General features: G+C 72.0%; 192 protein-coding genes, 3 tRNA genes and 6 pseudogenes (1 of these 201 only partly in view). 92 read left to right on the forward strand and 109 right to left on the reverse strand.

From position 1 onward, the window contains the following. On the reverse strand, positions 1–19 hold the start of the coding sequence (gene xylB, locus ACN28G_RS20170) for a xylulokinase (RefSeq protein ID WP_091442839.1). It extends 1427 nt beyond the left edge of the window; the window shows 19 of its 1446 coding nt (coding positions 1–19); its start codon is at positions 17–19; its stop codon lies off the left edge, out of view. Positions 20–30: 11 nt separating this feature from the next. Next, positions 31–1218: a xylose isomerase gene (xylA, locus tag ACN28G_RS20175; protein WP_421480121.1), complete on the reverse strand. Its 1188-nt coding sequence runs from the start codon at positions 1216–1218 to the stop codon at positions 31–33. Between the two features lie 76 nt (positions 1219–1294). Between xylA and ACN28G_RS20180 the strand changes: the two genes are divergently transcribed. From ACN28G_RS20180 to ACN28G_RS20190, 3 genes are read left to right on the forward strand one after another with little or no spacing between them, the layout of a single operon-like run. Next, entirely contained in the window at positions 1295–2602 is a 1308-nt protein-coding gene (locus tag ACN28G_RS20180) for an ROK family protein (protein WP_421480122.1), read from the forward strand. A gap of 57 nt (positions 2603–2659) precedes the next feature. Further along, entirely contained in the window at positions 2660–4399 is a 1740-nt protein-coding gene (locus ACN28G_RS20185) for a SpoIIE family protein phosphatase (RefSeq protein ID WP_421480123.1), read from the forward strand. Next, the gene (locus ACN28G_RS20190; protein ID WP_421480124.1) at positions 4396–5382 is read left to right on the forward strand and encodes a cobalamin B12-binding domain-containing protein; all 987 of its coding nucleotides are present in this window, start codon (positions 4396–4398) and stop codon (positions 5380–5382) included. Before ACN28G_RS20185 ends, ACN28G_RS20190 begins: the two co-directional genes overlap by 4 nt. A 51-nt stretch (positions 5383–5433) precedes the next feature. On the opposite strand, the gene ACN28G_RS20195 is transcribed toward ACN28G_RS20190, so the two are convergent. After that, positions 5434–6069, reverse strand: coding sequence for a MarR family transcriptional regulator (locus tag ACN28G_RS20195; RefSeq protein WP_229688518.1), 636 nt, complete (start codon positions 6067–6069; stop codon positions 5434–5436). A 109-nt stretch (positions 6070–6178) separates the two neighbouring features. On the opposite strand from ACN28G_RS20195, the gene ACN28G_RS20200 reads away from it, so the two are divergent. After that, positions 6179–7342, forward strand: a complete 1164-nt coding sequence (locus ACN28G_RS20200) for a PP2C family protein-serine/threonine phosphatase (protein WP_091442850.1) — start codon at positions 6179–6181, stop codon at positions 7340–7342. On the opposite strand, the gene ACN28G_RS20205 is transcribed toward ACN28G_RS20200, so the two are convergent. From ACN28G_RS20205 to ACN28G_RS20235, 7 genes are all read right to left on the reverse strand, one after another. Continuing rightward, positions 7320–8804 carry a sugar transferase gene (locus ACN28G_RS20205; protein WP_091442853.1) on the reverse strand — a complete coding sequence of 495 codons (1485 nt, stop codon included), beginning with the start codon at positions 8802–8804 and terminating at the stop codon, positions 7320–7322. The genes ACN28G_RS20200 and ACN28G_RS20205 overlap by 23 nt on opposite strands. A gap of 208 nt (positions 8805–9012) precedes the next feature. Then, positions 9013–10755 (reverse strand): substrate-binding domain-containing protein, encoded by a 1743-nt coding sequence (locus ACN28G_RS20210; RefSeq protein ID WP_091442858.1) that lies wholly within the window; start codon positions 10753–10755, stop codon positions 9013–9015. 168 nt (positions 10756–10923) lie between these two features. Next, positions 10924–12018: a lactonase family protein gene (locus tag ACN28G_RS20215; protein WP_229688519.1), complete on the reverse strand. Its 1095-nt coding sequence runs from the start codon at positions 12016–12018 to the stop codon at positions 10924–10926. A 100-nt stretch (positions 12019–12118) separates the two neighbouring features. Continuing rightward, a complete protein-coding gene (locus tag ACN28G_RS20220) occupies positions 12119–12715 on the reverse strand; it encodes a GTP-binding protein (protein WP_091442868.1) in 597 nt (198 codons plus the stop codon). Beyond that, positions 12696–13085 carry a DUF742 domain-containing protein gene (locus ACN28G_RS20225; protein WP_091442872.1) on the reverse strand — a complete coding sequence of 130 codons (390 nt, stop codon included), beginning with the start codon at positions 13083–13085 and terminating at the stop codon, positions 12696–12698. The genes ACN28G_RS20220 and ACN28G_RS20225 overlap by 20 nt, the downstream gene beginning before the upstream one ends. Beyond that, positions 13075–13497, reverse strand: a complete 423-nt coding sequence (locus ACN28G_RS20230; RefSeq protein ID WP_091442875.1) for a roadblock/LC7 domain-containing protein — start codon at positions 13495–13497, stop codon at positions 13075–13077. The genes ACN28G_RS20225 and ACN28G_RS20230 overlap by 11 nt, the downstream gene beginning before the upstream one ends. After that, a complete protein-coding gene (locus tag ACN28G_RS20235) occupies positions 13497–15764 on the reverse strand; it encodes a nitrate- and nitrite sensing domain-containing protein (protein ID WP_421480125.1) in 2268 nt (755 codons plus the stop codon). Before ACN28G_RS20235 ends, ACN28G_RS20230 begins: the two co-directional genes overlap by 1 nt. Positions 15765–16186: 422 nt before the next feature. Between ACN28G_RS20235 and ACN28G_RS20240 the strand changes: the two genes are divergently transcribed. The 3 genes from ACN28G_RS20240 (at position 16187) to ACN28G_RS20250 (ending at position 18460) form a co-directional block, all read left to right on the forward strand. Beyond that, complete coding sequence (locus ACN28G_RS20240; protein WP_229688520.1) at positions 16187–16897, forward strand: hypothetical protein; 711 nt, start codon at positions 16187–16189, stop codon at positions 16895–16897. 14 nt (positions 16898–16911) lie between these two features. After that, positions 16912–17844, forward strand: coding sequence for a hypothetical protein (locus ACN28G_RS20245; protein WP_421480126.1), 933 nt, complete (start codon positions 16912–16914; stop codon positions 17842–17844). 244 nt (positions 17845–18088) lie between these two features. After that, a complete protein-coding gene (locus ACN28G_RS20250) occupies positions 18089–18460 on the forward strand; it encodes a hypothetical protein (RefSeq protein ID WP_091442884.1) in 372 nt (123 codons plus the stop codon). A 111-nt stretch (positions 18461–18571) separates the two neighbouring features. On the opposite strand, the gene ACN28G_RS20255 is transcribed toward ACN28G_RS20250, so the two are convergent. Continuing rightward, positions 18572–20362, reverse strand: a complete 1791-nt coding sequence (locus ACN28G_RS20255; RefSeq protein ID WP_421480127.1) for a glycoside hydrolase family 6 protein — start codon at positions 20360–20362, stop codon at positions 18572–18574. 490 nt (positions 20363–20852) lie between these two features. Between ACN28G_RS20255 and ACN28G_RS20260 the strand changes: the two genes are divergently transcribed. The 3 genes from ACN28G_RS20260 (at position 20853) to ACN28G_RS20270 (ending at position 24069) form a co-directional block, all read left to right on the forward strand. After that, a complete protein-coding gene (locus ACN28G_RS20260) occupies positions 20853–22358 on the forward strand; it encodes a right-handed parallel beta-helix repeat-containing protein (protein ID WP_421480128.1) in 1506 nt (501 codons plus the stop codon). A 330-nt stretch (positions 22359–22688) separates the two neighbouring features. Beyond that, positions 22689–23387, forward strand: coding sequence for a hypothetical protein (locus ACN28G_RS20265; protein WP_091442890.1), 699 nt, complete (start codon positions 22689–22691; stop codon positions 23385–23387). A gap of 1 nt (position 23388) precedes the next feature. Further along, positions 23389–24069 carry a class F sortase gene (locus ACN28G_RS20270; RefSeq protein ID WP_421480129.1) on the forward strand — a complete coding sequence of 227 codons (681 nt, stop codon included), beginning with the start codon at positions 23389–23391 and terminating at the stop codon, positions 24067–24069. Positions 24070–24140: 71 nt separating this feature from the next. On the opposite strand, the gene ACN28G_RS20275 is transcribed toward ACN28G_RS20270, so the two are convergent. Next, on the reverse strand, positions 24141–29222 hold the full coding sequence (locus ACN28G_RS20275; RefSeq protein ID WP_421480130.1) for an NAD-glutamate dehydrogenase: 5082 nt from the start codon (positions 29220–29222) through the stop codon (positions 24141–24143). 280 nt (positions 29223–29502) lie between these two features. Between ACN28G_RS20275 and ACN28G_RS20280 the strand changes: the two genes are divergently transcribed. Further along, positions 29503–31446: a penicillin-binding transpeptidase domain-containing protein gene (locus tag ACN28G_RS20280; RefSeq protein WP_421480131.1), complete on the forward strand. Its 1944-nt coding sequence runs from the start codon at positions 29503–29505 to the stop codon at positions 31444–31446. Positions 31447–32170: 724 nt separating this feature from the next. On the opposite strand, the pseudogene ACN28G_RS20285 reads toward ACN28G_RS20280, so the two are convergent. The 5 genes and pseudogenes from ACN28G_RS20285 to ACN28G_RS20305 all read right to left on the reverse strand — a co-directional run. After that, positions 32171–33082 (reverse strand): annotated as a pseudogene (locus ACN28G_RS20285) (arginase family protein); the annotation flags it as partial. A 145-nt stretch (positions 33083–33227) separates the two neighbouring features. Next, complete coding sequence (locus tag ACN28G_RS20290; RefSeq protein WP_421480132.1) at positions 33228–34151, reverse strand: tetratricopeptide repeat protein; 924 nt, start codon at positions 34149–34151, stop codon at positions 33228–33230. A gap of 103 nt (positions 34152–34254) precedes the next feature. Continuing rightward, positions 34255–35943, reverse strand: coding sequence for an acyl-CoA mutase large subunit family protein (locus ACN28G_RS20295; RefSeq protein WP_091442910.1), 1689 nt, complete (start codon positions 35941–35943; stop codon positions 34255–34257). 107 nt (positions 35944–36050) lie between these two features. Continuing rightward, positions 36051–36304: pseudogene (locus ACN28G_RS20300) on the reverse strand (hypothetical protein). Beyond that, positions 36304–36631: pseudogene (locus tag ACN28G_RS20305) on the reverse strand (DivIVA domain-containing protein). Before ACN28G_RS20305 ends, ACN28G_RS20300 begins: the two co-directional pseudogenes overlap by 1 nt. Before the next feature lie 239 nt (positions 36632–36870). Here ACN28G_RS20305 and ACN28G_RS20310 point away from each other — a divergent pair. Further along, entirely contained in the window at positions 36871–37287 is a 417-nt protein-coding gene (locus ACN28G_RS20310) for a GntR family transcriptional regulator (protein WP_421480133.1), read from the forward strand. Between the two features lie 168 nt (positions 37288–37455). On the opposite strand, the gene ACN28G_RS20315 is transcribed toward ACN28G_RS20310, so the two are convergent. From ACN28G_RS20315 to ACN28G_RS20325, 3 genes are all read right to left on the reverse strand, one after another. After that, complete coding sequence (locus ACN28G_RS20315; protein WP_091442915.1) at positions 37456–37869, reverse strand: Asp23/Gls24 family envelope stress response protein; 414 nt, start codon at positions 37867–37869, stop codon at positions 37456–37458. A gap of 410 nt (positions 37870–38279) precedes the next feature. Then, complete coding sequence (meaB, locus tag ACN28G_RS20320) at positions 38280–39215, reverse strand: methylmalonyl Co-A mutase-associated GTPase MeaB (protein ID WP_421480134.1); 936 nt, start codon at positions 39213–39215, stop codon at positions 38280–38282. A 158-nt stretch (positions 39216–39373) separates the two neighbouring features. Then, complete coding sequence (locus tag ACN28G_RS20325) at positions 39374–40564, reverse strand: acetyl-CoA C-acetyltransferase (RefSeq protein ID WP_091442918.1); 1191 nt, start codon at positions 40562–40564, stop codon at positions 39374–39376. A gap of 62 nt (positions 40565–40626) precedes the next feature. Here ACN28G_RS20325 and mce point away from each other — a divergent pair, with 62 nt between their 5' ends. The 3 genes from mce to ACN28G_RS20340 all read left to right on the forward strand — a co-directional run bounded on the left by mce (position 40627) and on the right by ACN28G_RS20340 (position 44828). After that, on the forward strand, positions 40627–41094 hold the full coding sequence (gene mce / locus ACN28G_RS20330) for a methylmalonyl-CoA epimerase (protein ID WP_091442922.1): 468 nt from the start codon (positions 40627–40629) through the stop codon (positions 41092–41094). A 216-nt stretch (positions 41095–41310) separates the two neighbouring features. Beyond that, a complete protein-coding gene (locus ACN28G_RS20335) occupies positions 41311–42570 on the forward strand; it encodes a cell division protein DivIVA (protein WP_091442926.1) in 1260 nt (419 codons plus the stop codon). Between the two features lie 179 nt (positions 42571–42749). After that, complete coding sequence (locus ACN28G_RS20340; protein WP_091442929.1) at positions 42750–44828, forward strand: hypothetical protein; 2079 nt, start codon at positions 42750–42752, stop codon at positions 44826–44828. A gap of 94 nt (positions 44829–44922) precedes the next feature. Here the strand turns inward: ACN28G_RS20340 and ACN28G_RS20345 are convergent, their stop codons facing one another. From ACN28G_RS20345 to ACN28G_RS20360, 4 genes are all read right to left on the reverse strand, one after another. Further along, positions 44923–45732 (reverse strand): alpha/beta hydrolase, encoded by an 810-nt coding sequence (locus ACN28G_RS20345; RefSeq protein ID WP_091447200.1) that lies wholly within the window; start codon positions 45730–45732, stop codon positions 44923–44925. Between the two features lie 198 nt (positions 45733–45930). Beyond that, a complete protein-coding gene (locus ACN28G_RS20350) occupies positions 45931–46218 on the reverse strand; it encodes a hypothetical protein (protein ID WP_091442934.1) in 288 nt (95 codons plus the stop codon). A gap of 168 nt (positions 46219–46386) precedes the next feature. Further along, positions 46387–48102: a 3-hydroxyacyl-CoA dehydrogenase family protein gene (locus tag ACN28G_RS20355; RefSeq protein WP_091442938.1), complete on the reverse strand. Its 1716-nt coding sequence runs from the start codon at positions 48100–48102 to the stop codon at positions 46387–46389. Between the two features lie 67 nt (positions 48103–48169). Beyond that, positions 48170–48625, reverse strand: coding sequence for an FHA domain-containing protein (locus tag ACN28G_RS20360; RefSeq protein ID WP_091442941.1), 456 nt, complete (start codon positions 48623–48625; stop codon positions 48170–48172). Positions 48626–48881: 256 nt separating this feature from the next. Here ACN28G_RS20360 and ACN28G_RS20365 point away from each other — a divergent pair, with 256 nt between their 5' ends. Together ACN28G_RS20365 and ACN28G_RS20370 are read left to right on the forward strand one after the other, a co-directional pair. Continuing rightward, positions 48882–50378 (forward strand): aldehyde dehydrogenase family protein, encoded by a 1497-nt coding sequence (locus ACN28G_RS20365; protein WP_091442945.1) that lies wholly within the window; start codon positions 48882–48884, stop codon positions 50376–50378. A 71-nt stretch (positions 50379–50449) separates the two neighbouring features. Next, positions 50450–51106: an SAM-dependent methyltransferase gene (locus ACN28G_RS20370; protein ID WP_091442948.1), complete on the forward strand. Its 657-nt coding sequence runs from the start codon at positions 50450–50452 to the stop codon at positions 51104–51106. A 70-nt stretch (positions 51107–51176) separates the two neighbouring features. Here ACN28G_RS20370 and nucS read toward each other — a convergent pair whose 3' ends face one another. Further along, positions 51177–51836: an endonuclease NucS gene (gene nucS / locus ACN28G_RS20375; RefSeq protein ID WP_091447204.1), complete on the reverse strand. Its 660-nt coding sequence runs from the start codon at positions 51834–51836 to the stop codon at positions 51177–51179. Positions 51837–51907: 71 nt separating this feature from the next. Between nucS and ACN28G_RS20380 the strand changes: the two genes are divergently transcribed. The 5 genes from ACN28G_RS20380 to ACN28G_RS20400 all read left to right on the forward strand — a co-directional run bounded on the left by ACN28G_RS20380 (position 51908) and on the right by ACN28G_RS20400 (position 55905). Then, positions 51908–52525, forward strand: a complete 618-nt coding sequence (locus tag ACN28G_RS20380) for a DUF4126 domain-containing protein (RefSeq protein WP_421480135.1) — start codon at positions 51908–51910, stop codon at positions 52523–52525. Positions 52526–52591: 66 nt separating this feature from the next. Next, a complete protein-coding gene (locus tag ACN28G_RS20385; protein ID WP_421480136.1) occupies positions 52592–53506 on the forward strand; it encodes a polysaccharide deacetylase family protein in 915 nt (304 codons plus the stop codon). 98 nt (positions 53507–53604) lie between these two features. Further along, a complete protein-coding gene (locus ACN28G_RS20390) occupies positions 53605–53901 on the forward strand; it encodes a DUF1540 domain-containing protein (protein ID WP_421480137.1) in 297 nt (98 codons plus the stop codon). Between the two features lie 313 nt (positions 53902–54214). Then, on the forward strand, positions 54215–55063 hold the full coding sequence (locus ACN28G_RS20395; RefSeq protein ID WP_421480138.1) for an ABC transporter ATP-binding protein: 849 nt from the start codon (positions 54215–54217) through the stop codon (positions 55061–55063). Positions 55064–55068: 5 nt separating this feature from the next. Continuing rightward, entirely contained in the window at positions 55069–55905 is an 837-nt protein-coding gene (locus ACN28G_RS20400) for an ABC transporter permease (RefSeq protein WP_091442962.1), read from the forward strand. A 6-nt stretch (positions 55906–55911) separates the two neighbouring features. Here ACN28G_RS20400 and ACN28G_RS20405 read toward each other — a convergent pair whose 3' ends face one another. Both ACN28G_RS20405 and murA read right to left on the reverse strand, forming a co-directional pair. Beyond that, on the reverse strand, positions 55912–56760 hold the full coding sequence (locus ACN28G_RS20405) for a 3-hydroxyacyl-CoA dehydrogenase family protein (protein WP_421480139.1): 849 nt from the start codon (positions 56758–56760) through the stop codon (positions 55912–55914). Positions 56761–56853: 93 nt separating this feature from the next. Next, positions 56854–58296 carry a UDP-N-acetylglucosamine 1-carboxyvinyltransferase gene (gene murA, locus ACN28G_RS20410; protein ID WP_091442968.1) on the reverse strand — a complete coding sequence of 481 codons (1443 nt, stop codon included), beginning with the start codon at positions 58294–58296 and terminating at the stop codon, positions 56854–56856. Between murA and ACN28G_RS20415 the strand changes: the two genes are divergently transcribed. Next, positions 58295–58867, forward strand: coding sequence for a cob(I)yrinic acid a,c-diamide adenosyltransferase (locus ACN28G_RS20415; RefSeq protein WP_091442971.1), 573 nt, complete (start codon positions 58295–58297; stop codon positions 58865–58867). The two genes, murA and ACN28G_RS20415, sit on opposite strands and share 2 nt — an antisense overlap. Positions 58868–58949: 82 nt before the next feature. On the opposite strand, the gene ACN28G_RS20420 is transcribed toward ACN28G_RS20415, so the two are convergent. The 12 genes from ACN28G_RS20420 to ACN28G_RS20475 all read right to left on the reverse strand — a co-directional run bounded on the left by ACN28G_RS20420 (position 58950) and on the right by ACN28G_RS20475 (position 68711). Next, entirely contained in the window at positions 58950–59405 is a 456-nt protein-coding gene (locus tag ACN28G_RS20420; protein ID WP_091442974.1) for a DUF2550 domain-containing protein, read from the reverse strand. Between the two features lie 11 nt (positions 59406–59416). Continuing rightward, complete coding sequence (locus ACN28G_RS20425) at positions 59417–59701, reverse strand: F0F1 ATP synthase subunit epsilon (RefSeq protein ID WP_091442977.1); 285 nt, start codon at positions 59699–59701, stop codon at positions 59417–59419. 93 nt (positions 59702–59794) lie between these two features. Beyond that, positions 59795–60931 carry an LCP family protein gene (locus tag ACN28G_RS20430; RefSeq protein WP_091447210.1) on the reverse strand — a complete coding sequence of 379 codons (1137 nt, stop codon included), beginning with the start codon at positions 60929–60931 and terminating at the stop codon, positions 59795–59797. Positions 60932–61165: 234 nt separating this feature from the next. After that, complete coding sequence (gene atpD / locus ACN28G_RS20435; RefSeq protein ID WP_091442980.1) at positions 61166–62620, reverse strand: F0F1 ATP synthase subunit beta; 1455 nt, start codon at positions 62618–62620, stop codon at positions 61166–61168. Beyond that, complete coding sequence (locus ACN28G_RS20440) at positions 62620–63558, reverse strand: F0F1 ATP synthase subunit gamma (RefSeq protein ID WP_091442983.1); 939 nt, start codon at positions 63556–63558, stop codon at positions 62620–62622. The genes atpD and ACN28G_RS20440 overlap by 1 nt, the downstream gene beginning before the upstream one ends. Before the next feature lie 9 nt (positions 63559–63567). Next, positions 63568–65211 carry a F0F1 ATP synthase subunit alpha gene (gene atpA, locus ACN28G_RS20445; RefSeq protein ID WP_091442986.1) on the reverse strand — a complete coding sequence of 548 codons (1644 nt, stop codon included), beginning with the start codon at positions 65209–65211 and terminating at the stop codon, positions 63568–63570. A 93-nt stretch (positions 65212–65304) separates the two neighbouring features. Continuing rightward, the gene (locus ACN28G_RS20450; RefSeq protein ID WP_421480140.1) at positions 65305–66126 is read right to left on the reverse strand and encodes a F0F1 ATP synthase subunit delta; all 822 of its coding nucleotides are present in this window, start codon (positions 66124–66126) and stop codon (positions 65305–65307) included. After that, on the reverse strand, positions 66126–66656 hold the full coding sequence (locus tag ACN28G_RS20455; protein ID WP_091442993.1) for a F0F1 ATP synthase subunit B: 531 nt from the start codon (positions 66654–66656) through the stop codon (positions 66126–66128). The genes ACN28G_RS20450 and ACN28G_RS20455 overlap by 1 nt, the downstream gene beginning before the upstream one ends. 29 nt (positions 66657–66685) lie before the next feature. Further along, the gene (atpE, locus tag ACN28G_RS20460) at positions 66686–66910 is read right to left on the reverse strand and encodes an ATP synthase F0 subunit C (RefSeq protein ID WP_067362325.1); all 225 of its coding nucleotides are present in this window, start codon (positions 66908–66910) and stop codon (positions 66686–66688) included. Between the two features lie 92 nt (positions 66911–67002). Then, complete coding sequence (gene atpB / locus ACN28G_RS20465; protein WP_091442996.1) at positions 67003–67824, reverse strand: F0F1 ATP synthase subunit A; 822 nt, start codon at positions 67822–67824, stop codon at positions 67003–67005. A 1-nt stretch (position 67825) separates the two neighbouring features. Continuing rightward, positions 67826–68047: a hypothetical protein gene (locus tag ACN28G_RS20470; protein WP_091442999.1), complete on the reverse strand. Its 222-nt coding sequence runs from the start codon at positions 68045–68047 to the stop codon at positions 67826–67828. A gap of 220 nt (positions 68048–68267) precedes the next feature. Beyond that, positions 68268–68711: a hypothetical protein gene (locus ACN28G_RS20475; RefSeq protein ID WP_421480141.1), complete on the reverse strand. Its 444-nt coding sequence runs from the start codon at positions 68709–68711 to the stop codon at positions 68268–68270. 35 nt (positions 68712–68746) lie between these two features. Here ACN28G_RS20475 and ACN28G_RS20480 point away from each other — a divergent pair, with 35 nt between their 5' ends. After that, positions 68747–70198, forward strand: coding sequence for an SDR family oxidoreductase (locus ACN28G_RS20480; RefSeq protein WP_091443007.1), 1452 nt, complete (start codon positions 68747–68749; stop codon positions 70196–70198). A 135-nt stretch (positions 70199–70333) separates the two neighbouring features. On the opposite strand, the gene ACN28G_RS20485 is transcribed toward ACN28G_RS20480, so the two are convergent. The 4 genes from ACN28G_RS20485 to prmC all read right to left on the reverse strand — a co-directional run bounded on the left by ACN28G_RS20485 (position 70334) and on the right by prmC (position 74769). Beyond that, entirely contained in the window at positions 70334–72448 is a 2115-nt protein-coding gene (locus ACN28G_RS20485) for a transglycosylase domain-containing protein (protein ID WP_091447212.1), read from the reverse strand. Positions 72449–72596: 148 nt separating this feature from the next. After that, positions 72597–73208 carry a phosphotyrosine protein phosphatase gene (locus ACN28G_RS20490; protein WP_091443010.1) on the reverse strand — a complete coding sequence of 204 codons (612 nt, stop codon included), beginning with the start codon at positions 73206–73208 and terminating at the stop codon, positions 72597–72599. Next, complete coding sequence (locus ACN28G_RS20495) at positions 73208–73855, reverse strand: L-threonylcarbamoyladenylate synthase (protein WP_091447215.1); 648 nt, start codon at positions 73853–73855, stop codon at positions 73208–73210. Before ACN28G_RS20495 ends, ACN28G_RS20490 begins: the two co-directional genes overlap by 1 nt. Next, positions 73855–74769, reverse strand: coding sequence for a peptide chain release factor N(5)-glutamine methyltransferase (prmC, locus tag ACN28G_RS20500; protein WP_421480142.1), 915 nt, complete (start codon positions 74767–74769; stop codon positions 73855–73857). The genes ACN28G_RS20495 and prmC overlap by 1 nt, the downstream gene beginning before the upstream one ends. 107 nt (positions 74770–74876) lie before the next feature. Here prmC and ACN28G_RS20505 point away from each other — a divergent pair, with 107 nt between their 5' ends. Beyond that, positions 74877–76430: a GGDEF domain-containing protein gene (locus tag ACN28G_RS20505; RefSeq protein ID WP_091443015.1), complete on the forward strand. Its 1554-nt coding sequence runs from the start codon at positions 74877–74879 to the stop codon at positions 76428–76430. Positions 76431–76479: 49 nt separating this feature from the next. Here the strand turns inward: ACN28G_RS20505 and prfA are convergent, their stop codons facing one another. The 11 genes and pseudogenes from prfA to argS form a co-directional block, all read right to left on the reverse strand. Continuing rightward, positions 76480–77568 (reverse strand): peptide chain release factor 1, encoded by a 1089-nt coding sequence (gene prfA / locus ACN28G_RS20510; protein ID WP_091443018.1) that lies wholly within the window; start codon positions 77566–77568, stop codon positions 76480–76482. Positions 77569–77773: 205 nt separating this feature from the next. Next, positions 77774–77998, reverse strand: a complete 225-nt coding sequence (gene rpmE / locus ACN28G_RS20515; RefSeq protein ID WP_091443022.1) for a 50S ribosomal protein L31 — start codon at positions 77996–77998, stop codon at positions 77774–77776. A 318-nt stretch (positions 77999–78316) separates the two neighbouring features. After that, positions 78317–80401 (reverse strand): transcription termination factor Rho, encoded by a 2085-nt coding sequence (rho, locus tag ACN28G_RS20520; protein ID WP_421480143.1) that lies wholly within the window; start codon positions 80399–80401, stop codon positions 78317–78319. A gap of 291 nt (positions 80402–80692) precedes the next feature. Further along, positions 80693–81637 carry a homoserine kinase gene (gene thrB / locus ACN28G_RS20525; protein WP_091443030.1) on the reverse strand — a complete coding sequence of 315 codons (945 nt, stop codon included), beginning with the start codon at positions 81635–81637 and terminating at the stop codon, positions 80693–80695. A 106-nt stretch (positions 81638–81743) separates the two neighbouring features. Next, a pseudogene (locus ACN28G_RS20530) lies at positions 81744–82976 on the reverse strand (MFS transporter); the annotation flags it as partial. An 11-nt stretch (positions 82977–82987) separates the two neighbouring features. Beyond that, positions 82988–83827, reverse strand: a complete 840-nt coding sequence (locus ACN28G_RS20535; RefSeq protein WP_421480144.1) for a polysaccharide deacetylase family protein — start codon at positions 83825–83827, stop codon at positions 82988–82990. Positions 83828–83967: 140 nt separating this feature from the next. After that, positions 83968–87381: an efflux RND transporter permease subunit gene (locus tag ACN28G_RS20540; RefSeq protein WP_421480145.1), complete on the reverse strand. Its 3414-nt coding sequence runs from the start codon at positions 87379–87381 to the stop codon at positions 83968–83970. Between the two features lie 429 nt (positions 87382–87810). Further along, entirely contained in the window at positions 87811–88860 is a 1050-nt protein-coding gene (gene thrC / locus ACN28G_RS20545; protein ID WP_091443039.1) for a threonine synthase, read from the reverse strand. A 204-nt stretch (positions 88861–89064) separates the two neighbouring features. Next, on the reverse strand, positions 89065–90375 hold the full coding sequence (locus ACN28G_RS20550; RefSeq protein ID WP_421480949.1) for a homoserine dehydrogenase: 1311 nt from the start codon (positions 90373–90375) through the stop codon (positions 89065–89067). An 8-nt stretch (positions 90376–90383) separates the two neighbouring features. Further along, entirely contained in the window at positions 90384–91769 is a 1386-nt protein-coding gene (gene lysA, locus ACN28G_RS20555) for a diaminopimelate decarboxylase (RefSeq protein WP_421480146.1), read from the reverse strand. 31 nt (positions 91770–91800) lie between these two features. Beyond that, positions 91801–93465: an arginine--tRNA ligase gene (gene argS, locus ACN28G_RS20560; protein ID WP_091443048.1), complete on the reverse strand. Its 1665-nt coding sequence runs from the start codon at positions 93463–93465 to the stop codon at positions 91801–91803. Between the two features lie 99 nt (positions 93466–93564). Between argS and ACN28G_RS20565 the strand changes: the two genes are divergently transcribed. The 8 genes and pseudogenes from ACN28G_RS20565 (at position 93565) to ACN28G_RS20600 (ending at position 99367) form a co-directional block, all read left to right on the forward strand. Beyond that, positions 93565–94407 (forward strand): DUF3105 domain-containing protein, encoded by an 843-nt coding sequence (locus ACN28G_RS20565; RefSeq protein ID WP_091443052.1) that lies wholly within the window; start codon positions 93565–93567, stop codon positions 94405–94407. Positions 94408–94423: 16 nt separating this feature from the next. Next, the gene (locus ACN28G_RS20570) at positions 94424–95089 is read left to right on the forward strand and encodes a DUF305 domain-containing protein (RefSeq protein ID WP_091443056.1); all 666 of its coding nucleotides are present in this window, start codon (positions 94424–94426) and stop codon (positions 95087–95089) included. Positions 95090–95338: 249 nt separating this feature from the next. Continuing rightward, the gene (locus ACN28G_RS20575) at positions 95339–96031 is read left to right on the forward strand and encodes a winged helix-turn-helix domain-containing protein (protein ID WP_091443059.1); all 693 of its coding nucleotides are present in this window, start codon (positions 95339–95341) and stop codon (positions 96029–96031) included. Between the two features lie 64 nt (positions 96032–96095). Beyond that, a tRNA-Arg gene (locus ACN28G_RS20580) sits at positions 96096–96170 on the forward strand. Positions 96171–96498: 328 nt separating this feature from the next. After that, positions 96499–97515, forward strand: coding sequence for an arsenic resistance protein (locus ACN28G_RS20585; RefSeq protein WP_421480147.1), 1017 nt, complete (start codon positions 96499–96501; stop codon positions 97513–97515). Then, positions 97512–98753 (forward strand): multidrug effflux MFS transporter, encoded by a 1242-nt coding sequence (locus ACN28G_RS20590; RefSeq protein ID WP_091443061.1) that lies wholly within the window; start codon positions 97512–97514, stop codon positions 98751–98753. The genes ACN28G_RS20585 and ACN28G_RS20590 overlap by 4 nt, the downstream gene beginning before the upstream one ends. Before the next feature lie 34 nt (positions 98754–98787). Next, positions 98788–99003 (forward strand): annotated as a pseudogene (locus tag ACN28G_RS20595) (type II toxin-antitoxin system RelE/ParE family toxin); the annotation flags it as partial. 46 nt (positions 99004–99049) lie between these two features. Next, a complete protein-coding gene (locus ACN28G_RS20600; RefSeq protein ID WP_421480148.1) occupies positions 99050–99367 on the forward strand; it encodes a helix-turn-helix domain-containing protein in 318 nt (105 codons plus the stop codon). Positions 99368–99415: 48 nt separating this feature from the next. Here the strand turns inward: ACN28G_RS20600 and ACN28G_RS20605 are convergent, their stop codons facing one another. From ACN28G_RS20605 to ACN28G_RS20615, 3 genes are all read right to left on the reverse strand, one after another. Then, positions 99416–99694 carry a hypothetical protein gene (locus tag ACN28G_RS20605; protein WP_421480149.1) on the reverse strand — a complete coding sequence of 93 codons (279 nt, stop codon included), beginning with the start codon at positions 99692–99694 and terminating at the stop codon, positions 99416–99418. 263 nt (positions 99695–99957) lie between these two features. After that, entirely contained in the window at positions 99958–100380 is a 423-nt protein-coding gene (locus ACN28G_RS20610) for a hypothetical protein (RefSeq protein ID WP_421480150.1), read from the reverse strand. A 119-nt stretch (positions 100381–100499) separates the two neighbouring features. Further along, positions 100500–109337 (reverse strand): DNRLRE domain-containing protein, encoded by an 8838-nt coding sequence (locus ACN28G_RS20615; RefSeq protein WP_421480151.1) that lies wholly within the window; start codon positions 109335–109337, stop codon positions 100500–100502. Between the two features lie 436 nt (positions 109338–109773). On the opposite strand from ACN28G_RS20615, the gene ACN28G_RS20620 reads away from it, so the two are divergent. The 3 genes and pseudogenes from ACN28G_RS20620 to ACN28G_RS20630 all read left to right on the forward strand — a co-directional run bounded on the left by ACN28G_RS20620 (position 109774) and on the right by ACN28G_RS20630 (position 113854). Continuing rightward, positions 109774–110823 carry a YncE family protein gene (locus ACN28G_RS20620; RefSeq protein ID WP_421480152.1) on the forward strand — a complete coding sequence of 350 codons (1050 nt, stop codon included), beginning with the start codon at positions 109774–109776 and terminating at the stop codon, positions 110821–110823. 178 nt (positions 110824–111001) lie between these two features. Then, positions 111002–111532: pseudogene (locus ACN28G_RS20625) on the forward strand (TetR/AcrR family transcriptional regulator); the annotation flags it as partial. Positions 111533–111679: 147 nt separating this feature from the next. After that, positions 111680–113854 (forward strand): MMPL family transporter, encoded by a 2175-nt coding sequence (locus ACN28G_RS20630; RefSeq protein WP_421480153.1) that lies wholly within the window; start codon positions 111680–111682, stop codon positions 113852–113854. 140 nt (positions 113855–113994) lie between these two features. Here ACN28G_RS20630 and ACN28G_RS20635 read toward each other — a convergent pair whose 3' ends face one another. The 3 genes from ACN28G_RS20635 to ACN28G_RS20645 all read right to left on the reverse strand — a co-directional run bounded on the left by ACN28G_RS20635 (position 113995) and on the right by ACN28G_RS20645 (position 116683). Beyond that, positions 113995–115251, reverse strand: coding sequence for an erythromycin esterase family protein (locus tag ACN28G_RS20635; RefSeq protein WP_421480154.1), 1257 nt, complete (start codon positions 115249–115251; stop codon positions 113995–113997). A 169-nt stretch (positions 115252–115420) separates the two neighbouring features. Continuing rightward, the gene (locus ACN28G_RS20640; protein ID WP_175440639.1) at positions 115421–116320 is read right to left on the reverse strand and encodes a Gfo/Idh/MocA family protein; all 900 of its coding nucleotides are present in this window, start codon (positions 116318–116320) and stop codon (positions 115421–115423) included. An 81-nt stretch (positions 116321–116401) separates the two neighbouring features. Beyond that, positions 116402–116683 carry a hypothetical protein gene (locus tag ACN28G_RS20645; RefSeq protein ID WP_175440640.1) on the reverse strand — a complete coding sequence of 94 codons (282 nt, stop codon included), beginning with the start codon at positions 116681–116683 and terminating at the stop codon, positions 116402–116404. Positions 116684–116877: 194 nt separating this feature from the next. Between ACN28G_RS20645 and ACN28G_RS20650 the strand changes: the two genes are divergently transcribed. The 3 genes from ACN28G_RS20650 to ACN28G_RS20660 all read left to right on the forward strand — a co-directional run bounded on the left by ACN28G_RS20650 (position 116878) and on the right by ACN28G_RS20660 (position 118126). Next, positions 116878–117069: a hypothetical protein gene (locus ACN28G_RS20650; RefSeq protein WP_091443085.1), complete on the forward strand. Its 192-nt coding sequence runs from the start codon at positions 116878–116880 to the stop codon at positions 117067–117069. Positions 117070–117186: 117 nt separating this feature from the next. Continuing rightward, the gene (locus ACN28G_RS20655) at positions 117187–117603 is read left to right on the forward strand and encodes a hypothetical protein (RefSeq protein ID WP_091447230.1); all 417 of its coding nucleotides are present in this window, start codon (positions 117187–117189) and stop codon (positions 117601–117603) included. Positions 117604–117739: 136 nt separating this feature from the next. Continuing rightward, positions 117740–118126: a hypothetical protein gene (locus ACN28G_RS20660; RefSeq protein WP_091443088.1), complete on the forward strand. Its 387-nt coding sequence runs from the start codon at positions 117740–117742 to the stop codon at positions 118124–118126. Positions 118127–118209: 83 nt separating this feature from the next. Here the strand turns inward: ACN28G_RS20660 and fabG are convergent, their stop codons facing one another. Together fabG and ACN28G_RS20670 are read right to left on the reverse strand one after the other, a co-directional pair. Beyond that, positions 118210–118968, reverse strand: a complete 759-nt coding sequence (gene fabG, locus ACN28G_RS20665) for a 3-oxoacyl-ACP reductase FabG (RefSeq protein ID WP_091443090.1) — start codon at positions 118966–118968, stop codon at positions 118210–118212. 62 nt (positions 118969–119030) lie between these two features. Then, positions 119031–120683: an alpha-amylase family protein gene (locus ACN28G_RS20670; protein ID WP_091443093.1), complete on the reverse strand. Its 1653-nt coding sequence runs from the start codon at positions 120681–120683 to the stop codon at positions 119031–119033. A gap of 65 nt (positions 120684–120748) precedes the next feature. Here ACN28G_RS20670 and ACN28G_RS20675 point away from each other — a divergent pair, with 65 nt between their 5' ends. Together ACN28G_RS20675 and ACN28G_RS20680 are read left to right on the forward strand one after the other, a co-directional pair. Further along, entirely contained in the window at positions 120749–121363 is a 615-nt protein-coding gene (locus ACN28G_RS20675; RefSeq protein WP_091443096.1) for a DUF1349 domain-containing protein, read from the forward strand. Between the two features lie 117 nt (positions 121364–121480). Then, positions 121481–122170, forward strand: a complete 690-nt coding sequence (locus tag ACN28G_RS20680; protein ID WP_421480155.1) for a DedA family protein — start codon at positions 121481–121483, stop codon at positions 122168–122170. A 10-nt stretch (positions 122171–122180) separates the two neighbouring features. Here the strand turns inward: ACN28G_RS20680 and ACN28G_RS20685 are convergent, their stop codons facing one another. The 3 genes from ACN28G_RS20685 to ACN28G_RS20695 all read right to left on the reverse strand — a co-directional run bounded on the left by ACN28G_RS20685 (position 122181) and on the right by ACN28G_RS20695 (position 124908). Continuing rightward, positions 122181–123611 carry a carbohydrate-binding protein gene (locus ACN28G_RS20685; protein WP_091443103.1) on the reverse strand — a complete coding sequence of 477 codons (1431 nt, stop codon included), beginning with the start codon at positions 123609–123611 and terminating at the stop codon, positions 122181–122183. An 82-nt stretch (positions 123612–123693) separates the two neighbouring features. After that, positions 123694–124509, reverse strand: a complete 816-nt coding sequence (locus ACN28G_RS20690) for a YidC/Oxa1 family membrane protein insertase (protein WP_421480156.1) — start codon at positions 124507–124509, stop codon at positions 123694–123696. A 111-nt stretch (positions 124510–124620) separates the two neighbouring features. Beyond that, complete coding sequence (locus ACN28G_RS20695) at positions 124621–124908, reverse strand: DUF6412 domain-containing protein (protein ID WP_091443110.1); 288 nt, start codon at positions 124906–124908, stop codon at positions 124621–124623. Positions 124909–125089: 181 nt separating this feature from the next. On the opposite strand from ACN28G_RS20695, the gene ACN28G_RS20700 reads away from it, so the two are divergent. The 3 genes from ACN28G_RS20700 (at position 125090) to ACN28G_RS20710 (ending at position 129191) form a co-directional block, all read left to right on the forward strand. Further along, on the forward strand, positions 125090–126271 hold the full coding sequence (locus ACN28G_RS20700) for a carboxylate-amine ligase (RefSeq protein ID WP_091447233.1): 1182 nt from the start codon (positions 125090–125092) through the stop codon (positions 126269–126271). Between the two features lie 60 nt (positions 126272–126331). Beyond that, complete coding sequence (locus ACN28G_RS20705; RefSeq protein ID WP_421480157.1) at positions 126332–127702, forward strand: FAD-dependent oxidoreductase; 1371 nt, start codon at positions 126332–126334, stop codon at positions 127700–127702. A 526-nt stretch (positions 127703–128228) separates the two neighbouring features. Then, positions 128229–129191 carry a hypothetical protein gene (locus tag ACN28G_RS20710; RefSeq protein WP_091447238.1) on the forward strand — a complete coding sequence of 321 codons (963 nt, stop codon included), beginning with the start codon at positions 128229–128231 and terminating at the stop codon, positions 129189–129191. 237 nt (positions 129192–129428) lie between these two features. Here the strand turns inward: ACN28G_RS20710 and ACN28G_RS20715 are convergent, their stop codons facing one another. Then, positions 129429–130235, reverse strand: a complete 807-nt coding sequence (locus ACN28G_RS20715) for an Fpg/Nei family DNA glycosylase (protein ID WP_091443116.1) — start codon at positions 130233–130235, stop codon at positions 129429–129431. A gap of 648 nt (positions 130236–130883) precedes the next feature. Between ACN28G_RS20715 and ehuB the strand changes: the two genes are divergently transcribed. The 7 genes from ehuB to rocD all read left to right on the forward strand — a co-directional run bounded on the left by ehuB (position 130884) and on the right by rocD (position 137052). Further along, positions 130884–131738 carry an ectoine/hydroxyectoine ABC transporter substrate-binding protein EhuB gene (gene ehuB, locus ACN28G_RS20720; protein ID WP_421480158.1) on the forward strand — a complete coding sequence of 285 codons (855 nt, stop codon included), beginning with the start codon at positions 130884–130886 and terminating at the stop codon, positions 131736–131738. A 9-nt stretch (positions 131739–131747) separates the two neighbouring features. After that, positions 131748–132467, forward strand: a complete 720-nt coding sequence (gene ehuC, locus ACN28G_RS20725) for an ectoine/hydroxyectoine ABC transporter permease subunit EhuC (RefSeq protein ID WP_091443123.1) — start codon at positions 131748–131750, stop codon at positions 132465–132467. Next, complete coding sequence (gene ehuD, locus ACN28G_RS20730; RefSeq protein ID WP_091447242.1) at positions 132464–133117, forward strand: ectoine/hydroxyectoine ABC transporter permease subunit EhuD; 654 nt, start codon at positions 132464–132466, stop codon at positions 133115–133117. Before ehuC ends, ehuD begins: the two co-directional genes overlap by 4 nt. Next, a complete protein-coding gene (gene ehuA / locus ACN28G_RS20735) occupies positions 133107–133925 on the forward strand; it encodes an ectoine/hydroxyectoine ABC transporter ATP-binding protein EhuA (RefSeq protein WP_280519250.1) in 819 nt (272 codons plus the stop codon). The genes ehuD and ehuA overlap by 11 nt, the downstream gene beginning before the upstream one ends. Before the next feature lie 114 nt (positions 133926–134039). After that, entirely contained in the window at positions 134040–134690 is a 651-nt protein-coding gene (locus tag ACN28G_RS20740; RefSeq protein WP_139135749.1) for a hypothetical protein, read from the forward strand. A gap of 326 nt (positions 134691–135016) precedes the next feature. Further along, entirely contained in the window at positions 135017–135835 is an 819-nt protein-coding gene (ddaH, locus tag ACN28G_RS20745; RefSeq protein ID WP_175440642.1) for a dimethylargininase, read from the forward strand. After that, positions 135835–137052 carry an ornithine--oxo-acid transaminase gene (rocD, locus tag ACN28G_RS20750; RefSeq protein WP_175440815.1) on the forward strand — a complete coding sequence of 406 codons (1218 nt, stop codon included), beginning with the start codon at positions 135835–135837 and terminating at the stop codon, positions 137050–137052. The genes ddaH and rocD overlap by 1 nt, the downstream gene beginning before the upstream one ends. Before the next feature lie 50 nt (positions 137053–137102). On the opposite strand, the gene ACN28G_RS20755 is transcribed toward rocD, so the two are convergent. After that, positions 137103–138254 (reverse strand): FHA domain-containing protein, encoded by a 1152-nt coding sequence (locus ACN28G_RS20755; RefSeq protein ID WP_091443138.1) that lies wholly within the window; start codon positions 138252–138254, stop codon positions 137103–137105. Between the two features lie 242 nt (positions 138255–138496). On the opposite strand from ACN28G_RS20755, the gene ACN28G_RS20760 reads away from it, so the two are divergent. Next, positions 138497–139264, forward strand: coding sequence for a hypothetical protein (locus ACN28G_RS20760; RefSeq protein ID WP_091443140.1), 768 nt, complete (start codon positions 138497–138499; stop codon positions 139262–139264). Between the two features lie 67 nt (positions 139265–139331). Here the strand turns inward: ACN28G_RS20760 and ACN28G_RS20765 are convergent, their stop codons facing one another. The 4 genes from ACN28G_RS20765 to ACN28G_RS20780 are packed head-to-tail and all read right to left on the reverse strand — an operon-like array spanning position 139332 to position 145420. Beyond that, positions 139332–143195 carry an SCO7613 C-terminal domain-containing membrane protein gene (locus ACN28G_RS20765; RefSeq protein ID WP_421480159.1) on the reverse strand — a complete coding sequence of 1288 codons (3864 nt, stop codon included), beginning with the start codon at positions 143193–143195 and terminating at the stop codon, positions 139332–139334. Positions 143196–143243: 48 nt separating this feature from the next. Beyond that, positions 143244–143564, reverse strand: a complete 321-nt coding sequence (gene cutA / locus ACN28G_RS20770; protein WP_091443151.1) for a divalent-cation tolerance protein CutA — start codon at positions 143562–143564, stop codon at positions 143244–143246. 9 nt (positions 143565–143573) lie between these two features. Then, complete coding sequence (locus ACN28G_RS20775) at positions 143574–144590, reverse strand: 1-acyl-sn-glycerol-3-phosphate acyltransferase (RefSeq protein WP_091443153.1); 1017 nt, start codon at positions 144588–144590, stop codon at positions 143574–143576. Further along, positions 144590–145420: a patatin-like phospholipase family protein gene (locus tag ACN28G_RS20780; protein ID WP_091443157.1), complete on the reverse strand. Its 831-nt coding sequence runs from the start codon at positions 145418–145420 to the stop codon at positions 144590–144592. Before ACN28G_RS20780 ends, ACN28G_RS20775 begins: the two co-directional genes overlap by 1 nt. A gap of 169 nt (positions 145421–145589) precedes the next feature. Here ACN28G_RS20780 and ACN28G_RS20785 point away from each other — a divergent pair, with 169 nt between their 5' ends. Continuing rightward, positions 145590–147182: a serine/threonine-protein kinase gene (locus ACN28G_RS20785; protein WP_091443197.1), complete on the forward strand. Its 1593-nt coding sequence runs from the start codon at positions 145590–145592 to the stop codon at positions 147180–147182. A gap of 61 nt (positions 147183–147243) precedes the next feature. Here the strand turns inward: ACN28G_RS20785 and ACN28G_RS20790 are convergent, their stop codons facing one another. The 4 genes from ACN28G_RS20790 to ACN28G_RS20805 all read right to left on the reverse strand — a co-directional run bounded on the left by ACN28G_RS20790 (position 147244) and on the right by ACN28G_RS20805 (position 152445). Continuing rightward, positions 147244–148314, reverse strand: coding sequence for a glycosyltransferase family 4 protein (locus tag ACN28G_RS20790; protein WP_091447249.1), 1071 nt, complete (start codon positions 148312–148314; stop codon positions 147244–147246). Between the two features lie 215 nt (positions 148315–148529). Next, positions 148530–150128, reverse strand: a complete 1599-nt coding sequence (locus ACN28G_RS20795; protein ID WP_421480160.1) for a trypsin-like peptidase domain-containing protein — start codon at positions 150126–150128, stop codon at positions 148530–148532. 62 nt (positions 150129–150190) lie between these two features. Continuing rightward, the gene (locus ACN28G_RS20800; RefSeq protein WP_091443204.1) at positions 150191–151747 is read right to left on the reverse strand and encodes a sensor histidine kinase; all 1557 of its coding nucleotides are present in this window, start codon (positions 151745–151747) and stop codon (positions 150191–150193) included. Beyond that, positions 151744–152445: a response regulator transcription factor gene (locus ACN28G_RS20805; RefSeq protein WP_091447252.1), complete on the reverse strand. Its 702-nt coding sequence runs from the start codon at positions 152443–152445 to the stop codon at positions 151744–151746. The genes ACN28G_RS20800 and ACN28G_RS20805 overlap by 4 nt, the downstream gene beginning before the upstream one ends. Positions 152446–152616: 171 nt before the next feature. Here ACN28G_RS20805 and ACN28G_RS20810 point away from each other — a divergent pair, with 171 nt between their 5' ends. The 9 genes from ACN28G_RS20810 to ACN28G_RS20850 all read left to right on the forward strand — a co-directional run bounded on the left by ACN28G_RS20810 (position 152617) and on the right by ACN28G_RS20850 (position 165154). Further along, the gene (locus ACN28G_RS20810) at positions 152617–153312 is read left to right on the forward strand and encodes a hypothetical protein (protein ID WP_421480161.1); all 696 of its coding nucleotides are present in this window, start codon (positions 152617–152619) and stop codon (positions 153310–153312) included. Between the two features lie 160 nt (positions 153313–153472). Next, positions 153473–154408, forward strand: a complete 936-nt coding sequence (locus tag ACN28G_RS20815) for an ABC transporter ATP-binding protein (protein ID WP_091443209.1) — start codon at positions 153473–153475, stop codon at positions 154406–154408. Beyond that, positions 154405–155229: an ABC transporter permease gene (locus ACN28G_RS20820; protein WP_091443212.1), complete on the forward strand. Its 825-nt coding sequence runs from the start codon at positions 154405–154407 to the stop codon at positions 155227–155229. Before ACN28G_RS20815 ends, ACN28G_RS20820 begins: the two co-directional genes overlap by 4 nt. A 264-nt stretch (positions 155230–155493) precedes the next feature. Beyond that, positions 155494–159282, forward strand: coding sequence for a multifunctional oxoglutarate decarboxylase/oxoglutarate dehydrogenase thiamine pyrophosphate-binding subunit/dihydrolipoyllysine-residue succinyltransferase subunit (locus ACN28G_RS20825; protein WP_091443215.1), 3789 nt, complete (start codon positions 155494–155496; stop codon positions 159280–159282). A gap of 74 nt (positions 159283–159356) precedes the next feature. Further along, the gene (locus ACN28G_RS20830; RefSeq protein WP_091443218.1) at positions 159357–159536 is read left to right on the forward strand and encodes a DUF6104 family protein; all 180 of its coding nucleotides are present in this window, start codon (positions 159357–159359) and stop codon (positions 159534–159536) included. Between the two features lie 35 nt (positions 159537–159571). Further along, positions 159572–161005 carry a hypothetical protein gene (locus ACN28G_RS20835; protein ID WP_421480162.1) on the forward strand — a complete coding sequence of 478 codons (1434 nt, stop codon included), beginning with the start codon at positions 159572–159574 and terminating at the stop codon, positions 161003–161005. 126 nt (positions 161006–161131) lie between these two features. Beyond that, positions 161132–162454 carry a hypothetical protein gene (locus ACN28G_RS20840; protein ID WP_421480163.1) on the forward strand — a complete coding sequence of 441 codons (1323 nt, stop codon included), beginning with the start codon at positions 161132–161134 and terminating at the stop codon, positions 162452–162454. A gap of 125 nt (positions 162455–162579) precedes the next feature. Continuing rightward, a complete protein-coding gene (locus tag ACN28G_RS20845) occupies positions 162580–164028 on the forward strand; it encodes a hypothetical protein (protein ID WP_421480164.1) in 1449 nt (482 codons plus the stop codon). A 79-nt stretch (positions 164029–164107) separates the two neighbouring features. After that, on the forward strand, positions 164108–165154 hold the full coding sequence (locus tag ACN28G_RS20850; RefSeq protein ID WP_229688640.1) for a glycoside hydrolase family 6 protein: 1047 nt from the start codon (positions 164108–164110) through the stop codon (positions 165152–165154). A gap of 44 nt (positions 165155–165198) precedes the next feature. Here ACN28G_RS20850 and ACN28G_RS20855 read toward each other — a convergent pair whose 3' ends face one another. Beyond that, positions 165199–167475: a bifunctional polysaccharide deacetylase/glycosyltransferase family 2 protein gene (locus ACN28G_RS20855; RefSeq protein ID WP_091443230.1), complete on the reverse strand. Its 2277-nt coding sequence runs from the start codon at positions 167473–167475 to the stop codon at positions 165199–165201. Between the two features lie 6 nt (positions 167476–167481). Between ACN28G_RS20855 and ACN28G_RS20860 the strand changes: the two genes are divergently transcribed. The 5 genes from ACN28G_RS20860 to ACN28G_RS20880 all read left to right on the forward strand — a co-directional run bounded on the left by ACN28G_RS20860 (position 167482) and on the right by ACN28G_RS20880 (position 173808). Next, positions 167482–167916: a hypothetical protein gene (locus ACN28G_RS20860; RefSeq protein ID WP_091443233.1), complete on the forward strand. Its 435-nt coding sequence runs from the start codon at positions 167482–167484 to the stop codon at positions 167914–167916. Between the two features lie 227 nt (positions 167917–168143). After that, entirely contained in the window at positions 168144–170321 is a 2178-nt protein-coding gene (pta, locus tag ACN28G_RS20865; RefSeq protein ID WP_421480165.1) for a phosphate acetyltransferase, read from the forward strand. Then, positions 170318–171436 carry an acetate/propionate family kinase gene (locus tag ACN28G_RS20870; RefSeq protein ID WP_421480166.1) on the forward strand — a complete coding sequence of 373 codons (1119 nt, stop codon included), beginning with the start codon at positions 170318–170320 and terminating at the stop codon, positions 171434–171436. Before pta ends, ACN28G_RS20870 begins: the two co-directional genes overlap by 4 nt. Positions 171437–171582: 146 nt before the next feature. Beyond that, a complete protein-coding gene (locus ACN28G_RS20875; protein WP_091443243.1) occupies positions 171583–172491 on the forward strand; it encodes an alpha/beta hydrolase family protein in 909 nt (302 codons plus the stop codon). A 351-nt stretch (positions 172492–172842) separates the two neighbouring features. Then, complete coding sequence (locus ACN28G_RS20880) at positions 172843–173808, forward strand: alpha/beta hydrolase family protein (RefSeq protein ID WP_421480167.1); 966 nt, start codon at positions 172843–172845, stop codon at positions 173806–173808. A 65-nt stretch (positions 173809–173873) separates the two neighbouring features. On the opposite strand, the gene ACN28G_RS20885 is transcribed toward ACN28G_RS20880, so the two are convergent. The 3 genes from ACN28G_RS20885 to ACN28G_RS20895 form a co-directional block, all read right to left on the reverse strand. Further along, positions 173874–174827, reverse strand: coding sequence for a zinc-binding dehydrogenase (locus ACN28G_RS20885; protein ID WP_421480168.1), 954 nt, complete (start codon positions 174825–174827; stop codon positions 173874–173876). Positions 174828–174912: 85 nt separating this feature from the next. After that, positions 174913–176091, reverse strand: a complete 1179-nt coding sequence (locus tag ACN28G_RS20890; RefSeq protein WP_091443252.1) for an NAD(P)-dependent malic enzyme — start codon at positions 176089–176091, stop codon at positions 174913–174915. A 140-nt stretch (positions 176092–176231) separates the two neighbouring features. After that, positions 176232–176582 carry a S26 family signal peptidase gene (locus tag ACN28G_RS20895; RefSeq protein WP_091443254.1) on the reverse strand — a complete coding sequence of 117 codons (351 nt, stop codon included), beginning with the start codon at positions 176580–176582 and terminating at the stop codon, positions 176232–176234. An 85-nt stretch (positions 176583–176667) separates the two neighbouring features. On the opposite strand from ACN28G_RS20895, the gene sodN reads away from it, so the two are divergent. After that, the gene (gene sodN / locus ACN28G_RS20900) at positions 176668–177072 is read left to right on the forward strand and encodes a superoxide dismutase, Ni (protein WP_091443256.1); all 405 of its coding nucleotides are present in this window, start codon (positions 176668–176670) and stop codon (positions 177070–177072) included. Between the two features lie 157 nt (positions 177073–177229). After that, positions 177230–177637 carry an anti-sigma regulatory factor gene (locus ACN28G_RS20905; RefSeq protein WP_091447259.1) on the forward strand — a complete coding sequence of 136 codons (408 nt, stop codon included), beginning with the start codon at positions 177230–177232 and terminating at the stop codon, positions 177635–177637. On the opposite strand, the gene ACN28G_RS20910 is transcribed toward ACN28G_RS20905, so the two are convergent. Further along, positions 177631–178035 (reverse strand): hypothetical protein, encoded by a 405-nt coding sequence (locus tag ACN28G_RS20910; RefSeq protein WP_091443258.1) that lies wholly within the window; start codon positions 178033–178035, stop codon positions 177631–177633. The genes ACN28G_RS20905 and ACN28G_RS20910 overlap by 7 nt on opposite strands. 43 nt (positions 178036–178078) lie before the next feature. On the opposite strand from ACN28G_RS20910, the gene ACN28G_RS20915 reads away from it, so the two are divergent. Together ACN28G_RS20915 and ACN28G_RS20920 are read left to right on the forward strand one after the other, a co-directional pair. Then, a complete protein-coding gene (locus ACN28G_RS20915; RefSeq protein WP_421480169.1) occupies positions 178079–179029 on the forward strand; it encodes a diacylglycerol/lipid kinase family protein in 951 nt (316 codons plus the stop codon). A gap of 451 nt (positions 179030–179480) precedes the next feature. Next, complete coding sequence (locus ACN28G_RS20920; RefSeq protein WP_007072794.1) at positions 179481–179738, forward strand: WhiB family transcriptional regulator; 258 nt, start codon at positions 179481–179483, stop codon at positions 179736–179738. A 173-nt stretch (positions 179739–179911) separates the two neighbouring features. Here ACN28G_RS20920 and ACN28G_RS20925 read toward each other — a convergent pair whose 3' ends face one another. The 4 genes from ACN28G_RS20925 to ACN28G_RS20940 are packed head-to-tail and all read right to left on the reverse strand — an operon-like array spanning position 179912 to position 183409. After that, positions 179912–180679: a sirohydrochlorin chelatase gene (locus tag ACN28G_RS20925; RefSeq protein ID WP_421480950.1), complete on the reverse strand. Its 768-nt coding sequence runs from the start codon at positions 180677–180679 to the stop codon at positions 179912–179914. A gap of 47 nt (positions 180680–180726) precedes the next feature. Continuing rightward, positions 180727–181488: a phosphoadenylyl-sulfate reductase gene (locus ACN28G_RS20930; RefSeq protein ID WP_229688642.1), complete on the reverse strand. Its 762-nt coding sequence runs from the start codon at positions 181486–181488 to the stop codon at positions 180727–180729. Between the two features lie 53 nt (positions 181489–181541). Beyond that, the gene (locus tag ACN28G_RS20935; RefSeq protein WP_175440644.1) at positions 181542–181700 is read right to left on the reverse strand and encodes a hypothetical protein; all 159 of its coding nucleotides are present in this window, start codon (positions 181698–181700) and stop codon (positions 181542–181544) included. Next, on the reverse strand, positions 181697–183409 hold the full coding sequence (locus ACN28G_RS20940; protein ID WP_421480170.1) for a nitrite/sulfite reductase: 1713 nt from the start codon (positions 183407–183409) through the stop codon (positions 181697–181699). The genes ACN28G_RS20935 and ACN28G_RS20940 overlap by 4 nt, the downstream gene beginning before the upstream one ends. Positions 183410–183916: 507 nt before the next feature. On the opposite strand from ACN28G_RS20940, the gene ACN28G_RS20945 reads away from it, so the two are divergent. Then, positions 183917–185425: a glycosyltransferase family 39 protein gene (locus ACN28G_RS20945; protein ID WP_229688639.1), complete on the forward strand. Its 1509-nt coding sequence runs from the start codon at positions 183917–183919 to the stop codon at positions 185423–185425. A gap of 131 nt (positions 185426–185556) precedes the next feature. Here the strand turns inward: ACN28G_RS20945 and ACN28G_RS20950 are convergent, their stop codons facing one another. Together ACN28G_RS20950 and ACN28G_RS20955 are read right to left on the reverse strand one after the other, a co-directional pair. Continuing rightward, positions 185557–187071, reverse strand: coding sequence for a PAS domain-containing sensor histidine kinase (locus tag ACN28G_RS20950; protein WP_091447273.1), 1515 nt, complete (start codon positions 187069–187071; stop codon positions 185557–185559). 24 nt (positions 187072–187095) lie between these two features. After that, positions 187096–188127: an SIS domain-containing protein gene (locus ACN28G_RS20955; protein ID WP_091443268.1), complete on the reverse strand. Its 1032-nt coding sequence runs from the start codon at positions 188125–188127 to the stop codon at positions 187096–187098. 187 nt (positions 188128–188314) lie between these two features. Between ACN28G_RS20955 and ACN28G_RS20960 the strand changes: the two genes are divergently transcribed. Next, positions 188315–190141 (forward strand): tetratricopeptide repeat protein, encoded by a 1827-nt coding sequence (locus tag ACN28G_RS20960; RefSeq protein WP_091443271.1) that lies wholly within the window; start codon positions 188315–188317, stop codon positions 190139–190141. 6 nt (positions 190142–190147) lie between these two features. Here ACN28G_RS20960 and ACN28G_RS20965 read toward each other — a convergent pair whose 3' ends face one another. After that, the gene (locus tag ACN28G_RS20965) at positions 190148–191737 is read right to left on the reverse strand and encodes an MDR family MFS transporter (protein WP_091443274.1); all 1590 of its coding nucleotides are present in this window, start codon (positions 191735–191737) and stop codon (positions 190148–190150) included. Between the two features lie 105 nt (positions 191738–191842). Between ACN28G_RS20965 and ACN28G_RS20970 the strand changes: the two genes are divergently transcribed. Next, positions 191843–192409: a TetR/AcrR family transcriptional regulator gene (locus tag ACN28G_RS20970; protein WP_091443278.1), complete on the forward strand. Its 567-nt coding sequence runs from the start codon at positions 191843–191845 to the stop codon at positions 192407–192409. A 109-nt stretch (positions 192410–192518) separates the two neighbouring features. Here ACN28G_RS20970 and ACN28G_RS20975 read toward each other — a convergent pair whose 3' ends face one another. Next, complete coding sequence (locus tag ACN28G_RS20975; protein ID WP_421480171.1) at positions 192519–193028, reverse strand: GNAT family N-acetyltransferase; 510 nt, start codon at positions 193026–193028, stop codon at positions 192519–192521. Further along, entirely contained in the window at positions 193025–193246 is a 222-nt protein-coding gene (locus tag ACN28G_RS20980; RefSeq protein WP_175440645.1) for a biotin/lipoyl-binding carrier protein, read from the reverse strand. The genes ACN28G_RS20975 and ACN28G_RS20980 overlap by 4 nt, the downstream gene beginning before the upstream one ends. Positions 193247–193524: 278 nt before the next feature. On the opposite strand from ACN28G_RS20980, the gene ACN28G_RS20985 reads away from it, so the two are divergent. Next, the gene (locus ACN28G_RS20985; RefSeq protein ID WP_370461611.1) at positions 193525–193599 is read left to right on the forward strand and encodes a 50S ribosomal protein bL37; all 75 of its coding nucleotides are present in this window, start codon (positions 193525–193527) and stop codon (positions 193597–193599) included. Between the two features lie 67 nt (positions 193600–193666). Here ACN28G_RS20985 and rsrA read toward each other — a convergent pair whose 3' ends face one another. The 5 genes from rsrA to ACN28G_RS21010 all read right to left on the reverse strand — a co-directional run bounded on the left by rsrA (position 193667) and on the right by ACN28G_RS21010 (position 197113). After that, positions 193667–193954 carry a mycothiol system anti-sigma-R factor gene (gene rsrA, locus ACN28G_RS20990; protein WP_091443284.1) on the reverse strand — a complete coding sequence of 96 codons (288 nt, stop codon included), beginning with the start codon at positions 193952–193954 and terminating at the stop codon, positions 193667–193669. Position 193955: 1 nt separating this feature from the next. Further along, complete coding sequence (locus ACN28G_RS20995; protein WP_091443288.1) at positions 193956–194795, reverse strand: sigma-70 family RNA polymerase sigma factor; 840 nt, start codon at positions 194793–194795, stop codon at positions 193956–193958. A gap of 293 nt (positions 194796–195088) precedes the next feature. After that, positions 195089–195709: an alpha/beta family hydrolase gene (locus ACN28G_RS21000; protein ID WP_421480172.1), complete on the reverse strand. Its 621-nt coding sequence runs from the start codon at positions 195707–195709 to the stop codon at positions 195089–195091. Between the two features lie 102 nt (positions 195710–195811). Next, positions 195812–196207: a WhiB family transcriptional regulator gene (locus ACN28G_RS21005; protein WP_091443295.1), complete on the reverse strand. Its 396-nt coding sequence runs from the start codon at positions 196205–196207 to the stop codon at positions 195812–195814. Between the two features lie 198 nt (positions 196208–196405). Further along, complete coding sequence (locus tag ACN28G_RS21010) at positions 196406–197113, reverse strand: SOS response-associated peptidase (protein ID WP_091443299.1); 708 nt, start codon at positions 197111–197113, stop codon at positions 196406–196408. Positions 197114–197217: 104 nt separating this feature from the next. On the opposite strand from ACN28G_RS21010, the gene aroA reads away from it, so the two are divergent. The 4 genes from aroA (at position 197218) to ACN28G_RS21030 (ending at position 201445) form a co-directional block, all read left to right on the forward strand. Further along, positions 197218–198519: a 3-phosphoshikimate 1-carboxyvinyltransferase gene (aroA, locus tag ACN28G_RS21015; protein ID WP_421480173.1), complete on the forward strand. Its 1302-nt coding sequence runs from the start codon at positions 197218–197220 to the stop codon at positions 198517–198519. A gap of 165 nt (positions 198520–198684) precedes the next feature. Further along, entirely contained in the window at positions 198685–199611 is a 927-nt protein-coding gene (rsgA, locus tag ACN28G_RS21020) for a ribosome small subunit-dependent GTPase A (protein ID WP_091447280.1), read from the forward strand. A gap of 50 nt (positions 199612–199661) precedes the next feature. Further along, a complete protein-coding gene (gene hisN, locus ACN28G_RS21025) occupies positions 199662–200465 on the forward strand; it encodes a histidinol-phosphatase (RefSeq protein WP_091443303.1) in 804 nt (267 codons plus the stop codon). A 59-nt stretch (positions 200466–200524) separates the two neighbouring features. Continuing rightward, positions 200525–201445, forward strand: coding sequence for a hypothetical protein (locus ACN28G_RS21030; protein ID WP_175440816.1), 921 nt, complete (start codon positions 200525–200527; stop codon positions 201443–201445). On the opposite strand, the gene ACN28G_RS21035 is transcribed toward ACN28G_RS21030, so the two are convergent. Further along, complete coding sequence (locus ACN28G_RS21035; RefSeq protein ID WP_091443312.1) at positions 201403–202602, reverse strand: glycosyltransferase; 1200 nt, start codon at positions 202600–202602, stop codon at positions 201403–201405. The genes ACN28G_RS21030 and ACN28G_RS21035 overlap by 43 nt on opposite strands. A 283-nt stretch (positions 202603–202885) precedes the next feature. Between ACN28G_RS21035 and ACN28G_RS21040 the strand changes: the two genes are divergently transcribed. Together ACN28G_RS21040 and ACN28G_RS21045 are read left to right on the forward strand one after the other, a co-directional pair. Further along, positions 202886–203701 carry an ATP-binding protein gene (locus ACN28G_RS21040; protein ID WP_421480174.1) on the forward strand — a complete coding sequence of 272 codons (816 nt, stop codon included), beginning with the start codon at positions 202886–202888 and terminating at the stop codon, positions 203699–203701. 59 nt (positions 203702–203760) lie between these two features. Continuing rightward, entirely contained in the window at positions 203761–204333 is a 573-nt protein-coding gene (locus tag ACN28G_RS21045) for a DUF5709 domain-containing protein (RefSeq protein ID WP_091443315.1), read from the forward strand. Between the two features lie 10 nt (positions 204334–204343). On the opposite strand, the gene ACN28G_RS21050 is transcribed toward ACN28G_RS21045, so the two are convergent. Further along, positions 204344–204991, reverse strand: coding sequence for a response regulator (locus ACN28G_RS21050; protein WP_421480951.1), 648 nt, complete (start codon positions 204989–204991; stop codon positions 204344–204346). Positions 204992–204999: 8 nt separating this feature from the next. Continuing rightward, positions 205000–206145, reverse strand: coding sequence for a MacS family sensor histidine kinase (macS, locus tag ACN28G_RS21055; RefSeq protein WP_091443318.1), 1146 nt, complete (start codon positions 206143–206145; stop codon positions 205000–205002). Between the two features lie 156 nt (positions 206146–206301). On the opposite strand from macS, the gene ACN28G_RS21060 reads away from it, so the two are divergent. After that, positions 206302–206763, forward strand: a complete 462-nt coding sequence (locus tag ACN28G_RS21060) for an ATP-binding protein (protein ID WP_229688637.1) — start codon at positions 206302–206304, stop codon at positions 206761–206763. Between the two features lie 61 nt (positions 206764–206824). After that, positions 206825–208309: a glycerol kinase GlpK gene (gene glpK, locus ACN28G_RS21065; protein WP_091443321.1), complete on the forward strand. Its 1485-nt coding sequence runs from the start codon at positions 206825–206827 to the stop codon at positions 208307–208309. Positions 208310–208313: 4 nt separating this feature from the next. Here the strand turns inward: glpK and ACN28G_RS21070 are convergent, their stop codons facing one another. After that, positions 208314–209147, reverse strand: a complete 834-nt coding sequence (locus tag ACN28G_RS21070) for a phosphoribosylaminoimidazolesuccinocarboxamide synthase (RefSeq protein ID WP_421480175.1) — start codon at positions 209145–209147, stop codon at positions 208314–208316. A gap of 221 nt (positions 209148–209368) precedes the next feature. On the opposite strand from ACN28G_RS21070, the gene ACN28G_RS21075 reads away from it, so the two are divergent. After that, the gene (locus ACN28G_RS21075; RefSeq protein ID WP_421480176.1) at positions 209369–210703 is read left to right on the forward strand and encodes an ABC transporter substrate-binding protein; all 1335 of its coding nucleotides are present in this window, start codon (positions 209369–209371) and stop codon (positions 210701–210703) included. A 13-nt stretch (positions 210704–210716) separates the two neighbouring features. On the opposite strand, the gene ACN28G_RS21080 is transcribed toward ACN28G_RS21075, so the two are convergent. From ACN28G_RS21080 to ACN28G_RS21100, 5 genes are all read right to left on the reverse strand, one after another. Next, positions 210717–210965 (reverse strand): hypothetical protein, encoded by a 249-nt coding sequence (locus ACN28G_RS21080; RefSeq protein ID WP_091447296.1) that lies wholly within the window; start codon positions 210963–210965, stop codon positions 210717–210719. A gap of 141 nt (positions 210966–211106) precedes the next feature. Then, positions 211107–211183 (reverse strand) — tRNA-Met (locus tag ACN28G_RS21085). Positions 211184–211331: 148 nt separating this feature from the next. Further along, positions 211332–211408 (reverse strand) — tRNA-Met (locus ACN28G_RS21090). Positions 211409–211552: 144 nt separating this feature from the next. Next, positions 211553–214585, reverse strand: coding sequence for a UPF0182 family protein (locus ACN28G_RS21095; RefSeq protein WP_421480177.1), 3033 nt, complete (start codon positions 214583–214585; stop codon positions 211553–211555). 216 nt (positions 214586–214801) lie between these two features. Continuing rightward, positions 214802–215815 carry a PDZ domain-containing protein gene (locus tag ACN28G_RS21100; protein WP_421480178.1) on the reverse strand — a complete coding sequence of 338 codons (1014 nt, stop codon included), beginning with the start codon at positions 215813–215815 and terminating at the stop codon, positions 214802–214804. A gap of 180 nt (positions 215816–215995) precedes the next feature. On the opposite strand from ACN28G_RS21100, the gene ACN28G_RS21105 reads away from it, so the two are divergent. Further along, on the forward strand, positions 215996–217225 hold the full coding sequence (locus ACN28G_RS21105) for a zinc-dependent metalloprotease (protein ID WP_091443332.1): 1230 nt from the start codon (positions 215996–215998) through the stop codon (positions 217223–217225). A gap of 76 nt (positions 217226–217301) precedes the next feature. Here ACN28G_RS21105 and ACN28G_RS21110 read toward each other — a convergent pair whose 3' ends face one another. Beyond that, positions 217302–217937 carry a hypothetical protein gene (locus tag ACN28G_RS21110; protein ID WP_421480179.1) on the reverse strand — a complete coding sequence of 212 codons (636 nt, stop codon included), beginning with the start codon at positions 217935–217937 and terminating at the stop codon, positions 217302–217304. A gap of 17 nt (positions 217938–217954) precedes the next feature. Then, positions 217955–218485, reverse strand: coding sequence for a M48 family metallopeptidase (locus tag ACN28G_RS21115; RefSeq protein WP_091443338.1), 531 nt, complete (start codon positions 218483–218485; stop codon positions 217955–217957). A gap of 505 nt (positions 218486–218990) precedes the next feature. Between ACN28G_RS21115 and ACN28G_RS21120 the strand changes: the two genes are divergently transcribed. From ACN28G_RS21120 to ACN28G_RS21130, 3 genes are all read left to right on the forward strand, one after another. Next, positions 218991–219158, forward strand: a complete 168-nt coding sequence (locus ACN28G_RS21120; protein WP_007464795.1) for a DUF5679 domain-containing protein — start codon at positions 218991–218993, stop codon at positions 219156–219158. A gap of 183 nt (positions 219159–219341) precedes the next feature. After that, complete coding sequence (locus tag ACN28G_RS21125; RefSeq protein ID WP_421480180.1) at positions 219342–220487, forward strand: TOMM precursor leader peptide-binding protein; 1146 nt, start codon at positions 219342–219344, stop codon at positions 220485–220487. Positions 220488–220608: 121 nt separating this feature from the next. Then, on the forward strand, positions 220609–221937 hold the full coding sequence (locus tag ACN28G_RS21130; RefSeq protein ID WP_091443349.1) for an ABC1 kinase family protein: 1329 nt from the start codon (positions 220609–220611) through the stop codon (positions 221935–221937). Positions 221938–222383: 446 nt separating this feature from the next. On the opposite strand, the gene ACN28G_RS21135 is transcribed toward ACN28G_RS21130, so the two are convergent. The 3 genes from ACN28G_RS21135 to ACN28G_RS21145 all read right to left on the reverse strand — a co-directional run bounded on the left by ACN28G_RS21135 (position 222384) and on the right by ACN28G_RS21145 (position 225456). Then, entirely contained in the window at positions 222384–222749 is a 366-nt protein-coding gene (locus tag ACN28G_RS21135) for a WhiB family transcriptional regulator (RefSeq protein ID WP_091443355.1), read from the reverse strand. 129 nt (positions 222750–222878) lie between these two features. After that, complete coding sequence (locus ACN28G_RS21140; protein ID WP_091447299.1) at positions 222879–223133, reverse strand: hypothetical protein; 255 nt, start codon at positions 223131–223133, stop codon at positions 222879–222881. 148 nt (positions 223134–223281) lie between these two features. Then, a complete protein-coding gene (locus ACN28G_RS21145; RefSeq protein WP_421480181.1) occupies positions 223282–225456 on the reverse strand; it encodes an ATP-dependent DNA helicase UvrD2 in 2175 nt (724 codons plus the stop codon). Between the two features lie 103 nt (positions 225457–225559). On the opposite strand from ACN28G_RS21145, the gene ACN28G_RS21150 reads away from it, so the two are divergent. Then, on the forward strand, positions 225560–225829 hold the full coding sequence (locus ACN28G_RS21150) for a mycoredoxin (protein ID WP_091443363.1): 270 nt from the start codon (positions 225560–225562) through the stop codon (positions 225827–225829). Positions 225830–226189: 360 nt separating this feature from the next. Then, positions 226190–227176, forward strand: a complete 987-nt coding sequence (locus ACN28G_RS21155; protein WP_421480182.1) for a hypothetical protein — start codon at positions 226190–226192, stop codon at positions 227174–227176. A 208-nt stretch (positions 227177–227384) separates the two neighbouring features. On the opposite strand, the gene ACN28G_RS21160 is transcribed toward ACN28G_RS21155, so the two are convergent. Further along, the gene (locus tag ACN28G_RS21160; protein WP_091443367.1) at positions 227385–228731 is read right to left on the reverse strand and encodes an MFS transporter; all 1347 of its coding nucleotides are present in this window, start codon (positions 228729–228731) and stop codon (positions 227385–227387) included. A gap of 196 nt (positions 228732–228927) precedes the next feature. Here ACN28G_RS21160 and ACN28G_RS21165 point away from each other — a divergent pair, with 196 nt between their 5' ends. After that, on the forward strand, positions 228928–229896 hold the full coding sequence (locus ACN28G_RS21165) for a helix-turn-helix domain-containing protein (protein WP_091443371.1): 969 nt from the start codon (positions 228928–228930) through the stop codon (positions 229894–229896). A 78-nt stretch (positions 229897–229974) separates the two neighbouring features. After that, on the forward strand, positions 229975–230199 hold the full coding sequence (locus ACN28G_RS21170; protein WP_091443374.1) for a DUF397 domain-containing protein: 225 nt from the start codon (positions 229975–229977) through the stop codon (positions 230197–230199). The last annotated feature ends 487 nt before the right edge of the window (positions 230200–230686 follow it).

A 230686-nucleotide genomic window follows, 5' to 3' on the forward strand; every position in this document is an offset into this window, starting at 1 on the left:
CCCCGGCGACCAGCGCCATCCCGGCCTACCTCAGCGCGCGCCGAGCAGGTGCTCGACGGCGAGCTGGTTGAGCCGGACGAAACCGAAGCCCTTCGCCGCGGTCGCGTCCACGTCGAAGGTCTCGAACGCGGAGGTGTCGGCGAGCAGCTCGGTGTAGGTCTCGCCGGGGTTCAGCGTCGGCTGGGCCAGCTCGGCGACCTTGCTGGCGGCCAGCGCCTCGGCCACCTCCGGGTCCGCCCGGAAGGCCGCCGCGCGCTCCTTGAGCAGCAGGTACATCCGCATGTTCGCCTCCGCCGAGGCCCACACGCCGGCGATGTCCTCGGTCCGCGACGGCTTGTAGTCGAAGTGCCGGGGGCCGGTGTAGGCGGGCGCGCCCTCCGGGCCGCCGTGCTCCAGCAGGTCGACCAGGGCGAACGCGTTGATCAGGTCACCGTGGCCGAAGACCAGGTCCTGGTCGTACTTGATGCCACGCTGGCCGTTGAGGTCGAGGTGGAACAGCTTGCCCTGCCAGAGCGCCTGGGCGATGCCGTGGGCGTAGTTGAGCCCGGCCATCTGCTCGTGGCCCACCTCGGGGTTGAGGCCGACCAGCTCCGAGTGCTCCAGGGTGGAGATGAAGGCGAGCGCGTGCCCGACGGTGGGCAGAAGGATGTCGCCGCGCGGCTCGTTGGGCTTGGGCTCGATGGCGAAGCGCAGGTCGTAGCCGCGGTCGACGACGTACTGGGTGAGCAGGTTGACGCCCTCGCGGTAGCGCTCCAGCGCGGCCTGCACGTCCTTGGCCACGTCGTACTCGGAGCCCTCCCGGCCGCCCCACATGACGAACGTCTTCGCGCCCAGCTCGGCGGCGAGGTCGACGTTGCGCAGCACCTTGCGCAGGGCGTACCGGCGGATGTCCCGGTCGTTGCTGGTGAAGCCGCCGTCCTTGAAGACCGGGTGGGTGAACAGGTTGGTGGTGACCATCGGCACCACCAGGCCGGTCTCGTCGAGGGCCTTGCGGAACCGGGCGATGTGCTGGTCCCGGGTGGCGGCGTCGACCCCGAACGGGATCAGGTCGTCGTCGTGGAAGGTGATCCCGTACGCGCCGAGCTCGGCGAGCCGGTGCACCGCCTCGACCGCGTCCAGCTCTTCGCGGGTGGCGTCGCCGAACGGGTCGCGGGCCGTCCAGCCCACCGTCCAGAGGCCGAAGGAGAACTTGTCGGCGGGAGTGGGACGGGGTGCCATGCCGGACCTCCGGTGTCGTCGTACGTTATTTGTTCAGTGATTGAATTATTTGGCGGCGCTGTGGCAGTGTCAAGAGGTGAGTCGAGCCAGCAGCCCGGCCGGCGCGGTCCGCCAGGGCAGCCTCCGGGAACTCAACCTCGCCGTGGTGCTGCGCCGGATCGCCGCCGCCGCCGACCGGCCACCGTCGCGCGCCGATCTGGCCGCCGACACCGGGTTGACCCGGGCCACCGTCTCGGCCGTGGTCGACGACCTGATCGGCGGCCGGTTGGTCACCGAGGCGGCCCCGGCACCGCGTACCGGCGCCGGACGGCCCGCCCGGGGCCTGGTGCTCGCCGACGACGGCCCGGCCGGTCTCGGCCTGGAGGTCAACGTCGACTACCTGGCCGCCTGCGTGGTCGACCTCGCCGGTTCCGTCCGGCACCACACCGTGCGCCGGGCCGACCTGCGTCCGGTCTCCCCCGCCGACGCGCTCGCCCAACTGGGTGAGCTGGCCGGCCGGGCCCGCGCCGACGCCCGCCGGCAGGGCCTCACCCTGGCCGGTACGGCCCTCGGCGTGCCCGGACTGGTAGGCGACGGCGGACTGGTCCGGCTCGCGCCGAACCTGGGCTGGCGGGAGGTGGACGTACCGGCCCTGCTGCGCCGGCACCTGCCCCCGATCAGACCGGTCGCCGGGGTGCCGGCGCTGGTGGTCGACAACGAGGCCAACCTCGCGGCGCTCGGCGAACTGCACGCCGGGACGGCCGGACCGCACAGCTTCCTGCACATCTCCGGCGAGGTGGGCATCGGTGCCGGCATCGTGCTCGACGACGCGCTGTTCCGCGGCGCCCGCGGCTGGAGCGGCGAGATCGGCCACATCCCGGTCGACCCCGAGGGTCGACCGTGCCGGTGCGGCGGCCAGGGCTGCCTGGAGCAGTACGCCGGACAGGAGGCGGTGCTGGCCGCCGCCGGCCTGACCGGGGCGGACCTGCCGGCGGACACCGCGGCGACCCGGCTGACCGACCTCGCCGCGGCCGGGGAACCCACCGCGCTGCGGGCCCTGCACGACGCCGGCACCGCGCTCGGGGTGGCGATCGCCGCCGTGGTGAACCTGCTGGACCTGGACACCGTGGTCCTCGGCGGCGGATACGCCCCGCTGACCCCCTGGCTCCGGCCACCGGTGCTGGCCGAGATCTCCCGCCGGGTGCTCACCGCCGCCTGGTCGCCGGTGACCGTCCGCCCGGCCACCCTCGGCCCGGAGGCCGCCGTGGTCGGCGGGGCCGGGTCGGTGGTCCGGCAGATCATCGCCGAGCCCATCGGTTGGCTGGCCGGTCGACGCACTTCCTGGATGGGCGATCCCAGCTCCACCTCGGTACTCTTGCCGAAAGGCAACGATCCGCCGTCCTAGGGAGTGCGGTACCAGCATGCGCACAGGTCAACCGACCGTAGCGCCCGGCGACCACCGGTGACGACGCTCCGCCGGGGCGGTCTCGCCGGCCCGGTCAGTGGCGCCGGACAGGTCTCCCGCCGTACCCCGCGAACAGCCGACGAGACCCGCATCCCCACCGACGACCGGCTTGCCCGGGAGTTGCTGGACGGGCTCGCCGAGGCGGTCGTGACCACCGACGGGGCCGGGAAGGTCACCCTGGTCAACGCGATGGCGGCCGAGTTGCTCCCGGAGGTGTCCCCCGGCGCCGACCTGGCCGGTTGCCCGGTCCCGACGCTCGCCCGGGCGGTCGCCGCAGGTGCCGACAGTTTCGACACCGAGCACCACGACCGTCGGCTGCGCGGCACCAGACGACCGTTGGCCGGCGGCGGGTACGCCTGGTACGTGCGGGACGTCACCGAGGAACACGCCCGGACCGACGCCCTGCTGGCGGAGCGCTCCCGCACCGCCTTCCTCGCCCAGGCCGGCAGCCGACTCGGCGTGTCGCTGCACCGGGACCAGACGCTGCGCACCACCGTGACCCTGCCGGTGCCGTACCTCGCCGACGCGGCGATCGCCGTCCACCTGCCGCCCCCGCCGGCCGAGCACGCCCCGCACTGGGTCCGGTACGCCGACGGCGACCCCACCCCGGGCAGCGGGACCGGCTCGTGGCAGCTCACCGGGGCGGTGCCCGGACTCGCCGCGGCACTCGACGGTGACGCGGGAGATCCGAGCCCCTGGCTGGACGCCGAGCTGGCGGACCTGGCCGCTCTGCTGCCGGCCACCTTCGGCCGGCCCGGCACCGTGCTGGTCAGCCCGATGATGGGCGCCGGCGGTCCGGCCGGCGCGCTGGTGCTGGTGCGTCGCGCCGGTCGGGCCGGTTTCGACACCCGGGACATCGACCTGGCCCGTGAGTTCGCCGCCCGCGCCGGAGCAGCCCTGGCCACCGCCGACCTGTACGGCGAGCAGACCCACCTGGCCCGGGTGCTGCAGAACAGCCTGCTCCCCCCGGACCTGCCCCGGGTGCCCGGCATCTCGCTGGCCGGCGGTTACCGGGCGGCCGGGGACAGCCTGCGCATCGGTGGCGACTTCTACGACGTGTTCCGCACCGGCGACGGCGGCATGTTCGCGCTCGGCGACGTCTGCGGCAAGGGCGTCGGCGCGGCGGTGCTCACCGGCCGGGTACGCCAGTCGTTGCAGACCCTGAGGCTGGTCGAGCACCGCCCGCTGGCCCTGATCGAGCTGCTCAACCGGGCACTCTTCGACACGCCCGACGCCGCCCGGCGCAGCCAGTTCACCACGCTGCTGCTGGGCTCGATGACCCACCAGCCCGACGGCGGCCTGCGGCTGCGGATCGCCGGCGGCGGGCACCCCGCGCCGCTGGTGCTGCGTGCCGACGGCACGGTCACCCCGGTCCGGGTCGGTGGGATGCCGATCGGTGCCCTGGCCGACGCCCGGTTCGCCGAGGTCGAGATCCGACTCGCCCCGGGTGAGCTGCTGCTGGCGCACACCGACGGGATCACCGAGGCCCGGGGTGGCCCGCAGGACCTGGAGATGTTCGGCGAGCACCGGTTGCACCGGGCGCTGGCCGCCGGGGCCGGGCTGCCCCCGGCGGCGGTGGTCGACCGGCTGCTGCAACTGGTCGACGAGTGGCTGGACGGGCAGAGCCACGACGACATCGCCATGCTGGCCATCGGCACGGACCCGGAGAGCTGCTCGTCCCGCCGGAGCGGAACGACGGAGAGCTGCTCGTCCCGCCGGCCCGGAACGACGGAGTGAGCGACGCCGAGGTGCGGGCGTACCTCGACTGCCTGGAGCGGGTCGACGCCCCGGCGGCGGTCCGCCTGGTCGCCGGGTTGCTCGACGCCGGCTGGTCGGTCGCCGACGTGCTGGTGGACGTGGTCGCCCTCGGCCAACGGGAGATCGGCCGACGGTGGTTGACCGGGCAGTGGAGCGTCGCCGAGGAACACGCGGCGACGCACGTCAGCGAGTTGGTGGTGGCCGCGGTGGCCGCCCGGACGTCCGTACCGCCGAAGGCCGGGCACGCGGTGGTGGCCTGTGTCGAGGGCGAGTGGCACGCGTTGGCCGCCCGGATCGTCGCCGAGGTGGTCCGGGCCGAGGGTTGGCGGGTGACCTTCCTCGGCGCCAGCGTGCCGGCCCGACATCTCGTCTCCTACCTGCACCAGAGCGGGCCGGACGCGGTGCTGTTGAGCTGTGTGCAGCCCAACCGGCTGATCCGGGCCGCCCGGATGATCGAAGCCTGCCGCTCGGCCGGGATGCCGGTCATCGCCGGTGGTCCCGGCTTCGGTCCGGACGGACGGTGGGCCACGGCGGTGGGCGCGACGGCCTGGGGCGGATCGGCCCGGGACGCCGCCAGACTGCTGGTGCGGCACGGGCATCCCGGCTTCGGCGCCGGCCCGGTGCCGCCACCCGGCGCGGACGAGTACGTCGCGGTGCTGCGCCGCCGCCGGGAGGTCGTACAGCTCACCGTCCGGACCGTCGACCCGCCCGAGGACCGGGCCGAGGAGGTGGCGAACGCGGTGGCCCACCTGGTGGACGCGTTGGCCGCCGCCATCCGGGTGGATGATCCACAACTGCTTGTCGACTTCGTGACCTGGCAGGACGCGGCGTTGGCCGGCCGCGGAGACAAACGCCCACTGCTGGACACCGTGCTGACCAGCTGTGCCACCGTCCTGGCCGAGCACCCGCAGGCCCGGCACTACCTACGGCTGACCCGCGCCGCGGTCGCCCGGTCCGGTTGAGCCCGCGGCCGGCGCTGGCCACCGGGCGGCCGGCGCCCCGGCCGGGTCGGGTCAGGCCGAGCGGGCGACCGGTGGACCGTCCGGGGCCGTGGGATCGGCGACCAACGACGGCCAGGGTGGTGAATCGTCGCCGGCCCGCCACCGGTCCGGGCGGATCTCCCGCGACAACCGCCCCGACGGGGGCTCGTCGCCGGCCGGGCGGTCCCGCTCGTGGGTCTGTCCGGTCGCCGTCGGCTCCTGCGGGTCGTCGTCCGGGCCTCGGTCGGGCCCGGCGCCGCTGTCCGCCGAGGGGTCCCGGCTGACCTGGTCGAACTCCACCATGCCGCGCAGCAACGCCTGCCGGCCCGCCGGGCTCATCCGGGCCAGCACCTCGGCCAGCCGCTGCCGACGATCCGCCTGCAGTTCGTCCAGGAGCCGGCGGGCCTCCCGGGTCAGGTGCAGCGAGATCTCCCGTCGGTCGGAACGACCGGGCTCCCGCTCCAGCATGCCGGCGGCCTCCAGCCGGTCACAGAGCCGGCTCGCCGAGGACAGGAGCATCTGCAACTCACTGGCGAGCCGGCGGAGGTTGATCCCGTCGTGCTGCTCCACCACCATCACGGCGCGCAGCTGAGCGCTGGACAGCCGAGCGACCGGTCGCTGCAGGGCCGCCTCCCAGACGGCCAGCAGGGTGCCTGCCGCGTCGTCCAACGCGGCAGCCATACTCGTCTCAGGTCCGAGCGGACCACGATTCTCGGCCATGTTGGGCACGACATTACCCCGTGGCCCCTGGTGAACAGCCAGTTGAGAGAGGTCGAGCATGAGCGCAGCGGAGGACCGGGCCCGGCGGAGCCTGATCGAGGCACCGGCCGATCTCCTGCTCGACCGGCTCGGTGCCGAGCTGGCCACCGCGTACGGGATCACCTCGGTCGAGCTCTACCAGGTCGACTACCGCCTCGCCGAGTTGCTGCCGCTGGGCGAGGGTGCGCCGCTGACCAGCCCGGGTCACCCCGCCTGGCGCTGCTTCGACCATCAGGAGCCGATCCTGGTCCAGCAGGTCGGCTGGTTCCCGGTCGGCATGCGGGGTGAGCGGCGCGGGGTGCTCCGGATCGCCCCGGTGCCCGCCGACCCGGACACCGTCGAGGCGCTCGCCGGCATCGCCACCGCCCTCGGCCACGAGCTGACCGCCGTCTCGGCCGGTACCGACGTGTACCGGGCGGCCCGACGCAGCCGTCGGCTCACTCTCGCCGCCGAGATGCAGTGGGAGCTGCTGCCCGCCCGCAGCCGGGTCCGCCCCTCGTTCAGCCTGGCCGGGCAGTTGGAGCCGGCGTACGCGGTGCGGGGTGACAGCTTCGACTGGTCCGACGACGGCGACCGGTTGTGGCTCGCGACGATCAACGGCACCGGCGAGGGGGTCGCCGCCGCCCTGCTCACCTCGCTGGCCACCTACGCGTTGCGGAACGCCCGCCGGGCCGGGCTGAGCCTGGCCGACCAGGCCGCCCTGGCCGACCAGGCGGTCTACGCCCTGCACCAGGGCGAGCAGCACCTCTCCACCCTGCTGATGGAGGTGGAGCTGCGCTCCGGCGTGCTGACCGTCGTCGACGCCGGCTCTCCCCGGCTGGTGCTGCTGCGCGACGACGACGTGCACGACCTGCCGATCGAGGCGCAGTTCCCGCTCGGCATGTTCGAGGGCACCGACTACCGGGAGCAGCGGTTCGACCTGCGGCCCGGCGACCGGCTCTTCGTGGTCAGCGACGGGGTCGTCGACGCCGTCGGGCGCGACGTCCGGTACGGCGACACGGCGCTGGAGCGCTTCCTGCGCCGTACCGGGCCGTTGGCACCGCTGGACGCGGTCCGCTCGCTCATCGGCGACCTGCGGGCGTTCGTCGCCGGTGACCTGATCGACGACGCCGTGGTGGTCTGCCTGGACTGGACCGGCCCCCAGCCCTCCGGTGGCCGGGTCAGTACGCTCCCCGACCGTTGAGCACCGCGCCGACGGTCTTCCACAGGATGGTCAGGTCGGCGGCGAGCGACCAGTTCTCCACGTAGTAGAGGTCGAGCCGGATGCCGTCCTCCCAGCTCAGGTCGGAGCGTCCGCTGACCTGCCAGAGCCCGGTCATGCCCGGCTTGACCAGCAGCCGGCGGGCGACGTCGCCGTCGTAGCGGGCCACCTCGGAGGGCAGCGGCGGCCGGGGGCCGACCAGGCTCATCTGCCCGAACAGCACGTTCGCCAGTTGGGGCAGCTCGTCCAGGGACCACTTGCGCAGCAGCCGCCCGACCCGGGTCACCCGCGGGTCGTCGCGCATCTTGAACAGCAGTCCGTCGGTCTCGTTGCGGGCGGCCAGCTCGGCCAGCAGGGCGTCGGCGTCGACGACCATGGTGCGGAACTTGAAGACGCCGAACTCCTCGCCACCCTGACCCACCCGGACCTGCCGGAACAGCACCGGCCCCCGGCTGTCCAGCTTGATCGCCAACGCGATCACCACCAGCAGCGGCAGCAGCAGCGTGAGCGCGACCGAGGCGGCCGCCCGGTCGACGAAACCCTTCACCAGTTTGCGGGCTCCCCGGAACTCCGGCGCCTCGACGTGGATCAGCGGCAGACCGGCGACCGGCCGGGTGTGGATCCGCGGACCCGCGACGTCGGTGAGCGCCGGCGCGAGCACCAGGTCCACCCCGGTGCCCTCCAGCTGCCAACCGAGGCGACGCAACCGGGTAGCGGTCAGCTCCCCGGAGGCGGTGACCGCGACGGTGTCCGCCCCGATCGCCGCGGCGGCCTCCGGGATACCCCGGAACGACCCCACCACCGGTACGTCGCCGAGCCGCTGCGCCACCGGTGCCAGCAGGGCGTCCGGGATGCAGGCCCCGACCACGTGGTAGCCGGCGTACGGTTCCCGCCGCAGGGTGTGCACCAGCTCCAGCACGTGGGCGGTGTCCCCCACCACCAGCACCCGACGGGACCAGCCGGCCCCCCGGATCCGGGCCCGGTGCAGGTGCTTGCGGGCGGCGTACCGGGCCACCTCCAGGCCGATGGTGCCGAAGGCGAAGGAGATGGCGAGGAAGCCCCGGGAGACCCCCACGTCGAAGATGTAGCCGAGGATCGCGACGCTGCCGGCCAACCGCAGACTGGCGGTGCTGACCCGGCGGTACTCGTCCGCCCCGTAACCGAGCACCCGGTCGTCGTAGCAGCGCATCGCCTTGAGTGAGACCAGCCAGGCGAGCACCAGTCCGGGGGCCACCAGGACGTACGGGATCTGCGATCCGATCGGGTCCCGGTCACCGAACCGGGTCAGGTAACCCGCCAGGACGGCGAGCACCACGATGCTGGTGTCCAGCACCATCAGGGTCTGCACGTACGTCCGTTGTTCGGCGCGGGCGGCCGGCCGGGACGGCCCGGTGCCCGGCTTCGGCGACGTCCTGGCGGGGGTCAACAGCGTCGCCGCGGCCACCGGTCCTCCCACAGTCTCTCGGTGCCGGCTCCGGCGAGACGACGGCCCGTCGTGGACCTCGTGCCGGAGGCACTCCGACATCTTGCCCTGGCAATGATGAATACCAATTGCTTCGGACGCATTGCTGTCACTTTTCCACCGGACGGCGGAGCCGGGACAGACCCCTCGTACCGTTGATTCGACACACCGAGCCGCCAGGTCCCGCGAATCAGCGGGGAGCGGTCGGCCGGAGGGCGATCGCCTTCAGGAAGATCTCGCCGATCTTGGTGGGATCCTCGGTGACGAACGCGCCACCACCGGTCACCTTCGTGATCGACTCCAACTCCGTCCGACTGACCTCGCTGCCGATCCCGATCACGACCACCTGGACGGGGCGCTCGGGGTCGGCGAGCCGCTTCAACTCGGCGAGCAGCTTCGCCTGCGAGATACCGTCGGCGTCCTCGTTCTTGCCGTCGGTGAAGAGCACCACGGAGTTGACCCGCCCAGGCTCCCAGCCCCCCTGGACCGTCTGGTAGGCGGCGAGCAGGGTGTCGTACAGGCCGGTGTCGCCGCTGGACGGCGTGATCGTGCTGAGACCCTGGTCCAGGCGACCCCGCTGGGTGGCGAGCGGGCCGATCCCGACCAGCTCCTTCCAGTCCTGGTCGCCGACCAGCCTGGTGGAGAAGGTCCACAGGCCGATCGACCAGGAGTCGTCGAACAGTCCCAGACCTCGGCGCGCCGCCTCCACGGTGACCTGTGCCCGGGTGGCGTTGTTGGCGCTGGGTACCTCGTTCTTCATCGACCCGGAGACGTCGATGACGCAGAGCATCCGACCGGACTGGGTGGCGATCGACCAGCCGGTGACCGCGTTCTCGATCGCTGCCGGGTCCAGGCCACCGGCCGCGCCACCACCGGCGGCGGGCCGGCCGACGGCACCACCCGCCGGGCTCGGCGCCCCCACCGGCGCCTCGAAGCCCGCCCCCCAGGTGCCGTCCGGGCCGCGCAGCGACTGCTGCGCCAGCCGGTCCCGGAAGTCGGCAGTGGTGAGCGCCTCGAAGAGCACCCGCGCGGCGGCGGCCTTGGCCGGCTCGATGCCGGGCAGCACCGCGTACGGGTAGTCCAGCGCCATCGGCGCCGGCTCCAGGTACAGCGCCGCCAGCGGCACCGGCGGCTGCTCACGGTTGTACGCCATCACGTCCTCCTCGGACAGCGCGGCGGCGCTGAGACCGCTGGCCACCGAGGTCGGGTCGGTGGCCCGGGGGAAGCGGGCGAGCAGATCGGCGCGTAGCGCCGAGCGTCCGGTGGCCAACGCCCGCAACGCACCGGTGGTGGCGTTCCTGGCGTCCTCGCCGGAGGCACCGGCGGCGGCGGTCAGCGAGAGCAGCCCGGACAGCCCGGCGGCGTCCCGGGTGGGCTCGACGATCCCGGTACGCAGCGGCTTGCTGCTGGTCACCTGGTCGAGCAGGTCCGACCAGGTGACCTTCTTCTCCGGCCAACCGAGCCGGGCGGTCGCGATCGGCTCCGGCACGGCCAGCACCACCGGGCTGCGCGCGATGGAGGCCCCGTTCTCCGGGGCGAAGGCGGTGGCGCCGCCGTTGCGCAACAGCAGCAGCCAGGTCGAGGAGTCCGGCACCCAGACGTCCGGCGCGACGGCGGTGCCGCTGGCCTGCCCGATCCCGGCGAGGGTGGCGCCGTGTTTGCCGGCGACCACGGCGGCGACCTCGGCCGGGTCGGAGGCGGCGACCTTCACGTCGATGCAGGTGCCACCGACCGCGGCCCCGTCGGTCATCCACCGGGTGGCCGCCTCCTCGACGGCCGGGGCCACCTCCGGGGTGGCCGCCACGGCCAGCTCGACCTGACCCGAGCAGCCGGGCCGGGCCAGCTGCTGGTAGCCGAACCAGGAACCGGTCACCACGACGACAAGCGCCGTCGCTGCAGCGACGGCGCCTGCTCCACGAGAACCCGGGCGCATTCGATGGCGGCCTGACACGTCCCCCATCTTGCGGATCTAGCAGGCCAAATGCCATGCCCGTTCGGACGAAAGTTACGCAGAATCAGCAGTTGACCGCCCATCGGTGACGCTGAGTGAAGAAGTGGTCGCCGATGCGCGGCCGGTACCCGCCTCAGCCGGCGGTGCGCGTCAGGGGCGCACGCAACTGGGACTCGGCACCGCCACCGGCTCGCCGACCGCGGCCGGCACCCCGGTCGCCGCGTCGATCCGGAACACCCGGATCATGTCCGCGCGCTCGTCGGCGACGTAGAGGTGCGGCCCGGCGAAGGCGAAGTGCCGGGGCCACTCACCACCGGTCTCCACCTCGGCCACCAGCCGCAATGCCTCCGCCGGGTCGGGCTCGGCCAGCCCGGCCGGATCCGGCTCGGCCGGGTCCGGTGCCTGCGCGGCCAGTGCGAACACCGAGACGGTGCCCACCCCCCGGTTGGCGACGTACAGGAAACGACCGTCCGGGCCGACCGCGATCTCGGAGGGCTGGACCGGTCCGGGGCGCTCGCTGGCGTCGACCCGCGCCCGCTGGTGCAGCCCGCCGTCGGCGGTCAGGTCGTACGCGGTGACCGTGGCGTCCAGCTCACCGACGAGGTAGCAGCGCCGCCCGTCCGGATGCCGGGCCAGGTGCCGGGGGCCGGTACCGGCCGGCACCCGCGTCCGGGGGCCCCGGGGCACCAGCCGACCCGAGTCGGTGTCGAGATCGTACCGGTAGACCGAGTCGGTGCCGAGGTCCACGGCGAGCAGCGGCCCCGCACCCGGGTCCGGGGAGACCATGTGCGCGTGGGCCTGCTCCTGCCGCTCCGGGTCCGGGCCGTGCCCCTCGTGCCGGACGAGGTCACCGCGCTCGCCGAGGGCGCCCTGCGCGTCCAGCGGGAAGACCGCGACGCTGCCCCCGCCGTAGTTGGCGACGAAGAGGTGACCACCGTCGGCGGCGACGGCCAGGTGACAGGGCTCGGCACCGCCGGTCGGCCGCCCGCCCAGCGGGGTCAGGTCACCGTCGGGGCCGACCCGGAACGCGCTGACCTCCCCCTCCGGCAGCTCGTGCACCGCGTACAGGACGGGTTGGTGGGGGTGCCGGACGAGGAAGGACGGCGACGGGGTGACCGCCACGGTGCCCAGAGGGGTGAGCTGCCCGGTGTCCGGATCCCGGCGGGCGGCCATGATGCCGCTGCTGCGCCCGCCACCGTGGGCCGTGTAGCCGCCGATGTGGACGATCTCGTCCCGTTCAGTCACCAGATCCACCTTCCGCCGGGGCCCGAGTAGATCCAATCACGGTGCCCGGTACGACGCTGGATCAGTCCACCTTTCCCGGACTTTCCGGTCCGGTGCCCGTTCAGGCCACCGGCACCGGCTCACCCCGCTGCCGGGCCACGTGCTCGACCAGCGAGATCAGCACCAGCTTCGCCGACTGGCGGTCCCGCGCGTCGCAGAGCATCAGCGGGACGTCCTCGTCGAGGTCGAGCGCCTGGCGCACCGAGTCCAGGCTGAACCGGCGCGACCCCTCGAAACAGTTCACCCCGACGACGAACGGGACGCCCCGCTGCTCGAAGTAGTCGATCGACGGGAAGCAGTCGGCCAGCCGGCGGGTGTCGGCGAGCACCACCGCGCCGAGCGCACCGAAGGCCAACTCGTCCCAGAGGAACCAGAACCGGTCCTGCCCGGGGGTGCCGAAGAGGTACACCTGCAGGTCCTCGTTGATGGTGATCCGGCCGAAGTCCATCGCCACCGTGGTGGTGGACTTCGTCTCCACCCCGGAGAGGTCGTCGGTGCCGATGCCGGCCCCGGTGAGCACCTCCTCGGTCTGCAACGGGCGAACCTCACTCAACGCGCTCACCAGCGTCGTCTTGCCGGCGCCGAAGCCGCCGGCGATGAGGATCTTCAGGGCCAGTGGCACCCGGTGCCCGTTTCGATCAGAGCGCGCGAAGTCCACTGACCACCGCCTTGAGAATGTTGTCGTCGGGAAGGAACGTGCGCCGGGGCGGCTCGTGCACCGAGACGAGCCCTCCGGCGAGCAGGTCACCGAGCAGCACCCGGACCACGCCCAGCGCGAGATCGAGCCGGGCGGCCAGCTCCGCCACCGGCACCGGTCGCCGGGCCAGCTCGATCAGCCGACGGTGCTCCGGATGCAGGCCACGGTGCCCGTCCGGGTCGGCGCCCGGATCGGCCAGCACGAACGCCACCAGGTCGAACCCCTCGACCGCCGGCCGGACCCGACCACCGGTCAGGGTGTACGGGCGGACGACCGGACCGGCATCGTCGTCCAGCCACTCGTGCTGGGGGCCAGGAGACTCAGTCCGCATCGGTGGTCCCCGCCGGCGGGCGAAGCGGCGTGCTGAGGTACTCCCCGACCCGGGTCACCAACATCGCCATCTCGTACGCGACCAGGCCGATGTCGGCGTCGGCGTCGCTGGCCACAGCGAGGCACGCGCCCTGCCCGGCCGCGGTGACGAAAAGGTACGCCGACTCCATCTCCACCACAGTCTGCCGGACCGGTCCGGCGTCGAGCTGCCGGCTCGCGCCCTTGGCCAGGCTGGAGAAGCCGGACGCCATGGCGCACAGATGCTCGGCGTCGGCCCGGTCCAGACCGGCGGAGGAGCCGAGCAGCAACCCGTCCGCCGACAGCACCACCGCCTGGCGGGCGGCCGGCACCCTTTCCACCAGCTCGTCGAGCAGCCAGTCCAGGTCGGCACTCTGCCTCGTCGATTGCACCACTAGGCGTCCCTCTCAGTCGTGGTGGGGGGTTCGGGAGTCGCGGCCGGATCGACCGGCCGGACCTGGGCGGCGCCGATCTGGCGGCCCCGGGCGGTACCGGCCTGGAGGGCCGACATGATCCGGCGCATCTCCTCCGGCGACCGCGGGCTGGGGGTGTCCCCCACCGGTTGCCGCGGACCACGCATGGCCGGCCCACGGCTGCGGACCCGACGGGGCAGGCCCTCGGTGTCCGGGTTGAGGTCGACCGGGCCGACCCGGTCGGCGGTGAGCGGAACCACCGGCGTCGACGCGGCAGGTCTCTCCCGGGTGATCCGTCCGCCGCGGGGGCGGGGCTGGGCCGGCAGCCGGGTCACCCGGGCCATCCGCTCCTGCGACGGCCCGGACACCGCCGGCTCGTCGGTGATCAGGTCCGCCGGGATCAGCACGGTCGCGGTGATCCCGGCGTGCTCGGAGGTGTCCAGCCGGACCCGGATGCCGTGCCGCGCCGCAAGCCGGGCCACCACGAAGAGGCCGAGTCGGGCGCTCTCGGCGGGGTTGAAGTCGGGCGGGTCGACCAACCGGCGGTTGGCCTCCTCGACCGCGGCGGGAGTCATCCCCAGCCCCCGGTCGACGATCTCGACGGTGTACCCGTCGGGCCCCCGCCGGCCGCTGACCTCGACCCGGGTGTGCGGCGGGGAGAAGGCGGTGGCGTTCTCGATCAGCTCGGCAAGCAGGTGGATCACGTCACCGACGGCCCGACCGAGGGCGGCCGCCGGAGCCAGGGTCGTCAGGTCGACCCGCTCGTAGGACTCGACCTCGCCGGTGGCGCCCCGGACCAGGTCGACCACGGCGACCGGGTGCCGCCAGCCCCGACCGGGTGCCGCACCGGCCAGGATGACCAGGTCCTCGGCGTGCCGGCGCAGCCGGGTGGCGAGGTGGTCGACACGGAACAGCTCGGCCAGCTCGTCCGGGTCCTCGGCGCGCCGTTCCAGCCGGTCCAGCACGGCCAACTGCCGGTGCACCAGCCCCTGGCTGCGGCGGGCGATGTTGAGGAACACCTCGTTGAGACCGCGCCGCAGGGTAACCTCGTGCACCGCCGCCTGGATCGCCGTACGGCCCACCTCGTTGAAGGCCCGACCCACCGCGCCGATCTCGTCGCGGCCGTACTCCAGGGGTGGGGCCTCGCGCGCGATGTCGACGTCCTCGCCCCGGCGGAGCCGGCTCAGCACGTCGGGCAGCCGGTGGTCGGCCATCTCCTGGGCGGCGGCCCGGATGGAGGTCAGTCGGTGCACCAGGGACCGCCCCACCCGCAACGCCACCAGCACGGCGACCAGCACGGCGACCAGCCCGAGCAGCCCGGCCGCGCCGAGCCGGGCCAGGACGCCGACCGCGACCGGCACCGTCCGCTCGGCCAGCGCGTCGGCCTGCCCCAGTTCGAAGTCCCGCATGGCCTCCTGCACGGCGTCGTGGCTGGACCGCCACTCGCCCAGGGCCACCCGGGGGCGGGCTCGGCTGGCGACGAGGTCGTCCTGCATGGTCCGGAGCCGGACGAAGGCCTCCTGCTCGGTCAGCCGGCGGTAGCTGGCCCGGTCCGCCTGGGGCAGCTCGGCCACCGCGCCCTCGACCAGGAAACGCTGGTTGCCGATGACCTGCACGAGCCGGGTGTGCTCGCCCTCGGCGTACCGGCCGGCGGTGGACGCACCGGCGACCAGCGCGTCGGCCTGGGCGAGCAGTTCCCGGGACCTCCCCAGGTCGGTGAGGGCACCGACCTGCCGGTTGAGGTCCGCGTCCGGCAGGGTGGCCAGGGCCGCGAAGCCCTGGAAGGCCGAGGTGACCATGCCGGTGTAGAGGCCGAGCGCGCCGATCCGGTCCACCTGGCGGCGGTCGATGAAGCCGCGGCCGGCGGGCAGGGCGTCCAGGGTACCGACGAACTCGTCGAGTCGGCTGTCGAGCAGGTCGTTGGCGGCGTCCCGCAGGGGCTCGCCGTCGATCCGTCGACGCAGCTCGGCCACGGCGGCGTCGGTACGCCGTCGCTGCTCGTCCAGTTCGGACGAGCCGCCGTCGTCGGCCAGGTAGATCATCGACAGGCGGCGTTCGTTCTGCAGCTCGGCCACCACCTGTTCACCCGGACGGCCGAAGTCGTCAAGCAGGGTCTGCGCGTCGAGCAGGTCGCGGGCCGGTCCCACGGTGAGCGTGGTCGCGAAGATCCACAATGCCACCAGCGCGGCCACCGGGGTGACGACCAGCGCGGCCAGCTTGCCGCGGATCGGCCAGTCACGCGTGTTCATCGCAACCTCGCCCGGAAGGGTGACAGGAAGGAGCAGCAGCACCCCTCGGGCGTTTCACCCCGGCCACGGTGCCGGGGCACCGGTACGGGCACCGTGGGCAGGATACGTAATCCACGGCCGATGCACTACCGGCTGTTGCCCGCTCCGCTACCACGCGGGACCGTCGACAAGGGACAATCAGGGACGAGTGCCCCGGAGCTTCGGGCGAACGCTCTTGCCTGCCGTCGCACCCCCGGATCGACCCGGCATCGCCCCTGACGAGGACCGGTCGCACCGAATCGGAGGTTCGTCCCGCCGGTCGCGGTTGATCCGGTTACGGGTACGCGCTTTGCCCGAGTTCCGGCGGGCTCCGAGGAAAGTGCCCCGGATCGGGATTGACGACCACCGCCAGCAGGGAATACCAGGGGGCGAAGGAGGAGCCCATGTCGCCCACGCAGGTAATCGTGTTGGTGCTCGTCGTACTGGCCCTCGTGGCCGTGGCCGCCGTCGTGGTGGTCGCCAGCCGACGACGCGCGCTCAAACAGCGGTTCGGTCCGGAGTACGACCGGGTGATCGCGGAACGGGACAGTCGCAGCGCTGCCGAGCGTGAGCTGCGGGACCGGGAGCGCCGCCACGCCGAACTCACCCTCACCCCGCTCGCCCCCGAGTCCCGGGCCCGCTACGCCGCGGCCTGGGAGGAACTCCAGGTCCGTTTCGTCGACTCGCCCAAGGACACCGTGGGCGACGCGCACGAACTGGTCAGCCGGCTCATCACCGAACGTGGCTACCCGACCGGTGACTTCTCGGACCAGGTCGCCCACCTCTCCGTGGAGCACAACCGGACGCTCGGCCACTACCGGGACGCCCACGAGATCCACCAGCGCAACGAGCGCGGTGAGGCCAGCACCGAGGAGCTGCGCCAGGCCGTGGTGCACTACCGGGCCCTCTTCACCGACCTGCTCGGCACCGAGCCGACCAGCGCCGGTCACCCCACCCGGCACACCGGTGCCGACACCGGACAGACCGACCACCCCACCGGACAGACCGGTGCCACCGACGAGCCAGCCCGTACCACCGGGGCGGACGACCGGACCCGCACTCCGCAGCAGCGCCAGCAGGAGCAGGAAAACCCGCACGACGTACCGAGCCGTTGAGGAGGCCGCCCAGGATGCGCCAGGACCAGCAGCAGGTGAGCAAGGACCAGCCCGAGGTCGTCCGGTCCACGCCGGTGTCCGTACCGCCGACGGAGGAGACGAACTCCGGCGGTACGTACCGTGGCGGTCGGGACGGCGTACCGGAGGACGCGCTGGACGACCGGGGGACCTTCGACGACCCGTCGGTCCGCGACGAGCGGGCCGGCCGGGGTGGCAGCGACGACTTCCACGAGCCCGCACCGGTGCCGACCGCCTTCGGCGCGACCACGGTCGGCAGCGCGGTGGCCGCGTCGGCGCTGGCCGGTGGCCGGCCGGAGGACGAGCGGGATCCGCGCGGGGAGGACACCGCCCGCCCCGGTGACGGGGCGCCCGGGCGGACCGACCGGTTCGACGACGAGCGGGCCGACCCGACCGCGGCCGACCGCCTGCACCGCGCCGACCCGGACGGCGACCACCGGTCCGACCCGACGGAGGAACGCGACGGCGGTGACCGGGTGCTGCGCAGCGTTCCGGGCGACCGCACCGTCGCGGCGGGCGCGGCCGGCTACGGCCGGACCGACGCCGCCTCGGTCGACCCCGACGCAGGTCCGACGCTGACCACCGGCCCCGGCACGGAGACCGGTACCGGCAGGGCCGGACTCGACGACGCCGACGAGCCCTCGTCGAGCGTGCCGGCAGACGCGGCACGGCTCTTCGACCCGGGCACCGCACAGGGTTTCCGGGACCGCTGGCGCGACGTCCAACTGCGCTTCGTGGACGACCCGAAGGCCGCCGTGGGCGAGGCACAGTCCCTGGTGGACGAGGCGATCCAGGCACTCGCCTCGGCGCTGGCCGCGCAGAAGGAGAAGCTGGGCAGCTGGCAGGACGCCGGCTCCGCCGACACCGAGCAGCTGCGGGTCTCGGTCCGCCAGTACCGGGACTTCCTGGACCGGGTGCTCGGCCGCTAGACCGACCGGCGTCACGGACGCCCGGACCCGGCAGCGTCCACGGACGCGCAGCACAACGGCGTCACGGACGCCGGACCGTACCGCGAACGGCCCCGACCGGCATCGGTCGGGGCCGTTCGCGTGTCCACCCCGCCCCGACGTCGGCCATCGGCGCGCAGCGGGACGGACCACGTCGGCATGCCCGCCGTCCAGCGGGGTACGCGAGTGGGACGAGGACACGCCGCTGGGACAGGAGGGCAGCGAGATGACGGATCGGGACGCCGGACGCGACCGGCCGCTGGAGGAAAGCCCCGAGGTGGCTGCGGCGGTGGACGACGAGACGACGGTGGCCGGGTTGCGTACCCCCGGTGGCGGCGTCGACGCGGACACCCCACGTTTCGCCGAGCCGGGTGAACAGGTGGACGCCGCCCCGACCACCGAGGATCTGCTCGGCGACCCGTACGGGGCCGGCACCGGCGCCGGCGGGGACAACATCCGTACCGGGGGCGAACAACCGTGGGAGCCGACCGACCTGGTCGCCGCGCGGGGTCAGGACCCGACCCCGGAGAACCTCGAACGGGCCCGGCGCGACCTGGCCGAGCAGGGGTCGGCCGCGGTGGAACGGACGGTGCCCTGATCCGGGGCGACGGGGTGGGTCCCCGACCCGACCAGTGACGGTCGGGTCGGGGACCCGGGGGGACCTGCCGCTCGGTGCCTCACTACCGGAGCGACGGGCAGGCGTTGCCGATCAGAGCGCCGGGTAGGCGTTGCGCATCAGCTCGGCGAACTGCGCGGAGAACCAGGCGCCCGAGATCGGGGCGTCGGCCAGCGCGCCGGAACGGCTGAAGCCGTTGCGGGCGTTTCCGTTGTACGTCGGGTCGCACATCCGGTCGAAGCCCTTGCCCTCGTTGTTCGGGATCTCCTTGCTGGAGCCGTCCGACTCACCCGGCGGCTTCACCCAGACGTAGGCGTCGATACCCGGCTCCGGAGCGGCCTTGGGACGCTCGCCCAGGCCGGCACCGGACTGGTTGCACCAGTTGCCGGCGTGGATCCGCCGGTCGACCCGACCGCCGTCGACGTAGGCGTCCACGCTGGTCGACGGGCCCGGGCCGGTGGGCCGGGCCGAGCCGCCCCAGCCGTTGCGGGAGGTGTCGATCAGCATGCCGATGCTGGAGCTGAAGCCCTTGCTGATCAGCTCGTTGCGGAACGCCTGGGCGAAGGTGAGCTCGTCGGTGTAGAAGTTCCAGTCGACCCACTTGGACTGGCGGACGGACTGGCCGTTCACCTGGTCGGTGATCTTGACGTACGGCTCCTTCAACGCGGAGTAGTTCGCCGTGTTGACGATGAAGCCGTGCACGTTGGCCGGGGTGGCGCCGGACGCGCCGGCGGCCTCACGCAGGACGGTTGCCGACGGGCTGAAGTTGCTGTCCCAACCGAGCCAGCCGTGGTGGCCGGCGTCGATGTAGTTGTAGACGTTCGGGATCGCGCCCAGCTTGGCGATGGCGTAACCGACCCCGTTGACGTAGGCACCGTTGGCCTTGACCGTGTCACACATCGCGGTGCCGCCCGGGTTGCCGGAGGTGTTGGTCACCAGGTTCGGCAGCGAGTCGATCTCGACGATGTTGATGATCCGCAGGTTGCGGTACTTGGCGTCACCCTGGATCGCCGCGATCGGGTCGATGTACTCGGCCTTGTAGCGGGGCAGCTCGTTCGCCTTCAGCTCACCGTTGGAGGCGAGCGCGGCGCAGTCGCGACCGGGCAGGTTGTAGATGACGAACTGGATGTACTGGGCACCCTGCGCCAGGGCCGCGTCCAGGTGGTTCCGGACGCCCATCGCGCCGTTGGAGCTGCTGTCCGGGGTGCCGTTGATCGCCGCGATCCGGTCGATCCAGACGGCGGTCGGGTTGTTGGAGACCCGGTTACCACCGGCCACCGACTCGGCCTTGGCCTTCCACTCCGGGTTCACGTACCCCTTGGCGTTCAGGTAGGGGTTGTCCACCCGCGGCCCGCCGGGCGGCGGGGTCGTCGGCGGCGTGGTGGGCGGCGTCGTCGGCGGAGTGGTCGGCGGAGTGGTGGGGGGCGTGGTGGGCGGGGTGGTCGGGTTGGTGGTGCCACCGTTGCAGACCGTGCCGTTCAGGGTGAACGAGGTCGGCTTCGGGTTGCTGCCACTCCACGCGCCGTTGAAGCCGAAGCTGGTCGACCCACCGGAGGCGATGCTGCCGTTGTACGACAGGCTCTTCGCCGTCACCTGGCTACCGCTCTGGGTGATCTCGGCGGACCAGCCCTGCTGGACCCGCTGGCTGCTGTTGGGGAACGTCCAGTTCAACGTCCAGCCGTTGACCGCGTCACCGATGTTCTTGATGGTGACGTTGGCGGTGAAGCCACCCTGCCACTCGTTGGACGTCCACGTCACGTCACACTGCGTCGCGGCGTGCGCCGCAGTGACCGGAAGGGTCACCAGCCCGCCCGCGACCAGGGCGCCCGCGCCGGCGAGCGCGATTGCCCGGCGTTGGCCGGACAGCCTTCTCCACACATTCATGCCAGTGATCTCCTTGGGCGAGACCGGGCCCTGGGTTCGACCCGGCAATACGGCCCCGGGGACGTCCGTTCGGACGGCCTTCGGTGCCACGGGATTTCGGGGGGTGCCCGACCCGGACGGGCTTGGTGGTGGTGTGACGGTCGGCTCGCACGGCCGGCCGGTGGCGGAGTGTCGTACCGGCGAACCGGCTGCCCTCGACGCTCTACCTGTCGCGGTGTGGCTCCGCTAACCGCGTGCAGCGATTCTTGCATGGGAGCGCTTCCATGGCAACGGGTCGATTAATTATCGCTCACTTCGCAGGTCACGGCGGCACCTGACGGTCATTTCCACTCTCCCGAGGGAACCGCAAGAAGATTCGTATGGTTTTCTCATATTGGGGCTACTTGTCCGCTTTGTCGCCGTACCGTGGCGTCAGTGACTGGACAGGACCTCAGCCACTCCGCGCCCGGTTTGGTGCGGCCGTGTCACGCGTGAAAGGCAGGGAAGTGTGATGTCCACGTTACAACGGTGGCGCGGGACCTCCGGTCGGCCCCGGACCCGGACGGCCCAGACGACGCGACGACGGTTCCTGGCCGGCGGGCTGGTGGCGGGCAGCCTGGTCGCCGGGGCGGCCGGCCTGACCGGGGTGGCCGCCGCGGCCGGTGGCGGCAACGTACTCGGGCAGCTCCTCGCCGCGCCGTCGACGATCGGGCAGCGCGACGCCGACGGGGCCGACTCCCCGAACCGGTCCCACCCCGACGGGGGACCGGCAGCGGTCTCCGTGCCCTGCGACCCGGCCCGGCTCGTCGCCGCGCTCGTGCACGCCGACGCCCAGGGCGGCGGCACGCTGCGGCTCGCGCCGAAGTGCACCTACACGCTTACCGAGGCAGCCTTCGACGACGACCGGTTCGACGGCGGGGTACGTGACGCACGGGAGGCCTCCGACCAGTTGGAGAACGGGGAGAACAGCAGCAACACCGCGAAGACCAAGGAGCAGATCCGGCGGGAGAACAGCTCCGGCCTGCCGGTGGTCTACCACCCGATCACCATCGAGGGTGACGGCGCCACCATCGCCCGGCACCCCAACGCGCCGGAGTTCCGTTTCTTCACCGTGCGGGACGGGGGCGAGCTCAAGCTGAGCGACGTCACACTCAGGAACGGGCGCTCGGTGGCCGAGGGCGGCAGCGTGCACGTCGTACACGGCGGCAGCGCGGTGCTGGAGCGCACCACGATCACCCAGAGCCTCTCCTTCTCCGCCGAGGGCGGCGGCGGAGCGGTCTTCAACGACGGCAACCTGGTCGTCACCGACAGCACCTTCACCCAGAACGCCGCCACCGCGCGGACCGGCCGGGGCGGTGGCCTGCTGAACGGGGGGGTGCTGACCGTCACCGGGAGCACCTTCCGCGACAACAGCGCCGCCGCGATCGGCGGTGGCCTGGCCAACTTCCGGGGTGCCGCCGACATCGGTGGCAGCACCTTCGAACACAACAGCGCCACGCAGGGCGGCGGTCTGGCCAGTTTCTCCGCCCGGACCCGGGTCTGGGACACCAAGGTCACCGGCAACACCGCCGGCAACGGCGGGGGCATCGCCAACTCCGACGCCACGATCGCCCTGCGCGGGTTGACCGTCCGCGACAACCTCGCCACCGGTGACGGTGGTGGCGTCTGGGCATCCCGGGGCCTGATCACCCTGGACGCAACCGTCGTCACGGCCAACGTGGCACACCGCTTCGGCGGTGGGCTCTTCACCGACCGGTCGAACGTTCCGGTCCGGCACAGCGAGATCACCGGCAACGGCGCGGTGGGCGCGACGTCGACCGGCGGCGGCATCCACGCCTCCGGTGGCCAGGTCAGCCTCTTCGCCAGCCGGGTGACCGAGAACCGTTCGGTGGTCGCCCCCGGGGGCATCTTCGGTCGGAACCTGCGGGTGAACGTGGACCCGCGCAGCGTCGTCACCGACAACCGCCCGACGAACTGCCAGGGCAGCCCCGCCCCGATCGGTAACTGCTTCCGCTGACCCACCGGTGGCCGGGTGGGTCCAGCGCTCCCACCCGGCCGCCCACCAGCCGGTCAGGTCGGCACACCGAACCGGAGAACGGCCGGGACCGTCATGACCGGGTCAAGCCGGCCGGGATCACCGAGACCGGGGCGAGGGGAACGGATCCGCAGGTCGAGCGCGGCGAAGCCGAACCGGCCCGACCACGGCGTCCGGGGGCGTTCCGGCGCGGTTCACCCGGTAGGAGCAAAACATGAATCTTTGCTTCCATACCTCGCGAATCGGTCTAACGTCGGTCGTAGCTCGGCTGCCGCCGGGTTCAGGACAAAAAGGGATGGAGTGACTGGGGTCATGGCTAACAAGATGCTCGGGAAGGTCGTTGCCGGTGCCGCCCTCGGCGGTGCGTCGTTGCTGGTCTTCGCGCCGGCCACCGCTTTCGCCGATGGCGCCAAGCCGGAGGCTGAGCACCACAAGAAGGGCTACGTGCTGGCCGAGCCCGAGGTCGTCAAGGCCGGGCACAAGGTCAAGCTCGTCGAGGTCTGCCCGGAGCCGCAGAAGGAGGCCTTCGTCTGGTCCGAGGTGACCGGAAAGGTCAAGCTCCACCCGGCCGAGAAGCCGGCCGAGAAGGAGTGGGGCGGCTGGAGCGGCGAGGAGAGCGACAAGGGCTCCTACGAGGAGGGCAAGCAGTCCGACGGCGGCTGGGGCGGTGGCGCCGCGGACGACGCCAAGAAGGAAGAGGAGCACAAGAAGGCCGAGGAGCACAAGAAGGCCGACGAGGAGAAGGCCAAGGAGAAGGAGCACGAGTTCGTGTACTTCGCCGAGGTCAAGATCCCGTGGGACGCCGAGCCGGGCGCCTACGAGCTCAAGGGTTCCTGCGGCGAGGGCACGCTCGTCGTACTGCCCAAGGGCGGCGTCGAGGCCGGTGCCGGCGGCGCCGGAGCCGGCACCGACACGGGCCTGGCCGCCAGCGGGGCGGGCATGCTGGGCGCGGCGGCGCTCGGTGGCGTCGTGCTGATGCGGCGGCGTCGGACCAATGGGTCCCTGGTCTGACGTGCGGACGAACCGGGCCGGCGGCCGTCACGGGACACCGTGGCGCGCCGCCGGCGCGGCCGTCGTCCTGCTCGTCGCCATGGTCGGGGCGGGGCTGTTGGGCGTCGCCCTGAGCACCGACCCCACCGCCCGGCCACCGGCTCCGGTCACCCAGGCCGGACCGCACGCGACCGATCCCGATCTGGCACCCCAGGAGTCGGGGCAGGACGGCGCGCGGGCACCCGGGCTGCCCCGGTCCCGGCCGATCACCGTGTCGATCCCGCAGATCGGGGTGCACACCTCGGTCCTGGAACTCGGCACCAACCCGGACGGCACCGTCCAGACCCCGCCGCTGGAGCAGGCCGACCTCACCGGGTGGTACCAGCGGGGTGCCAGTCCCGGCGAGGTGGGCAACGCGGTGATCATCGGACACGTCGACTCGCGGGAGGGACCCGCCGTCTTCTGGTCCCTCGGCGCCCTGCAACCCGGAGGCACCGTCCAGGTCACCCGGGAGGACGGCCGGACGCTCACCTTCACCATCGACGCGGTCCGGTCGTACCCGAAGACCGACTTTCCCAGCCAACTCGTGTACGGCCCGAACGACCGTCCCGGCCTACGGCTGGTCACCTGTGGTGGTCAGTTCGACCAGAACGCCGGGACGTACCTGAACAACACGGTCGTCTTCGCCACCCTGGCCGAGTGAGCCGGCGCGGCCGGGCGGAGCAGCGGGGATGTCCCCCGCCTGCCTCGCCCGGACCGCGCCGGCCCGGTCGCTCAGGCCGCGGCCGAGGTCCGCACCAGGGTACGGATCTGCCGCAGCAGCACCGACAGGGCGGCCAGATCCGCCCGGGACTCGGCGAACTCGCCCATCGCCCGCTGCGCCCGGCGGATCGAGGTGGCGTTGGACTCCTCCCACTGCAACACCCGCTCCAGCGGCTGCTGACCCTGCGGAGTGGAGTCGAGCACCTCCGCGGTGAGCGCCGCCAACGCCGCGTACAGGTCGTAGCGCAGCGCCATCCGGGCCAGCGTCTGCCAGCGGTCCTCCCGGGGCAGCAGGGAGATCTTGGACAGCAGGGAGTCCACCCGGAACCGGTCGGAGAGCACGAAGTAGACCGAGGCCACCTCACCCACGTCCTTACCGCTGCGGGTGGCGGTCTCCACGATGTCCAGCAGACCGAAGCTGAACATCAGCCGGGTCGCCTGCTCGGCCAACTCGCGCGGCAGCCCACGCTCGACCATCGCCTCGATGTGCCCGGTGATCCCGTCCCGCTCGCTGCCGTAGAAGAGGTTCTCCAGCTCCGGCAGGAGCCGGGCCACCCCCTCGCGCAGCCGGCTGATCTCCGCCGGCACGTCCAGCGGCGAACGCCGGTTGGTCACCAGCCACCGCACGGCCCGGTCGAGCAGCCGCCGGGTGTTCAGGTAGACGCTGGTCTGCAACTCCGGGTCGACCCGGTTGTCCAACGCCTCGACGGCGTCCCACACCGCACGCAGCCCGAAGACCTCACGGACCACCACGTACGCCCGGATCACGTCCGCCGCCGTCGCGGCGGTCTCCTCGACCACCCGGAAGACGAAGGTGATGCCACCCCGGTTGATCGCCTCGTTGACCAGCACGGTGGTCACGATGTCCCGGCGCAGCCGGTGCCGCCCCATCCGGTCGGCGAACCGCTCCCGCATCGGCGTCGGGAAGTAGTTGACCAGGACGTCGGTCGTCCACTCCTCGTCCGCGATCCCCTCGGTGAGGATCTCCCGCTCCAGCGCGATCTTGACGTACGCGAGCAACACCGCGAACTCCGGTGCGGTCAGCCCGGAGCCGGCCCGGTTGGTCAGCTCCTCGTCCGAGGGCAGCCCCTCCAGGGCCCGGTCCAGTGCGCCCGAGCGCTCCAACTCGGTGATCATCCGGCGGTGCACCGGAAGCAGCGAGCTGGCCTGCGCCTGGGAGTTGTTGATCGCACGGGCCTGGTCGTAGTTGTCCCGCAGCACCAACTCGCCGACCTCGTCGGTCATCCCGGCGAGCAGCTCGTCACGCTCCGGCACGTCCAGTTCCCCGTCGGCGACCGCCGTGTTCAGCAGGATCTTGATGTTCACCTCGTGGTCGGAGCAGTCCACCCCGGCCGCGTTGTCGATGAAGTCGGTGTACATCCGACCGCCGGTCATCGCGTACTCGATCCGGCCGTGCTGGGTGAAGCCGAGGTTGCCGCCCTCGCCGACCACCCGGCAGCGCAGGCTCCGGCCATCCACCCGGATCGCGTCGTTGGACTTGTCGCCCACCTCCGCGTTGGTCTCGCTGGAGGCCTTGACGTAGGTGCCGATGCCGCCGTTCCAGAACAGGTCCACCGGAGCGGTGACGATCGCCTTCATCAGCTCCTGCGGGCTGAGCTGGCCGACCTCCTCGTCGAGCCCGAGCACCGCCCGGACCTGCGGCGTGATCGGGATGGACTTGGCGGTACGCGGGTGCACCCCGCCACCGGCGGAGATCAGCCCGGTGTCGTAGTCCTCCCAGGACGACCGGGGCAGGTCGAACAGCCGCTTGCGCTCGGCGTACGAGCTGGCCGCGTCCGGGTCCGGGTCGAGGAAGATGTGCCGGTGGTCGAAGGCGGCCACCAGCCGGATGTGCTCCGAGAGCAGCATCCCGTTGCCGAACACGTCACCGGACATGTCGCCGACGCCGACCACGGTGAAGTCCTGGTTCTGGGTGTCGTGCCCCAGCTCGCGGAAGTGCCGCTTGACCGACTCCCACGCGCCCCGGGCGGTGATGCCCATCTTCTTGTGGTCGTAGCCGGCCGACCCACCCGAGGCGAACGCGTCGCCCAGCCAGAACCGGTGCGCCTTGGAGATCTCGTTGGCGATGTCGGAGAAGGTCGCGGTGCCCTTGTCCGCCGCCACCACCAGGTACGGGTCGTCGACGTCGTGCCGGACCACGTCCTCCGGCGCAACGATCTCCCCGCTGACGATGTTGTCGGTGACGTCCAGCAGGGCGGAGATGAACTCCTGGTAGCAGGCCACCGCCTCGTCCCGGTCGCCCGGCTTCTGCTTCAGCACGAAGCCGCCCTTGGCACCCACCGGCACGATCACGGCGTTCTTCACCATCTGCGCCTTGACCAGGCCGAGCACCTCGGTCCGGAAGTCCTCCCGCCGGTCGGACCAGCGCAGCCCGCCCCGGGCCACCGGCCCGAACCGCAGGTGCACACCCTCGAACCGGGGCGAGTAGACGAAGATCTCGAACTTCGGGCGGGGCGCCGGCAGGTCCGGGATGGCCTGCGGGTCCAGCTTCAACGCCACGTACGACTTGGGCCGACCGTCGACCCGCTTCTGGTAGAAGCTGGTCCGCAGGGTGGCCTGGATCAACGTCAGGTACGACCGCAGGATCCGGTCCTGGTCCAGGCTGGCCACCTCGTCCAGCGCGGTGCCGATCGCGGTCACCAGCTCCTGGCTGCGCCGCTCCCGCTGCTCGGCGTCGAGCTCCGAATCAGGCGCGAAGCGCACCTCGAAGAGCTCGACGAGCAGGGCGGCCAGCTGCGGGTTGGCGGTGAAGGTGGACTCCACGTAGTCCTGCGAGAAGACCGTGCCGGCCTGGCGCAGGTACTTCGCGTAGGCGCGCAGCACCACCACCTGCCGCCAGGTCAGCCCGGCCCGCAGCACCAGCTCGTTGAAGCCGTCCACCTCGGCCTCGCCCCGCCACGCCGCCGCGAAGGCGTTCTCCACGTGCGGGCGTACCTCGGCCAGGTCCTGGTGGCCCTCGGGCAGTTGCAGACCGAAGTCGTACAGCCAGATCCGGCCGTCGATCCGGTCCACCTCGTACGGGTGCTCGTCGACCACCCGGACACCCAGCGAGTGCAGCACCGGCAGCACCGCGGAGAGCATCATCGGTTCGCCGTACCGGTAGACCTTGAACCGGACGTCCATCGCCTCGACCAGGTCCGCACCCGGGATCCGGGCCCCCGGCCGGGGCGCCAACTGCTTGCGGAACAGGTGCATCTCCAGCTGGCCGGACTCCTCCAGCAGCTCCAGCTTGGCCAGGTCCTTCATCGCCTCGTACGGGGTGTGCCCGTCCTTGTAGCCCTCCGGGAAGGCGTCGGCGTACCTGGTGAACAGGTGCTTGGCCTGCTCGTCGCCGAGCTTGCGTTCCAGCACCAGCCGGTAGTCGTCGTCCCAGAGCCGGGTGGCGTCGGCCAGCTCCTCGGCGAGCAGGTCGGCGTCGATGTCCCCGGGCGGGTTGTTCGGGTCGGTACGGACGATGAAGTGCACCCGGGCCAGCATCGACTCGGTGACCCGGGTGGTGTAGTCGACCCCCACCCCGTTCAGCTCACGCAGCAGGATGTCCTGCATACGCAGCCGGTTCTGGGTGGTGAAGCGGTCCCGGGGCAGGTAGATCAGGCAGGAGATGAACCGCCCGTACGCGTCGCGCCGCAGGAAGACCCGCAGCTGCCGGCGGCCGGCCATCCGCAGCACGCCGATCACCGCGTGGTACAGGTCGTCGGTCTTGATCTGGAACAGCTCGTCGCGCGGGTAGGTCTCCAGGATCTGCAGCAGGTCCTTGCCGGAGTGGCTGCGCTGGCTGAGCCCGGAGCGGTCCAGCACCTCGGCCACCTTGCGGCGCACCACCGGCAGCTCCCGGACGCTGGTCCGGTAGGCGGCGGTGGAGAACAGGCCCAGGAAACGCCGCTCCCCGACCACCTCGCCCCGCTCGTCGAAGATCTTGAAGCCGACGTAGTCGAGGTAGGCGGAGCGGTGCACGGTGGCCCGGGAGTTCGCCTTGGTGATGATCAGCAGGCGCTTCTCCAGCACCTTCTCGTGCGCCTCCGGCGTCATCGAGGCCAGCGCACGGGCCTCCGGGGCGTCCTGGCGCAGGATGCCCAGGCCGGTGCCGAGCACCGCCTCCAACGCCTGGCCGCCCGGCCGGCCGGCCGCCTCGTCGGTCGGCGCGTTCACCAGCCGGTACTCGCGGTAACCGAGGAAGGTGAAGTGGTCGTTGGCGAGCCAGCGCAGCAGCTCCACCGAGTCGGTGATGTCCTTCTCCGGCACCGGCGGGCGGTTCGGCGAGGTCCGGGCCGAGGCGAGGTCGTCGGCGAGCGCCAGGGCCCGCTGACGCATCTTCGGCCAGTCCTCCACCGCCTCCCGCACGTCGGTGAGCACCCGCTGCAGCTCCCGCCGCAGCTGGTCCCGCTGCTCGGCGTCGCGGACCGGGTCGATCTCGATCCGCATCCAGCTCTCGACCAGGTCCCCGGCGATCGCGTCGTCCGGCTCGACGTCCGCCGACACCTCGGTCAGCCGGCCCAGCGGCTCGCGCCGGACCACCACCAGCGGGTGGACCAGCATGTGTACGTCGAGGTGGTGCGAGTTGAGCAGCGCCGTCATCGAGTCGACCAGGAACGGCATGTCGTCGGTGACGATCTCGATGACCGTGTGGTGCTGGTCGGTGCCCGGGGCGTGGATGCGCAGTTTCAGCTCGCCGGGGACCCGCTGCTGGGCGAGGTCCCGGTGGGCCCGCGCCGCGTCGAGCATCTCCTCGGCGGTGAAACCGATCAGCTCCTCGTCCGGCGCGAACCGCCAGAACCGGCCGACCAGGGTCGCCGCGTCGTGGTCGTCCCCGGCGAGCGCGACCGCCTGGGCCACCAGGCGCTCCGCGTTGGGCACCGGCTCGTCCAGCTCGGCGTCCTCGACGTCGTCGCCGAGGGCCTCCGGGGGTAGTCCGAGATCGTAGATGGTGTCGACACTGGAACCGGTCAAGCCGGTCACTCCGGTGTCGAGTCGGCCGGGGCCGTCCCCGTCGGTCGCCGAATCGAAGCTGTCGGCCGGGCTGGTGTCAGCCTGCCGGAGGTCGGGTCCCGGTTTGATCGCCGGACGCCGGTCCATTGGTGCACTCCCCTCAACCCACCGCGTTGTGGGTCACTCTGCCGCCCAGCCTAGGCCTGCCGATCTAGGTACTGCTCGGCGGACCACCGGACGTCCGGATCGGGGTTGAAGCCCTTCACCCCTGGTGGGTACGGGAACGGACGGCGGATGGATACCCCGGCCTGGGATTTTCATCACCCCGTCACCGGCCCGTCTTTCCGCGTGTTCGCGCCGCCGGGGACAGTGCGGGGGGACAGGTCGTACTAACGTGCGCAACAGACCCGAGACCGGAGGAACGCCGATGCCGCGCGCCCGCCCGCACCGCCGCCGTCCGTACCAGAACGCGCTGGTCGCCGTGTTGCTCGCGGCCGGCGTGCTGACCGGCTGTTCGGACTCGGACGGCCCGGAAGGCAGCGTGGACGCCTTTCTGTCCGGTTGGCGCTCCGGTGACCTGCGCGCGGTCGGTTTCGTCGCGCCGACCGGCGACCGGCTGAGCGCCGACCAGGTGGCCCAGGAGCTCAAGGAACTCTCCGGGGAGCTGGCCGGGACCCCACCGGAGCTGCGCCGCTCCGGCGAGCCGAAGGTGACCAAGGACACCGCCACGGCCACCGTGGCGATCAACTGGCCGTTGCCGGGCGGTGGCTGGTCGTACGACCGTCAGCTCCAGCTCAAGCGCGGCGGTGACGACGGCTGGCAGGTGGTCTGGGAGCCACAGCTGGTCCACGAGCAGCTCACCAAGGGTGACCAGCTGGGCCTGCGCCGGGAGGTCAGCTCCCGGGCCGCGGTCCTGGACGGCGCCGGCGAGCCGATCGTCGCCCCCCGACCGGTGGTCCGGGTCGGGGTGCAGCCGGGCGAGGTCACCGACGCCCGGAAACTCGCCGGCCAGCTCGACGCCGCGTTCAAGGCGATCAAGCCGGCGCTGGTTCCGCCGGTGGACACCAGCGACCTGCCCAAGCGCCTGGCCGAGGCCAAACCGGACGCCTTCGTCGAGGTGGTCACCCTCCGCAAACCGGCGTACGACCAGATCCGGTCCCGCATCTACGACCTGCCCGGCACCAAGTTCCCCACCGACGAGCTGCAGCTGGCCCCGACCCGGGAGTTCGCCCGCGCCCTGCTCGGCTCGGTCGACCCGGCCCAGGCCGACGACCTGAAGGCCCACCCCGACCGGTACGTCGAGGGTGACCTGGTCGGCCACGGTGGTCTCCAGGGCCGGTACGACGAACGGCTCCGCGGCACCCCGGGGCTGGCCGTGATCATCAAGCGGACCGGGCAGGACGGCAAACTGGCACCCACCGACACCGAGCTGTTCCGGCAGGACCCGCAGCCGGGCGCACCGCTGAAGACCACCCTGGACGTCGCCACCCAGAACGCGGCCGACGCGGCGCTGCGGCCCGAGAAGCGGCGCTCCGCCCTGGTCGCGGTACGGATCAGCGACGGCGCGGTGCTCGCCACCGCCAACGGCCCGGGTGCGCCCGGCGAGAACCTCGCCTTCTCCGCCCAGGTGCCACCCGGTTCGACCTTCAAGATGGTCAGCGCCCTCGGTCTGCTCGACCAGGCCGCGGTGACCCTGGACGGGCGGGTCGACTGTCCGAAGACGTTCACCGTGGACGGGCGTTCCTTCAAGAACTCCAACGACTTCGAGCTGGGCTCGGTGCCGTTCCGGACCATCTTCGCCCGCTCGTGCAACACCGCGTTCGCCGCACTGGCCCCGAAGCTCGGCCCCGACGGGCTCGCCGCCGCCGGCCGGTCGCTCGGCCTGGAGGGCAGCTGGGACCTGGGCGTCGACGCCTTCACCGGCAAGGTCTCCGCCGGTGGTTCCCCGGTCGAGCAGGCCGCCGCCTCCTTCGGCCAGGGCACCACCCTGGTCAGCCCGCTGGCCCTGGCGGCAGCCACCGCAGCCGTCGCCCGGGGGCGCTTCGAGCAGCCGAAACTGGTCCTCGACCCGGCACCGGGGCAGGCCGCTGCCCCCGGCCCGCAGCTCAAGCCGGAGTCGGTCGAGCCGCTGCGCACGATGATGCGCGAGGTGGTCACCAAGGGGACGGCGAAGACGCTTGCCGACGTGCCCGGCGACCCGGTACACGGCAAGACCGGCACCGCCGAGTACGACGACGACCCGGCCAACACCCACTCCTGGTTCGTCGGCTGGCAGGGTGACGTGGCGTTCGCCGTCTTCGTCGAGTCCGGCGGCGCCAGCACCGACAGCGCCGTCCCGATCACCAACCGCTTCCTCCGCTCCCTCCGGTAAGGAAGGGCCCCTTATTAACGCCTGAGGTAGAGCGGGGCACCCCGCTCACCGACAAGCGGGACCGTAGCCACGCGAGCACCAACCTGGCTGGGCTGGGCTGGGCTGGGCGCATCCCACAGTGAATCTTGGACACTTACCGTCCAGATAGAACGGTAAGTGTCCAAGATCTACGCCCCGCTCGGGTACGGAGAGAGCGAGGAGCCTGGGCCGCGCAGGAGCGCGGGGGCGGGGGCGGGGTCGGGGCAGGGGCGTTCGAACTTCGACGCAGGCCACCCCGGCTCGCGCCTGGCCGGTTCCAGGGGACCCGCTCGCGCCTGGTCGGTTCCAGGGGACCCGCTCACGCCTGGTCGGTTCCGGGAGCCACCGGTGGAACCCGGTCGGCTCCGGGCTCGCGCGGAGCAGGTGCCGGTGTCCACCGGTTTTCGGCCAGGCCGGGCTCCCGTTGGGACGGCGCCGACGGGCTGCCGGCATCTGCCGACGCAGGGCCAACACCACCGCTTGGATCCGAGCCAGCCGGCAGCTGACCGGGGCCTGCCTCGACAGGAGTGCCGCCGGTCGCAGCCCCGATACCGGCACGCACAGGACCGATGCCGTCCTCGGGAGCCGAGCCGGCGGCGGCTCCGGAGCCGGGAAAGGAGGCCGCGGCCGACGCCGGTACAGAAACCGCCGTCGAGGCCGGCACACCAGCCGGCGCGGCGACCGGAACGGAGGCCGGCACCACCACCGGGGCAGAGACCGGGGCCAGACCGGCGACGAGGGTGTTGACGATCTCCGCCGCGTACGCCCCCTCCGGGTCGTAGTCGGGGTCGAAGACGGTCAGCTCGACGCCGAGGCAGTGCGGGGTGTCCACCAGGCCGGCAAGGAGGATCTCCAGCTCGGCGAAGGCGATGCCGCCCGGGTCCGGGGCGTCGACCGCCGGCATCACCGCCGGGTCGAGCACGTCGACGTCGATGTGCACCCAGTACCCGGCGCAGTCGGCCAGTTGCTCGTGTGCCCACTGGGCGGTGCGGGCCGCGCCCTCGGCCCGCAGCGCCGGCACCGGCCGGGTAACGATGCCGGCCGCCTGGAGGTCGAGACGGTACTCGTCCTGCGCCCGGATGCCGAGCACCACCACGTCGATGTCCCGGAAGTACGGCCGACGGCCCTCGATGGCGGCCAGGTCTGCCTGGCCCCGCCCGGTGACCAGGGCGAGGTCCTCGCCGGCTGCCGCGCCGACGTAGGAGGCGTTGCCGGGGTGCCGGAAGTCGGAGTGCCCGTCGACGAAGACCAGCCCGATCCGCCCGCCGACCGCCTCGCCGAGCCGATGCATGGCCAGCGCCGACCCGATCAGCACCGAGCAGTCCCCGCCGAGCACCAGCGGGAACTCCCCCCGGTCGATGATCGCGCCGATCCGCTCGGCCAGGGTCACCGAGTAGTCCGAGATCTCCCGGGCGTGGCAGACGCCGTCACCGGGACGCCAGTCACCGGGGTCGTACCGGGGCGGGGTGAGGCAGCCGGCGTCGCGGGCCCGCAGCCGAGTGACCAGCTCGTGGTCGCGCAGCGCGCCGGGGGCCTTGCCGCAGCCGGGCACCGAGGTCGGCGTGGGCGGACGCAGACCGAGGTTGGTAGGCGCGTCGAGGACGGCGATCCGACGCATGTTGGGCTCCCCCCGGCTCGGCGCTCACGACCTCATCGACTCCACGGACACGTCCTGCCGGACCAGTGCGGGCCGGCAGGACGCCGGCCCGCTGCCGTACCCGGGCGGGCCGGCGCGACGCCGGCCCGCGCTGCGGATCTCCTGCTCAGAACAGGGCGCTGGCCAACGCCCGGCGGGCCGAGGCGACCGCCGGATCGTCCGGGCCGGCGACGGTGAACAGCGACACCAGGTGCTGCCGGGCCTTCTCCCGGTCCGGCCCGGCGGTGCGCCGGACCACGGCCACCAGCCGCGCGTACGCCGCCTCGGCCAGGCCGCTGAGCACCTCCACGTCGGCGGCGAGCAGCTGCGCCTCCACGTCGTCCGGGGCGGCCTCGGCGGCGGCGAGCGCCGCCTGCGGGTCCGCGCCGGCCACCCGCCGGGCCAGCCCGACCTGGGCCAGCCCCGCCTCCGCCGCGGCGTCCGCCGGGGTCTCCGCGAGGATCTTGCGGTACGCCTGCTCGGCGGCGTCCAGGTCGCCGCTCATCAGCGCGTCGTCCGCCTCGTCCAGCCGGGGGTCGCCCGCCGCCTCGACGGTCACCCCGGCGGCCTGCAGCACCCGTTGGATCCACTGCCGCAGCTGGGCCTCGGGCACCACGCCGGAGAAGGCGTCGACCGGCCGGCCGCCGAACAGGGCGTAGACCGTGGGGATGCCCTGGACCTGGAACATCTGGGCGATTCGCGGGCTCTCCTGGACGTCGACCCGGGCCAGTGTCCAGGCGCCACCGCCCTCGGCGGCCTGCCGCTCCAGCACCGGGGCGAACTGGTCGCTCTCCGGATATCCGGCGGCCCCGAAGAAGACGATGACCGGGGCGTTCAGCGAGCGTTCGAGAACGTCGGACTGAATGGTCGCCTCGGTCACGTCGATCACGGAGCCGCCGGCACCGGCGGGACCACCGGGTACGCCGGTGGGCGCTCCGGGGTGCTGGGCCGGTGTGGCGGGACGGGCAGGGGCCGGTGCGGGGGTGCGCAGCGCGCTGAGGTCGACCGCGCCGCGGGTGAAGATCGACGAGGTGATCCGTGGGTCGCTCATGGTTACCTAGTCTCGCACGCGGGCGCCGGAAGTCAGATCAACCGCGACGCCAACAGTTGCTCCTCTCACCCCCAGCTCACCGCCCCTGCGGTCGAGGGAGAAGTCAGAATCGAGGGGGTTCACGGTAGATGCCCCACTGCGCGCGCAGGGCGTCACAGATCTCACCCAGGGTCGCCTCGGCCCGGACCGCGTCCAGCATCGCCGGGATCATGTTCCCGTCGGTCCGGCTGACCTCGACCATCCGCTCCACGGCAGCCTGGACCGCCGCCGAGTCGCGGCCGGACTTGCGCTCGGCGAGCGCCCGCCGCTGGGCCAGCTCCACCTCGTGCGAGATGCGCAGGATCTCCAGCTCCTTGGCGAGCGTACCGGTGTGGCAGTTGACCCCGACGATCCGCTTGTCGCCCTTCTCCAGGGCCTGCTGGTAGACGAAGGCCGACTCGGCGATCTGGCCGGTGAACCAGCCGTCCTCGATGCCCCGCAGGATGCCGGAGGTCATCGGGCCGATCCGGTGCGGGCCCTCGCCGCCGAGCTGCCGGATCCGGGCGAAGATCTCCTCCGCCTCGGCCTCGATCCGGTCGGTGAGCGCCTCGACGTACCACGATCCGCCGAGCGGGTCGGCGACGTTGACCACCCCGGTCTCCTCCATCAGCACCTGCTGGGTCCGCAGGGCGATCTCGGCGGATTCGTCGGTCGGCAGCGCCAGGGTCTCGTCCAGGGCGTTGGTGTGCAGCGAGTTGGTCCCACCGAGCACCGCGGCGAGGGCCTCCACGGCGGTGCGTACCACGTTGTTGACCGGTTGCTGGGCGGTCAGCGACACCCCGGCGGTCTGGGTGTGGAAACGCAGCCAGAGCGCCTTGGAGCTGGTCGCGCCGTAGACCTCGCGCAGCCACCGGGCCCAGATCCGGCGGGCGGCCCGGAACTTGGCGATCTCCTCGAAGAAGTCCACGTGCGAGTCGAAGAAGAAGCTCAGCCCGGGGGCGAAGACGTTGACGTCCAGGCCGCGCGACAACCCCAGCTCCACGTAGCCGAACCCGTCGGCCAGGGTGTACGCCAGCTCCTGCGCGGCGGTCGAGCCCGCCTCCCGGATGTGGTAGCCCGAGACCGACAGCGGCTTGTAGCGCGGGATCTCGGCGGCGCAGTACTCCATCAGGTCGCCGATCAGGCGCAGGTGCGGCTCCGGTTCGAAGAGCCACTCCTTCTGCGCGATGTACTCCTTGAAGATGTCGGTCTGCAGGGTGCCGTCCAGCCTGGACAGTTCGGCGCCCTGCCGTTCGGCGGCGACCAGGTACATGCAGAACACCGGCACGGCCGGGCCGGAGATGGTCATGCTGGTGGTGACGCCGGCCAGGTCGATGCCGTCGAAGAGCGCCTCCATGTCGGCGGCGGAGTCGATGGCGACCCCGCAGTGCCCGACCTCGCCGAGCGCCTGCGGGTCGTCGGAGTCCCGGCCCATCAGCGTCGGCATGTCGAAGGCCACCGAGAGCCCACCGCCACCCGCGCCGAGGATCATCTTGTACCGCTCGTTGGTCTGCTGGGCGTTGCCGAAGCCGGCGAACTGCCGGATCGTCCAGGTCCGCCCCCGGTAACCGGTGGGATGCAACCCCCGGGTGTACGGGTACTCCCCCGGCCAGCCGATCCGCTCGAAGCCCGGGTAGCCGGTGCCCTCCGGTGGCCCGTACACCGGGTCGAGGGGCGTTCCGGAGAGTGTGGTGAAGTCCGCGTCCCGCTTGCGCGCGGCGTCGTACCGGGCCTGCCAGCGGGCCCGTCCGGCGGCGATCTCGTCGGCGTTCATACGCGGGGCTCCTCCTCGAGTCCTCGACTGCACGTCGAGTGTAAGGCCCTTCCTGAACGATCGCTAAGGAACTTGGTACCGACCGATAACCGGCCCGACGTACCCGGTCACCGGAGCAGCCGGCGGGTGCACGGCCCGTCGTGGCGGTCACGCAGCACGCACCGCCGACCACCGGCCAGCGGCCGGTCGCAGAAGACCCGATGGCGGTCACCCTGGTCGTCCTCGAAGGAGACCGCGATCTCGCCGGGGTCTGGGTGAGCACGCCCGTCCAGCGGGCCACCACCCGAGCCAGCCGGGCGGCGGCCGGCAGGTCCCCGGCGACCACCGGAAGATGGATGACGAACCGCTCTCCGTCGCCCATCAGCGGAACCGTCCCGCGTTCACCAGCCGCCGCGCCTCCTCGGACTGCCGGGCCCGCAACGCCTGCTTGATCCGGGCCGCCTCCTGCCGGCTCTCACCGAGCGCCAGATAGACGGCGGCCAGGTCGTCGGCGACCCGGTCCAGGAAGTCGGACCCCCTCCTGCGGGTCGAACCCGCGCCTACCGAACGCCGTCCACCCGAACCGCCGCCGGCGCACCTGCCACGGCCGAAGCAACTGGTAGCTGCGGGACCGGTACTGACCGGGCCTGGGGTCGACGGCTCCTCCGCGACGCCGACCCCGCTCGCGTCGACCGAGCCACCCGAAGATCCTCCGCACGCGAACCTCCCTGCAGAACCGGACCCAACCCGCCCACCAGCGCAAATACCAGATCACCACTACGCCGACAGGGCCGATCACCAGGAACATCCACGATCGAACGAGAACTCCTCGTTGACCTTCAATCACTGACCGTCAAGAGGAACATAGCCAAAACCAAACAGGGCCACGAGTACCTAATGCAACAAGGCCAAGGGTCATGGTGGCGACGGGGAAACAAGGCTGGCAACGTGACCATCGATCCGCACTCGCGCACGCCGGTCTACGCGCAGCTCGCAGACCTGCTACGGCAGAAGATCCTGTCCGGGGAACTGCCGGCCGGCTCGATCCTCGCCAGCGAGACGCGCATGTCGCAGGAGTACGGCATCGGGCGTGACGCGGTACGCAGAGCAGTCCTACTGCTGCGTTCGGAAGGTCTGGTCAACACGAGCCGGGGCCTGGGCACCCGGGTCCGGGAGGCGCCACAACGCCGACAGGTCGAACTCGCGGCCGGCGAGTCGGTGATCACCCGAATGCCGACGGATGGTGAGCGCCGCGCGATGCAGCTCGACGAGGGCGTGCCGATCCTGGAGGTCCGAAGCCGGGATGGCAAGGTCGACCTGCTGCCGGGCGACGAAGTGGAACTGAACCGGCCAGACTCCGCCTGATCTCGCCACCGCCACCGAACCGCACCCGCGAAACAGCCCACGCGTCGGTGTCAGATCGCGGAAGTAGTGGCATCCCGACCGGACGAGGCCACTACTTCCCGAAAGCTGCGCGGGCAACGACCGGGCACGGGCGGCGAACGGGTGTGGCTGGCGCAGCCGTCCGCTGCCTCAGGCGTCCGGGGCGGTGGGGTTGGTGAAGGCCACGTCGTCGACCCGGATGTTGATCTCCTCGACGCGCAGTCCGTACGCCTCGACGGCCAGGGTCACCTTCGCGCGGACCTCGTCGATCACCTGCGGGACCGAGTGCCCGGCCTCGGTGACCAGCACCAGGTTGATCAGCACCGCACCGTTGGTGATGTGGGCCGAGCAGCCCCGTCGGGCGTCACCTACCTGATCCAGTCCGACCCGGTCCAGCACGGCGTTGACGAAGCGGGCGAGGTCGCCGCCGAGCTCGGCCACGCCCGGCACCGACTTGGTGGCGGCCACCGCGATCTTCTCCACCACCTCGGTGGAGATCCGCGTCCGGCCACCCGCCACGGCGTCCGGGCTCAGGGACAACTCCTGCGTCTCCTCGAAGTTCACGTCCCGCTCCCCTGTCCGTCCCACCACCGGCCCGCCTACCTGCGCAGAGCCTACCGGCCCCGCGTTCCGCTGTGGACGATCGAAGCCTGACTACGATCCCTGCGGAAACACACCAGGACATCGCAGTACGTGATCGCACCAACACCCGACCGCCATGCCAACGTCGACACGTTGCACTTCGCACCTTCGAGTGCCTCACGTCTCGTGCCGGCGATCGACCTGGTGGCTTTCCTCTACCGGAGGATGGAGTGCCACACCGTCGCTAGCTGCACGTCGAAAAGATCTTGGAAGAAAAGCCCCCCGAGGGGCGCAAATCTTCCAAGATCTTCCTCCAGGATCGGGTCCCCGACCCGGGGGGCACGGCACAGATCGGGCACGCCTCCCGGGCGCACCCCGACCCCGCCCGGGGCTCAGGAGTCGAGTTGGCCGATCAGTTCGTCGGCGGCGGCGTACGGGTCGAGGGAGCCGGCGGCCACCTTCGCGGCGAGCGCGGTCAGGGCCGTACCGGCGCGAAGTGAGCCGATCCGGGCGCGCAGGGTGCCCAGCGCGATCGCCTCGACCTCGGCGGCGGCCCGCGTCTCGCGGCGGCGGCGCAGCTCGTCGTGCTGCTCCAGCCAGCCACGATGCTTGTCGATCGCGGCGGCGATGTCGTCGATCCCCTCGGCCCGGGCGGCGATCGCCCGGACCACCTGCGGTCGCCACTGGCCCGGCCCGCGCTCACCGAGAGCGATCATGCCCTGGATGTCGCGGACGGTGGCGTCCGCGCCGTCCCGGTCGGCCTTGTTGACCACGAAGACGTCGGCGATCTCCAGGATGCCGGCCTTGACCGCCTGGATCGCGTCGCCCATGCCGGGGGCCAGCAGCACCAACGTGGTGTCGGCCAGGGACGCCACCTCCACCTCGGCCTGGCCGACGCCGACGGTCTCGACGAGTACCACGTCGCAGCCGGCGCCTTCGAGGACCCGGACCGCCTGGGGGGTGGCGGCGGAGAGCCCGCCGAGGTGGCCCCGGCTGGACATCGACCGGATGTAGACGCCGGGATCGGTGGCGTGGTCCTGCATCCGGACCCGGTCGCCGAGGATCGCCCCGCCGGTGAACGGGCTGGACGGGTCGATGGCCAGCACCCCGACCCGGTGGCCGGCGGCCCGCAGCGCCCGGACCAGCTCGTTGGTGGTGGTCGACTTGCCCACCCCGGGCGACCCGGTCAACCCCACCACCTGGGCCTGCCCCGCGTACGGCGCGAGCGCCGCCGCCACCTGCGGCAGCAGCTCGTCACCGGACTCGACCAGGGTGATCAGCCGGGCCACCGCGCGCGGGTCACCCGTGCGGGCCCGTTCCACCAGCATCGGTACGTCCCGACTCCGGCGCACCGACACCCGCGTGCCCGCAGCCGGCGTCGGCGGGCCCGAGGCCGGCGCCGGGGAGTTACCGCCCGCAGCCGAGCTGGCTGCGGCCGGCACTGCGGCGGCCGGCTGCGGTGCGCCGGTGCCCTCGGCGGCGCCGCTCACTCGCCGCCCGCCGGTACGTGGATGATCAGCGCGTCGCCCTGACCGCCGCCGCCGCAGAGCGCCGCCGCGCCGGTGCCGCCGCCGCGCCGCTTCAGCTCCAGGGCGAGGGTGAGCACCAGTCGGGCGCCGGACATGCCGATCGGGTGGCCCAGCGCGATCGCCCCACCGTTGACGTTCACCTGGTCCGGGCTGACCCCGAGGTCCCGGGTGGACTGGATGCCGACCGCAGCGAACGCCTCGTTGATCTCGATCAGGTCGAGGTCGGCGACGCTCAGCCCGCCCTTGCGCAGCGCGTGGTTGATCGCGTTGGACGGCTGCGAGTGCAGGGAGTTGTCCGGGCCGGCCACGTTGCCGTGCGCGCCGACCTCGGCCAGCCAGCTCAGCCCCAGCTCCTTGGCCTTGGCCTTGCTCATCACCACCACGGCGGCGGCGCCGTCGGAGATCGGCGAGGAGCTGGCGGCGGTGATCGTGCCGTCGGCGGCGAACGCCGGGCGCAGCTTCGCCAGCGACTCGGCGGTGGTCTCCGGGCGGATCCCCTCGTCCTCGCTGATCACCAGCGGGTCGCCCTTGCGCTGCGGGATGACCACCGGGGTGATCTCGTCGGCGAAGTGGCCGTTCTTCTGCGCGGCGGCGGCCCGCTGGTGGCTGGTCGCGGCGAAGGCGTCCTGCTCGGCCCGGGTGATGGCGTGCCGGGCACCGTGCCGCTCGGTGGACTCACCCATCGAGCAGTTGTCCCACGCGTCGGTGAGCCCGTCCAGCGCCATGTGGTCCTTGACGGTCACGTCGCCGTACTTGTAGCCGGTGCGCTGACCGAGCAGCAGGTGCGGGGCGTTGGTCATCGACTCCATGCCGCCGGCCACCACGATGTCGAACTCGCCGGCCCGGACGAGCTGGTCGGCCAGGGCGATCGCGTCCAGGCCGGAGAGGCACACCTTGTTGACGGTCAACGCCGGCACGGACATCGGGATCCCGGCCGCCACCGCCGCCTGCCGGGCCGGGATCTGACCCGCGCCGGCCTGGAGCACCTGGCCCATGATCACGTACTGCACCTGGTCGGGGGCGACCCCGGCGCGTTCCAACGCGGCCTTGATGGCCACCCCGCCGAGGTCGACGGCGGAGAGGTCCTTGAGGTTGCCCAGCAGCCGGCCCATCGGGGTCCGCGCGCCGCTGACGATCACCGAAGCCATGTCCTGCCTCCGAGGGGGGTGCCGACCGTACGCCTTAACGATTGTTCGGCCAGACTAGCGCCATGGTTGAGCACACCTCCGGCGAGCCCACCGCCGAACCCGCCACCGGAATCGGACTGCTCCGCATCGACCACGTCGGCATCGCCGTGGCCGACCTGGACGCGGCGATCGACTTCTACCAGCGCACCTTCGGGATGCGCTGCGTGCACACCGAGACCAACACCGAGCAGGGCGTACGCGAGGCGATGCTGGCGGTCGGGCCGAGCGCCTCCGGCGGCTGCCTGCAACTGCTCGCCCCGGCGACCCCGGAGTCGACGATCGCGAAGTTCCTCGACCGTAACGGGCCGGGCGTGCAGCAGGTGGCGTACACGGTCGCCGACATCGACGTGGCCTGCGCCGCCCTGCGCGAGCGGGGTCTGCGGCTGCTCTACGACACCCCCCGACGGGGCACCGCCGACTCGCGAATCAACTTCGTCCACCCGAAGGACGCCGGCGGCGTCCTCGTCGAGTTGGTCCAACCCGCCGGGTGAAAGGAAGGGCCCCTTCCTATCGCATTCTGTATAGGAAGGGGCCCCTCCCAACATCGTTTTGCCGGCTCGCCCCGACGGCGGGCAGGTAGCCGGGCAGGACCGGCCCGGGCGGCCCGGGAGCTGCCAAGATCGCCCGTTGGACCCGGTCAGATAAACCGGACACCAAAGCTGCGACCGGTCTTGGAAGCACCCTGGGGCGTCTGCGAGTATGTCCCAATGCCCCAGCAGCAGTCCTCCCCTCTGGCGTTCTTCGACAACGCGAACTCGCAACCGGATTTCACCGTTGGCCTGCGTGGCTACAACGTCGGGCAGGTCGATGACTTCATCGGTCGGCTGACCGCCGCGCTGACCCAGTCCGAGCAGGCCCGCGCCGAGGCCGAGCAGCGGATGAACGACGCCCAGCGTCGGCTCCGCCAGGCCGAGCAGCGGCAGAGTGCGTTGGAGCAGAAGCTCAACGACACCAACAAGCAGCTCGAGGAGAACAGCCGGCCGACCCTCTCCGGTCTCGGCACCCGGGTCGAGCAGATCCTGCGGCTCGCCGAGGAGCAGGCCAACGACCACCGCAACGAGGCCAAGCGTGAGTCGGAGGGGATCCTCTCCGCGGCCCGCCTGGAGGCTCGCGAGATCACCGACAAGGCCCGCGCCGAGGCCGCCGCGATGAAGGCCACCGCCGAGCGGGAGGCCGGCAGCGTCCGCACCTCCGCCGAGCGGGAGGCCGCCGAGGTCCGCGTCCAGGCCCGCCGGGAGGCCGACACCCTGCGCGGCGACGCCGAGCGGGAGACCAAGCAGCTGCGTACGGTCACCGCGCACGAGGTGGCCGAGTTGAAGTCCACCGTCGAGCGTGAGGTGGCCACCCTGCGGGCCACCGCCGAGCGGGAGATCACCCAGCAGCGGGCCAAGGCCGCCCGCGAGGCCGAGGAGAAGCGCGCCGAGGCGACCAAGCTGCTCACCGACGCCCGGGACAAGCGCGACAAGGACCTGCAGGCCCTGGAGCTTCAGCTCGCCGAGCGCCGGGAGAAGGCCGAGCGGGAGGAGTCGGAACGGCACGCGGCCCAGGTCGCCCAGACGCAGAAGCTGGTCGGCGAGGCCGAGCAGCGGGCCCGCGCCGCCCAGGACCGGGCCAAGGAGATCGAGCAGCGGGCCGAGGCCCGTCGGGTCGAGTCCGAGCGCACCGCCTCGGACACCGTCGAGAAGGCCAAGGCACTCTCGGAGAAGACCCTCAACGAGGCCAAGGCCGAGGCGAAGCGGTTGCTCACCGAGGCCCGTACCGAGGCTGACCTGACCACGCAGGCGGCCCGGCGCGAGGTCGAGGACCTCACCCGGCAGAAGGACGCGGTCACCTCGCAGCTCGGTCAGATGCTCTCGGGCCTCGCCGGCATCGTCCCGGGCATGCCGCCCGCGGCCCAGGCGGCGGCCGTCGCGGAGCAGGCCAAGGCCGACCCCCAGGAGCGCGTGAGCGCGGAGAAGACCAGCTGAGGCGGGCGCGCGCCGGGGGCATGCGGCACGGCGTGGGGTGACACCGGTACCCGGTGTCACCCCACGCCGCAATGCGGATAGTGTCCCAACTTTTCCGGAGCTGCCGCATCAGTGAAGTACGTCCCATCGGGGGCCTCCGTATCGCCCCAGCGAGGCCGGACGCATGTGAGGATGGGGGCATGTCGCACGGCGAGGAACTGTTCGCTCTCGGCGGGGACGTGACGACGGAGCCCAGCTTCGAGTCCGCCCTGCGGGGGTACGAGAAACGACAGGTCGACCGGTACGTCGCTCGTGCCGAGCACGAGATCGCGACACTGACGACCGAGCGGGAACAGGCGTACAACCAGATCCACAAGCTAGCCGGCCAGGTCGAGGTGCTGCAGCGCGACCTCGCCCAGGTGCGCAAGCAGGTGGGCGTGGTGGATCGCGCCTCGTTCCGTCACCTCGGCCCCCGGGTGGAGCAGATCCTCAGTCTTGCCGAGGAGCAGGCCGAGGCGATCGCGGTGGCCGCGAACGAGGAGATCGAGGCCCGCCGGGCAGCCGCCGAAGGGATCATCGAGGAGGCCCGCGAGCAGGCCAACCGGGTGCTTCAGGACTTCGAGATCGCGCTGTCGGCGCGCCGGGCCGAGGAGGAACGGCACAGCCGTACGCGGCGGGCCGAGGCCGAGGCGACCATCCGCAATGCCAAGCAGGAGGCGGCCAGCCTGCGCCGCGGCGCCCAGGAGGCGCTGGCCAGGGCCGAGCAGGAGGCCACCAAGCTGCGTGATGCCGCCCAGGAGATCCACAACCGGGCGCAGCAGGAGGCGACCCGGCTTCGGGAGGCGGCCAAGGCGGCGCTGGCAAAGGCCGAGCAGGAGGCCACCCAGCTGCGGGACGCGGCCAAGGAGGTGCACGCCAAGGCCCAGCAGGAGGCCAAGCGCCTGATCGACTCCGCGACCGAGGCGGGCCGGGCCACCCACGCCAAGGCCCAGCAGGAGGCCAAGCGGACCGTCGACCAGGCCACCGAGGCGGGTCGGTCCACCCGGGAGAAGGCCAATCAGGAGGCCACGCGGATCACCACCCAGGCCACCGAGGCGGCCAAGCGCGACCGCGCCGAAACCGAGGCGTACGTCCAGCGGATGCGCAGCGAGACCGAGGCGTACGTCAAGCACGCCCGAGCCCAGACGCAGCAGGAGCTGGGCGCCTGGCGGGCGGGGGTGGAGAAGGAGGTCAACAGCCGACGCGAGGCTGCCGACCGGGAGCTGGCCCAGCGCCGCTCCACCGCCGAGCAGGAGTACGCCAAGCGCCGCGACGAGCTGGACAAGCAGCACAAGACCCGGTACGACGAGCTGGAGCAGAAGCACAAGACCCGGCACGACGAGCTGGAGAAGCAGTACCGGACCCGGCTCGACGAGATCGAACAGGGCGCCACCCAGATCCGGCAGGCCGCCGAGCAGGACGCCGGCACGATGCGCCGGCAGGCCGAGGAGCAGGCCACGGAGCTGCTCGCCAGGGCCGAGTCCGAGTCGGCCGAGAAGCGTCGCACCGCCGACGAGCATGTCGCGGCCTCCCGACGCCAGTTCGAGGAGTACGCCGCCACCACCCAGCAGCACCTGGCCACGACCCAGCAGCACCTTGCCGCCACGCAGCAGGAAGCCGCCGCCGGTCGGCAACAGCTCGCCCAGGTGATGTTGGAGATCGCCCAGGCCCAGCAGGAGCTGGCCGATCTGCGGCAGGAGACCTGGCGTTCCCGGCAGGAGTCCGACGATCTGCAGCGCCGGGTGCGCGAGCTTCATCAGCAGGTGGCGGGTGCGGCCGCCGGCACCGCGTCACCCGACGGCTCTCGGCCCGCAGCACCCGACGGCAGGACGGCCCAGCCGCCGTCGCCCGACGGCGCGGTGACCCAAACGCCGTCGCCCGACGGCGAAGCGGACCGGAAGCCGGTACCCAGCGGCGCGGCGGCCCAGACCCCGTCGCCCGACGGTGCGGAGGGACGGAAGCCGTCGCCTGACGGGCAGGGTGCGCGACCGCCGGTACGCAACGGTGCGCCGGCCACGGTGAGCCGGCCGGTAGCCGAGCCGGTGAGCACGGTGGAGGCCGGCAGTCCCGCCGCGCCGGTGGACGGTGAGCCGACGGTGGCCGCGGTGCCCGGTGAGGGCGGTCGGGGTGCCACCCCGACGAAGATCACCAGCACCGGGGAGAAGACCACCCGGCCGAGCAAGCCGACCACCGACGAGCGCAGTGCCAAGCCGAGCAAGGTGACCGTCGAGTCGGACTGACCGACGATCCGGCCCGCTCAGGCGGACCCGGCCCCGCCAGGCAGACCAGCCCCGCTCAGGCGGATCCAGCCCCGCGAAGCAGACCCAGCCCCGCTCAGGCGGAACCGCCGGCCTGCGGACCCGGCACCGGCGTGTCGGCGAAGGCGGCCACCGTCCGGTCGGCGTACCCGCTGACGTCGCCGGTCTCCATCGGGCCGTCCCACTCCGTCGGCAGCGGCACCGACGCCTGCGGGTTGACCCGGCGGACCACCTCGTCCAGGACGGTCTCGGCGTCACCTACCCAGAGGTGCTTGGCCCCGGGGACGCCGACCACCTCGGCCTGCGGCACCGCGGCGAACCGCCGGCGGGCCTCGTCGGGGCGCAGGTAGTCGTCGAACTCGGGGACCAGCGCGGTGAGCGACTTGCCGGAGCGGGCCCAGGTGGCCAGGTCGGAGTCGGTGGAGAAGCGCAGCGGCGGCGAGAGCAGGATCGCGCCGGTCACCGCCGGGTCGCAGCCGTGCTTGAGCGCCAGGTCGGTGCCGAAGGACCAGCCCAGCAGCCAGATGTTCGGCAGCTCGGCGAACTCGGCGTACTCGATGGCGGCGGCCACGTCGTAGCGCTCGCTGTCGGCGGCGTCGAAGCTGCCCTCGCTGGTGCCGCGCAGGCTGCTGGTGCCCCGGGTGTTGAACCGGAGCACGGCCAGGTCGGCCAGGGCGGGCAGCCGCCACGCCGCCTTACGGAACACGTGACTGTCCATCATCCCGCCGTGGGTGGGTAGCGGGTGCAGGCAGACCAGGGTGCCCACCGGCGCCCGCTCCGCCGGCCGGGCCAGCTCGCCGACCAGGCGCAGCCCGTCGGCGGTGTGCAGCTCGATGTCGGTACGGTGGCCGGGCAGGATCGACGACGCTCGGATCGGGGTGCTCACCACCCAAGTGTCGCGCCGCCACGCCGGTTCCGCGCGATCGGGCCGAAACCGGGTGACGAAGATCCCTCCGCGCCCACCCGCCGCCGCGCCGGAAACACCCGCCGCTGAGCCGGGGAGACCCGCCGCTGAGCCGGCGACATCCGCTGCCACGCCGGGGAGACCACGTCAGCCCGGCGACACCACGCCGGGTTCGGCCGATCAGCCGTACCGGGGGGCGCCACGACCACGCTGGATCCCGGGGCCACGCCGGTCCCGCGCCCGCCAGCAACCGCTGTGCCAGTGCCGACGGTCGGTCAGGTCACCCCGGCCGTCGGCGGGCCACGCCACCAGATGGGCCACCCCGGGGCGGATCTCCTGGTCACAGCCGGGACAACGGTACGTCTTGGTAGCCGACCCGCCGCTGATCCCCCGTACCTGCCACTCGCCGTCGCGCCACTGCTGGACCGAGGCGACGCCCTGCCGGACCCGCTCGGAGTCGACCTGCACGGCGTCGTCCCGGCGGGGACGGTTACGACGGGGGCTCACATCTGCCAGCGTACGGCCGGGTTGTCGGGGCCGTTCCACGGCCGGGCCGTCGGGGCCGGAGCCGGCCGTCGGGGCCGGAGCCGCGGCCAGGCCGTCGGGGCCGGAGCCGCGGCCGGGGTGCCGTCGCGGTCAGCCGGCGGTGTGGTCGCGGAAGCCGCGGCCGGTCCGGCGCCCCAGGTGGCCGGCGGTGACCAGGTGCTCCAGCAGGGGCGCCGGGGCGAGGCCGGGCTCCCGCGACTCCCGGTACAGCGCACGCTGGATGCTCAGCGCCACGTCCAGGCCGACCGTGTCGAGCAGCTCGAACGGGCCGACCGGGTACCCGCAGCCCAGCCGCATCGCGTGGTCGATGTCGTCGACGGTGGCGTACCTCGCCTCCAGCATCCGGACCGCGTCGTTGAGGTACCCGAAGAGCAGCGCGTCGACGACGAACCCGGCCCGGTCGGGACAGACCACGCCGGTCCTGCCCAGCGTGGCACAGAACGCCCGGGCGGTCGCGGTGGCCTCCGCCGAGGTGCGGACCGTCGTGACGATCTCGACAAGCGACCGTTGCGGTACCGGCTCTGCGAAGTGCAACCCGACCACGTCCGCCGGCCGGCCGGAGGCCATCGCCGGCCCGATGACCGGCAGCGACCCGGTGGTGGCCAGGACCACGCCGGGCCGGCAGCTCTCCCCCAGCCGGGCGAAGAGCGCCTGCCGGGTCGCCGGCTCCCCGACCACGGCCTCGATCACCAGGTCCGCGTCGGCCAGCCTGGTCAGGTCCGCGTCGGTCAGGTCCGCGTCGACCAAGGCCGCGTCGACCAGGGCCGCGTCGGAGGCCACCGCGATCACCTCGTACCCGGCGGTGGCGCAGGCCTCGGCGATGCCGGCGGCTCTGGGCCCGGCGCCGACGACACCCACCCTGGCCACCGCCCGCGCTCCGTCGACCGGTGCCGGCCCCGCCGGCGTCGGCGTCCGGTCGTCGGGTACGACCACCGGGGAGCCGGGCTGCTGGTAGGTGTAGAAGCCACGACCGGACTTGCGGCCGAGCAGTCCCGCCGTGACGAGTTGCCGCAGCAGCGGCACCGCGGCGTGCCGGCGGTTGCGGCCACCGTGCCGGTACATGGTGTCCAGGATCTCGACCGCGGTGTCCAGGCCGATCAGGTCCAGCAGGGCCAGCGGGCCCATCGGCAGGCCGCCGCCGAGCGTCATCGCCGCGTCGAGGTCCTCCCGGGTGGCGTGCTGCGCCTCCAGCATCCCGACCGCCTGGTTGAGGTACCCGAAGAGCAACGCGTTGGCGACGAAGCCGGCCCGGTCGTCGACGGTCACCGCGACCTTGCCCAGCCGGGCGCAGAGCGCCTCGGTGTCGGCCACCACGTCGGGCGCGGTGACCACCGTGCGGACCACCTCGACCAGCTTCATCACCGGCGCGGGGTTGAAGAAGTGGATGCCGACGACCTGGCCGGGTCGGCTGGTGGCGACCGCGATCTCGGTGACGCTCAACGACGAGGTGTTGGTGGCCAGGATCGCCTCGGGCCGGCAGATCCGGTCCAGCTCGGCGAAGAGCCGCCGCTTCAGGTCGAGACGTTCAGGTACGGCCTCGATCACCAGCTCCACCGAGTCCAGGGCGGCCAGTCCGACGGCGAAGTGGACCCGGCTCAGCAGCGCGTCCCGGTCGGCCGGGGCGAGCTTTCCCCGGGCCACCGCCCGGTCGGTGGAGCGGGTCAGGGTGGCCCGCCCGCGTTCCAGGGCGTCGGCGGAGATCTCCACCGCCCGGACGTGGACGCCGCTGCGGGCGAAGACCTCGACGATGCCGACACCCATGGTGCCCAGCCCCACCACGCCCACGCTGGTGAACTCACGCGCCACGCCCCGGCCTCCCTGTCGCTCGGTACCGCCGAGGTTAACGGTCCCTAAGCCGTCGGGCGAGGCGGGGTCACCGGCCGAGGCTGGCCGCTTCCGGGCCGACCAGCTCACCCTCGACCGGCTGCCGGGGCGCCGGGACCGGCAGCGGCATGGTGGTCCGCTGACTGCCGGGGGCCGCGCCGATCCGGATGCCGACCGGGTCGGTGCGGGCCAGCCCGGGATCGAAGTAGCGCAGCTCGGTACGGCCCAGCCGGATCACGTCACCGTCGGAGAGCTGCTCCACCCCGTCGATCCGACGGTCGTTGAGCCAGGTGCCGTTGGTGGAGCCGAGGTCCACCAACGCCACCCCGCCCTCGGTCTGCCGCACCGCGGCGTGTCGCCGGCTCAGGTGCGGGTCGTCGACCATGATGTCCGCCGTCGGTGCCCGTCCGATCACCAGCGGCTCGGTGCGCAGCCGGAAGCTCGTGCCGCGCATCGACCCGCTGGCCACCGTCAACAGTGGCAACAACCCCGGGTGCTCCTCCATGGACAGTCCGCCTCCCCACAAGTCGTCACTCTCCGCCAACAGAGTGCCACCTAAACGTAGTCGCCTGCACCGCTGTCCGGTCATCAGGAAGACGCCAGCCGGCCATCCCGCGTTCACCGATTCGGCCGACGAGTCAGCTCCCGGACCGCCATGCCTGTCGATCATCGTCGGCACCCCACGCGCCCGGCAACCGACCCCGGCCGACGAGTACCCGTTTGGCTACCGACGGGTAACGGTGCCGTCTAGACTTCCGGCCATGACGGCTGTGCGTGTTCCGGGGCTTCCGAGGATCGAGGACGGGCGGCTGGTGTCGACGAGCCCGGCGACCGGCGTCGAGGTCGGGCGCTTCCCGGTCGCCACCCCCGCCGACGTACGGGACGCGGTCGAGGCCGCCCGAACGGCCGGGCAGTGGTGGACCGGACTCGGCTGCACCGGGCGTCGGGAACGGCTGCTGCGTTGGCGGGCGCTGCTGGCCCAGCGGATCGAGGAGCTCGCGGAGCTGATCCACACCGAGGGCGGCAAGCCGGTCGCCGACGCCGTCGTCGAGATCCTCACCGCGATCGAGCACATCGACTGGGCCGCCCGCAACGCCCGTCGGGTGCTGGGTCCGCGCCGGGTGCGGTCCCGGCTGATCCTCGCCGAGTTCACCGGCCACCTGGAGTACCAGCCGTACGGCGTGGTGGGCGTGATCGGCCCGTGGAACTATCCGGTCCTCACCCCGGTCGGCTCGGCCGCGTACGCGATGGCCGCCGGCAACGCGGTGGTGCTCAAACCGAGCGAGTACACCCCGACGGTCGGTCAGTGGCTGGTGGACAGCCTCGCCGAGGTGGTGCCGGAACAGCCGGTCCTCACCGCGCTGCACGGCCTGGGCGAGGTCGGCGCGCAGCTCTGCCGGTCCGGGGTCGACAAGGTCGCCTTCACCGGCTCGCCGGCCACCGCCCGGAAGGTGATGGCCGCCTGCGCCGAGTCGCTGACCCCGGTGCTGCTGGAGGCCGGCGGCAAGGACGCGATGATCGTCGACACCGACGCCGACCTGGACGCCGCCGCCGAGGCCTGCGTCTGGGGTGGACTCACCAACGCCGGCCAGAGCTGCATCGGCATCGAGCGGGTGTACGTCGTCGAGCCGGTCTTCGACGCGTTCCTCGACCGGCTCGTCGAACGGGCCGGCCGGTTGACCGTCGGGCCGCACGACGCCGACCTCGGCCCGATCACCATGCCGGGGCAGCTCGACGTGATCCGCCGCCACATCGACGACGCGCTGGCCCGGGGCGGCCGGGCGGTACTCGGCGGCGCGGACGCGGTGACGCCCCCGTACGTCCGGCCGACCGTGCTGGTCGACGTGCCGGAGGACGCGGCCGCCGTACGCGAGGAGACCTTCGGCCCGACCCTGACGGTGAGCCGGGTCCGCGACGCCGACGAGGCCGTGGCCCGCGCCAACGCCCTGCCGTACGGCCTGGGTGGCGCGGTCTTCGGTAAGCGCCGCGCGGTGGCCATCGCCCGGCGGCTGCGCTCCGGGATGGCCTCGGTGAACTCGGCGCTCACCTTCGCCGGGATGTCCACGTTGCCCTTCGGCGGGGTGGGTGACTCCGGCTTCGGGCGGATCCACGGCGAGGACGGCCTCCGCGAGTTCGCCCGGAGCAAGTCGATCACCAGACGCCGGGCCCGCTCCCTGCTGCCCTCCATGACGTTCGACCGCAACTCGGCCGATGTGGCCCGATTGGTGAAGGTCGCCAAAACGCTGTACGGCAGGTGACACCCGCCGATCTTCCGGGCACCCTCGAATAGTCCTTCCCTATCCGTGTGGGCGGCAGTACCTTGCGTTAAATGGGTCTGGATCGATTGCGTTTTCACCTCGTCGACAGCGAACGGTCCCCGGGTGCCCGACAACGGCGCCGCCGGCTCGACTGGCTGGCCCGAACATTTCCTGATCTGTCGGAGATGACCGTTCTGGATCTCGGTGGTCGACTCGGCACCTGGACCCGCGCCACCGTCCGCCCCGCCCGGGTGCACGTGGTCAACCTGGAGCGACCGCCGGCCGAGGTGCCCCCGTGGGCGCACGTCGAGCACGGCGACGCCTGCGACCTGCCACCGGCCGTCACCGGCCGGCACTACGATCTGGTCTTCTCCAACTCGGTCGTCGAACACGTGGGCGGGCACGAACGACGATTACGCTTCGCCGACGCGGTCCGTTCGCTGGCCGACCGGTACTGGGTGCAGACGCCATACCGATATTTTCCTATCGAACCACACTGGATTGCGCCCGGAATGCAGTTCCTGCCGGTTCGACTGCGTACCGAGGTGGCCCGGCGGTGGCCCCTCGGGCACAAGCAGACCCGCACCCACGAGGCGGCCATCCGTCAGGTGCTCTGGACCGAGCTGCTCGACCGCTCCCAGATGCGGCACTACTTCCCCGACTCCCGACTGCTCGTCGAGCGGGTGGCCGGCCTACCCAAGTCCCTCATCGCCGTCCGCACCCCCTAGCCCCGCAAGGAAGGGCCCCCTGTTAACGCTTTCTGATGTACAGGGGGCCCTTCCAAACACCTGAGGCGGCTCAGAACAGGGTGAGCTCGTCGCGCTCGATGCCTCGCAGCCGGTCGTAGTCGACCACCACGCAGCGGATACCCCGGTCGGCGGCGAGCACCCGGGCCTGCGGTTTGATCTCCTGGGCGACGAACAAGCCACTGACCGGTGCCAGTAGCGGATCGCGGTTCATCAGTTCGAGGTAGCGGGTGAGCTGCTCCACCCCGTCGATCTCGCCGCGCCGCTTCACCTCGACCGCGACCGCGCCCTGGGCGGCGTCCCGGCACAGCAGGTCGACCGGCCCGATGGCGGTCATGTACTCCCGACGTACCAGCGTGAAGCCCTCCCCGAGGGCTGCCGGGTTGGCGGCGAGCAACTCCTGCAGGTGCGCCTCCACACCGTCCTTGCGCAGCCCAGGATCGACGCCCAACTCGTACGAGGTGTCCTGGAAGATCTCCTCCAGGGTGATCCGCAGTTCCTCGCCGGCCTTGTTCACCACCCGCCAGACCCCGGGCGCCTCCTCCAGCCGGCACGGCGGGCTCATCCAGTTGAGCGGCTTGTAGGCCCGGTCGTCGGCGTGGATCGACACCGACCCGTCGGCCTTCACCATCAACAACCGGGTGGCCGTCGGCAGGTGAGCCGAGAGCCGTCCGACATAGTCCACCGAGCACTTCGCAATCACCAACCGCACCCGAGGAGGGTAGCCCAGTCCCGACCGGTCGCCGACGAGCGGCACTGGCGCGCCGGTGCCATGCTGAGACGGTGCTCGAAGTTCTGACCGGCTCCGGTCTCGCCGCCTCGGCGGGCCTCAACGCCTACATCCCCCTGCTCGTGATGGGGCTGCTGGCCCGCTACACCGACGTGATCCAGCTGCCGAACGGCTGGCAGTGGCTCGGCAACGGCTGGGTCGTGGCGATCCTCGTGGTCCTGCTGGTCGTGGAGTTCGTCGCCGACAAGGTGCCGGTGGTCGACCACGTCAACGACGTGGTGCAGACCGTGGTCCGGCCGACCGCCGGTGGGCTGGCCTTCGGTGCCGGCGCCGGCTCCGAGACGGTCACCGTCGCCGATCCGGAGTCGTTCTTCGCCGGCAACGAGTGGGTACCGGTCGTCGTCGGCGTGCTCATCGCCCTCGGCGTACACCTGCTCAAGTCCGCCGCCCGGCCGCTGATCAACGCGACCACCGCCGGGGTCGGCGCGCCGGTGGCGAGCACCGCCGAGGACGCCACCAGCGTGCTCGTGTCGCTGGTCGCGATCCTGCTGCCCGTACTGGTGCTGTTGTTCCTGGTCGGTCTGGTGTTCTTCGCCTTCTGGTTCGTCCGTCGCCGCGCCCTCCGTCGACGCGAACGGCGGGCGGTCCGCGCCGGGGGCGCGGGCCGCTGACCCCGGGGCAGCGCCGGGGGCGGAGCGGGGCAGCGCCGGAGGTGGGCGCGCTGGCATCATCTCCCGGTGTCTGTGAAGAAGTCCCACCTTTCCGTCGGCGCGGTCGTCGCCCTCGTGGCCGGCATCACCCTGCTGGCCGTCAGCGCGTCCCCGACCCGGAAGGCCGCGGACGCCGACTTCGTCGTACCGTCGACCGGGCAGGTCAGCCCGGCCGGCACCGCCCGCCCACCGACCGCCGGCGCCACACCATCGGCTGCGGACCGGGACGCCGCGGCACCGGGCGCGACCCGGGTGGGCAGCCGACCGCCGGTGGTCGACCACGGGCCACGCTCGGGCAACCTGGTCGCGCTCACCTTCGACGCCGACATGACCGACGCGATGCGGTACCAGTTGCGTACGGGCGCGGCGAAGTCGTACGCCAACATCAAGATCATTGACCTGCTGGAACGGGAGCAGGTGCCGGCCACCTTCTTCCTCACCGGCAAGTGGGTCGAGCAGTACCCGAAGGTGACCCGGCGGCTGGCCGACAACCCCCGGTTCGAGTTGGCCAACCACACGTACGGCCACCACGCGTTCGTGCGGGACTGTTACCAGCTTCCGCACCTGCCGGCCCGGGAGCTGACCGCCGACGCGGGCCGCACCTTCGAGGTCGTCGCGCCGTACGGTGGCCGGCAGACCCGGTACTTCCGCTTTCCCGGCCTCTGTCACGACAAGGCCGCGCTGGACGCCCTGGCGCCACTGGGCGTCACCGTGGTCGACGGCGACGTGATCAGTGGAGACCCGTTCGCGACGGCCTGGCGTCCGATCGTCCGCGCGGTCCTGGACAAGGTACGCGCCGGCTCGGTGGTCGTGCTGCACGTCACCGAGGAGAACGCACCGATGACCGACGAGGCGCTACCGCACATCCTCGCCGGCCTGGCCGAACGGGGACTCACTCCGGCCACGCTCTCCGAGGTGCTCGCCGACGACCGTACGCGGTGATCAGCTGACCGGCCGCTGACGGGTTGCCCGACTGGATACCGGGAAACCGAAAGGGACAAAAGCCTAGAATGGGACCAGCCAACTGGATGGAGCCCATCATGACCGCCTCGATCGAAATGCCCCGGGTGCAGGAATGCGTCGTCAGCTCCTGCGCCTACAACCAGACGAACGACTGCCACGCCTTCGCGATCACCATCGGCAGCAGCGACCACGCCCACTGCCACACCTTCGTCGAGCTGCCCGTGCGCGGTGGCACCGAGACGGTGCTGGCCCAGGTCGGCGCCTGCCAGCGGGCCGACTGCCAGCACAACGCCAACCTGGAATGTCACGCGCCGAACATCCGGGTCGGCCCGGACAACGACCGCGCCGACTGCATGACCTACCAGAGCCGCTGACCCGCCGACCACGCCCGTACGCGGCGCCGGACCACACACCGCCTCCGACGGCGGACCACACGCAGCCGCCACGACGGGTGTGGGGGCGAGCACCACGATGGCCCGGTTCCCGGGACGGCACGCGCCCTGCGCGACCGCGCGCTTCCCCGCGACGGCACGCGCTCCGCGCGACAGCGCGGCCCCCACGGCGGCGCGCTTCCCGGCGCGGGGGCGACCCGGGATGCGGTGTGTTAAGCAGGGGCCCCTGCTATACAAAATGCGTTAACAGGGGGCCCTTCCTTGCAGGTTGGGGGGAGGACGCACACTTGACGGCATGGATGACGAGCTCGCGATCTCCGTACGGGGGCTGCGCAAGGCGTACGGCGACAACGTCGCGGTGGCGGGGGTCGACCTCGCCGTCCGGCGCGGCGAGGTGTTCGCCCTGCTCGGCCCGAACGGCGCGGGCAAGACCACCACGGTGGAGATCCTGGAGGGCTACCGGCGACGCGACGGTGGCGAGGTGTCGGTGCTGGGCGTCGATCCCGCCCAGCCCACCCCGCAGTGGCGCAACCGGGTGGGCATCGTGCTGCAGGGCACCGGCGAGTTCGACGAGTTGACAGTCGGCGAGGTGGTCCGGCACTTCGCCGGCTTCTACCCCGACGCGGACGACCCGGACAAGGTCGTCGAGCGGGTCGGACTGACCGCCAAGCTCCGGGCCCGTACGCACACCCTCTCCGGTGGGCAGCGCCGGCGCCTGGACGTGGCGTTGGGCATCATCGGCCGGCCGGAGCTGCTCTTCCTGGACGAGCCGACCACCGGGTTCGACCCGGAGGCCCGGCGTGAGTTCTGGGAGCTGATCCGGGACCTGGCCGCCGCGGGCACCACGATCCTGCTCACCACCCACTATCTCGACGAGGCCGAGTTCCTCGCCGACCGGGTCGGGGTGATCGCCCGGGGCCGGGTGGTCGAGGTCGCCCCGCCGAGGGAGCTGGGCAACCGGCAGGCGGCGTTGGCCACGGTCTCCTGGCGTACCCCGGACGGGACGCCGCAGAGCACGCAGAGTGCGACGCCGACGGCGCTGGTGGCCGAGCTGGCCGCGCGCTTCGGCGGTGAGGTCCCCGGCCTCACCGTCACCCGGCCCACCCTGGAGGACATCTACCTGCGCATGATCGGACACGCGTGAGCGCCATGACGACGCCGGCACCCCCGGCCACCGCCACCCGCCCCCGGCGGACCAGCCCGGTCGCCCTCGCCCTGCGGCAGGGCCGGCTGGAGATCACCCAGTTCCTGCGCAGCCGGGAGTCCGTCGTGTTCACGATGGGCTTCCCGATCATCATGATCCTGATCTTCGCGTCGATCTTCAACGACGAGATCGCTCCCGGGGTCAGCTACACGCAGTACTTCATCACCGGCATGATCGCGACCGGGCTGATGACCGCGAGCTTCCAGAACCTCGGCATCTGGATCCCGGTGGAACGGGACCGCGGGGTGCTCAAGCGCTACCGGGGCACCCCGATGCCCAAGTGGGTGTACTTCGCCGGCAAGGTGATCATGGTGTTGGCGATCGGGGTGGCCGAGACCGTACTGCTGCTGGCCTTCTCGGTCGCCCTGTTCGACCTGGAGCTGCCGGGCAGCGCCGCGAAGTGGCTGACCTTCGGCTGGGTCTCGCTGCTCGGCATCACCGCCTGCACCCTCTGCGGTATCGCCATCTCGTCGCTGGCCCGGACCTCCCGCAGCGGCTCGGCGGTGGTCACCCCGGTCGCGCTGGTGCTCCAGTTCATCTCCGGGGTGTTCTTCGTCTTCACCGAGCTGCCGAGCTGGATGCAGCAGGTGGCGGCGCTCTTCCCGCTGAAGTGGATGTGCCAGGGCCTGCGCTCGGTCTTCCTGCCCGACGGCTTCGGCGGCCAGGAGCCGGGCGGCTCGTTCGAGCTGGGTCGGGTCGCCCTGGTCCTGGCCGCCTGGTGCGTCATCGGACTGGTGCTCTGCCTGACCACCTTCCGCTGGACCACCAAACGCGACGGCTGAGCCGGGTCAGTACGTGTAGAAGCCCTTGCCCGTCTTGCGGCCCAGGTCACCGGCGGTGGCCATCCGCTGGAGCAGCTCCGGCGGGAAGAACTTCTCGTCGGCGGTGTCGGCGTAGATGTTCTGCGAGGCGTGCAGCAGCACGTCCACGCCGGTCAGGTCGGTGGTGGCCAGCGGGCCCATGGCGTGGCCGAAGCCCAGCCGGCAGGCGGTGTCCAGGTCCTCGGCCGAGACCACGCCGGACTCGACAAGCTTGACCGCCTCGACGACCAGCGCCGAGATCAGCCGGGTGGTGACGAAACCGGCGATGTCCCGGTTGACCACCACCACCGTCTTGCCGATGCCCTCGGCGAACTCGCGGACGGTGGCCAGGGTCGCGTCGCTGGTCTTGTAGCCCCGGACCAGCTCGCAGAGCTGCATCATCGGCACCGGGGAGAAGAAGTGGGTGCCGACGACCGCCTCCGGCCGCTCGGTGACCGCCGCGATCTGGGTGACCGGGATGGCGGAGGTGTTGGTGGCCAGCACCGCGTCGGCCCGGCAGAGCTTGTCCAGCGCGCGGAAGACCTCGTGCTTGATCTCCAGCCGCTCGAAGACCGCCTCCACCACGATGTCGGCCTCGGCGACCGCCTCCAGGTCGGTGGTCGGGGTGATCCGGGCCAGCGTCGCCTCGACCTCGGCCGCCTCGATCCGGCCCTTCTCGGCGAACTTCGTGAGCGACCTGCGGATGCCCTCGACACCCCGCCCGGTGGCCGCGTCGTCCAGGTCGCACAACGTCACCTGCCAGCCCGCCTGCGCCGCCACCTGGGCGATCCCGGATCCCATCAGCCCGGCTCCGACGACCGCGAGTCGACCCGCCATCTGCTTCTCCCTCGCCTGTGTGGATGTCTGCCTGCACCCTAGTCGGCGAGTCCGGGCCCCGGTCGGCGAGCCTGAACGACGGTTCAGGACCGGTCAGATCTCCAGGGCGGGTTCCTCGGCGGTGCGTCCCCGCGTCACCTCGACCCCGAGCGCCCGCAGGTCGGCCACGAAGTCCGGGTACCCCCGGTCGACGTGGTGGACGTGGGAGACCTCGGTGGCCCCCTGGGCGCAGAGCCCGGCGATGATCAGGCCGGCGCCGGCCCGGATGTCGGTGGCCCGCACCGGCGCGCCGGAGAGCTGGTCGCGGCCCCGTACCACGGCGTGGTGGCCGTCGGTCTTGATGTCCGCGCCGAGCCGCATCATCTCGTTGGCGAACATGAACCGGCCGTCGAAGATGTTCTCGGTGATCAACGACGCGCCGTCGCTCACCGCCGCCAGGCCGATCGCCATCGGCAGCAGGTCGGTGGCGAACCCGGGGTACGGCAGGGTGACCACGTCCACGGCGGTGGGGCGGTCGTCCATCCGTACCCGGAAGGCGTCCGGTCGGGTCTCCACCAGGCCGCCGGCCGCGATCAGCTTGTCCAGCGCGACCTCCAGGAAGCCCGGGTCCGCGCCGGTCACGGTGACGTCGCCGCGGGTCATCGCGGCGGCGAAGGCCCAGGTGCCGGCCACGATCCGGTCGCCCACCGTGGCGTGCCGGACCGGTTTCAACCCGGGTACGCCCTCGATGTGCAGGGTCGAGGTGCCCTCCCCGGAGATCCGGGCCCCCATCCGGATCAGCATCGAGCAGATGTCCACGATCTCCGGCTCCCGGGCGGCGTTGTCGATCACGGTGCTGCCCTCGGCCAGCACCGCCGCCATGACCAGGTTCTCGGTGGCCCCGACGCTGGGGAAGTCGAGCATGATCTCCGCCCCGCGCAGGCCGTCCGGGGCGGAGGCGATGACGAAGCCGTGCTCGCCGGAGATCTCCGCGCCCATCCGGGTCAACCCGGCGATGTGCATGTCCAGCCCCCGGGAGCCGATCGCGTCGCCGCCGGGGTGGGCCACCCGGACGTGTCCCCGGCGGGCCAGCAGCGGCCCGAGTACGCAGATCGACGCGCGCAGCCGGCGTACCAGGTCGTAGTCGGCCTCCACCCCCGGCTCCTCCGGCACCTCGATGGTTACCGAGCGGGACCGCGCGACCCCGCCTCCCGCCACCATCGGGTCGACCGGGTCGTCGGCGTCGAACCGGACCTCGCAGCCGAGCCGGCGCAGCACCTCACCCATGATGGCGATGTCGGTGATCCGGGGAACGTTGGTGATCATGCTGCGTCCGGGCGCGAGCAACGCGGCGGCCATCAGCTTGAGCGCCGAGTTCTTCGCACCGACGACGTGCACCGTGCCGGTGAGCCGGGCCTGTCCGTCCACCCGGATCACGTCCACGCCGTTGACCGCCGGGTCACCGGCGTCACCGGGGCCCACCCCGGCCGGCCAGGCGGTGGCCGGATCAGGCCGGGTCGGGATGGTCAGGTCGGGAATCCGTAGGCTGTGCGTCATGGCCGTCCACCTCACGCGCATCTACACCAGGGCCGGCGACGCCGGCATGACCAGGTTGAGCAACAACGAGCAGGTAGCGAAGACCGATCCACGCATCACCGCGTACGCGGATGTCGACGAGTGCAACGCCGCGATCGGCGTGGCCCTCGCCCTGGGGCAGCTCGACGACGAACTGCGGGCGGTGCTGGGCGCCATCCAGAACGACCTGTTCGACGTCGGCGCCGACCTGTCCACCCCGGTCGAGCCCGAGCCGAAGTACCCGCCGCTGCGGGTGACCGAGGAGTACGTGGAGCGCCTCGAGGGGTGGTGCGACGAGTACAACGCACGCCTGAGCAAGCTCGACTCCTTCATCCTCCCCGGCGGCACCGCTGGCGCGGCGCTGCTGCACGTGGCACGGACGATCGCCCGACGGGCCGAGCGGGCGGCGTGGGCCCTGGTCGCGCACGACCCGGACCGGACCGCCACCCTCCCGGCAAAGTATCTCAACCGCCTTGCCGACCTGCTCTTCATCCTGTCAAGGACGGCAAATCCGGCGGGAGATGTGCTATGGGTGCCCGGCGGTAAGCGCTGAGCCCACCGCGCGGGGGCGCTTCAGCGCCCCCGCGGCGGCGCTCGGATTCACTGCGCGCCCCCCGGCGACGGCGGGGGGGTGCTCAGGCGGCCGGCCAGTCCTGGGAGGCGAAACGCGACGAGACCGGCCCCGGTGGGGCGGCCTCGAGCCAGGAGAGGAAACCGGTGACCGTGGAGCGCGCCATGGCGATCTCGACCGGGGCGTCACGACTGGCACATCGCAGGATCACCCAGTCGGCGGGCATGGAGAGCCGTTCCTGCCCCTCGGGCAGTCGTCGTCGCTCGACGATCAGGTCCTTACGGGCCAGCACCCGCTTGGGTCGCACGGCGAGACTGAACATCCGGTACCACCGAAGCTCGTCGCCGGCGAAGCGCCCGAAACCGGGCGACCAGCCGCGGCCGTCGAGCATGGTGTTGACCCGGACGCTCAGCCGGATGATCCCACCGCTGCGGGTGACCAGCGCCCGCCGGCCGAAGAGGATGAGGACCGCACCGAGCAGCGCGGCGACGCCGATGCCGATGCCCTCCACGACCTCCATCGGCGGCGTGGTCAGCGACTCTGCGCGGCAGCGGCCGGGGTGGCGCTCTCGGCCAGTACGGTGACGCCCGATTCGTCCACGGAGAGGAACCCGCCGGCCACGTCGTAGGTGATCTGCTCACCACCGGCGAGCTTGATCCGGACCTGGCCGGGCTCGGCGAGCTGGCCGAGCAGCGGCGCGTGCCCCGGCAGCACCCCGAGGTCACCCTCGGTGGTCCGGGCGACGAGCATCTCGGCCTCGCCGGACCAGACCTTCTCCTCGACGGCTACGAGGCGGACCTGAAGCTGCTTTGCCACGCTGTCTCCTTGCTGCGGCGGGCGGGATGGGAAAAGTCTAGTCGCGCTACCGGCCGGCTCCGAACGCGGGTGGTGGGAGCCACGCCGAGGTCGCTACGACTTGTTACGGAAATCGGGATGTTCGAGCAGGAACGCGTCGACCGTCCCGTTCTGCAGGGACCGGAAGAAGTCCTGCGCCTCCGGCACCAACCGTTCGCCCTGGTAGTTGCTGCCGGTGCCGATGTTCTCCCCCGGCAGTTTGATCATGTTGATCGCGTCGGGCCTGACGTCCTTGAGCGCGAAGGCGAAGTCCGCCACCGTGTGCCCCCGGCCGTTGAAGACCAGCGACTGACCCGCGGCCCGCAGCACCTTGTCCAGCTTGATGGGGTTGGTCGCCACGTCGGAGCTGAACGCCTGGCTCGCCATCGCCTTGACGAACTGCTGCTGGTGCCGCTGGCGGCCGTAGTCGCCGTCCGGGACCCCGTTCTTCGGGTAGCGCTGCCGGACGTAGTCCAGCGCCTGCCAACCCTCCAGGTGCTGGGTGCCCTTCTCGTACACCGCCTGCGGACCGATGTAACCGGGGCCGTTCGGGTTGCCCTTGCGGTGCTTGCCGTTCGGCTCGCGATGCTCGGAGGTGACCCGCCGCTCGATCTTCATCGTGACGCCGCCCATCGCGTCCACGATCTTGCGGAAGCCGGAGAAGTTGATGATCGCGCCAGCGTCGAACCGCTTGATCCCGGTGACCTGCTGGACGGTGGTGGCAAGCAGTTCGAAGCCGCGTTCGGTGCTGGGGTTCTGCCCGGGGACCATGCTGCCGTGCGACATCGCGCCGTTGAGCTTGCCCCGCCCACCCGGGTACTCGGCCTTGCTGAACCGCGGGATCTCCACGTACAGGTCGCGGGGCATCGAGAAGAGGTACGCCCGGTCCAGCTCGGCCGGAATGTGCAGCACCATGATCGAGTCGGCGAGCGGAGGCGTCTCCGGCTCGCGCGGGTCGATCCCGACCAGCAGGATGTTCAGCGGACCCTTGATGTCGCTCTTGCGCTGCGCACCGGCCGCCTGGTCGCCGAAGAGGTCGCCCTTGCCGACCGCACCCTCGTAGCGGGCCATCAGCGCCTCGGCCCCGACCAGGGTGGTGCCGCTGAGCGTCATCAGGGCGATGCCGAAGATCGTGCAGAGCTGGGCCCAGCGGGGCACTCCCGTCCAGATGGACCGTTTGCCACCGCGCTTGCCGCCCTTGGCCACGAGCATCTCCTTCGCCACGCCCGTGGGGAGGACAGGCGTCGGCACTGTGTCGTTGCGTGGATCGTGTCAGTTGCACGGGTCAACGCCCGTCTTTCGACGGGCGTTGCGAGTCGACGGTACCTCGCGGGACGCGAAACGTCCCGTCGGGAAACCCGACCCCGGCGATGATAGGGGCTGAAGATGAACGGGGGCCGTTCCGGTGACAGAACCGGAACAGCCCCCCTCGGGTACGGGCCCGAGTCAGCTCTTCATCAGCTCCTGCGCCTTGCGCTCCAGGTCCTCCAGACCGCCGCACATGAAGAAGGCCTGCTCGGGGAAGTGGTCGTACTCCCCCTCGCTGATCTTCTTGAAGGCCTCGATGGTCTCCTTGATCGAGACCGTCGAGCCCGGTACGCCGGTGAACTGCTCGGCGGCGTAGGTGTTCTGCGACAGGAAGCGCTCGATCCGCCGGGCGCGCTGCACGGTGATCTTGTCTTCCTCGGAGAGCTCCTCGATACCGAGGATGGCGATGATGTCCTGCAGGTCCTTGTACTTCTGCAGGATCCGCTTGACCTCGGTGGCCACCTCGAAGTGCTCCTGGCCGACGAACTCCGGGGCGAGGATCCGGGACGAGGACGCCAGCGGGTCCACCGCCGGGTAGATGCCCTTGTCGGAGATCGACCGCTCCAGGTTGGTGGTCGCGTCCAGGTGGGCGAAGGTGGTCGCCGGCGCCGGGTCGGTGTAGTCGTCCGCCGGCACGTAGATCGCCTGCAGCGAGGTGATGGCCTGGCCCCGCACGGAGGTGATCCGCTCCTGCAGCTCGCCCATCTCGTCGGCCAGGGTCGGCTGGTAACCCACCGCGCTCGGCATCCGGCCGAGCAGGGTGGAGACCTCGGAACCGGCCTGGGTGAAGCGGAAGATGTTGTCGATGAAGAGCAGCACCTCCTGCTTCTTGACGTCGCGGAAGTACTCCGCCATGGTCAGCGCGGAGAGGGCGACCCGCAGCCGGGTGCCCGGCGGCTCGTCCATCTGGCCGTAGACCAGCGCGGTCTTGTCGATGACGCCGGACTCGGTCATCTCGGCGATGAGGTCGTTGCCCTCACGGGTCCGCTCCCCCACCCCGGCGAAGACCGAGGTACCACCGAAGTTCCGGGCCACCCGGGTGATCATCTCCTGGATGAGCACCGTCTTGCCCACGCCCGCGCCGCCGAACAGACCGATCTTGCCGCCCTTGACGTACGGGGCGAGCAGGTCGATGACCTTGATGCCGGTCTCCAGCATCTCGGTCTTCGGCTCCAGGTCCGCGAAGGCCGGCGCCTTGCGGTGGATGCCCCAGTGGTCGTCCGGGCTGAGCGTCTCACCCTCGGTGAGGTTGAGGCACTCGCCGATGGCGTTGAAGACGTGGCCCTTGACCGTGTCACCCACCGGCACGGTGATCGGCGAACCGGTGTCGCGCACCTCGGCACCCCGGACCAGGCCGTCGGTCGGCTGCATCGAGATGGCGCGGACCAGGTTGTCACCCAGGTGCTGGGCGACCTCCAGGGTCAGGGTCTTCTCTCCGCCGGAGAGGGTCACGTCGACGTGCAGGGCGTTGAACAGGGGCGGCATGACGTCGCGCGGGAACTCGGCGTCGACGACCGGGCCGATGACCCGGACCACGCGACCGGTGGCCGTCCTGGTCTCTGCTGGTCCCCCAGCAACTGCGGATACAGTCATCACACTTCACTTCCCGACGCGGCCAGCGCGTTCGCGCCGCCGACGATCTCGCTGATCTCCTGGGTGATCCCGGCCTGGCGAGCCGAGTTCATCTCACGCGTGTACTTCTCGATCATCTCTTCGGCGTTGTCGGTGGCGCTCTTCATCGCCCGCCGCCGGGCCGCCGACTCGCTCGCCGCCGACTCCAGCAACGCCGCGTAGATCCGCGTGTTGATGTACTTCGGCAGCAGCGCGTCGAGCAACTCCTCGGCGTCCGGCTCGAAGTCGTAGTCCGGCAACTGCCCCGGTGCGGCCTCCGACCGGGGCCGCTCCTCGATCTGCATCGGGCCCAGAATCCTGGCCACCGGGGTCTGGGTCATCAGGGAGTGGAACTCGGTGTAGACGATGTGCAGCTCGTCCACGCCGTGCACCCCGTCCTCGCCGGGCCCACCGTCGAGGTCGTCCGCACCGGCGGTGAACGCCTTGATCAGCGTCTCCCCCACGGTCCGGGCGTCGTTGAAGGTCGGCTGCTCGGAGAAGCCGGTCCAGTTCGCCTCGATCGGCCGGTCCCGGAACCGGAAGAACCCGACCCCCTTGCGTCCGATGACGTAGAGCAGCGGCTCCTTGCCCTCGTCGCGCAGCCGGGTCATCAGCGACTCGGCGGTCCGGATCGCGTTGGAGCTGTACCCGCCGGCCAGCCCCCGGTCCGCGGTGACCAGCAGCACGCCGACCCGGCGCACCTTCGGCCGCGGGGTGAGCAGCGGGTGGTCGAGCTGCGCACTGGACGCCAGCGCGGAGAGCACGCCGGTGATGGCCCGGGAGTACGGCAGGGAGGCCTCCACCCGGGCCTGGGCCTTGGCGATCCGGCTCGTCGCCACGAGCTCCATCGCCTTGGTGATCTTCTTCATCCCCTTCGCCGACCGGATCCGTTGACGAAGAACGCGTACCTGCGCGGCCATCTCCCGGCCCTACTGCTTCTGGGCCGGCGGGCCGCTGTAGCGGGTGACCGTCTCGCGGTCCTGCTCACCCTCCAGCGGCGCGGCCGGGGCCTCGTTGATCCGGCGCTCGTCGGCCTGGCCGAGGAAGAGCTGCTTGAACTCGCCGATCGCGGTCTCCAGCGTGCCGGTGATGTCGTCGTTCCAGGTGTTGTCGGCGATCCCGGCAAGCGCACCCTCGTGCTTGTGCCGGAGGTACTGCAGGAACTCCGACTCGAAGCGACGGACCTCGCCGACCGGGATGTCGTCGAGCTTGCCCTCGACGCCGGCCCAGACCGAGACGGTCTGCTCCTGCACCGGGTAGGGCGAGTAGTTCGGCTGCTTGAGCAGCTCGACCAGGCGCGAACCGCGCTCCAGCTGGGCCCGGGAGGCCTTGTCCAGGTCGGAGGCGAAGGCGGCGAACGCCTCCAGCTCGCGGTACTGGGCCAGGTTCAGCCGCAGCGAACCGGAGACCTTCTTCATCGGCTTCATCTGGGCGGCGCCACCGACCCGGGAGACCGAGGTACCGACGTTGATGGCCGGCCGGACGCCCTGGTTGAACAGGTCGGTCTCCAGGAAGATCTGGCCGTCGGTGATCGAGATGACGTTGGTCGGGATGAAGGCCGAGATGTCGTTGGCCTTCGTCTCGATGATCGGCAGCCCGGTCATCGACCCGCCACCCAGCTCGTCGGAGAGCTTCGCGCAGCGCTCCAGCAGGCGGGAGTGCAGGTAGAAGACGTCACCCGGGTACGCCTCACGGCCCGGCGGACGACGCAGCAGCAGCGACACGGCCCGGTACGCCTCGGCCTGCTTGCTCAGGTCGTCGAAGACGATCAGGACGTGCTTGCCGCCGTACATCCAGTGCTGCCCGATGGACGAGCCGGTGTACGGGGCGAGGTACTTGAAGCCGGCCGGGTCGGACGCCGGGGAGGCGACGATGGTGGTGTACTCCATCGCGCCCGCCTCCTCCAGGATGCCCTTGATCGAGGCGATCGTGGAGGCCTTCTGCCCGATGGCCACGTAGATGCAGCGGACCTGCTTCTTCGGGTCGCCGGAGCGCCAGTTGTCCCGCTGGTTGAGGATGGTGTCCAGGGCGACCGTGGTCTTGCCGGTCTTCCGGTCACCGATGATCAGCTGCCGCTGGCCCCGACCGATCGGGGTCATCGCGTCGATCGCCTTGATACCGGTCTGCAGCGGCTCGTCGACGGACTGCCGGGCCATCACGTTCGGGGCCTGCAGCTCCAGCTCGCGGAAGCCCTCGTTGGCGATGTCACCGAGCCCGTCGATCGACTGGCCGAGCGCGTTGACCACGCGGCCGAGGAAGGCGTCACCGACGGGTACGGAGAGCACCCGGCCGGTGCGCTTGACGCGCTGGCCCTCTTCGAGCTTGGCGGAGTCACCGAGAACGACGACGCCGATCTCCCGGACGTCGAGGTTCAGCGCCACGCCGAGCGTGCCGTCCTCGAACTCCAGGAGCTCGTTGGTCATGGTCGAGGGCAGGCCCTCGACGTGGGCGATACCGTCACCGGTGTCGGCGACGGTGCCGACCTCCTCGCGGGAGACGTCGGGCGAGTAGGAGGAGACGTAGCGCTCCAGGGCGCCGCGGATCTCCTCCGTCGAGATGGTCAGCTCGGCCATCCTCTGCTTCCTTAAGTATCAGGGGCCCGGGATACCTAGTACCGACCGGTCCGAATGGCGTCTGTCATTCAGGGCGCTGTGCGGCAGTGCCGGTCAGCGCCTCGTGAGCGCGTTACGGGTCTCGTTCAGGCGACGCAGGACGGTGCCGTCGTAGAGGTCCGGGCCGACCTGGACGCTGACCCCGCCGAGCACGGCCGGATCGATCATCTGCTTCACGTCGACCTGCCGACCGTATATCTCCGACAGGCGGGTGCCCAGTCGGCGTTCCTCCTCGTCACCCAGTGGGGCGGCCACCGTCACGTACGCGACCTGCCGGTCACGCCGATCGGCGGCGAGCTCCACCAGCCGGGTGAGCGCCCCGTGCAGGGACCGCCCACCGAACCCGGAGAGCGCCACCTCGGCCAGGGCGACCGTGGCCGGCCGCGCCTTGCCGGTGAGCAGGTCCCGGACCAGCTCGGTGCGCTGGGCGACCGGCGCGATCGGGTCGGTCAGCAGGTTCGACAGCTGCGGCTGCGCGTCGACCAGTTGACCGAACCGGAACAGCTCGTCCTCGACCTCGCTGAGGTCCCCGGCGGCCTCGGCGCCGGCCAGCAGCGCCTCCACCCCGAGCCGCTCGGCACCGTCGAGCAACTCCGACGGCACCGACCAACGGCCGGAGACCAGGGTGCCGAGCAGGTCGAGCGCGGACTCGCCGACCCGACCCCGCAGCATGTCACCGAGCAGCGCCGACCGGTCCGCACCGGAGCGGGCCGAGTCGGCAAGCGTCCGGCGCAGCCGGGGCTCCCGACGCAGCAGCCCGGCCACCGCGAGCAGGTCGCTGGCGGTGTCGGCCACGGCCGCGGGCTGGGCGCCCCGGACGTAGGCGTCGAGCCGCTCGGCCGCGAGCTTGTACGACTCCCGGCTGGCCGCCTGCATCAGCGGGCCCCCGTGCTCTCGAGGCCGTTGAGGAACCGGTCGACGGTGCCCTTGCGACGCGCCTCGTCGGCCAGCGACTCACCGACGATCTTGCCGGCCAGGTCCACCGCGAGGGTGCCGACCTCGGCCCGCAGCTCGCTGACGATGGCACTGCGCTCGGCCACCAGCTGTTCCTTGCCGGCCGCGATGATGCGGTCGGACTCCTCCCGTGCCTTGGCCAGGACGTCCTTGCGGATCCCCTCGGCGTCGGCCCGGGCGTCGTCCCGGATCCGGGCGGCATCGGTCCGCGCCTCGGCCAGCTGCGCGCGGTACTGCTCGAGCAGCTGGTTCGCCTCGGCCTGAGCCGCCTCGGCGCGCTTGATGCCACCCTCGATCGCGTCGACCCGCGCCTGGTACATCGACTCCATGCGCGGCATGACGAACTTCAGCAGGACGAAGCAGAGCAGAGCGAAGGAGATCGACCCGATGACGATCTCCTGCCAGATCGGCACGAGCGGGTGGTGCTCCACGCCTTCGGCGGCGATGAACATGTCGGACCTCCCGGTCTGAGGGCGGACGGTCAGCTGACGGCGAAGGCGAGCACCAGGCCGAACAGCGCGAGCGCCTCGACCAGGGCGAAGCCCAGGACCAGCCAGGTCCGGTTGTAACCGGCGGACTCCGGCTGACGGGCGCTGGAGTTGATGTACGCCACGAAGATCAGTGCCACACCGATCGCGGGGCCGACAGCGGCGAGGCCGTAGCCGATGGTGTTGACGTTACCGTTGATGGCGGCGAGAACGTCCATTGCGGGAATTCCTCCTAGTTCACGCGTGAGGGCTCACGCGTACGCGGTCGGTACCAGAAGCTTGGTCGGGCCGGACGGCCCACCGAGCCGGATCAGTGCTCGTCGGCCAGCGACGACCCGATGTAGTTGGCGCTCAGGGTCACGAAGACGTACGCCTGCAGAAGGGAGACCAGGACCTCGAAGAAGGCCATCACGATCGCCATCAGGAAGGCGAACACCGAGGTCGCCTGAACGAGGATGTTGTCCGAGGCCAGCAGCACGAAACCGCCGACGGTGAAGACCAGCAGGATCAGGTGGCCGGCGAACATGTTGGCGAAGAGTCGCACCGCCAGGGTGACCGGCCGGTTGATGAACGTCTGCAGGAACTCGATCGGGATCAGCAGGAAGTGCATCGGCCACGGCACGCCCGGGATGATCAGGCTCTGCTTGAGGTAGCGGCCCAGACCGTGCTTACGGACCCCGATGTAGATGTACATGATGTAGGTGATCGCCGCGAGCACGATCGGGAAGGCGATGTGCGAGTTCGGCGAGATCTGCAGCAGCGGGGTGACCCCGAAGAGGTTGGTCAACGCGATGAAGCAGAAGAGCACCGTGAAGTAGGGCGCGAAGCGGATGCCCTCCTTGCCCATCTGCTCCCGGGCGATGTTGTCGCGCACCAGGCCGTAGATCGACTCGGCCATCCACTGGCCCTTGGTCGGGACCAGCTTGGGGCTGCGGTAGGTGACCATGAAGAAGATGATCAGCAGCGCCACGGCCAGCCAGACCATGATGCCGAACTTGGTCACCCAGGGGCCGGCCAGCTCCGGCGGGTAGAAGTCCCCGACACTGGGCGGCCAGGGTAGGCCCTCGGCTGCAAGCAGCTTCTCACTCACCGTGTCTTCCTCCGCACTCGACAGACCCGCACGTGCCGGCATTTCAAGCACTGAGCCTCTTCATGATCAGGTAGATCGCTCCGGCTGCGCCGAGCATCATGCCGGCGGCGACCCCGAGACCGGACGGCAGACCGAGGAAGCGCTCCGCCAACCACCCGAGAAACCCCCACGACAGAATCCCGGCGAGCAGGTAACCGACCACGGCACCGGCCACGCCTTCCGACGAGTGCTCATCGGACTTTCTGGAATGAAGGTCGTCGCCCATGACGAGGCGAACGATATCAGCAGGAGCGCCTAGGAGTGTGCGGCACCCCCCACACTGCCGAAGCGTGCGGGCCATGCAACAGGCGCTCAACCGCGGCCAAGACTACTCCTGCCCGGCACGCCAGGGCAGCCCGACCGGCCGGAGGAAAATCCGACAACTTCGTTGCGTCACCGGTTCGTTCCCGGCCGTCCGGGGCCGACCGGGAAGCCGGGTCGCGCGGTCAGTCGCCGCGCGGCTGGGTGTAGGGCAGTGGCGCCCGCAACGCCCAGGTCAGGTGGGCTCCGGTCCAGACCACCACGGCCACGATGATCGCCACCCCCATGTCCGGCAGCCCGGACCAGCCGGTGGCGGCCACCGCCGACATCCCCACCCCCAGGATGACGATCTTGATGCCGTAGGTGCCGAGCCCCACCGGCATGAGCAGCCGCGGGTTGAGCGCGTCGGCCCAGGCCACCGAGAGGCCGGAGATCAGGTAGCTCGCGACGACCAGCCCGACCCCGGCGGCCACCCCCGCCGCGCTGGTCGGCCCGCGCAGCAGCGCGGCCAGCGGGACCGCGACCACCGCCAGCACCGCGCAGGCGGTCAGGGTCAGTCGCAGGTACGGCAGCCGGGCCCGGATCGCGCCCGGCTGACCGGCCGGGGGCGCGTCGGTCGAGAAGTCCACAGCGCCAGAGTCTATTCGGCGGCACACTGGAGAACGTGAGATGCCTGGTCACCGGAGCTACCGGATACATCGGCGGGCGGCTGGCGCCCCGGTTGCTGGCGCAGGGGCACACCGTTCGCTGCCTGGCCCGCAAGGCCGGCCGGCTGCGGGACGTACCGTGGGCCGAGCAGGTGGAGGTCACCGAGGGCGACCTGCGCCGGCCGGAGACCCTGCCGGCGGCGTTCGACCAGGTCGACGTCGCCTACTACCTGGTGCACTCGCTCGGGCAGGCCGGTTTCGAGGACGCCGACCGCGAGGCCGCGACGAACTTCGCGACGGCGGCCCGGGCGGCCGGCGTACGCCGGATCGTCTACCTGGGCGGGCCGGAGCCGACGGGGGTCGCGGCGACCTCCCCGCACCTGCGCTCCCGGGCGGAGGTGGGGCGGATCCTGCTGGCCAGCGGGGTGCCCACGGTGGTCCTGCGGGCCGCGGTGATCATCGGTTCCGGGTCGGCGTCGTTCGAGATGCTGCGGTACCTGACCGAGCGGTTGCCCGCCATGGTCACCCCCCGCTGGGTCCGCAACCGGATCCAGCCGATCGCGGTCCGGGACGTGCTGAGCTACCTCGCCGCCTGCGCCGAGCTGCCACCGGAGGTGAACCGGGCCTTCGACATCGGCGGGCCCGACGTGCTCACCTTCCGGGACATGATGCAGCGGTACGCGGCGGTGGCCGGGCTGCGCCGCCGGATCATCCTGCCGGTACGGGTGCTGACCCCGTCGCTCTCCTCGCACTGGGTGGGACTCATCACGCCGGTGCCCAACGCGATCGCCCGGCCGCTGGTGGAGAGCCTGATCCACGAGGCGGTCGCACACGAACACGACATCGCCCGGTACGTCCCCGACCCGCCCGGCGGGTTGACCGGCTTCGACCAGGCGGTCGGGCTGGCCCTGGCGAAGGTCCGCGACGCCGAGGTGGAAACCCGCTGGTCGACCGCGAGCGGGCCGGACGCCCCGGCCGAACCGCTGCCCAGCGACCCGAAGTGGTCTGGTGGCACGGTCTACACCGACCTGCGCGAGCAGGTAGTCGACGCGCCCCCGGCCGCCCTGTGGCGGGTGGTCGAGGGGGTCGGCGGTGAGCACGGCTGGTACTCGTTCCCGCTTGCCTGGTCGGTCCGGGGCTGGCTGGACCGGCTGGTCGGCGGGGTGGGGCTACGCCGGGGCCGGCGCGACCCGCACCGGCTCCAGGTCGGCGAGGCGCTGGACTTCTGGCGGGTCGAGGAGATCGTCCCCGGCGAATTGCTCCGGCTGCGCGCGGAGATGCGGCTGCCCGGCCGGGCCTGGCTGGAGATGCGCGTCGAGGCCGACGGCCCGGGTCGCAGCCGGTACGTGCAGCGCGCCGTCTTCCTCCCGCACGGCCTGCCCGGCCACGCCTACTGGGCCGCCGTGACCCCGTTCCACGCCCTGGTCTTCGCCGGCATGGCCCGCAACATAGCCGCCCACGCCCAGTAAGGAAGGGCCCCCTGTTAACGCTTTCGGTATAGGAAGGGCCCCCTGCAAACCGGGGGCCCGCCGCGCCGCCAGGCGTGGCGGCAGCGCGGCGGCCCGCGGCGCGGCGCGGCGGGGGGCGGCGCGGCGGGGGGCGGGTCAGTTGCCGGCTCGGGGGCCGGTGACCTGGTTGGCGATCGTCTCGCTGGGCGGGACGAAGTCCTGCACCGGTTGGTCGCGCAGGGTGGTGCCCAGCACCTGGGTCACCACGTCGACCAGTTGGGCCTGGACGGCCTGGCCCACCTTGTCGCGCGGGTCGTCGGGGTTGGCGGCCATCGAGGCCACCGCGAGCTGCGGGGTGAAGGCGACCACGGTCTCCGTGCCGTACCCCTCGGAGCTGCCGGTCTTGCCGGCGACGGGTCGACCCAGCCGGGCCCGGAGCAGCGCGGCGGTGCCTCCGGTGCAGGCGCCGTACATGGACTGGTCGCCGACCGGGCAGCGGGCGGCGTCGACGGCCGCCCGGGCCACGTCGGTGTCGAGCACCTGACGACAGTCCGGTCGGGCGGCGTCGACCGGCCGGCCGACGCTGTCGTTGATCGCCAGCACCGGGGTCGGTTTGCAGTACCTGCCCTCGGCGGCCACCGTGGCGTAGGCCCCCGCCAGGTCCAGCGGGGTGGTCGCGGCGACGCCCAGGGTGAACGGTCCCCAGTCCTTCGCACCGTACCGGGCCAGCCGGGCGTCGCCGTCGGCCCGCAGCACGATGCCGAGCCGCTCGGCCATCTCGACCACCCGGTCGGCACCTACCTGCTCGGCCAGCCAGGCGAAGTACGTGTTGACCGAGCGCCCGAAGGCGTCCCACATGGTCCGGTAGCCGTTCTGCTCCGCCGGGTTGGCGTTCACCGGACACCAGCGACCGCCGCAGCTGTTCGGTCCGGTGATGGTCCACCTGGTGACGAGTTGGCTAGGCGCGTCGAAGCTGGTCCGCAGGGGCAGCCCGGACTCCAGGGCGGCGAGCATGGTGAAGAGCTTGAACGTCGAGCCGGCCTGGTACCCGTCGATGTCGCCGCCGCCGGCCACCAACTGGTTGACGGTGTTCGGGCGGTTCTGCTGCCCCGGCGGGTTCTCCGCCACGCTGTACCGCCGGTTCACCGCCATGGCCAGCACCCGGCCGGTGCCCGGCTCGACCACCGCCGTCGGCGCGGTCCGCGGGTCGTCGACGCCGTAGACCCGCAGCACCTCGGCCTGGGTGTTGGCCTGCACCGTCGGGTCGAGGGAGCTGACGATCCGGAAGCCACCCCGGCGCAGGGCGCGCTGCCGCTCGTCGGCGGTGGCCCCGAACGCCGGCTGGTCGCTCCACCAACGGGTGAACCAGTCGCAGAAGTACCCCCAGTCGTTGCGTTCCTCGGGCACCGCCGTGCAGTCGTTCGGCGTCTCGGTGGGACGCAGCAGCAGGGGCTCGGACCGGGCCCGGTCCGCGTCGGCGGCGCTCACCTGCCCGGCGGCGACCAGTTGGCCGAGCACGTACGACCGGCGTTCCAGGGCCGCGTCGGCGTCCCCGCCGATCGGGTCGTCGGTGTCCGGTGAGCGCAGCAGACCCGCCAGCAGGGCCGCCTCGGCGAGGGTGAGCTGCCGGGGCGACTTGGAGAAGTACCGTCGGCTGGCCGCGGCGACCCCGTACGCGCCGGAGCCGAAGTACGCGATGTTCAGGTAGCGGGTGAGGATCTCGTCCTTGCTCAGCTCCCGCTCCAACGCCAGGGCGTACCGCATCTCCTGGACCTTGCGGCCGGTGCTGATCTCGGTGGCGGCGGCCCGCTGCTCCTCGGTCAGCCGCGGGTCACTGGCGAGCACGTTGCGGACGTACTGCATGGTCAGCGTGGAGGCGCCCTGCCGGGGCTCCCCATCGCGCTGGTTGGCGGTGAAGGCCCGCACCACGGCCCGTACGTCGACCCCTCGGTGCTGGTAGAACCGCAGGTCCTCGGCGGCCACCACCGCCTGGGCCAGGATCGGGGCCACCTCGGGCAGCCGGACGTCCACCCGGTTCTCGGTGTAGAACGAGGTGATCAGGGTCACCCCGTCGTTGGCGTACAGGTTGGAACGCTGCGCGGTGGGCGGCGTCCGCAACGAGTTGGGCAGATCGGCGTACGGCCCGATGACCGCCCGCACGCCCAGCCCGAAGACCAGGGCGGCCGGCAGGGCCGCGACGGCCAACGCCAGGCCGGCCAGTACCCCGGCGATCGATACGGTGAACACCTTGTCGAGACGGGTTCGGGTCATCAGCTTCCCCCGCAGGAGCCGGTCACGCTCGGACCCGTTCAGCATGACCGGGAAGAACCCGGGAACTCCGCCAATCCGGATAAAACTCGCAAGGTGGCCGCTTTCGGGGGACGTCCGAACAACCCGGTCCCGGTCGGCGGGAGACCCGTCAGGGCAGCAGGAGGGCGGCCAACGGCCGCACGGTCTCCTCGATCTCGTCGCCGATCCGCTGGAAGCACTGGTCGCCACGGCCCCACGGGTCGTCCAGGTCGTCGGTGGGCAGCGCGGCCGCGCCCTGCCGGGCCCGGTGCACCGCCTCGACCAGGGCGACGCCCCGGGCGTACACCGAGTCTCCGGTGACCTCGGTCGGCGGCGGCCCGGCCAGCTCCGCCGTGGCCAGCAACCGACCGAACTCACCGAGCACGAAGGTGCGCGCCTGCGCGTCGGGGCGCAGGGCGACCACGTAGTCCTGCTGGTCACCGGTGGCGGTCAGGACGAGATCCGCCGCGTCGATCTGGTCGGAACGCAGCTTGCGGGCGGCGAAGCCCTCAACGTCACCGCCCCGGGAGACGACCTGACGGGCCGCGGGCGGGTTCATCTCCTCACCGGCGTGCCATCCGCCGGTGCCGGCGCTGTGGCTGTGCACCAGCTCGTCGGCGCGCTGCGGGTCGAGGCCCAGCCGGGTCAGCCGCTCCCGCACCGAGCGGGCCAACAGCCGCTCGGCCATCGGGGAACGGCAGATGTTGCCCATGCAGACGTGCAGGACGGTGAACGGGGGCACTAGCCCACCCGGCTCTCGACGATGTCCGGCACCACGTCGCGCAGCTTCTCCAGCGGGATCGCGCCCTGGCGCAGCACCTGTGGCACCTCACCGGTCAGGTCCACGATCGTGCTCGGCACCGGATCCGGACACGGCCCGGCCTCCAGGTACGCCCGCACCGAATAGCTGAGCTGGGTGCGGGCCTGCTCGGCGGTGACCGCGGCCGGCTCGCCGGTGCGGTTGGCCGAGGAGACCGCCATCGGACCGGTCTCCCGTAGCACCTCCAGCGCGACCGGGTGCAGCGGCATCCGGACCGCGACGGTGCCGGTCTTCTCCCCGAGGTCCCACTGCAGACTGGGCGAGTGCTCGATCACGATGGTCAGCGCCCCCGGCCAGAACGCCTCGACCAGGTCGCGGGCCGCCTGGGGCAGCGTGAAGACGAGTCCGTCGAGGGTGTGCCGGGACCCGATCAGCACCGGTGGCGGCATCTGCCGGCCCCGACCCTTGGCGTCGAGCAGGGCCTTGACCGCGTACGGCGTGAACGCGTCGGCGCCGATGCCGTAGACGGTGTCGGTGGGCAGGACTACCAGTTCGCCGTTCTTGACCGCCTCGATGGCCGCGGCGATGCCGCGGTCCCGATCGGCGGGCGACCGGCAGTCGTAGAGCATCACGAGGAGCCAGTCTGCCACGCCGTGCCACCTGCGGCGTGACAGGCGTCCGATCGGCGGGACGCGGTGACGAACCGGGGGCGCCCGGTCAGGTCCGGATGGTCGACGACGGCGGCGAAGCGGCCATCGGCGGCGAGCAGCTCCGGCACCGTCGTACCGTGCGTGTCGTCGTGTTCCAGGCCCAGCGTCCCGCCGGGTCGCAGCAACCGCGCCGCCGCCGCGACCACCGGTCGGATCACCGACAGTCCGTCCGCGCCGCCGAACACCGCCTCGTCCGGATCGTGCCCGGCCACCTCCTCCGGTACGCCCACCCGACGGGGCACGTACGGCGGGTTGCAGAGCAGCACGTCCACCCGGCCGGTGAGCCCGGCCAGCAGCTGCGGATCGGTGACGTCGGCGACCACCACCTCGACCGGCCGGTCCCCCGCGGCGACCCGGTCGGCCACGTTGCGGCGCAGCCAGTCCAGCGCGGCCGGGGACCGCTCGACGGCCACCACCCGGGCCTGCGGCACCTCACCGGCGACCGCCAACGCGATCGCCCCGGACCCGCTGCACAGGTCCACGACCAGCGGATTCTCCGTACGTCGGGCCTGTTCGACGCCCCAGCCGGCGAGCAGTTCGGTCTCCGGTCGGGGGACGAACACCCCCGGTCCGACGCGCAGGTCCAGGTACCGGAAGGCGGCCCGGCCCGTCAGGTGCTGCAACGGCTCCCGGGTGGCCCGACGGCGTACCAGGTCCGCCAGGTGGGCGGTCTGCTCGGCGGCGAGCGGGTCGGCCAACGCCAGCCGTCCCCGGGGCACCCCGAGCACGTGGGCGACGAGCAGCTCCGCCTCGACGCGGGCCGACGCCACGCCGGCGCGGGCCAGTTCGCGGGCCACCCGGGCCACCGCCACGGAAGGTCGTTGCGGTTCCATACCCCTCGGGGGGTGTCCAAGACCGGTGGTCACTGGATAATCATGATGGGTCCGGCGCGTCATCGGCCAACGATGCGCGCGGGCACGCGTCGACGAGAGGGGTACGGGTGGGCTGGCTCGACCGGGTCACCGACCAGGTTGACGCTCTGCGGCAGGCCCGCTCCTTGCAGGAAGCAAGTTGCTCGGCCGAGGCGTACCGCCTCCTGGACCGGGTGATCCGCACCACCGCCGACCCGTACGCCCGGACGGACGCCCTGGTGCAACGCCTCTCCGCGGTGATCAATCTCGGTCGTACGGCGGAGTTCACCCGGGCCATCGAGGAGGCCTCCGGTGCGGTCCGCGACCTCGCCGAGCCCTACCTGCACGGGCATCTGAACGCCCTCGCCGCCCTCGCCGCCCAGCACCAGGGCGCGCTGGACCGGTGCGTGGTCCACCTGGTCCGGGCGGCCCGGGCGCTCGGCGCGGTCGACGAGGAGGACCGGGACACCGCCTGGGGCTGGCACGACCTCGCGATGGCCTACTCCTACCTCGGTTTCCACGGGTACGCACTGGGCGCGATCGAACGGGCCCGGCAGCTCGGCACGGCGGTCGGCATACCCGAGGAGACCTTCGCCGCGCCGGGGATCCGGCTGCGCAACGCGGTCGCCCTGGACCACAACGGCGACAGCGACGGCTGCCTGCGGGTGCTCCGGGACATCGCCATCGACCTCGACCAGTACCGCCGGGTCGGCCGGGCGGGGCAGTTGCGCCCGAGCAGCCTGGCCGCCTACGGCTACGCCGCCGCCCGACGGGTCGCCCTCGGTGACCCGGTCGCCGCGGGCGCGGAGGGTGACGCGGCCCGGCTGCTCGGCCACGGCGGGGACAGCGCCCGGGCCCGGGACATGCGTCAGCTCGGTCAGGTCTGCCTGGCCGTCGCCGACGGCCGCCCGATCGAGGCGGTGACCTGGCTGGACCGGGTCCGGATCTCGCACGAGACGCTCGGTGCCGCCGAATCGGCCCGGCTGCGCAGCATCGCGCTCGCCGGAGCCGGCGACCACGCGGCGGCACACCGGGCCGACCGGTTGGCGTTCCGGCTCGCCGCCCAGCGCAACGACCGGCTGCGCGACGTCTACATCGACGGCGTCGCCGCCCGCATCGACCACGAGGAGATGCGCCGCGAGGCCGCCCGGTACGAGGGTGAGGCGTTGACCGACCCGCTGACCGGGCTGCCCAACCGACGCCGGTTGGAGCGGTACATCGCCGCCACCGTCACCCGGGGCGAACGGGTGGTGATCGGGGTCTGCGACCTCGACGGTTTCGCGGCGGTCAACGCCCGGCACGGCCACCACTCCGGTGACCTGGTGCTGCAACGGGTCGCCGGAGTGATCAACCGGGTGATGCGGCGCGGTGATTTCGTGGCCCGCTACGGCGGGGACGAGTTCGTGGTGGTGTTGCCCGGCGCGGGGATGACCGCGGCGGCCGAGGTGGGCCGCCGGATCGACGCGGCCGTGCGGGCCGAGGACTGGGAGTCCCTGGTGCCCGGCACCCCGGTCGGGGTCAGCGTCGGGTTCGCGCCGGTCAGCGGAGGTGCCGGGCCCGGCCTACGCGAGGCCCTGCACACCGCGTTCGAGGCCGCCGGGCGGGCGGTGCCGCCCGCCGGGAAGCGCCTACCCGACTCCTGACGCGCATCCACCGGACCCGGCCCGGCCAGGTGGGCGCCCGGGCCCGGCCTCAGCGTCGGGCCAGGTCGGTGCCGCCGGCCAGGCGGGCGGTCCGGTCGGCGTCGGCCAGGGCGTCGAGTACGCCGTCCAGTTCACCGGCGAGCGTCAGGTCCAGGTTGTACGCGGTGTAGCCGATCCGGTGGTCGGTGATCCGGTTCTGCGGAAAGTTGTAGGTGCGGATGCGCTCCGAGCGGTCCATCGTACGCACCTGGGCCTTCCGGGCGTCCGAGGCCGCCGCGTCGGCCTGCTCCTGGGCGGCGGCCAACAGCCGGGCCCGCAGGATCCGCATCGCCTGCTCGCGGTTCTGGAGCTGGGACTTCTCGTTCTGGCAGGAGACCACGATGCCGGTGGGCACGTGGGTGATGCGGACCGCCGAGTCCGTGGTGTTCACCGACTGGCCGCCCGGCCCCGAGGAGCGGAAGACGTCGATCCGCAGCTCGTTCGGGTCGATGGTGACGTCGACGTCCTCGGCCTCGGGGAGCACCAGCACCCCGGCGGCGCTGGTGTGGATGCGTCCCTGCGACTCGGTGACCGGTACGCGTTGCACCCGGTGCACGCCACCCTCCCACTTGAGCCGGGACCACACGCCGTTGCCACCGTCCGGCACGCCCCGGGTCTTGATCGCCAACGAGACGTCCTTCACCCCGCCGAGGTCGGAGTCCTGGGCGTCGATCACCTCGGTGACCCAACCGTGCCGCTCGGCGTACCGGGTGTACATCCGCAGCAGGTCGCCGGCGAACAACGCCGACTCCTCACCGCCCTCGCCCGCCTTGATCTCGACGATGACGTCCTTGGCGTCGTGCGGGTCCCGGGGGATCAGCAGCTCGGCGAGGCGTTCCTCCAGCGCCGGCAGGGTCGCCGCGATGGCCTCGGTCTCGGCGGCGAAGGTGGGGTCCTCGGCGGCCAACTCCCGGGCCGCGGCCAGGTCGGCCCGCGCCTGCTCCAGCTCACCGGCGGCCTTGTGCAACGGCACCAGCTCGGCGTAGCGGCGACCGACCCGCCGGGCGGTGTTCTGGTCGGTGTGCAGCCCCGGGTCGGCCAGCCGCTTCTCCAACTCGGCGTACTCGTCGAGGAGGGCGGTCAGGCGCTCACTGCTCATGACGGGGGTGCTCCTTCGACGACAACACGGCGGACAGACGGGAGGCGACGGACAGACAGGAGACGACGGACCGGCGGGGCCGCAGCGGACAGGGACGACGCGACGGACCGGCAGGGCCGGCGGGGACGGCGGGGACGGCGGGCCCGGTGAAACGGACGAACGCCCGCGTCCGGCGGTGAGCCGGACGCGGGCGTCGTCGGTGGGGCTACTTGTCCTTCTTGGCCTGAACCTTGGCGTACTTCTGCTGGAACTTCGCGACCCGGCCCGCGGTGTCGAGAACGCGCTGCTTACCGGTGTAGAACGGGTGGCAGGCGCTGCAGGTCTCGACGTGGATCGAGCCGCCCTTGGCGGTGCTGCGGGTCGTGAAGGAGTTGCCGCAGGAGCAGGAGACCTCGGTGGTCACGTACTGCGGGTGAATGTTGGCTTTCATGTCGCCTCGGTCCTTTCATCGTTGGTCGCCGGGTCGCCCGCGCTGCCCCGAGCATGATCGGGAACGGGCGTGAACCGGAACCGGTGGCCGATTGACCAGTGTGCCATGGGCGTACGCCGACCCGTCGACCGGGCCACACGACTGTTCCGGCTGCTCCAACGCACGCCCTTGTTCCCGCATTCCCACCACCGTCCCGTCCCCACCCCGCCGGGCCCGGCAACTTCACCGGGACGGTGGTCACCGCGCCCGCGAGGGCACGACGGACCACGCCGCGCCCGTGGGGGCACGATCACACCAGACGGGGTGGGAACGGACAGGTCACTCGCCGGGGGTGGACTTGGCGATCTGCATCAGGAACTCGATGTTGGTACGGGACTGCTTGAGGCGGTCCAGCAGCAGGTCCAGCGACGCCTGCGAGTCCAGCGAGTGCAGGACCTTGCGGAGCTTGTGGGTGATGGCCAGCTCCTCCGGCGCGAGCAGGATCTCCTCCTTACGGGTACCGGAGGTGTGGATGTCGATGGCCGGGAAGACCCGCTTGTCGGCGATCTTCCGGTCCAGCTTCAGCTCCGCGTTGCCGGTGCCCTTGAACTCCTCGAAGATGACCGTGTCCATCACCGAACCGGTTTCCACCAGCGCGGTGGCCAGGATGGTCAGCGAGCCGCCGTTCTCGATGTTGCGGGCCGCACCGAGGAAACGCTTCGGCGGGTAGAGCGCGGTCGAGTCGATACCACCGGACATGATCCGGCCGCTGGCCGGCGCCGCCAGGTTGTACGACCGCCCGAGCCGGGTCACCGAGTCGAGCAGTACGACCACGTCGTGGCCCAGCTCGACCAGGCGCTTGGCCCGCTCGATGGCCAGCTCGGCGACCGTGGTGTGGTCCTGCGGCGGACGGTCGAAGGTGGCCGCGACGACCTCGCCCTTGACCGAGCGCTGCATGTCGGTGACCTCTTCGGGCCGCTCGTCGATCAACACCACCATCAGGTGGCACTCCGGGTTGTTGTGGGTGATCGCGTTGGCGATCGCCTGCAACACCATGGTCTTACCGGCCTTGGGCGGCGACATGATCAGCGCCCGCTGCCCCTTGCCGATCGGCGTGACCAGGTCGATGACCCGGGTGGTGAGGATGTGCGGCTCGGTCTCCAGCCGCAGCCGCTCCTGCGGGTACAGCGGGGTCAGCTTGTAGAACTCGGGCCGGTGCCGGGCCTCCTCGGGCTCCATGCCGTTGACCGTGTCCAGCCGGACCAGCGGGTTGTACTTGTCCCGCCGCTGCTCGCCGTCGCGGGCCGCGCGGACCGCGCCGGTGATCGCGTCGCCCCGCCGCAGGCCGTACTTCTTGATCTGCGACATCGAGACGTAGACGTCGTTCGGACCGGCCAGGTAGCCGGTGGTCCGGACGAAGGCGTAGTTGTCCAGCACGTCGATGATGCCGGCCACCGGAACGAGCACGTCGTCGTCGCTGACCTGCGGCTCACGGCCGCCGTCGGTGCCGCCCTCGGCCCGGTCGCCACGGCCGCGACGACGGTCGCGGAAGCGGCTGCGCCGACCCCGACGGCCGCCGCCGTCGTCGTCGTCGTTGTCGTTGTCCCGGTCGGCACGCGCCCCACGGTCGCCACGGTCCCGGTCGTTGTTGCGGTCCCGGTCGTTGCGGTCCCGGTCGTTACGGTCCCGGTCGGACCGCTCGTTGCGCTCGGCCCGCTCGTTACGGTCGGAGCGCTCGGCCCGGTCACCCCGGTCGTTACGGTCGCTCCGGTCGTTACGGTCACCCCGGTCGCCCCGCTCGTTGCGGTCGCCACGGTCACCCCGCTCCGCGCGCTCGCCACGGTCGGCCCGCTCACGGTCGGCGCGCTCGCCACGGTCGGCCCGCTCGCCACGCTCACCCCGGTCGGCACGTTCCGACCGCTCGGGGCGCTCGGCCCGGTTCTCGGTACGCTCCGCCGGCTCACCCGCCGGCTCGGCGGTCCGCACCTCGTCGGTGCGTACCTCGGTGGGTCGAGCCTCCGCGGCGGTGGCCCGGCTCCGACGGGTCCGGGCCCGTCCCTCGGTCACGACCGGGGCGGGCTCCGCCGGTGCCTGCTCGGTGGCCGGACGCGGCGCGGTCTCCCGCACCTCGGCGTGGACCTCCTCACGGACGCCGGTGCCGGCGGCAGCCGCGACCTCAGCCCGTGGTCGAGGGGTCCCCGCCGCCGATCCGCCCTGCCGCTCGGTGATCGCGCTGATCAGCTCGCCCTTGCGCATGCGAGCCGTACCGGAGATGCCGAGCGACGCGGCCAGGCTCTGCAGCTCCGGCAGCAGCATCGCGGACAGGCCGGTACCGCTGCGCCGACGACGGGTGGGGGCGGCGGCGGTGGTGGCATCGCCAGCGACGTTGGAAACATCCGACGTCACGTCGGTGGTGTCGCTCAATGGAATCCTTCCCTCGATAGGCCGGACTGCCCGGAGTCGAAACCAGGTGGCCGGGCGGCCTCGGTGCACCCGCCTCGCATGACGCGTCGCGGGAGTCTGTGACACAGCAGCCGGTCGGTTTACCGGCCCACCAAACTCGGTGGGCAGGCAGCGCCGCCTGCAACGACCTGTGGAAACTGCGGCGCGGCGTGGCCTTTGGCAGGGGTGACGGGCTGACCGCCGAGAGCTTCGGGGGTGCGCCGACCCGCAGGAGATCGCATGCTTCGCGGCTGTGCTAGGCCTAGAGCGTAATCAACTCTTCCGACCTGCGGCAACAGGGTCCCGCTCGGCGTGTCCAAGTCTACCCCGGCCGAGGGTGGCACCGCTGACGTCTATCGGCAACCGCCAGATCTGGCAATCCATTCCCGGGTCGAAGCCCGTACCGGGGTCGGTGAAGGCCAGCACGGTCGGCCCGGCCCCACTGACCACAGCCGCCACATCCGCCGCACGCAAGGCGCTGACCAGGGCGTACGTCTCGGGCATGCCGGCGGCACGGTACTGCTGGTGCAGCCGGTCGACGGTGGCCGGCAGCAGCAGACCCGGCTCGGCGGTCAGGGCGTGAACCAGCAGCGCGGCCCGCCCGGCGGTCAGCGCGGCGTCGCCGTGCGGCACGGTGGCCGGCAACGCGGCCCGGGCCTCGGCGGTCAGTCCCTGCCGGGTCGGCACGAAAACGGTAGGTGCGACGCCCTCGGCGACCGGCAGCGAGACCGCCCGCGCCCCGGACGGCTCGGTCCAGGCCACGGTGAACCCGCCCAGCAGGCACGGCGCGACATTGTCCGGATGGCCCTCGATCTCGGCGGCCAGGCGCAGCGCCGCGGCCTCGTCCATCGTCGTCGTACCGTCGACCACCAGGGCCCGGGCCAGCTGCACCCCGGCGACGATCGCCGCCGACGAGGAGCCCAGCCCACGGGCCTGCGGGATCCGGTTGACACACTCCACGGTCAGCCCCGACGGCTGACCGCCGAGCACGTCGAAGGCGGCCCGCATGGCGCGGACCACCAGGTGCCGCTCGTCGTCCGGCAGGTCACCGGCGCCCTCACCGGTCACCGTCACCCGCACCCCACCGGCCGACACCTGTGCGGCCACGTCGTCGTACCGCCCCAGGGCCAGCCCCAGGGCGTCGAAGCCAGGCCCCAGGTTGGCGCTGGTGGCGGGGACGCGGACCCGGACCGGCCCGGTTTCGAATGTCGTCGGCACGGCCTCATGCTATGGCTCACCGCCGACCCGGCGAGCTCCGGCCGGCAGACGACGCGGGATCAGCCGACGAACCGGTACGGTCCGACAGCACGGGCCCGTCCGACGGCACGGGATCGATGCCGGCGGCCGGGTCGGCGAGGGAGAGTCGTCGGGTGGCGATCCGCCAGCCGACCGCGTAGACCACGGTGACCAGGCCACAGCCGGCGAGGACCACCCGCTCGTCCACCAGGTCGACCACCGAGGCGACCACCAGCTGACTGACCGAGATGGCCAGGGTGGCCAACATCATGTCGGTGGCGAAGACCCGCCCACGCAGCCGGTCGGGCACCTCACCCTGCAGGGCGTAGTTCGACATCACCCAGTTGCTGCCGCCGGCGAAGTGCGCCACGAAGACCAGGACCAGCACCAGCGGAAACCAGGAGACCACCGAGGTGCCCAGGTAGGCCAACCCGTACAGCGACATGGACAGGGCGAGCCCGGTGAGCAGCCAGGACCGTCTGGTCAGCACCCGTCGCATCAGGATCGGCCCGACCAGCGCCCCCGCGCCGCGCACCGCGAACAGCAGGCCGGTGCCGGCCGCGCCGACGCCGTACACCCCGGCCAGGAGGGGGAACACGGTAAGCACCCCGTTGCCCAGGCCGACCGCGGACTTCACGGTGACCAGCGCCAACACCCGGGGCCGGTGTCCGATGTAGCCCAACGCCTCCCGGATCGCCGCCCAGGTGCGCTGGGCGGGTACGGCGTTGTCGCGGGGCGCCTGGAGGGGACGGCGGATGAGCGCGGCGAGGCCGGCCGCCAGCGCCAGGCCGACGGCGGCCACCCAGAAGCAGGCGTACGGGCCGACCCAGGCACTGAGCAGCCCGCCGAGGGAGGCACCGACGACGGTCATGGTCCCCCAGGCGGAACCGGCTACCGCGTTGCCGGCGGCGAGTTCACCGGGGTCGAGCACATTGGGCAGCGCCGCCTGGGCGGCCGGCGAGTAGAAGGCCTTCGCCACCGCGATCACGCCGATGCCGAGCATCGCCAACCAGGCCGTCCCGGCGCTGTTCACCCCGAGCAGCAGCAGCGTCCCGAGCAGGGCCGCGCCGTTGGCCACCATCATGACGCGCTTGCGGTCCAGCCGATCCGCCACGGTGCCGGTGTACGGCAACAGCAGCGCCACCACCCCGGTGTCCACGGCCAGCACCAACGCGCCCCACACCCCGCTGCCGGTCAGGTCGGGCAGGAGCACGAGCAGGGGCACCATCAGGAACCAGTCGGCACCGAAGACCACCATCTGGGCCAGGAATAGATGACGGAAGTTCCGGTTCCCGGTGAGGACCGACCACGTGGAAGCCACGTGCCCGTACCCTACCCGGCACCCGCCGACCGGGCGTCGTTCTGCAGCAACCGCGACACCGTGACGAAGGTGAAGCCCCGCTCCCGCAGGCCGGTGATCAGGGTCGGTAGGCCATGCAACGCCACCAGCCGGTCGGCGACGCCGACGTCGTGCGCCAGCAGGATGGTGCCGGGCCGGACGTCGGCCAGGATCCGCCGGGCGTGTCCGGTGGGGTCGTCGGGGAACTCCCGCTCACGCATCTGCAGCGACCAGAGCACCAACCGGTAGTCCAGCCGGACGGCGGCGTGCAGCACCGCGCCGCCGAGATGCCCGTACGGCGGTCGGAACAGCCGGGGCGGCGCCCCAGCGACCTCGGTGATCACGTCGTGGCTGCGGCGCAGGTCGTCGTGCACCCCGGCGGCGTCGAGGCGGGCCAGGTCCCGGTGCGCCCAGCTGTGGTTGCCCACGTCGTGACCGGTCAACCGGCCCCGCAGCAGGTCGCCGTGGCGTTCGACGCGTTGGCCGACCAGGAAGAAGGTGGCCGGTACGGCGTACCGATCGAGGATGTCCAGCACCATCGGGGTCCACTGTGGCGCGGGCCCGTCGTCGAAGGTCAACGCGACCAGGTCGTCCCGCGGAGCACCCGCCCAGACGATGGAGAGCCGGCCGGAGCCGACGTCCTGCCGGCGGTTGCCCAGGGTGGTGCTGGCCGCCCCGTCCGGCAGCGGGTGGTGCCGATCGGCCACCCGGATGCCCTCCGCGGTCGCCACCGCACCGACCGCGGTCCCCCCGGCGAGGAGCGCGGCCCGCCGCAGCACAGCGCGCCGGTGCCACCGGCCGGTGGCGCCGGTGCCGGCCCGCTCCTGACCCACGTGAACACCCCGATCACGACTCTGAGTACATTTCTACTTACTCAGAGTACACGCGGGATGGGTCGACCGGTATCGACAAGACCGGACAGTGAAACGCCCCGGCGGGGCTCCCACCAGGGCGTTTCACTACCGGATAGAGATCATTCGGCGGGCGGCAGCGGCGAACGCCGGCTCTTCGGCAGCCGCAACACCTCGAACTGGTCCGTACCGTCGACCAGGGCGCCCGAGGGGGCGGGTCGGGTGGCCGGCGCGTCGGCCTCCCGCTCGGCGGTGGCCCCGCCGGCAGTGCCCCCGGCGGCGGTGGTCCCGCCCGCGGTGGCCCCACCCGCGGTGCCCTTCGCGGCGGTGGTCCCGCCCGCGGTGCCCTTGCCCGCGGTGGCCCCGGCGGCCGGCCCGGTGGAGTCCCGGCCGGTCGACCGTCCGGTGTCCGCCCCGACGGTGACCGGCTCGCGCGGTGTCGCTCCGGCGGAACCGTCGGGGTCTGCTCCGGCCGCGGCGGCGCCGGCGCGACGGACCCGCCACGACTCCTTGGTGTGCTCGGCCATCGCGTACAGCGTCGGCACCAGGACCAGGGTCAGCAACGTCGAGCTGAGCAGACCACCGATCACCACGATCGCCAGCGGTCGGGAGATGAAACCACCCTCACCGGTGAGCCCGAAGGCCATCGGCAGCAGCGCGAAGATCGTGGCGACCGCGGTCATCAGGATCGGACGCAGCCGGCGCCGGCCACCCTCGACCACCGCCTCCCGGATCCCCATCCCCTGCTCCCGGTACTGGTTGATCAGATCCAGCAGCACGATCGCGTTGGTCACCACGATGCCGACCAGCATCAGCACGCCGATCAGCGCCGGCACCCCCAGCGGGGTACCGGTCACCAGGAGCAGCCCGATCGCCCCGATCGCCGCGAACGGTACGGAGATCAGCAGGATCAGCGCCTGGACCAGACTCCGGAACGTCGCCACCATGATCAGGAAGACGATCGCGATCGCGGCCAGCACCGCCAGTCCCAGGTCGGCGAAGGCCTCCTCCTGGTCGGCGCTCACCCCGCCCAGGGTGAACGTCGCCCCCGGCACGTCGAGGCCGTCCAGCCGGTCGCGCAGCTCCTGGCTGGTCGCGCCGAGGTTGGACCCGGTCGCGGTGCCGGTGACCGAGACGCTGCGGTCCCCGTCGATCCGGGTGATCTGCTGCGGCCCCTCGGACTGCCTGATCTCGGCGATGTCGTCGAGGGTGACCGGGCCGACCCGCAGAGCCCGCAGCTCCTCGACGGTCAACGGCGGCTTGCCGGTACCGGCGAGCACCACGGCGCGCTGTGCGCCGTCGACCGAGACCTGCCCCAGCGGGGTGCCCCGGTAGACCTGGGCGACGAGCTGGCCGACCGCCGCCTCGGTGAGCCCGGCCCGGGCCGCCGCGATCCGGTCGACGACGACCTCCACCCGCGGGACCCGCTCGGCCAGGCTGGTGGAGACATCGGCCACCTCGGGCGTCTCGGCCATCGCCCGCCGGGCCTCCTCGGCGGCCCGCGCCAGCACCTCCGGGTCCGGAGCCTGGACGATCACCCGGATCTCGTTGGCGACGGCCCCGCCCTGACCACCGCCGAAGGTGATCTCACCGACGCCGTCGCCCAGACCGTCGAGCTCCCGACGCAGTTTCTCGCGCAGCTCTGCGGCGTCGGTCTCGCCGTCCAGCGCCACCGAGTAGGAGGCGGTCTCGTTGCCCCCGCCCCCGGCGAACGGGTTGTCCCCGCCGCCGGCGGTGACCTGGTAACTCTCCACCCCGTCGGTACGCGCCAGCACCGCCTCGACCTGGCGGGCGGCCTGGTCGGTGCCGGCCAGCCCGGTGCCCGCCGGCAGCTGCTGGGTGATGTTCAGGGTGTCCTGGCCGGAGTCGTCCAGGAAGTTGGTCTCCAGCTGCCGGGAGAGCCCGAAGGTGCCGGCGAGCACGACCAGCCCCACCCCCACCGTGATCCACCGGGTCCGTCGGGTCCGGGTGGCGAAGTCGATGACCGGCAGGTACGCCCGCTGCAGCGGGTTGCGCAGCTCCCTGGCCTCGGCGGCCCGGCGGGCCTGCTCGTCGGAGACGGCCGGTGGCTTCAGGAACCAGTACGCCAGCACCGGGATCACGGTCAGCGAGACCAGCAGCGAGGCGAGCAGGGCCACCGTGACGGTGATCGCGAACGGCGCGAAGAGCTGCCCGACGAAACCGCCGACGAGCGCGACGGGGGCGAAGACCGCCACCGTGGTCAACGTGGATGCGGTCACCGCACCGGCGACCTCCCGGACCGCGCCGAGGATCGCCTCGCGTTTCTCCTCGCCGTACTCCAGGTGGCGTTTGATGTTCTCCAGCACCACGATCGAGTCGTCCACCACCCGCCCGACCGCGATGGTCAGCGCGCCGAGGGTGAGCAGGTTCAGCGAGTAGTCCCCGATCCACAACGCGAGCAGCGCCACCAGCACCGACAACGGGATCGACACCGCGGTGACCACGGTGGAGCGGATCGACAGCAGGAAGACCAGGATGACGATGACCGCCATCACCAGACCCAGCAGACCCTCGGTGCTCAACGTCTCGATGGACTTCTCCACGAACGGGGCCTGGTCGAAGATCACCGTCAGGTCGGCACCGGCGGCGGTCTCCAGCTCGGTGAGCCGGTCGCGGATCTCGTGGGAGATCGCCACCGCGTTGCCGTCGGGAGCCGCGGTGACCGCGATACCCAGGCTGTCCTGCCCGTTGGTACGGGTGATCGCGGTGGGCGGCGCGAGCTGCTGCTCCACCGTGGCCACGTCGCCGAGCTTGACCGGGGCGGCCTTCGAGTCCGACGGTACGAGGGCGATCCCGCGCAGTTCGTCCAGGGTGGTGATCGGGGCACCCACCTGCACGGTCAACGACCGCGCCCCGTCGCTGACCGCGCCGGCCGGCACCGCCACGCCGTTGGTCTTCAACGCCGTGCCGATCGCGGTCGGGGCGAGCTTGGCCTTGGCGAGCTTGGCCGGATCCGGGGTGATCACCACGACGTCGTCGCGGTCACCGGTCACCTCGACGGTCCGTACCCCGTCGATCGACTCCAGCTCCGGTACGACCGTGTCGCGCAGCCGGCCCGCCAGGGCCCGCTCGTCGGAGCCGGTGGCCGCCGCGATCACCATGGCCGGCAGGTCGTCGGTGCTGCCCGCGATGACCTGCGGGTCCACGTCGGCCGGCAGTTGCGCGTCGATCCGGCTCAACGCGGTCTGCATCTTGTTGACCACGTCGTCCAGGTCGGTGCCGAAGGCGAACGTCACCTGGACGGTGGTCAGGCCCTCGCGCGAGGTCGAAGTGATCTCCTCCAGGCCGGCGATCCCCTGGAGACTGTTCTCGATCGGCTCGGTGACCTGCGATTCCACGATCTCCGGACCAGCACCGGGATAGCCGGCCACGATGAACGCGGCCGGGAACTCCAGCGACGGCAGGAGCTGCTGCTTGAGCGACGGCACGGCGAACAGTCCGAATGCCGTGGTCACCACCGCGATGAGGGCTACCAGCCCTCGGTTGGCGAGGCTGAATCTGGCGAGCAGCGACATCGGCGTGGCTCACTCCTGGAGAGAGACTGATTCGACGGGAAGAAGGCTGGGGTGACAGCGGGCCCTGGTCGGCATGAGCAGTGTGCCCGACGCGGTCACCCCCACGCTGCCCGGGTCGACGTGCCTGCGCCCCGCCGCCGGATGCGCGACGCGGCCCAGTCGACGCGCCTGCGCACCCTGGCGGATGGGCGGAGGGTGCGGCGCGGTGCCGAAGGCAGCTCGCAGGACCCGACGCGGTGCCGGCGGCGACGCGACAGGGTGCCCGACACGGTTCGGTCCACGGGCCCGCGCCCGCCGGACGGGGCGAAAGCCGCCCGCGCCGCCGCACCGACCGTCGTGACCGCCGGCCCGGGGGGCACCCGGGCTGACGGTGGTGAGAAGGGCCCCCCGCTCTACCGTAGGCGTTAAGCGGGGGCCCTTCCTTACACCTCAGGCGAGGTCTAGGGAGCGGGCGGCGGAGAGCGGGTCGTTGGCGATGGTGATCGGGGCCGGTGCGGTGGAGATCGCCCACTCCGGGTCCTTGAGGCCGTGGCCGGTGACCGTGCAGACCACCGTCGAACCGGCCGGCACCATCCCGGCCGCCGCCTGCTGGAGCAGACCGGCGACGCTGGCCGCGCTGCCAAGCTCGACGAAGGCGCCCACCTCCCGGGCGAGCAGCCGGTACGCGGTGAGGATCTCCCGGTCGGTGACCGCCGCGATCAGCCCGCCGGAGGCGTCCCGGGCGTCGGCCGCCAGGGTCCAGCTCGCCGGGTTGCCGATCCGGATCGCGGTGGCGATCGTGGACGGCTCGGGCACCACCTGGCCGGTGACGATCGGGGCGGCACCGGCGGCCTGGAAGCCGTACATCTTCGGGGTCCGGGTGGCGTTGCCGGCCCGGAGGTCCTCGGAGTAGCCCATCCAGTAGGCGGAGATGTTGCCGGCGTTGCCGACCGGCAGGCAGTGGATGTCCGGCGCGTCGCCGAGGGCCTCGACGATCTCGAAGGCGGCGGTCTTCTGGCCGTGCAGCCGGTCGGGGTTCACCGAGTTGACCAGGGCCACCGGGTAGTCCTGGGCGAGCTTGCCGGCCAGCGCCAGGCAGTCGTCGAAGTTGCCCTGCACCTGGAGCAGTTTCGCGCCGTGCACCAGCGCCTGGGCCAGCTTGCCCAGCGCGATCTTGCCCTGCGGCACCAGCACCGCGCAGGTGATCCCGGCCCGGGCCGCGTACGCCGCGGCGGAGGCGCTGGTGTTACCGGTCGAGGCGCAGATGATCGCCTTGTCGCCGGCACCGACCGCCTTGGAGACGGCAAGCGTCATCCCCCGGTCCTTGAACGAGCCGGTCGGGTTCGCTCCCTCGACCTTCAGGTAGACGTCGCAGCCGAGCCGCGCGGAGAGCACCGGTGCCGGCAGCAACGGGGTGTTCCCCTCGTGCAGGGTGACGACGGGCGTGGCGTCGGTGACCGGCAGCCGGTCCCGGTACGCCTCGATCAGACCCCGCCACATGTCGCTCTCCTCGCCTAGTCGCCCCCGGAACCGGGGGCCCTCTCCAGGGTGGCCCAGCCACCCCGACCGACCTCGGTCACACCCGCCGTGACCCACCTGGCGGGACGTCCCGCCCGTACCACCGGAGCACGTCCGGTGCTCCCCCACTGGTCCGCGCCGGCGCGCTGGCTGCCCGACGGCACCCGGCGCGCCGGCCCGGACGCGTCACACCGCGCCCTCGACCCGCAGCACGCTGGTGACCGAGCGGACGGTGTCCAGACCACGCAGCTCACCCACGGTCGCGGCGAGCGCCGCGTCCGGTGCCACGTGCGTGACGATGACCAGGTCGGCGTCCTCACCCCGGCCGCTGCCGGCCTCCGCCGAGCCCTGCCGCACGGTCGCGATCGACACGTCGTGCCGGGCGAAGACGCCGGCCACCGCGGCCAGCACGCCCGGCCGGTCGGCCACGTCGAGGCTGATGTGGTAGCGGGTGAGCGCCTCGCCCATCGGCCGGACCGACAGGTCGGCGTACGCCGACTCGCTGGCCGCGCGGGCCCCGGCGAGCCGGTTGCGGGCGACCGCGACCACGTCGCCGAGGACGGCGCTGGCCGTCGGCGCCCCACCGGCGCCCCGGCCGTAGAACATCAACTGGCCGGCCGCCTCGGCCTCGACGAAGACCGCGTTGAACGCGTCACCGACGCTGGCCAGCGGGTGGCTCAGCGGGATCATCGCCGGGTGCACCCGGACGCTCACCGTCTCGCCGCCCTGCGGGTCGACGCCCCGGGCGGCGATGCAGAGCAGCTTGATGGTGCAGCCCATCGCCTTGGCGCTGGCCATGTCCGAGGCGGTCACCTCGGTGATGCCCTCCCGGTGCACGTCGGCCGCGCCGACCCGGGTGTGGAAGGCCAACGAGGCCAGGATGGCCGCCTTGGCCGCCGCGTCGAAACCCTCCACGTCGGCGGTCGGGTCGGCCTCGGCGTACCCGAGCTCGGTCGCCTCCTCCAGGGCCTCGGCGAACCCGGCGCCGGTGGCGTCCATCGCGGAGAGGATGAAGTTGGTGGTGCCGTTGACGATGCCGGTGACCCGGTTGATCCGGTCCCCGTGCAGCGACTCACGCAGCGGCCGCAGCAGCGGGATCGCGCCGGCCACGGAGGCCTCGTAGTAGAGGTCGGCACCGCCCTCGGCGGCGGCGTCGTGCAACGCCCCGCCGTCCTCGGCCAGCAGGGCCTTGTTGGCGGTGACCACGCTCTTGCCGGCCCGCAGCGCCTCCACCAGCCAGGTCCGCGCCGGCTCGATCCCGCCCACCATCTCGACCACGACGTCCACGTCGTCGGACTTGATCAGGCTGAGCGGGTCGGTGGTGAACAGGGCCGGGTCGACCGGCAGGTCGCCCCGGTCCCGGCCGAAGCGGCGTACGGCGATGCCGGCGATCTCCAGGGGGGCGCCGATCCGCGCCGCGAGGTCGGCCGACTGGGCGTGCAGCAGGCGGACCACCTCGCTGCCGACGGTGCCACAGCCGAGCAGGGCCAGGCGCACAGGTGACGTCATCCCACATCCAATGCGAGCAGGTCTTCTTCGGTCTCCCGCCGGACGATCAGCCGGGCCCGGCCGTCGCGGACCGCGACCACCGGCGGGCGGGGAACATGGTTGTAGTTGCTGGCCATGCTCCGGCAGTAGGCACCGGTGCCGGGCACCGCGACAAGATCTCCGGGCTGTACGTCGGCGGGCAGGAATTCATCCTTCACCACGATGTCCCCGGACTCACAATGCTTTCCCACCACGCGGGCCAGCAGCGGCGGGGCGGTGGAGGCCCGGGAGGCCAGGGTCGCCGAGTACGAGGCGTCGTAGAGCGCGGTCCGGATGTTGTCGCTCATCCCCCCGTCCACGCTGACGTAGGTCCGGATCCCGTCGACGTCCTTGACCGTGCCCACCTCGTAGAGGGTGAACACGGCCGGCCCGACGATGGCCCGGCCCGGCTCGATGGACAGGTGCGGCACCGCGAGCCGTTCCGCCGCGCACTCCCCGTCGACGATCTTGCGGAGCCGTTTGGCCAGGTCGGCCGGGGTCGACGGGTCGTCCTGGGTGGTGTACGCGATGCCGAAGCCGCCACCGAGGTCCAGCTCGGGCAGCTCCACCCCACGGGCGTCGCGGATCTGGGCCTGCAGGGCGAGCACCCGCCGGGCGGAGACCTCGAACCCGCTGGTGTCGAAGATCTGCGAGCCGATGTGCGAGTGCAGACCGCGCAGCTCCAGCACGTCCTCGTCGAGAATGCGCAGCGCCGCCGCGATCGCCGCCCCGCCGGCCAGGGAGAAGCCGAACTTCTGGTCCTCGTGGGCGGTGGCGATGAACTCGTGGGTGTGCGCCTCCACCCCGACGGTGACCCGGATCAGCACCTTGGGCCGCACGTCCCGCTCCCGGGCCAGCGCGCTGAGCCGGTCGATCTCGGTGAACGAGTCGAGGATGATCCGGCCCACCCCGGCGTCCAGCGCCCGGGTCAGCTCGGCCACCGACTTGTTGTTGCCGTGGAAGCCGATCCGCTCGGCCGGCATCCCGGCGGCCAGCGCGGTGGCCAGCTCACCGCCGGTGCAGACGTCGAGGAAGAGGCCCTCCTCGGCGATCATCCGGACCACCGCCCGGCAGAGGAACGCCTTGCCCGCGTAGTAGACGTCCTCGGTCGGGAAGGCAGCCCGGAAGTCCCGGCAGCGGCTGCGCAGGTCGTCCTCGTCCAGCACGTACACCGGGGTGCCGAACTCGGCGGCGATCTCCCGGACGCCCAGGCCCGCGACGGCGAGCGCGCCGTCGGCGGCCCGCGCCACGTTGCCCGGCCACAGTCGCGCCACCAGGTCGTTGACGTCGCCCGGGGTACGCAGCCACGGCGGCCCCGAGTTGCCGAGGTCACCGTGCAGCGCGCCGGCCTCGTGTGCCCGCATCAGTCCCGCCCTCCCGTGGTGTCCACCGCGCTCACATCCGTTCCGGGGCGGAGACGCCGAGCAGGCGCAGCCCGTTGGCGATCACCGTACGGGTGGCGTCGTTGAGCCAGAGCCGGGCCCGGTGCAGGTCGGTGACCTCCTCGTCACCGCGCGGCAGGATCCGGCAGTTGTCGTAGAACCGGTGGTACGCCCCGGCCAGCTCCTCCAGGTAGCGGGCCACCCGGTGCGGCTCGCGCAGGTCGGCGGCGGCGGCCACCACCGCCGGGAACTCGGCGAGCGCCTTGAGCAGCTCGTTCTCCTTGTCGTGGTCGAGCAGCTCGGGGCGGAACGCGTCGGCGTCACCCCGGGTCAGCCCCACCTCGGCGGCGTTGCGCCCGACGCTGGCGGTCCGGGCCGCGACGTACTGCACGTAGTAGACCGGGTTGTCGCGGGTGGCCCGGGTCCACAGCTCGACGTCGATGTCGATCGGGGAGTCGCTGGAGTAGCGGGCCAGCACGTACCGGGAGGCGTCCACCCCGATCGCGTCGACCAGGTCCTCCAGGCTGACCACGGTGCCGGCGCGCTTGCTCATCCGCACCGGCTCACCGTCGCGGACCAGGTTGACCAGCTGGCCGATGAGGATCTCCAGGTTGACCGCCGGGTCGTCGCCGAAGCAGGCCGCCATCGCCTTCATCCGGCCGAGGTAGCCGTGGTGGTCGGCGCCCAGCATGATCACGACCCGGTCGAAGCCGCGCTCCCGCTTGTCCAGGTAGTAGGCGCAGTCGGCGGCGAAGTAGGTCCACTCGCCGTTGGACTTGCGCAGCACCCGGTCCTTGTCGTCGCCGAAGTCGGTGGTCCGCAGCCAGGTGGCCCCGTCGGCCTCGAAGAGGTGGCCCTGCTCACGCAGCCGGGTCAGGGCGTGCTCAAGCTCACCCCGGTCGTGCAGGTCCTTCTCGTTGAAGTAGGTGTCGAACTCCACCCCGAAGGAGCGCAGCGACGCCTTGATCTCCTCGAACATCAGCGCGACGCCCTCGGCCCGGAAGACCTCCTGGGCGGCGGCCGGGTCCAGGGTGCCCACCTCGGGCCGCTTCGCCCGGACCTGCTCGGCGATCTCGGCGATGTACGCCCCGCCGTACCCGTCCTCGGGGGCCGGCTCGCCCCTGGCCGCAGCCAGCAGGGACCGGGCGAACCGGTCGATCTGGGAACCGGCGTCGTTGAAGTAGTACTCGGTGCCCACCTCGGCACCGGTGGCCCGCAGCAGCCGGCTCAACGCGTCACCGACGGCCGCCCAGCGGACCCCGCCGATGTGCACCGGGCCGGTCGGGTTGGCCGAGACGAACTCCAGGTTGATCTTCTGGCCGGCGAGCACGGCGCTCTCGCCGTACGCCGGGCCGGCCTCGACGATCGCGCGGGCCAGCTGGCCGGCGGCGGCGGCGTCGAGGCGGATGTTCAGGAAGCCCGGACCGGCGATCTCCACCGATTTGACGCCGGATGTCCGGCCGAGCTGCTCGGCCAGGGCGGTGGCCAGCTCCCGGGGCGGGACGCCCACCTTCTTGCTCAGCTGAAGGGCCAACGTCGAGGCGTAGTCACCGTGCTCGGGATTGCGGGGTCGCTCCACGGCGGTCCGCCCGGGCAGTGCGGCGCGGTCCAGCCCCCGCTCGGCGAAGACGGCGTGGGCAGCGGAGAGTACGGCCTCGGCTAGTTCAGCAGGAGTCACCGAACCATGTTATCGGGGGTAGACTCGGTCCCCGCGGCGGCGACCCCGTACCCGACCCGACCCGCCCGCTCCCCTGACCGACCGACCTGACGAGGCCCGATGAGCATCAGTACCCCGGGCGGCAACCAGCGCCGTCCGTCCGTGGTCAGCACCGGCAAGAAGCCGGCGGCTGGCCGGCCCGCCGCCGGTGACAAGCCCACGGCCAGCGCCAAGACCGGGGCCAACGCCAAGACCGGGGGCAAGGCCGGTGCCGGCAGGCCGGGCAACCGCGCCGGTGGCGGCAAGGGCCGCAAGATCACTCCGGTCAAGGTCAGCCAGGGCCGCGCCTGGGGCCCGATCGCGCTCTTCGTCGCCGTCGGGGTCCTGGCCACCGCCATCATCGGGTACGGCGCTTGGGCGTCCTTCCAGGGCTCCAAGCCGTGGGAGGACCGGGCCGACGGTATCGAGGGCATCACGAACTTCCGCAAGACCGACCCGGAGCTGGTCAAGGGCAGCAACCACCAACCCGGCTCGGTTCAGTACGCCCAGTCCCCGCCGGTGGCCGGGCCGCACAACGACAGCTGGCAGAACTGCATGGGCGACGTCTACGACGCTCCGATCGCCAGCGAGCACGCGGTGCACAGCCTGGAGCACGGCGCGGTGTGGATCACCTACCGCCCGGACCTGCCGGCCGACCAGGTGACGGCGCTCGCCGAGAAGGTGCGCGGCAACGAGAAGATGATGCTCAGCCCGTTCCAGGGCCAGGACAAGCCGATCTCGTTGCAGGCCTGGGGCTACCAGCTCAAGGTGGACAACGCCGACGACAGCCGGATCGACGAGTTCGTCAAGACGCTGCGGGTGAACGCCTCGATCGAGGGCCCGAACGCGCTCTGCTCGCAGGGCATCACCGCCACCGGGACCACCCCGCGCGACGGTTCGCAGATGCCGCAGACGCAGGGCTGACCAGGGAGAAGAGCCGATGACCGTACCCGTGACCGCCGACCGCGACGAGGTCGAGACGCCGGCCGCCGCCGACGGGGGCCGATCAACGCCCCGCCGGTTCGGCACCGCGGTGCTCGCCGCCGCCGTCGTGGTCGGCCTGCTCCTCGGGTACGCCGGCGGCCTGCTCACCCCCGGGCTGACCCGCCCCGGCGACAACTCAGCCGAGGCGGGTTTCGCCCGGGACATGACCACCCACCACGCCCAGGCGGTGGCCATGGGGCTGATCGCCTACCAGCGCGGCACCGACTCCGAGGTTCGCCAGATCGGGGTGGACATCGCGCTTGCCCAGCAGGGCGAGATGGGCACCATGCAGACCTGGCTGCGCTCGTGGGACCTGGACCCGGCCGGCTCACAGCCCCGGATGGCCTGGATGGACGGGGCCGAGATGGTCAACGAGGGGCTGATGCCCGGGATGGCCAGCACCCAGGACATGGCCCGACTGGAGACCGCCCAGGGCCGGGAGCTGGACGTGCTCTTCCTGGAGCTGATGATCACCCACCACATGGGTGGCATCCACATGATCGACGGGCTGCTGGAGCGCAGCGACGAGCCGGACGTGGTCCGGACCGCCCAGACCATGAAGAACACCCAGCAGACCGACCTGACCAATCTCCGCAACGCGCTGGAGCGGCTGAAGTCCTGACCCCGCCCACCACCGCGACAGCAGGGTGGGGTGGCCCGAATCGATGCAACCAAGTATTGACTCCGCCCGGAGGGGCCGATTCTTTCCAAGATCTTTCACGGCATGACCACGTTGAGGACGGCCGCCCGGTCCCGCTGGGCCGGTCAGGCAGCATGGGTGGGTTATGGGCGTTTTGCTCGATTGTGCCGGTTGGGGGTTTTTCTACCCACATATCGTGACCAGGAGTGATTCGGGCTCGTTGCGCAGGACGTGGGGGTTGCACTCAGAGACGCGCGGCGGTCGGTGACCAGTTGGTGCCGACGGCACACCATCGGCGGTGACGGGACGGTGGCAGCCGTCCGTCGCGGACATCGGCAGGGCGAGCCGGGAACGCTCAGCCGCGAACAGGAACTCGAACTCATCGACGTGCTGCGGGGGGTCCACCCCGACGAGTTCGGGCTGGACGAGGAACTCTGGACCCGGCAGAGCCTGGGCGCCCTGATCCAGCGCCGGTTCGGCCTGGCGTTGGAGAACGGCGCGGTCGGGGCGTACCTGCGGGCCTGGGGTTTGGGGCCACGCGAGCCGCGCGAGCGGGCCTGCGGGCTCTGCGTCGGCGCGGTCGAGCACTGGGTACGCCTGGAGTACCCGGCCATCACCCGGGCCGCCCAGGACCACCTCGCCGAGGTCTACTGGATCGGCCGGGTACGCCTGCGCGGCACCATGCCGGCGGCGGACATGATCTCCGCGGTGTCGTCCCGGGGTCGGGTGCGTTTCATGATCACCACCCCGTCGGTCGACCCGCCACTCCCCCGCGACTTCGTATTGCGGCTCAGCGGCGCGCAGGAGCGGCCGGTACACCTGATCATCGACGGCTCCTGGCCCCGCAACGAGTGGCCTCGCCGGCTGCCCCGTCGGATCGCGCTGCACCCGCTACCCAGCTGCGGCCGACCGCTCGCCGCCTGAGCCCGACACCGGATACCGATTCGGCGATCGGGGAGGACCTTTGCTAGTCTTCTCCAGTCGCTGAGCCCCCGTAGCTCAGGGGATAGAGCACCGCCCTCCGGAGGCGGGGGCGCAGGTTCGAATCCTGCCGGGGGCACCAGGATCGACCAGCACGAAGAACCCCCTGACCAGGCAACATTCGGTCAGGGGGTTTACTCGTGCGGCCGGCCGTCAACGGCCTTCGCGGGTGTCTGTGCCGAGGGCGTGCCGACGTTCAGCGCGGTTTCCGGCGCGGCCTGGAGCCGCGGTTGATCGACCCTCTGGGCGAGCACGATCCCGGACGCCGGAGCTACCCGACCCCGGCCGGCAGGTTCCGCCGCTGACCCCGTTCCCCCGCCGAGGTCGGCTCGACGTGGGGTGGCGACGTCGGAGGGTATCGTGCCGGGGTACCGCGCCGCACGACCTGCCAGGGAGTCTGTGATGGATGCATGCTGACCTCCGGACGGGGCGTGGTCGGCGGGAAGGGCGGGCTCTCCGGACGGAACGTTGTCGCCGGGATGGAGCGGCACCAGGTCGTGGTCTACCTGGGCGCGATCGTCGCGGGGGCGGTGGTGGGCTGGCTGGCCCCGGGCGCCGGCCCCGCACTGGAACACCTGATCAACCCGGTCCTGGGCACCCTGCTGTACGTCACGTTCCTGCAGGTCCCGGCGAGGCGGCTGCTGGCCTCGCTGCGGGACGGGCGGTTCGTGGCGGCGACGCTGGTGGTCAACTTCCTGGTGGTGCCGCTGGTGGTGGCGGCGATGTTCGTGGCGCTCCCCGCCGACCAGGCGGTCCGGATGGGGGTGCTGCTGGTCCTGCTCACCCCGTGCGTCGACTACGTGATCGTGTTCAGCCGGCTGGCCGGTGGCAGCAGTGAACGCCTGTTGGCGGCCACGCCGCTGCTGCTGATCGCGCAGATGCTGCTGCTGCCGGCGTACCTGCTGGTGTTTCTCGGTGGGGAGCTGGCCGACGCGGTCGAAGCCGGGCCGTTCGTCCGGGCCTTCCTGGTGTTGATCGTGATCCCGCTGGCGCTGGCCTGGACGACGCAGGCCTGGGCGGGACGACGCCGGGCCGGGATGGTGGTGACCGGGGCGTTCGGGGCCACGATGGTCCCGCTGATGGCCGCGACGCTGTTCGTGGTGGTCGCCTCCCAGGTGCCGAAGGTGGGCGAGGGCTTCGCCGAGGTGGTCGCCGTGGTGCCGTTCTACCTGCTGTTCCTGGTGGTGATGGCGGTGGCCGGGCTGGGCGTGGCCCGGGTGTTCCGGCTGGACGTGGCGGCGCGGCGGGCGGTGGTCTTCAGCGGTGCGACCCGCAACTCCCTGGTGGTGCTCCCGCTGGCGCTGGCCCTGCCCGAGCAGCTGGCGCTCGCCGCGGTGGTCGTGGTGACCCAGACCCTGGTGGAGGTGGTGGGCATGGTGGCCTACGTACGGCTGGTCCCCCGGCTGGTCAAGGAGGATCCCCGGTGACCGCGGCGCAGCAGACCGACGGCACACTCGGCAAGGCCCACCCGGCCGCACCCGCGCGGGCCCCGTCGCTGGTGGCCCTGATTCTCCTGCTCGGGGTCGGCCCGTTCGCCACCGACGCCTACATCGCCGCCCTGCCGGAGCTGCAACGTTCCCTGCCGACAAGCGCGGCCGTCGCCCAGCTCACCCTGACCGCGTTCATCGTCGGGTTGGCCGTCGGGCAACTCCTCCTCGGCCCGCTCAGCGACGCCTGGGGACGTCGGCGGATGCTGCTGGTCGGCTGCGCCCTGTTCGCCGTCGCGTCGGTGGTCTGTGCCGTCGCCCCGAACGGCCCGGTCCTGGTGGCGGCCCGCCTGGCGCAGGGCATCGTGGCCGGCGGCGGGGTGGCGCTGGGCCGAGCCACGGTCACCGACACCCACCGGGGTGACCGGGCCGCCGCCACCTTCGGCCTGATCACCTCGGTCACCTTCCTCGGCCCGGTCGTCGCCCCGGCCGTCGGCGGGTTGATCCTCGCCCACGGCACCTGGCGTACGGTCTTCGCCGCGCTGGCCGGGCTCGGCGTGGCGATGTTCGTCGCGGTCTTCCTCGGCATCGCCGAGACACTACCGGCGCACCGCCGCCAACCCGCCGGCCTGCGCCAGACCGGCGCACGCCTGGCCGACCTGGCCGGAGACTGGTCGTTCATGCGGCACGTCGCCCTGGTCGGCCTGGCCGTCGGCGGCTTCTTCGTCTACATCGGCGGGTCGTCGTTCGTCTTCCAGTCGGCCTTCGCGGTCAGTCCGTCGAGGTACACGATCATCTTCGCCACCAACGCCGCCGCGATGGCCGGCGCCGGGCTGCTCTTCCGGATGCTGGTGTTCCGGGTCGGCGCGCTGCGGCTGCGTACCGTCGGGGTGACCGCCTCCACCCTGGCCGCGCTGGGGCTGCTCGCCGCCGCCCTGGTCGACCCGGCCCGGGTGCCGCTGGCCGTGCCGTGGGCTCTGCTCTGTGTCGTCGTCGGCGGCATGGGCTTCACCATGCCGGCCACCACCGCCCTCGCCCAGGAGGCCGGCCGGCGCTCCGCCGGCACCGCCGCCGCCCTGCAGGGCGGGCTCAGCTTCCTGGTGGGCGCGCTGGTCACGCCGCTTACCGGTCTCCTCGGGTACGACACCCTGCTGCCCATGGCCGCGTCGATGGCGTTCTTCTTCGTCGCCGCCTCCGTCCTGCTGTGGGCGATCTCGCGCCCCCACCCGAGCACCTGATTGCGCCTTGTATAGCATCCGCTATACTTCGAAAATGGCTACGGGCGAGTGGGAGATCTACCTCGTCAACGAGGTACAGGAGTGGATCGACAGCCTCGATCCACTCACCCACGCCCGTGTCGTGCACACCATCGACCTGCTCGCCGACGCCGGCCCTGGGCTGGGCCGGCCGCTGGTCGACACGATCCACGGATCGTCGATCGCCAACCTCAAGGAGCTGCGCCCCGGCACCGTACGCATTCTGTTCGCCTTGAGATCTACCTGAAGGAACGCGCCGAGGAGAAGGGCCGACAGCCATGAGCAGCTACGTACGCTGGCGCGACATCCGCGCTGCTCACGTCGAGCGTGCCGGCGGCGAGCAGGCCGTCGAAGAAGGCAGGCAAGAACTACTCGCCACCGTGGTCGGACACCGCCTCGCCGAGATACGCCGCGCCCGCAGCCTGACCCAACAGCAGGTCGCCGACCGCATGGGGGTCACCAAAGGCCGCGTCTCCCAGATCGAACAAGGCAAGATCTCCGGCCAAGACATCGTCGCCCGCTACGCCGCCGCCCTCGGCGGACGCCTCCACCAAGCGATCTACTTCGACGACGGCGACATCGCCGCCATCGCATAGCTCAACCAGTACGCCAGTGTCCGACTGGCTCCACACCGTCATAGGGGATCATAAGCGGCCCGGCTGACCGCTCAGGCCTTCGACATCGGCGGACCGACCCCGGTCATCTTCCCACAACGGGTGACCACCCGTCGCGATCACCGCACCCGTCGCCGACCCCGCATCCCCATCGGTGTCGACAGTGACCTCGACCAGCTGCTTCTCGCCGTCACCGACGATCAGATCCACCACCGGACGCGCCTCGGTGACACCCAACTCCGGATCCGTGGCAACAACCTCGTCACCGACCTCGACGTCCTCGATCGCCCGGTAGCCACCGTCGGCCATCAGGACCGTGGTACCCGGCACGAAACTGTTCGTCCGGCAACTACCACCCTTCGACGCTCTTCTACACCAACGGTCATGGCCCAGACATGGTCGAAATCCTCCTGTCCCATGCTGAAGCTCCGCCAGGGCAGGCCCTGGCGGAGCTTCTTACTGCATCGTGATTCGTGATTTATTCAAGTAGACGTAGTGCCCGACTCTTACAAATCGCGAGGATAGGTTCTCAATTCCGGCACCCTTAGCTCACGATTCGCACATCGGATCACTTACGCCATCATTGAGTCCTCATCAAAACCAAGTTCATCTTCGATGCATAGCGCCACTGCAGCATGCCAACGAATCAAACCTGGCCACGAATCAGTCGTCATCTCTGCCAGATATCGACGCGCCTCATCGGAATCCAGCTCACTCAGAGCAAGTATCGCCTTCTGGCATAACCAGTAGGCGGGAGCATCAGATTCAAGGGAACGTTTGACGACTCGGAATATCACACCCGCCGCATCGGCCGCCATTAACTCGCCGAGGATATCGACAAGGTCCTCCTGATTGAGGCCAGCATGGTTCGTCTCAAGCAGATCCATTATGACCCGGCTGAGACCGGGAGCATGCAACTTCGCGCCCAAGTTCGCGAAACGCTCGACCTTACCCCAGTCGCATGCCGCTGCTGCAACGCGAATCCAGCGCTCCACAGAGTCGACGGCTCCCGGGAATCGACCCTGGACAGCGTAGACAACCTCATCAGTAACAGGACCTCGAACGAGGTGAGCGTCTACCGCCTCAGCAAGCGCGGCATCATTCTTTGGAAGCATCACCAATCGCCCATTCTCCTGAAACCAACAATCCTAGAGTTGAACACATTGACAGAACCTGGCCTCAGCCCAAAAGTTTCGAACCCTCGTTCCATTTTTAGATGCACAGATCGAACATCTTGACCAATATTTCCTGGAAGCTTCCCCGCCCCGATAAGCGCATCGCGAGTGCCCGGCTGCATGTCATACTGAACCAATACGGAATACTTCTCCGCGTTACGACCACCGCGCCGCGAGAATCGATCCCGCAGGCCTCCCAGATATGAGCGCGACTGGGTAACAAAGTTTTCTGTTCCCCTGACAGTTATCTCGCCGTTGTCTCCGAGTTGCTTGAACTCCTTCTCGCTCATCGCTCGATAAAAGGTCTCATTGCAGTTGTGTACGAGGACCGGTGCGTCGCCTGCTGCCACATAGTAGGTGTGGATGCCGTCGATGGTGAGGTTGTGGACCCGGCGGGTCTCGGTCCACTGCCTGGTCGAGACGACCTCGACCAGGTCACCCGCCGCGGTCCGGACATCGTCACCAGCCCGCAGGTCCTCGGCGTCAACGAAGCGACCCCGGTCGTCGACCCAGAACGGGTGACCACCCGTCGCGATCACCGCACCCGTCGCCGACCCCGCATCCCCATCGGTGTCGACAGTGACCTCGACCAGCTGCTTCTCGCCGTCACCGACGATCAGATCCACCACCGGACGCGCCTCGGTGACACCCAACTCCGGATCCGTGGCAACAACCTCGTCACCGACCTCGACGTCCTCGATCGCCCGGTAACTACCGTCGGCCATCAACACCGTGGTACCCGGCACGAAACTGTTCGTCCGGCAACTACCACCCTTCGACGCCGCCGTACCACCACCGGCAGACTTCGCACCACCACCACCACCACCGCCGGCGGACTTCGCCGCACCACCACCGCCGCCAGCCTTCGCGGGGCCGGCCGAACCGCCACCGCCGGCCGACTTTCCGCCGGTCGCGCCACCACCACCGGACGACGCCTTCGCCGGCGACGGAGCCGCCCTACCACCACCCTGCGCCGCATTCGACGCCGCCTTCGCACCACCACCAGCCGCATCAGCACCCTTCGACGCCGACTGCGCCGCATCAACCCCCTTCGCCGCGTACTTCGCACCCTTCACCGCCGACGCCCCGTACCCCGCAAACGGCACCGCCGACGCCGCCGACAACGCCGCATTGCCGTAGTCACCCTCCGCCGCATACCAGGCCGCATTCGCCAGGTCCGCAACCTCACCCACACCCGGCACCAGACCCGCCACATCCAACGCCGCGTGACCCACATCGCTCAACGAGAAGTGACCGTCGATCTCCACCTGGGTGATCGGGTTGCCACCACCGAAGGCGTACCGGTTGTTGGTGAACGGGTCGGTCGCCAGGTCCATGTCGGCCAGCGCGCCGTTGTACTGGTCCTGGGTCAGGAACCGGTTCAGACCCGGGTCGTAGTTGCGGAACCCCATGTCGTAGTCGCCGGTCGACTGGTCGAACCGCTTACCGTTGAACCGGTACGCGTTGTACGGCTCCCGGTCCGGATCCTGCGGGTTCGACGCGTCCGGCTTGTCCACCCCGGTGAACTGCTCGTCGTCGTTCTGCCCGTACGCCGTGTAACCGTACGTGGCCCGCGAGTCACCCTGCTCGTCGCTGATCTGCTCGACGTCGGTGTGCGGGTTGTAGCCCTGGTACGACGTCTCGAAACTGCCGTCGTCCTTGAACTTCGCCTGCGACAACAGTTTGCCGTCCGGGCCGTACTGGTAGGTCTTACGGAGCTGACCACCCTCCTCCTCGGCCAGCACCTGCTCGGTCAGACCGATGTAGGTGAAGTCGGTGGTCTCGCCATCCTTCTTACGGGTCTGCTGCCGGTCCAGCGGGTCGTAGGTGTACTCGGTAGTCCCGCCCGGGGTCTTCTTGTGCTCGACGGTCCGGTCGAAGCCGTCGTAGGTGTACTTCTCGGTCTCGGTGCCCGACAGCAGGGTGCGCGACTGCCGACCGAAGTCGTCGTAGGTGTAGGTGGTGGTGAACCCGGAAGTGACCGAACTCTTCAACCGGTTGCGGTCGTAGTCGAACGTCGTGTCGACGTTCTTGATGGTCTGCTCGATGACGTTGCTGTTGGCGTCGTGCACGTACTCCTCGGTGCCGGCGCCGTGCCCCGTCTTCGTCTGCTTGCGGATCCGGTCCCGCGGGTCGTAGGTGTAGGTCGTGGTGGAGTCCAGGGTGGCCGTCTTGTTGTCGGCGTTCTGCTTCTTCGCCACGTCCTTCGACCGGTGGCCGTTGGGGTCGTACTCCAGGGTGTGCTCGTTGACCACGGTCGTGCCGTTGGACTTCTTCTCGACCTGGTGGCGCAGCTTCTGGTCGAGGAAGTAGTCGTAGGTGACGGTGTTGCCGTTGCCCTTCTTCTCGGTCGACACCTGGGCCCGCTTGGTGTAGGTCCAGGTCGTCGTCTTGGCGTCGGGGTCGCTGTCGTTCTTGCCGTTGACGACCTTCGAGACCAGGTCACGGGCGTCGTACTCGTACGTCGAGTACGTCTCGTCGTGGATGCGCTTCTTGAGGTTGTCGTTCGGCTCGTACTCGTAGCGGGTGGTGTTCTTGACCGTGCTGTTGAGCTTCTCCTCGACCTTGGTCATCCGGTTGACCACGTCGTAGCTCATCGCGTAGACGTCGATCTTGGCGTCGGTGCTGGCGTCCCGCATCTCGGTGAGGTTCGCGTTGACGTCGTAGTCGAAGCTGAAGCTCTTGCGCGGGGTACCACTGCCCTTGCCGTCGTCGGACTGGGTCTTCTGCTTACCGTCGGGGAAGAACGTCCAGTTCATCTGCCGGGTGGCGTTGTTCGCGCCGATCACCTTGCGCGAGGTCTGGTTGCCGACCGCGTCGTAGTCGTACTCGGTGCGGATGTCCCACGGGTCCTCGCTGGAGCGGTTCCAGCCGTTGTCCCAGTAGGTGTAGCTGGTGACCGCCCGGGTGGTCTCGCCCTCCGACGGCGGGGCGCTGACCTCCTTGGTGTTGCCGACCCGGTCGTAGGTGTAGATGGTCGTGTCCGCGGTGCGGTACGCCGTTCGTGAGTCGTTCGGGTCGTACGGCTCCCGCTGCTCCTTGACCCGGTTCAGCACGTCGTAGACGGTGACCTTGGTGAAGTCGTTCGCGGTGTCGGTGGCCACCCCGCGCGGCGACTCGACCCGGGTCTGGTTGCCCACCTCGTCGTAGCCGTACCGGGTGGTGCGGTGCGTGATGGTGCCGTCGACCAGCTTGTGCGGGACGTCCTGCTGCTCGACCATCGACCGTGGGTCGTACTTGATCAGCGTGCGGTTGCCGTCCTGGTCCACCTGCACGGTCGGGTTGCCGTCCCGGTCGTACTCGGTCTTCGTGGTGTGCCCGAGGGCGTCGGTGACCACGGTGGGCCGACGGTTCTGGTCGTAGTCGAACTTCTGGGTGAAGTCGTTCGGGTCGGTGCTGGCGGTCTTGCGCTGGTCGTCGATGCGGCGCAGGTTGCCGACGTTGTCGTAGTACGCCTGGACCCGGCCACCGGCGGCGTCCAGCCCCTCGGTGAGCTGGTTCAGCTCGTCGTAGGTGTAGCTGGTGGTGAAGTCGTCGACAGTGGTGGTCAGGTTGCCCTTGGGCTCGGTCTCCTTGAGCAGGTTGCCGACGTTGTCGTAGCGGTAGGTGGTGATCCGCTCCGGCGCGGTCGAGCCGTCCTTCGGCTCCTTGACCCAGGCCAGCCGGTCCACCGGGTCGTGCCCGGCCTCGGTGACCGCGCCGTTGGCGGCCTCCTCGCGTACGACGTTGTCGTTGCGGTCGTAGGTGGGGCCGGGGGTGAAGATGTACGCGTTGTTCGCGGCGTCCTTCGGCTCCCGCGAGCTGCCCGGCCGACCGAAGACGTCATAGGTGTACGTCGAGACGTGGTCGTCGGCGTCGGTGATCGAGACGACGTTGCCGACCCCGTCGTACTCGTAGGTCTCGGCGAGGTTGAGCGCGTCGACGATCCGCTTCGGGTACCCGACCGGGTCGTACTGCTCGTACTTCGTGGTGTTGTCGTTGGCGTCGGTCGAGGTGAGCTGCTGCCCCCAGGTGTCGTAGGTGTAGACCGAGGTGTAGTCGCCGACCGTCGCGGTGGAGGTGCCCTTGGGGTCGGTGACCGAGGTCAGGTTGCCGTAGTTGTCGTACCCGAACTCGTGTCTGCGCCCCTGCGGGGAGGTCTTGCTGGTCAGTTCGGCGGTGTGCCCGTTGAGGCCGAACCGGTACCCGTACTGCTGCGCGGCGGTCCCGTTGCGGTTGGCCTCCGGGTCGCGCGTCTCCAGCGGTACGCCGGTCTTCTCGTCGTACACCCAGGTGGTGACCGCCCCGTCGTCCTCCTCCAGGCGGCGGACGTTGTTGTCGGCGTCCCAGGTCAGTTCGGTCTGGTGGCCCTTGGCGTTGGTCATCACCGTCGGCCGGCCGTAGCCGTCGATCAGGTAGACCGAGGAGTGCCCGTTGGCGTCGGTGACGGTCGAGGAGACGAACGAGCCGGTGCTGCCGTCGGGGTCGGTGTAGCTGAAGCCGGTGGCCTTGTCGGCCCGGTCGGTGAGCGTTCTGACCCGCCAGCGGAGCAGGTCACCGGCGGACTGCGGCTCGTAGGCCAGCCGGGTGCCGCCGCCGCGCGGGTCGTCGACCCGGACCAGCTTCTGGTTGGTGATGCCGGCGGTGGTGTCGTAGAAGAAGTTGAACGGCTTCTCGCCCGGGTGCCCGGCGCCGTCGACCAGCTGCCGCAGCATGCCGTCGGTGCCGTAGGTGAAGGTGATCCGCCGGCCGTTGATGTCGGTGATCGAGCGGAGCTGGTTGACGATCTGCCGGTTGGTCAGGTTGGGCACGCCGGTCTGCTTGACGTTGCCGGCGAAGACGTCGTGGCTGTCGCCGGTGGCGAAGTAGTCGAAGGTGAGCGTGCGCCGGCCGGTGGTGTCGGTGAGGTACTTCAACACGCCGGTGTTGCGGTTGGTCCCGCCGCTGCGCTCGTAGGTGAACCGCAGCTCGTTGCCGTTCTTGTCGACCACCGCGGTCTGGTAGCCGTCGACGTCGAAGTAGAACCGGCTGCGGTCGGGACGGGTCAGCACCCAGGTGCGCATCGGGTCGTCGTCGCTGTGGCGCTGCAGGTAGAGGTGCACCCCGGCGGGGCTGTCGTAGTCCCAGTCGGCCTCGTTGGTGCTGCCGTGCTTGTTCAGCTCGTAGAACTGCCCGGTGCCGTCACCGTCGGTCAGGGTGATCTTCGCCGGCCAGCGGGCGGTCCCGCCGGTGAAGGCAAGTGGCGAACCGAGCCGGGCCACGCTGGAGGTGGAGAGCGACCAGCCGTACCCGATGTAGGAGTTCGAGGTGTCCCGGCTGTTGTACGACAGCCGGACGAACGTCGACACCCCCCGGCTGGGGTTGCTGAACGCGTTGTAGCTGAACACCGCGTTGCCGGAGAACTGGTTGACCATCACCGTCGAGCCGGCGCCGGCGTTCTCCCCGGTGTACTGGTAGAACTTCTCCAGGCCGAGCTGGTCGGAGGTGGGATCCTCCACGGTGACGTTCTGGGCCAGCGGGGCGATCCCCCACACCTGCGACAGCCACTGCCCGGTGGTCCGGTTGCGCAGGTCCCACTTGAGCACGAAGGCCTGCCGGGTGTTGCCCTGGTCGGTGCGGACCGGCGTCATGATCTTCGCGTCGACGGTGGTCACCGCGCCGGGGGCGAGGTCGGTCGGGAAAGGGGTCTCCCGCCGGTTCTCCGCCGTGGTCACGTCGGTGCCGTCGGCCAACTCCCACCGGTACGACAGCACCCAGTCCGCCTTCGGCAGCGCCGCGGCGAGCGAGTTGGTGACGGTGACCGGGGAGGTGTACTCGTCACCGGGGATCATCCGGGACGGCACGGTCGGCGCGTGGTAGGTGTTCTCGGTGGCCGGCGCGGTGTAGACCACCTCCAACCGGGGACGCTGCCGGATGTCCGGCACCTCGCCGGAGTTGAACAGCACCCGCTGGGTCGGGGTGCTCTCGTTGGTCAGCCGGAACAGCACACCCTTGTTGCTTGTCGGGTTGTCGATCCAGCCCTGCACCAGGTTCGTCGCGGCCCAGTTCTGCCAGCGCGGGTCGACGCCTATCGAGTTGACAGTGGCCGTCGGGGTGGCCGTGTAGTCGCCACCCGGGGTGGTCCAGTTGGTGCCGGTGGCCGCCGAGTTCCACGAGGCGGTGGTCTCGTTGAAGTCCCGGGTCAGCGCGTGCATCTGGAACTTCGCGCCCCCGTCACCCTCGGAGTACGCGCCCCAGAGGCCGACCTTGGCCGAGAGCACCCGGGTGCCGGTGGGCAGCCCGGTCATGCTCGGCCACTTCACCACCGCCCGGCTGGTGCCGAACTTCACCCCGTTGTTGCCGACCTGGATCAGGCCGCCGCCGTCGAGCACGTCGTGCCCGGTGGTGGGTTCCTTGCTGGTCAGCGTGGTGTCGGTGGAGTTGCCCTGGAGCACCCGGACGATGTGGCCGGCCTTGGGCAGCTGCACCTGCTCGGTCGGAGACGGGATCAGCTGACCGTCGCGGGTCCTGACCACGATCATGTAGTAGAAGGGCGCGCCGAACTCGCCTGCCGTGTTCGCCGGGGTGGGCGTACCGCTGGTGTCGCTGTAGCTGGTGCGGTCCTTGCCGACCGGCGCTACCAGGGTCCGGTCGGAGGGGACGAAGCTCTGCGCGGTGCTGCGGTGCACCTGGTACTCGACGATGTCGTCAGGGGTGTCGGCACCCGGCGACGGGTCGGCGTAGGCGCTCCAGGCCAGCTCCGCGCCGGTGGCCCGGATGGTGGTCGGCAGCTGCAGGGTGACGCCGGGGCGGCCCCAGGTCAGCAGCAGGGTGGGAAAGTTGTCGGTCTCGCCGCCGTAGGCGTTCTCCGCGCCGGAGTAGCGCGGACCGCCACGGACCTGCGACTCGTCGCGGACCTTGAGCATGAAGCCGTGGTTGGTCTGCGGGGCGTTGAGCCAGCCCTGCACGATCGACCGGACGCTGAAGTTGTGCCAGGTGTGGACCTGGTCGACGCCCTTGGTGTCGGTGGCCCGCTTGACCAGCCGGACCCCGTCGGCGACGACCGTCTTGTTGGCCACGTCGCCGAGCACCACCTTGTGCGTGGTGCCGGCGTTGAACCGGTACGAGCCGAGGGAGACCCAGGTGCCATTGCCGGAGCCGGTGGTCTGGTTGACCGCCTTGGCGGTGGTGCCGCCGACGTGGTGCACCGTGTAGGGGGCGTTGGTGGCCCGGTCCGACCCGGCGACGTAGTGCACCTGCACGTCGTAGTCGCCGGTCTCGGTCACCCGGGGCACCCAGCTGAAGGTGTCCCCGGTGGTGGCGCCGCTGTTGGTGCGGTACGCCCCGCCGAGGGCCGAGGTGGCGGCCACCGTGGACCACGATCCGGTGGCGGCGGTCTTGCCCGGATCGGCGTTGTCCACCTGCTCGGTGTTCGAGCCCACCTCGCCGAGCGCGGTGTTGATCGAGTTCCAGGTGACGGTGTTCTCCGCCCACGGCGCGGTGACCCGGTGCGCGTCGACCGGGACGGCGTACTGGTCGGCGTCGTTGCTGGTGGTCTGGTCGAAGTGCATCCGGAGCTGGGCCGAGTCGAGCTGGGTACCGGCCGGCACCTCGGTCAGCGGGAACTTGACCAGACTGCGGAACGTCGCGGTGGTGCTGCTGGTGACCTCGTTGACGCCGACGGAGAGCCGCCACAGGGTGTCGTAGTTCTCGTTAGGCGCGTACTTGTTGATCATGCCGTCCTGGGCCTGGCCCACCTGCGGCTGCACCTTGATGGTCGGGTCGATGACCACCGGGTACTTCCGGTCGGCGGCGCGCAGCCAGTCACTGTCGGCGGTGATGGTCAGGCTCAGCCGGTCACCGGTGCCGGTCAGGGTCTGGGTGACCTGGTCGCTCCAGGTCTGCCCGACCGGGGAGGCAGCGTCCGGGCGACTGTCGTACATGTACGGCCGGGGCAGGTAGAACAACGGCCGGCCGTCGGCGTCGGCGGCGCGGAAGGAGACCGACCCGTCGGGGTTCGCGCTCGCCCGGACCCCGTCCAGCCGCAGGTCGAAGCGGTACGACACGTCGCCGGCCGGCGGCCGGTCCAGGACGATCTTCTCCTTCAGGGAGGTGGCGGTGACGTCGTAGGTGACGTCGGCGTCGCCGAAGACGTCCGGATGGGTGACGCTGCTGCCGGTGACCTTCGGCTTGCTGGCCCGCGCCGGGCCGGCCGCGCCGACGGTGACCGTCCGGCCACCGAGGTCGTACTCGACAAGCCGGCGGGTGTCGTCACCGAAGTGGCTGGCGAAGGTGTTGGCGGTGCTGGCGTACGGGTAGCCGGCCCGGTCGCTGCGCCGGACCTGGGTGTCGATGTCCTGCCAGCGGCCCTTGTCGTCCCGGTAGTGCACCGGGTGGACGGCCACCTCGGCCTGCTGCCGGCCGTCGGCGAGCTGGTAGACCTTGCGTTCGGCGGTCCGTTCGGCGACCTTCTCCCGGACCCGCTTGGCCGCCGGCAGGACCTCGCCGGCCGGCAGGTGCCCCGGCTCGGGCAGCACCCGGCCCGGCCCCGGCGGGGTGTCGGCGATCGGCCGGCCCCGCACCGGCGACCCGCCGGCAGCGGCCTGACCGGCGGCGGTGCCGTCGGTGGCCGGTTGACCGGCGCCGCCGTCGGTGGCCGCCCGGCCGGCTTTTTCGTCGGTCGCCGCGCCGGCCGCGCCCGGCCGCTCCTGGGTGGGCTGCGGCACCGCGACCGGCCCGGTCGCCAGCAGCAACAGCCCTAACGCCGCGGCGGCCAGGACGGTACGGCGGTGCCGCCGCCGGGATCTCCTCGGAATCATGTACGGGTCTCCTCGGTAGGAACGGATCGCGCGCCGAAAGTGCGTTGACAGCGCAGCCGGAATCGCCACGTCGCCCGGTGAAAAATGGGCACGCGGAATCTCCTCTGGCCACCCCTGGCCACAGGATGTCGATTGGCGGAAAGAAATGTCTCCCATCTTGGAGACACGTCGACACACGCGTTGCAGCGCGCGTCGGACCGAGCAGACCCGGCCCCCCGTGGTGTTGACACTGCCGTTGGTTGCTGCCGGGAAACTATCAAACACGGTGGGTGGTGGCAATGACGAATCTGGATGGAGAGGCGGCCTTATGTCCTTTTTTCGGGGGAGCCGATCACTCTCCCCACCGACCCTGCGAACGACTGGGGAATGTGTATAGCCTGCCTCCGACCGAGCAGATCCCGGTCAGGTCCGCTGATTCCACACGGGGGAGACAGTCGTGCAGAAGTCGATGTTCACCGCCTATCTGGGAGTCGCCGTGCTGGCCACGGCCACCCTGGCCACCGTCGGCGGCACGCCCGCCACGGCCGACAGCGCCACCCCGCTCGGCCTGCCGGCGTACGGCGACCACGTGGTCGACGACGACCACGGGCACGTCTTCGTCAGCGGTGGCCCCACCGGCAACGGGGTGGTCGTCACCAACCGCTACGGCGGCGTGGTCAAGACGATCACCGGTCAGTACGGCGCGACCGGCCTGGCCCTGGACGCACCCCGGGACCGGCTCTACGTCGCCAACGCCGCCGGGGACGCGGTCTCCGTCATCGACCTGCACTCCCTGACCGAGATCGATCGCATCCCCACCGGTGCGCAGACCTGTCCGACCCACCTGACCCGTACCGGCGAGGTGCTCTGGTTCGGCTACGGCTGCGAGGGCACCTGGAACGGCGGTATCGGCCGCATCGAGTTCCCCGAGCCGGAGCCGCCGGCCGAACCGCAGGTCACGCTCAACCGGCAGGGGTCGACGGCCTTCCAGCGCGCGCCCCTGGTCACCGCGCACGACGACTGCGCCGGCCCGCTGGTCGCCGGCCAGCCGTACCTCAGCCTCTCCACCGTGTACGTCTACGACGTCGACGACGCCCACGAGCTCGACACCCGGACCTCGGGCACCGCGCCGGGCAGCAACCTGTACGACATCGCCCTCGACCAGCGGGGCGAGATCCTGTTCACCGGGGCCGGGTCGCGCAACAACGCCCCCGCATACAGCACCGAGGACCTCTCCGGCCGGGGTTCGTACCACAGCGGTTACCACCCGCTGGCCGTCGCGCCGACCGCCGACGACCTGCACATCGCCGTCGGCGTCCGGGCCACCGGCGACGACGTCTACGTCTACGAGCTGGGCGGGGTCATCCCCACCGAACGCCTCGACCTGACCGGCGACGTGCTCGCCCCACGCGGGCTGGCCTGGTCGGCCGACGGCGACACCCTGTACGCGGTGAGCGAGCCCCCGGCCGGCGGCTCACCCACCCTCCATGTGGTGGACGTTTTCTGACGGTCACCCCCCGACGGCGATCGGGTGTCACCCTGGAGGGTGGCACCCGATTCGTCGTCCCACCCGTCGCCACCCGTCCCACGGTTCACAACCCGCTGTGGCGCACGCCACGATTCTGACCGATCGGTCAGGCTCTGACCGATCGGTCAGGCATTCTGGTGCCCGGGAGGTGGCCGACATGGCTCGGGCGGTACCGGAGACGCGGGACGAGATCCTCGCCGCGGCGGCGCGGCGGTTCGCCGTGTCCGGCTACAAGGCCACCTCGTTGCAGGACATCGCCCGCGAGGTGGGCTGCTCGAAGGCCGCCGTGCTCTACCACTTCGCCAGCAAGGAAGCCCTGCTCGGTGAGCTGATGGGGCCCGCGATCGCGGGCTTCCAGGCGATGGTCGACCGGCTCACCTGGCTGACCGGCACCGTGGCCCAGGAGGCAGCCGTCAACGGGTTCGTCGACCTGGCGGTGCGGTTCCGGCGGGAGATCGCCCTGCTCGGTGCCGACCTGCCCGAACTGCTGCTGCACCCCGAGTTCAGCCACGTGCACCAGGGGACCGAACGGTTGATCGCGGCACTCGCCGGCTCCGACCGACCCACCGCCCGGATCGCCGCGCTGGTCCTCCTGGCCGGGATCGCGCACAGCTGCCCCGAGTTGGTCGACGTACCCGACGACGAGCTGCGCACCGCCCTGCTGGCCGTGTCGCGGCGCGCCGTCGAACCGGCCGACCCGCCCGGCACATCCACCGGACACCCCGGCGCGCCGGCCGGCCACGTCGCCGCGTCGACCGACCACTCCGGCGCACCGGCCGGAAGACCCACACCGACCACCTGACCCGTCACACCCAACCCGAGGACAAGGATCTCCATGGCGACCCTGTTGTACCGGCTCGGCCGGGCATCGTTGCGCCGCCGGCGACTCGTCGTCGCCGTCTGGCTCGTCGTACTCGTCGGACTCGGCCTGGCCGCGGCGACCCTGCGCGGCCCGATGTCGAGCAACCTCTCGATGCCCGGTACCGAGTCGCAGCGCGCGCTCGACCTCCTCGCCGAGCAGTTCCCGGCGGCCAGTGGGGCCACCGGCACCATCGCCCTGAAGGCCCCGACCGAAGGGGCCCTGGCCAGCCCGGAGGGGCAGGCCGTGGTCCAGGGCCTGGTCGAGGAGGCCAGCCAACTGCCCGGCGTGGTCGGCGCGGTGAACCCGCTGCAGGCCGGGGCGGTCTCCCCCGACGGCCGGTACGCGCTGGTCCAGGTGCAGTTCGCCGAGCGGGCGGACAGCGTCACCGAGGAGCAGCGGGAGGCGTACGGCGAGGTCGGCGCGACCGCCGAGCAGCAGGGCTGGGAGGTCGCCCCCGGCGGTGAGGTGCTCGCCGGCGTACCGGAGATCGGCTCCTCCGAGGCGCTCGGCGTGCTGGTGGCCGCCGTCGTCCTGGTGATCACCTTCGGCTCCCTGGTGGCCGCCGGGATGACCATGCTCAACGCGCTGATCGGGGTCGGGGTCGGCATGGCCGGCCTGTACGCCCTGAGCAACGTCTTCGAGATGACCGACGTCACCCCGGTCCTGGCGCTGATGCTCGGCCTCGCCGTGGGCATCGACTACTCTCTGTTCATCACCTCCCGGCACCGACAGAACCTCATGCAGGGGCTCGAACCCGACGAGGCCGTCGGCCGGGCGGTCGGCACCGCCGGCTCGGCGGTGGTCTTCGCCGGGGCCACCGTGATCATCGCCCTGGCCGGTCTCTCCGTCGTCGGCATCCCGTTCCTCAGCGCGATGGGCCTGGCCGCAGCGGGTACGGTCACCGTCGCCGTGCTGGTCGCGATCACCCTCCAGCCGGCCCTGCTCGGCTTCGCCGGCGCCCGGGTGCTGCCCCGCAAGCTGCGCCAGGGCAGCGGTGACGACGCCTCGACGCACCCCGCCGCACCCGAGAACCGGAACACCTTCGGCTTCCGCTGGGCCGGTTGGATCACCCGGTTCCGAATTCCGGTGATCCTGGCCGGGCTGCTCGGTCTCGGCCTGCTCGCCGTACCGGCGTTGGACATGCGGTTGGCCCTGCCGGACGACAGCACCGCGCCCGCCGGATCGGCGGCCCGGGAGAACAGCGAGTTGATCCGGGAGGGCTTCGGCCCCGGCTTCACCGGCCGGCTCGTGCTGGTCGTCACCGGTGACCAGCCGCAGGCCGTCCAGGCGGCGGTCCCGCAGGTCACCCAGGCCATCCAGGGCACCCCCGGGGTGGTCGCCGTGGCGCCGGCGCAGTTCAGCCCGGCCGGCGACACCGCGCTGCTGGCGGTCATCCCGCAGTCCGGGCCGACCGACCAGGCCACCGAGGACCTGGTCCACGACATCCGGGCCACCGTGGCCGACGTCGACCAGGTCGACGTACTGCTGACCGGGGTCACCGCCATCGGCATCGACGTCTCGGAGAAGCTCGCCGACGCGATGCCGGTCTACCTGCTGATCGTGGTCGGACTGTCGATCCTGCTGCTGATGCTGGTGTTCCGCTCGATCCTGGTGCCGGTCAAGGCCGCGCTGGGCTTCCTGCTCACCGTGGCGGCCACCTTCGGGATCACCGTGGCGGTGTTCCAGGAGGGGACCCTGTCCGGGCTGGTCGGCCTGGACACCCCCGGGCCGCTGATCAGCTTCCTGCCGATCCTGCTCATCGGCATCCTGTTCGGACTGGCCATGGACTACGAGGTCTTCCTGGTCTCCCGGATGCGGGAGGACTTCGTCCACGGCGACACCGCCCAGCAGGCCACCGTCAACGGCATGGGGCACGGCGCCCGGGTGGTCACCGCCGCCGCGCTGATCATGATCTCGGTCTTCGGTGGTTTCGTCTTCTTCCTCGACGACCCGGTCATCAAGTCGATCGGTTTCGCCCTCGCCGTCGGGGTCGCGATCGACGCCTTCGTGGTCCGGATGACCATCGTGCCGGCGGTACTGTCGCTGCTCGGTGACCGCGCCTGGTGGCTGCCGCGCTGGCTGGACCGGATCCTGCCCAACGTGGACATCGAGGGCGAGAAGCTCCGCGCCCGCCTCGACCCCCAGTAGGTGAAAGGAAGGGCCCCCTGTTAACGCTTTCTGTTGCACAGGGGGCCCTTCCTAACAGCCGAGGGGCGCGGCGCGACAGCTGAGGGGCCACGTCGTGACAGCCGAGGGGCCGTCGCGGCAGTTGAGAGGCCGCGTCGCGCTCAGACACCGGAGGGCCAGGTCTCCAGCTCTCCGGGAAACGACACGGCGGGCAACGGGTGCAGCGGCGTGGTCTCGTCACACCAGACGAACCCGTCGTACCGTTGCGCCAGCCGGGTCGGCACGTAGTTGCCCCACGACTCGAAGCTCGGGTCGTACACCACCCCGATCGCCCGGTGGTCGACGGTCCCGGTCGCCCAGTCCGGCTCGTCGGGGCCGTCGAAGACCAGCACCGCCCGCTCCGGCAACAGTTCGTGCAGTCGCTGCTCGACCGAGCCGGGCCGGGCCGGCGGCACCGGCATCGTCTCGGCCGCCGACCCCCACCCCGGAGCGGCGATCACCGCCCCCCGGTACGCGCCGAAGCCGATCAGCGCCACCGCGTCGGCACCGTGCCGCTCCCGGGCCAGCTGACCGATATTGACCATTCCGTCGGTACCCATGTCGGTGGCCCGCGCATCGCCGACATGGGTGTTGTGCGCCCAGACCACGCCCCGCGCGCCGTCGCCGTACCGGTCGAGCAGCCGGTCCAGGGTGTCGGCCATGTGGGTGTCCCGCACGTTCCACGACTCCGGCCCGCCGCCGACCATCGTCCGGTAGTAGCGTTCCGCGCCCGCGACGACCTCCGCGTTCTGCCAGGCCGAGAAGCGGTCCGGGCCGTCCGATGTGGCGTGTTCCCGGGTACGCGCGAGCAGGCGGATCACCTCCTCCTCGCAGCGCGCCGAGACGAACCGGCTGGCCATCCCGTACTCCTCGATCCGCTTGCCGTACGGCTCGAAGCAGCGGTACGCCTCCTGCGCCGCCTCCAACGAGGTCGGGTCCTCCTCGCCGAGGTAGTCGAAGATCGCCTGCATCGACTCCCAGAGGCTGTACACGTCGAGTCCGTGGAAGCCGACCCGCGCCGACGCCGGCCGGTCCAGGTTCCACGCCCGCAGCCACCGGCAGAACCGGGCCACCTCGGCGTTGGCCCACATCCAGGTGGGCCACCTGTCGAACCGCTCCAACGCGGTACGTGGATCGGCCGCGCCGCCGGGCGCCCCGATCACCGACCGGTTCACCCGGTCGCAGTCCGGCCAGTCCCCCTCGACCGCGACGAAGGAGAACCCGCACTCGGCGATCAACCGCCGGGTGAGCTGTTCGCGCAGTCGGTAGTAGTCGTGGCTGCCGTGGGTGGCCTCGCCGATCATGACCACCCGGGCGTCCCGGACCCGCTCCAGCAGCGGATCGAAGTCACTCGGCGCGCCGAGCCGCTGTACCAGCATTCCGCCGGCTACCCGCCCCCCATCGGGGCAAACCGGCGTGAAGACCGCCCGAACGGGTAGCCGACGCGTGCCGCAGCTGTAACGAGCGTCCCGCGCGGGAGCGAGGCGGCAGCGCGGTGTGTGAGAGGGGTGCCCCGCTCGACCGAATGCGTTAAGAAGGGGCCCTTCCTTACAGCTGGGTGGTGGTGGCGGTGGTGCGGGCGGTCTCGGCTGCGGCGAGGACCGCGACGACCTCGCGGCCGAACCGGACGTCGCAGCGGTGGTCGCGGGTGCCGGCGTCGATCTCCGCCAGCAGCTGGTCGAGGGCGGCACCGAGGGCGGTGATCGGGCTGCCGTCACCGGGCGGTACGTGCTGCACCCCGTTCTCGCCGTAGAAGACGAACTCCCGGGCATCGGCCCCCGGCGGGGCGTCCAGGGTGAGCGAGACCGTGCTGGTGGCACCCCCGTCGTGGGTGAGCAGCAGGTGCACCAGGCCACGCGGGCCGTCCATCGCGGCCACCCGGGTCACCCGGCCGAGCACCGGCAGGATGATCGAGAGCGCGTGCGGTCCGACGTCCCAGAGCGCGCCGTGCTCCCGCCGCCAGGTGGAATCCTGGTACGGCCCGCCCGGCTGGAAGATCGACGCGAACCGCAACGCATGACCGGTGTGCCAACCGCCGGCTGCCGAGGCCGAGGCGAGGAACGCGGCGATGTCCGGCAGGAACCGGCTGGTGAAGAAGACCACCGAGGCGACCCCGGACTGCTCGGCGGCGGCCACCACCCGGTCGGCGTCGGCCACGGTCAACGCGGTCGGCTTGTCCAGCAGCAGGTGCCGGCCGGCGGTGGCGGCCCGGACTGCGAGGTCGGCCTGTACGTCCGGCGGGAGCGCCACCGACACCGCGTCGACCGCCTCGATCAGGGCGTCGGCGTCGGTGAAGACCGGCACCCCGTACCGGGCGGCCAGCGCGGCGGCCTTCTCCGGGTTACGCCCCCAGACTCCGGCCAACTCGATCCGGGGGTGGGCGTCGAGCGCCGGGGCGTGCGCCTTCGTCGCCCAGTGACCGGTGCCGAACAATCCGAACCGCAGCACGGAACCTCCCGGATGTCGTTCTCCGCCACGCCGACGCCGCAGCCGTGAGCCACGCTAGCCGCCGGCCACCGCGACCGCAGCTCACCACCCCGGCACCGGGGCTCGGGGCCGTCCTGGTTGCGCCGGGACGGGTTGGCGCTGAGTCGTCAGCCCTGCCGTTCGCACGAAGATCGCTCGACGTACAACGGCGTCGCCCCGGGCATCGAGTTGGTAGGCCTCCAACCAGGTCCACCCGTCGTAGGTGGTCTTGGTCCAGCCCTCGATCACGCGAATCACCCGGATCACGATCGGCTTCGTAAACTGAGGGCTGGCAGCGCGGGTTACGAGGACCAGATCGCCTGCCTCCGGCAGTGGCGCGTTCACCGCAGGTCCTTCACCCGCAGCCAGGCCAGAATCCGAGCACGCGATATCGCGACGCGGGGGCACCAGCCATCCGGACGGCACCGGTGGCAACGGCTGCCGTTGTGGTCATAATGAGTTGCCTCAAGGCAACCCCCAAGGGCGTTTCCTAACCCTGAACCTCTTTGTGCAAGGGGGTGAAGCCATACCGTCAGTTTGTGGAGCTGCTTGGGTTGGATGAGATCCGTGATCTCCTCGGCGGGATCAGCAAGCAGCGCGCCACGATCATCGTGGGCCGCAAGGGCTTTCCTGACCCTGTCGTGACCTTGAAGATGGGGCGCGTCTGGGACGGCGCGGCCGTTCGGGCGTGGATAGCCGACCACCGCCCCGCCCCGGCAGACGAGGACTGACGTGCCCGCGCCTGGCGGTCTACCGCCAGGCGGCGCGACCTTGCTGGCCACCACCCACATGGTGAGTACTACGGCGGTTAGTAGGCTGGGGCGGTGACCGAGGGATGGGCCGGGGGGCTGGCGATGACCAGTGCCGCCGCGACGGGTTCGCCGGTGGACGGGATCCTGGCGACGGCGACGATCGTGCTGTCGCTCGTACTCGCGGGGTGGGCCCTGGTGGCGGCGGTGCGCCACCGGGCACCGGACCGGGCGCAGTTTGTCGGCCTGGCCGTGCTGGAGCTCGCGCTGGTCGCACTGGTGGTGGTGGCGCTGGTCGCGCTCGGCGGCGGGGAGCGGCCCGGCGAGCCGGGGGCGTTCGCCGGGTACGTGGTGACGTTGGTCTGCCTGCCCCCGCTGGCCGCGGTGCTGGCCCGGATGGAGCCCACCCGGTGGGGTTCGGCGATCGTCTGCGTGGTCTGCCTGGTCGTGCCGGTGGTGGTGGTCCGGCTCCAGCAGACCTGGGCGGTCGTGGCCGCCGGAGGCTCCGGTGGCTGAGCCGACCCCACCGGCCGGGCCGCCAGCGGCGGAGCCAGCCGGGCAGCCAGCAGCCGAGCCAACCGGCCAACAAGCGACCCCACCAGCCGGGCAGCCAGCCGGTGAGCCCAGGGGCACCAACCGGGGGCCAGGGCGGTTGCTGATCGCGGTCTACCTGCTCTTCGCGATCGCGGCGACCGCACGCGCCGGGTTGCAGATCGCGACGAAACTCGCCGAGGCCCCGGTGGCGTACCTGCTCTCCGGGGTGGCGGCGGTGATCTACATCGTGGCCGCGGTGGGGCTGGCCCGCGCCGGCACCGGTGGCCGGCGGACCGCGCTGGTCTGCTGTTCGGTGGAGCTGGCCGGGGTGTTGGGGGTGGGCGCGCTGAGCCTGGCCGACCCGGCGCTCTTCCCCGACGAGACGGTCTGGTCGGAGTTCGGCAGCGGCTACGGGTACATCCCGCTGGTGTTGCCGGTGCTCGGCCTGGCCTGGCTGTGGCGGACCCGCGGCGCGGACCGGACGGATCCGTCCGGTCGCGGCTGAGCCGCCGCCGGCCCGCAGCACCGCCGGGACGCAGCACAGTCGGCCCGCAGCACCGCCGGGACGCAGCACCGCCGGGACGCCGCTCAGTCCTGGGGGCCGCCGGCGACGTAGACGACCTGGCCGGAGACGAACGACGCGCCCTCGCTGACCAGGAACGAGATGGTGTGGGCCACGTCGTCGGGGCGGCCCACCCGGCGGACCGGGATGGTCGACTCGGTGTGCTTCTGCAACTCGGCGAAGTCGACCTTCATCCGGGCGGCGGTGGCGGCGGTCATGTCGGTGACGATGAACCCGGGGGCCACCGCGTTCACCGTCACGCCGAACGGGCCCAGCTCGATGGCGAGGGTCTTGGTGAAGCCCTGCAGGCCGGCCTTTGCCGCCGCGTAGTTCGCCTGGCCCCGGTTGCCAAGCGCGGAGGTGCTGGAGAGGTTGACGATCCGGCCCCACCGCTGCTCGACCATGTGCCGCTGGGCGGCCTGGCTGAACAGGAACGCGCCGCGCAGGTGTACGCCGAGCACGGTGTCCCAGTCGGCGTCGGTCATCTTGAACAGCAGGTTGTCGCGGAGCACCCCGGCGTTGTTGACAAGCACGGTCGGCGGGCCCAGCTCGGCGGCGACCCGGTCGACGGCTGCGGCGACCCGGGCCCGGTCGGCGACGTCGGCGGCCACCCCGAGGGCGCGGCCACCGGCGGCGACGATCCCCGCCACGGTCTGCTCCGTCGCCGACTCGTCGAGGTCGACCACCGCGACGGTCAGGCCGTCGGCGGCGAGCCGGCGGGCGGTGGCCGCACCGATGCCGCGGGCGGCTCCGGTGACGATGGCGACGCGGGGCTCCTCCGACATGGCTACCTCCCGGTAACGGACTGTCGGAGGAGCTTAACCCGCGCCTCCGGAACTGCCGAGGGTCAGCTTCCGTTGCCCCGGTAGAGCCGGATCCAGCGGTACCCGTGGCCGGCGATCTTCAGCTTGTCCAGCTGCTCCACGTCGTCGTAGGGCTGGTCGGCCAGCACGTCGATCGGCAGGTCGGCCTCCTCGGCGAGCATGCCCAGGTCCACCACCGCGTCGCTGGTGCCGAGGTTGTGCAGGAAGACCATCGCCCCGTGCCGTCCATCGGCCCGGTGCGCCAGCACGCCCGGCGGCATCGGGATGTCGATGTGGGTGGTGGAGCCGGAGCCGATCTCGGGGCACTCGCGTACGGTCCGGATCATCCGCTCGAACCAGGCAAGCAGCGAGTCGCGGTCCCTGCGTTGGGCGGTGACGTTGACCGCCTGGTAGCCGAACTCACCGTCGGAGATGACCGGCCGGACCAGCTTCTCCGGCTCGGCCGTGGAGAAGCCGGCATTCGGCTGGTACGACCACTGCATCGGGGTACGGATCGCGTACCGGCCGTCCAGGTCGAGGTTCTCCCCCATGCCGATCTCCTCGCCGTAGCGCAGCACCGGGGTGCCGCGCAGCGAGAACTGCAACGAGTACGCCAGCTCGATGCGCCGACGGTCGTTGCCGAGCATGGGGGCGAACCGCCGCCGGATGCCCCGGTCGTAGATGCGCATGTTCTCGTCCGGACCGAACTGCTCGTACACCTGCTCACGCTGGTCGGCGGTGAGCCGGGACAGGTCGATCTCGTCGTGGTTGCGCAGGAAGGTGGCCCACTGCCCACCGTTGGGCAGGACCGGGGTGTCCCGCAGCGCCTCGATCACCGGCTCCGGGTCCTCGCGGGCCAGCGCCAACATCAACCGGCCGTTGAGCATGAAGTCGAAGAGCATGTGTACGCGGTTGCCGGAGCCGCCCTTGTCCCCGAAGAACTGGGGCAGCTCGTCGGGCTCCACATTGGCCTCGGCGAGCAGCACCGCGTCACCGCGCCGCCACTGCACGTGCTCGCGCAGCTCGGTGAGGAACTCGAAGTCCTTGGCCGAGTCGGGGTGGCCGGGCTCGGTCAGCTCGATGATGAACGGCACCGCGTCCATCCGGAACCCGGCGACGCCGAGCTGGAGCCAGAACGAGATGATCTTCTTGACCTCGGCGCGTACCTCGGGGTTCTGGAAGTTGAGGTCCGGTTGGTACTTGTAGAACCGGTGGTAGAACCAGGCCTTCGCGGTCCGGTCGTAGGTCCAGGTCTCCTTCTGCTCCCCGGGGAAGACCATGCCCTGGCGGCGGTCCGTCGGCTCGTGGTCGGCCCAGACGTACCAGTCGCGGTACGGCGAGTCGGGCGAGGAGCGGGCCGAGACGAACCACGGGTGCTCGTCGGAGGTGTGGTTGACCACCAGGTCGATGATCACCTTGATGCCCCGGTTGCCGGCCTGGTGCAGTAGCTCGGCGAAGTCGCCGAGGGTGCCGAAGCGGGGGTCGACGTTGTAGAAGTCGGTCACGTCGTAGCCGTCGTCCTTGTTGGGCGACGGGTGGATCGGATGCAGCCAGAGGCAGGTCACGCCCAGCCTGGCCAGATAGTCGAGTCGGCTGATGAGGCCGGGGATGTCGCCCACCCCGTCGCCGTTGGAGTCCACGAACGTGTCGATGTCGAGGCAGTAGACGACCGCCTCGGAGTACCACCTGTCACCCATGCGGCATTCACTTTTCCGACCGCGTCCGTCGGCAAACGCGAATTGACCTCCGGTACCGTCACGACATGAGTCAGGATTCCGCCGTGCCGCCCCGCCGGGTCGACTGGACCGAGGGGGTCTGGCTGAACCGACCGGTACGCGCCGAGCCGACCCCGGACGGCGGGCTGACCGTCCAGCCCGGTGCGGGCAGTGACTTCTGGCGGCACACCAGCTACGGCTTCGTCCACGACGACGGGTCGGCACTGCTGGCCCCGTTGCCCGTCGGCCGGGCCGTGGAGGTCGACTTCCGGCTCGACTTCACCGAGCAGTTCGACCAGGCGGGCATCCTGGTCCGGGTCGACGAACGCACCTGGACCAAGGCCGGGGTGGAGTTCAGTGACGGCCAGCCGCAGGTCGGTGCGGTGGTCACCCGGGAGCTGTCGGACTGGTCGGTCGCGGCGGTGCCGACCTGGGCCGGCCGGCTGGTGAGCGTCCGGGTCAGCCGGGCTGGCGACGCGCTTACCGTCCGGGCCCGGGTCGAGGGCGAGCCGTGGCAGCTGGTCCGGCTGGCTCCGCTGGCCGAGGGGGTCGCCGCGTCGGCCGGGCCGTTCTGCTGCTCGCCGACCCGTGATGGGCTCGCCGTCCGCTTCACCGCCTGGCGGCAGGGCCCGGCGGACCGGGAGCTGCATCCCGAGAGCTGACCAGCCGGTCAGGGTGGGCCGGCCCACCGGCAGGTGTGGCCGGACGGCGGTGGGGTAAGGCTGGATGATCCCCGGCCGTTTCACGTCTTGCCGGCCGCCCGCGGAAGGACGCCCGTCATGGCTCTCGCCGAGAACGTCGAACCGAGCCAGCTGGGCGGTCTGACCGGCTGGGTGGCCCAGGTGATCGAGTCGGCCGGTCCGATCGGCGTGGCGCTGCTGGTCGCGCTGGAGAGCATCATCCCGCCGATCCCCAGCGAGATCGTCCTGGCGATGGCCGGCTACCTGGCCGGTGAGGGCCGGTTCAACGTGGTGGTGGTGGGCGTGGCCGCTACGGCCGGCTCGCTGCTCGGCGCGCTGGTGCTCTACTGGGTGGGCGCGGTGCTCGGCGAGGACCGGTTGAAGCGGTGGCTGGACCGGCTGCCCCTGGTCGACCTGGACGACCTGGAGCGCGCCGACCGGTGGTTCGAGCGGTACGACCGGTGGGCGGTGCTCTTCGGGCGGATGATGCCGGTGGTCCGCAGCCTGGTCTCGATCCCGGCCGGGGCGAACCGGATGCCGTTGCCGGAGTTCGTCCTGCTGACCACGCTGGGCAGCGGCATCTGGAACGCGCTCTTCGTCGGGCTCGGCTACGTCCTCGGTTCCCGCTGGCAGGAGATCGACAGGTACAGCAGCTGGTTCGACTACGGGATCATCGCCATCTTCGTCGTCATGATCGCCAGCTGGGCGGTCAAGAAGGCCCGCCGCCGCCGTCGTCGCACCGACAGCCCCGGCGGCACACCGGGGCTGTCGGGTCGAGCGGGTCAGTGAGCCGAGCGGGTCAGCGGCGGAAGCTGAACCAGTTGACGTTGACGAAGTCGGCGGGCTGGCCGCTGGTGAAGGTGAGATAGACCGTCTGCCGGCCGGTCACCCGGGACACGTTGCCCGGCACCGACCGCCAGCTCTGCCAACCACCGGTGTTGGCCACGCTGAAGCTGCCGATCGGGGTGCTGGTCGGACTGCCCACCCGCACCTCGACGAGGCCACTGACCCCGGCGGCGGCGCCGGAGGCGACCCGGGCCACGAAGTCCGTGGGCGGCGTGGAGCCGAAGTCGACGTTGTCGAAGCGTACCCAGTTGCCGTTGCCCACCGCGGCGATGTTCTGTCCCCCCTCGGAGCAGGCCTCGACCAGCACCCCGCTCTGCGCGTTGTACGACTCGGCCTGGATGGTCGAGTACGCGTCGCGCACCCCCGAGGGCGGGGTGGTCGGTGGCGTGGTGGGCGGGGTGGTGGGCGTGGTGCCGCCACCACGCCGGTACACCGCCACGTAGTCGACAAGCATCGGCCGACCGGGGACGGTCGCGGCGGTCGGGGTGCCGAAGCCGGCCACGCCGTTCGGGAAGCCGCCGCCCATCGCCACGTTGAGCAGCAGGAAGTACCCGGCGTGACTGGTCATCTGGGTCCAGTACGGCTCGCCGACCTGGCTCTGGGTGACAGTGTGGTAGAGCTGCCCGTCGACGTACCAGCGCAGTTGCTGCGGGCTGGTCGAGGCGTCCCACTCGAAGCGGTAGGTGTGGAACGCCGACTGGCAGCTGCTGCCGGGGCAGGTCCGGAAGTTGCCCAGGCCGTTGTTCTCGTCGCACGGGCCACCGGGCGCGACCCCGCAGTGCAGGACGCCCCAGACCCGGTTGATCCCGTTGACGTTCTCCATCACGTCGAACTCGCCGATGCCCGGCCAGTTCTGGTAGTTGCCCCGGTACGGCGAGCCGAGCGCCCAGAACGCCGGCCAGTAGCCGAGGGCGGCGTCCCCGGTGACGTTGGGCATCTGGATCCGGCCCTCGATGGCCATGATGCCACCGGCCGGGGCCTTGAAGTCGCTGCGTACCGACTCGATGCGGGCCGAGGTCCAGGTGCCGTTCGACGCGCGCAGCGGGGTGATCCGCAGGTTGCCGGCGCCGTCGTGGGAGAGGTTCGAGGTGCTGTTGGTGTACGTCTGGATCTCGCCGGTGCCCCAGTTGGGCGGGCCACCCGGGTAGCTGGTGCCGGTGTCGATGATCCAGTTGGCCGAAGAGGGCAGCGTGCCGCTGGCGCCGGTGAAGTCGTCGCTCCAGACCAGGCTCCAGCCGGCGGGCGGGGTCGGCACCGCGGCGTTGGCGTTGACGCTGACGGCGGCGCCGGCCAGCACGGTGGTGACGGCGGCGGACAGGGCGACGGCCAGTCGTAGCCGACGACGCGGGGCGGGTGCGGCGGGAGCCGCCGGGGCAGGTGTCACGGGCGTGCCTCTCTGCGGGACGGGGGCGAGAGAGCGCTCTCTCAGGTTTTCTACGTACCCGGTCGGCATTTGTCAACATCGATCACGCGATCGGCACCGCCGGTGAGCGGCGGAACACCAGCTGTTCCAGTGCGGTCCAGGCCGTGGTGGTCACCAGGTAGAGCACCCCGGCCAACGGCAGGACCAGAGCGGCGGCCACGGTCAGGTAGGGCAGCAGCGGCAACAGCCTGCCCAGCACCACGGCCACCGCCCCGCCCACCTCCGCCACCGACTCCCCCGCCGGCGGCAGGCCGCCGCCCGCACTGCCGGTCGCCACGGCACTGCCGCCCGCCACAGCACTGCCGGTCGCCACGGCACTGCCGCCCGCCGTCGCGCGGCGCATCCGCCGCGACGACCACCAGGCCAGGGCGGTCAACACCACCAGCAGTACGCCGAACAGCGGTCCCGCAGCCCCGGCCAGTCCGTCGCCGACACGGTGGCCGAGCGACACCCCGGCCAGCTCCTCGGTCAGCAGGCCCCGCCCGGCGTCGGCGGTGGTGAAGAGCTGGAACATCAGGAAGAAGAACGGCGCCTGCAACAGCGCCGGCAGACACCCGGCGACCGGGGAGGCCCCGGCCTCGCGGTACAGCCCGAGCAACTCCCGCTGCTGGCGGGCCGGGTCGTCGGCGTACCGCTGGCGCAGGTCGCGCACCCGGGGGGCGAGCGCCGCGCGGCGCCGCTCACCGCGTACCTGCGCGACGGTCAGTGGCGAGACGAGCAGCCGGACCAGGACGGTGAAGAGCACGATGGCCACGGCGGTGGCCGCGCCCCCGGTCAGCGGTTCGAGTGTGGCGGCGAGCAGGTGGACGGCGGCGCTGGCAGCGCCGACCGCGGTGTCGACAGGTGCGAAGGCGAGCATGGGTGACCCCTCGGTCAGATTCCGGAGAGACGTCCGTGGTGGACGACTGGCGAGACGGAATCGGCCGCGCGGGAGGACTGCCGGCCGGGAATCACCCGGCGGCGAGGGGAACTACGCGGCCGATGGGGCCGCGCCGGGTGCGCGGGGACGCGGCCGGCCGGCGGCGTCCGGGTCGACCTGTCGGGGCATCCGGCGTTGCCGGGCCCGTTGCCGCAGGCCGGTGCCGTGCCGGGCGATCCGGCGGACGGTGCAGGCACGTGGGTGCGCGGCGAGCAGGGCGGCCAGCAGCGCCGCAGCGACGACGGCCGCCCCGGCCAGCAGCTCGGCCGGTCGGTCAGCGAGCACGGTCGACTGGGTGAGCAGGTACACCCACGTCAGGACCCACAACCGCGCCAGCATGCCGGCATCGTAGGACCCCGCGTCACGCCCCGGCACCGACAGCGCCGGGCGGCACGGATCGGGAAGCGCCGATTCGGACCCGCCGATGCGCGTTTCCCCGCCCGACCACCGTGGGTAACCACGATCCGGCGCGCGAGAAGCGGACAGCCGACCGACGGTACGAGGGATGGTGGTGGCGGCGATGACCGGTCAGCTTGCGGAGGCGACCGCGGGTACGACGGAAACCGGCGGGTCCGACCGGCTGACCGTGGGGGTGGAGGAGGAGTTCCTCCTGGTCGACCCGCACACCGGTGCCGCCGTGCCCGCCGTGGACCTGGTGATGGAGCAGGTGCCGGCCGAACTGCGCGGGCAGGTGGAGCGGGAGTTCCAGACCAGCCAGATCGAGATCGGCAGCCCACCCGGACTGGAGCTGTCGTCGATCCGGCACTCCCTCGGCGTGCTGCGGGCCGCGCTGGCCGACGCCGCCGAGCGGGCCGGGGTACGGGTGCTGGCCATCGGCACCGGCCCGGTCGACGGGCCGATCCCGCCGGTGGTGGACAAGCCGCGCTTCGACCGGATGATCGAGCGGTTCCGGCTGCTGGTGCCCGGTCCGGGCAACAACGGCATGCACGTGCACGTCGGCGTGCCGGACCCGGACACCGGCGTGCAGGTGCTCAACCACGTCCGGCCCTGGCTGCCGATCCTGCACGCGGTCACCGCGAACTCCCCGTTCAGTCAGGGCGAGGACACCGGGTACGCCAGCTGGCGCTCGATCGAGTGGGAACGCTGGCCGTCGGTGGCGCCCACCCCATGGCTGGAGTCGTACGAGCACTACGGCCGACTGATCCGCCAGCTCATCGACAGCGGGGTGATGCTCGACGAGGGGATGCTCTACTGGTACGCCCGGCTGTCGGCGAAGTACCCGACGGTGGAGATCCGGATCGGTGACGTCTGCCCGACGGTGGACGACGCGGTGCTGATCGCCGGCCTGGTCCGGGCCCTGGTCCAGACGGCGATGACGGACATCGCCGCCGGCCGTCCGGCCGTCAACACCGACCACCACCTGCTGGTGGCGGCGCACTGGCGGGCCGCCCACGACGGGCTGGAGGGTTCCGGCGTCGACCTGGCCACCGGGGCGGTGCGCCCGGCCTGGGAGCTGTTCGACGCCCTGGTCGACCGGCTCCGCCCAGCGCTGGCCCAGCACGGCGACCTCGACCAGGTCACCGGTCTGATCGACGGGCTGCGGCGGCACGGCACCGGGGCCGCCCGGCAGCGGGCCGTCTTCGCCCGGACCGGTCGGCTCACCGACGTGGTGGCCGACGTCGCCCAGCAGACCCGCGGTACCGCAGTGGACCCGACGGCGCGCCAGCACGTGACAGACTGATGCGGCGCGTGAGCACGTGACAGACTGATGCGGCGCGCCAGCGCGTGACAGACTGATCAGGTGGCCCAACGGTTGGTCGTGGTCGGCGGGGACGCCGCCGGAATGACGGCGGCGTCCCAGGCCCGGCGCCTGCGCGACCGCGACGATCTGGAGATCGTCGCCTTCGAGCGGGGACATTTCACCTCCTACTCGGCCTGCGGCATCCCGTACTGGATCGGCGGGGTGGTCGACGACCGGGACGAGCTGATCGCCCGCCACCCGGCCACCTTCCGCGAGTCGTACCAGATCGACGTGCGGTTGCGGCACGAGGTCACCCGGATCGACCTCGACCGCCGCGAGGTCGTCGCCCGGGACCTCGACGGTGACCGCGAGATTCGCGAGCGTTACGACACCCTGATGTACGCCGTCGGCGCGACCCCGCGCCTGCCGGCATGGGCGGACAGCCAGGTGGCCGGCATCTTCGGGGTGCAGACCCTGGACGACGGCGCGGCGCTGCGGGCCTGGCTGGAATCCGAGCCCGCACCCCGCCGGGCGGTGGTGGTCGGCGGCGGCTACATCGGTGTCGAGATGGCCGAGGCGCTGATCCAACGTGGTCTCACGGTGACCCTGGTCGAGCAGGCCGAACAGCCGATGACCACGGTGGACCCGGACATGGCCGTCCGGGTCGCCGACGCGATGCGGGCCCTGGGCATCGAGATCCGCACCGGCGTCGAGGTGACCGGGCTCCGGGAACGGGACGGCCGGGTCACCGCCGTGGTCACCGACGACGGGCCGGTGCCGGCCGACGTCGTGGTCCTGGGCCTGGGGGTACGCCCCAACACCGCCCTCGCCGAGGCGGCCGGCCTGCCACTGGGCTCCAGCGGTGGGGTCCGGGTGGACCGCCGGATGCGGGTGCTCGGGGTGCCCGACGTCTGGGCGGCCGGCGACTGTGTGGAGAGCCTGCACCGGGTCAGCGGCCTGCCGGTGCACATTCCGCTCGGCACCCACGCCAACAAGCAGGGCCGGGTCGCCGGGATCAACATCGGTGGCGGGTACGCCGCCTTCCCCGGGGTGATCGGCACCGCCGTGACGAAGGTCTGCGAGCTGGAGGTGGGGCGTACCGGCCTGCGGGAGCAGGACGCCCACGCGGCCGGGTTCGAGTTCGTCTCGGTGCACGTGGAGTCCACCAACCGCGCCGGCTACTACCCCGGTGCCCGGCCGATGACGGTCAAGCTGATCGCCGAACGCCCCAGTGGTCGGCTGCTCGGCGCTCAGATCGTCGGTTGGTCCGAGGCGGCCAAGCGGATCGACGCCCTGGCGGTGGCGCTCTGGAACGAGATGACCGTCGACGACATGACCGGTCTCGACCTCGGCTACGCCCCTCCGTACGCCCCGGTCTGGGACCCGGTCCTCATCGCCGCCCGCAAAGCCGTAGACGCCCTAGCCCGCTAACCGCCACCCGGCTACTCCCCTGCCCGGCCGCCCCGCCGCCCCGCGACTCCGCGACCCGGCAGCCCCGCGACCCGGCGGCCCGGCCGCCCGCGGCCCCGCGGCCCCGCGACCCCGCGACCCGGCAGCCCCGCGACCTGGCGGCCCGGCCGCCCCGCGACCCCGCGACCCCGCAGCCCCGCGACCCCGCGACCCCGCGACCCCGCAGCCCCGCGACCCCGCGGCCCGGCAGCCCCGCGACCTGGCGGCCCGGCGGCCCGGCGGCCCCGCAGCCCCGCGACCCCGCGACCCCGCAGCCCCGCGACCCGGCAGCCCCACGACCTGGCGGCCCGGCGGCCCGGCGGCCCGGCCGCCCCGCGACCCCGCAGCCCGGGTTTGGGGAGATCTGTGGTCGCTATGGCGACCACAGATCTCCCCAAAGCGCCGGATGTCGGGGAGGTGACTGCGGGGGGTGGGCGGGTGGGGTGGGGTTGGTGGGTGAGGTTGGGTGGGTTGGGTTGGGTGGGGGTTGGGATGGGTGGGGGTGGGGGTGGCTGGTGATGGCGCTTTGCGGGTGGAGTGGTTGCTCTTCGAGCAGGCGGGGATCATCACCTGGGGACAGGCCACGGCCGAGCTGAGTCCAGCGAAGGTGCGGCACCTGGTGACCAGCGGGCGCTGGCACCGGGTCTGTCGGGGCGTCCTGCGGGCCGGCTCGGCGAACGCCGTTTACAGCCGGGACCAACAGTGGTGGGTCGCGGTGCTGGGCGCCGGCGACCAGGCCCTGCTCTCCGGTCTGGCTGCGGCACAGGCTGGCGGCCTGCGAGGCACGTGGCGGTACGACACCGTCGACGTGTTGATTCCGCACCCCGCGCACCCCGCCGATCTGCTCCGCCGGCTACCGCTCGGGCTTCCGGCGGTGCGGATACGTCGTACCCGCGTGCTGCCACCGCAGGACCGGCAGCGCGGCCGCCCGCACCGCACCAGCATGGCCCGCTCGTTGGTGGACGCGGCGCAGTGGGCGCGTACCGATGATCAGGCGCAGGAGATCCTCGCTGCCGGCTGCCAGCAGCGGCGGGTGACCTCGGCGGCGCTGCAATCGGTCCTGGACCGGCTGCCCCGGGCCCGCCGCCGACCACTGCTGCGGCAGACCATACGGGACATCGCCGGCGGCGCCGAGGCTCTCTCCGAGATCGACCTGGTACGGCTCTGCCGGCGGTACGGACTTCCGGTTCCGGAGGGCCAGGAACGACGGCCCGACGCCGACGGCCGGACCCGGTTCCTGGACGCCTACTGGCGGCGATGGCGGCTGCATGTCGAGGTCGACGGCGCCCATCACATGGATGTCCGCAACTGGGCGGCCGACCTGCGCCGACAGAACAAGGTCTGGATCGAGGGTGACCGGATCCTGCGGTTCACCGCGTTCGACGTCCGGCGACGCCCGGCGGAGGTGGCGGCCCAACTTCGGGCCGCCCTGACGGCTGCGGGCTGGTCGGCGGATCCGACCCCCAGCTAGACCGCCGACCACCGACCACCGCAACTGGGCCATCGAGCACGGGCACCGAGCACCGGCACCGGCACCGGCACCGGCACCGGCACGAGCAACGGACGCGAGCACGAGCACCGGACACCCCAACTGGGCCACCGAGCATCGGGCACCGGCCACCGAAGCTGGGCCAACGGCCGTCGGCCGACCCGCAGGTAGGCCAGCGGCCACCGGCGACCTCCGCAGCTGGGCCGGTGAGCTGCCGGGTCAGCGTTGGCAGGTGGGGCACCAGTACAGGTTGCGGCCGGCGAGGGTGCCGCGGCGCACCTCGGTGCCGCAGACGTGGCAGGGCTGACCGGGGCGGCGGTAGACGTAGACCTCACCGCCGTGCCGGTCGACGCGGGGGGCCCGGCCGGTCGCCTCGGGCAGGTGCGCCGGGCGGACGGTGTCGATCCGGCCGTGCGCGACGGCGAGGGTCATCAGCTCGACCAGGTCGACCCAGAGGTCCCGCCAGGCGGCGGCGGTCAGCTGCCGGCCGGGCAGCGTCGGCGGCAGACCGGCCCGGAACAACGCCTCGGTGACGAAGATCAGCCCGGTGCCGGCCACCACCGACTGGTCGAGCAGGAGCGCGGCCAGCGCCGTCGAGCTGCGCACGATCCGGGCGTACGCCCGCGCCGGGTCGGCGTCGGCGCGCAGCGGATCCGGGCCGAGCCGCTCCCGCAGGGCCCGTACCTCCGGCGGGTCGAGCAGTTCACAGGCGGTCGGGCCACGCAGGTCAAGCCAGTGCCGGTCGCTGGCCAGCCGCAACCGGATCTGCCCCACCGGCTCCGGCGGCGCACCGTCGCCGTCGGTCACCTTCCCGTACAACCCCAGGTGTACGTGCAGGGTGAGCTCACCGGCGTAGTGGTGCAGCAGGTGCTTGCCGTACGCCTCGGTGGACTCCAGGACGGTGCCGGAGAGCCGGGCCGCGCCCTCGGCGAACCGGCCCTGCGGGCTGGCGGCGTGCACCTTGTCCCCGGCGAACAGCTCGGCGTGCCGGGCCGCCAGGCGGTGGATGCTGTGTCCTTCTGGCACGGCTGCCGAGCGTAGCCGAGCCACGCCGACGCCTTCGGCCGGCGCTGCCCGGTGACCTGACCTGTCGGGGTGTCGGACGCCGGAAGAGGTCCCGCGCCCGATGGGAGCAATGCGAGGATTCTCAGCGTTTTCCCAGCTCCACCCGGGGGTGGGGGTTGTCGCCCGCGGTCGGGTCGGTATGGTCGGTCGCCAGGTGGCGGGCTGCCCCGCCGCCATGATCAGGGTGCACGACCAGGGTCGCCGGGCGGGGTTCCTGCCGGGTGACGGCCGACCGGCGCGGAACGACCCGCGTCGCGCTGACGCCTGTCCGCGTCGGGAACGGCACGGCGCTGCCGACCGCCGGTTGAATGCGGTGCGTGATCACCGAGCCTGCGTTTGGCATGGTCGCAGGCCCGCCGGACAGCGCGCGTCCGGCCTTCTGCGCTGCTCAAGCGGGGTTTTCGCCGGGTGCCTCGGGCTGCGCGGAGCCGGCGGCGACTGCGGTCCGTGATTAAGGTCCGATCACGATACATAAGCATTTTTCATCTTTTGCGGTGCTTGTGGCTATGGTCGGGCATCCACGCACCCCCCGTAAGCCATCGTGGAAAGGGAGAAGCTGTGGCACTGAATCGAGGAACATCGCGGCGTGATCTGTTCAGGCTCGCGGCCGTGGCCGGCGCGGCCACCGCCTCGGCCGCTCTGGTGGGCTGCTCGCGGACCGACACCGCCGGCGGCGACGCCGGTGGCGACGGGAACCTGCTGGAGCAGGCCCGGGAGCGCGGTTACCTGACCGTCGGCTTCGCCGGCGAGGCGCCGTACGCGTTCAAGGACGGCGGTGACCTCACCGGGCAGGCCCCCGCCGTACACGGTGAGATCTGGAAGGCGCTCGGCATCGACGAGCTGCGCGGGGTCCAGGTCGGATTCGGGCAGTTGATCCCGGGCCTGAACGCCAAGCGGTTCGACGCGGTGGCGGCCGGCATGTTCATCCTGCCGGACCGGTGCGCGCAGGCCCAGTTCTCCGCGCCGGTCTACGTCGCGCCACAGGCGTTCCTGGTGCCCGAGGGCAACCCGGAGCAGCTCACCGACTACAAGTCGGTGGCCGACGCGGGTCTCACGCTGGGTGTGCTGCCCGGCGCGGTGGAGGGCATCCACGCCCGGGAACTCGGGGTGACCGAGCTGGTCGAGATCGCCAGCCAACGGGACGCGCTCTCGGCGCTCAAGGCCGGCCGGATCAAGGCCTTCGCACTGACCAGCATCTCGCTGCGGAACATGCTCGACCAGGAACAGGACGCCAAGCTGACGTTGACCGAGCCGTTCACCCCGGTCATCGACGGCAAGGAGCAGATCGGTGCCGGCGCGGCGGTCTTCCGCAAGGACAGCACCGACCTGCGCGACGCGTTCAACGGCGAACTGGCCAAGCTGCGCGAATCCGGCCGGCTGCTGGAGCTGATCCAGCCGTTCGGGTTCGGCCCGGAGACCATCCCACCGGCGGACCTGACCACCGAGCAGCTCTGCCAGGGCTGACCCGTAGCCGTGGACTTCGTCACCGATTTCACCCCCTGGGTCGACGATCTGCTCGGCGGTGTCTGGATCACCGTGCTGGTCACCGTGCTCGGTGCCGCCGGAGCGCTGGTCATCTCGTTCGTCTTCGGGCTGCTGGCGCAGGCCAAGGGGCGGTTGCCCCGGTTCGTGGCCCGGACCTTCATCGAGTTCTTCCGGGGCACCTCGCTGCTGGTGCAGCTGTGGTGGCTCTTCTTCGTGCTGCCGGCCTTCGGCTGGACGTTGGAGCCGCTCGCCGTCGGGGTCACCGCCTTCGCGCTCAACTTCGGCGCGTACGGGGCCGAGGTGGTACGCGGTGCGATCAACGCCGTACCGAGGGCGCAGTGGGAGGCGACCGTGGCCTGCAACATGACCGCCTACCAACGCATGCGGCTGGTGATCCTGCCGCAGGCGGTGGTGGGGATGATCCCGCCGTTCAACAACCTGCTGATCCAGCTGCTCAAGTCGACGCCGCTGGTCTACACGGTCACCCTGATCGACGTGACCGCGGTCACCCAGGACTTCCGGGCGGCCGAGGGGCATGAGGCGTACATCTTCGGGTTGGCGCTCCTGGTCTATCTGGCGCTGGCCTACCTGTTGACGTTGGGCACCCGGGCGCTGGAGCGGCGGGCGAAGGCCGCGGTCGGTCAGCACGAACCGGCCCGACGCCGCTGGTGGTCACCGGCCCGACCGACCCGGGGGGTGACCGGATGACCTGGGACTGGGACTACGCCCTCGACATCCTGCCGGACCTGCTCTCGGCCTTCGTCCGGTTCACCCTGGTGGCGACCGTGCTGGGTACCCTGCTCGGCGCCATGCTGGGACTGGTGTTCGCGGTCGTGCGGCGGCTGCGGGTGCCGGTGCTCGCACCGTTGGTGGGTGCGTTCATCGAGTTCGTCCGCAGCACGCCACTGCTGGTGCAGCTCTTCTTCCTGTTCTACGTGCTGCCGCTGGCCGGCGTCACATTGCCCGCACTGACCACCGGCGTCATCGGTCTCGGGGTGCACTACGCCTGCTACTACGCCGAGATCTACCGCGCCGGGATCGACGGTGTCCCCAGGGGACAGTGGGAGGCCAGCACCGCGCTCTCGCTGCCCCGACGCTTCGTCTGGCAGCACGTGGTGCTGCCCCAGGCGATCCGTCGGGTGTTGCCGGCGCTGGGCAACAACGTGATCTCGATGTTCAAGGAGACGCCGTTCCTGGCGCTGATCACCGTGCCGGAGATGCTCCAACAGGCCCGGTCGATCGGCGGCTACAGCTTCCGGTACGTCGAGCCGATCACCCTCGTCGGCCTGATCTTCCTGGCCGCGAGTTACCCGACCGCCATCGCGCTGCGCCGATTGGAGATCCGCCTTGGTCGCTGAACCTGTCACCGAGAAAACCGATCCGCTGCCGTCGACGGGGCCGATGGTCCGGTTCGACAAGGTGGTCAAGAAGTACGACGACCACGTGGTGCTCCGCGAACTCGACTTCGAGGTCGCCCCCGGCGAGCGGGTCACCCTGATCGGGCCGAGCGGCTCGGGCAAGACCACCATCCTGCGACTGTTGATGACGCTGGAGCGTCCCGACGACGGGCTGATCTGGGTCGACGGCGATCCGCTCTGGCACGTCCGCGCCGGCACCGGCTACCGGCCGGCCAACGAGAAGCACCTGCGGCAGGCGCGCCGCTCCATCGGCATGGTGTTCCAGCAGTTCAACCTCTTCCCGAACATGAGCGTGCTGCGCAACGTCACCGAACCGCCGGTACGGGTGCTGGGCGTCTCGCGGGACGAGGCCGAGCAGCGCGCCCGGAGCCTGCTGGAACGGGTGGGGTTGAGCGAGAAGGCGGACGCCCGGCCCACCCAACTCTCCGGCGGGCAGCAGCAACGGGTCGCCATCGCCCGGGCGCTGGCCATGGAACCCAAGGTGCTGCTGCTGGACGAGGTCACCTCGGCTCTCGACCCGGAACTCGTGGTCGGGGTGCTCGACGTGCTGCGGGAGATCGCCGACACCACCGACATCACCATGCTGATCGTCACCCACGAGATGAACTTCGCGCGGGACGTCTCGAACCGGGTGATGATGTTCGACCAGGGCCAGGTGATCGAGCAGGGGCCGCCGGAACAGATCTTCACCGATCCCCGGCACGAGCGCAGCAAGGAGTTCCTCCGGGCCGTCCTCGACGCCCGCTGAGGCGGCAACGGGTGTCGGGCTCCTGGTGGGTGGGTAACTCCGGGGGGTGACCGCGTGGCTGGTCCGCCAGCCGGGTTCGTCCCGTCCGCGCGGCGTTCACCAGGAGGAGTAGCGATGAGAATTCCTTCGCTGTCGCGCCGTAAGGAGCCGACACCAGAGGAGCAGGACAGCCCCCGCGACGGCGCGGTGGCGACCGAGGCCCACCCCGACGAACGCGTCTCGGACGCCGAACGGCGCGCCGCCGAACGCGGCGCGGTGGCCCGCGCCGCCACCGCCCGGCCGACCGAGGACAACCAGCGCCGCAAGCCCCTGCCCCCGCCGCCGCCGGCCGGGGTGGACAGTCGTACCCCGGGGTCGGATCGGTCCACCGACGACCCGGCGCGGACCCCGGTCGACGCCGTGACCCCGACCGACGGCCAACCACCGGTGGTCGCCGGCCCGAAACCGAGGGCCAGCCTGCTCGCCACCGTGGGCCTGGTGGTGAGCGTGGCCGGCGCGCTGTTCGTGTTGACCGGCACCCTCGCCGGCTACGGCATCGGGCTGGGCGCGTTGGGCGCGGTCGTCGCCGTGCTCGGCCTGATCGCCACCCGCCGCCGGCACGTCGCCGGCAAGACCGACGCGCTGATCGGCATGCTGGTCGGGCTCGCGGCGGTGGTGATCGGGGTGCTGGCGATGACCGGCCAATTCGAGTGGCCCACCACCGACGGCGACACCGTGCTGCGCTTCCGGGAGTGGCTTGACTCACAGTTTGTCGACCGCTTCTGACGGGCACATGTGATCTCGCCGGTGGTACACCGGAGGTCGGCCCGGCCAGCAGGTGGTTCACCCGCAGGGCAAAACCTCTCTCGGGGGGCGGCGATACGCCGCCCCCCGAGGCATGTCCGGCTCCGGCCCGCCCTGGTTCCGCCCGTCGCGGCCGACCCGCCCGCAACGAATCGCGGCTGCGGCCTGCCCACACGCAACGAACCACCGGTCTACGCAAGCCTCAACGGTGGTTACCGTCGTCCGGTGCCGCATAGCGTGGAGCCACGGCGCCAGCCCGCGTGCCGAGGTGGCCGGGCGCGCCCGAGCCTTGGAGCAGGACGATGTCGATGGACGCCACCCGCCAGCGCTTTCTGATGTGCCGGCCGACGTACTTCGCCGTGGACTACGCGATCAACCCGTGGATGGACCCGACCGTACCGGTCGACACCGCGCTCGCCGTCGAGCAGTGGGAACGGCTGCGCCGGACGTACCTCGACCTGGGTCACACGGTCGAGGAGATCGAGCCGCTGCCCGGCCTGCCCGACATGGTCTTCGCCGCCAACGGCGGCACGGTCGTCGGTGACCGGGCGATGGCCGTGCAGTTCCGCGACCCGCAGCGGGCCGACGAGGCTCCCGCCTACCGCGCCTGGTTCGCCGCCGCCGGCTTCGAGGTGACCGACCCCAAGCACGTCAACGAGGGCGAGGGCGACGTGCTGCTGGCCGGTGGCCACCTGCTCGCCGGCACCGGGTTCCGCACCGCGCACGCCGCGCACGCCGAGCTGCAGGAGACCTTCGGGTACCCGGTGGTCACCCTGCAGCTGGTCGACCCCCGCTTCTACCACCTGGACACCGCGCTCACCGTGCTCGACGAGCAGACCGTGGCGTACCTGCCGGAGGCCTTCTCCCCCGGCAGCCGGGCCGTGCTGCGCCGGCTCTTTCCCGACGCGGTGACCGCCACCATGGCCGACGCGGAGGTGCTCGGGCTGAACGCGGTGAGCGACGGACACCACGTGGTGCTCCCCGCGCAGGCCGTCGAGCTGGCCGCCCGGCTCACCGAGCGGGGTTACCGGACCATCGGCGTGGACCTGTCCGAGCTGCGCCGGGCCGGTGGTGGACCGAAGTGCTGCACGCTGCGACTCCGTCAGGGAAGCGAGGCCGGAAAGTGATCGTCGACGACATGCTGCGGACCCCCGGTGCCCTCCGGGACGCCGAACGCTTCACCGCGCACAACTACCACCCGCTGCCGGTGGTGATCTCCTCCGCCGAGGGTGCCTGGCTGACCGACGTGGACGGTCGACGGTACCTGGACTTCCTGGCCGGCTACTCGGCACTGAACTTCGGCCACCGGCATCCGCGGCTGATCGCCGCCGCGCACGCGCAGCTGGACCGGCTCACCCTGACCAGCCGCGCCTTCGTACACGACCAGTTCGCCGACTTCTGCCGGGAGCTGGCCGAGCTGTGCGGCAAGCAACTCGTCCTGCCGATGAACACCGGCGCCGAGGCGGTGGAGACCGCCATCAAGGTGGCCCGCAAGTGGGGCTACCAGGTGAAGGGGGTGCCCGCCGGGCAGGCCAACATCGTGGTCGCCGAGGGCAACTTCCACGGCCGGACCACCACCATCGTCAGCTTCTCCACCGACGCCGACGCGCGCGACGACTTCGGGCCGTACACCCCGGGTTTCACCGTGGTGCCCTACGGCGACCTGGCCGCGTTGAGCGCCGCGATCGACGAGCACACCGTGGCGGTGCTGATCGAGCCGGTCCAGGGCGAGCAGGGTGTGGTGGTACCCCCCGAGGGTTACCTGCCGGGGGTGCGTCGGGTCTGCACCGAACGCGACGTGCTGCTGCTCGCCGACGAGATCCAGAGCGGGCTGGGCCGTACCGGAGAGACCTTCGCCTGTGACCACGAGGGCGTCGTGCCCGACATGTACCTGCTGGGCAAGGCGCTCGGCGGCGGCATCGTGCCGGTCTCCGCGGTGGTCGCGGACGCCGACGTGCTCGGGGTGCTCAAGCCCGGCCAGCACGGCTCCACCTTCGGGGGCAACCCGCTGGCCAGCGCGGTGGCGACCGAGGTGGTACGACTGCTGGCCACCGGCGAGTTCCAGCGTCGCTCCGCCGAGCTGGGCGCGCGGTTGCACACCGGCCTGCGGGAGCTGGTCGGCCACGGTCTGGTCGCGGTACGCGGCCGGGGCCTCTGGGCCGGCCTGGACCTCGACCCGGCACTGATGACCGGTCGGCAGGCCTGCGAACGTCTCGCCGAGCGGGGCGTGCTGGCCAAGGACACCCACGGCGCCACGATCCGGCTGGCCCCGCCCCTGGTGGTCACCGAGGCCGAGATCGACCACGCGATCGCCCAGCTCGCCGCCGTCCTGGCCACCAGCTGAGCACACCGGCCCGGCCTCGTCCCCGTGCGGGGGCGGGCCGGGCCGGCTGGTCAGTTGTTGGGCAGGCGCATGGCCATGGTGGGGGCCTCGGCCATCACCGAGGCGGGGGTGATGGGTGCCCCGCTGGCCAGCTCGCCCGGCCGGCCGACCTGCACCCCGGGGTAGAGCTCGACCATGTCCCCGCCGTCGAGGATCCGGGACTGCCGGGGGTTCAGCGGCAACCGGTCGGCCTCGTCCATCGAGCCACCCGGGCGGATGCCGGAGCCGTTGGTGCTGACGTCGGTGACGACGACCTCACCGGCGCGCAGCTCGAACTGCACGTGGCTGCGGCTGATCCAACGCCGCGCCTCGTCGTTGAGCCACTGCCCCAGGGTGATCCCGCCGGCCTGCTCCGGAGCCCGGCCGACCAGTACCGGCTCGTCGGCGCTGAGCACGAACCGCCGCCGCACCATCCCGCCGACGCTGACCGCCAGGACCTGGGTACGCGGACGCGGCCCGGCGTCGCCGAGCCGGGCACCGTGCCGCGGACAGGTCGGGACGCCGTTGCGCAGGGTGGGCGGCGGCTGGCCGGCCGGGGCACGGTCGACCGCGGCCAGGTCGGCGAAGGCACCGCCGCCGCCACCGCCACCGAACAACGCGCAGCCCGACTCGGGGCAGCGCCACTTGCGGGCCAGCAGTTGGGCGCCGACCGGCGACGGGGTGCCCTCGACGGGCGTGGTGCCGTTGCCGACGTGGGCGACGAAGGCCGGCCCGCCCTGACCCGGCACCGGGGCGACGACCCGACCGGGCTGCTCGGCCACCCACGGGTACCGCCCGCGCAGGCCGTCGAGCCGGCCGCGGGTGAGCACCGGCAGTCCGAGCAGGTCGGCCACCTCCAGCATCCGGTCACCCGGGTTGTCGAGGACCTCGACCAGGCCGTCGTCGGCCCAGCGCCGGACCACCATCCGCTCGTTGGAGGTCAGGTCGGCATCCGACAGCAACGCCCGGTGCACCACGGCGTAGACCGGGACGCTGTCCTCCTCCAACTGGCGGGACAGCGCGTCGATGACCATGCCGAGCCGGAGCAGGTTCGCGGGTCGACCACCGTCGAGATCCTGGTAGCGGATCACCTCGGCCAGGTCGAGCACGGCACGGGCCAGCGAGGGGTCGGTGCAGACCCGTCCCTCGATGGCGTCCAGCACCTTGCTGATCTCGAACCTCATCGAGCACCTCCGATGATCTCGTTGATCCGTCGGGCCAGCCCGCGGGCCGCCGTCGCGGCGAGCGCGTCTGCCATGCCGCAGACCCTACCGGTGCAGGTGTCGGCGGTGATCGCCACGCCGGCCCGACCAGCGGCGACGCGACCTCGATAGCATCGACGAGCGCCTGTTGCCATCCACCGTTAGGCTGACCGGGTATTCGGCCGGGCCCGTCCCGGTCCACCCTTCGCGAGGAGTAATCCAGTATGAGAACTCGACGGCTGGCGACCACGGGGGCCGCGCTCGTCGCCGCATTCGGTCTGACCCTGACCGGCTGCGGTAGCAACGGCACGGATGCCCCAGCCGGTGGGGCGGCACCGGAGGCCAGCGCCCCGGCGGACCCGCGCGAGGAGCTCAGCGCGGCGGCGCTCAAGCTCAACGAGCAGAGCGTCCGGGTCGAGATCAAGTCCTCGGCGCTCAACGGCGAGGGTGTGATGGACCCGAAGACCAAGCAGGTCGACATGACGATGAGCCTGGGCGAGCAGGGCACGTTCCGGATGCTGACCGTGGGCGACGACGGCTACATGAAGTTCAGCGGCGTGCCGGGGCTGCCGGACAACTGGCTGCACCTGGACGTGACCAAGCTCGGCGCGAACGGCCAGCTGAACATCATGCCCGACGGCGACCCGGGTGGCGCCAAGCAGCTGGTCAACGGCGTGGTCGACGTGGAGAAGACCGGCGACGGGGCGTTCTCCGGCACGATCGACTACACCAAGGCCAAGCCGGGTGACAAGGCCGTCGAGCAGATGGGCGAGAAGGCCAAGGCGGTGCCCTTCACCGCCCGCGTCGACGACGAGGGCCGGATGACCGAGCTGGTCGTGGACACCAGCGTCCTGCACGAGTCGCTTGGCAAGATGACCACCACCTACTCCGACTTCGGCACCAAGGTCGACGTGCAGAAGCCGCCGGCCAACGAGACCCAGGAGGCCCCGGAGAGCCTGCTGCGGTCCTTCAGCGGCGCCACCACCACCTGATCCGAGCATCGACGGCCCGGCCGGCACCGCGGGACACCACCCGCGCCGGCCGGGCCGTTCGCTGTCGTCAGCTCATCCGGCTGACCGCCGAGCGGAGCCGGGCCAGGTCCCGCCGACGCCGCTCGTAGCTGGCGGCCAGCGAGATCAGCACGACCCCGCCGAGGCCCAGGTAGATCCACCGGGGCAGCAGGTCCCAGCTCCGGACCAGCTCGTGCAGCGCCAGCAGGGTCAGGCTCACCGCACCGACCACGGCCGGGGCCTGCCAGCGCCGTACCGCGCCGACCAGCACCACCACCAGCGCGCCGAGCCCCACCAGCAGGCGTCGCCAGGGCTGCGGATCCGCCGCCACCAGCACCGACACCAGGCTCGGCAGCAGCGCGGCGAGCAACCCCGGGCCGAGCGCGAGCCAACTGTTCAGCCCCGGCCGCCCACGCAGCGCCACCGTCCCGGCGACCAGGGCCAGCGCCGCCGCCGGCACGGTGTACGCCTCCAACAGCACCACCTGGCCGGCGGCCAGCAGCAGCCAGGTGCCGAGCAGTTCGCTGCCCCCGGCGACAGCGGCGAAGATCCACCGGCGGGTGGTCGACTCGTTACGCCGCAGCACCCGTACGGCGACCGCGGCCCCCCAGAGCACGCAGATCGCGGCGGCGTGCCGGACCGCCCCCACGGTGAGCAGCAGCGCCAGCCCGGCGACGGCCTGGGCGACCCCGTCGAGCACCCGGCCGGCCGTCGGCTGCCGGCCGGTCAACAGCGGCGCGCCGGCCAACACCAGCACCGCCACCGCCAGTACGGCGAACGCGGTCTGCCGTGCCGGCAGCCCGGCGGCCGACGTGGCGGTCACCGCGAACCCGACCGCCGACCCGACCGCCACCAGCCAGCCCACCAGCCGTACGTCGGCCAGCCGGGCCGCCCACCCGACCACCAGCGCCGCCACCACCAGGACGCCCGTGCCGGCGAGGGTGCCGGCCCGGGTGGCCAGCAGCCCCAGCAACCCGACGCCGACGGTCACCAGCCCCACCGGCAGCGTGGTCGCCACCAGTAGCGGGTACGGCCGGACGAGCGCCGCGGTCACCAACGCGGCCGTACCGGTGAGCAGGACCGCGGCCGGTACCACGGGCCAGGGGGCACCGACGGCGACCAGCAGCACCGGCAGCGCCGCCGCCGCGAAGGGCAACGCGGCCAGCACCATCGTCGTCCAGCGCCCGGCCCGGGGCGCTGCGGCCGGGTCGGCGGGCTGCCCACCGGCGGCCGGTGCCTCGCCGGCGGCCGACCGGCCCCCGGCCACACCGGGCGCGACCAGGGCCGCGGCGACCACCAGGACCAGCAACGCCAGCGCCACCGGCAGGGCACCCGTGGGTGGGTGGCCCGCCGGGGCCCCGGCCCAGACCGGCGGCAGCGTGCCGTACGGGGCGACCAGGGCGTCCAGGGTCACCGGGGCCGCGCCGAGCACCGCCACCGTCAGCAGCACGAACCCGGGCACCCGGAGCGCGACCTCGGGACGGAACCGCGGGGCGGCGAGCAGGATCAACAGCACCCCCAGCGCGGCGTAGAGCGGCACCGGCTCCTCGAAGCCGCCCGGTTCGGCACCGACCAGGCCGATGACCGCCCCGAGCCCGGCCAGGCCGACCGCGACGGCGAACCCGGACGAGGCGTACCCGCGCAGGTCCGGCCAGTGTCGACGGACACCCGCCAGGGCGATCGCCAGCAGCGCCACGGCAACGAAGGTGACCCGGGCCTGCCACCACGGCGGCAGACCGGCGGCGAACGACCCCAGGAGTACGGCGGCCGGCGCGGCGAGCACCGCCACGACCAGCCCGGCCCCGGCGATCCCACGTTGACCGACGCCGCCGCGCCGGCCCAGGGCCGCCGTCACCGACCCGGCCACCGCGACGACCCCGAGGGCCACCGCCGCGGCGACCGGCGCGGCCAACGCGACCAGCAGACCGTGCCCGAGCAGGACGGTCCCGCCGAGCGCCGACGGCCACCGCACCCGCTGTCGGACCCCCGGCCGTCCGACGGCGGTCAACAGCAGCCCCACCCCGACGAGCAGCTCGACGGCCACCAGCACCGGCCACGGCACCGGCCAGGCGGCCGGTGCGGCGAGCACCACCAGCGTGCCGGCCGCCACCGCGGTCGCCGGCCCCGCCGCCCGGGGCACCAGCAGCGCCAGCGCCGCCGCGACCACCAGGACGGCGACCGCCAGCTGCCATCCCCAGCGCAGCTGCGGGCCGGGCTCCGCCCCGCCCCACGGAGGCAGCGAGCGGCCGATCGTGGCCGCCGCGGAGACCCCGGTGAACACGACGGTCAGCAGGGCCGTGGTACCGGCCACCACCAGCGCGCCGAGCCACGGACCGAACCGCCACCGCTGCGGTACCAGCCGGACCGCACCGGCCAGGCCGAGCGCCACGACCGCCGTGGTCAGCAGGAGCACCGCCGGCCACACCTCGCCCAACGGCCGCAGCACCGCGACCGCGAGCGCCGGCACCAGCAGCGCGAACACCGTCGTCACGAAGGCCCGGCTGCCGGCCACCACCGCCCCGCAGAGCAGCACCGCCAGCACGGCCAGCACCGGCAGCCCGGCGAACGCCGGCACGCCGAACGCCCGGCCCACCCCCAGCGGCACCGTCGCGCAACCGGCCGCGACGACAAGCGCCACCGCGTACCCGATCCAGGCGACGACCCGGCCGGCGAGCAGCGCCGGCGGTACCGCACGCCCCGGTGCCGGCGGTACCGCGTGCCCCGGCGTAGGTACCGCACGCTCCGGCGTAGGCAGTTCCGCGCGCTCCGGTGCCGGGGTCCGACGGCGGAGCGCGGCCACGACCGCCAGGTCGAGCAACGCCACCCCGAGGAAGACCACGGTCCAGCCGGTGGCCGACGGCCGCATCCCGGCGGCGACCAGGGGCAACACCGGCTGCACCGTCAGCAACGCCCAGAACCACGGCCCGGTCAGTCCGCTGAGCCGGGCGTAGCCCGCCGCGACCAGCGTGCTGACCGCGGCGACCACCGCGGCGTACCGGCTGGGCGGCCAACCGGTCACCCCGAACAGGTCCACCGCCCAGGCCGCGTACCCGTCGAGCAGCACCAACAGCATGCCGACCGCGGCGAGCGTCTCGGCCGTGCCCGGCAGCCTGCGCCAGCGGGCCACCAACGGCAGGACCAGGGCGACCCCGGTCACCGCCGCCAGGATCAACGCCCGGCCGGCCACCCCCACCGAGGACCAGGCGACGGTGGTGAAGACCACCGCGGCGGTACCCAGCAGCAGTCCGCCGAGGATGAACAGCAGCCGCTGTACGGTCCGGCCTGAGGTCTCCGCGCCGCCCGGCCGGCCCGGCTGGGGCTGGGGCTGGGGCTGGGGCTGGTGGGCCAACGGCCACTGGTGGTGCGGGTGATAGGGCGTCGCCGGCCCGGGGGCCGCACCGGGTGCGCCGGCCGGAGCCGGAGCCGGAGCCCGGACCGGAGCGGCGACGGCCGTCGGACCGCTGGTGGCGGCCGGCACCGGCGCCACCGCCGGGGCCCGCACCGGGCCGGCCGCCGGAGCCGGAGCCGGAGCCTGGACCGGAGCCGGAGCCTGGACCGGAGCCGGAGCCTGGACCGGAGCCGGAGCCTGGACCGGAGCCGAGGCCTGGGCGGGGGCGTGGGCGGGGGCCGGGCGGCCCGTGCCGGGTGGCTGTGACCAGGTGGGGCCGGGCACCTCGACCCGGACCCGGGCGGCCAGCTCCGCCCGGCGGTGCCGGGTGGCGGCCAGCCGGGCAGCCAGGTCGTGGTACACCCGGCGGGCCTGCTCGACCTGTGGGACCAGCCCGGTCAGCTCCCGGTCCAGCCGGATCACCTCGGCGGCCAGCGGGTACGGGGGCCGACCGCAACCAGAGCAGCCCGTACGCAGGTCAGCCGGGGCGCCGCAGCCGGGACAGGGGTAGCTGGAGAGATCCACCCGGTCATCCTCGGCCGAGCGCCCCGTCCCTGGCCAGAGTGCGCGTACCTAGGGTCGGGTGTGCTCGAACACCCAGGTCGCGTACCCGGGGTGGCCGCTGGCCACCGTCGTGACCAGGATCTCCGGCACCTCGTACGGGTGGGTCGCCCGGATCTGCTGCACCAGCGCCGCCACCCGGTCCGGGGCGGTCTTGAACTGCACCGACCACTCCGTGGTGGTCTCCACGTTGGACTGCCACCAGTAGGTGCTGTCCACCTGACCGCCGACCTGTGCGCAGGCCGCCAGCCGACCAGCGACGGCCGCCGCCGCCAGTACGTCCGCCACCGAACGGGCGTCCACCACCGTCGTCACCACACAGAGCTGCTCCACGAGCGCACCCTACGCGCCGTCGTCACGGTTGGTGGCGATCCAGTCGTCGATCTGCTTCCACCAGTCGAAGAGCCAGTCGATGCGCTCCTGTCGACCGGTCGGGATCTCCTCCGGCGGAACCGACCAGAACCGCATCACGATCCGCTTGTCCATCGGCAGCTCCCGCCAGATGTCGGCGACGGTGAGCAGCTGGTCGAGGCCGGTGTGCGCCACGAAGATCACCCCGGCGTCGGGGGCCGCGTCCAGCGCCGCGAGCATGCCACCGGGCTGCGGGGCCAGCACGTGCCGCATCCGTTCGGCCCGCAACGCCATCCGCTCCAGGCCCCGGGCGCGCAGCCGGGAGATCGCCCGGAGCCGGCGACGGGGGGTGAAGTTACCCCCCTCGGGGAAGATCACGAAGGCGTCGTCGTCGTCCAGGCCGGTGGCCAGGTGCCCGATCTGCTCGATCGCCGAGCCGCGGCCGTCCGGGCCGGGCGCGATGAACCGGGTGGGCAGCCGGTTGAGCAGCACGTCGATCGCCGGATCCCACTGCAGGGCGTCCTTGAGCACGATCCGGGGTTCCCGGGCGAACCAGTTCACCAGCGCGTGGATCAGGATGAACGAGTCGCCGGGCCCGGCGTGCCGAGAGAGCACCAGCTCGGGACGGCCGGGCATGGCGGTGTCCGGGTCGGTGCCGACCACGTCGATGCTCAGCCGCAGCGTCCAGCGGGCCTGCCAGAACAGCACCCGCAGGAACGCCCCGGCGAGGACGTAGTGGGCCCGTTGGAAGGCCGGCGACCGGACCCGCCAGCCGAAGCCGGAGCCGATCCAGAGCCCGAGCAGGGCCAGCAGCGCCACCGCGTCCCAGACCAGGTAGACGGTGGCGATCCAGAGCAGCCGCAGGGGACGCAGCCGGCCCGGCACCAGCGGGGACGCCGCGGCGGCCAGGAACGCCCAGGCCGGCAGGGTGGTCACCACCAGGAACGCGAGCAGGACGACGCCGGGGGCGAGCAGCAGCCGGCGGAGCCAGCGCGGCGGCAGCGGCATCAGCGCTCCAGCTCCGCCAGGTAGCGTCGGGACGCGGTGTAGGCGCGGCTGATCCGCCGCCCCACCGCCGCCATGTCCCGGTACGCCCACGGGGTGTCGTCCCGGGGCTCCAACCCGCCCGTGGGCAGCACGTGCACCTCCACGTCGGCGGGGAGGGCGGCCATCTCGCGGGCGAACCGGTGCCGGCGGGCGATCTCGAACGCGACCTGGGCGACCTCCCAGGGCCGCCGGGGCGGGGTCAACGCCCGCTCGATCCGCCCCACCTGGAGTACGAAGATCCGCCCGGCCCCGGCCGCGACCGCCTCGCCGATCGGGATCGAGTTGACGATCCCCCCGTCGATGTAGTGCTGACCGTCGATCACCATGGGTGGCAGCAGCCCCGGCACGGAAGCCGAGGCGAGCACCGCCGGCACCAACGGCCCCCGGTCGAACCAGTACTCGGCGGCGCGTTCGATGTTGGCCGCGCAGCACCGGAAGGGCACCCGCAGATCGGCGAAGGTGGCGTCCTCCCCCAGTTCGGACTCCAGCAGCCGACGCAGCGGTCGGGGCGAGTGCAGGTGGGTCCGGGCGGCGAACCGGCGTAGCTGGCGGGCCACCGAGTCGCCGTACACCTCGCTGGCCTCGGGGGAGGCCCAGAGCCGTACCAACCGGTCGGTGACCGCCTCGGTCGGGTCGGCGGCGACCAGCGCGCCGTTGACCGCGCCGATCGAGGTGCCGAGCACCAGGTCGGGTCGGATCCCGGCGCGGAACAGGGCACGCAGCATGCCGACCTCGACGGCGCCGAGCACACCCCCACCACCGAGTACGAACGCCACCGGACCACCACGCATGTCGTTCATCCTGGCACGCCCGGGAAAGTGCCCCACCTGGCCGGTTGGTCGACCGCCCGGGGCAGGCTGTCCACAGTGGTAATGATCATCGGACGATCCGGCCGTTGACAGCCCCGACACATTCGCGCAACCTGATACCGCCCCCACCACCAGGCAGGTGCGATCACCGATGGCAGCACTGCACGCCGGCAGACTACTGGCCCGCAGGTACCGGCTCGTGGACCAGATCGGGTCCGGCGGAATGTCGGTCATCTGGCGTGCCCGGGACGAGGTGCTGGACCGGATCGTCGCCCTCAAGGTGCTCGCGCCGTCACTCGCCGCCGACACCCGCTTCCGGGACATGGTCCGGGTGGAGGCCCGCGCCGCCGCCCAACTGGTGCACCCGCACGTCACCGCGGTGCACGACTACGGCGAGACGTTGGCCCCGGACGGTTCCATCACCTCGTTCGTGGTGATGGAACTGCTCACCGGGGAGGAGCTGGAGGACCGGCTCGCCGACGGGCCGTTGCCCTGGCCTGAGGCGGTCGAGATCGCCGCCCAGGTGGCCGACGCGTTGGCCGCGGCCCACCGGCTCGGCATCGTGCACCGCGACATCACCCCGGCCAACGTGATGATGACCCGGGTGGGTGCCAAGGTGCTCGACTTCGGCATCGCCACCCAGGTCGGTGCCCCGGACGAGGACGAGGACGGCGGCACCTTCGGCACCCCGGCCTACGTGGCGCCGGAACGACTGGACGGCGCGGCGGCCCAGCCGGCCACCGACGTCTACTCCCTCGGCGTACTGCTGTACGAGACGCTCACCGGCCGGGTGCCGTACCCCGCCGACACCTGGGAGGAGCTCAGCGCGGCACTGGCCCAGGAGCGTCCACCGGCACCGCTCGACGTGCCCGGCCTCCCGACGGAGGTGGCCCGGACCTGCCTGCGGTGTCTGGCCCGGGATCCCCACGACCGGCCGACCGCCACCCAGCTGGCCACCGTGCTGCGCGACCAGTTGCTGCCCGCCGACCCGCAGGCCGCCACGATGCTGTCCCCCACCGTCACGCTCCCCGCGATCGTCGTGTCCCCGGAGCGGCCCGGTCCGCCGGCGCCAGCCGGCCGGGCCGAACCGGTCCCGGTCGTGACGGCCGGTGGGGCCGCCACCGGGGCCGGTGGCCGGCTCGACGGCGCCACCGGGGCCGGCGGCCGAGTCGACGACCACGCGGAGCTCGATCGCGGGCCGCGTGGACGGCCCGGCCGGTGGGCGGTCCCGGTGCTGGTCGGGACGGTGGTGGTGGCCGCCTTCGCGGCCCTGCTCCTGCAGCTGTCCGACCGGGGAGCGACCCCGCCGCCGCACGCCCTGCCGACCACCCAGCCGGTCGAGCCGGCCCCACCGGCACCGAAGCCCAGCCGGTCGCCGACCTCCGCCGCGCCGTCCCCCCGCGCGTACAGCCCGCCACCGCCCTCGCCGCCCAGCCGCCGGACGCCCACCTCCGCGCCGCCGACCACCCGGACCCCCTCGGCGAGCGTGGTGGACGCGGCGACCCGGGTCGACGAGCTGATCGACTCGGGGGTGGCCTCCGGCGACATCCGGGACGACGTCGGCACCGACCTGCGCAACCTGCTGCACAACCTCGACCCCGGTAACGGGCCGGAGGCGCTGGCCGACTCGGTGGCCCAGGTCCGCAGCAAGGTGGCGGAACGCCGACGCGAGGGCAGCATCACCCCGGTGTACGCCCGCCAACTCGACGCCGCCATCGCCGAGCTGACCACCGCCCCGCTCTGACCGGCCGGCCACGGCAGGTCATAGTCGCGGCAGGTCATGGTCGCGGCAGGTCAGCCGCGGGTCAGCTCGGTTTCCAGGACATCGCGTCCGCCCGCACCGACCGGGCCGCCGACCGCACCGGCGCCGAGTCGATCATCAGCCGGTAGACCGTCTCGTAGCCGAGCGCCATCCGCCCGGCGGAGAAGTTCTCCTCCACGTGGGCCCGGCAGGCCGCCGGGTCGATGCGTTCGGCCGCACGCAACGCCTCGGGCAGCTCGGCCGGGCTCGCGCAGACGATCCCGGTCAGCCCCGACCTGACCAGCTCGGGCACGGCACCCCGGTCGAGGGCCACCACCGGCGTACCGGTGGCCATCGCCTCCACCATCACCATGCCGAACGGCTCCGCCCACCGGATCGGCATGATCAGGCAGCGGGAGTCGACAAGCAGCCGCAGCGTCGCCGCCCGGTCGGCGTTGAACACCACGGTCACGTCGGGGCCGAGCAACGGCTCGACCACCTCCTCGTAGTACCGGTGTTCGGCCGGCTCGTTGCACTTGCCGGCGAGGATCAGCGGCAGGCCGACCGCCCGGCACGCCTGGATGGCCAGCTCCGGGCCCTTGTCCGGGCTGAACCGCGCCAACCAGAGCACCGGCCCGCGCCCCGGGTTCCGCTTACGGGGGATGTCCGCGACGTCCACCGCGTTGTGCACGGTGCCGACCCAGGGCAGGCCGGGGTTCGAACGCCGTTGGGCGTGTGAGATGGCGACCAGACCGACCCCGTGGTCGGTGTCGCTGAGCACCTGGCCGTACTCGCCGACCGGATTGCCGTGCACGGTCGCGATCGTCGGCACCGCCCGCCGGCCGGCGACCAGCGGGCCGATCGTGCTGTGGTCGTGGACCACGTCGAAGTCGGCCGCCGTGACCAGCTGGTTGACCCGGGCCAGGTGGGCCAGTTCGGGCAGCGACTCGCCGAGCCGGTCGAACTGCAGCTCCGCGGTGGAGACGAACTCCGCCGGCGTCCCGTGGTGCTCACCGGCGCCGAAGAGCGTCACCGCGTGCCCCTGCTCGGCCAGGGCCTCCACCAGGGAACTGACCACCTGTTCCAGGCCGCCGTAACCGGGCGGGGGGACGGAGAGCCAGGGCGGCACCACCATCGCGATCCGCAGGCCCCGCCCCGTCGAGCCCACGGTTGGACGGTGGTTTCCAGCCACGAGCCCTCCCCGTTGCTCCGCCTGAGCGCGTGACGGGCCGCTTTCCCCGTACCCCGCGGGGTAAACCGGCCGGAGCCGGACGCAGAAGGCGGCGGGTGACGGGCCGACCCCCTCGGCCTGTCACCCGCCGCCCGGTCTCGGGGCAGGTCCGCGTCCGCCTACGACTCGGTGAGCGTGACGGTGACCGTGCTCTCGTTGCCGCCGCGCTGGTACCGCACCTCGACCCGGTCACCGACCTTGCTCGCCTGGACCGCGCCGACCAGGTCGTTGGAGTCGTTGACCGTCTTGTCACCGAAGCGGGTGATCACGTCCCCCCGCTGCAGACCGGCCTGCTCGGCGGCGCTGCCCGGCAGCACCGACGACACCACCGCGCCGCCGTTCTCACCCCGGGTCACGCTCACCCCGAGGCTCGGATGGCTGATCTTCTCGCCGCGCTGGAGCTTGCCGGCCACGTCCTTGGCCTTGTTGCTCGGGATGGCGAAGCCGACCCCGATGTTGCCGGTGCTCTGCCCGGAGGTGGCGATCGCGGTGTTGATGCCGATCACCTCGCCGCGGGTGTTGACCAGCGCCCCGCCCGAGTTCCCCGGGTTGATCGGGGCGTCGGTCTGGAGCAGGCCGGAGATCGAGGAGACCCCCTGCTGCGGGTCCTGCTGCTGGCCGCCGGCCTGGATGGTGCGGTCCCGGGCGCTGAGGATGCCGGAGGTGACCGAGCCCTGCAGACCCAACGGGCTGCCCAGGGCGAGCACCTGGTCACCTACCTGCATCGCGTCGCTGTCGCCGAGCTTCGCCGCCTTCAGGTCGCTGACCCCGGTGGCCTTCACCACCGCCAGGTCGGTCTTCGGGTCGGTCCCCACCACCTGCGCGTCGGCGGTCTTGCCGTCGGCGAAGATCACCCGGACGCTGCCGGCCGAGCCGGAGGCGACCACGTGGTTGTTGGTGAGCACGAAGCCGTCGGCGGTCAGGATGACCCCGGAGCCCTCACCACTGTCGGTGGCGATGGACACCACGCTGTCCTGCACCGAGGCGGCGATCTTGGGCAGGTCCGCGCTGTCGATCACGGGGGCGGCGGAGTAGGTACGGGTGATACCGGTGTTGCCGTCGAGCGCCAGGGCGAGCACGCCGCCGGCGACCCCGGAACCCAGCATCAGGGCGAAGACCAGGACACCCGCGCCGACGAACTTCGCCACCCGGCCGGCCCGGGGCGCCTGGGCCCACGGCGGCACCGGCTGGCCGTAGGGCGGACCACTCGGCTGACCGTACCCGGGCGGACCGGACTGGCCGTAGGGCTGGCCGTACCCCGGGGTGCCGGGCTGGCCGTAGCCGGGCGGACCCGACTGGCCGTAGCTGGGCGGACCGGACTGGGAAGCGGCACCGCCCTGGCCGTAGCCGGCGGGACCGGACTGGGGAGCGGCACTGGCCTCGCCGTAGCCGGCGGCACCGGACTGCGGCGCGACCGGGCCGGCCTGGCCGTAACCCGACTGCGACGCGACCTGGCCGGGGCCGGTGGACTCGGGCCGGCCGGGGGCGCCGGACTGCTCGGGGCGGGCCCAGCCGGCGTGCTGGCCGGACTGCCAGGGCCCACCCGGGTTCGCCCCGGGCTGGCCGGACGGCGGGTACGACGGGGACGGCGGACCGGCGGCGGAGGCCGCGCGGTCGGAGTGCCCGTGCTCGACACGGGGCAGCTCGGCAGAGTGGGGCGACGACTCGGCGTCGGCGGGAGCCGGCCGCCGCTGCGGGTCGGACTCGTACTCGGTCATGGCTATACCTTGCCCCGTGGCACTGCGACCATCCTGGAATCGACCTGGATGTTGGCTGAAAGTCACTCCTGATCACCATCCGTGGTCGGCGCGAGCGGGAACGTGACCCGGAAGGTGGCACCACCGCCGGGGGTGTTCCCCACCGCCACCGTGCCGTGGTGGGCCGCGACCAACGCCGCCACGATGGCCAGTCCCAGCCCGGTACCGGTGACCCCGCCGGCCCGTCGGGTCCGCGCGGCGTCGGCCCGGTAGAAGCGTTCGAATACCCGTTCGGCCTGTTCGGCGGAGAGCCCCGGCCCGGTGTCGGCGACCTCCACCACGGCCAGGTTCCCCGGCTCGGCGCGCAGCCGCAGGGTCACCCGGGCCTCGGCCGGGGTGTGGGTGAGCGCGTTGGTCATCAGGTTGCCGATGATCTGCCGCAGCCGGGCGTCGTCGCCGAGCACCACCAGCGGGCCGGAGCCGGCGGCGATCTCCAGCTCGATCCGCCGCTCCGGGGCGATCGCCCGGGCGGCCTGGACCGCGTCACCGGCCAGCACCGGCAACTCCACAGGCGCCAGCACCAGCGGACGTTCCCGGTCCAGCCGGGCCAGCAGCAGCAGGTCCTCCACCAGCAGCCCCATCCGGGCCGCCTCGTCCTCGATCCGGCGCAGCAGGCCGGCGGTCTGCTCCGGCTCCCGGGCCGCGCCCTGCCGGAACAGCTCGGCGAAGCCCCGGATGGTGGTCAGCGGGGTCCGCAGCTCGTGCGAGGCGTCCGCGACGAACTGCCGCATCCGCTCCTCCGACCGGCGGGCCCGGGCCTCGGAGGCCTGCGCGGCCAGCGCGGCGTCGCGGGCACCGGCCTCGGCGGAACGGGCGGCGTACTCCGAGGCGGCCCGGGCGGTGAAGGCCACCTCGATCTGGTTCAGCATCGCGTTCAACGCCCGGGACAACCGGCCCAGCTCGCTGGTGGCGTAGAGCTGCCCCTCCTCCGGGTCGGGCACCCGGCGGCTGAGGTCGCCGCCGGCGATGGCGGCGGCGGTGCGTTCGATCTCCACAAGCGGCTTGAGGCTGGTCCGGACGATGGCCGCGCCGATCGAGGCGAGCAGCACCAACACCGCCCCACCGACCAGCAGATCGATCCAGACCAGCCGGGTGACGGCCCGGTCCACGTCGGTGAGGTGCTGGGCGGTGGCGGCGACCCGACCGTCGGGCAGGTCGACGAGGGTCACCCGCCACCGGCTGTGGCCGTCCCGGGCCCGTACCGTGAAGGGCTTACCGGCCGGCTTGTTGAAGCCGGTGGCCTCGGCCGGCCACGGCGGCAGGTCGTTCTGTTCGAGATTGGGGTTGTAGTACCACGGCTCGACGACACCCTGGCCGTAGATCAGTACCAGGTACTCGCTGGGCAGCGTGAACTGCGCCGACATCCCGGGCCGGAGCCGGTTGGTGACGTCCGAGAGCGTCGAGTTGAACGCCTTGAGATCGTTGTCCACCTGGTTTTCCAGGTAGTTGCGCAGGAAGACCGTCGTGGAGATGCTGATCACCAGCAGTGCGGCGGCGACCAGGGCGAGGACCGAGGCGACGAGCTTGACCCGCAGCGGTACCGCCCGGATTCGCCCCTTCGCCTGGCCGACGGCGTTCACGCCGCCGGCTTGCGCAGCACGTAACCGACCCCCCGCAGCGTATGGATCAGCCGGGGCTGGGTGTTGTCGACCTTGCGTCGCAGGTACGAGATGTACGACTCGACGATGTTGTCGTCGCCCCGGAAGTCGTAGTTCCAGACGTGGTCGAGGATCTGCGCCTTGGAGAGCACCCGGTTGGCGTTGAGCATCAGGTACCGCAGCAGCTTGAACTCGGTGGGCGAGAGCTGCACCCGCTGACCGGCCCGGTGCACCTCGTGGGTCTCCTCGTCCAGCTCCAGGTCGGCGAAGGTGAGCCGGGAGGGGGCGTGCTCGCCGGTGGTGGTCCGCCGCAGCACCGCCCGGATCCGGGCGGTCAGCTCCTCCAGGCTGAACGGCTTGGTGACGTAGTCGTCGCCGCCCAGGGTGAGACCCCGGATCTTGTCGTCGGTGGCGTCCCGGGCGGTCAGGAAGACCACCGGGGTACGCGTGCCACCCTCGCGCAGCATCCGGATGACCTCGAAGCCGTCCAGGTCGGGGAGCATGACGTCGAGCACCACCAGGTCGGGCCGGTGGTCCTTGGCGGCGTTCAGGGCCGCGCTGCCGCTGGTCGCGGTGGCCACGTCGAAGCCCGCGAACCGTAGGCTCGCGGAGAGCAGTTCGAGGATGTTCGGGTCGTCCTCGACGACGAGCAGTCGCGCCTCGGTCTGGGTAGCGGCCATGCCGACCATCATGCGCGCCCCGGCTGCGGCATCACTGGGCACTCGCTGAAAAGACCCTGAGAGCCCACCCACCCCCGGCCGTCGGCTCCGCCGATTCCCTGATCTAGTGGTCCGGTCAAGCCTGGATGCCACCGCATCCGGGAAACAGTGGGACTGCCGGCGGAGGTTGCGATGATCATCGAGGGGCGGTACGCCGGCCCGCCGGGTTCGGGTAACGGTGGTTGGAGTGCCGGAGTCTTCGCGGCGGCAGTGGGCGGCGGGCCGGCCGGGTCGCCGGGCTCCGGTGCCGGGCCGGTCGAGGTGACGCTGCGCCGGCCGCCACCGCTGGACACCCCGCTGAGCGCCGTCGACCAGCCGGGCCGGACCGAGATCCACGACCCGGCCGGGCAGGTGGTCGCCGAGGTGCGGCAGACCGACGACTTCCCGCCGGTGGTGCCGCCGGTGGACCTGGCGACCGCCCGAGCCGCCGCGACGGCGTACCCGGGTCTGGTGGACCATCCCTTTCCCGGCTGTTACGTCTGCGGCCCGGCGCACCCGGACGGGCTGCGGATCTTTCCCGGCCGGTTGCCGGACGGGCGGACGGCCGCGCCGTGGCGGGTGCCACCCGGGGTGAGGACCGCCACCGGCTGGGCCGCGCTGGACTGCCCCGGCGGCTGGGCGGTGATCAGTGTCGGTCGGCCCTGGGTGCTCGGCCGGATCGCCGTGCGGCTGACCGCGCTGCCCCGTCCGGGCGACGAGTGCGTGGTGACCGGCCTGGCCACTTCCTGCGAGGGGCGCAAGGCCCTGGTGCACTCCAGCCTGTACGGTCCCAGCGGAGTCCTGCTCGGCCACGCCAGAGCCACCTGGATCGCGCTACCGACCGGTTGAACCCGTCCCGGGGACCTCCTTCCTGGGGAGGACCGGGGCCGCTCCCCTCCTGCCCGAGGCGGAGATGGATCTACGGACCGCGCCTGATTGATTCGGTGTCCCGCACGGGTCAGGCTGAACGCTGGCGCTCTGCCGGGGCGCCCAGCAGGAGAGGAGAGAGATGTCTGACGGGCAGCGAAGCCCCACCGGAACTGGCCAGATCGTGGTCGCCGGCCTGACGAAGCAGTACAAGAACGTACGGGCGGTAAACGATCTGTCGTTCACGGTCGAGCCGGGGCGGGTGACCGGCTTCCTCGGCCCGAACGGTGCCGGCAAGACCACCACGCTGCGGATGCTGCTGAACCTGGTCACCCCCACCTCGGGCTCGGCGACCATCGGCGGCCGGCGCTACGCCGACCTGACCGACCCGCTGCGGCACGTCGGGGCGGTGCTGGAGGCCTCCAGCGCGCACAAGGGCCGGACCGGGCTCAACCACCTGCGGGTGATCGCGGCGGCGGCCGGCCTGCCGAAGCAGCGCGCCGACGAGGTGCTCGCCATGGTGGGGCTGACCCCGGCGGCGAAGCGCAAGTTCAAGGGCTACTCGCTGGGCATGAAGCAGCGGCTGGGCATCGCCGCGGCGATGCTGGGCGACCCGCGGGTGCTGGTGCTCGACGAGCCGGCCAACGGGCTGGACCCGGAGGGCATCCGGTGGATGCGGGGCTTCCTCAAGACCCTCGCCACCGAGGGACGCACCGTGCTGGTCTCCAGCCACCTGCTCTCGGAGATGCAGCTGCTCGCCGACGACGTGGTGATCATCGCGGCCGGCCAGCTGGTCCGGCAGGGTCCGGTCGACCAGGTGCTCGGGTCGATGGCCCAGACCGCCCGGATCCGGGTCCGCACCCCGCAGGCGGCCGAACTGACCAAGGCGCTGCGTGAGCAGGCCGCCACGGTCGAGACCGACGAGCAGGGCACCCTGCTGGTCGCCGGGGTGGACGCCCCGACGGTCGGCCGGGCCGCCCTCGGCGTCCAGGCGGAACTGCACGAACTCACCACGGAACGGCCCGACCTGGAGCGGGTCTTCCTGGAGCTGACGGCCGGAAAGGCGGGCATCCGATGAACCTCGTCCGATCCGAGCTGCTCAAGATCCGTACCACCGCGGCCTGGCTGTGGATGGCGCTGGGCGCCCTGGCGATGACGGCGCTGGCCTTCGCGGTCAACGCCTGGCTGGCGCACACCACCCTGACCGGGGACACCGACATGCTGGGGCTGCCTCCGGAGGAGGCGGCGGCCCAGCAGGACGTGGTGGGCCAGGCGGCGAACATCTACACCTCCGGTCAGTACTTCGGTCTGCTCTTCGTGATGCTGATCGGCGTGCTGATGGTCACCAACGAGTTCTTCCACCAGACGGCCACCACCACGTTCCTGTCCACCCCGAGGCGGACCAACGTCATCCTCAGCAAGCTGGTGGCGGCGAGCCTGATCGGCTTCGGCTTCTGGCTGGTCACCACGGTGCTCGACCTGGTCGCCGGCGCGGTGTTCCTGAGCGCCAACGACTTCGGCACCCAGCTCGGCGAGTGGGACGTGCAGCGGGCCCTGCTGCTCAACCTGCTGGCCTACGCGATCTGGACGATCCTCGGTATCGGGGTCGGCACGCTGATCACCAACCAGATCGGCGCGGTCGTCACCTCGGCCGTGGTCTACCTGATCGGTACCCAGGTGGCCGGCCTGTTCTTCTTCCTGCTCTCCAGCTGGCTGGAGAGCGAGGCGGTGTTGAAGTGGCAGGTGGTGCTGCCGTCGGTGGCGTCCCAGGTCATGGTCAACAGCATCGAGTCGCCGATGCTGCCGGTCTGGTGGGTGGGCGCCCTGGTGCTGGTCGGGTACGCGGTGGTCACCGGACTGGTCGGCATCCTGATCACCCGCAAGCGCGACATCTCCTGATTCGCAGCTGTTCTACCGGTACGTTCCACGCGCCGGTCGGGGCCCGCACCGGGTCCCGACCGGCGCGTTGCTTATCAGCAGTCGACCGAACACGCAGCGTTTGGTGAACTTCTGGCATCTTCTGTGAAACCGGCCACGGGTCGGAGGCAGAAATGCCTGCGGGTCCCGTACGGCGTAGCCTGGGACCGTCGCGTGCCCCCCAATTCGGGCGGCGATGGACACCGCGTGACACCAGAACCCGCGTGAAAGAGGCGATTACCGGCCGTGTCGACCCAGCAGACCTCGCAGGAGAACCCACTGGCGGGTTTCGGCCCTAACGAGTGGATCGTCGAGGAGATGTACCAGCGCTACCTCGCCGATCCCAGCAGCGTCGACCCGGCCTGGCACGACTTCTTCGCCGACTACCGGCCCACCCCCGGTGGCGGCGACCAGAAGAAGCCGGCCGGGCCAACGCCGCCGTCGGGTCAGCAGAAGCCGACCGACCAGCAGAAGGCGGCCGACAAGCAGAAGTCGGCCGACAAGCAGCCGCAGAGCGCGCCGAAGCCGGCGCCGTCGGCCTCGAAGACCGAACCGGCCACCGCGAAGACCGAACAGCCGGCCGCGAAGCCCGAGCGGGGTGCGACGAAGGCCACCCCGGCCCGGTCCGCGTCCGCGAACCAGGCCCCCGCCAAGGCGGCCCCGGCCAAGTCGTCGACCGGTGGCCCGCAGACCACCCCGTTGCGCGGGATCGCCGCGAAGATCGTCCAGAACATGGACGCCTCGCTGAGCGTGCCGACCGCGACCAGCGTGCGCGCCGTCCCGGCCAAGCTGCTGGTGGACAACCGCATCGTGATCAACAACCACCTCGCCCGGGGGCGCGGTGGCAAGGTCAGCTTCACCCACCTGATCGGGTACGCGATGGTCCGGGCGCTGGTCGAGCACCCGGAGATGAACAACTCCTTCGCCGAGGTCGACGGCAAGCCGGTGCTGGTCCGCCCGGCGCACGTCAACCTGGGCATCGCGATCGACCTGGCCAAGCCCGACGGCAGCCGCAACCTGGTGGTGCCCTCCATCAAGGGCTGCGAGCAGATGGACTTCCGGCAGTTCTGGCAGGCCTACGAGGATGTCGTCCGGCGGGCCCGCAAGAACGAGCTGACCATGGAGGACCACTCCGGCACCACCATCTCGCTGACCAACCCGGGCGGCATCGGCACGGTGCACTCGATGCCCCGGCTGATGACCGGGCAGAGCGCGATCATCGGCGTGGGCGCGATGGAGTACCCGGCGCCGTACCAGGGGATGAGCGAGGCCACCCTGGCCGAGCTGGCGGTCAGCAAGATCATCACGCTGACCAGCACCTACGACCACCGGATCGTCCAGGGCGCGCAGTCCGGCGAGTTCCTCAAGGTCATGCACGAGCTGATCCTGGGCGAGCACGGCTTCTACGACCAGATCTTCACCTCGTTGCGCATCCCGTACGAGCCGGTGCGCTGGATGCGGGACGTGGCGGTCAACTCCGAGGGTCAGATCAACAAGACCGCCCGGGTGCACGAGCTGATCCACGCCTACCGGGTGCGCGGGCACCTGATGGCCGACACCGACCCGCTGGAATTCAAGATCCGCAAGCACCCGGACCTGGACGTCCTCCAGCACGGGCTGACCCTGTGGGACCTGGACCGCGAGTTCCCGGTCAACGGCTTCGCCGGTCGGCAGCGGATGAAGCTACGCGACATCCTGGGCGTGCTGCGCGACTCGTACTGCCGCCGGATCGGCATCGAGTACATGCACATCCAGGACCCGGAGGAGCGGCGCTGGATCCAGGAGCGGATCGAGCGCAAGTACGAGAAGCCCGCCGCGGACGAGCAGAAGCACGTGCTCAACCGGCTCAACGCGGCCGAGGCGTTCGAGACCTTCCTGCAGACCAAGTACGTCGGACAGAAGCGGTTCTCGCTGGAGGGCGGCGAGTCGCTGATCCCGCTGCTCGGTGAGGTGCTGGAGTCCTCCGCCGAGGCCGGGCTGGACGAGGTCGTCATCGGCATGGCCCACCGGGGCCGGCTCAACGTGCTGGCCAACGTCGTCGGCAAGCCGTACGAGAAGATCTTCTCGGAGTTCGAGGGGCACCTAGACCCGCGGTCCACCCAGGGCTCCGGCGACGTGAAGTACCACCTGGGCCAGAACGGCAAGTTCAGCACCCCCGACGGCGAGCACCAGGTCAAGGTCTCGGTGGTGGCGAACCCGTCGCACCTGGAGGCGGTGGACCCGGTCCTGGAGGGCATCGTCCGGGCCAAGCAGGACCGGATCGACCTCAAGCTGGAGGGCTACACCGTGCTGCCGCTGGCGGTGCACGGTGACGCCGCCTTCGCCGGCCAGGGTGTGGTGGCCGAGACGCTCAACCTCTCCCAGCTGCGCGGCTACCGGACCGGCGGCACGGTGCACGTGGTGGTCAACAACCAGGTCGGTTTCACCACCGCCCCGGAGTACAGCCGGTCCAGCCTCTACAGCACCGACGTGGCCCGGATGATCCAGGCGCCGATCTTCCACGTCAACGGCGACGACCCGGAGGCCGTGGTCCGGGTGGCCCGGCTGGCCTTCGAGTACCGCCAGTGCTTCAACAAGGACGTCGTGATCGACCTGGTCTGTTACCGGCGGCGCGGGCACAACGAGGGTGACGACCCCTCGATGTCCAACCCCCAGATGTACAAGATCATCGACTCGAAGCGTTCGGTCCGCAAGCTCTACACCGAGGAGCTGATCGGCCGGGGCGACATCACCGTGGAGGACGCCGAGGAGCTGCTCCGGGACTACCAGTCCCAACTGGAGCGGGTCTTCAAGGCCACCCGGGACGCCGCCTCCGCCCCCCGGCAGCCGGCCCGCACCCGGCCGGACGTCGAGCCGGAGCCGCAGGTGGCGACCGCCACCGACGCGGCGGTGGTCAAGGCCATCGGCGAGGCGCACGTCAACCTGCCGGAGGGCTTCACCCCGCACAAGCGGATCCAGCAGCTGCTCGACCGGCGGGCGAAGATGTCCGTCGAGGGCAACATCGACTGGGGGTACGGCGAGATCATCGCCTTCGGCGCGCTGCTGCACGACGGGGTCACCGTCCGGCTCGCCGGGCAGGACTCCCGCCGGGGCACCTTCGTCCAGCGGCACGCCTCCGTGGTCGACGCCAAGACCGGCGACGACCACCTGCCGCTGAGTTCGCTGACCGCCGACGGTGAGCGGTCCCGGTTCTTCGTGCACGACTCGCTGCTCAGCGAGTACGCCGCGATGGGCTTCGAGTACGGCTACTCGGTGGAGAACATCGACGCCCTGGTCTGCTGGGAGGCCCAGTTCGGCGACTTCGTCAACGGCGCCCAGTCGGTGATCGACGAGTTCATCTCCTCCGGCGAGGTGAAGTGGGGCCAGCGCTCGGCGGTGACCCTGCTGCTGCCGCACGGCCACGAGGGACAGGGACCGGACCACACCTCCGGCCGGCCGGAGCGGTTCCTGCAGATGTGCGCCGAGGACAACATGCGGGTGGCCGTCCCGACCACCCCGGCGAACTACTTCCACCTGCTGCGCCGCCAGGCCCTGTCGCCCAAGCGCAAGCCGTTGGTGGTCTTCACGCCGAAGTCGCTGCTGCGGCACAAGCTCTGCGTCTCCCCGGTCGAGGACTTCACCAGCGGCACCTTCGCCCCGGTGTTGACCGACCCCACCGGGCCGCCGGCCGACCAGGTCAAGCGGGTGCTGCTCTGCTCCGGCAAGGTCTACTACGACCTGTTCCAGGCCCGGCAGGATCGCGGCGTCACGGACACCGCGATCGTCCGGATCGAGCAGCTCTACCCGCTGCCGGTGGAGGAGATCCGGGCGGCCCTCGGCGCGTACCCGAACGCCGAGGACTTCGCCTGGGTGCAGGAGGAGCCGGCCAACCAGGGCGCCTGGTCGTTCGTCGCGCTCAACCTGCTGGAGCACCTCAGCGAGGTACGGCTGCGCCGCATCTCGCGCCCGGCCGCCGCCGCCCCGGCGGTCGGCTCCGCCAAGATGCACGAGGCGGAGCAGGTGGCTCTGCTCGACGCCGCCCTGCCCCGCCCCTGACCCGGAGCACGACGCCCGCTGGGGCGGGCCGCCGATCCGGTGGCCCGCCCCAGCGGCCTGTCCGAGGAGAACCGATGTACTTCACCGACCGTGGCATCGAGGAGCTGGTCCAGCGCCGGGGCGACGAGGAGGTCGCCCTGGAGTGGCTCGGCGAGCGGCTGCGTGACTTCGTCGACCTCAACCCGGAGTTCGAGACCCCGATCGAGCGCTTCGCCACCTGGCTGGCCCGCCTCGACGACCCCGACGACGACTAGCCTGTGACCGAGCCCCGTCGCCGGTGGGAGGATCGATGCCGCTGAGCCCCCGTGAGATCCCCTTCCAGCAGCAGCGGCTGGAGGCGATGCAGGAGAGCTTCGACCAGTTCGCCCGCGGCGAGGACCTGTCCGAGCTGTTCGCGATGCTGATCGAGCCGGCGGAGCTGCGGGACCGGTCCCGCGACGCGCTGCGGATGTACCGGTTCGCGGCGGAGCTGAGGTTCCGCTCCATCGTTGCGCCTCCGGTGCTGTTCTCCGAGGAGTCACTGGCCTTCGACATCTGCCAACGCGAGCACACCACGATCCTCGACCACCTCCGTACCGCCCTGGAGATGGCGTACGACCGGGCCCGGCGGACGGAGTCCTTCGACCCCTGGCGGCTGGCGATCCTGCGGGACGCCGGCGAGGCGCTGCGCCACCTCGACCAGCAGACGGTGGAGCTGGAGCAGTCCCGGTCCGCCTTCGCCAGACGCACCGTCGAGGAGCACCTGAGTGGGATCGGCCGGGCCAACCAGTCAGACCGGTTCCGCGAGACCGGCGGTGCCTGCCTGCTGGTCCTCAGCAGGTACGTCCGGAATCCGGAAGCGGTCAGACCGGTGCCGAGGATACCGGCGGAGCGGCACCTCGTGACGGGCCAGCGCGCGGCCATGGCCAAGACGTACGGTGAGGCGTTCTGCGACGAGATCGCGAACATCGTCCTCTGCGCGGCGCACCGGGAACTCTACGACCCCCACCGCCGCATCGGTGACCAGATCGCCCTGCGGGCGACCATGGTGCAGTGGCAGGGCCGGCCGGAGACCCGACGGGGCCACGCCTACGTCTCGTTCGGTCTGCCGTACCACCCCGGATCGGTGGCTGTCGACGGGTGGACGGCGGAGCCGACGGTGACCAGCACGCTCAACCACTCCGTCGAGCAGTCGCACGCGTTCCGGTTTAAGGACCTGGCTCCGGCCGACGGCCGGGACTACGAGCGGGAGGCCCGCGACAGTTACCTCAACCATGCCTGGTTGGCCGCACACCCGAAGCCGGACCTGCCACGGGCCGCCTCGGTCGCCGAGACGGCCGTGCTCGCCAGTCCCGCCGTCCGGGACGTCTACCAGGTCAGACACGCGTACCACGATCGACGCGACGACCCGCGGGCCGGGCGGGCGCTGACGATCGAGGCACTTCTCACCCCGGGCCGGGACCAACTGCGCGGCGAGCCCGTGGTCCCGCCTCCGCCCACCGCCACTGCGGCGGGCGGCTCTCCGGTGCCCGGCTTCCTGGACGTTCCGGTCCCCCTACCCCCGACGCCGAAGGACACGAATCAGGGCCTGGCCCAGGTGCTGGCCTACCTCGACCGCCGGGTCCGGCCAGCGGCGCCCGCCGAGGCCACCCTTTCGCCGCCCGACGACTTCGCCCTCTCCGCCGACGTACTCGCCCGCCTGCGCCGGCACACCTCGGCACCCCGGCCCGCTCCACGACGGTGAGACGGATCACCAGGTGTCCGGGCCGGGGACCTGCCGTCTGCTGAACCGCACCGGCGGTGAAGCCGTCAACCCTCCCAGGTGCCGCGAAAGCGTCACCGTCCAATCGCCGACACCGGGAGCAGCGACATGCCGCAGGACACCATTCGGCCGGACCAGATCGCCCACCACCAGCAGGTGCTCGACGAGGCCCGGGACTCCCTGCACCAGATCCTGTTCGACCGGAAGGTCTCCGCGCTGGTGGCGGAACAGGTAGACGATCCGGCCCACCTGGACGAGTTCACCCGGAGCCTGGACGACTACCGGTGCCTGGTCGAGATGTGGGAACGCCCGTCGCGGCAACGGTTCACCCCACATGATCCCGGGTCGATCCGGCTCGAACGGATCAAGCGGAGCTACCAGCAGACCTTCGACACCGTAGGGACCTCCGTCGAGGCCGCCCACCAGCGGGCGACAGCCGGCGACGGCGGTGGGGAACTCCCGCTCCTCGCCGAGGTGCGCGACCGGCTCCGGTCGATCCGGGAACAGGAGGGCACCCTCCAGCAGGCCCGGATCGCCGCCGGCACCGTCATCGCCCACTGGATACGCGACCGTGTCCACCTGACCAACCAGGTGGACCACTTCAGCGAGACCGAGGGACGCAGTGGGGTCACGCTCCGGTTCTACGTACGGGACCAGCTGGCCCAGCTTGCCGCGCCGGACCAGGAGATCAGATACGGCCAGTGGGCGTACCTGTCGCGGTACTGCCGGGAGGCCAACTGCAATGAGGTGGTGGCCCTGGGCCTCACCATGGCCCATCGAATCCTGTACGACCAGGAGCGCCGAATCGGTGACCTGCTGACCCAGAAAATCCTGGACGTCCTCGATCCCGTGCACCGCACCGGCCGCCGCCAACACGGGGTGCTGTTCCTCGGCGATCCGGACCGTCCCGAGTCGGTGGCCGTTGAGGCGTGGACGAGGACTCCCACGGTGACCGGCGCGTTCAACTACTCCTGGGAGCAGGTGCACGCCGCCGCCTCCACGTACCAACGTACGGCGCTCGGGCGTGACCTGCTGACCGAGGCCGAGCAGTATCTCGACCACGAGTGGCTGCGGCGGAATGCGCCCCCCGCCGACCTGCGTAACCCGCTGGCGAACCGCCAGGACGCCCGGCACTACGTGGGGGCCGCCGACGTCTACGCCGTCGATCACGCCTACTACGACCGGCGGGACGACCCGCGTTTCGGTATCGCCCTGTCCCCGGGGGCCCTGCTCATGTCACTGAATCGGGACCCGCGGTTCTCGTTCGTCCCACCGGTCCCGGCACTGGCGGCGGGTCACCCGCCACCGACCGTGGCTCAGGTGGCCGGGTCCGCCCTGTCCTGGCAACCGGCGCCCACTCCGAGCGGTACCGCCGCCCCGGCCGGCCACCGCGGCACCCCGTCTCCCCCGGCTGCCCCGCAGCGCAGGTGAACACGCCGCACTGAACCGAACCGGACAATCAACCGTCATCACCGTGACAGTCATTCGTGCGAGCGGCTCGAACGCCGCGGAGAACGGGTTGTCGCACGAGACGGAGCGCACATCAGGGGAGCGACGTGCCCGTACCACGACCGGATCAGATCCCACAGCTACAGGACGAACTCAACGACCGGCGGGAGGAGTTGCACCGGCTCCTCCTCAGTGCCGGTCTGCCCGAGACGTTCGACGCGCTGACCGAGAACCAGCAGTGGCGAGACAACTTCCGGCAGGCCGTCCGCCGGTACCAGTTCGTCGTCGAGATGCGCGATCGAACCTCCGACGACCGCCCGGACTTCGGCTCCGAGGAGTCGACGAGATTCGAGTCCTACCAGCGCGGATACTCCACCATCTACGCCGACCTGCAGAAGTACGTCGGTTACGCGAACACCTGGGCCCACCAGCCGGGTACCTGGATCAACGACGCCCAACGCACCGGTCTGTCCCGCGCGAACGCCCTCCTTGCGGAGGTCGAGTCACGGGAACGAGCGCTCCGGGACGGGCGCCGGGCCTGGGGTGTCCAGGCCTGTACCGAGCTGCGAAGCCAGGTGAACGTGGCGAACCAGCTGCCACGCTTCGAACAGACCTCCGGCCAGAGCCTCGGCACGCTGTACAAACTGGTGCGCAACGCCGACGCCAGGCGCGACACGTCCAGCGTCGAGGTCGAGTACGGCCAGACCGCGTTGCTGTCCCGGCACTACCGGGAGGCGGCCTGTTCCGAACTGACGGCGGCCCTGCTCGTCGCGGCCCACCGGGATCTCTACGACCGGCGCCACAAGGCCGGGGATCTGATCACGATCAAGGACTTCGCGGAACCGGCGGGCCCGTCGAGCGCGCGACGTGACCACGTGGTGCTGGTGGTCGGGCCACCGAACCACCCCGAGTCGGTCTACGTCGAACCGTGGTCGAAGACGCCGACCGTGACCGGCGCGCTGAACTACTCGATGGCACAACCGCACGCCTACGACGACGAGTATCAGCGTGAGGCGACCGGCAAGGACTACGCGGCGAAGGCGACGCAGCGCATCAACTGGAGCTGGGTGAACGCCCGTCACGTTCAACCCGCCAATCCGCCGGCGGGGGTGAACTCGACGGCGGACCTGCCGTACGCCAGACACGTGTACGACGTGCAGCACGCCTTCCACAGCCCTCCCAGCTCCGCCGGCCAGGGCCGGGCGCTGACCCAGGACAACCTGCGCCTGACCGCCGCCAACAACTTCGGTCAGCCCGTAGCCGCCCCGTTGGCGGCACAGTTCGCGACGACTCCGCAGCAGAGCACGGCGGCGTGGAATCAGGTGCAGTACTCGGCCACCCTCCAGTCACCACAACCCCAGTACGCACCTACCTACACCGGCTATCCGGCACCCGGCCACCAAACCGCCACGAGCTGGACCCCGGCCCAGACGTTGGCCTACCTCCAGTCCCAGACCGGCCAACCGAGTCAACAGCAGGGTGGCAGCAGTTGGCAGCCGCCCGCTAACTGGTCACCGCCGAGCCAGCAGGGGGGTCGGGGGCAGCGGCCAGGGTAGGACGGTCCGGTGGAACGCGGTTCCCGAAACTCCGGCACCCGTCTTCACCAGGACGGATGCGGCAGGTACCGTGACGGCCGTGTCCCCTCGCCCGTCCCTGCCCACCCGGACCGGTCGGACGGCGTTGCTGACCGCGGTCGCGCTGACCGCGCTGGTGGCCGGTTGCGGCACCGGGGCGGACGGCGGGCCGGTGGCCGAGCGGTCCACGGCCGCCACCTCACCGGCACCGCTACCGCCGATCCTCTACGTCGATCCGGACAACGCGGCGGCCGGACAGGTCACCGAGTGGGAGCGGCGGGGCCGGGCCACGGACGCCGCCGCGCTCCGGCGGATCAGCACCCGGCCGACCGCGCGGTGGCTGGTCGGTGACTCCGGCGCGGTGACCGAGGAGGTGTCGGCGTACCTGGCCGGCGCGGCCCGCGCCGGCCAGACTCCGGTGCTGGTGACGCACAACCTGCCGCAGCGCGACTGCGGCCGGCAGGGCTACGGGGGCGCCGAGACGGCCGAGGCGTACCAGCGGTGGATCCGGGAGTTGGCAGGCGGCGTACGGGGCCGTCCGGTCACGGTGATCCTCGAACCGGGGGCGGTGCCGGACGCGGTCGACCGGTGCGTGGCCGACGTCGACGAGCGGCTGGCCCTGCTCCGCGACGCGGTGGCGGTGCTCGGCAGCACCGGTAGCGCCCGGGTCTACCTGGACGCCGGACACCCGGGGTGGGTGCGGGACAGCACGAAGCTGGCGGCGGCCCTGGACCGGGCCGGCGTCGCCGGGGCCGACGGGTTCGCCCTCAACGTGGCCAACTTCGGCACCACGGCGGAGAACGTCGCCTACGGTCACCGGCTCAGCGACGCGCTGGGCGGTACGGCGAACTTCGTGATCGACACCAGCCGCAACGGCAACGGCCCGTACCCGGGTCGGACGGTGAAGGGCGCACCGAGCTGGTGCAATCCGCCGGGGCGGGCGCTCGGCGAAGAGCCGACCACCCGCACCGGCCTGGACCGGGTCGACGCCCTGCTCTGGATCAAGTACCCCGGCGAGTCCGACGGCGCCTGCCGCCCGGGCGAGCCCGAGATCGGCACCTGGTGGCCCCGGTACGCCCTGGACCTCGCCGATCACCCCGCCAGCTGACCCTCGCGGAAGGCAGCTGAACCTGCCGGGGAGGCAGCTGCGCCCTACCGGGAGACCGGTCGGACCCCAGCGGCCGGCAACCCCGGGGGCGGCGGTGTTCCGACCGCACCGGCGTTGCCCTCCAGGCCGGTCCGCTTGAGTTTCTGCCAGCCCAGCCGGCCGCCGCTGAGCGCGGTGACCACCGACTGGAGCAGCACCAGGTACATCAGCTGCCGGTAGACGAACTGTTGCAACGGCAGCACCCAGAGCACGCCGAGCTTCTCCCTGTCCAGCCGGAACGCCACGATCGCGGTGAGGAACTGCAGGCCGAGCATTGCCAGCCAGGCCAGCGCCGTCGCGGAGCGGTCCAGGAAGAGCAGGCCGTAGATGGCGAGCAGGTCGATCACCGGGGCGGTCAGCGGCAGCAGCACCCCGAACAGGGTCAGGAACGTCAGGCACCGGCGGCTGAACCGACCGGACGCGCCCCGGTCCAGCACCGAGCGGCGGTGCTTCCACATCGCCTGCATGGTGCCGTAGCTCCACCGGTACCGCTGTTTCCACAGCTGGCCGAGGCTGGTCGGCGCCTCGGTCCAGGCGCGGGCGCTCTCCTCGTACACGACCTTCCAGCCGGCCCGGCCCAGCGCCATGGTGATGTCGGTGTCCTCGGCGAGGGTCTCGTCGGTCATGCCGCCGGCGTACTCCAGCGCCTCGCGGCGGAACGCGCCGATCGCCCCGGGGATGGTGGGCATGCAGCGCAGCGTCTCGTAGAGCCGACGGTCGAGGTTGAAGCCGATGACGTACTCGATGTGCTGCCACTTGGCGATCATGCTGCGCCGGTTGCCGACCTTGACGTTGCCGGCGACCGCGCCCACCCGGGGGTCCCCGAAGGGCTGGACCAGGCGGCGGACCGCGTCGGGTTCGAAGACGGTGTCGCCGTCGACCATCACGATCAGGTCGTGCCGGGCCAGGGCGACCCCGGTGTTCAGGGCGCTCGGCTTGCCGCCGTTGGGCTTGCGGACCACCCGGACGTTCGGCAGTCCGAGGCCGGCGACGATGTCGGCGGTGCCGTCGGTGGAGCCGTCGTCGACCACCACCACCTCGATCCCGCCGGGATGGTCGCCGGCGGCCAGCGAGCGGACCGCCGCCGCGATCCCCTCCTTCTCGTTGTAGGCCGGCACGATCACCGAGACCGGCTCGGTGATCGGCCTGCCCCAGGAGAAGTCCCGCCGGCGGCGTCGGCGGGCGTGCCTGATAGCCAGCAGGAACAACAGCACGGTACGCCCGATGGTGAGCACACCGACGACGACGAAGAGCACGCCGAAGACCACGAAGAGGGCATCCGCCCCCTGGACCGCCCGGATGAGCAGTTGGCCGCGCCACCGCTCCCCCGCCGAGGCGGCGGTCGGGCCGCCCGTGCCGCCGGTGGCGCCCGCCTCGGCCAGCGCCAGGTCCAGCCCGCCGCTGACCGTGGTGAAGCGGTAGCCCCGCTCCTTCATCAACGGGATGTACCTGTCGAGCGCCTCGACGGTCTGCGACCGGTCGCCACCGGAGTCGTGCCAGAGGGTGACCGCGCCGGAGTAGCCGGCCGGGGTGGCGGCGGCGATCATCGCGTCCGGGCCGTTGCGCTCCCAGTCCCGGCTGTCCAGGTCGTTGACGATGGTCAGGTAGCCGAGTTCACCGGCCTGCTGCAGCAGCGGCCAGTCCTGGTCGACGAAGGCGTCCGCCCGCGAGGAGTACGGGAACCGCAGCAGGTTGCTCCGGATGCCGGTGGCCCCGGCGATGGTGAGCTGGGTCTGGGTGTACTCCATCCGGCGCTGCCAACCGGGGATCTCGGTCAGGTGCGGGTGGGTGAAGGTGTGCACCCCGAGTTCGTGCCCACCGTCGGCCAGCGTGCGGACCAGCTCCGGATTGCGTACCACCTGGTTGCCGAGGACGAAGAAGGTGCCGGGCACCTGGTGTTTGTCCAGGACCCGGAGCACCTCGGGGGTCCAGCGCGGATCCGGCCCGTCGTCGAAGGTGAGCGCGATGGTGCGCGCCGGCAGCCGGTACGACTGGGGACGGTCGGCGGTGGTGTTGACGATCGGCCCGCCCTGCAGCAGCTCGGTGGGGACGTCGTCCTGGCCGCTGCCGGTGGTGTTCTCCGCCCGGTAGTCGGGGATGAACGAGCCGTTGGCGTACGCCTCCACGAAGAGGATGCCGCCGAGCACGACGAAGACCATCGCGAAGACGGTCCAGCTCGGCCGGGGCACGTACCGCCGGGCACGGCTGATCGGTCGGCTGAGCGGGAGCGGTCGGAAGTGGCGGGTGGGGCGCTGCGGTGGGCCGGGACGGGGCTGACTCATCAGGGGGTGGTCGCCTCACCGGTGCCGGGTGGCTCCTCGGTCGATGCGGACGGGGAGGGCGGCGCCGGGCTGGTCGTCGGCGAGGTGCTCGGCGAAGCGGTGCCGCTGGGCCGGGGACTGCTCGGTCGGGGACTGCTGGGCCGGGGGCTCGGGGTGGCCTGGGAGGGGCTCGCCGACGGCGTCGGGGAGGTCGGCGTCGCGGAGGGGCTGGGGGCGCGGGTCGGTGCCGGTCGCAGCGGGGGCGCGACAGCGGTGGGCGCGCGGGAGGGGGTGGCCCGTTCGGAGGACGGCTCGGCGGCGGGCACCAGCGGTGGGGGCGGTTGCCAGGGCTCGGCGGGCTCCTCCACGAACGGGATGATGTTCTCCGGGCTGATCGGCCCACCGGCGAAGCTGACCCCGACCATCGCGGTGTACGCCACCCCGGCCAGCCCCAGGGCGTAGGCGGTCCGCCGCAGCCACCGCCGGCGGCGTCCACTCGGGTCGACGAAGACCGGGGGTGGTTCCGGGGCGACGGGGATGATCTGTGTTGGTCCCTCCACGCCAGCGAGTCTAAACGTGAATAACTTTCGTATTCTCCCTCATGTGTCCCGTCTGACATGCGCAAACGGCGTTTCGCGCTCGTTAACGGTGAGCCGGCGGTGACCACCCGGACCTAGTAGGTTGGCCGCGTGGCCCGCAGCGTCTACCTCACCAGCGTGGGTTCCGGCGGCGGAAAGTCGACCATCGCACTCGGTCTGGCCGAGCTGCTCTCCCGACAGGTGGAGCGGATCGGCGCGTTCCGACCGTTGGTCTCCAGCACCGAGCCGGATCCCATCCTTGCCCTGCTCAGCGACCGTTACCGGTTGGACGTTACAACCCCCGATCCAGCCGGGACCAGCGACGAGCAGGCACCACCTCAGCTGGCCGGGGCCAGCTACGCCCAGGCACCACCGCAGCTGGCGGGAGCCAGCTACGCCCAGGCACCACCGCAGCTGGCCGGGGCCAGCTACGCCCAGGCGACGGCGCTGGTCGGCGAGGGGCGACGGGAGGAGCTGATCTCGCGGATCGTCGAGCGGTACCGCGAGGTCGAGCGAGGCTGCCCGGCCGTGGTCGTGGTGGGCAGCGACTTCGCCGACGGCGGGGACGGGGCCGGCCCCCGGGAGCTGGCCTTCAACGCCCGGCTGGCCGTCGAGTTCGGCAGCGTGGTGGTGCCGGTCGTCGACGGGTACGGCCAGTCGCCGGAGGCGATCGCGGCGGCGGCCCGGGGGGCGTACCACGATCTGGTGGACCTCGGGGCGACGGTGCTGGCGGTGATCGCCAACCGGGTGCCCGAGCCGATGGCCATGCCCGACCTGCCGGTGCCGGCGTACGCGATTCCCGAGGTTCCGGTCGTCTCGGCGCCGACGGTGGCCGAGGTGGCCACGGCGCTCGGTGCCACCCTGCTCGCCGGGGACGAGGCCGCGCTCGGCCGGGACGTGCTCGACTACGTGGTGGGCGCGGCACACGTACCGACCCTGTTGGACCACCTCACCGACGGCTGTCTGGTGATTACCCCGGGCGACCGGGACGACCTGCTGGTGGCGGCGAGCGCCGCGCACGTGGCCGGTCAGGTGTCGGTGGCCGGCCTGGTGCTCACCCTCGGTGAGCGACCGGATCCCCGGGCGATGCGGCTGTTCGACGGGATGGCCACCGGGCTCGCGGTACTCAGCGTGCCCAGCGACAGCTACGACACGGTGGCCGCCTCCAGCCGGATCGAGGGACGCCCCAGCGCGGCGAACCCGCGCAAGGTGGAGGCGGCGCTCGGTGCCTTCGAGGCCCACGTGGACACCGACGACCTGGCCCGCCGGCTGCGGGTCACCCGCTCCGCCCGGGTCACCCCGCTGATGTTCGAGTACGACCTGATCGACCGGGCCCGCGCCCGACGCCGCCACCTGGTGCTGCCGGAGGGCACCGAGGAACGCGTGCTGCGCGCGGCGGAGATCCTGCTGCGCCGGGGAGTGGCCGAGCTGACCCTGCTCGGCCGACCCGACGACATCGCCCGGCGAACCCGGGAGCTGGGCGTCGACATCAGCGGCGCGACCCTGGTCGACCCGGTGACCAGCCCGTGGCGCGACGAGTTCGCCGAGCGGTACGCACAGCTGCGCGCCCACCGGGGCGTCACCGCCGAGCTGGCCCACGACCGGGTCGCCCAACCGAACTACTTCGCCACCCTGATGGTGGCCGCCGGACGCGCCGACGGCATGGTCTCGGGGGCCACCCACACCACCGCCGCGACCATCCGCCCGGCCTTCGAGATCATCCGTACCGTGCCGGGGGTCTCGGTGGCCTCCAGCGTCTTCTTCATGCTGCTGGCCGACCGGGTGCTGGTCTACGGCGACTGCGCGGTCAACCGCGACCCGGACGCCGCCCAGCTCGCCGACATCGCCATCTCCTCGGCCGACACCACCGCCCGGTTCGGCATCGAGCCCCGGGTGGCCATGCTGTCCTACTCCACCGGCAGCTCCGGGGCGGGCGCCGACGTGGAGAAGGTCGCCGAGGCCACCGCGCTGGTCCGGCAACGCCGCCCGGAGCTGCTGGTCGACGGCCCGATCCAGTACGACGCGGCGATCGACCCGCAGGTGGCGGCGACGAAGCTGCCGGAGAGCCCGGTCGCCGGACGGGCCACGGTCTTCATCTTCCCGGACCTCAACACCGGCAACAACACGTACAAGGCGGTGCAGCGCTCGGCCGGTGCCGTCGCGGTCGGCCCGGTCATGCAGGGCCTGCGCCGCCCGGTCAACGACCTGTCCCGGGGCGCGACCGTGCCCGATATCGTCAACACGGTGGCGATCACCGCCATCCAGGCCGCCGGGGAGGCGTCGTCGTGAGCCGGGTACTCGTGCTCAACAGCGGATCGTCATCGGTCAAGTACCGGCTCTACGACGGTGACACGGTGGTCGACCGGGGCACCGTGGAGCGGATCGGTGAGCCCGGCGGTGGACCGGCCGACCACGCCGGGGCGGTCCGGCAGATCCTCACCGAGCTGGACCTGACCGGCCTGAGCGCGGTCGGGCACCGGGTGGTGCACGGGGGGCGGCGGTTCAGCGAGCCGGTGCTCGTCGACGACGAGGTGCTCGCCGGGATCGCCGAACTGGTGCCGCTGGCCCCGCTGCACAACCCGGCCAACCTGGCCGGCATCACCGAGGCCCGTCGGGTGCTGCCGGACGTGGCGCAGGTGGCGGTCTTCGACACCGCCTTCCACCACACCCTGCCGGAGTCGGCCGCCACGTACGCCATCGAACGCGAGGTCGCCGAGCGGTACGGCATCCGCCGGTACGGCTTCCACGGCACCTCGCACGCGTACGTCTCCCGGCGTACCGCCGAACTGCTCGACCGGCCGTACGCCGAGGTGAACACGATCACCCTGCACCTGGGCAACGGGGCCAGCGCCTGCGCGGTCGCCGGCGGGCGCAGCGTGGCCACCTCGATGGGGATGTCCCCGCTGGAGGGCCTGGTGATGGGCACCCGCAGTGGCGACCTGGACCCGACTGTCGTCTTCCACCTGCGCCGCGAGGCCGGCCTCGGCGTCGACGAGATCGACGACCTGCTCAACCACCGCAGCGGGCTGCTCGGCCTGACCGGGGTCAACGACATGCGCGAGGTGCTGTCCCGCCGGGCCGCCGGCGACCCGGCCGCGAACCTCGCCTTCGACGTGTACTGCCGTCGGATCACCGGCTACGTCGGGGCGTACTACGCCCTGCTCGGCCGGATCGACGCGGTCACCTTCACCGCCGGGGTGGGTGAGCACGCCGCGCCGGTACGGGCCGCCGCCCTGGCCGGCCTGGACCGGCTCGGCATCACCGTCGACCCGGGCCGCAACGACGGCAGCGGAGACCGGGTGATCTCCCCGGCCGACGCCGAGGTGACGGTCTGCGTGATCGGCACCGACGAGGAGCGGGAGATCGCCCGACAGACCCGCGCCGTGGTGGCCGCCGAGGGCTGACCACGGCGACGGCCACCGACCGCGCCCGGCACCCGGCCGTCCCGACCCCGCAAGCCCGGCCGGGCGCGCCGGATCCGGCCGGGTGGCTGAGCGCAGCCGACCCGGAAGGGGGAACCGTCCGCCGCACGGCGATCTACCGTGAGGCCATGGGGGGCAAGCGGCTGATCGCCGTACTGATGACGGCACTGTTCACCGCCGGTGCGGCGGCGTTGACCGGTTGCGGGGTGGTCACCGGCACACCCGCCGAGGCGCTGCCGGCGGGGCACTCGCCCGAGCGGACGTACACCGTCGGGGTACGCACCCTCACCCTCGACCCGACCTCCGACCGGCCGTTGCCGGTGACCATCTGGTACCCCCGCGGGTCGGCCGGGGTGGCCACCGGCCGGTTCCCGGTGGTCCTCTACAGCCACGGCCTGCACAGCCTGCCCGAGCTGCACGCCGAGCTGACCAGCCGGTGGGCCGCCGCCGGATTCGTGGTCGCCGCCCCCGCCTACCCGCACACCAACCGCTTCGCGACCCGGTTCAACCGCGCCGACGTACGGCACCAGCCGGCCGACGCCTGGCGGGTGATCCGGCACCTGGGCCAGCTGAACACCCGTCGCGGTGACCCGTTGGCCGGTCACCTCGACGTCACCCGGGTCGGCGCGGCCGGCCACTCGGCCGGGGGTTACACCACCGCCGGCATGTTCACCGCCGGGCATCCGGCGCGGCTGCGCTCCGGCATCGTGATCGCCGGGGGCGCGCGTCCGGGCAGCCTGACCGGCCCGGCCCGACCGATGCTGTTCGTCCACGGCACGGCCGACCCGATCGTCACCGAGGCCGTCGGCCGGGCCGCCCACCACCGGGTACGCGGCCCCTCAGCCTTCCTGAGCCTGCTCGGGCAGGGCCACGGCGAGTACCTCAACCCCGGTCGTCCCGGCTTCGCCCAGGTGCTGGCGACCACCACCGACTTCCTGCGCTGGACGCTCTACGGCGACCAGTCGGCCCGCACCCGCCTACCCACCGACGCCCGCCTCCCCGGCGTAACCACCTACGACACCCGCCCCACCTGGTAAGGAAGGGCCCCTTCTTAACGCATACGGTCGAGAAGGGCACCCTTCTCACAGCCCGCCGGCCGGCCCGCGCACCCCGGCCGGTCGGTACACCCCCGTCGACCCACGCACCCCCGTCGGCCCACGCACCCCAGTCGGCCCACGCACCCCCGTCGACCCACGCAGCACGGTCGGCCCGCGCACCGCCGTCGACCCACGCACCGCCGTCGGCCCGCGCAGCACGGTCGGCACGCGCAGCCCGGTCGGCACGCGCAGTCGGTGGGCGCGGGTGGGCTGGCCACGATGAGTAACCGGTCCGGGGCCCGTTGTCGACGCCGCGTCGAAGTGCCGTCGGCACCAGGCACAATCGGACTCATGTTTCCCCGCCGTATCTGTGCCCTACTGACCGCCGCCGTGCTCACCGTCGGGGTCGCGGGCTGTTCGACCGAGGAGCCGCCACGCTCACCGGCCGCGCCGGCCGACCCGCCGGCTGCGGCGGCCACCCCGACGCCCCGGGTCTCCGCCGTGACCGCCCCGACCCGGACCCACGCGGTCGGCGTACGCCAACTCAAGCTGAAGCGGGACGACCGGGCGCTGCCGGTGGAGCTCTGGTACCCGGCGCGGGGCCGGGCCGGCGGCGAGCCGGACCGGGACGCCGACGCCGCAGCCGGACAGTTCCCGGTGGTGGTGTTCAGCCACGGCCTGGGCGGCGAGCCGGACGACTACCAGGAGCTACTCAGCCGCTGGGCGGCGGCCGGTTTCGTGGTCGCCGCGCCGACCTTCCCGCAGACCAGTCGGGGTAGCGCCGGCAACGTGCTGGACGTGCTCAACCAGCCGGCCGACGTGTCGTACGTGCTGGACGAGGTGCTGGCGTTGAACGACCGCGACGGTGACGCGCTGCGGGGCCGACTGGACACCGCCCGGGTGGCGGCGGCCGGGCACTCCGCGGGCGGGGTGACCACCATCGGGCTCTTCACCGTCGGGCGGGACGAGCGGTTGGGCGCGGGGGTGGTCTTCGCCGGCACCGCCCTCGGGGTGGGCACCGCCTTCGCCGGGGCGGCCGCCCCGCAGTTGTTCGTGCACGGCGAGTTGGACGAGGTGGTCGAGTACGCCGCCGGCAAGGCGGTGTACGACAAGGTGCCCTGGCCGAAGGCCATGCTCAGCCTGCCCAAGGGCGACCACGGACGCGACCTGCTCTCCGACGACGACACGCTACGGGTGGTCTCGGACACCACAGTCGAGTTCCTCCGCTGGTCCCTCTACGGCGACGAGGCGGCCAAACGCCGGATGGTCACCGAAGCCGCCCGGGGCGACCTGGCCACCCTCGACAACCGCCTGTAAGGAAGGGCCCCCGCTTAACGCATACGGTCGAGAAGGGCACCCTTCTCACACCCGGGGCGGGACCGTCACGCCTGGTGGTCGATGACGATCTTGCCGAAGGCCTGAGCGGTGTGCAGGTGGGCGAAGGCCTCGTCGATCCGGCTGAACGGGACGACGCTGTCGACCACCGGCTGAATCTTCCGCTCGGCGCAGAAGGCGAGCAGGTCACGTAGCTCCTCGGGGGTCCCCATCGAGGTGCCGAGGATCTCCAGCCGCATGGCGAAGACCCGGCGCAGGTTGACCTTCGGCTCGTGGCCGGCGGTGGCGCCGGAGACCACGATGCGGGCCATCGGCGCGGCGGACTTCAGCGAGTGGTCGAAGGTGGCCGCGCCGACGGTCTCGACCACCACGTCCACCCGCTCCGGCAGCCGGGCCCCGGGTTCCACGGCGGTCGCGCCCAGCTCGGCTACGCGCTCTCGTTTGGCGGCGTCGCGGCTGGTGGCGTACACCCGTTTGCCCATCGCGACGGCGAGCGCGACGGCGGCGGTGGCGACCCCGCCGCCCGCGCCCTGGACCAGGACCGCGTCGGCCTCGTCGGCCCGGCCCACGGTCCGCAGCATCCGCCAGGCGGTCAACCAGGCCGTGGGCAGGCACGCCGCGTCGGTGAGCGACATCCCCGCCGGCAGCGCCAGCAGATTCGACCGGGGTACGGCGACCCGCTCGGCGAAGGTACCGGGGAAGCGCTCGGAGAGGATGGAGATGCCGCGCGGGTCGCCCGGATCGGCGATCACGGGGTAGACCACGACCTCGTTGCCATCGGGGTCGATGCCGGCGGCGTCGCAGCCGAGGATCATCGGCAGCCGGTCGGCCGGCAGCCCCACCCCGCGCAGCGACCAGAGGTCGTGGTGGTTCAGCGAGCTGGCCCGGACCTCGACGGTCACCCAGTCGTCCGCCGGGTGCACGGGCTCGGGTCGCTCGCCGACGGTGAGGGCGGCGAGCGGGTTGTCGGCGTCGGTTCCGGAGGCGAAGGCAGCACGCATGCCCCGGACCGTAACAAGGCAGACCGCGGTTAAGAAGGGGCCCCTGCTATACCGAAAGCGTTAACAGGGGGCCCTTCCTTACACGTCAGGGGCGGGTTACGCGGTCGCGGCGGGCGGCTTCGGCGACCGCTGCGGCGACCGCCGGGGCGACCCGGGGGTCCAGTGGGGACGGCACGATCGCGTCGGCGGTCAGCTCGCCGTCGACCACGGCGGCGATGGCGTCGGCGGCGGCCACCTTCATGGCGTCGGTGATCCGGGTGGCGCGGGCCTGGAGCGCGCCCTGGAAGACGCCGGGGAAGGCGAGCACGTTGTTGATCTGGTTGGGGTGGTCGCTGCGCCCGGTGGCGACCACCGCGACGTGCCGGGCGGCCACCTCGGGGTCGACCTCGGGGGTCGGGTTGGCCAGGGCGAAGACGATGCCGTCGGGGGCCATGCCGGCCACCGCCGCCTCGGGGATCCGCCCGCCGGAGACCCCGACCAGCACGTCCGCGCCCCGCAGGGCCTCGGTGATGTCGCCCTGGCGGCCCTCGGCGTTGGTGGTGGCGGCCAGCTCGGCCTTGGTCTCGGTGAGGCCGTCGCGGTGCCGGCCGATGATGCCCTGCGAGTCGCAGACCACCACCCGGTCCGGGTCGACGCCCCCGGCCACCAGCATCCGGGTGACCGCGACGCCGGCGGCGCCCGCGCCGCTGACCGCCACCCGCAGGTCGCCGAGCTTGCGGTGCAGCAGGGTCGCCGCGTTGCGCAGCGCGGCCAGCACGACGATCGCGGTGCCGTGCTGGTCGTCGTGGAAGACCGGGATCGACAGCGCCTCGTCGAGGCGGCGTTCGATCTCGAAGCAGCGCGGCGCGCTGATGTCTTCCAGGTTGATCCCGCCGAAGGAAGGGGCCAGCGCGATGACCGTGGCGACGATCTCGTCGACGTCCCGGGTGTCCAGGCAGATCGGCACCGCGTCCACCCCGCCGAACTGTTTGAAGAGCACCGCCTTGCCCTCCATCACCGGCAGGGCGGCGCGGGGGCCGATGTCACCCATCCCGAGTACGGCGGTCCCGTCGGTCACCACGGCGACGGTGTGCGACACCCAGGTGTAGTCGTCGACGAGGGCGGGGTCGGCGGCGATCGCCGCGCAGACCCGGGCCACCCCCGGTGTGTACGCGAGGGAGAGGTCCTCCCGGCTGGTCAGGGGGACCGTCGAGGCGACGGCGAGCTTGCCGCCGACGTGCAGTCGGAAGACGGGATCAGCGGCGTCCACGGAGGACGTAGGCATGGTGACTCCAGGATCTGTCGAGCAGATGAGGCGGCCGGCGCGGGCACGAGGTGAGGCGACGAGCGGCGGCGCGCGGTGCGGGGGTCACCCGGACACCTGCCGAGCATAGTGTCAGCGGCCCGACAAGGTTGTGAGTAGGGTCATAACGGGAGTCGACCGATCCGCCCCGGCCGGGGCCAGTAGCGGACCAGCACCCGTCCCCGTACGTCCGCCACACCGTACGTGCGGGAGTCGTCGGTGCCGAGGTCGTTGTCTCCGCGTACCCACCAGCCACCGTCCTGGGGGCGGACCGCGCGCTTGATCACCAGGAGGTCCGGTCGGGCGCGGAAGACCGCGACCACGACGTCCCCGGGCCGGATGGGTCGGCCCCCGGGCCGCACCAGCACCGCGTCGCCGTGGCGCAGCGTCGGCGACATGGAGGGCCCGTGCACCCCGACGGGCACCAGCAGCCCCCGCAGCCGGGGTGCGGAACCACCGTTCTCCACAGGCATCGGGGTTTCACCTCCGCCCCGCTGGAGAGCATCTCCAGGAGTAATGTCAGCTTGGATCATCGCAAACGTCCCATGGAGGAAACCGATGCGACTTCCGCGCATCCTTGCACCCCGCGTAACCGCCAGCGCCCACTGCGACCTGCCGTGCGGCGTCTACGACCCGGCACAGGCCCGGATCGAGGCCGAGTCGGTCAAAATGATCTGCGAGAAGTACCAGGCGAACACCGACCCGGAGTTCCGTACCCGGGCGATCCTGATCAAGGAGCAGCGGGCGGAACTGGTCAAGCACCACCTCTGGGTGCTCTGGACCGACTACTTCAAGCCGCCGCACTTCGAGAAGTACCCGCACCTGCACCAGCTGTTCAACGAGGCCACCAAGCTGGCCGGTGCCGCCGGCGCCAAGGGCGGCACCGACCCGGCCAAGGCCGACGAGCTGCTGACCAAGATCGACGAGATCGCGAAGATCTTCTGGGAGACCAAGAAGGCCTGAGTCCTTCGCGTCGGACCGACCTCCGGCCGGCACGCCCGTCGGGCGTGCCGGCCGTCGTCTTCGGCGCCCCACACCACCGTCTCCGCACGGACGAGGGTGACCGTCGCCACGCAATACCGCGACCTACCGGGTAGAGTCCCCGACCGGGGGGATGAGGGTGACTCAACTGACCGGCCAACCGACCATCGACGACGACATCGTGCACCTCACCGTGCCTGCGGACGGGGGCTACCTGGGGGTGCTCCGGACCGCGACGGCGGGCCTCGCGGCCCGGCTGCAGTTCGCCCTGGACGAGATCGAGGACCTGCGGATCGCGGTGGACGAGGCCTGCGCCATGCTGCTCGCCATCACCACCCGCGACGCCGAGCTGGAGTGCCGCTTCACGGTGACCGAGGACGCGTTGACCGTCGAGGTGACCGTGCCGACGGTACGCGGGGCGGCGCTGCCCTCCGAGTCGTCCTTCGCGTGGAAGGTGCTCACCGCACTGACCACCGAGGCCTCGGCACAGGCCGCCGGCGGGCGCGCGACGATCTCCCTGCTGACCCGGCGCGGCGCCGGCTACTGATCCGGCTCCCGGTCGAAGCCGAGGGCACGGTTGGTGGGAGTGCTCAGCAACAGGCCGCAGACGCCGAGACCCAGGGCGATCAGCGGTACGCCGAGCCAGCCCAGCCCGCCCTGGACCATGTACCAGCCGACCGGCAGCAGCATCAGCTCCAGCACGATGGCCGGTGCGCGGGCGCCGGAGCGCCGACGGGCCAGCGCCGAGCCGAGCGCCCAGAGCGCGGCGGCGCCGCCGATCGCGAAGGCGGTCACCAGCAGCGCCGAGGTCAGGTCGGTGGTGGTGGCGGTGAGGTCGGCCCAGACCAGCCAGCCGGCGACCAACCCGAGCGCCACCGCCTCCGCCTGAAGCAGCCGGGACGCCCAACGGAGGGTGCCGGGCAGCGCGTCGGAGTCGATGGTCACTCGCGTCACGATACCCGTGGGCGGTCGCGGTACAGTGCCGCCCATGCGGGCCATCCTGGTGGTCAACCCGAAGGCCACCACCACCAGCGAGCGCAGTCGGGATCTTCTGGTCCGGGCGCTGCGCAGTGAGGTCGATCTCTCGGTGCGGTACACCCGCCGCCGCGGACACGCGGCGGACCTGGCCCGGGAGGCGGCCGACGAAGGCATCGAGCTGGTCGTCACCCTCGGTGGCGACGGCACGGTCAACGAGGTGGTCAACGGGTTGATGGCGGCCCGGGCGGCGACCTCGGCCGACGGCGGACCGTCGGCGGAGCGGCTGCCGGCGTTGGCCACCGTGCCGGGCGGCTCGACAAACGTCTTCGCCCGTGCGCTCGGGCTGCCCCGGGAGTGGTCCGAGGGCGCCAGCATGATCCTGGAGGGCCTGCGGTTGGGCCGCAGCCGGACGATCGGGCTCGGCCGGGCCGACGACCGCTACTTCACCTTCTGCGCCGGCTTCGGGCTCGACGCGGCCGTGATCCACCGGGTGGAGCAGGCCCGCCGCCGGGGCCGGGTCTCCACCCCCACGTTGTACCTGCGCTCGATGCTCCAGCAGTACTTCCTCGACTCGGACCGCCGGCATCCGGCGATCGCGGTGGAGCGTCCGGGCGAGGATGCCGAGGGCGAGCTCGGCACGGTCATCGTGCAGAACACCGCGCCGTGGACGTACGTCGGGGACCGGGAGATCAACCCGAATCCGACCGCGTCGTTCGATCTGGGGCTGGATGTGCTGGCACTACGCCAGCTCCGCGTTGCCAGCACGACACGTACCGTCACGCAGTTCCTCTCCCAACACCCCGATCCACAGGGCCGACACGTTCTCCGGCTGCACGACCAGGCGGAGTTCACCCTGGTCTCGGCGCGCCCCCAGGCTTTTCAACTGGACGGGGACTACCTTGGCGAGCGGGAGAAAGTTAGATTCACATCCGTTCCGGCCGCACTGAGAGTAATCTGCTAGGTCTCGGGTACAGCCCTTGGTCGACGCGGTGCCCGACCGCGTCGATGCTGTGGCTGTCATCCCGGGAAGGGCAGGTGTGCCGGAAATGTCAACGATGTCTCGCAGACTGTACTATATTGACCCCCGACTGTTACACGCCGAGTAATCAGAACTACCGCAAAACCGGGCAAAGACGTCGTGAGCTTGCTCACCGCCCGGAGTTTTTCCGAGCGTCACCCTTGACATCGCGTAAGTTCGTGAAAGTATTCACAAGCGAACTTGAGTCACCGGGACCGCGGCCGGGACGAGCTTGCACCTCCGAGCTCCCCGCGCAGGTCCCAGCGACCAACCGACAGGCCTGCTCACGCAATGCCACATTGACGGCCGCGAACCGTCACCGACGGCACTGCGTACGCATAGGAAAAAGCACAAGCGTCACTGCCACCCATCCAGAATGAGGAGTGTTGCCGCCATGGACTGGCGTCACCATGCTGTCTGCCGCGACGAGGACCCGGAGCTGTTCTTCCCGATCGGGACGTCCGGACCGGCTCTCCTGCAGGTCGAGCAGGCCAAGGCTGTCTGCCGGCGCTGCTCCGTGACCGACCAGTGCCTGCAGTGGGCACTGGAATCCGGTCAGGACGCTGGCGTCTGGGGTGGAATGAGCGAGGAGGAGCGCCGCGCCGTGAAGCGTCGCGGTGGTCTCCGGGTGCTGCGCGCTCACTCCGCCTGACCTGTATCACTACGACGAACCCGGAACGCCCCGGCCGGACCAACCGGCCGGGGCGTTTCGCTGTCCACCGCCACACCGAAAGTGGCCACCGGGTCACCGAGCGGTAGTGGTGTGACCACCGTCGCGTGGACCGGCGTTGTCGACCGTCGACCGGACGCGGCGTGACCGTGCCCTCACGAACCGGTCGCGTCGACCCGACGCAGCACCAGCTCGGCCAACTCCGGCACGTCGGTGAGCGCGCCCGCCACGGTCACCGCCCCGGCCCGCCGGGACGACTCGACCACGGCGTCGTGGAAGAGACCGGGCGCCAGGAAGTACGCCGAGACCGCCACCCGACGGGCCCCCGCCGCCCGTAACCGGGCCACCGCCGCACCGGCTGCCGGCGGTGCGGCCGAGGCGTACGCCACCCGGCAGGGCACGTCGAACCGGGCCGCCAGGGCCGCCGCGACCCGCCCCACCGACGCCCGTGCCGACGCGTCCCGGGTACCCGCCGCCGCCAGCACCAGTGCGTCGAAGCGTCCCGGCTCCGCCTCCGCCAGCCGCCGGTCGAGCGCGGCGAGCAACGCCGGATCCACCGTGCCGTCGGCGGGACCGAGCACCTCGGCCAGGCGTACCGTCAGGGCCGCCCCGGCGTCACGGGCAGCGGCGACCGCCGCCGGGATGTCCACCCGCCGGTGGTACGCGGCGGTCAGCAGCAGCGGCACCAGCACCGCCCGGGAGCATCCGGCGGACGCCAACGACCGCAGCACCTCGGTCGGCCCCGGATCGGTGTGGTCCAGCCAACTGGGCAGCACCGACAGGCCGGGGCAGGCCGCCTCGACCGCCCGGGCCAGCGCCCTGGTCGCCTCGGCCGCCCGGGGATCCCGACTGCCGTGCGCCACCAGCAGGACCGGATCGGCCCCGCCCGGTGGACCCGCGGCAGGTGGGACGGCGCCGGGCAGCGGTCGCGTGCCGCGCGGCCCGCCCGGCGGCGGGTCCGGGTCGCCGGTCAGACGTGCAGCCCGCACTCGGTCTTCTCGAACATGGCCCACCGGCCGGACCGGGGGTCCTCCCCCGCCTTGGTCCGGCGGGTGCACGGCCAGCAGCCGATCGAGCCGTACCCGCGCCGAAGAAGCTCGTTGACCGGGATGTCGTACCGGGCGACGTAGCGGTCCACGTCGGCCTGGCTCCAGGCCGCGATCGGATTGACCTTGACCCGGCCCCGCCGGGCGTCGAAGGTGACCACCGGGGTGTTCGCCCGGCTCGGGGACTCGTCCCGACGCAGGCCGGCGGCCCAGGCGTCGTAGTCACCGAGCGCCCGCTCCAACGGCTCGACCTTGCGCAGCTGGCAGCAGTCGTCCGGCGAGCGGTTGAACAGGCGCGGACCGTACTCGCCGTCCTGCTGCCCCACGGTGAGCCGGGGCCGGATCGACCGGACGTTCACCGGCAGCCGCCGGGCCACCTCGTCGCGGACCCGCAGGGTCTCCGGAAAGTGCAACCCGGTGTCCAGGAAGACCACGTCCACCCCGGGCGCGACCCGGGAGACCAGGTGGGCCAGGACCGCGTCCGCCATCGAACTGGTCACGCAGAACCGGTCGCCGAAGGTCTCGGCCGCCCACCGCGCGATCTCCAGCGCGGGTGCCCCCTCCAGCTCCCGACCGGCGGTCTCGGCCAACGTCCGCAGCTCGGCCGCGGAGCGGCGGGCCGGATCCTGCCGGGCACCAGGACCGACCAGCCCGAGCCCCGCCGCCGACACCAACCCCGCACTCAGCTGAGCCGGTCTTCCGTTCGCGACTGCGGGGCTCGCAAGCTCACTCCTCGCGCTCACCGAGCCACCGCCTGGGAGAGGAGGCCGGCGAACTTGACGGTGAAGACCCGGGCGCAGGCGTGGCACTCCCATGCGCCGTGTCCGGCCTCGTTCGGCCGCAGGTCCTCCTCACCGCAGTACGGGCAGTACAGCGGTGCGGAACGAGTCTCGCTCATCTCAGCTCCTCCTCGTCGACCCGGACAACCCAGTTGGCGAACGTCTCGCCGTCGGTCCGACCGGCCAGGTAACGACGGGCCAGCCGCTCCACGTACTCGGGAAGCTCCTCGGCGGTGGTCTTCAGGCCGCGCAGCTTGCGGCCGAAACCGGCGGTCTGCCCCTGCGCCATGCCCAGGCCGCCACCGAGGTGCACCTGGAAGCCCTCTACCTGACGACCGTCCGGGCCCACCACCAGCTGCCCCTTCAGGCCGATGTCGGCGACCTGGGTCCGGGCGCAGGCGTTCGGGCAGCCGTTGATGTGGATGGAGATGTCCGCGTCGAACTCACGCAGCCGTTCCTCCAGCCGGGCCACCAGCTCCTCACCGCGGGCCTTGGTCTCGACGATGGCGAGCTTGCAGTACTCGATGCCGGTGCAGGCCATGGTGCCGCGCCGCCAGGCCGACGGCCGGGCCTCCAGGCCGATCTGGCGGAGCGCCCCGACCAGGGACTCCGTCCGCTCCGGCGCGACATCCAACACCAGGAGCTTCTGGTACGGGGTGAAGGCGATCCGGTCGCTGCCGTGGGTGGCCACCGCATCGGCGAGTTCGGCGAGCTGGGTGCCGGAGACCCGCCCGACCACCGGGGCGGCCCCGACGTAGTTACGCCCGTCGCGCTGCTGGTGCACGCCGATGTGGTCGAGGGGCTTGCTCGGCAGCTGCGGAGCCGGGCCGTCCAGCAGCGTCCGGCCGAGGTACTCCTTTTCCAGGATCTCCCGGAACTTCGTCACGCCCCAGTCGGCGACCAGGAACTTCAACCGGGCCCGGTTACGCAGCCGGCGGTAGCCGTAGTCGCGGAAGATGCCTACCACGCCGGCCCACACGTCCGGGATCTCGTCCAGCGGCACCCAGACCCCGAGCCGCTTGGCAAGCATCGGGTTGGTGGAGAGCCCGCCACCGACCCAGAGATCGAAACCGGGGCCGTGCTCGGGGTGCTCGACCCCGAGGAAGGCGATGTCGTTGGCCTCGTACGGGGTGTCGGGCAGCCACGAGATCGTCGACTTGAACTTGCGGGGGAGGTTGGAGTACCGCTTGTCGCCGACGTACCGGCGGACGATCTCGTCGATCGCCGGCGTCGGGTCGACCACCTCGTCCCGGGCGACCCCGGCGACCGGGCTGCCCAGCACGATCCGGGGGCAGTCGCCGCACGCCTCGGTGGTCTGCAGGCCGACCGCCTCCAGCCGACGCCAGATCTCCGGCATGTCCTCGACCCGGATCCAGTGGTACTGGATGTTCTGCCGGTCGGTGATGTCCGCGGTGTCCCGGGCGAACTCGGTGGAGATCTCCGCGAGCACCCGGAGCTGGGCCACGGTCAGCTGCCCGCCGTCGATGCGGACCCGGAGCATGAAGAACTCGTCCTCCAGCTCGTGCGGCTCCAGCACGGCGGTACGCCCACCGTCGATGCCCGCCTTGCGCTGGGTGTAGAGGCCCCACCAGCGGAACCGACCGCGCAGGTCGACCGGGTCGATCGAGGCGAAGCCCCCGTGGGCGTAGATGTTCTCGATCCGGGCGCGGACGTTGAGCGGGTCGTCGTCCTTCTTCGTCCGCTCGTTGGCGTTGAGCGGCTCGCGGTGGCCGAGTGCCCACTGCCCCTCCCCGCGTGGCCGGCGGGGGGCCCGAGCCTTGGGTGCCGTCGGGTCCTGGGACCGGGCCGGGGTGCTGCTGACCGCCATCGCGGCGTCCTCCATCGTCTGGGGCGGTGCCTCGGTGGGGGCGCGGGCGCGGCGGCCGGCCCATGCTGGGCCGTGACGGCGGTGTCTTCGACAGGCCGGCGCGGGACGCACCCGAGACAGAGTGGGTCGGGCGTCCTCAGTAGGCCGGACAGATCGCGCTGCGTACGCGGCCGTAATCGACGTGGCGGCGAGCCACGAAGCGGCGGACGACAGCGGCGGTCATGCGCCCATGCTGCCACAACCGGACTCCGCCGGCCAAGGACCCGGTGTCCCATCCCACATCACGGGCGGAGATCCCGCCCGCACCCACCGTCGCCATGATCAACCATTCGGGTACGGGCGAGCTGCCGACATCCCCGACGCGGGGCGGACCAGGTGTGCGACGCTCCTGCCGTGGGCGACATACCGGAAGAATCCGATTCGCCCGGCTCACCTCCGGGTCGCTGCCCCACTTCCGGCCGGCGTTCGGGCCCCTGGCGGGCGGTTCCCGGGTGGCTCTGGCCGACGGTGCTGACCCTCGGGATCATCCTGACCGGGATCGATCGGGCGCAGCCGTGGCGGGACGAGTTGGCGACCTGGAGCGCAGCCAGCCGGAGCCTGCCCGACCTGGCCCGGCTGACCGGCAACATCGACGCCGCCACCGGGCCGTACTACCTGTTCACGCACGGCTGGATCATGCTGTTCGGGGACAGCACGGCGGCCCTGCGACTGCCGTCGGCGCTGGCCGTGTCGGCGGCGGCCGGGCTGACCACCGTACTCGGACAGCGGCTGGTGGGCCCCCGGGCCGGACTACTCGCCGGACTGCTCTTCGCGGTGCTGCCCGGCACCTCCCGGTACGGCCAGGAGGCCCGGCCGTACGCGCTGGCGACCCTGCTCGCCGTGCTGGCCACCCTGCTGCTGGTGGAGGCGGTACGGCGGCCGGCCGGGTGGGGCCGGTGGCTGGCCTACGCCGTGACGGTGCTCGCCCTCGGCCTGACCCACCTGGTGGCGCTGACCCTGCTGCCGGCGCACGGGGTGTTGGTGCTGGTCGCATCCCGCCGCGACGGTGGGCGCTGGTTGCTGGCGCTGGTGCCGACCGTGCTGGGGGTGGCCCCGCTGGTGTTGGCCGCCCGCGCGCAGCGGGGTCGTCAGCTCGACTGGGTGGATCCGGCCCGGTGGACCGACCTGACCAGCCTGCCCGGTGGCCTCGCCCAGAGCGTGGCGGTCGGCGGGCTGCTGCTCGGGTTGGCCGCGCTCGGCACGGTCCGGTTCGGCCGGCGCGCCGTGGTCCCGGCTGCCTGCCTGCTCCTGCCGGTGCTGCTGCTCTTCACCGTCGCCCTGGTGGTACCGCTCTGGGTGCCCCGGTACCTGTTCTTCACCGTCCCGTTCGGCTGCCTGCTGGCCGGCGCGGCGCTCACCCTGGCCCCCGGCCATCCCACCCGTCCCGGGTCCACTGGCACCGGTGTCGACGCCCGCCCCCCGACCAGAAGATCGTGGAAGGAAACAGCCCCCACAGGGGCCAGCATCTTCCACGATCTTTCAGCCCCACCGGTCGGGGCGACGCTGCCGCCGGCGCTTGTCGTGGTGGCCCTGGTCGGGCTGCTGGGTCTGCCCGACCAGGTGGCGTTGCGCCGGACCCACGAGTGGCCCAGGAGCGCCGCCGTCGACTACCGGGGCGCGGCACAGGTCGTCGCCGCCGGGCAACGTCCGGGTGACGCGGTCGTCTACTCCCCACGCGACGGTTGGCTCTTCCTCGACCTCGGTCTGGCGTACCACCTGGGCCCGGCCCGGCCCCGCGACGTGCTGGTGGTCCGTGACCAGGCCCGGCGCGCGGACCTCTGGGCCGACGAGTGCGGTGAACCCGCCACCTGCCTGGCCGGGGTGAACCGGGTGTGGCTGGTCACCGCCGGACGGCGGGCCGATCCGCTGGCCGCCGTCGGCGGGGCGAAGGGTGCCGCGCTACGCGCCGACTTCACCACGGTCCAGGTCTGGCCCCGGGCCGGCCTCACCGTGACCCTCCTGACCCGCCAGCCCTGACCGACCAGCCACCCGGGCCAACCAGCGGTCGGGGCCACCCAGCGGAGCGGAGCCGACCAGCGAACCGCGGCCACCCAGCGGACCGCAGCCGACCAGCGGACCGGGGCGGTGGCGAGGGCGGATGCGGGTCGTCAGCCGCGGCCCAGCGGGACGACCAGGACCGCCTCGGTGCCGCCGGCCGCACCACCGCGCAGCTCGATGGAGCCGCGTAGCTCCCCGGTGACCAGGGCCCGCACGATCTGCAGGCCCAGTCGACCGGCCCGCTCGGGGTCGAAGTCCGGTGGTAGGCCACGCCCGTTGTCGGCGACCGTGACGTGCAGCTTCTTGCGGGACCGGTGCGCGGTCACCACCACCTCGGCGGGGCCGGGCGGCGGCTGGTCGTCGGCCGGCGGCGGGAAGCCGTGTTCGGCCGCGTTGAGCAGCAACTCGTTGAGGACCATCACCAGCGAGGTGGCGATCTCGGCGGGCAGGATCCCGAAGCTGCCGGTACGGCGCATCCGGACCGTCACCTCGGTGGCGGCCACCTCGGTCGCGGCCGAGGCCACCCGGTCCACGATGCCGTCGAACTCGACCGCCTCGTCGCTGGACATGGAGAGGGTCTCGTGGACCAGGGCGATGGAGGCGACCCGCCGGACCGACTCCTCCAGCGCCACCCGGGCCTCCGGCATGGTGACCCGACGGGCCTGCAGGCGCAGCAGCGCGGCGACGGTCTGCAGGTTGTTCTTCACCCGGTGGTGGATCTCCCGGATGGTGGCGTCCTTGGTGATCAGGGCCCGGTCGCGGCGGCGTACCTCGGTGATGTCGCGGACCAGCACCAGCGCGCCGATCGGCACTCCGGCGGGCATCAGCGGCAGGGCCCGGGTGAGCATGGTCGCGCCCCGGGCGTCGATCTCCCGGCGGGGCGGCGCCTCGCCGCGCAGCGCGGCGAGGATGCCGTTGGCGGCGTCGGTGCCCTCCAGCGGATCACCGGCCAGTCGCCGGTGCAGCACCGCGAGATCCTCCCCCACCAGATGGGAGGCGCGTCCCAACCGCCGGTACGCCGACTGGGCGTTCGGGCTGGCGTAGGTGACCTTGCCGCTGGCGTCCAGCCGGACCAGCCCGTCGCCCACCCGGGGCGCCGAGGTGGTCTCGCCCGGATGCCGGGGCGGCGGGAAGGTGCCGTCGGCGATCATCTGGGCCAGGTCGTCGGCGGTGGTCAGGTAGTTCAGCTCCAGCTGGCTCGGGGTACGGGCGGTGGAGAGGTTGGTGTCCCGCCCGACCACGGCGATCACCTCACCGCCCTCCCCGTCGGGGGTCCGCAGCCGTACCGGGATCGCCTCGTGCCGGGCCGGTACGTCGCCGTACCAGACCGGGTCGCCCTCCCGCCAGATCCGACCCTGCCGGTAGGCGATCTCCAGGTGGGCGGCCTCCGGGCCGCCGAGGATCCGGCCCACCTGGTCGTCCTGGTACGCCGTCGGGGCGGTGGTCGGCCGGACCTGGGCCACACAGCAGAACCCGCCGTCGGCGTCGACCGGCACCCAGAGCAGCAGGTCGGCGAAGGACAGGTCGGAGAGCAGCTGCCAGTCCCCGGCGAGACGGTGCAGATGGTCGATGTCGGCGGGACGGAGCCTGGTGTGCTCCTCGGCGAGATCACGCAGCGTGGACACCCACACAGCCTGCCACGGGCCGGGTCACATCGTCGCGGTGACCTTCTTCAGCCCCCGGGGCGCGTCCGGGTCCTCGCCCCGGGCCAGCGCCAACGCCAGCGCCAACCGCTGCATCGGCAGGATGTCCAGCAGCGGGGCGTACCGCTCGTCGACCTCGGGTACGGCCAGCCGGGCGGTGGACCCGGCCGGTGCCGAACCGACCGCCAGCACGTCGGCACCGCGTTCACCGAGGCGGGTCAGCACCTCCGCCATGGACCGGCCACCGGGGCCGGAGCCGACCACGGCCAGCACCGGCACGTCCGGATCGGTCATGGCGAGCGGGCCGTGCAGCAGGTCCGCTCCGGAGAAGGCAAGCGCCGGCAGGTAGGAGGTCTCCATCAGCTTGAGGGCGGCCTCCCGGGCGGTCGGGTACGCGTACCCCCGGCCGGTGGTGACCAGCCGGGCGGCGAACCGGTAGCGGGGGGCGAGCGTGGTCGCGGTGGGGTCGTCGAGGGTCCGGGCGGCCAGTTCCGGCAGCGTGTCCATCACCGCCCGCTCGGTGGCCGGCAGCACCCCGTCGCCGGCCCGGATCCCCTCGACCAGCATCAGCAGGGCGAGCAGCTCGGCGGTGTAGGTCTTGGTGGCCGCCACCGCCCGCTCGTGGCCGGCGGCGATGTCGATCGCCAGCTCGGCGGTCTCCACCAGCGGGGAGTCCGGGGCGTTGGTGACCGCGAGGGTCAGCGCGCCGGACTCGCGGGCGGTGCGCAGCACCTCGGTCAGGTCGGGCGAGCCGCCGCTCTGGCTGACCCCGACGACCAGCGCGTCGGAGAGGTCCGGTCGGGCACCGAAGACGGTGACCGCGCTGGGCGAGGCGAGACCGGCCGGCAGGCCGAGCCGGATCTCGGTCAGGTACGCGGCGTAGAGCGCGGCGTGGTCGGAGGTGCCCCGGGCGGTGAAGACCACGTGCCGGGGACGCCGCTGCGCGATGATCGCGGCGACCCGGGCGATCGCCCCCGCGTGCGTGGCGTCGAGCAACCGGGCGTAGCCGGCCGGCTGCTCGGCGATGTCGGCGGCCATGCCGGCTCCTGCTCGCGTCACGGGGGGCTCCTCTCCTGCGCGGTTGGCGCGCGTTTCATGCTCAGTGTTGCATCATTCTGCCGTCAGCGGCAATCGAACGAGCAGCAATGCGCAGTGGATCACCGGTTTCGCGAGCCATCCCCTAGGCTTGCCCAGCCCTGAACACACCTACGAGCGAGAGGGTGACGTGTCCGAGGGGGATGCCGCGCTGACCGCGGCGGAGGAGCTTGCCCTGGCCCGACTGGCTATCGACTCCGGCGATCTGCCGCACGCCGCCGGTCATGTCGCCGGTGCGCTGGCCCAGGCACCGACCCTGCCGGAGGTGCACGAGACCCTGGCCCGACTGGCCGCGGTCGACGGCTCCGGTGGCGTCGACCTCTTCCCGCTGCACCACCGCGCCTTCGTCGGCACGGTGGTGGCCCGCGCCCACCTGCTCGCCGCCGCCGGCCGCCCGGCCGAGGGGCTGGACCTGCTCGCCGCCGCCACCGGGCATTCCCCCGGCGTCGACTGGGCCGGAGTGCCCTGGGTCACCGCTCCCGAGCTGGCCGAACGGCTCGATCCCGAACGTACCGCCCGGATCCTGATGCAGATCTGCGCGGCGGTACCGGATCCGGCGCCCCGGGCCGGCCGCGCGGCGTTGGGCCCGTACCTGACCCTGGCCCGCAACGCGGTCACCGTCCACCCCGACCACGCCCTGCTGCTGGGCGCGGCGTCCGCGCTGGCCCGCCGGGTCGGCGAGGCCGCCCTGGCGATCCGCTGGGCCAGCCGCGGGGTACGCGCCCAGCCGTCGAAACTCGGCGAGGTGTGGCTCGGGTACGCCTACCGCAGCGCGGGCCGGACCCGGGAGGCGCTGGCCGCCCTCGGGCGGGCGGTCGCCCACGACCCGGACGACCTCGCGGTCTACGCCGACATCGCCGGCACCCTGGCCGACCACGGACGGCTCGACGAGGCGCTGACCTGGACCGACCGGGCGCTGGCCCGCGACCCGTCCTTCGACTGCGCGGTGCACACCGCCCACCGGCTGCGGTACCAGCGCGACGGTGAGGTGGCCCACCTGGTGGCGCTGGCGGACTTCGTCCGGGACCACCCCGACGACACCCACGAGCACGGCGACCTGGCCGAGTGCTGCCGGGGCCGACCCTGGCTGGGGCAGCTCACCCCGGCCGGTGGGCAGCTGGTCGACGCGCTGCGCGGGACGCTCCACCCCACCCCGGCGGTGCTCCGGTTGACCGTGCCGGAGCCGCCCAGCGCGCTGCGGGCCGTCGCCGCCGCCCGGCCGGAGCTGGCGGTGGAGGTGGCATCGGCCGAGCCGGCCGGCCCGGACCCGTGGTCGCCCCGCCGGCCGGTCACCCGGCAGCTCTGGCAGCACGACGGCGGTACGGTCCGCCCGGCCCTGCCCCCGCCCTCGGAGGAGGCGGCCCGCCGGATCCGGCAGGTGGCGCAGCCGGCCTGGCCGCACCCGCCGGCGGCGTACGACGCGGCGGTCGGCCTGGCCACCCTGGACCTGCCGGACCTGCTCGGCCTGCTGGTGCATCCGCCCGAGGCGCCGGCCAGCGCCCTGGGCCGGGTGCTGGCCGGTCAGGACCCGTCCCTCTGGGTGCGGTGCGTGCAGGTGTGGGCGTGCCTGGGGCTGCTGCACCACCGCACCGACGAGCCGTGGGAGTCCTCGGTACGCCGACAGGTGCTGCTGGACCTGCTCTGGGGGGTGGAGGACTGGGTCACCGAGGCCGCGCTCTTCGCCCTGGTCACCGCGGCCTGGGTGGATCCGGCGGTCCGCCCGGACGTGGCCCGGGCCACCGCCGAGCGCCTCGCCGACGTGGCCGTGGTGGCCCGGCAGCGGCCGGTGCCGATCGCCGTCTCGCTGGCCCACCTGGCGCTGGCCGCACCGGAGCTGGACCCGCCCACCCTCGGGTTGGCGTACCGGCTGCTGGGGACCCGACCGGGACGGCCCGGCGGCCGACCGGTCGGGTTGCTGCGCCGGATCTGGCGCCGCCTCACCCGCCGGCCGGCCTGAGCGCGGTCAGGACACCGGGGCCCGACCCAGCGCCGCCTCGGCCTGCTCCGACCCGGTGTCGGTCGACGCGCGGGCCTCGTTCTCGGTCCGCAGCGGCACCTCCCGCAGGAACCAGGCAAGCACCGGCACCGCGACGGTGAACAGCACCGCCCAGAGGAAGACGTGGGAGATCGCGTCGGCGAGCCCACCGAGCACCAGCTGCTGGGCCTGCGCCGGGAGCTGGCGCAGCTGCTCCAGGTCGACCCCGGCACCTTCGCCGCCCCCGCTGGCGAAGGTGCCGCCGGCGGCCGAGTCGGCGAGTCGGCGGGCGAAGACCGCGCCGAAGAGCGAGATGCCGAACGAGCCACCGATCGACCGGAAGAAGGTGGCCGCGCCACTGGCCGCGCCGAGGTCCTTCTGCTCCACGCTGTTCTGGGCGATCAGCATCGAGGTCTGCATGAGGAAGCCCATCCCCACCCCGAGGACGATCATGTAGAGCGACGACTCGACCTTGCCGGTGCCGACGTCCAGCCGGGTCAGCAGCAGCATGCCGGCGGTCATCACCACCCCGCCGACGATCGGGTAGATCCGGTACCGGCCGGTCCGGGTGATCGCCCGGCCGACGACCAGGGAGACCAGCAGCATGCCGAACATCAGCGGCATCAGCAGCAGGCCGCTGCCGGTGGCCGAGGCGCCCTGCACGGTCTGCTGGTAGAGCGGCAGGAAGCTCATCGCGCCGAACATGGCGAAGCCGAGCAGGAAGCCCACCGCCGAGATCAGGGCGAAGTTGCGGTTGGCGAAGAGCCCGAGCGGCAGGATCGGCTCGACCGCCCGCCGCTCGACGAAGCCGAACACGACCAGGCTCACCACGGCCAGCGCCACCAGGCCGAGGATCTGCGGCGAACCCCACGGGTACTCGTTGCCGCCCCAGGTGGTGATCAGCACGATCGCGGTGATGCCGACGGAGAGCAGCGCGGCGCCCAGCCAGTCGATCCGGTGCTCGGTGCGGTACCTCGGCAGCTTCAGGGTGGCGATCAGCAGCAGCAAGGCCACCCCACCCACCGGCAGGTTGACGTAGAACGCCCAGCGCCAGGAGAGGTGGTCGGTGATGAACCCGCCGACCAGCGGGCCGGCGACCATGGCGATGGCCATCGAGCCGGCGATCAGGCCCTGGTAACGGCCCCGCTCCCGGGGCGGCACCAGGTCGCCGATGATCGCCATCACGCCCACCATCAGGCCGCCGGCGCCCAGCCCCTGCACCGCCCGGAAGGCGATCAGCTGCACCATGCCGACCTCGGGGCCGCCGAGCAGGTCGGAGCCGGCCATGCCACAGAGCGCCGAGCCGAGCAGGAAGAGACCGACCGAGCTGAGGAAGACGTTCTTGCGGCCGTAGAGGTCGCCGAGCTTGCCCCAGATCGGGGTGGAGACGGTGGTGCCCAGCACGTAGGCGGTGACCACCCAGGTGAAGTGGTTCAGCCCGCCGAACTCACCGACGATCCTCGGCAACGCGGTGTTGACGATCATGTTGTCCAACATCGCGAGCATCATCGCGATCATCAGACCGAAGAGGATGACGCGCACGTTGGGGCGTGCGCCGTCCCGGCTGACCTGCACCATTGGGTAAGCTCCCCGCGTTGAACTTACTTGCCGACCGGCTAGTTGACTTACTTGCCGTACGGTAAGCTGGCCGCGATCCGGCGTCAAGCGAAATGGAGAACATCGGTGACCGAGAGCACAGGCGGCACGCGCGAGCGGATCACGGCCGTCGCCCTGGAGCTCTTCACCGAGCAGGGGTACGAGAAGACCTCACTGCGGGAGATCGCCGAGCGGCTCAACGTGACCAAGGCCGCCCTCTACTACCACTTCAAGAGCAAGGACGAGATCGTCAGCAGCGTCGTCGAGGAGCGGCTGGAGCGGGTCGACGAGCTGATCGCCTGGGCCCGGGAGCAGCCACCGACCCTGGAGACCCGGCGCGCGCTGCTGAGCCGCTACGCCGAACGCATGTTCGCCGACGAGCGCCCCTCGGTGATGCGGTTCTTCGAGCAGAACCAGACCGCCCTGAAGAACCTCGCCGCCGGGCAGCAGATGCGCGATCGGCTGATGCAGCTGGCCGACATGCTCTCCCGGGGCGACGACACCCCGGCCGGGCAGGTCCGCGCCGCGCTCGCCCTGTTCGCGGTGAACTCCAGCTGGTTCGCGATCCGTACGCCCGGCATCGACAACGCCGAGCGGCTGAAGGTCGCCCTGGAGATCGCCGAGGAGCTGGTCACCCGGATCGGCCGGAACTGACCCGACCGGCCGTCCACCGCGCCGCTCCGGCGTCGGGTCCACCGCACCGCTCCGGCGTCGGTGAGATCGCGCCGGTCAGGCGTCGGTGAGACCGCACCGCTGCGGCGGGTCAGGCGTCGGTGAGATCGCGGCGCAGCGCGAGTAGGTCGACCCCGGGCAGCGGAGACCAGTCCCGCTCCGGGACCCGCCGGAAACCCGTCCGCGCGTACAGCCGGCGCGCGGCGTCGGCGAACCCGTCGCGTACACAGATCACCACGGCCCTGCAGCCCAACCCGCGGGCCCGGTCCAGACAGGCCCGCACCAGCGCGACGCCGGCACCCCGGCCCTGCGCCGCCGGATCCACCGCCAGCATCCGGAACTCGGCCTCACCGGGGCGGGCCTGCTCGGCGTACGGGGTGCCGGGCAGCACGAAGGTCACCGTGCCCAGCAGCGCCCCGGTCGCCCCGTCGACCGCGACCAGCACCTCGCCGCTGGCCGCCCGGGTCGCCACGTCGGCGAGCACGGCCTGGTAGCCGTGCTCGCCCTTGAGCTGCCCGTCGGCTTCGTAGGCGGCGACCGTCAACCGGGCCACCGCCGCGAACTCGTCAGGCGTGGCGACCCGGATCAGGGTGCCGGTCAACCGATCACCGCGATCAGGTCACCGTCCTGCACCACGTCGCCCTCGTTCACCGCGAGCTGCTGGACGACACCGTCGGACTCGGCGACGACCGGGATCTCCATCTTCATCGACTCCAGGATCACCAGCGTGTCCCCCTCGGACACGGTGTCCCCGGTCGACGCCACGACCTTCCAGACGTTCGCCACCATCTCGGCGCGGATCTCTTCGGCCATCTCCACGGCCCTCCCTCTCCACCGGTGTGCCTGCGAACGGTATCCAATCACGTCCGCATTCCAGCGGCGTTCCATCCTCCCCGTGGCCCGCCCGGGAATTCGCACCGTCGCGGGCCGGATCCGGCCCGCGACCATCACCGGCCGGATCGCACCCCACGGCCGGTCGACGGCCGGGCCGCCAACTACCATCAGCGGGTCGGACCCCGGACGCTCCGGGGCACCGGTACGCGACCGCCGGCGCGCCGACCGCGCGACCGGTGGCGGCACCAGCATGAGGAGGTCAGATGGCGAAGAAGGCCCGGAAGAAGAAGGCCCGGAAGAAGAGCGCCGCCAACCACGGCAAGCGCCCCAACTCCTGACGACAAGCGACGACCCACCCCCACCGGGCTCGGTGGGGGTGGGTCGATCGGTTCGGTCGGGCGCTGCTCAGTCGGCCAGTTCGCGCGAGTCGGCGGTCTCGAAGACCACCAGCTCGGTCAGCCGCAGCCGCAGCCGTTGCCGTAGCTCGTCCGGCGCGGTCTCGTTGCCGCAGCAGCGCGCCACCAGCGCCCGCACCTCCTGCTCGATGCCGTACTCACGCAGGCACGGGCTGCACTCGTCGAGGTGGTGCCGGATCCGGTCCCGCCGTTCGTCGGCGCACTCCAGATCCAGGTAGAGGTAGACCTCCGCGAGCACCTCACGGCAATCCGTCTCGTGCGGCTCCCCACAGCTCATGTCACACCTCCCGACCGGCGGCGGCCGTCGAGCCACCCGAGGAACGGGCAGCGGAGAAGCCACGGTCGGCGGCGTACCGCTCCAGCAGCTTGCGTAGGTTGCGCCGGCCGCGGTGCAACCGCGACATCACCGTACCGATCGGCGTACCCATGATGTCAGCGACCTCCTTGTAGGAGAAGCCCTCGACATCGGTCAGGTAGACGGCCAGCCGGAACTCCTCCGGGAGCTGCTGCAGGGCCTCCTTGACGTCGCTGTCCGGCAGCCGGTCCAGCGCCTCCGTCTCGGCCGACCGCAGCCCGCTGGAGGTGTGCGACTCGGCCTCGGCGAGCTGCCAGTCGGTGATCTCCTCGGTCGGCGCCTGGATCGGCTGGCGCTGCCGCTTGCGGTAGGAGTTGATGTAGGTGTTGGTCAGGATCCGGTAGAGCCAGGCCTTCAGGTTGGTGCCCTGCTCGAACTGGTGGAAGGCGGCGTACGCCTTCAGGTACGTCTCCTGGACCAGATCCTCGGCATCCGCCGGATTGCGCGTCATGCGCAGCCCGGCAGCGTAGAGCTGATCGACGAAGGGCATCGCGTCCCGCTCGAAGCGGGCCCTGCGCTCGTCCGTCTTCTCGGTGGTCAACCGCACATCCCCTCGCGTCGGATGCTTTCGGCCCGAGGATACGCGCACCGGGCGGCCGGCAGATTCACTTTCGCCCGCTGTGCCCCTGCTCACCATGTCACCGGTGCCCGCCGGCGGCTCGACCGGCGAGGCCGACGCTGGCCACTCCGGTCCGCTCAGCAGCCGTCTGAGCTGCTGCGCTCCCCCTGCGTCCCGTTCCCGGATCCGGGTCTCGGTCGGCATCCGGTCACCCCCCCTCGGCAGATGTGTCGTCCGAGGGGGTAAACGCGAGCGGGCCGGTTCCGCATTCCGGACGGTGTCACCGGTCGCACCGGCACCGGCGCGGCGGCCGTCCCCGGTCCTGGTCCCTGTCCGGCGCGGCCGGACAGGGACCAGGAAGGGCCTGGGAGGGCGGGGTGGTTCCGGCGGCCCGGGCTGGGCGGCCGACACCATCGGTTGCAACGAGGGCCCACCGGCGGCGGACACGGCCGGCAGCGTACGGAGATCACACCCGGGTCGGCCCGTCGGACCCCGAATCAGTGCGCCCAGCCCTGCCGGCGCAGCCAGTCCAGCACCACCGTGGCCGTGCCGGCCGGGTCCCGCCCCAGGTCGTGGCGCTCGCCGGGGCGCTCGACCACCCGCACGACCCCCTCGGCCACCGGCACGCCGAACGGATCCCGGTCCCCGTTGACCACCAGGGTGGGCACCGCGGTGGGCAACTCCGCCGCCCGGGAACGCTCCGGTCGCCCCGGCGGGTGCAGCGGAAACGCCAGGGCGACGACCCCGGCCGCGCCGAGGGCCGGGGCGGTCCGGCAGGCCACCCGGGCACCACTGGACCGGCCGCCGAGCAGCAGGGTCGACGCTCCGGGATGCCGTCGACGCAGCTGCGTGACGACGGCGAGCCAGGCCTCGTCCAGGTGACCGGCCGGGGCCGGGGCCCGCCGACCGGCGACCCGGTACGGCTGGGTCACCCGCGCCACCAGCAGACCGGCCGCGACCGCCGCGTCCCGGACCGCCAGCAGGTCGGGCGCGTCGACCGAACCCCCCGCACCGTGCCCGAGCACCAGCAGTGTCGCGGCCGGGCCGGCCGGTGGGTCGGTGTCGACCCGGGCCGGCCCGCGCGGCGTGCTGATCTCGATGCTGTCGTGGTCTGGCACCGCCCCATTCTGCGCCTGCCGCGACCGCCGGCCCGGACGAACCGGGGCCGGCGGCTCGGCCCACCGAGCCGGACGAGGCCGACTCAGCGGGTCGAGGCCGGCTCAGCGGGTCGAGGGGACCAGGGTGAGCAGCCGGTCGCGGACCGGCGGGCCGGCCTCGTCGGCGGCGTCCGGATCCGGTTGGACCTCGGTACGCCAGGCGACCAGCATTGCGCGCCGTTCCCGTGGAGTGGTGCCACCCCAGACCCCGTGACAGTCCCCGACCTCCAATGACCAGGCCAGACAGGAACCCTGCACCGGACAACTCCGACAGAGCGCGACAGCCGCGTCGGCCGGTTCGTTCGGCGCCGGAAAGAACGTCTCCGGATCGACGTTCTGACAGGTGCCTCTGGTCCGCCAGGCATCGTCAGAACGCCGTTCCCGTAACGCGCGTAGCAGTCGCGGGTCGCGGCGCGCGGCAGCGACCTCGTGCGGACGGGGCATGCGTGCCCGTGTCATTCACCCACCTCCCCCGTGGGACCGGCAAGATCGATGGGGGTCGTTCGCCCCCTGCGAATCGACACCCACCACCGGCGCTGTGTTCTATCGCACTTGCCGACACCGAGACAAGTCTCTGCCGGAAAGATGGCTAAACACCCACGCGACGTTTCGCCCGCAACTCTGGCAAATTAGTACGCGACAATGTGCGGGAGCGGGTCAGAAGAGTGGCGTCTCCGCCGACGGCGCTCCCGGTGAAGCCGGAACCCGGGCGGTCAATTCCGGCCCGTTGTTGCGTACGTTGCCCACCGCCGGGCCGACCGGGCGGATCTCCAGGCCGGCCAACCAGTCCGGCGACGGCGGGGCGAGCAGCCCGGCCGGGTCCTCTGTCGGCGCCAGCCAGGGCGTCCAGCGTTCCGGCGGCAGCAGCAGCGGCATCCGCTCGTGCACCTCGGTCAGCTCACCGACCGCGGCGGTGGTGAGCACGCTGCAGGTGGCCAACGGGCCGTCCGCCCCCGTCCAGACCGACCAGATGCCGGCGAACACCAGCACCGAACCGTCGGCCGGGGTGAGGAAGTACGGCTGTTTCCGGCCCTCGACGCGGGCCCACTCGTACCAGCCGTCCGCCGGCACCAGGCAACGGTGCCGGGCGAACGGGCGGGCGTAGGCCCGACTGGTGGCTACCGTCTCGGCCCGCGCGTTGATCATGCGGGCCCCGGCGGACGGGGACTTGGCCCACGGCGGCAGCAGACCCCAGCGCGCCAGGTCGAGCACCCGCCGGCCGGTGGAGTCGACCCGCGCCACCGGCACGTCCTTGGTGGGCGCGACGTTGTGGTCCGCCGTGCTCCGCCCGCCGGTGTCGTCGTACGCCTCCAACAGGGCGCTCAGCTCCCCGGAGCTCCGCGTGGTCGCGTACCTGCCGCACATGGCACCCACGCTAACCGCCGGCCCGCTCCCCTGCTGTCCCGCCAACCGGGAGCGGATCCGAGGCCCACCGGGCGCCGTTCACGCAACGGGGCAGAATGGGCACCGTGGGAAACCTGACCGCCACCCGAGCACCCCAGCCGTGGACCGCGCCGAAGGCCACCGATCCGGTCGCCGCCACGCTGCGGCTGCCCGGCAGCAAGTCGTTGACCGCCCGGGCCCTGGTGCTCAGCGCCCTGGCCGGCGGCCCCTCGACGCTCACCCGGCCGCTGCGGGCCCGGGACACCGAGCTGATGGCCGGCGGGCTGCGGGCCATGGGCGCCCACGTGTCGACCAGCGACGACCAGCAGTGGCTGGTCCGCCCGCACCGGCTGGTCGGCCCGGCCCACGTCGATGTCGGTCTGGCCGGCACGGTGATGCGCTTCGTGCCGCCGGCCGCCGGCCTGGCCGAGGGGCGGATCACCTTCGACGGCGACCCGCAGGCCCGGTCCCGTCCGCTGGGCCCGCTGATCGGCGCGCTGCGCTCCCTCGGGGTACGCATCGACGCCCCCGGAAGCGGCAGCCTGCCGCTGGCCGTACTCGGCTCCGGGCGGGTCACCGGTGGTGAGGTGGTCATCGACGCCTCCGCCTCCAGCCAACTCGTCTCCGGCCTGCTGCTGGCCGCGCCGCGCTTCGACCGGGGGGTGGTGGTCCGGCACGTCGGGCCGCCGGTGCCGTCCGCCCCGCACCTGCGGATGACGACCCGGATGCTCCGGGCGGCCGGGGCGGCCGTCGACGACACCACGCCCGACGTGTGGGTGGTCGAGCCCGGTCCGCTCACCGGACGCGGCTGGGAGATCGAGCCGGACCTCTCCGGTGCGGTCCCGTTCTTCGCCGCCGCCCTGGTCACCGGCGGTCAGGTGACCCTGGGCGGGTGGCCGCACAGCAGCGCCCAGCCGGTGGACCGGCTCCGGGAGCTGCTGCACGCCATGGGCGGCGAGGTCGCCGTGACCACCGACGGGCTCACCGTCCGCGGCACCGGCCGTCTGCACGGGTTGGACGCCGACCTCTCCGACGTCAGCGAGCTGACCCCGGTGCTGACCGCGCTGGCGGTGCTCGCCGACTCGCCGTCGCGGTTCACCGGTGTGGCGCACATCCGGGGCCACGAGACCGACCGGCTCAGCGCGCTGGCCCGGGAGTTCACCGCGATCGGCGCGAACGTCACCGAGCTGGTCGACGGGCTGGAGATCCGTCCCCAACCGCTGCGCGGCGGCGCGTTCGGCACCTACCACGACCATCGGATGGCCCATGCCGCCGCGGTGGCCGGGCTGGTCGTGGACGGCATCGAGGTGGACGACATCGGCTGCACCGCCAAGACCATGCCGGAGTTTGCGGCACTATGGTCGGCGATGGTGACCGGCAGCAGCTGACGCGACAGGGGGCAGGTCCTGGCGACCAGGAAACGCGAGTACGACGAGGACGACGTCCGGGTCCGACCCGGCAAATCGTCGCGTCCGCGTACCCGTAACCGGCCCCGGCACGCCGACGCGGTGGACGGCTTCGTGATCGCGGTGGACCGGGGCCGCTACACCTGTGTGCTGGCCGACGCCGGGCCCGACGTGCCGGTGGTCACCGCGATGCGGGCCCGGGAGCTGGGCCGCAAGTCGGTGGTGGTGGGCGACCGGGTGGGGCTGGTCGGGGACACCTCCGGGGTGGCCGGCGCGCTGGCCCGGATCGTCCGGATCGCCGAGCGCCGGTCGGTGCTGCGGCGGACCGCCGACGATGACGAGACCACCGCCGAGGGGCGGCTGGAACGGGTGGTGGTGGCCAACGCCGACCAGCTGGTGATCGTCAGCGCGCTGGCCGACCCGCCGCCGCGTACCGGTTTCGTCGACAGGTGCCTGGTGGCCGCGTACGACGCCGGGATCGAGCCGCTGCTCTGCCTGACCAAGGCCGACCTGGCCGGCCCGGAACAGGTAGTCGACTACTACACCGAGCTGGAGCTGCCGTACGTGCTGATCCGACCGGACGGCGACCTGGCCGCGCTGCGCGCGCTGCTCGCCGGCCGGGTCTCGGTGCTCGTCGGCCATTCCGGGGTGGGCAAGTCGACCCTGGTCAACCGGCTCGTGCCGGATGCCGAGCGGGCCGTCGGCGTGGTCAGCGCGATCGGCCGGGGCCGGCACACCTCGACCAGTGCGGTGGCCCTGCGGCTGCCTACCGACGGCGAGCCGGCCTGGATCGTCGACACCCCGGGGGTACGCAGCTTCGGGTTGGCCCACGTCAGCGCGGACAGCCTGCTGCACGGCTTCCCCGACCTGGTGGAGGGGACGGTCGACTGCCCGCCCAACTGTCCGCACACCGCCGACGAGGTCGACTGCGCGCTGGACGCCTGGGTGGCCGGCGGCCGGGCCGACGGGCGACGGCTGGCCTCCTACCGGCGGCTGCTGGCCTCCCGGGCCGGCGAGCCCAACCCGGGCTCGACGGAGACCGCCGAGCCCGGCGACCCGCCGCCCCGGCTCTGACCGGCACCCGCCCGCGCGTGGTGGACCCGGGCGTCGCTACGGTTTCGGTCATGACCCGGTACGCCGACGATCTCGCCCTGGCCCACCTGCTCGCCGATCGCGCCGACGCCGTCTCGACGGCCCGGTTCCGCGCGCTCGACCTGCGGGTCGAGGCGAAGCCGGACCTCACCCCGGTCTCCGACGCCGACACCGCCGTCGAGCGGGAGATCCGGGCCGTGCTGGCCGCGCGGCGCCCCGGTGACGGCCTGCTCGGCGAGGAGTACGGCGAGCAGCCACCGACCGGAGCCGCCGGCCGCCGCTGGGTGGTGGACCCGATCGACGGGACGAAGAACTTCATCCGGGGCGTACCGGTCTGGGCCACCCTGATCGCGCTGCTGGAGGCGGACCGGCCGGTGCTGGGGCTGGTGAGCGCACCGGCGCTCGGCCGCCGGTGGTGGGGTGCGCTCGGTGCGGGGGCCCACGCCGGGCCGGACCTCGCCGGTGGCACGCCGATCCGGGTCTCCGGGGTGGGCCGGCTCGCCGACGCGAGTTTCTGCTACTCCTCGCTGGACGGCTGGATCGCCGGCGGCCGGCTGGACGGGATGCTCGGTCTCATGCGGGACACCTGGCGCAGCCGGGCGTACGGCGACTTCTACGGTTACATGCTGCTGGCCGAGGGGGCGCTGGACGTGATGGTGGAGCCGGAGCTGTCCCTGTGGGACATCGCCGCGCTGGTGCCGATCGTCACCGAGGCCGGCGGGGTGTTCACCGACCTGACCGGCCGGCCGGCTCCCGGCGACGGCAGCGCGGTGGCCAGCAACGGCCCGTTGCACGCCGACATCCTGGCCCGGCTCGGTCGGCCAGCCGCGCGCTGACCCACGGCACCCTCTATCCTCGCCAGGTGTCCACATCCGGTTGGTGTTTCCTGGCGGCGATGATCGTCGCGTACGGTTTCGCCAACCTGTTGCAGTCGGTCGCGGCGGCACGCACCACTGTGCACCACACCTTCGATCCGGGACTGTTGCTGCGGTTGGCCAGCCACCGCACGTACCTGGTCGGCTTCGCCTGTCAGGTGACCGGTTTCGTGCTGGCCTTCCTGGCCCGCCGGGACCTGCCGCTCTTCCTGGTCCAGGCCAGTGTGGCGGCCGGGCTCGGGGTCACCGCCGTGCTCGGCGTGGTGGTGTTGAAGTGGCGGCTGCCGATGGCCGAGGTGGCGCTGCTGGCGCTGCTCTTCGTCGGGATCACCGGGCTGGTGCTCGCCGCCCGGCCGGCGCCGTCGAAGCAGCTCGGTCCGGCCGGCATCGTCGCGCTGCTGATCGTTTTGGGCCTGATCGCGGTGCTGGGTGTCTTCGCCGTCCGGCTGCACGGCTCGCCCGGGTCGGTAGCGCTGGGTTCGCTCGCCGGTCTGGCGTTCGCCGCGGCGGCGGTGGCGGCCCGCCCGCTGGCCTCCGCGCCCTCGGCCGAGGCGATACTGCGCGATCCGCTGCTCTACCTGCTCGTCGCCCACTCGGTCGTCGGCCAGCTCCTGCTCGGTCTGGCCATGCAGCGGGGCTCGACCACCGCCGCCGTCGCGGCCATGGACGCCGCCGGTGCGGTGCCGGCGGCCGTCGTCGGGCTGCTGCTGCTCAACGACAAGATCTGGCCGGGGCGGGAATGGCTGGCCGGGCTCGGTTTCCTGGCCACCCTGGTCGCGGTGATCGGCCTGACCCGGTACGCCGCGCCGCAGCACCACCACGCGGTCGCCGACCGGCGGGAGCTGTCCGGCGTGGGCATCCCCGTCCAGGCGCCGCCGCAGCCGACGCGCCGCACCGTTCAGGCCTCGACCGGCTTACGCCGGCCGACCACCCGCTCGTAGAGCCGTTCCAGGGCGCCCGCCGTCCGCTCCCAGGTGTAGCTGCACCGCACCCGGTCGACGGCGGCGTGCCCGTAGGCGAACCGGCCGGCGTTGTCGGCGAGCAGCCGGCGCAGGGTCACGCCCAGCGTCCGGACGTCGCCCGGGGGCACCAGCCGCCCGGTGACCTCGTCGACCACCGCGTCGGCGATGCCACCCATCGAGTAGCCCACCACGGGCACCCCGCAGGCCATCGCCTCCAACGACACCCGTCCGGCCGAGGAGTAGTGCGGGGTACACGCCACCACGTCCGCCGAGCGGTACCAGGTGGCCATCTGGTCGTGCGGGACGGCGCCGACGATGCGCACCTGCTCGCCGACCCCGTGCTGCTCGGCCAGCTCACGCAGGCGACGGGCCTCGGCGTGGTCGGCCAGCCGGCCGGCCGGGGGACCGCCGGCGATCACCAGCTCCGCGTCACCCACCAGGCGCATCGCCCGGATCAGGTCGTCCTGGCCGTGTCCGGCGGCGAGCCCGCCGACGGAGAGGATCCGGGACCGTTGCTCCCGGGGGGCCGCCTCGCCGTCGGGGTGGAACTGGGTGACGTCCACGCCGGCCGGCACCATCGCCACCGCGGCCCGCCGCAGGCCCATCCGGGTGAGTTCGTCGACCTCGTCGTTGCACTGCGCCACGGCGATGTCCACCGCCCGGGTCAACGCCCGCTCCAGCGGGATCCGCTCCCCCGGCCCGCCGTAGCGCCGGCCCAGGTGGCGTAGCTGCTCGACGCCGAGGGAGTGGAAGGTCTGCACCACCGGTACGGCCGTCTCCCGGACCGCGGTGGCGGCGGCCAGACCGCCGATCCAGTAGTGCCCGTGCACCACCTCCGGCTGCCACTGGCCGGACCAGCGCTCGGTCAGCCAGCGACCGAACTCGGGCACGTACGGCACCAGCTTCGCGGTGGGCGTCGGAGCCGGCGGTCCGACCGGCACCCGTTCCACCCGGTACCCGCCGACCTCGGCGGTGTCGGCCAGTTCCGTCCCCTCCCGGCGCTCGTAGACCCGGACGTCATGGCCGCGCTCGGCCAGCTCGGCCGCGACCCGGGCGATGTGCTGATGGGTGCCGACGGCGGGGCCATCGGCATGCGGGGACGGGCCGGCGTGGGCGCAGACGAGGCCGACGCGCATGAGTCACCTCCAGCGTTCTACGAGAGGATGGATGCTCCGGTCAGAGCGTCCCATTAACCGGGGCCCGTCAGGCCCAAACCTGACAGATCGGGATCGGTCAGGCGGCACCTGACCTCCCGGTTCGGGCCGAACCCCACCAGCCGGCCGGGCCGGTCACCGGACGGCGACAGTCGGTGCCCCGCACATTCCGACGCCGTCGGGTCGGCATGACCGGCCACCGGTGGGGGTACGGGCGAAGGATGCCGTTGACCTGCCCGTCCGATGTCGGCCCCGGAGTACGCAGATGAGCTGGGCCGAGAACGCCGCCGCCCACTCGGGGTCGGCCGTGCCCACCGACCGGCGTACCCCGCCCGAGGTGCGCTGCCGGGTGGAGGCCGGGCCCGGCACGGGAACCGTCCGGCTCGACGGCGTGCTCACCCGGGCCGACGGCGAGGCGGTACGCGACGCGCTGCTGGCCGCGGTCTGGGAGCACGCCGGTCCGGTCCTGGTCGATCTCACCGGTCTGCGGGGCGCCGAGCCCTCCGCCGACCGGGTGTTCGCCGAGGCCCATCGGGCGGTGGCCGGTTGGCCCACGGCGGGGCTGGTCCTGCTCGATCCGGCGGAGGTGACCGGCCGGGGCGGCTCCGCCCCGTTGGACCCGTACGCGCCACGGCTCTGCGCGACCCTGGCCGAGGCGCGCGCCGCGCTCGCCGGTGCCCGGTCGACCCCGGCGGTCGACGTCGACCTCGCGCCGGTCGTCGGGGCGGCCCGCCAGGCCCGTGCGCTGATCGGTGCGAGCTGCCAGCGGTGGGAGTTGCCGGAGCTGGTCGAGCCGGGTTGCATCGCGGTGACCGAGCTGGTCAACAACGTGGTCGCGCACGCCGGCACGACGATGACGGTCCGGCTGGCCCCGCAGGTGGGAGCGCTGCGGCTGGCCGTCCGGGACCGTTCCCGGCGGCTACCGTCCTACGCGGGTCTCGCCCCGCCCACCTCGACCGGGGGCCGGGGACTGCTGCTGATCGACACGGTCGCCCGGCGCTGGGGCAGCACCGCGGTACCCGACGGCAAGGTGGTCTGGTGCGTCCTGCACGCGGAGGACGAGTTGTCCTTTCCCCGGTGAGGAGCAGCCGGGGCGGCATGGTCGGTTAGTGCCGTGGAGGCAGTGGGTAGTGCTCAGCCATGCGCGACGACGAGTTCCCGACGCCCGTGTCCGACCCCGAGGCGGACGGCCTGCCCGACACCGCCGACGACGACTCGACCGCCCACGACGACGTGGCGACCGGGCGGGAGGCGGACGGTCCGGACCCGGCCCAGTTGCCAGGTGACCGCACGCCGGTGGCCGTCGACCGGTTCGGCACCACGGCCGAGGAGCAGCTCGACGGTGAGTCGCTGGACTACAAGCTCGACCGGGAGCAGTACGAGCGGCCGGCCGACGACCCGCTGGCCGGCCCGGTGGATCCGGACATCGCGGCGGAAGCCGACAGCGAGGAGGCCGCGGCACAGGCCCAGCTCGACGCGGACGTGATCGATCCGGGGCCGACCTCGGACCCGAACTCGCCGGTCTCCATCTACGACCACGGCCAGCTCGGCACGGTGGCCGGACACGAGGTGGGACGGCTCGTCGAACCGGACGAGGGGGTCCGCAGCGACCAGGAGAGCGATTCCGTCGCGTACGACGCGGGGGCCGCCGGTGGTGGGGCCAGCGCCGAGGAGCTGGCGATCCACGAGACCCGCCCGCCCGAGGCGCACTGACCCGGGGCGGTCACTCGTCCAGACCCTGCTCGATCGCGTAACGGGTCAGCTCGACCCGGTTGTGCAGCTGCAGTTTGCCCAGGGTGTTCTGGACGTGGTTCTGCACGGTCCGGTGGGACAGCCCGAGCCGCCCGGCGATCTGCTTGTAGGACATGCCCTTGGCCACCAGGCGCAGCACCTCGGTCTCCCGCTCGGTGAGTCGGGGTGCCGCGCCGCCGCGGCCGGCCGGGCCGCCCTCGGTGGGGTCGGCGGCGAGCCGGCGGTACTCGCCGAGGACCAGCCCGGCCAGCCCGGGGGTGAAGACCGGCTCGCCGGCGGCGGTCCGGCGCACCGCGTCCAGGAAGTCGGCCGGCGCGGCCGACTTCAGCAGGTAACCGGTGGCACCGGCCTTCACCGCGTCGAGGACGCCCTGCTGCTCCGCGCTGGCCGAGAGCATCAGCACCCGTACGTCGGGCAGCACCGCGCGCAGCCCGTGGATCACCTCGACCCCGGAGATGTCCGGCAGTTGCAGGTCCAGGACGACCACGTCGGGACGCGCCGCGGCGGCCACCCGGACCGCCTGCCGCCCCTCGCCGCTGGTGGCCACCACCAGGTGCCCGGCCTCGCCCAGGTCGCGGGCCACCCCCTCGCGCCACATCGGGTGGTCGTCGACCACCATCACCCGGATCACCGGTCGGTCCGCTCGACGGTCAGTTCCACCTCGGTGCCGTGGCCCGGCGCGGAGTGGATCCGCACCGATCCGCCGAGGTCGGCGACCCGGCCCCGGATGGACTGCGCGACACCGAGCCGGCCCTGGTGGGCCGCCTCGACCAGCCGGCCCTGCGGCATGCCCGGGCCCTCGTCGCGTATCGAGACCGTCACTGTCGTCTCCTCATCCTCGATCAACACCCAGGCCCGGCCGCCGGCGTGCCGGTCGACGTTGTCCAACGCCGCGCCGGCCGCCGCGGCCAGTTCCCGGGCCACCCGGGCGGGCAGCGGCACCGGCGTGGCGGGGGCCGACACCGAGACCGTCGCCGAGGCGTACCGGCCCAGCAGGGTACGCAGGTCCAGGGTGCCGGAGGGCGACGACCCCGGCTCGTCGTCGGCGGCCGACCGGCTCGGGTCCCCGCTGATCAGTGCGCGCAACGCCGCCTCCTGCTCACCGGCGAGCCGGGCCAGTTCACCCGCCTCGCCGTCGAGGGCCGCCCCGCGCCGTTGCACGAGGGCGAGCACCTGGAGCACCGAGTCGTGGATGCCCCGCGCCAACCGTTCCCGTTCCCGGGTCGCGGCCTCCAGCTCCACCGCCCGTTGCAGACGCTGCTCGGCGGTCACCGCCAACCGGGCGACGTGGCCGACCACCCCGCCGGCGAGGAGGATCAGGATGGCGCCGGTGAACGACGAGTTGTTGAGCCGCTCCCGGGTCACCAGCAGGTCCGTCCCGGCGACCAGCAGGGCGGCCACCGTGCCCCGTCGCCGGCCACCGGAGACGGCCCAGGCCAGCACCGGCCCGCCGAGCCAGGCCACGGCGAGGGTGGGCACGCCGGCGGCCAGCGCCGCGCGGCCGACCACCCAGGGGGTGACGAGCAGGACACCGAGCACCACCAGCAGGTCGGCCAGGAGCAGCGGCCAGCGCCGCCAGGCCGGCCGGGCGTAGGCCACCGCGCTCAGTACGCTCCAGGCCAGCATCACCAGCAGGACCACGAACGCCGCCAGCGGGCGGGCGTACCGGTGGGCGTCGCGCAGGACCAACGCGCAGACGTACGCCAGCGAGGCGAAGCGGAACACCGCGATGGCCCGCCACAGCGGTCCTTCGAGACCGCCGGGCGAGGACATGGCGACACCATGCCACAGGCGGGTCAGCTGCCCGAACGGACGACCGACCACTGCCAAATGATGCCACTTAAACCCACAAAAGCCGCAAATCACTCCTGGTCTCGGTCGCCAGGGTGGCACACGGCGAATGCGGATACCCGCACACCGCGTACGGTTGTGCCCATCGAACCTTTCGTCCTCATCGCCGAAGCCTTCGACGAAGGCCGGGTGACCGAGTTACGCCACTCGGTCACCTCCTGCGCGCATGCCGCCGGACTACGCGGTCAGGGCCTGGACGACTTCGTGCTGGCGGTCAACGAGCTGATCACCAACGCGGTCCGGCACGGTGGCGGCCAGGGCTGGCTGCGGTTGTGGCCGGCCGCCGGACAGCTCGTCTGCGAGGTAGCCGACCACGGGCCCGGCATCAGCACGCAACGCCTGGACGACCGGAGCCGCCCCGCGCCGGAGACCGCCGGAGGCTGGGGCCTCTGGCTGGCCCGGGAACTGAGCGACGCCATGGAGGTCGAGACCGGGCTCTCCGGCACGACCGTCCGGATCAGCGCCGCGATCACCGTCCTGGCCGAGCAGACCGGCGAGCACCAGGCCGGCCACCGGGCGGGGCAGGCCGACACCGCCTGACGCGCCTCCGGCGGCCCGCGCGGAGACTGCGCGCCGGCCCCGGTTTCGGTACGGTGCCGGGGTGACCCCCCAGTACGTCGCCGCCATCGACCAGGGCACCACCTCGTCCCGGTGCATCGTCTTCGACCGGGCCGGAGACATCGTCTCGGTGGCGCAACGCGAGCACCGGCAGATCTTCCCCCGGCCGGGCTGGGTGGAGCACGACGCCGCGGAGATCTGGGAGAACGTCCAACTGGTGGTCCGGGAGGCGCTCGCCGCCGCCGGCACCGACCCGGGCGGGCTCGCCGCGGTGGGCATCACCAACCAGCGGGAGACCACCGTCGTCTGGGACCGGGCCACCGGCCAACCGGTGGCCAACGCCATCGTCTGGCAGGACACCCGCACCGGGCCACAGCTGCGCGAGCTGGAACGCGGCTACGGCGAGCAACGGCTACGCGAACGGACCGGGCTCATCCTGGCCACCTACTTCGCCGGCCCGAAGCTGCGGTGGCTGCTGGAGCACGTCGACGGGCTGGCCGAACGCGCCGAACGGGGTGAGGTCCTCTTCGGCACGATGGACAGCTGGCTGATCTGGAAGCTGACCGGCCGGCACGTCACCGACGTCACCAACGCCAGCCGGACCATGCTGATGGACCTGCGCACCCTCGACTGGGACCCCGAACTGCTCGACGCCCTGGGGGTGCCGGCGGCGATGCTGCCGCAGATCCACTCCTCCGCCGAGGTGTACGGCACCGCCGGCGGGGTGCTCGAAGGGGTGCCGGTGGCCAGCGCCCTCGGCGACCAGCAGGCGGCCCTGTTCGGGCAGACCTGCTTCCAGGCGGGCGAGGCCAAGTGCACCTACGGCACCGGCAGCTTCCTGCTGCTCAACACCGGCACCGGGCCGGTCACCTCCAGCCACGGCCTGCTCACCACCGTCGCGTACCGGATCGAGGGTCAGCCGGCCGTCTACGCCCTGGAGGGGGCGATCGCGGTGACCGGGTCACTGGTCCAGTGGCTGCGGGACAACCTCGGCCTGATCTCCACCGCCGGCGAGGTGGAGGAGCTGGCCCGCACGGTCGAGGACAACGGCGGCTGCTACGTCGTACCCGCCTTCTCCGGGCTGTTCGCGCCACACTGGCGGCCCGACGCCCGCGGGGTGATCGCCGGCCTGACCGGCTACATCACCAAGGGGCACCTGGCCCGCGCGGTGTTGGAGGCCTCGGCCTGGCAGACCCGCGAGGTGGTCGACGCGATGAACGCCGACTCGGACGTGGCGCTGCGCCGGTTGCGGGTGGACGGTGGGATGACCGCCAACGAGCTGCTCATGCAGTTCCTCGCCGACGTGCTGACCGTACCGGTGGTCCGCTCCCGGATCACCGAGACGACCTGCCTCGGCGCCGCCTACGCCGCCGGTCTGGCCGTCGGCTTCTGGCCGGATCTGGCCACCCTGCGGGCACAGTGGCGCTCCGACGCCCAGTGGGAGTCCGCCATGGACCCCGGTGACCGCGAGCGCGAGCTGCACCAGTGGCGCAAGGCGGTACGACGCACCCTGGACTGGGTGGAGTGACCGGTCAGTCCCAGCGGTTGCCGGTCAGCTTCTCGTACACCTCGACGTAGCGCGCCCGGGTGGCCTTGACCACCTCGGCCGGCACCTCGGGGGCGGGGGCCTGCTTGTCCCACCCGCTGCCGGCGGCCCAGTCCCGGACGTACTGCTTGTCGAAGGAGAACTGGGCCCGACCCGGCTGGTACGACTGCGCCGGCCAGAACCGCGACGAGTCCGAGGTGAGCACCTCGTCGGCGAGGACCAGGGTGCCGTCCGGCGCCCAGCCCAGCTCGATCTTGGTGTCGGCGACCAGGATGCCCCGGTCGGCGGCCAACTCCGCACCCCGGCAGTAGACGTCGATGGTGATCTGGCGCAGCCGCTCGGCGGTCTGGGCCCCGACCTTCTCCACCACCTCGGCGAAGGAGATCGGCTCGTCGTGGGCACCGGCCGGCGCCTTGGTGGAGGGGGTGAAGATCGGCTCCGGCAGGATCGACGCCTCGACCAGCCCCCGGGGCAGCTCCAGCCCGCTGACGGCACCGGTGCGCTGGTACTCGGCGAACCCGCCACCGGTGAGGTAGCCCCGGGCCACGCACTCGACCGGGACCATCTCCAGCCGACGACAGCGGATGGCCCGGCCGGCGAACTCGGCCGGCACGTCGGTGCTGGAGATCACGTGGTTGGGCACCAGGTCGGCGAGCTGCTCGAACCACCACAGCGACAGCGCGGTCAACAGCCGTCCCTTGTCCGGGATCGGCGTCGGCAACACGACGTCGTAGACCGAGATGCGGTCGGAGGCGACCAGGATCAGGTCGTCACCGTCGGTGTAGAGATCCCGAACCTTACCCGAGTGCAGAAGTTCCACGCGCCTAGTACATCACGCGCCACCGCGGTGTCCGGAAACCCCACCGCAGTCGTACCCGCTGGGTACCCGGCGGTCACGGACCGCGACCGTCGTCGATCCGCTGACCGTACGGACCGGCCATCGTTGCCGGTCCGGCCGATGGGTCGACGTTGACACCCACGCGCGTCACCTGTGTAAATGGTCCGACCGCGTGCACCTGCCCGGCACCGAGGAGCCTCCCCTTGCCCGCCGCCCGACACCCTCTCCTGTCCCCTCCGGACGCCGATCCCGGCCGCCGGCGGCTGCTCGCCGCCGCCCTGGGACTGCCGGTCCTCGGCGTCGGCGCGCTCACCGGCTGCCAGGCCGACCGGGCCGCCCCGGTCCGCGAGGAGCCGGTGGAACTCTCCATCTTCTGGTGGGGCAACCAGCTCCGGGCGGAGCTCACCGAGCGCGCCCTGCGCCTCTACACCGCCCGCAATCCCCAGGTCACCTTCCGGGTCACCTGGCAGGCCAACAGCGGCTACTACGAGCGGCTCGCCACCCAGGCCGCCGCCGGCAACGCACCCGACCTGCTGCAGATCGACGACAACTTCCTCGCCGAGTACGCCCAACGGGAGATCCTGCTCGACCTCAGTGGACACGTCGCGGACAGCCGACTGGACCTGAGCGGCCTGCCCGAGAGCCTGGCGAGCTACGCCGAGGTGGGTGGCCGGACGATGGCGGTGGCCGCCGCCCAGAACACCCCCGCGCTGGCCTTCAACCGCAGCTTGCTGCGCCGGCTCGGCCAGCCCGAGCCGCAGATCGGGATGTCCTATCAGGAGTACCTGAGCTGGGCCGACCAGGTCACCCAGGCCAGCGGCGGCAAGGTCGCCGGCACCATGGACCCCTCCGGGGACTACCGGCCGTTCTGGCTCTGGCTGCGCTCGCGCAACGCCGAGCTGTACCGGGGCCGGCGGCTCGGGTTCGACGCCGACGACGTGGTCGACTGGTTCGACCTCTGGCAGCGCGCCCGTTCCGCCAAGTCCACTCCGAGGCAGGCGCTGGTGGACCGGGCCGCCGACGGCGACCCGTCCCGCCAACTCGTGGTCACCGGCGACAGTGCCGCCTCGTTCTGCTGGTCCAACCAGCTCGCCGACCTGCAGAGCCACACCGAGGACGAGATCGACCTGGTCAGCTGCCCCGGCCCACCCTCGGCACACTGGGCGCGGGCGTCGATGTACTGGGCGGCGTTCCGGGGCACCCGCCACGCGGACACCGCCGTCGACGTGATCAACTTCCTGACCAACAACCTGGCGGTGGGCGAGGCACTGGGCATCGAACGGGGGCTCAGCGCCAACCTCGGCGTCCGGCGGTACGTGCAGGACAACCTCACCGACGAGGCCGTCAAGCGCTCCGCCGCCTTCGAGGCGACCCTGGCCAGCCGGTTCGGGCCGGCGCCCGCGCCGCCACCGAAGGGGCACGGCAAGGTCCGCCGGTTGCTGACCGGTGCCGCGGAGAGCGTGCAGACCCGCCGCTCCACCATCCGGGCCGCCGCCACCCGCTTCGTCAACGAGGCCGGAGCGGCCCTCGCCGAGTGACCCGCCCGCCGGGTCAGCGGGGTGGGCCGCCGCGCCGGTTGCGGGTCAGCCGGAGCAGCAGCAGGACCACCGCGACGACCACCACCAGACAGCAGAGCAGCCCGATCACGCCGAACCCGCCCCGGGACCGCCGTCTGGCGGCCTCCAGCACCAGCTCACCGGTGCCACTGGACGCCCAGGCCGCGACGGGCACGAAGACCGACAGCGCGACCGTACCGAGGACCGCACCGAGCCGGCCCCACCATCTGCTCCACGAAGACATGACCTCATCCTCCCCGACCGGCGCAACGTCGGCAGCCCCGATCGCCCGGCCGGACGGACAGTGGTCGAAACCGGACACCCGGGTCGACCTCGGCCGGCGCACACGGCGAAGGCCCCGGAGAAGATCTCCGGGGCCTTCGGGTGGTAGCGGGGACAGGATTTGAACCTGCGACCTCTGGGTTATGAGCCCAGCGAGCTACCGAGCTGCTCCACCCCGCGTCGCTGGGAAAAGCTTAGCGCACCCCCGTCGGGAAGATCAGCCGGGGGGTCAGGACCGGAAGGAACCGGCCAGCAAACGCGGACGACCCCGAAGGGAACGGGCCTTCGAACGCGAACGGCCCCGAGGAGATCCTCGGGGCCGTTCGGGTGGTAGCGGGGACAGGATTTGAACCTGCGACCTCTGGGTTATGAGCCCAGCGAGCTACCGAGCTGCTCCACCCCGCGTCGGTAGGACAACCCTAGCGCACCACCCGCCGGCGGTGCAAAACGGCCCCGGAGAACCGGCGCGTGTACGGCGAAACCCGTGGTCGCGAGAGCAACAGAGCTCCCACGACCACGGGTTTCGTCGAGACCGAACCGCTCCCCGGGTCAGCCGCTCGGGCTGGGCGCGGGCGTGCCCGTCGGACTGGCGGCCGGAGACGCCGGGGCGTTCGGGTTGCCCGCCTGCTGGGCCCGCTGGAACGCGGCCATCGCCTCGTCCAGCTGCTTCAGCGCCTCGCCGTACCGGGCGAAGTCACCGGAGGTCTGCGCGGCCCGGACCTCGGCGATCGCCGTCTGCACGGCCTGGGCCGCCTCGGCCAGATCACCGGTCAGCTCCGGGGTGGTGCCCGGTGACGGCGGCGGGGTCGGCGAGGCCGGCGGCGTCTCGTCGTCCCCGGCCGGCGGCGCGGGCGTCTGGTTGCCCGCCCGTTCACCCTGCTCGACCAGCGCCTTGATGCCCTCCGACACGTTGTTGGCAAGCACCACGTACGAGCCGCCGTCGCCGTACGACATCAGCACCCGCTGCAGCAGCGGCGGCGCGTTCTCCTGGTTGGTCTTGACGTAGACCGGCTCGACGTAGAGCATCCCGTTGCCGAAGGGCAGGGAGAGCAGGTTGCCGTACTGCACCTGGGCCTGGTTCGAGGAGAGCAGGTTCAGCTGCTGCCGGATGTCGGCGTTGTTGGTCATCTGCTGGTGCACCTGCACCGGCCCGGAGATCCGGGTCTGGTCGGGCAGGTCCAGCACCTCCAGTCGGGGCTGCCCGTCGACGTACGACCCGCTGATCAGCGCGGCGAGGTTCTGCCGCCCGTTCGGAGTGACCGCCGAGGTCAGCTGGAACCTCGGCCCGTCCTGACCGGGGAACTGGGTGTAGAGGTAGTACGGGGGCTGCCGCTGCCCGCTGTCCGGGTTGTCCGGCACGCTCGGCACCTGCCAGAAGTCCTGCGCCGAGTAGAAGTCCCCCGGATCGGTCACGTGGAACTTGGTGAGCAGGTTGCGCTGCACCTTGAACAGGTCCGCCGGGTAGCGGAAGTGCTCGCTGAGCTCGGCCGGGATCTCCGACTTCGGCCGGACCAGGTCACCGCCGAAGGCCTTGTTCCACGCCTTGAGCACCGGATCGTTGTCGTCGAACTCGTACAGCCGAACGGTCCCGTCGTACGCGTCGACAGTCGCCTTCACCGAGTTGCGGATGTAGTTGACGTTCTCCCGGGCCAACTGGAAGGTGCCCCGGCCGGTCAGCTCGTCGGCGGTCTCCTGCTGGAGGTTGACCCGCTCGGCGTACGGGTAGGTCGCGGACGTGGTGTAGCCGTCGATGATCCACTGGATCCGGCCGTCGACCACCGCCGGGTACGGGTCACCGTCAACGGTCAGGAACGGGGCGACCTTCTCCACCCGGTCCCGCGGGTTGCGGATGTAGAGCAGCTTGGAGTTCTCGTTCACCCGGTCGGAGAGGAGGAAGTTCGACTCCTGCTCCTTGATCGCGTACAGCAGTCGGCGGGGGAACGACCCCACGTCGACGCCGCCGCTGCCGGTGTAGGTGTAGAACTCGCCGGTACCGGTGCCCTCACCCTCGCTGTCGCCGACCGGGCGGTCGAACTCCGCGTTGCGCTCGGGGTCGGTCTGCCCGACGATCGCGTAGTCGCCCGGCTCCATCCGCTCGCCGTAGTAGACCCGGGGCTGCTCGGTCGGGATGGTGTCGGCGCGGGCGGTGCAGAGCTCGCCCTGGGCGTTCTGCTCCTCCTGCTGGTCGTTGGCGTCGTCGAGGAAGCCGGAGACGAAGAACGGCTGCCCGCCGCAGACCACCCGGTTGGCCGGGGCCGCGACCAGCCCGTACCCGTGGGTGTAGACGGTGTGCCGGTTGATCCAGGTGTCCTGCTGGTTGCTGAGCTGCCGGTAGTTGATCTCCCGGAGGCCGACCACGTAGTCCTGGGTGGTGCCGTTGACGGTGTACCGGTCGACGTCGAGCTTCTCGCCGAAGTCGTAGAACTGCCGGACCTGCTGCCGCTGGGTGTAGGTCTCGGAGACCAGCTGCGGGTCGAGCAGGCGGATGTTCTGCACCACCGCGGTGTCGGTGGCCAGGCTCGCCGGTGGGGTGAGGTTGTTGGCCGCGTACCTGACCGGTTCGGTGCCGGCGAGCCCGAACGACGCCCGCGTCGCGTCGATGCTGCGCTGGATGTAGGGCGCTTCCTTGTCCTTCTCGCTCGGCCGGACCTCGAAGGTCTGCACCGCCCACGGGTAGATCCCACCGATCGCCACCGCGGAGACCCCGAGCAGGGCGAGCGAGATGCCCGGCCAGACGAGGTTACGCATCACCGCGTTGGAGAAGACGACGATCGCGATCGCCACCACGACCGAGATGTAGGCGAGGATCTCCTTGGCCGGCAACAGCGCGTTGACGTCGGCGTAGCCGGCGCCGTAGAGGTTGACGCCGTCGTTGTACTCCAGCAGCATCGCCCGCCGGTCGAGCACGTACGCGACCGCCTTGAGCCCGACGAAGACCGCGACCAGGGTGGTGACGTGGGCGCGGGCGGCGTTGGTCATCCGGTCGCCGACGCCCTGCAGCCGGATCCCGCCGAAGATGTAGTGCACGGCCAGCGCCCCGAGCAGGGCGAGCACCACCATGGTGAAACCGACCCCGAGCAGGTAGCGCCAGAACGGCAACTGGAAGACGTAGAAGCCGATGTCGATGCCGAACTCGGGATCGTCCACCCCGAAGTCGCCGCCGTTGCGGAAGAGCAGCCACTGGCTCCACCGGCTCTGCGCGGACAGCCCGGCGAAGATCCCGACGACGACCGCCACCAGCGTGATCCAGAGCCCCAGCCGAGGCCCGAGGAGCATCCGGTACCGCTCCAGGGTGGCCTGCTCGGCGGAGTGCGGCCGCAGACTGGGCCGCAGCCGGTGGGCCAACCAGAGGTTGCCGCCGATCAGCGCGGCCATCAGCACGCCGATGGTGAGGAAGAGCAGCAGCCGGGTGGTCAGCACGCTGGTGAACACGTCGGTGAAGCGGACCTCGTCGAACCACAGCCAGTCGGTCCAGACCTGCACCCCCCAACTGAGCAGGCTGAACAGCACGAACACCCCGACCAGCACGCCGATCGTGACGCGTCCGCGTCGGCTCATCCTCGGCAGGGGGCTGCTACGCATGACCACTGTTTGGCTCCGCACGCTCGATGTGATCGGCTCCGACCAGGCACCCCAGAGTACGGGGTGTTCCTGAACGCGTACGGTCAAGGTCTGGCCACGCCAGCTGTGTTGCACACCGGCGGCCGGGCGCACCCGGCCCGGTCGATGCCGCTGATCGAGACCGGTCGGTCGGTGCCGGGCGGGCCCCTCCGGCAGCGGGCGGGTGGCGCGTGCGGGTCAGCAGCGGACGGGTTGACCCCCCGAGCGGACCGCCGCCAGGGCGGTGAGCGCCTCGTCCAGCGAGCCGACCCGGAGCAGGGGCAGGTCGGGCTGGGGGTTGCGCAGCGCCTCCGCGCAGTTGTCCGCCGGCACCAGGAAGGCCTCCGCCCCGGCCTGCTTCGCCCCGACCAGCTTCTGGGCGATGCCGCCGATCGGCCCGACCCGGCCCTCGTCGTCGATGGTGCCGGTACCGGCGATGATCTTGCCCCCGGTCAGGTCCTCGGGCTCGATCTTGTCCACGATGCCGAGGGCGAACATCAGCCCGGCGCTCGGCCCACCGATGTCCCCCAGGTCGATCTTGAGGGTGAAGGGGTGCGGCTGCTCCTGGGCGATCTCCACCCCGATGCGCGGCCGGCCGTCCTGCTCCCGGCTGGTCACCGTCGCCGTGGCGGCCACCCCCGACCGGGTGTAGCCGATGGCCAGCGCGGTACCCGCCGGGGCCGCCCGGACCAGCTCGGTCAGGCTCGCCGCGGTGGTCACCGGCTGCCCCTCGACCGAGGTCACCACGTCACCGACGCGCAGCACCCCGGCGGCCGGGCCGTCGGCCGCCACCGTCTTGACCACCACCTGGATCGGGTAGCCCAACTCGGCCAGGGCGGCGGTCTCGGCGCTGGTCTGGGAGGTCCGGAAGTCCTCCTCGTTGCGCTGCTTGACCTCCTGCTGCGACTCACCGGGCGGGTAGACCAGCTCGCGCGGCACCACCGCCCGGTCCGAGGAGAACCAACCGGCCAGCGCCGAGCGCAGCTTGACGCTGGGCTGCACCCCGACCGTGGTCAGCCGCAGCTGGCCGGCGGAGGTGGAGGTCTCCCGCCCGGTGATCTGGATGACCTCGGTGCCGTCCTCGGTGCCCAACGTGTCGACGGTCGGCCCCGGACCGAGCACCACGTACGGAATGGGCGTAACCAGGACACCGACGCTCAACAGGGCGGTGAGCAGAGCACCGAGCAGGACGGTCACGCCACGACGTCTCATGCGCCAGAGCGTACCGACCGCGCCACCGGCGACCGGCGCGCGCCGCGACTTCGCCCTCAGCGCAACGCCGGTGGGGCCGACCTGGGGCGCGGCCCGCGTACCGTAGACGTCGTGCCTGATATTCCGTTCGGTTTCGCGCTCCCGGGTGGGCAACCACCAGACCCCAACGACCCCGCGCAGATGCAGCAGTTCATGTCCCAACTGCAGCATCTCTTCGCCGCGTCGGGCGGCGGTCCGGTCAACTGGGACCTGGCCCGGCAGGTGGCCGCCAGTCAGCTCGCCGCAGTGGGCGATCCGGCGGTCTCGCCGTTCGAGCGCAACGCGGTCGAGGAGGCGTTGCGGCTGGCCGACCTCTGGCTGGAGCCCGCCTCCGACCTGCCGTCGGGCATCCAGAACTCGGTAGCCTGGAACCGCAACGAGTGGATCTACCGGACCCTGGACGTCTGGCGCAAGCTCTGCGACCCGGTCGCCAGCCGGATGGTCGGCGCGATGGGTGACCTGGTGCCCCCGGAGGCCCGCGCCCAGCTCGGCCCGATGCAGTCGATGGTCGCCACCCTGGGCGGCGCGCTCTTCGGCGGTCAGCTCGGCCAGGCGCTCGGCTCACTCGCCGCCGAGGTGCTCTCCGCCGGCGACATCGGGCTACCGCTCGGCCCGGCCGGCACGGCCGCGCTCATCCCGGCCAACATCCGCGCGTACGGCGAGGGCCTGGAGCTGCCCGAGGACGAGGTACGCCTCTACGTCGCCCTGCGCGAGGCCGCCCACCAGCGGCTCTTCCAGCACGTGCCGTGGCTGCGCGGACACGTGCTCAGTGCCGTCGAGACCTACGCCGCCGGCATCCGGGTCAACCGGGAGGCGGTCGAGGAGGCGATGGGTCGGGTCGACCCGACCGACCCGGAGTCGATGCAGGCGATCGCGCTGGAGGGCATCTTCACCCCCGAGGACACCCCGGCGCAGAAGGCCTCGCTGGCCCGCCTGGAGACCGCCCTCGCCCTGGTCGAGGGCTGGGTGTGCCACGTGGTGGACAGCGCCGCCGCCGAGCGGCTGCCCAACGTGGTCCGGCTGGCCGAGGCGTTCCGCCGCCGTCGGGCCGCCGGTGGCCCCGCCGAGCAGACCTTCGCCGCCCTGGTCGGCCTGGAGCTGCGCCCGCGCCGGCTGCGTGAGGCCGCGGCGCTCTGGGCCGCCCTGACCGAGCACCGGGGCATCGACGGCCGGGACGCCCTGTGGGGGCACCCCGACCTGCTTCCCTCCGACGACGACTTCGCCGACCCGGTGGCCTTCGCCCGGGCCGAGCTGGACCTCGGCGAGTTGGAGAGCTTCGACTTCACCGCGCCGGGCGGCCCGCACGAGCAGGCACCGGGCGAGGCGCCGCGCCTCGCCGAGGAGCCCGGGGACGACGACAAGCGCCCCTGACCCGCGCACCGTCACCGCGTCACCGCCGGCTGGCCGGTGCCGGAGCCGGATCAGGCCGGCCGGTGCCGGAGCGGGATCAGGCCGGTCGGCCGGCGTCGGAGAGCAGGGCTCGGGTGGCGTCCCAGCCCGGTGTCGCCGGGTCGAGCAGGGCCAGGTCGGCGGGGCCGCGCAGCCGGTGCCAGGCCGGCGTGACCGCCACCTGACCAGGCTGCGGTGCCGCCGCGCGCAGCGCCGCCGGCCGCCCGGTGTCCAGATCCAGGTCCGGCAACCACCCGGGTACGGGCAGCCGCACCGCGACGCCCAGCAGCCCGGGACCGCCCGTCCCGGAGCCGGCGTCGTCCGCCCCCGCGACGCCCGGGGCGACGGCGACCGGACGGCTGGTGAGCGGGCGGAGCAGCTTGGCAAGGGTCAGCCCCGGCAGGTCGGGCGCGTCGGCGGCCACGACAGCCGCCTGGTCGTACCCGTCGAGCAGGCCGAGCACGGCAGTCGGTGTCGGTCGCGCCACCTCGTGCACCGCCGTACCCGGCCAGACGACCGCGTCGGCGAGCCACCGGTCGGCGGGCGTCACCGCCACCGCGGTCTCCACCTCGTTGAGGGTGGCGAGCAGGTCGACGACATCCTCGGCGAGGGCCGTGCGCCAGTCAACCGGATCGATGCCCGGCGGTGACCAGGTCACCGGGGCTAGCAGCGCCACCACCACACGTCGAACCACCCACCGACCCTAACCGGTCAGTCGGCGAGCGGGACGCCGGAGACCGCCGCGACGCCCTCCAGGTAGCCGCGCGCCCGTTCCGTCTTCGGGTAACGCCCGACCAGGGCCCAGAACCGGGCGTTGTGGCTGGGCACGATCAGGTGGGCCAGTTCGTGCAGCAGCACGTAGTCGAGCACCCAGTCCGGCATGTCCTGCAGCCGGTGGGAGATGCGGATGGTCCGGTCGGCCGGGGTGCAGGAGCCCCAGCGGCCGTTCTGGTTGCTCACCCACCGGACGCTGGCCGGCACCGCCTGCGGGCCGTACTCGCCGAGGTGCTGGTCGATCAGCCGGGCGGCCCGGGTGAGCAGCTCGGTGTCCGAGCGGCCCAGCCGACCCTCGCGGGCGGCGAGCCGGGCCAGCATCCGGTCCACCCACTCGCTCTCCTCGGCCCGGGAGAACTGGTCCGGGATGAGCACGACGACCCGCTCACCGTCGCGGTAGGCGGACACCGTACGTCGCCGACGCTGACTGCGCCGTACCTCGACGACCGGCTTCCGCGCCCCCGTCATCAGTGGGCCGCGCAGCCTCGGAATCCTGTCACGAGGAAAAGCTAATGCGTACTGACCAGGGATCCGCAAGGGTCAACCGCTCGACACGCGCCCGGAAAGTGGTGATTGGTCGTTAGGAGTCCTAAAAAATTATCCGTGACGCCGCTCCGAATGGTCTTCATCACCCTTCGTGGCGGGCACCCGGCCGGACCGGCCGGTCCACCCGGGCGGTGCGGCCGGCCAGCCACGGGGGCGGCGCAGGGGCACCGATGAGGGGGTTCGCCCGGCGTGTCCCCGCCAAACTGACTTATCCGACCTTATTCGCCATGCACACTCTCGACGTCGACTTCCTCACAGTGTCGATGCACGCCTGACATGGAACTGCCCAGACCTGGGTAGGGTCCGCGGACCAGCGGTCATGAGCATGATCGTGGAGCAAGACCCAGCGCCGGTGCCCCCGTGGGCCCGCCGCCGGGGGCAAACCGCCGGCACGGCAATGACCGGCGGACTAGACGAGGAGGGCACCGTGGCCGATCAGGCCCAGACCTACAACGGTTACTGCGTCAAGTGCAAGGAGAAGCGGGACTTCGAGGGACACGTCGAGGTCTCGAAGACCGGGATGAACATGGCAAAGGGCAAGTGTCCGGTTTGCGGGACAACAGTGAACCGGATCCTGGGCAAGGCGAAGGTCTGACCGTACGAACCCGAGGGGAGGGTGGCCGACCGGCCACCCTCCCCTCGGCATGTCGGCTACCCGACACGGTTACCGACCGGTTGTGGATAACTCAGGATTTCCTGTGGACAGCCCTGGACAGGGTGCGCCACACCTGTGGAAAACGAGCGACGGAGAGCGGGGACGCGGTGACTATCTGTCGACATGACCCGCGCCATCCTCCCCCGCCCCACCCTGCTGCCCGGTCTCGCCCGGCTCTGGCGTGACCGGCACACCCTGCAGCTCGGCGTCGAGCCCGGCCGGGCGGTACTGCTGGAGATCGCCAACCCCCGGGCGGCCCGCCTGCTCGACCTGCTCGACGGCAGCCACAGTGTGCGCAGCATCCTCGGGCACGCCTCGGTGAGCGAGGTGGCACCGGAGGAGGCCCGCGGGCTTCTCGACGCCCTGCACGCCGTCGGGCTGGTCGTACCCGCGCACACGCTGCTGCCCCGGGACCTCGCCGGGCCCGCGCGGACCCGGTTGACCGGCGAGGCGGGGGCGCTCGCGCTCACCCCGCAGCCGCTGCCCGGCACCCCGGCCCAGGTGCTGCGCCGACGACGCGGTGCGCGGGTGGTGGTGACCGGCGCGGGTCGGCTCGGCGGGCCGGTCGCCGTCGCCCTGGCGCAGGCCGGCATCGGCCACCTCGACCTCGACCTGGCCGGCCAGGTACGCCCGTCGGACCTGGTCGGCACCGGGCTACCCGCCGCCGACGTCGGCCGGTCCCTCGCCGCCGCGGTCCGGGACGCGATCCGCGGCGTCGCACCGGGTACGGAGACCCGGCCGATCCGGCGCGGCCGGGCAGACCTGGTGCTGCAACTCGGCACGGACCGGCCCGCCGCCCTGCTCGCCACCGGGTACGCCCAGCGTCGACAGGCTCACCTGCTGTTGACCCTGCGCGGTGGCGTACCGGTGGTGGGGCCGCTGGTCCGGCCGCCTGCCGGTCCCTGCCTGAACTGCCTCGACCTGCACCGCACCGACCGAGACCCGGACTGGCCGTCGTTGGCCGCCCAGCTCGCCGTGGACGGCCGGGAGGAGGCCTGTACGGTCACCACCCTGCTCGCCGCCACCGCGTACGCCGCCGCCGAGGTCCTGGTCCAGCTCGACGGCGGCACCCCGGAGACGCTCGGACGGGCCGTCGAGATCGGCGCCGCCGGGCAGCTACGTCGGCGGGTCTGGGCCCCCCACCCGTCCTGCGGCTGCTCGGGTGGTCGGCGTCGGAGCAGCGCACCCGGCCGGTCCGCCGGGAGTCCGGACGAGCGGGGCGGTGAGCCGGACGAGCGGGGCGGTGGGCCGGACGAGCGGGGCCGGTGAGCCGGGCGAGCGGGGCGGTGGGCCGGACGAGCGGGGCCGGTGAGCCGGGCGCGACGGTACCGACGGGCGAAGCCCGGGCGCGGAGCAGCAGCCAGCCCACCGAGTCGGTAACAATGGCCGGGTGACCGACATCCCGCGCCGGGCTGTGTCCCGGACCGCCAAGCTCGCCGCTCTGCCGCTCGGCTTCGCCGGGCGGACCGTCCTCGGCATGGGAAAGCGGGTCACCGGGATCGCCTCCGACGTGATCTCCGCAGAGATCCAGCAACGCACCGCCGAACAGCTCTTCAGCGTGTTGGGCCAGCTCAAAGGCGGTGCGATGAAGTTCGGTCAGGCCTTGTCGGTCTTCGAGGCGGCCCTGCCCGAGGACATCGCGGCCCCGTACCGGCAGGCGCTCACCAAGCTCCAGGAGGCGGCCCCGCCGCTGCCGGTCGCCAGCGTGCACAAGGTGCTCGCGGAGCAGCTCGGCCCGGACTGGCGGGAGCGGTTCGCCGAGTTCGACGACGTACCCGCGGCGGCGGCCAGCATCGGGCAGGTGCACCGCGCCACCTGGCGGGAGGCCGACGGCACCACCCGGGACGTGGCCGTCAAGATCCAGTACCCGGGCGCCGGTGACGCGCTGCTGGCCGACCTGAAGCAGCTCTCCCGGCTGGGCGCGATGTTCCGGGCGATCCAACCCGGGCTCGACATCAAGCCGCTCCTGGCCGAGTTGCGGGAACGGATCACCGAGGAGCTCGACTACGAGCTGGAGGCCGAGTCGCAACGCGCCTTCGCAGCCGCGTACGCCGACGACCCGGAGATCTTCATCCCGCCGGTGGTGTCGTCCGCGCCGCGGGTCCTGGTCACCGGGTGGGTCGAGGGCCGGCCGCTGGCCGACATCATCCGCGAGGGCACCGAGCAGGAACGCGACGAGGCGGGGCGGCTGATGGCCACCCTGCACCTGTCCGCACCCTCGCGCGCCGGGCTGCTGCACGCCGACCCGCACCCGGGCAACTTCCGCATGCTGGCCGACGGCCGGCTCGGCGTGATCGACTTCGGGGCGGTCGCCCGGATGCCCGAGGGCACGCCGGAACCGATCGGCCGGATCGCCGGGTTGGCCCTGCGCGGCGAGGCGGAGGCCGTGGTGGCGGGGCTCCGCGAGGAGGGCTTCGTCAGTACGACCGAGGAGATCGACGCCCAAGCCGTGCTGGAGTTCCTCCAGCCGGTGTTGGCACCGATCGCCGAGGAGGAGTTCCGGTTCACCCGGGCCTGGCTACGGGCCGAGGCGACCCGGCTGGCCAACCCCCGGTCCCCGGCGTACCAGCTGAGCCGACAGCTCAACCTGCCGCCGTCGTACCTGCTCATCCACCGGGTGACGCTGGGCTCGATCGGGGTGCTCTGCCAGCTTGAGGCGAAGGCGCCGTACCGGGCGATCCTGGCCCGCTGGTTGCCCGGCTTCGCCCCGACCCCCTGACCCGTCCCGGCCTCCAGCCCGCTGGACCCGCGCCGCCGTCTGGCCCCGCCCCGCCGTCTGGCCCCGCCCCGCCGTCTGATCGCGCCGCCGTCTGACCCCGCGCCGCCCCGGCTCAGTCCCGCACCACCCCGGCCCGCCCGTCGAGGTGTGAGAAGGGCCCCCTGCTATACCGAAAGCGTTAACAGGGGGCCCTTCCTTACCGGGGTTAGCGGGTGCCTAGGTCCAGGGCCGACTGGCGGCGGCCGTTCATGGCGACGGTACGGGCGGATCGGGTTGCCTCAGTGCTCGTGGTGGTACGACCGGCCTGAGGCCGAGGCATTCGAGCCCGGGACAACGCTTCGTGGAGTAGTTGCATCTCGACGGCTCCGTTCGGGTGGTGCAACAGCACGGACATCAGTTCGCTGATCGCCGGTACGGAACCGGCCGGGACACTGGTGGGAAACATGTCAGGCCGCCAACCGGACCGCGTTGCGCTGGTCCGACAGCCCGCTCGCGGCCAGCCGCGCCTCGGCCTCGGCCCGCAGCGCGGCGTCCCGGGCGAGGTCGTCCTTACGTGGACGGCCCCGGGGCCGCTTACGCGGTACGACCGCGCCACGCTCGAAGATCTCGCCGCCCCAGACACCCCACGGCTCGGCCCGCTCCGCCGCGCCGGCCAGGCACTCGACGCGCAGCGGGCAGTCCCCGCAGAGCGACTTGGCCAGCTCGAGCTCGGTCGGCGAATCGGAGAACCACAGGTCGGGGTCGACCTTCCGGCAGGGCAGGCTCGCCTCCAGCTCGACGTTCACGTCGAGGGTGGCCAATGCCAGGCTCATCGCCCGGTCACCTCTCTCTCACTTCGATCTTGTCGATCGCTTCGACGTACTGCTATGAGCAGAAAAAACGGAGGCCGCGGATCCCGGTAGCGGGTTCCGCGGCCTCGAGGTGAGCCGGTGGTCTGAGAATCAGACCGGTCTCCCTCGAGGTGGAACACCGCGGACGTCCAGCCGCTTCATGGCATTCGGGGCACCCTTGCCCGCGAAGCCACTGGTCCCCTCGACTCCGGTTGGCGCGACGGTGAGGGTCAGCTCGGGCTGAACCTCGACCTGGTGCACCTGCGGATCCGACAGTGGTGCCACGGTCAGCAGGACCGGGGCAGCCGACCACGTGGCGAGGCCAACGGGCTGCGCCTTCGGACGCTCATACGTGTAGATCTCCATCTGGCACACCCCCCTCACGTTCCCTCGGGTCGACTGGCTTCTCCACACTCGCCGATCGGCTGCCCATTGCCCCCTGAGCAGGGAGAATGGCGCCGCTCGCGTGGTGTGTCCTGAGGCTATTCCTCGCCCCGGGCCGAGGGCAAACGAATTACGGCGAGTTCTTGGAAGTTTTCTCAGAGCAGATCTCGTCGACGCTCGCGCCACCCACCAGGGCCAGCACCGCCGCCCCGTAGAGGCCCAGCTTGCGGGCCCCGATCCCGGCGATCGCGAGCAGTTCCTCGGTCCGGCCCGGTCGCCGTTCGGCCAACGCGACCAGGGTGGCGTCGGTGAAGATCACGTAGGCCGGCACCCGCTGCGCGCCGGCCACCCGCTGCCGCCAGTCACGCAGCCGGTCGTGCAGTTCCGGGTCGAGGTCGGACGGGCAGGTCGGGCAGCGCCCCAGCTTGCGGTCCGGCCCGGCGACGAGGGTCGCGCCGCAGATCCGGCAGACCACCACCTGGGCCCGTCGTCGCTCGATGCGCTGGGCCGGGGTGCCGGCCCGCTCGGCACCACCGGCCCGCTCGGTGCCACCGGAGCGGTCCAGCTGCGGCAGGAAACGCGACGGCCGACGGGGCCGCCCACCGGGTGAGCGGGCCGAGGCGTACGACAGCCAGAGCCCCTGCCGGGCCCGGGTGATGCCGACGTAGAGCAGCCGGCGTTCCTCCTCCACCTGCTCGGCGGTGCGCGCGTAGGTGATCGGCAGGGTGCCCTCGGCGAGCCCGACCAGGAACACCGCGTCCCACTCCAGCCCCTTGGCCGCGTGCAGCGACGCCAGGGTCACCCCGTCGACGGTGGGCACGTGCTGCTGGCTGGCCCGCCGTTGCAACTCGTCGTTGAAGTCGGCGAGGGTCACCGGGGGTTGCACCGAGGCCGCCGGCCCGAGCGGCACCACCGCCGGGGTGGCGGCGTACTCCTCGGCGAGCTGGACCAGCGCGGCCAGCGCCTCCCAGCGCTCCCGGGCGGCACCACCGGCCGGCGGGGTGTCGGGCGTCCAGCCCACCGCCGACAGCGCCTCGACCACGGCGGTCGGCAGCGGCGTCTGGCCGGGGATGGACCGGGTGGCCGCCCGCAGGGCGACCATCGCCTGCCGTACCTCGGTCCGCTCGAAGAACCGCTCCGCGCCCTGCACCAGGTACGGCACCTCGGCCTCGGTGAGCGCCTTCTCGTACGCCTCGGACTGCGCGTTGGTCCGGAACAGCACCGCGATCTCCCGGGCCGGGATGCCGGCGTCGATCAGCGACCGGCAGCGCGCGGCGACCGCGCCGGCCTCGGCCGGCTCGTCGGTGAAGATCCGCAGCTCCGGTTCGGGGCCGGTGGGGCGCTGGCCGACCAGCTCCAGCCGCAACCGGGCCTCGGTCCCCCGGGCCCGCGAGATCACCGCGTTGGCCAGCCCGACCACCTGGGGCGTGGACCGGTAGTCCCGGACCAGCCGGACCACCGTCGCCCCCCGGTGCCGACGGGCGAAGTCGACCAGGTACGACGAGGTGGCCCCGGTGAAGGAGTAGATCGTCTGGCTGGCGTCACCGACCACGGTCAGGTCGTCCCGACCGCCGAGCCACACCTCCAGCAGCCGCTGCTGCAACGGGTTGACGTCCTGGTACTCGTCCACGACGAAGTGCCGGTACTGGCCGCGGACCTGCTCGGCGACGTCGGGATGCTCCTCGATCCCCCACACCGCGGCGCGCAGCATGTCCTCAAAGTCGATCACCCCGTTGGACCGTTTGATCTGCTCGTACGCGGTGAAGACCTCGGCCACCTTCGCCGGGTCGTGCGGGGTGTCGCGCAGCGCCTTGGCCGCCGCCACCGCGTACTCCCCCGGCTCGACAAGCGAGGACTTGGCCCATTCGATCTCACCGGCCAGGTCCCGGGCGGCGGCCCGGTCGGTGCGCAGGCCGACCCGGGCGGCGGCGAGGGTGACCAGCCGGACCTTGCTGTCCAGCAGCTCGGGCATGGCCCGACCGGCCAGCAGCCGGGGCGCGAAGTACCGGACCTGCCGCAGTGCCGCCGCGTGGAACGTCCGCGCCTGCACCCCCGGGACCCCGATCAGCGCGAGCCGGCTGCGCATCTCGGCTGCCGCCCGGGCGGTGAAGGTCACCGCGAGCACGTGCCGGGCGGCGATCTCGCCGGTCAGCGACCGGTGCGCGATCCGGGCGGTCACCGCGCGGGTCTTCCCGGTGCCGGCGCCGGCCAGCACACAGACCGGTCCGGCCGGCGCGGTCACCGCGGCGCGCTGCTCCGGGTCCAGCCCGGTCAGCACCCGCTCGCCCGCCGAGTGAACCGCCACAGCCAGGAATCATCGCAGCTTCGGTTGACGTTGCAGTCTCTGGCTGGCCCGATCGTGAGCCAGTCGATCGTAGGTGCCGGACCGACCCGTTGGAGGACCCCAGATGTTGACCATGTATTCCACCCCGTGGTGCGGCTACTGCCACCGGCTCCGTTCCCAGCTGGACCGGGAGGGCATCGGGTACGAGGTGGTCGACATCGAGCAGGATCCGCAGGCCGCGGAGTTCGTGATGGGCGTCAACGGCGGCAACCAGACCGTGCCCACGATCCGCATAGTTCCCGCCAACGGCGGAGACGAGATCGTGATGACCAACCCCTCGATCGTACAGGTCAAGAATGCTCTGGCTCGTGCCAGTGCGGACATCAGTAGCTGATCGATTGCTCCCGTGGCCGCATACGCGGTCCAGGTGGCGCAGGAGGCCCCGGTGATGAGCCGGGGCTTCCCGCTGAATGCCCGAGCGCCTGCCAGGCGCTCTCCGCCTCAGCCTTGAGGTGTCGATGAAGGGTTGGGCGAGAGACGCCCAGTGCGTCAGCGATCGAGTCCGTCCTGATCAGACCGACGGTCGCCCGGCGGGAGCTACGTGGCATTGACAATGGGTGTCTCAGCTCAGTGGCGCGTCGCGGCCGTGGTGAGGAACGTGCGCCAGGCGGCCGGGGGTGAAGGTCAGGGGTGCGGCTTGAACCGGGTCCGGTTGACGTACGTAGTGAGGCTGAGTCGTCTGGGATGGAGCAGCATGACTGATGAGTGGGGTCTGGCGGATTTGCCGGGGCCAGATGATCCTTTCTGGCAGTTCAGCGACCAGGATTTCCCAGCTGTAGGGTTGGGAGACGCCGCGTTCGATGAGGAGTGGCTCGAAGGAATATTTGGCCCGCAGGAAGCGGCCGTGTCCGAAGGCTCGGCGGGCCGCCACGACGAGGTGGCACTGTCGGGTCCGTCGCAGGTGCCCCGGCCCCGGCAGTACGAAGGTCGTCACTACCGGGGCGCCCAGGAGTGGGCGGAAAGTATCGTCGAATACCACACCCTCGTCAATGGTGCGCCGCCCTCCGGTAGAGGAACGGCCCGGGCGGTCGGACACGAAGCCACCTATGACCGCCTGGCACATCTCCGGAACGGTCACACCAAGATCTCGCCGGAGGAGGCCCGAGTCCTCTCGACGTTGTCCGGCGACTGGGCTTCCATCGTCTTTCCGGAAGGCGCAAAAGGTCGCCCTCACTACCTGCAGGCGCTGAAAGGCCGACCAGAGGTGCCTCGGCCCCGGCAGAGGCATCACCGTGGTGCCCGGGAGTGGGCGGATCGTATCGTCGAATACCACACCCTCGTCAGCGGCGCGCCACCCAACAGCCAGAGAGCGGCCCTGGCGGTCGGACACGAAGCCACCTATACCCGCCTGGCACATCTCCGGAACGGTGTTAGCAAGATTTCGCCGGAGGAGGCCGGAGCTCTCTCGGCGTTGTCCGGCGGCTGGGCTTCGGTCGTCTTTCCGGAAGGTGCGAAAGGTCGCCCCCACTATTTGGCGATGCTGTCGGAGGCACCGTCGGGTGGCTTCACGGCGGGTGTCGGAGCGGAGTCCAGTAGCGCCTACGGCGATCCACGGGAGGTCTCCCTTCTCGCGGCTCTGACCTCACCGGGAACCTCACCACAGTTGCGGGGGCCCTCGGCGCAGTCTCCTTCCACGGCGTTCCCGACGACGCCGTCCAGGGCGTTCTCACCACCCCGATGACGGCGATGAACCCTTCGCCGTGACGGTGCGATCGCATGATGGGCGAGCCGTCGTCGCCCCGCTCGACGGAACCATCAGCTCTCGCGTACTCGCCCAACAAGGACCGGTTGGTGAAGATCGTCTGCACCGCGTTCGGGAGCCACTGGGTGGCCTCGGGCATCCAAGTGCTCCCCCCGCTTAACGCTTCCAGCAGAGAAGGGCGCCCTTCTCACCGTTCCCGCGGTGGGTTTGCGGGTTGGTGGGCGCCTGCCACCCGGACCAGCGGCTGCGCTCGACGCGGGGCCGGGATCCGGGTGGCCGGCACCGACCCGACCAACCCGGTCGTCAGGGCAGCCCCGGTCGGCGTCGGCGCGGTGGTGCGCCCGACGGGCGGTACCGGTGGCGAGAGCCGGCGCCCCCGCCACAGGAACCCCCCGGCGGCCACCGTGACCACGCTGACCAGCAGGAACAGCAGCCGGTAGTCGAGCACCCCGACGAGCAGCGCGCCGACCCCGATCGACACCGCCTGCGGGGCGCCGACCGCCGAATCGGTGGCGGCGGTGACCCGACCCAGCAGGCCGGCCGGGGTGGCCGCCTGTACCAGCGTGTTCAGTCCCACCAGGCTCAGCGGCAGGGCCGCGCCGGTCACCAGCAGCGCGGCGAAGCCGAGGCGGGGATCCGGGTACGCCAGCGCGCTGGTCGCCGCGCCGAAGAGGCCGACCCCGACGGCGATGGTGCCGACCTCGCCGATCCGGCGTACCACCCGGGCGGAGAGCAGCCCGCCGACGATCCCGCCCACCCCCTGCACGGTCACCAGCACGCTGACGAAGGCGGCGTCGCGTCGGAGCCCCTGGTCGACGTAGGCGAAGATCAGCGACTCGGTGAAGCCCATCACCAGGGAGGCCAGCCCGAGACCGAGCAGCGCCCGGCGCAGCGCGGGCTGGTCGGCCAGGTGCCGCAGCCCGGAGCCGAGCTGTGCCGACCAGCCCAGTCCCCGGGTCGACGGCACGGGCTCCGGGACCCGGAGCAGACCGGTAAGCACCGCGGCGACGCCGAAGCCGACCATGCTGAGCGAGGTCAACAGCCAACCGCCGGCCGCGGCGTAGAGCGCGGCCCCGGCCAGCGGACCCACCAACCGCAACCCCTGGCGTACGGTCTGCAGCGCGGCGTTGGCGTCGGCGAGCTGACCGGCCGGCACGATCGTGCGGATCAGCCCGTTGACCGTGGCGTTGACGATCACCTGGGAGAAGCTGTACAGGCCCGCCACCAGGTAGACCAGCCACACGTCGCCGGCGTCCCGGACGGCCAGCAGCGGGACGAGGACCAGGGCGGCGACGAGGTTGGCCCCGGCCAGGAACGGTCGACGGCGGTACCTGTCGATCACCCAGCCGACGAGTGGGGCCAGCACCTTCGGCGCGATGATGACGAACAGGGTCGCCCCGGCCAGGCCGTCGGAGCCGGTCAGGTCCTTGACCCAGATGGCGAGCGCGAGCAGCAGGGTCGACTCGGCGGCCCGACCGGCCGCCAGGGCCACGAAGAGCAGGCGGAAGTCGGGGTGGCGCAGGACGGTGCGCATGGTGGTCCTCCGGCGGGGGTGACGCGGGGTCGCAGCGAACGGAGCGGTCCCGTTCCGGACATCTTCGCTGGCATTTCCGCGAGACACGCGTCAGCCGAAGCTTCCTTCCCCGGCCGCGCCGTCCATACTTACCGTGGGGGGCGAATTTCATACGGTTACCGTCGTGTCTGCGACGGTCCACGGAGAAGAGGGCGATGTGCCTCCTGCCTCAGTCAGCCCGATCATGCGTCGCCGCAGGTTGGGTCAGCAGTTGCGCCGCCTACGCGAGCTTGCCGGGTTGACCGGCGAGCAGGTCGTCGAGCGGGTCAAGTGGGCTTCGGCCTCGAAGTTGTCCCGGTTGGAGAACGGCCGCAGCCGCCCCGACCCCGACGACGTCGAGGCGCTGCTGGCCCTCTACCAGGCCCCGGAGGAGATCCGCCGGGATCTTTCCACCATCGCCCGCGCCGCCGGTGACATGCGCGAGTGGCTGCGCCGGACGTACCCGGTGATGACCGAGCAGCAGCGCGGGTGGGCGCAGCTGGAGGCGGGGTGTGTGGAGATCTGCGAGTACAACCCGGTCCTGGTGCCCGGGTTGCTCCAGACGCCCGGGTACGCCCGGCTCCGCATCACCTCGGCCCGGTCGGTCGGTGAGGGGCGGGCCGACCACCTGGAGCTGGAGGTCCAGGCCCGGCAGGCGCGGCAGGCGTTGCTGGAGCGGTCGTTGGACGCGCCCCGCTACACCGCCGTGTTGGAGGAGGCGGCGCTCGGCCACCGGGCCGGGCCGCCCGAGGTGCTCCGGGAGCAGCTCGACAAGCTCCGCGAGCTGGCCACCCTGCCGAACGTGACGCTGCGCCTGCTGCTCCGGGACACCCGGATCGACAACTGGTACGTCCCGCCGACGGCGTTCTCGCTCTACCGTTTCGCCGATGAGCTCGACCCGGAGACCCTCGCCATCGAGGGGGGATACACCGACGTCGTGTCGACCGATACAAACATCATAAAGCCCTATAAAGTTGCTTTTGAGTGGCTTTGCTCAGCGGCGCTCTCGGTCTCGGAGACCCGGAGCTGGCTCGCCGAGGCCCACCAGCGGCTGGCCGGGACGGCGATCCGGCCCACGGTGGTCCCCGGGCCGACACCGGCACCGGTCCAGCGTCGCGGGGAGCACGGACGCCTGACCGACCGGTGATCCATCGGGCACCGCTGCGGGCAGCGTCCACCGGGCCGCACCCGTCCCATCGGAGCAGAACAGACCAGGAGCAGAAGCATGAACGACATCCGTACCAGTGCCGTGTTGGCAAGCGCGCCGTGGCGCACCAGCTCCCGTAGTCAGACCTCCAACTGCGTCGAGGTCGCCGCGCTGGACCACGGTCCGGCCGCGGTCGCCCTGCGGGACAGCAAGGACCGGGGTGGCCCGGTGCTGCTCTTCGACCGCACCGGCTGGCAGGGCTTCCTCACCGGCACCAAGGGTGGTCAGTTCGATCTGGGCTGACGCTCCCCGACCACGCGAGGCCGTCGGCAGTCGCCGGCGGCCTCGCCGTACGGCACGACCGTCACGGCTGCGGCAGATCCCGTCGCGATGACCGGTCGAGCGGTACCCGGTCGGGTTCCGGGGGTTGCGCCGCGCGCGCCCACGCCAGGAAGCGGCGGTCGCCGCCCCATCCATGAAACCGCATCGCGTACCCCTTTCACGTGTTCGGCCGTTGGGTAGAGAGCCGGCAGCTCCGCGACCACCCGGAACCCAGATTGCCAAGAGTTGCCGGACAAGTGCACTGCGTTACGTGATGCGCTTCGGACATTCGACTGGTGCCGGGAAGGACCGAGATGAACCGGGCTGTGAAGGTGGCGATGGCCGAGGCCGGCGAGACCGCCGAGAGCCTCGCCGGGCAGGTAGGGGGTGTTAGTGGGCGGCGTCGACCGGCATCGCGTACATCACCGCTCGGCGGCAGTACGCCGCCGGGACGCTGCCTGTTCCCACC

This window comes from Micromonospora sp. WMMA1923, from assembly GCF_049179195.1.
Taxonomy (GTDB): Bacteria; Actinomycetota; Actinomycetes; order Mycobacteriales; family Micromonosporaceae; genus Micromonospora; species Micromonospora yangpuensis.

Coding starts and splice junctions, on each gene's coding strand:
- xylA (WP_421480121.1), bottom strand. CDS start 1,218: ATGGCACCCCGTCCCACTCCCGCCGACAAGTTCTCCTTCGGCCTCTGG.
- ACN28G_RS20200 (WP_091442850.1), top strand. CDS start 6,179: ATGAGCGCAGCGGAGGACCGGGCCCGGCGGAGCCTGATCGAGGCACCG.
- ACN28G_RS20210 (WP_091442858.1), bottom strand. CDS start 10,755: ATGCGCCCGGGTTCTCGTGGAGCAGGCGCCGTCGCTGCAGCGACGGCG.
- ACN28G_RS20225 (WP_091442872.1), bottom strand. CDS start 13,085: ATGCGGACTGAGTCTCCTGGCCCCCAGCACGAGTGGCTGGACGACGAT.
- ACN28G_RS20235 (WP_421480125.1), bottom strand. CDS start 15,764: ATGAACACGCGTGACTGGCCGATCCGCGGCAAGCTGGCCGCGCTGGTC.
- ACN28G_RS20240 (WP_229688520.1), top strand. CDS start 16,187: ATGTCGCCCACGCAGGTAATCGTGTTGGTGCTCGTCGTACTGGCCCTC.
- ACN28G_RS20245 (WP_421480126.1), top strand. CDS start 16,912: ATGCGCCAGGACCAGCAGCAGGTGAGCAAGGACCAGCCCGAGGTCGTC.
- ACN28G_RS20250 (WP_091442884.1), top strand. CDS start 18,089: ATGACGGATCGGGACGCCGGACGCGACCGGCCGCTGGAGGAAAGCCCC.
- ACN28G_RS20255 (WP_421480127.1), bottom strand. CDS start 20,362: ATGAATGTGTGGAGAAGGCTGTCCGGCCAACGCCGGGCAATCGCGCTC.
- ACN28G_RS20260 (WP_421480128.1), top strand. CDS start 20,853: ATGTCCACGTTACAACGGTGGCGCGGGACCTCCGGTCGGCCCCGGACC.
- ACN28G_RS20265 (WP_091442890.1), top strand. CDS start 22,689: ATGGCTAACAAGATGCTCGGGAAGGTCGTTGCCGGTGCCGCCCTCGGC.
- ACN28G_RS20275 (WP_421480130.1), bottom strand. CDS start 29,222: ATGGACCGGCGTCCGGCGATCAAACCGGGACCCGACCTCCGGCAGGCT.
- ACN28G_RS20280 (WP_421480131.1), top strand. CDS start 29,503: ATGCCGCGCGCCCGCCCGCACCGCCGCCGTCCGTACCAGAACGCGCTG.
- ACN28G_RS20290 (WP_421480132.1), bottom strand. CDS start 34,151: ATGAGCGACCCACGGATCACCTCGTCGATCTTCACCCGCGGCGCGGTC.
- ACN28G_RS20295 (WP_091442910.1), bottom strand. CDS start 35,943: ATGAACGCCGACGAGATCGCCGCCGGACGGGCCCGCTGGCAGGCCCGG.
- meaB (WP_421480134.1), bottom strand. CDS start 39,215: ATGCTGGTGGAACGGGCCCGCACGGGTGACCCGCGCGCGGTGGCCCGG.
- ACN28G_RS20325 (WP_091442918.1), bottom strand. CDS start 40,564: ATGGCTTCGGTGATCGTCAGCGGCGCGCGGACCCCGATGGGCCGGCTG.
- mce (WP_091442922.1), top strand. CDS start 40,627: ATGGTTGAGCACACCTCCGGCGAGCCCACCGCCGAACCCGCCACCGGA.
- ACN28G_RS20335 (WP_091442926.1), top strand. CDS start 41,311: ATGCCCCAGCAGCAGTCCTCCCCTCTGGCGTTCTTCGACAACGCGAAC.
- ACN28G_RS20340 (WP_091442929.1), top strand. CDS start 42,750: ATGTCGCACGGCGAGGAACTGTTCGCTCTCGGCGGGGACGTGACGACG.
- ACN28G_RS20360 (WP_091442941.1), bottom strand. CDS start 48,625: ATGGAGGAGCACCCGGGGTTGTTGCCACTGTTGACGGTGGCCAGCGGG.
- ACN28G_RS20365 (WP_091442945.1), top strand. CDS start 48,882: ATGACGGCTGTGCGTGTTCCGGGGCTTCCGAGGATCGAGGACGGGCGG.
- ACN28G_RS20370 (WP_091442948.1), top strand. CDS start 50,450: ATGGGTCTGGATCGATTGCGTTTTCACCTCGTCGACAGCGAACGGTCC.
- ACN28G_RS20390 (WP_421480137.1), top strand. CDS start 53,605: ATGACCGCCTCGATCGAAATGCCCCGGGTGCAGGAATGCGTCGTCAGC.
- ACN28G_RS20395 (WP_421480138.1), top strand. CDS start 54,215: ATGGATGACGAGCTCGCGATCTCCGTACGGGGGCTGCGCAAGGCGTAC.
- ACN28G_RS20400 (WP_091442962.1), top strand. CDS start 55,069: ATGACGACGCCGGCACCCCCGGCCACCGCCACCCGCCCCCGGCGGACC.
- ACN28G_RS20405 (WP_421480139.1), bottom strand. CDS start 56,760: ATGGCGGGTCGACTCGCGGTCGTCGGAGCCGGGCTGATGGGATCCGGG.
- ACN28G_RS20415 (WP_091442971.1), top strand. CDS start 58,295: ATGGCCGTCCACCTCACGCGCATCTACACCAGGGCCGGCGACGCCGGC.
- murA (WP_091442968.1), bottom strand. CDS start 58,296: ATGACGCACAGCCTACGGATTCCCGACCTGACCATCCCGACCCGGCCT.
- ACN28G_RS20420 (WP_091442974.1), bottom strand. CDS start 59,405: ATGGAGGTCGTGGAGGGCATCGGCATCGGCGTCGCCGCGCTGCTCGGT.
- ACN28G_RS20430 (WP_091447210.1), bottom strand. CDS start 60,931: ATGCTCGTGGCCAAGGGCGGCAAGCGCGGTGGCAAACGGTCCATCTGG.
- atpD (WP_091442980.1), bottom strand. CDS start 62,620: ATGACTGTATCCGCAGTTGCTGGGGGACCAGCAGAGACCAGGACGGCC.
- ACN28G_RS20440 (WP_091442983.1), bottom strand. CDS start 63,558: ATGGCCGCGCAGGTACGCGTTCTTCGTCAACGGATCCGGTCGGCGAAG.
- atpA (WP_091442986.1), bottom strand. CDS start 65,211: ATGGCCGAGCTGACCATCTCGACGGAGGAGATCCGCGGCGCCCTGGAG.
- ACN28G_RS20450 (WP_421480140.1), bottom strand. CDS start 66,126: ATGCAGGCGGCCAGCCGGGAGTCGTACAAGCTCGCGGCCGAGCGGCTC.
- ACN28G_RS20455 (WP_091442993.1), bottom strand. CDS start 66,656: ATGTTCATCGCCGCCGAAGGCGTGGAGCACCACCCGCTCGTGCCGATC.
- atpE (WP_067362325.1), bottom strand. CDS start 66,910: ATGGACGTTCTCGCCGCCATCAACGGTAACGTCAACACCATCGGCTAC.
- atpB (WP_091442996.1), bottom strand. CDS start 67,824: ATGCCGGCACGTGCGGGTCTGTCGAGTGCGGAGGAAGACACGGTGAGT.
- ACN28G_RS20470 (WP_091442999.1), bottom strand. CDS start 68,047: ATGGGCGACGACCTTCATTCCAGAAAGTCCGATGAGCACTCGTCGGAA.
- ACN28G_RS20485 (WP_091447212.1), bottom strand. CDS start 72,448: ATGACCCGAACCCGTCTCGACAAGGTGTTCACCGTATCGATCGCCGGG.
- ACN28G_RS20495 (WP_091447215.1), bottom strand. CDS start 73,855: ATGCTCTACGACTGCCGGTCGCCCGCCGATCGGGACCGCGGCATCGCC.
- prmC (WP_421480142.1), bottom strand. CDS start 74,769: ATGGAACCGCAACGACCTTCCGTGGCGGTGGCCCGGGTGGCCCGCGAA.
- prfA (WP_091443018.1), bottom strand. CDS start 77,568: ATGAGCAGTGAGCGCCTGACCGCCCTCCTCGACGAGTACGCCGAGTTG.
- rpmE (WP_091443022.1), bottom strand. CDS start 77,998: ATGAAAGCCAACATTCACCCGCAGTACGTGACCACCGAGGTCTCCTGC.
- ACN28G_RS20540 (WP_421480145.1), bottom strand. CDS start 87,381: ATGTCGCTGCTCGCCAGATTCAGCCTCGCCAACCGAGGGCTGGTAGCC.
- thrC (WP_091443039.1), bottom strand. CDS start 88,860: ATGTGGCGGGGTCTGATCGAGGCGTACCGGGACCGGCTGCCGGTCACC.
- lysA (WP_421480146.1), bottom strand. CDS start 91,769: ATGCGGGCACACGAGGCCGGCGCGCTGCACGGTGACCTCGGCAACTCG.
- ACN28G_RS20565 (WP_091443052.1), top strand. CDS start 93,565: ATGAGCATCAGTACCCCGGGCGGCAACCAGCGCCGTCCGTCCGTGGTC.
- ACN28G_RS20570 (WP_091443056.1), top strand. CDS start 94,424: ATGACCGTACCCGTGACCGCCGACCGCGACGAGGTCGAGACGCCGGCC.
- ACN28G_RS20585 (WP_421480147.1), top strand. CDS start 96,499: ATGCTGACCTCCGGACGGGGCGTGGTCGGCGGGAAGGGCGGGCTCTCC.
- ACN28G_RS20600 (WP_421480148.1), top strand. CDS start 99,050: ATGAGCAGCTACGTACGCTGGCGCGACATCCGCGCTGCTCACGTCGAG.
- ACN28G_RS20605 (WP_421480149.1), bottom strand. CDS start 99,694: ATGGCCGACGGTGGCTACCGGGCGATCGAGGACGTCGAGGTCGGTGAC.
- ACN28G_RS20615 (WP_421480151.1), bottom strand. CDS start 109,337: ATGATTCCGAGGAGATCCCGGCGGCGGCACCGCCGTACCGTCCTGGCC.
- ACN28G_RS20630 (WP_421480153.1), top strand. CDS start 111,680: ATGGCGACCCTGTTGTACCGGCTCGGCCGGGCATCGTTGCGCCGCCGG.
- ACN28G_RS20635 (WP_421480154.1), bottom strand. CDS start 115,251: ATGCTGGTACAGCGGCTCGGCGCGCCGAGTGACTTCGATCCGCTGCTG.
- fabG (WP_091443090.1), bottom strand. CDS start 118,968: ATGTCGGAGGAGCCCCGCGTCGCCATCGTCACCGGAGCCGCCCGCGGC.
- ACN28G_RS20670 (WP_091443093.1), bottom strand. CDS start 120,683: ATGGGTGACAGGTGGTACTCCGAGGCGGTCGTCTACTGCCTCGACATC.
- ACN28G_RS20675 (WP_091443096.1), top strand. CDS start 120,749: ATGAGTCAGGATTCCGCCGTGCCGCCCCGCCGGGTCGACTGGACCGAG.
- ACN28G_RS20680 (WP_421480155.1), top strand. CDS start 121,481: ATGGCTCTCGCCGAGAACGTCGAACCGAGCCAGCTGGGCGGTCTGACC.
- ACN28G_RS20690 (WP_421480156.1), bottom strand. CDS start 124,509: ATGCTCGCCTTCGCACCTGTCGACACCGCGGTCGGCGCTGCCAGCGCC.
- ACN28G_RS20695 (WP_091443110.1), bottom strand. CDS start 124,908: ATGCTGGCGCGGTTGTGGGTCCTGACGTGGGTGTACCTGCTCACCCAG.
- ACN28G_RS20700 (WP_091447233.1), top strand. CDS start 125,090: ATGACCGGTCAGCTTGCGGAGGCGACCGCGGGTACGACGGAAACCGGC.
- ehuD (WP_091447242.1), top strand. CDS start 132,464: ATGACCTGGGACTGGGACTACGCCCTCGACATCCTGCCGGACCTGCTC.
- ACN28G_RS20740 (WP_139135749.1), top strand. CDS start 134,040: ATGAGAATTCCTTCGCTGTCGCGCCGTAAGGAGCCGACACCAGAGGAG.
- ddaH (WP_175440642.1), top strand. CDS start 135,017: ATGGACGCCACCCGCCAGCGCTTTCTGATGTGCCGGCCGACGTACTTC.
- ACN28G_RS20755 (WP_091443138.1), bottom strand. CDS start 138,254: ATGAGGTTCGAGATCAGCAAGGTGCTGGACGCCATCGAGGGACGGGTC.
- ACN28G_RS20760 (WP_091443140.1), top strand. CDS start 138,497: ATGAGAACTCGACGGCTGGCGACCACGGGGGCCGCGCTCGTCGCCGCA.
- ACN28G_RS20775 (WP_091443153.1), bottom strand. CDS start 144,590: ATGCCGCTGCCGCCGCGCTGGCTCCGCCGGCTGCTGCTCGCCCCCGGC.
- ACN28G_RS20780 (WP_091443157.1), bottom strand. CDS start 145,420: ATGCGTGGTGGTCCGGTGGCGTTCGTACTCGGTGGTGGGGGTGTGCTC.
- ACN28G_RS20785 (WP_091443197.1), top strand. CDS start 145,590: ATGGCAGCACTGCACGCCGGCAGACTACTGGCCCGCAGGTACCGGCTC.
- ACN28G_RS20790 (WP_091447249.1), bottom strand. CDS start 148,314: ATGGTGGTGCCGCCCTGGCTCTCCGTCCCCCCGCCCGGTTACGGCGGC.
- ACN28G_RS20795 (WP_421480160.1), bottom strand. CDS start 150,128: ATGACCGAGTACGAGTCCGACCCGCAGCGGCGGCCGGCTCCCGCCGAC.
- ACN28G_RS20805 (WP_091447252.1), bottom strand. CDS start 152,445: ATGGCCGCTACCCAGACCGAGGCGCGACTGCTCGTCGTCGAGGACGAC.
- ACN28G_RS20810 (WP_421480161.1), top strand. CDS start 152,617: ATGATCATCGAGGGGCGGTACGCCGGCCCGCCGGGTTCGGGTAACGGT.
- ACN28G_RS20815 (WP_091443209.1), top strand. CDS start 153,473: ATGTCTGACGGGCAGCGAAGCCCCACCGGAACTGGCCAGATCGTGGTC.
- ACN28G_RS20820 (WP_091443212.1), top strand. CDS start 154,405: ATGAACCTCGTCCGATCCGAGCTGCTCAAGATCCGTACCACCGCGGCC.
- ACN28G_RS20830 (WP_091443218.1), top strand. CDS start 159,357: ATGTACTTCACCGACCGTGGCATCGAGGAGCTGGTCCAGCGCCGGGGC.
- ACN28G_RS20835 (WP_421480162.1), top strand. CDS start 159,572: ATGCCGCTGAGCCCCCGTGAGATCCCCTTCCAGCAGCAGCGGCTGGAG.
- ACN28G_RS20840 (WP_421480163.1), top strand. CDS start 161,132: ATGCCGCAGGACACCATTCGGCCGGACCAGATCGCCCACCACCAGCAG.
- ACN28G_RS20855 (WP_091443230.1), bottom strand. CDS start 167,475: ATGAGTCAGCCCCGTCCCGGCCCACCGCAGCGCCCCACCCGCCACTTC.
- ACN28G_RS20875 (WP_091443243.1), top strand. CDS start 171,583: ATGGGGGGCAAGCGGCTGATCGCCGTACTGATGACGGCACTGTTCACC.
- ACN28G_RS20880 (WP_421480167.1), top strand. CDS start 172,843: ATGTTTCCCCGCCGTATCTGTGCCCTACTGACCGCCGCCGTGCTCACC.
- ACN28G_RS20885 (WP_421480168.1), bottom strand. CDS start 174,827: ATGCGTGCTGCCTTCGCCTCCGGAACCGACGCCGACAACCCGCTCGCC.
- ACN28G_RS20890 (WP_091443252.1), bottom strand. CDS start 176,091: ATGCCTACGTCCTCCGTGGACGCCGCTGATCCCGTCTTCCGACTGCAC.
- ACN28G_RS20895 (WP_091443254.1), bottom strand. CDS start 176,582: ATGCCTGTGGAGAACGGTGGTTCCGCACCCCGGCTGCGGGGGCTGCTG.
- sodN (WP_091443256.1), top strand. CDS start 176,668: ATGCGACTTCCGCGCATCCTTGCACCCCGCGTAACCGCCAGCGCCCAC.
- ACN28G_RS20915 (WP_421480169.1), top strand. CDS start 178,079: ATGCGGGCCATCCTGGTGGTCAACCCGAAGGCCACCACCACCAGCGAG.
- ACN28G_RS20920 (WP_007072794.1), top strand. CDS start 179,481: ATGGACTGGCGTCACCATGCTGTCTGCCGCGACGAGGACCCGGAGCTG.
- ACN28G_RS20935 (WP_175440644.1), bottom strand. CDS start 181,700: ATGAGCGAGACTCGTTCCGCACCGCTGTACTGCCCGTACTGCGGTGAG.
- ACN28G_RS20940 (WP_421480170.1), bottom strand. CDS start 183,409: ATGGCGGTCAGCAGCACCCCGGCCCGGTCCCAGGACCCGACGGCACCC.
- ACN28G_RS20955 (WP_091443268.1), bottom strand. CDS start 188,127: ATGGCCGCCGACATCGCCGAGCAGCCGGCCGGCTACGCCCGGTTGCTC.
- ACN28G_RS20965 (WP_091443274.1), bottom strand. CDS start 191,737: ATGGTGCAGGTCAGCCGGGACGGCGCACGCCCCAACGTGCGCGTCATC.
- rsrA (WP_091443284.1), bottom strand. CDS start 193,954: ATGAGCTGTGGGGAGCCGCACGAGACGGATTGCCGTGAGGTGCTCGCG.
- ACN28G_RS20995 (WP_091443288.1), bottom strand. CDS start 194,795: ATGCCGACCGAGACCCGGATCCGGGAACGGGACGCAGGGGGAGCGCAG.
- ACN28G_RS21005 (WP_091443295.1), bottom strand. CDS start 196,207: ATGACACGGGCACGCATGCCCCGTCCGCACGAGGTCGCTGCCGCGCGC.
- ACN28G_RS21010 (WP_091443299.1), bottom strand. CDS start 197,113: ATGTGCGGCAGGTACGCGACCACGCGGAGCTCCGGGGAGCTGAGCGCC.
- hisN (WP_091443303.1), top strand. CDS start 199,662: ATGACCCGGTACGCCGACGATCTCGCCCTGGCCCACCTGCTCGCCGAT.
- ACN28G_RS21030 (WP_175440816.1), top strand. CDS start 200,525: ATGATCGTCGCGTACGGTTTCGCCAACCTGTTGCAGTCGGTCGCGGCG.
- ACN28G_RS21035 (WP_091443312.1), bottom strand. CDS start 202,602: ATGCGCGTCGGCCTCGTCTGCGCCCACGCCGGCCCGTCCCCGCATGCC.
- ACN28G_RS21040 (WP_421480174.1), top strand. CDS start 202,886: ATGAGCTGGGCCGAGAACGCCGCCGCCCACTCGGGGTCGGCCGTGCCC.
- ACN28G_RS21045 (WP_091443315.1), top strand. CDS start 203,761: ATGCGCGACGACGAGTTCCCGACGCCCGTGTCCGACCCCGAGGCGGAC.
- ACN28G_RS21050 (WP_421480951.1), bottom strand. CDS start 204,991: ATGGTGGTCGACGACCACCCGATGTGGCGCGAGGGGGTGGCCCGCGAC.
- macS (WP_091443318.1), bottom strand. CDS start 206,145: ATGTCCTCGCCCGGCGGTCTCGAAGGACCGCTGTGGCGGGCCATCGCG.
- ACN28G_RS21080 (WP_091447296.1), bottom strand. CDS start 210,965: ATGTCTTCGTGGAGCAGATGGTGGGGCCGGCTCGGTGCGGTCCTCGGT.
- ACN28G_RS21095 (WP_421480177.1), bottom strand. CDS start 214,585: ATGCGTAGCAGCCCCCTGCCGAGGATGAGCCGACGCGGACGCGTCACG.
- ACN28G_RS21100 (WP_421480178.1), bottom strand. CDS start 215,815: ATGAGACGTCGTGGCGTGACCGTCCTGCTCGGTGCTCTGCTCACCGCC.
- ACN28G_RS21105 (WP_091443332.1), top strand. CDS start 215,996: ATGCAGCAGTTCATGTCCCAACTGCAGCATCTCTTCGCCGCGTCGGGC.
- ACN28G_RS21115 (WP_091443338.1), bottom strand. CDS start 218,485: ATGACGGGGGCGCGGAAGCCGGTCGTCGAGGTACGGCGCAGTCAGCGT.
- ACN28G_RS21125 (WP_421480180.1), top strand. CDS start 219,342: ATGACCCGCGCCATCCTCCCCCGCCCCACCCTGCTGCCCGGTCTCGCC.
- ACN28G_RS21135 (WP_091443355.1), bottom strand. CDS start 222,749: ATGAGCCTGGCATTGGCCACCCTCGACGTGAACGTCGAGCTGGAGGCG.
- ACN28G_RS21140 (WP_091447299.1), bottom strand. CDS start 223,133: ATGGAGATCTACACGTATGAGCGTCCGAAGGCGCAGCCCGTTGGCCTC.
- ACN28G_RS21150 (WP_091443363.1), top strand. CDS start 225,560: ATGTTGACCATGTATTCCACCCCGTGGTGCGGCTACTGCCACCGGCTC.
- ACN28G_RS21155 (WP_421480182.1), top strand. CDS start 226,190: ATGACTGATGAGTGGGGTCTGGCGGATTTGCCGGGGCCAGATGATCCT.
- ACN28G_RS21160 (WP_091443367.1), bottom strand. CDS start 228,731: ATGCGCACCGTCCTGCGCCACCCCGACTTCCGCCTGCTCTTCGTGGCC.
- ACN28G_RS21170 (WP_091443374.1), top strand. CDS start 229,975: ATGAACGACATCCGTACCAGTGCCGTGTTGGCAAGCGCGCCGTGGCGC.